This window comes from Ralstonia edaphi (genome assembly GCF_958350185.1).
GTDB lineage: Bacteria > Pseudomonadota > Gammaproteobacteria > Burkholderiales > Burkholderiaceae > Ralstonia > Ralstonia edaphi.
Window position 1 is genome coordinate 1 of record NZ_CATWHI010000006.1, and the last position, 230686, is coordinate 230686.

A 230686-nucleotide genomic window follows, 5' to 3' on the forward strand; every position below is an offset into this window, starting at 1 on the left:
CCGCCACCGCCTACGGCAAGAACATCCTGCCGCGCGTGGCCGCCAAGCTGGACGTGGCCCAGCTGTCCGACATCACCAAGGTCGACGGCCCGGACACCTTCGAGCGCCCGATCTACGCCGGCAACGCGATTGCCACCGTGCAATCGGCCGACAAGGTGAAGGTGATCACCGTGCGCGGCACGGCATTCGACCCGGCTGCCGCTACCGGTGGCTCCGCTGCAACCGAAAGCCTGACCGCCGTGGCTGACGCCGGCATCTCGCAATTCGTGTCGCGCGAGGTGACGAAGAGCGATCGCCCGGAACTGACCGCAGCCAAGATCATCGTGTCGGGTGGCCGCGGTGTGGGCTCGGGCGAGAACTACACCAAGGTGCTGACGCCGCTGGCCGACAAGCTGGGCGCAGCGCTGGGCGCTTCGCGTGCCGCAGTGGACGCCGGCTTTGTGCCGAACGACTATCAGGTCGGCCAGACGGGCAAGATCGTCGCGCCGCAGCTGTACATCGCCGTCGGTATCTCGGGCGCGATCCAGCACTTGGCCGGCATGAAGGATTCGAAGGTGATCGTGGCGATCAACAAGGATCCGGAAGCGCCGATCTTCCAGGTGGCGGACTACGGCCTCGTGGGTGATCTGAACACCGTGGTGCCGGAGCTCGCAAGCGCAGCCGGGTGAACAGCAAACAGCAAACAGCAAACTCATGGAGAACGCTGATGGCAGATCTTTTTAGCAACCCGATGGGCTTGATGGGATTCGAGTTTGTGGAATTCTCATCCCCGACGCCAAACACCCTCGAGCCGCTGTTTGAGACGCTCGGCTTTACCCTCGTCGCGCGACATCGTTCCAAAGATGTTCTTCTTTATAGGCAAGGGGAGATCAACTTCATCGTCAACCGTGAGCCGAAAAGCCTGGCTGCCTACTTCGCGGCTGAACACGGGCCTAGCGCGTGCGGCATGGCATTCCGTGTCAGAGATTCCCATCAAGCGTTTAACCGCGCGCTCGAACTCGGTGCCCAACCGATCGACATTCCGACGGGCCCCATGGAGTTGCGCCTTCCTGCCATCAAGGGCATCGGCGGTGCGCCGATCTACCTCATCGACCGGTTTGAAGACGGCAAGTCCGTCTACGACATCGACTTCGAATTCATCGAAGGCGCGGATACGCACCCAACAGGGTATGGACTGAAGCGCATCGACCATCTGACGCACAACGTCTACCGTGGGCGCATGGCGTTCTGGGCGGCCTTCTACGAAAAATTGTTCAATTTCCGAGAGCTTCGATACTTCGACATTCAAGGCGAATACACAGGGCTGGCGTCGCGGGCGATGACGGCGCCCGATGGGAAGATCCGGATTCCCCTGAATGAAGAATCGTCCAGGGGCAGCGGCCAGATCGAAGAATTCCTCCTGCAGTTCAATGGAGAAGGCATTCAGCACATCGCGCTGCTGACGGGCAACCTGATCGACACCATCGATCAGCTGCAGTTGGCCGGCGTGCCGTTGATGACTGCGCCGAACGACTATTACTATGAAGCACTGGAGGCGCGCCTGCCGAATCATGGGCAGCCCATCGAGCAGTTGAAGGCGCGAGGCATCCTGCTGGATGGCAGTACTTCCGGCGGGAAACCTCGCCTGTTGCTGCAGATCTTTTCTCAAACCGTGCTTGGGCCGGTCTTCTTTGAATTCATTCAACGCCAGGGCGACGAAGGTTTCGGCGAAGGCAACTTCAAAGCGCTGTTCGAGTCGTTGGAGCGCGACCAAATCTCGCGCGGGACGCTCAAAACAGAAGGCTGACGTCAGGAGGGGAGATGCAATGAAGTGGTTGACTGTTTTCGCGCTCCTCTTGTGCTGCTGGGCCACCACATCACAGGCACAAAGCGGTGATATCGCGGCGCATGTTGAAGTGCATGCAATTCCGTCCCTCACGCTGTCGGACACCCAGGTCTTGACCGGCAGCAAAGATGGAAAGCCGGTAACGGTGGGGGGTGTGCTGCGCCTGGCCCAGGCAGGCGGGCGTCAACCGGTAGTGGTGCTCATCCACGGTTCCAGCGGCATTGGCCCCAACATCGAGATGTGGGAGCGCATTTTTAACGCTATGGGCATCGCCACGTTCGCCGTCGACGGCTTCACGGGGCGAGGCATCGTTTCGACGAGTCGCGACCAAAGCCAACTGGGCCGGTTGAATCTCATCATCGACGCGTATGGAGCACTCTCCGTGCTCGCGCACCACCCGCGAATCGATCCCCAACGAATTGTTCTGATGGGATTCTCGCGCGGCGGGCAGACCACGTTGTATGCGGCGATGCGCCGGCTTCACCGTTTGTGGAATACGAGCGGTGCGCGCTTCCAGGCATACATTCCGTTTTACCCCGACTGCATGACGCGGTATCAAGACGACACCAACATTGACGCTCCAATCCGAGAATTCCACGGTGCCAACGATGACTACGACCCGCCCCAGCAGTGCGCGGCGTACGTGGAGCGGTTACGCGAGGCTGGCAAAGACGCTTTGATGACGGTTTACCCAGACGCGCATCATGGATTTGATCTGCCGTTCGATATGGCACCCACCGTGGCCAAGGGATCGCAAACTGTCCGCGCGTGCCAGATTGCAGAAGACGCAAAGGGGACATTGATCAACGTCGCCACGCAATCCGAATTCAGCTTCCAGGATGCGTGCGTGCAACTGGACCCCCATGTTGGGGCCAACGCCCAGGCGAGAGATGCGGCGATCCGTGACGTCCGTGCCTACTTGGGCAGGCTTTTCTCTCAGCATTAGACACACAGGCCGACTGAATTTTTCCCTTCATAGAACGAGCGAGAGCGACTTATGAAAGTACCCCAGAGCCGGTGGCTCAAATCCGCTGCAATCTTTGTCGGGCTCATGGCGAGCCTCTTCACCCTAGCGAGCGAGGCAAAAGAAGTGGGTAGCCCGATCCGAAATATCGTCCTGGTGCATGGCGCCTTTGCCGATGGCTCCAGTTGGTCAGAGGTCATCTCGGCCTTGCAGCGCAAGGGCTACCACGTCACCGCGGTTCAGAACCCGCTGACTTCGTTGCCGGACGATGTCGCTGCCACCCGCCGTGTTCTGGCCCGGCAGTCGGGTGATGTCATCCTGGTAGGCCACTCCTATGCGGGCGCCGTGGTAACTGAAGCGGGGAATGCCGACAACGTCAAAGGCATCGTCTACCTCTCTGCGCTTGTACCGGACAGCGGCGAATCGGTATCGGACCTTCTGACCCGCCTGAAGGCGCCCATGGAAGGACTCAAGCCTGATGGTGAAGGTCTGATCTGGCTCGATGATCCAGTAGCCTATCGCCAAGTCATGGCGGGCGACGTACCTGAGTCCCGTGCGCGCATTCTTGCGGCTACGCAGGTGCCCATTTCCGCATCCGCGTTTGAAGGCAAGGTCTCTCATGCGGCATGGCACCACAAACCAACGTGGTATCTCGTTACCGAAGAGGACCATGCGCTCAAGACGCCCGTGCAGCGTGAGTTGGCCGAACAGATCAAGGCTCGCGTGACGACGGTGAAATCGAGCCATATGTCGTTGGTCTCGCACCCGGCCGTGGTGGCGAACCTGATTGATCGCGCCGCTCGAGAGGGGCGCCGGTGAACCCCTGCCGCGATGAAGCCTCACGAGGCTGTGCACCTCGTGGCTTCATCGCCGCATCAGTGTGCGCTGGGCCCAGGAGCGGCCTCGTCGTGGGCAGCGGCTCGGGAGGTCATCACTGGCAACTCAGCCGCAAGAAACTCAATGAAGGCACGCACCGCCGGCACGACACCTCGCCGCGAGGGAAACACCGCATGAAGCTGGTGTGACGGCATACGGTATTCAGGCAACAGAACCACAAGCCGTCCATCCTGTATGGCCGGTCCGCACAGATCGACGGGCAATTGCGCCACACCCGCACCACGGAGTGCCATCTGCTCAAGCAGGTACACATCGTCGGTCACGAGCGTCGGCTTGTAGTGAATTTCCTGAGCCCGGTCATCGGGCCCGGTGACCTCCCAACGGGCGGGCTCGCCACGCGCGCCGCCAGGCCCGATTCCGCTCACGCCTTGTAGCGCGTCAACCGTATGGAATGGGCCGTGCCTTTCTACAAAAGCAGGGCTGGCAGCAAGCACTTGCTCACTCAGCCCGAAACTGCGTAAGACCAATTCCGAATCATCAAGCGTGGATCGGATACGCAAAGCCACGTCGTAGCCTTCTGCGATCACGTCGACCCGACGGTTGGTCAGGTCAAGTTCCAGCCGCACATCAGGGTGGGCCTCAAGAAATTTCGCCAATACAGGGGCGAGGAAGATATGCGCCACGCCGACCGGGCAACTCACGCGCAGCCGTCCTGAGGGCTTGTCGCTTGCTCGTTCTGCAACCTCCATTGCCGCTTGCACGGATTGCGTGATGGCCTCGCAGTGCGCATAAAAAGCCGACCCCACGTCCGTCACGCGCACGGCGCGCGTGGATCGCTGCAGCAATCGAACGCCAAGCCGTTCCTCCAGCTCTGCCACGCAGCGGCTGACCCGAGATTTCGGGATGCCGAGCGCCCGCGCAGCACTGGAGAAATTGCCATGCGTGACGACAGCGGCAAACATGACGAGATCGTTGAGATCCTCCACGACAGTGCTCCAAAAACGGTGGCTGGAATGAGCCAGGATTGTCTCATTCATAGGACGCTCCGTAGCGAAACGCGCCCCTAGTTCCACATGCGCCGTCCCCCTATCTTGACGTCCATCCCAACGTTTTTTGGAGAGACGTCATGCAAATCCTGCACCTTGATTCCAGCATCCTTGGCGATGCCTCTGCGTCGCGAGTCCTCAGCACCGCCATCACAGACGAGCTGCGCCGCGACAACCCGGCGGCCGTAGTTGTCCATCGAGACCTCGCACTCGAGCCGATCCCACATCTGGATGGCGCCATCGCCGCCGGTTTCCGCAGCCTAGGTGTCGGCGACTTTGATGACGCCACGCGAGCAGAACACGCGCGCTCTGAAATGCTGGTCAAAGAACTGCTCGCCAGCGACGTGATCGTCGTTGGCGCGCCGATGTACAACTTTTCGGTGCCCAGCCAGTTGAAGGCCTGGATCGACCGCGTGGCCCAGGTCGGTCGTACGTTCAAGTACACCGAGAACGGCCCTGTCGGGCTGGTCGAGGGCAAGCGCGTGATCGTTGCCTCAACGCGTGGCGGTATGTATTCGGCTGGACCTGCCGCAATCATGGACTTTCAAGAAGCCTATCTGAGCGCGGTGTTCGGTTTTCTGGGCATTGTCGATGTCCGTTTCGTACGGGCGGAGCGGCTCTCCAAGGGGGCAGACGCACGCAGCGAATCGATGAGCGCGGCGCGCGCCAGCGTACGCGATGCGGCCTATTCCACGGGGTTTTGATTCGGGCCACGACAGCCGCGTCGCCCGATACCTCAAGCAACCTGATCACCTGGAGATTGAACCCATGCTGTACGCCATCACGCTCAACTACATCCGCCCGGTAGACGAGATTGAAAGCCATCTTGATACCCATCGCGATTGGCTCATTGAACACACCAGACAAGGGCGGATTCTCGTTGCGGGACCGCTGGAACCGCGAACTGGCGGCTTTGTGCTGGCCACGTGTGAAAACCGTGCGGAGCTTGACGCCATGCTTGAGGATGACTCGTTCTACGTGCACAAGCTGGTCGACTACACCGTCGTCGCTGCCACGCCTGCGCTTCGTGCCGGCGACTTTCCAGCGCAATGGGCGCCAGACGCCAAAGCCGTGTAAGCCCCATCAGAATCTATCGAATTCCGACTCTTCACTACTGCTGGAAACGACAACCATGAAGCTGAATGCAACGCTGACGACGATCATTGCTGGGCTCCTGATACCTATCGCGGCGACCGCAGCGGGTCCAGGCCCCGCCTCTCCTGCAGCGACACCTTTCGATATCGGGGCGCTCCGCGTGACGTCTCTTACCGACGGTGTATACGTGCTGCCCAATGACGGAAAGATCTTTGGGGCCGACGTTGGTCCGAAAGCTGTGGCAGAAGTCTTGAAAGCGGCCCAGGCGCCTACCGACCAGATCACGCTGCCCGTAGACGCCTTGCTAGTCCGCGACGGTACACACCTCGTGCTGATCGACACCGGTCTTGGCCCCAAGGTCGGTGGCGTATTGCTTGACAGTCTCAAGCTGGCCGGTGTCACAGCTGCGCAGGTCACCGATGTTCTCATCACGCACCCGCATCCCGACCATATTGGCGGGCTGCTAACCAATACGGGAGAATCCGCGTTCCCTCACGCAAAAATCCGGTTCTCCTCGATCGACTGGGCAGGCTTGCAGCAGCAATCGGGCATGGCCGACTTCGCCAACGCCATCGCTGCTCAGGTCGAACCATTTGAACCCGGTGTCCAAGTAACGCCCTCCATTACGTCGGTGCCCTTGAGAGGACACACGCCCGGGCATGTGGGGTATGAGATCGTCTCTGGCGGTCGCCGTTTGCTGGACATTGGCGACGCGGCACACAGCGCGATCATTTCCCTGCAGAAGCCAGACTGGACCATGGGCTTCGACAGCGAGCCGCAAGTCGCCAAGGACAATCGCCGGGCAACGCTAGTGCGGCTTGCCGCGTCGCACGAATTGATCTTTGCACCTCACTTCCCGTATCCGGGTATCGGCACGATCGTGACTGACGCAGACGCTTTCGCATGGAGCCCCGCCGCAGGCGCCAATGGCGTGCTGCGCAAGTAAGGAGGGCGTCATGTCCATGTCAAACGAACGGTGAAGCACAAAGTTACCTGCCAGTGTGCCAAGCCATTGTTGTTGATCTCATCGAGCATCACCCGGGGAAGCGGAAGTGCTTGTGATGCATGAAGCGCTTTAACGCTGTCTAAGCCGCGCCTCGGGTTCGCGTGAACGTCGCTCGTTGCCAATTGCGGACCCCTGTCGCGCCACATCTCCTTCATGTCGAATTCCGCACATTTATTGAGAGAAAGCCATTTCTTTGCAGTGCGGTCAGACACGCACTTTGTGGAGTCAGAGTGGAGTGAACCTTGACACCGAGTCTGCAGGGGGGGCACAGAGGTGGGTTCTCAATAAGCTATTGAAAGACAAAGATATTTTCCTGATATGGCGCGTCGCTCGGGGCGCGAAAGTTCCAAATTGAGTGACCAAAGTTCCAGATTCAGTGAATCTCGACAGAAATCCGACAAATGTCGAGATTCATTCAACGCTGAACCGGTGGGTCCCTATCTATAAGCGTTTCCGGCGAAGGTGCTCGGCCAACTTTGAACTCTTGGTTCGCTTAACTTTGAACTATCCGTGTTTTGGTTCACGTAACTCTGAACTTTCGCGGGTACCCGGTGCGCCATGACTCATGGGACAGCCTGGAGAACTGCTTTTCGGCGCGATCCGTCTCGCGGCCGACAGCGGCCTTCACTCACATGAGGGGCACCGTTCTGAGGCGTATGGTCGCAAGGGTCCCGATTGAGAATGGCGGCGCCACGCGGAAGACATGAACAACCGGGCTCACCACTACTTCTGCTACCAGCTGGGTCGGGTGTGCGAGTCAATCACTGCGCTTCGCGATTTTTCCGACGATAACAACATCGCCGTCATGTCCGGTTATGGAGAGCCGAGCGATTCGCATTTAGCCCCGGGAGGACGCCACGGAAACACCCGTCACCCCATGCCGCTGCAAGGCCTCCGCAACGAAGCCCAACTCCTTCATCGCTTCAACAAAGCCGACGACAAACGACGCGGCTTCCGCGCCACGGCTCGTCGGCACGCCCATCGCCTGACGGATCACCATGAAGCGCTCGTCCAGCAGGCGCAGCCCTGGCATGCTAGCCGCATCGGCTTCGAGCTGTTGCTTCACGCCTGCCGCCACTTCGCATTGCGTCTCCAGAAAGGTCTTCACCACCGTGGGTGACGTCGGCGCGCGCACGATCTCCGCGTGCTGCAGCTCACGCGTGAGGAACAGGTCGTATGCGCTGCCTTTGCCCACGACGACGCGATTACCCGCGCGGTCCACATCGGCATTGGTGCGGACGGGCGAATCGTCACGCACAAGGTAGTAGCCCTCGATCAGCACGTAAGGTTCGGTGAACGAGATGCTTGTCGCGCGGCGCGGGTCGATAGCGAAGAAGCCGATGTCGGCTTGTTCCTGGGACACCACGTCGACGGACTTGCCAGCCGCATCGACCACGACCAGTTCCAATTCGATGCCCAGCTTGTCCGCCAGCGCGCGCGCCAGATCGACCGACACGCCAACGGCCTGCCCTTGGGCGTCCAACCCGGCAAGGATTGGGTTGCCGGTGTTGATAGAAGCGCGAAGGACGCCCGTCGGGGCAAGTGCGGCAAGCAGGGTCGAATGGACGGACATGGTGCGTTCGTTGGCTAAGGGGTGAGGATGTTCGAGATCTTGGAAATGGCGTCGAGCGTGTGGCGTAGGTGCGCGCGCATCATGTTCGAGGCCTCTTCGTTGCGCTCGCGTTCGAGCAGTTCGAGGATGTAAAGGTGCTGCTTGGCGTGTTCGGGATAGCGCTCGCGATGCCGCATCGAACGATACGACAACAGGCGGCGCACGCGATTGACGCGACGGATGGTGTCGATGAAGAACGCGTTGCCCGAGGCCTCCACCAGCGATTCATGGAAGCGAACGCCACGGTCGTGGAGCTCGTCGGCGGTGTCGGTTTCGATGCCGCCGTCGAGCAGGTGGTTCTCTGCGGCACGCAGCCGTTCGATGACGCGTTCGTCCAGCCGATACCTCGGCTCCAGCAATGCCGCCGGCTCAAGTGCCAGGCGCAGGCGATACGACTGCAGCAGGCTGTCCGGCGTGGTCAGCATGGTTGAGAACTGCCAGCCGTAACCCGGCTTGCGCTCGGCCCACCCCTCCTGCGCGATGCGGCCGAGCACGCTGTTGAGCTGTGTGGTCGTCAGCCCATAGCGCGTGCGGATGGCCTGCTCGGCAAACTCATCGGGCAGCAGACCCTTGAGGCGGTCGTCGGCAATCTGGAAATACGCGCGGGTCACCACGTCGTCTTCATCCAGGCCCAGCTCGGTGGCGACCACCGAAGCCGGCGCCGTGACCGGCTTGGCGACAAAGTAGCCGCGGTTCTTCTCACGCGCGAGGATGCCCTTTTCATGTAGCAGCGCCAGCGCCTCGTTGACGGGCGAGCGCGACACGCGCAGCCGGTCGGCAATCATCTGCGCGGGCAGGTGCGAGCCGACCTCCATGCCCTCGGCCTGGATCAGATCGACGATTTGCGTAGCGATGGGGCGGTCGTGCTTCATGGCGTGTGGGGCATGGGGCACGGGCATCTGCGGATTACGCCGAGGCGGTCGCGTGTTGTTCCGCCAGCGTGTCCCCCAAGATAGAGGGGATCACGCCGCCACGACGGAGCAGCGCGGTTTCGAGCTGCGTTTCCACAGCGGCGGTCGCTTCGAACGTTTCCACACGGCCATCGGCGCGATGAATGCGGACCGGGACAGTGCAGCGCGGTTCGATCCACTCGGGCGGCGCAGAGATGTGAACCGTATCGCCCGGCTGAATGGCCAGCGCCTGCGGATTCATCCCTACCGGAAACCGCAGCGGCAAGATGCCCATGCCAATCAAATTGGAACGGTGAATGCGCTCGAAGCTTACCGCAATGACCGCCCGGATACCGAGCAGCCGCTGCCCTTTGGCCGCCCAGTCGCGCGACGAGCCGGTGCCGTAGCGCGCACCCGCCAGGAGCACAACTGAAGCACCTTCATCGTGATAGCGCTGCGCGGCTTCGTGGATCGGCATGACATCGCCGCTGGGTGCGTGCACGGTGTGGGCGACAGGCGCACCAGGTGCCAGCAAGTTCACTAGCGTCTTGTTGTAAAACGCGGCGCGCACCATCACCTCCCAGTTGCCGCGGCGCGATGCGAAGACGTTCAGGTCGTTGCGATCGTCCCCGCGCTCCACAAGGAAATCGGCGACGAAGCTGTCCTTCGGAATCGCGCTGGCCGGCGAGATGTGGTCGGTCGTGATGTCGTCGCCCAGTACGAGCAGCGGGTGCGCGTCGAACTCGCCGAGCTGGCTGCCCGCGTCCAGCGCCGCGAACGGCGGGCGGCGCAGCGCGGTGGACTGCGCATCCCACGGGTAGCGTGCAGTCGTGGGGGCATCGATGGAGGCCCACATCGGGTTGCCGGTTGCAACGGCGAAAGCACGGCGGTAGTCCGCTGGCGATGTGCCAAGTTGGACCAGCGCGTCGATTTCCTCACGCGTCGGCCACAAGTCGCGCAAGTAGATAGGGGTGCCGTCTGCGGTGGTTTGCAACGGCTGCTCGTTCAGGTCGAGCGCGGCATCGCCCGCCAGCGCAAACGCAATCACCAGCGGCGGCGACATGATGAAGCCCAGGCTCAGATCCGGATGCACGCGCCCCGGAAAGTTGCGGTTGCCCGACAGCACCGCAACTGGTGCGGTCTCGCCAAGAGCAATGGCTTGCTGAATGGGCGCCGTGAGTGAGCCAGAATTGCCGATGCAGGTCGTGCAGCCAAAGCCGACGATGTCGAAGCCGACCGCCGACAAATCCTCAATCAAGCCAGCGCGCTGCAGATACTCGGCCGCCGCAGGCGAACCCGGCCCGAGCGACGTCTTTACCCACGCCGGCACGCACAATCCACGTTCACGTGCACGGCGTGCGACCAGTCCTGCCGCAATCAACTGAGCAGGGTCCGACGTGTTGGTGCAACTCGTGATGGCCGCAATGGCGACAGGGTGCGCGGGCAGCGTTGCGCTCGGTTGCGCGTTCGCGGCGGCGGCGGATAACGCGCGCCCCGTCTGCGTATAAGGCAGTAGGTCCTGCGGCCGGCGCGGCCCCGCCACGTGCAGATGCACGGTGCTCAGGTCGATTTCGAGCACGCGGGTGTAGCGCGGTGTGTTGTCCGGGTCGAACCACAGACCGGAGCGGCGGTGCAGCGCCTCGACCTGTGCAATGGCGTCTTTCGATCGGCCGGTCGCGCGCAGGTACGCCAGCGTCCGCGCATCCACGGGGAAGAAGCCGGTGGTCGCGCCATACTCGGGCGCCATGTTGGCGACAACGGAACGCTCCCCCGCCGTCAGCGTGGCCACGCCGGGGCCGAAGAACTCCACGAACTCGCCGGACACCCCGATGTCGCGCAGCGCCTTCGTCACCGTCAGCGCCAGATCCGTGGCCGATGAGCCCGCCGGCAGCGCGCCACGCAGCCGCACGCCAATCACATCCGGAATGCGCTGCATGACCGGCATGCCAAACATCACCGTCTGCGCTTCCAGCCCGCCCACGCCCCAGCCCAGCACGCCGATGCCGTTGATCATCGGGGTATGGCTGTCGGTGCCGATCAGGGTATCGGGCACCAGCCACTGCGCACCGTCGATGGTCTGCACGGTGGCCACCGTGGCCAACTGCTCCAGGTTGATGGTGTGCATGATCCCCGTGCCCGGCGGGTGAATGCGCACGCCGCGCAGCGTGTTCGACGCCCAGCGCAGAAAGCGGTAGCGCTCCGCGTTGCGGCGCATCTCGATCTGCAGGTTGCGCGTGGCGGCATCGGGTTGCGCGTAGGCCTCCACCGCCAATGAGTGGTCGACCGACACATCCACCGGCAGCACCGGGTTGAGCGCGGCCGGGTCGGCGCCGGCTTCGGCCAAGGCATCACGCATGGCGGCGATGTCCACCAGCGCGGGCGTGCTCGTCGTGTCGTGCATCAGCACACGGTTCGGCTGGAAGGCGATCTCTTCCTCGCTGGTGCCGCTGTCCAACCAGCGCAGCACGCCGTTCACCGCGCGCTGGCGCTCTTCGCCCGGCGTATTGCGGATGACGTTCTCCAGCAATAGCCGCAGCACAACCGGCAGCCGCGTGAGCGCGCTACCAAACATCGCGGGCAGATCGACGTACCGATAAGTGATGCCGTCAACGCTTACCGACGCTTCGGGTGGGGTGTAGGTGTTTTCCATGACTGTATTTTTGCACGTGTATACGAAAAAATGCAATCAAGTGGAAACCCGAATCACCATAACGACACACGGAGACAGCATGAAACCGGACCCCGCCCTTATTGCGCCCAGCCCTTCGCGACGGCGCCTGCTGCAGGCAGCGCTATCGGGCGGCGCACTGGCCTCCGTTGGTGTGCCGGCAGTGTCGGCCGCCAGCACGCACCTCACTCCTACAACTTCCGAACCCATGACTATGTATGCCTACGTTGGTTCGCGCACCACGCGCGAACGCAACGCCCGCGGCGACGGGATCAGCGTGTTCCGCGTCAACACGCACACGGCGGCGCTTGAGCCCGTGCAAATCGTTAAAGATCTGGTGAACCCGTCGTTCCTGACGATTAACCGCTCGGGCGACCGCCTCTACACCGTGCATGGCGACCTGAGCGACATCAGCGCCTTTGCCGTCGACCGCGCTAGCGGCAAGCTCACCTTCATCAACAAACAAAGCACGCAGGGCAAGAACCCGGTGCACCTGGCGATCGACCCGTCGGGCCAGTTCATGGTGGTGACCAACCACATTGGCGCGAGCTTGGCGGTGCTGCCGATTGGCGGCGATGGTGCGCTGGGGGAGGTTACACAACTGGTCAAGCTCGACGGTCCCATCGGCCCACACCGCGTCGAGCAGAAGCAGGCCAAGCCGCACTTCAACCCGTTTGACTCGACAGGCCGCTTTGTCATCGTGCCCGACAAGGGGTTGGACCGCACGTTCGCCTTCCGGTTTGCCGATGGCCGCCTCACACCTGCCGCGCCCAGCTTTGTGGAAGCACGCGAAGGCGCCGGCCCGCGCCACGTGGCGTTCCACCCGAACGGCCACTTTGCCTACGTCGTCAACGAGCTGGATTCCACCGTCACCACTTACGGCTACGACGGTGCCACGGCAACCCTCACGCCCCGGCAGGTACTGTCATCCCTGCCGGACACCTTTACCGGCAACAGCCGTGCATCCGAGATCGAGGTCGACGCGGCCGGCCGCTTTGTCTACGCATCCAACCGCGGCGACGACAGCATCGCCGTGTTCCGCATCGACGCCGCAACAGGGCTGCTGCATTTCGTGGGCGCTGACAAGACGAGCGGTCGCACGCCGCGCTTCTTCACCATCGCGCCGGGCGGCCGCTTCCTGTACGCGCTGAACGAAGACAGCGACACCATCGTTGCCTTCGGCATTGACCCACATAGCGGGCGCCTGCGCCCGACCGGCCACAGCGTGCAGAGCGGCAGCCCCGTCTGCATGGTGTTCTCGCATCCGGCTTGAAGAAGGTGAACAACGTGTCCAATCCCACTGTCTCAACACACGCCAACACGATGGCCACAGCACTGCCGGACGAACAGGCAATCGTGCGCAAGATCACCTGGCGCATCATTCCGTTCGTGTTCGTGCTGTACATCATTTCATATCTCGATCGCGCCAACATCGGCTATGCGGCGCTGCAGATGAATAAGGAGCTGGCACTCAGCAGCGAGGCCTTCGGATTCGTCTCGGGCATCTTCTTCATCGGCTATTTCCTGTTCGAGGTCCCGAGCAACGTCATGCTGAACCGCTTCGGCGCGAGACGCTGGATCGCGCGCATCCTCGTCACGTGGGGCATCGTGGCGATGGCGTCCGCATTTGTGCAAAGCGCGACGCAGTTGTACGTGCTGCGCTTTCTGCTGGGCGTGGCGGAAGCCGGCTTCTTCCCCGGCATCATCGTCTACCTGACGTACTGGTTCCGTGCGCGCGAGCTGGCGACCACCGTATCGCTCTTCACTGCCGCGATTCCCGTGTCGTACATCATCGGTGCGCCGCTTTCCACGTGGATCATGGACAACGTCCACTGGCTGCAATGGAGCGGCTGGCGCTGGATGCTGTTGCTCGAAGGCGCGCCCGCGGTGATTGGCGGCGTGCTGTGCTACCTGTACCTGGCCGACCGCCCGAAAGATGCGCGCTGGCTATCCGAAGCCGAACGCGACTGGCTGCTCGCTGAACTGGAGCGTGACAAAAAGGCCCGCCCCGCTGCCGCGCACCTTGGCACGCTCAAGGTGATGGCGAATCCGAACGTGCTCTACCTGTCATTCATCTACTTCGTCTATCAGTGCGGCAGCCTGGGCATCGGTTACTGGATGCCGCAGATCATCAAGGGCTTCTCGGCCAAGCTGTCGCACACGCAGGTTGGACTGATCGCAATGCTGCCGTATGTGGTTGCAACGGCCGCGATGATCTGGTGGTCGCGCCGCTCCGACAAGCGTGCCGAGCGTCGTCTGCATTCGGCCATTCCGCTGGGCGTGGCGGCGCTCGCGTTCGTGGGCGCGGGCTTCATCGGCAATCCCGTCATTGCCATGGTGATGATCTGCCTGAGCCTGGCGGGCCTGTATGCATTCAAGTCGCCGTTCTGGGCGCTGCCCACGCTGTTCCTCACGCGCTCCACCGCAGCCGTGTCGATTGCCGTCATCAACTCCATCGGCAACCTTGGCGGCTTTGTCGGGCCGTTCGCCATCGGCTACCTGAAAGGCCAGACGCATAGCACCACGACGGGACTGCTGTTCCTGTCAGCACTGCTAGCCATCTCCTTTGTCATGACGCTACTCGTGCGCGTGACGGAGGCGGCTTCGTCTCAGCCCTCGTAAGGCGGCTTCGCCCCCGTCCTTTTTGTTCTTCTTCTCCGGCTTCCGGGCATCGAGCCGCCCGGCGGCCGGGTGCTGCCTGCTTACCTACAAATAAACCTAGGAGGAATCATGAAACGTCATCTACAACTGGCCGCATTGGCCGCCGGCATGACCGCTGGCTTCGCGCACGCGCAATCGAGTGTCACGCTCTACGGCGTGGCCGACATCGGCATCGAGGTCATTAACAACGTGCCCAAAACAGGCGGCGGCAGCGCATCCGTCGTGCGCATGCAGCCAGGCAACCAGTCGGGCTCACGCTTCGGCCTGCGCGGCGTGGAGGACCTCGGCGGCGGTATGAAGGCGCTGTTCCTGCTGGAGAACGGCACCAACCTCGACACGGGCACGCTCGCCAACGGCACCGGCAGCACCTCGCGCCTGTTCGGCCGCAGCGCCTATGTCGGGCTACAGGGCAGCGCCGGCACCGTCACGCTCGGCCGCCAGGATGCGCCCATTTACGACTTCGCCAAGACGTACGACCTGATGGGCGTTGCAGCGCGCTATTCGATTACGTCGATGGACCCGGTGTTTTCCCAGCGCATCGACAATTCCATCAAGTACCTCGGCCTCTTCGGCGGCCTGACGGTCGAGGCGACGTACAGCACGGGCTGGGATGCCGGCTTCGGCGGAGAGATCGCAGGTGCCGGCAAGGCCGGCCGGCAGATCGGCGGACAACTCGCCTATGCGATGAGCGCGACGAGCTTTGCCGTGGCGTATGACCAGACGCAGGGTTCCAGCGTGGCCTCGCAAGACCTGTCCAACAAGAACGTCGCCGTCGGCGCGGCGACTGCGGTTGGACCTGTCAAGCTGGTTGCAGGGTATCGCTGGGCGCGTTCGCAGTACGGTGGTTCGACCGGCAGCACGGCACTGACCACGGCGGTGCGCTCGAACATGTACTGGCTGGGTGCCACATACAACTTCACACCCGCCTGGTCCGTGACCGGCTCAGCCTACTACCTGGACAACCGCGCAAACAATCAGGATCCGTGGCTCTTCATCGTGCAGGCTGACTACGCGCTCTCCAAACGCACCGACTTGTACTTCACCGCCGCCCGCGCGCTGAATCGGAACGGCTCGTCACTCGCGCTGGGCAGCGGCGGCACGGTGCTGGCCGGTAGTGGCCAGACGGGCGCACTGATTGGCATGCGCCACAAGTTCTAGGGAGTAGACGTCCGGATTACAAAGGCGCCCTCAACGGAGTTGGGGGCGCCTCATCCTATTACTCGCATCTCCGGACCAGCTATTTGGATACGAAAAACGGGGAGGTGAAGCGCTACCCACACGTTAAGCGTGCTTCCACAGCGAAGCCAAATAGAGGATAAGAAATATCGCTCCCAACAAGGCGAAGTACACAGCGGGGAAGGCGTATGTGTCCCACAACCGCAGAGGCTTGGGCTTACGAATGTGATCTATTTCCGGCATTGATTCCCTCCTAGTCTAAAATCGAACCGATCAGTTCGATTTTGAAGTGTACCATCGCTCGGGCAAAATCGAACTCATCAGTTCGACAAAGGGGGAGCAGTGCGGACTAAGACGGAACAGAAGCGGCTGCAGTTACTGAGCGCCGCCACGGAAGTGTTTTTCGAACAGGGTTATGAGCGAACCCTAATGTCCCACGTCAGCGAGCGCGCCAAGTGTTCCAAGGGCACGCTGTATAGCTACTTCGAGTCGAAGGAAGAGCTGTACTACGAAGTCATCATTGCCGCTACAGCACAGGAAACAGGCGGAGTTCTGGAACAGCTGGATGCCTCAGCAGAATGCATAGAAAACTTGTTGTTCGCGTTTGGAGTACGGCTGCTGCAAACGGTGTATTCGTCGCGCTTTCAGGCGCTTCGCAGGCTGGTCTTTTCCACCCCCGCCGATAGCAAGTTGGGGGCAACGATATATGCGCGGACAGTGAAGCCGTACATGGACCTGACAACGCAATTTCTGGCCTCGGCCATGGAAAGAGGGCAACTGCGTCGCGATGACCCTGAAGTGGCTGCTGCGCATCTGTGCGGGCTACTGGAGTCGGAGCTGTTATTGAAGTTTCTGCTGCATGCACTCGACAACGTGCCTCCAACCCAACTCGAATCTATCGCAAGGCGCGCTATGAAGGCATTCGTCGCTGCCTATCAAGCATGACAGGCCCACGCCAGCCCGACTACAACGTATCTGAGCGGTCTCGTATGGTAAACACGAACCTGAAACGGTGTCGGTCGGTGACGGTAGCCGCGAGCGCTGGCCGAAGTTGCCAGAGGGCGACGGCGCGAAGCTGATCGAGCGGGACGCGACGGCCGCGCCACAGTGCGCCTCCGAGCTATTGAGTGTGAGTGGTAAATAAATCACTAAAGCGACATGGAGCTAGTGCTGGTCGATATCCCGGCCGCGCTGGCTGCCTTGCCTCTTCAGGGGAAACCCGCATTTCCGGGCCCCCTTCGTTGCCGATGTAGGAACGCTCCGCAGACGAGGAATGCCGCGCCGGGGCAAAAGCCGCCGCGTTGGGTCTGGCAGCTTTAGTGAGCTCTAAGTATTTGAAGTTAGAGAGATTGTGGGCTCGGATGGTGTTTGCCTGCGTCCGAGAGTTCCAAATTGAGTGACCAAAGTTCCAGATTCAGTGAATCTCGACAACAAACTTCTGCTCCCCCCGTTCTTGAAATCGTAATACCCCGTCCCTATAATTAGCACTCGCCGGACAGGAGTGCTAACAAACCTCCAGTCCCCGATGCTTTCCCGAGGCGCCGCGTTCTGCGGCGCGTTTTGTGAATAAACACTCACTTTGCATTGAGGAGTTGTGTATGAACCTGCGTCCTTTGCACGACCGCGTGATCGTGAAGCGCCTGGACAACGAAACCAAGACCGCTTCGGGCATCGTCATCCCTGACGCCGCCGCTGAAAAGCCGGATCAAGGCGAAGTGCTGGCCGTCGGCCCGGGCAAGAAAGACGACAAGGGCAATGCGATCGCGCTGGACGTGAAGGTCGGCGACCGCGTGCTGTTCGGCAAGTACGCCGGCCAGGGCGTCAAGGTGGATGGTCAGGAAGTCCTGGTCATGCGCGAAGAAGACATCATGGCCGTGGTGCAAAAGTAAGCACGCGCTCCGTCGCATCGCTTACCTGTAACCCAATCCTCATTGCCGGCGCCGCTGACTGAGCGCGCGGGCAACATCCAAAGATTTCGGAGATTCTCAAGATGGCAGCTAAAGACGTAGTGTTCGGCGACGCCGCACGTGCCAAGATGGTCGAAGGCGTGAACATTCTCGCCAACGCAGTCAAGGTGACCCTGGGCCCGAAGGGCCGCAACGTGGTGCTGGAGCGCAGCTTCGGTGGCCCGACCGTGACCAAGGACGGTGTGTCGGTCGCCAAGGAAATCGAGCTGAAGGACAAGCTGCAGAACATGGGCGCGCAAATGGTCAAGGAAGTCGCTTCCAAGACCAGCGACAACGCCGGTGACGGCACCACCACCGCAACGGTGCTGGCCCAGTCGATCGTGCGCGAAGGCATGAAGTACGTTGCCGCTGGCATGAACCCGATGGACCTGAAGCGCGGCATCGACAAGGCCGTGACGGCCGCTGTTGAAGAGCTGAAGAAGATCAGCAAGCCGACGACCACCAGCAAGGAAATCGCTCAAGTTGGCGCCATCTCGGCCAACAGCGACGAATCCATCGGCCAGCGCATCGCTGAAGCCATGGACAAGGTCGGCAAGGAAGGCGTGATCACCGTGGAAGACGGCAAGTCGCTGGCCGACGAGCTGGACGTCGTGGAAGGCATGCAGTTCGACCGCGGCTACCTGTCGCCGTACTTCATCAACAACCCGGAAAAGCAAGTTGTTCAGCTGGACAACCCGTTCGTGCTGCTGTTCGACAAGAAGATCAGCAACATCCGCGACCTGCTGCCGGTGCTGGAACAAGTGGCCAAGGCTGGCCGTCCGCTGCTGATCATCGCTGAAGACGTCGAAGGCGAAGCCCTGGCAACGCTGGTGGTGAACAACATCCGCGGCATCCTGAAGACCGCTGCCGTCAAGGCTCCGGGCTTCGGCGACCGCCGCAAGGCCATGCTGGAAGACATCGCCATCCTGACGGGCGGCCAGGTCATCGCTGAAGAAGTCGGCCTGACCCTGGAAAAGGCAACCCTGAACGATCTGGGCCAAGCCAAGCGCGTTGAAATCGGCAAGGAAAACACCACGATCATCGATGGCGCAGGCGATGCCCGCAACATTGAAGCCCGCGTGAAGCAAGTGCGTGCCCAGATCGAAGAAGCGACCTCGGACTACGACCGTGAGAAGCTGCAAGAGCGCGTGGCCAAGCTGGCCGGCGGTGTTGCCGTGATCAAGGTTGGTGCTGCCACCGAAGTCGAAATGAAGGAAAAGAAGGCCCGCGTGGAAGATGCTCTGCACGCGACCCGCGCTGCCGTGGAAGAAGGCATCGTGGCAGGTGGCGGTGTTGCACTGCTGCGTGCCCGTGCACTGATCTCCGGTCTGAAGGGTGCCAACGCTGACCAGGACGCCGGCATCAAGATCGTGCTGCGCGCCATGGAAGAGCCGCTGCGCCAGATCGTCACCAACGCTGGCGACGAGGCTTCGGTTGTGGTGTCGAAGGTGATCGAAGGTTCGGGCAACTACGGCTACAACGCCGCCACCGGCGAGTACGGTGACCTGGTGGAAATGGGCGTGCTGGACCCGACCAAGGTGACCCGCACCGCGCTGCAGAACGCCGCTTCGGTCGCTTCGCTGATGCTGACGACGGACTGCGCCGTGGCAGAACTGCCGAAGGACGATGCAGCTCCGGCAATGCCGGGCGGCATGGGTGGCATGGGCGGCATGGACGGCATGATGTAATTTGCCGTACCGGCCCTGGCCCGGCCATCCTCCGGGATGGCTGTTCCAAGCAAAAAACCCCGTGGGTGCGAGCCCTCGGGGTTTTTTGTTGCCTGCATTTGTTAAGACGGTGTTAACGCAGCAATGCAGTGTGCTTCGCTACAATCGGCCCACCCGCGAGCCTCAGCGTCGTTGAATATCGATACGCGTCCTGAAGCGGGGCACGACAACAACTCAGGGAAGGGAAAACAGATGAACGACATCGCACGCGAGTCCGTCCTGGGCGGCGCCCCCGCTCCGGCTGCGCCGCAACCGTTGCGGCTGCGCTTTATCGGCAGCGGCTCGGAATACTTCCGCATCTGGATCGTCAACCTGCTGCTGACCATCGTCACGCTGGGCATCTATTCGGCCTGGGCGAAGGTGCGCACGCTGCAGTATTTCTATCGCAACACCCAGCTGGCCGGGTCCAGCTTCGACTATCACGGCAGCCCGATCGCCATTCTCAAGGGCCGCGCGATCATCTTCGTGCTGGCGCTGGCGTTTAACCTGCTCGGCCATTCGTCAGCTGCGGTAGGGCTGGTGCTGCTTGCGTTGATGGCCGCTGCGTTTCCGTGGCTGCTCGTACGCTCGCTGCGCTTCCGCATGGCCAACTCCAGCTACCGCGGGCTGCGCTTCGCCTTTACGGGCAAGGATGCCGAGGGCTACATGGTGTTCCTGGTGTGGCCGATCCTGAGCGTGTTTTCGCTCTACCTGTTGGCGCCGCTGGCGCATCAGCGTTTCAAGCGCTATCAGCACAAGAACACGCGCTTCGGCACCGTGCCGTTTGATTTCTCGGCCACGCCGGGCAATTTCTACGGCGTCTATCTGCGCACATTCGGTCTGGCGGTGCTGGCCGTTGTGGTGGCTGGTGTGCTGTCGCTGCTGCTGGGGGTGTCGTTCCATCGTGCGCCTGGTATTGGTCAGATCTTCGGCTTCATCGTCATCGGCTTGTTCATGTATGCGGCGATGCTGTTCCTGACGCCGTACGTCCTGTCGCGCCTGCAGAACCTGGTGTGGAGCAACACGACGCTGGGCGCACACCGCTTTCAGAGCCAGGTGGGTGCTGGGAAGCTGTTCTGGATCTTCGTGTCGAACGCGGTGATGATCGTGATCACCGTCGGCCTGTTCACGCCGTTTGCACGTGTGCGCACTGCACGCTACAAGCTGGAATCCGTGACGATGTTTGCGTCGGGCTCGCTCGACACCTTCGTGGCCGGCGAGACCACCAAGGTGAGCGCCCTGGGCGACGCCACCGTGGACTGGTACGACATCGATATCGCGCTGTAAACGCGCTGCAAGGCAAAGGCACCCCGCTGTGATCCTCGCGACCTACTTCGACGGCCGTACTTCGCGCGCGCAACCCGTGCGCCTTGCCGTCGAGGCGGGCGAGGCGGTGCTGTTCGACCCCGAGGGGACGCCACTGCGCCGTGCGCCGCTGTCTACGCTGCGGGTGTCGGAGCGCGTCAAGCATGCTCCGCGTCTGATTACGTTCGAGGACGGCGCCTTCTGCGAGGTCAACGACCCGGCGGAGCAGACGTCGCTGAATGCGCTGCTGCATCGCACGGGCTATCGCGAAGGGTGGGTCGTGCTGGCGCAGAACAGCTGGAAGCTGGCGTTGGGCGCGCTGCTGACCATGGTGGTGGTGCTGGCGTTGGGGTATCGCTACGGCTTGCCGTGGGGCGCCAAGGTGGTGGCCAATATGGTGCCGCAGCGCGCCGAGGCACAGCTTGGGCGCAGCACGCTCACAGCCATGGACGAACGCTGGCTCCGGCCCAGCAAGCTGCCCGTCGCGCAGCAGGACCGCATCCGCGCACGGTTTGCCGCGCTGCACCGGCCGCCGCAGGCCACGCACACGTATCACATCGTGTTTCGGGATGCCGACATCGGCGCGAATGCCTTTGCGCTGCCGGGCGGCGACATCGTCGTGACCGACGCGCTGGTCAAGCTGGTGGGTGAGGGCGATGGCCTGACGGGTGTGCTGGCGCATGAGGCTGGGCACGTTGAATATCGCCACGGGTTGCGGCAGGTGATTCAGTCGTCGGCCATCGGGGCAACGGCGGCGCTGCTGTTTGGCGATGTCTCGACGATCCTGTCGGGCGTGCCGGCGGCTCTGCTGACGCTGCGCTATTCGCGTGACTACGAGCGCGATGCCGACCGCTATGCCGCGCTGCTGCTGCAGGAGAACGGCTTGTCCGTCGGCGCGTTTGCCGATGTGCTGCAGGCGCTGGAAGACACGCACGGCGGCACGCGCAAGGCAGATGCCGCCAAGAAGCCCGACGCCGCCAGCGATGACGACGCCTCGGCGTTCTTCTCGTCGCACCCGCTTACGCGCGAGCGCATCGACACGCTGCGCCGCTTCGACCGCACGCACGGCGGCAGCGACAGCGGCGACGCCGACTGACCCGGAGCAAGCAGCTGCGTCAGCGGAACGTCCAGAACCGGTGCAGCATGAAGGTTAGCGGTGGCACCGTCGATAGGATGCCCGCCAGCCCCGCCCAATAGCTCAGGCCCAATGTCTGCGCGCACCACGAAATTGCCAGCGTCAGCGCGAGGCCCAACAGCGAGACGGCGTAGAAGCGCAGGAAGTTGGCGCGCGCCGGTTTGGCCGAAAAACTCCACAGGGCATTGAGCAGGTACGAGCACACATTGGCGCAGACAAACGCGGCGCCGTTGGCGGTGACCTGCGTTGCCGAGACGCCGCTGATCAGCGCCGTGGCGATCGCCACATGCACGCCGGTGGCGACGACCCCAGACACCCCAAAGCGGAACACGCGGATCAGCAACATGCGATCCGGCAGCGGAAGCACGCCTGCCAATGCGTTCATGACGCTCGATTCTGCATGTCGCATGATGCGTCTCCGGTCGGCATCAGCGCCGTGCCGCGTGGCTGCGCTGGCGTTCTCCTTGCGGCTGGCGCGGGCGAGCGCTCGCAATCGGGATCACCTGCCGGTTGTTGACGCTCGGGACGCGGCTGCGCGGGCGGCGCTCCTGATAGCGGCGCTTGACCAAGTAGATGGGGCGGCCCTTCGCTTCGTCATAGATGCGGCCGACGTATTCGCCGATCATTCCCAGACCGATCATCTGCAACCCGCCGAAGAACAGCATCAGCGACAGCTCCGAGGCGTAGCCCGGCACCACCACGCCGAAGATCATCGTGCGCAGGATGATGAAAGCGCCATAGCAGAAGGCCAGCGCGGCAACCAGCGCGCCAAGGTACGTCCAGCTGCGCAACGGCAAGGTGCTGAAACTCGTGATGCCTTCCAGCGCGAAGTTCCAGAGCCGCCAGCCGGAAAACTTTGACGTGCCCGCGCTGCGTTTCTCACGCTCGTACTGCACGATGACCGTGTTGAAACCGACCCATGCAAACAGGCCCTTCATGAAGCGGTGCCGCTCCGGCAGTTGCTTGAGCGCGTTGACCACGGCGCGGTCCATGAGCCGGAAGTCGCCCACGTTTTCGGGCAGCTTCAGGTCGGACAGGCGGTTGTGGATGCGGTAATAAGCGGCGGCTGTCACGCGCTTGAGGAACGAATCGCAGGCGCGGTTGGCGCGCTGCGCCAGCACGACCTCAGCACCTTTGCGCCAGTGCGCGACCAGCGTGGGGATCAGCTCCGGCGGATCCTGCAGGTCGGCGTCGATGGGGATGACGGCATCGCCAAGTGCTTCGTCCAGCCCCGCGGTGAGTGCGGCTTCCTTGCCGAAATTGCGCGTCAGGTCCACCACACGAATGCGGGCGTCGGTCTGCGATACGGCGACGAGTTTGGCGAGCGTGTCGTCTGCACTGCCGTCGTTCACGCACACGATCTCGAAGTGCATGCTGTCGATCGCTTCCAGGATCGGCACCACGCGGGCGAAGAACAGATGCAGCGCATCGCCTTCGTTGTAGAACGGCACGACGAGGGAAAGCAGTGGCGTGTCGTGTGGGTCTTGATGGTTCGGCTGCATGACTTCCCCCAAACTTTGATGACGGTGTGCAGGCCTATGGCTGGTCTGTCGATGGTTATGCGCTGGTGCTTGTGTTGACCGCTGCCGGCATGCCTGCTGCGGCTGAGAGGCCGGGCTTGGCTGCGGTGTGCACACGCGCGTGCGTGAGCGTTCGGTGCACGATCAATGCCATCATCGCCGCCAGGAAGAACGGTCCGACCTGTGGCAGATGAAAGAGCGGATTGGTGAACTCGAACACCGGCAGCAGCCACGCCGCAACCAGTGCCCCGCGCTCCATGCTCGACAGGCCGAAGCGAATCCCATGGCCGACGTAGCCTGCAATCGCCACGACGAGCCACGTCAGCTCGTACGCACGCACATACGGCGAGATCAGCAGCGTGGCGGTGGCCAGCGCTGCAATACGCAGGCCCGTATCTGCCGTGCGGCGCCACACGATGGCGGTGGCCAGCAGCGCCAGCATGGCCGTCGACATCTGGATCGCGTAAGCCAGCTTGATGCCGATGCCGGCTGCACGCGCCGCCGCCAGGAACGTTGGCATGACATACCACGCGGTGCCGCCTTGTTCGACCAGGTTGGTCTCGGCCCAGTGCGCGCTCTGAAAGAAGGCGGGCACCGTGTCCCAGCCGCAGACTGCAATGCTGATGGCCGCGAACAGCACGGCGGTGACTGCCGCGCTTGCCATCGTCTTCCATGCGCGAGTGACCAGCAGCACCACCGGAAACAGCAGCGCCAGTTGCGGCTTGATGGCGAGCAGGCCAATGGCCACACCCGCCAACACGGGCCGCTTGTCGAGCCACGCCACGGCTGTAGCGGCCAGCCCGGCGGTAAGCATGGAGTTCTGCCCCATCAGCACCGTCACAAACACGGCCGGCGAGCTGACCACCGACATCCACGCGCGCTGACGCGCATCGACCTTGTCGCCGAGCAGCCCGACCGTGGCCTTCACATAGAGCCAACCGGTGGCCAGCATGAAGAGCAGGTAGCTCGGCCACAGCGGCAACAGCGACAACGGCAGCACCACCAGCAGGAAGGTCGGCGGATACAGCCACGGCAGAATGCGCTCGCTGCCGGCTTCCAGCGTGCCGTACTGGTTGATCACCACCATGATCTTGTCAATGTCGTAAGCGTGCAGCGGATGCTCGTGCAAGGCGATGTGCGAGGCGCCCCAGAACACCGAGAAGTCCGACGCCGGCCCGGTGATGCGCGTATCGGTGAAGCCGTTCGTCACCCAGGCGCCCAGCGCGAAGATCAGCACGAACACCGCCAGCATCAGCTTGCTGCTCTTGCGCACCGTGTTGGCGTTGATCCAGTGGCGATCGGCCTTCGGCGGCTCGTGTTCGGGTTGTGACGACTGGCCCATGGCGCTTTCCTCGTGAATGGTCTGCATGCCTAGTTCGCGAGGCGCGGTGGCACATAAGCGCCGTAGTTGGTGCCGGAACCGCCGCCGCTGACCTTCGTGTTGGTCGTGAAGTTGCCCTCGAGGTAGGAGTGCGTGCCGTTGGTGAAGATCTTCGTGATGGTGAAGCCGGCAAACGCGACCACCGGCGAGCTGGAACCGGGGACGACGTTGGCCACCACGGGCATCGTCACGGTATAGGGCAGCGCGGGAATGGCGTCGTAGACGCTGGTCTTCACGCCGGTAGAGATGTTGATGGTGTCGCCGATGTTGACGGTGGTCGGGTTGCCGCTCGTGACCAGGCCTTTCTCGGTGTTGGCATCGGTGGCGCCACCAAAGCCGGTCCACTCGCCGCTGGCGCAGGTCGGACTGCTTGCGGGGTAGCTCGCGTCAATGTCGATCACGTACGGCTTGCCGGTCGACGGATCGAGCAGCGGCTGGTTGGTGGTGTAGTTCCAGTACAGATCGAACAGGCACTTGTTGAGCGCCACCGGAAACAGCGCGCCAGGATTGGCGCTGCCGGGCGCTGCAATGACGGCGACCGCCGTGGCACGGATGTCTGCCGTGCCGCCACCAAACACCCATGTGAGCCAGCCGGCGACGGGCCCGCCGTTGTTGCCTGAGCTGCGGGCGATGGTGACCTGCACGCCCGGCACGTCGTTGGTACCCGGCGTGATGGTTTGCGCCTGCATGCCGGCGGGGGAGCCCGTCAGGTTCCAGTAGCCGGCCGTGACGGTGCCGGTGGCAAGCGTCTTGCCGTCGGACGCATTCAGCGTGACAGCGTTGGTGCCTTTGGTGACGGCGTTGCTCCATTGCGGCGTCGGGTTGGCCGGAAAGAGGCCCGCGGCGCCGGCCAGCGCGGCGGCATCCGCGGCGTTCTGCAGCTCATTGCGCACCACATACAGGTGCGCGACGTCGACGGCGATGGCACCGACGGACAGAAAGACGACCAGCAACATCGGGGCGATCATTCCGACCGCGCCGCGTTGCCGTAGAGAAAGGGCTCGCTTGGTCATGGCATACCTCGCACAGTGCAGGAGCTGCGGGTTACTCGCAGAGCATGGTGGTCTGCGCGCTCATCGCCAGTGATCCGGTGAACGGCGCCAGCTTGCCCAGCACGAGGCCGGTGAACGTGTACGACACCGTGACGGTGAGCGGGTTACCGGTGGCCGAGCACGTGGTGACCGCGCCGACCGTGCAGTTGGAGGCGGCGCCGAACGTCACCAGCCGGTTCTGGCAGTAGTTGGTGGCCACGCTCTGGATCTTGGTGCTCGTTGGCGCCGGCGAGCTGAACACCACGCCCGCCCGCGCCGCCTCGCGGCTCGCGTTGGTGATGACGGCCTTGTCGTACCACGCCGCACCAAATTCGACGATGCCGAACACCACCAGCAGCAGGATCGGAAAGACCAGGGCGAACTCGACGCCGGCAGCGCCGCGCATCTTGCGCGTGCGGGCAGGGCGGTGCGCGTTACGTTGAGAGGCACGGGAGCGCATGATGGTCTCCTTGAAGCGATGGCGGGTCGGCTGTTTGACTTCGACTTACTGTTGGGCCGCGACCGAGCGCAGTGCGCCGATCACCTGGATGGCGGCAGGGCCCAGCAGCACGACAAACAGCGACGGGAAGATGCAGAAGATCAGCGGGAAGAGAATCTTGGTGCCGATCTTGGCGGCGCGTTCTTCGGCCAGCATGTGGCGCTTGGTGCGGAGCATGTCCGAATGCACGCGCAGGGATTCCGCCACGCTGGTGCCGAAGCGGTCGGCCTGGATCAGCATGGCCACCAGCATGCTGACGTCTTCGACGCCGGTGCGGGCGGCCAGGTTGCGCAGCGCTTTTTCACGGGCGAGGCCGGCACGCAATTCAAGTGTCAGCAGTTCGTACTCTTCGGCCAGCGCGGGGCGGGCGGTGCGCATTTCTTCCACCACACGCAGCACGGCGGCATCCAGCCCGAGGCCCGCTTCGACGCACACCATGATGAGGTCCAGGCTGTCCGGAAACGCTTCGAAGATGTCGCGCTGGCGGCGGCGGATCTTCATGCGCAGCGCGATGTTCGGCAAGTAAAAGCCAAGCAGTGCGGCGCCGAACAGCACGCTCAGGAACTCATTCTGGTGGTTGGCATCGAAGCGGCCGAGCAACGCCATCGACAGCAACAGCGGCAGCCCGATCGCCAGCAGCGTCTTGATGCCGAAGTAGATGGCAGGTGCATCCGGCGAGCGCCAGCCGGCATGCACGAAGCGCGTACGCAGGTCGGACGCGTCCCAGCCGTCCTTGGGCAGCGACGCCTTGGCGAGCGGCTTGGCGATCTGGCTGATCTTGTGCAGCCAGTTGTTGGAGGTGTCCTGCGGCACGAGGCTCGGCGCTTCACGGTCGATTTGCCCGAGACGCCGCTGCAGCGCACTCGGCCGCAGCACATTGAGCGCCACCAGCACCGCGCCAAAAACGATGATGAACGTGCCGCCAAGCAAGACTGTCTGTGCGATCTGCATGTCCGTTCAGGGTTGCCCCCGCCTCCGAATTCTGTTCTGTGCGCTGTGGCGCTGATGTCGTGTCAGATGTGGATGCGTACGATCTGGCGGATCCACAACACGCCCACGCAGGTCATCACGATGGCGGTCCACATCATGTGAATGCCGGTCGGGTCTTTCCACAGCGTGGACATCAATTCCGGGTTCAACTGGTAGACCACCACTGCCATGCCGGGCGGCAGCGCGGTCAGGATCCATCCGCCGAGGCGGCCCTCTGCCGACAGCACGCGCACCTTGTCGAGCAATTGCAGGCGCTTGCGAATGAGCGAGCCCACGTTGTCCAGGATCTCGGCCAGGTTGCCGCCGGATTCGCGCTGGATGAGGATGGCGATCACCAGGTAGCGCAGGTCGTCCACCGGCACGCGGTCGATCAGGCCGGCGAGTGCGTCGTTCAACGAGACGCCGTAGTTGATCTGGCTGAATACCATCGCCAGCTCGGCGCCGATCGGCTGCGGCAGTTCATCGCCTGCCATTTCCAGCGCGCTCGGCAGCGAGTGGCCGGCACGCAGCGCACGGCTGATCAGGTCGGTCGCTTCCGGCAGCTGCGCTTCGAGCTTCATCAGTCGGCGCGTGCGTCGATGCAGTACATAGAACAACGGCAGCGAGGCACCCGCCGCGGCTAGCGCAACCGAGGCCACCCAGGGCGGATTGAGCGCCGAGATACCGATAACCACCGCCACCGGCACGATCAGCGTCAGTGCCAGAAACCGCGCGACCGACCAATCCAGCCCCGATTGCAGCAACAGCAGATCGAGCCGGTTGACGCGCGGCAGCTTGCCAAGCAGTGCCGCCACTTCCGGCGATTCCGCCAGCACGCGCTGCTTGAGGATGCTCTCGTCGGCGCCGTGCCGTGCGCTGCTGAGCAGGGCCATCTTCAGCCGCTGGCTCAGGCGTTTCGCGGTCTGGCTGTGGCGGCTGTCCCACCACAGATACACCCCCGATACGCCCAGCACGATGGCCACGAAAACCGAGAGCGTGAAACCGATCACCATGGTGTCCATGTCGGTTCTCCTTTAGACCTCGTATTGCACCGAGGGGTCGTACAGCGTTTCGGGCAGATGGATGCCGAAAGCCTGCAGACGTTCCGAGAACTTGGGCCGCACGCCCGTCGCGCAGAAGTGGCCCTTGATGCGGCCGTCCGCGTCGATGCCCTTGCGGCGGAAGGTGAAAATCTCCTGCATGTTCACGACTTCGCCTTCCATGCCCGTGATCTCCTGCACGCTGACCAGCTTGCGATTGCCGTCGGTCAGGCGCGTGACCTGCACCACCACCGTCAGCGCCGAGGTGATCTGCTGGCGCATCGTCTTGGGCGGCAATTGCAGGCCCGCCATGCTGACCATGTTTTCGAGCCGGGTGAGTGCATCGCGCGGCGTGTTCGCGTGGATCGTGGCGAGCGACCCTTCGTGTCCGGTGTTCATCGCATGCAGCATGTCGAGCGCTTCTGCACCGCGCACTTCGCCGAGGATGATGCGATCGGGCCGCATCCGCAGTGCGTTCTTCACCAGCGAGCGCTGCGTGATCTCGCCACGGCCTTCGATGTTGGCGGGGCGCGTTTCCAGGCGCAGCACATGGTTCTGACGCAGTTGCAGTTCGGCCGCATCTTCAATGGTGACGATGCGTTCGTTTGCCGGGATGTAGCCCGACAGGATGTTCAGCAACGTGGTCTTGCCGCTGCCCGTGCCGCCCGAGATCAGGATGTTCAGCTTGGCCTTGACCATCGCATCGAGCAGTTGCGCCATTTCCGGCGTCATCGTGCGGAAGTTGACCAGGTCCTGGATCGTCAGCGGGTTGACGGAAAAACGCCGGATCGACAGCAGCGGCCCATCGATCGCCGAAGGCGGAATGATCGCGTTGATACGCGAGCCGTCGGGCAGCCGCGCATCGACCATCGGGCTGGATTCATCGATGCGGCGGCCGACGCGCGACACCATCTTTTCAATCACGCGCATCAGGTGGGCGTCGTCGTGGAAGGTCACGCTGGTCAGCTCGAGCTTGCCGCGGCGTTCCACGTACACGTACTTGTGCGTGTTGACGAGGATGTCGGAGACGGTCGGGTCGGCCAGCAGCGGTTCGAGGGGGCCGTAGCCGAGCATCTCGTCCTGCACGTCGGAGACGAGGCGGCGGCGTTCGCTCTCATTGAGCTGGTGCTTGCCTTCGTCGACGATGCGTTCGACCAGTTGCGCCAGTTCGCGCTTGATCTGCTCGGGCGTGAGCTGCTGCAGGCGGCTCAGTTCCACGCGGTCGATGATGATCTGGTGCACATCCTGCGCCACCTGCTGATAGGCCGCGCTGGTGTGGCCGTTCGAGCCATTGGCGTACGCAACGCGTTGCGGTAGCGCCTCGCCGGCTTGCTGAAAGAGTTGTTCTCGCAATGACATGATGGGCTCCACGCGATCGATCGATGGGTTAGGCACGCGTCAGGCGCGCACGGGCGCCGGCACTTGGTTGGCATGGCCGAACAGCTTGCGCAGCAGGCCGTCGCGCTGGGGCTGCGTGGCAGGAAACAGTTGGCGCGCCATGTCCGTCAGCGCACGACTGATCTGGCTGTTCTCGGCCACCTCCAGCACGGGCCGGCCCTGGTTGACGGAGTCGCGCACCGGGGTCGGGTCATACGGCAGCACATGCGCGACGGGCATGCCGAACGCGCTTTCCATGGTGTTCTGCGTGAACGGCACGCGCTTGTCGTACTGATTCACGACGAGCTTCAGCCGCTCCGCGCGATAGCCGAGCGAGTTGCAGATCTCCATCAGCCGGCGGCCGGCGCGCAGGTAGGCGAGGTTCAGTTGCAGCACGGCGTAAATCGCGCTGCTGTGATCCAGCACCAGGATCGACGCCGGGTTGATGTCCTGCCCCAGGTCGAACACCACCACGTCGTACATGGATGCAGCCAGCGTCAGCAGGCGTTCCAGATGCATCGCCTTGATCTCGCCGGCCTTGATCGGGTCACCAGCGCCCGACAGGACGTCGAAGTCGGGGCCGACATGCGTGACGCAGGTATCGAGCAGGGCGGCATCGAGCCGGTCAATCTGGTTGCAGACATTGGCCAGCGTTGCCGGCGGGGTCTGGTCCGTCACCAGGAAGGCGGCGTCGCCGTATTGCTGGCAGAGATCGACCAGCAGCACGTGCTTGCCATGCCGTGCACTCAGCACGTGAGCAAAGTTGGCCGCGGTGAAGGTGGTGCCGCTGCCGCCCTTGCACGACAGGAACGACAGCACCTGGCCTTCGTTGCGCGGACCGGACAGCGCGTGGCTCGTGCAGCGCTGCAGCTCGTCGCGAAACTCGTGCGCGTCGGGCGGCCACGGCAGCACGCATTGCACGCCAGCGCGCATGGCACGCATCAGCAGGTCGGCAGACGGGTTCTCCGTCAACAGCATGCACAGCGTGTCGGGGCGGTCCGTCGTCAGGCGACGCAGTTGCTGGATGTCGTCGGTGCTGAAGCTGGCCGCTTCGAGGATCAGCAGATCCGCGCCCTGCGCAAGCCCCGGCTGCCCGAGTGCCTGGGCCGGAGCGGCGCACGTGCGCTGAACGACGTGGCTGGTGGCCTGTGCAATCAACCCTGCGAGGTATTGCAGGTGCGATTCGTCGGCGGATACGAGAGCGATCTTGGCCATGGCCTGGCTCCTGTGAGCGTCTGGTGACGCGCCGCGGGCGGCGGCGCGCTTTCCTCTTTCTGCGTTCTTGCGTAGTGCGATCTAGCGGTCCTGCGAATTCAGGCTGCTGCCCGATCCCACGCCCACCGTGAAGGCGCTGACATCGGCCGACGGCTTGACGAACTGCGTGTTGTAGCGATCCATGGCGGCGGTGGCGGCACGTCCGTCCACGCCGGTCACCGGGTCGGTGTTGGCCGAGGCATTCGGGTTGAGCGTCTGCATGGCCTGCACCGAGCGGAGGGCTTCACCGAAGTGCTTGTCGTACTCGGGCGTGGTCGTCATGCATCCGGCCAGCGTGAGAGCGATTGCGCTGCAGAGTCCCGCCCGCGCCAGCTTCGAAGTGATGTTCATGATGCGTCTCCTTGAAGGTTGTGCGGTTGGGTCAGTCATGGAAGGGCTGTTCGCCCATCGACACGAAACGGCGCGCGGCCGGTGCCGGCGCCATGGCGGCAGGCGCGGGCGGTGTGCCGTTGTCGGCCGGTGCTGCGGGTGCCGCAGCGGCGGCGGGTGCTTGCGCGTCGGCTGCGGTGTCGGCTGCAGCAGGTGCGGTCGCGGTGGGGGCTGGCGCTTGAACAGGTTCGGCTGCGGCCGTTGCGGTTGCGGTTGCGGTTGCGGCCGCCTTCGGTGCCGGCAGTGCGGAAGCCGGTGCTGCCGTGGCGGCCGGTGCCTTGGCCGGCTTGGCCTTGTGGCCTTCCATGTTGCCGTTGAGCAGGATCTCGCCGGTGTTGACCTGGCCGAACGTATCGGTCGGCAGCGGGTACTCGGCAGGCAGCGGCTTGACCAGGCGCGGCGTGACCACGAACACCAGCTCGGTCTGGTCTTGCTGGAAGCTCGTGCTGCGCGCCAGGGCGCCGATCACCGGCAGCTCGCCAACGCCGGGGATGGCCTTGAGGCTGCCCGTGATGTTGTTCTTGATCAGCCCGCCGATGGCAAAGCTCTGGCCGTCATGCACCTGGAGCGTGGTGGAGGCACGCCGCGTGGTGATCAGCGGCAGGATCTGCGTGTTGTTGCTGTTGGGCGCAGTCACCGCCACGCCCGTCGGCGACAGCTCGGACACCTCCGGCGACACCTTCAGGTTGATGCGGCCGTTCTCCATCACGGTGGGGGTGAAGCGCAGGCCCACGCCAAAGGTTTCTTCCTGCAGGATGACCGTGCTGGTGCCCCCCACAGCGGCACCTTGCGCCACCGGAATGAACACCTTGCCGCCGGCAAGGAAGCTGGCTTCCTGTCCGCTGATGGCCATCAGGCTCGGCTCGGCCAGCACCTTGACGAGCCCGTCACCCTTCTGCGCATCCAGCGCGAACTTCAGCGGCAGGCGGTTGTTCTTGCTGAAGTTGACGATGTCGTTGGAGCCCGACAGGAAGTTGGCGAGCGCGCCCACCGACCAGCTGCCGAAGGCACCGGCAACGTTGAGCGCCGAGCCCATCTGGTCGATCAGGGTCTTGGAGACTTCCGCCACCTTCACTTCCAGCATCACTTGTTGCGGGGCTTCGACCGCCATCATGTTGATGATGCGCGGGCTGCGCAGCGGTGCGCCGTTCTGTCCGCCGGCATTCATCTGGCCGGTGGCTTGTTGACCACCGCCGCCTTCTTCGCGCACGGGGCCGCGCGACTGACGCGTGACAAACGCATTGGCGATGTCGACGATCTTCTGCGCCTGCACCGAATCGCTCACCGTGCCGCCCAGCACGATGCTGTCGGCGGCGGCCGAGACTTCGACGTTCTTCGCGCCCGGCACCAGGCGGCGCAGTGCGGCTTGCAGGCCGGCAGGGTCTGCGCCCACCGACACATCAATCACCGTGCACGATCCGCTGCGGCCCTGCACGATCATGTTGGTGGAGCCGACTTCCAGCCCCAGCACGTACAGCGTCTGCGGCGACACCAGCATCGCCTGCACCACGCGCGGGTTGCCGACGGTGCGGCTGCGTACGGGTTCGGGCAGCTGCACCATCGTCGACTTGCCGATGGGGACGGTCACCTCGCTGTGTTCGCGCATGGCGCCGGTGCAGTTCGGCCCCTTGGGTGCCGAATCGCGGCTGGCTTCGGCGTTGCTTGCGCTGCCGATGGTCAGCTGGATCGGCCCGCTGGCCGACATGCGCATCGGCTTGACGGGCGCCGCCGCGTTGTTGGTCAGGATGGCGGATTCCACACCGGCCTGCGCGTGCGCCGCACCTGCCCAAAGTCCCCCCAACATGGCCACTGCAGTTGCAGTCGCCTTCATGTACGTCCCCATGCAGCGTGTCTCGCCGCGTTGCGTGATGAGTCGGTTCATGGTGATCCCCCAGATTGGTTGTTCTGCAAGACAAGGCCGGTTGTGTTGCCTGTGACCGTGCCGGGGCCCTCTTCCTGGGGCCTTTGGTCTGTTCTTCCTGTTTTCTTGTTGATCGTTGTGTGCGCGTCAGCGGTGCCACTTCGCTTCAGAAGCACTCGGCGCCGTGATCCACGCCGGCAATCACGCCGATGCAGTTGCCGGGTGCGCGCTGCGCAGCGGCCACGTGGCGTACCACCTGCACTGTCTTGACCACCGGCACCGCCACTGCAGCCGTGATCGCGGGTTCCTTGAGCAGCGTGCTCTTGGTCGCGCCGTTGGTATCGGCGGGTTGCGGGTCGATCTGGTTGCGCAGCACCAGCGAGAGCGTGCCCACGCTGCGTGCGAGATCCAGCTTCTCAGCCTGTTCCGGCGTGACTTCTAGCGTGACGGCGTTCACCACCTTGGGCTTGGTGTCGTCGCGGTTGACCTCTTGCGCGACGGCCAGCACCAGGATCTTTTCCAGCACGATCTTCGAGATCGATTGGTCGGACCGATCGCCCGCCACCGGCTTGCCGTCTTTGCTGTCCCTCAGCGTGTTGACGATGATGTCGACGTAGCTGCCCGGCAGCGCGAAGCCCGCCACGCCCACCACGTCGTTCACCCGTACGGTGATGGCGCGTTTGCCATCGGCAATGACCGCTGACAGGCCGCCTGCGGTGCCTTGCGGCGTGAGCTTCGATTCGAGCACCGGCTCGCCGCGCGTCAGGCTTGCGCGGACAACGCGGCCGCTGAGCGCCTGCGTGTCGGAGATGGCGCCCGGCGGCAGGCTGGCGGTCGGCCAGTCCACCACCTTGACGAAGTCCGGCGACAGGCGCTGGCCCAGGTCAATGTCGGCGGCGGCCACCGCCACCTTGGTGATGCCGCTGCTGCTTTGCTGCGTGAGCCAGCGCGAGGCGAAGACCACCGCCGCAAGGCCGGCGATCGTGGCAATCAGCAACATGGAGAGAATGCGCAGGTTTTTCATTTCCCAACCCCACTCAGATGGTTCTCAATCCCACCGCCATTTGGTCCGAAGACACGTGGCGGGCATGCACGGCCGGCCAAGGCGCCGGTCAGCCGAAGAAGAAGAGGGTGGTGGGTGCCAGGATGGACGCGGCCCACAGGCGTGGCGATGGGGCGCCGCGCAGGTCCTGGCTTGCCCGATGGTGCGACTGGATTGACGCATGTCACTTCTCCCCGGTCCCGGACCGTTCTTGCGTGGTCCTTCGATTGCCTTGTGTGTCTGGCGCGTGCCTGGTGGCGTTCATTCCGTCAGGCTGGCTGCGGCGACGCCGTGTGCTTGTCTTGCACCGCATCGGCACGCGTCAGGTGTTTCTCCCTCGGCTACAACACTCCCCACTTCACCAGCAACGTGCCTGCGGCAAACGCCACCGCGTACGGCAACTGGATCGTTCCGCTGCGCTTGCCCCCGCTGTCCGGCGAAGGCACAGCCTTGCCACCGAACGGCAGCGACATCAGCAGCGTTGAAACCCCTGCAAACGAGCGTTGCGCGTCACGGCGCAGCAACACCATGGCAAGCGCGAGCACCCCGCCTGCCAGAAAACTCACGAAGGCAATGTGGAAGGCGCCGAAGGGCCCCATGAAGGCGCCGATCGCGCCCATCAGCTTCACGTCGCCGGCGCCCATGCCACCGAGCAGGTACACGCCGATGCAAAGTCCCATGCCGACCGCTGCGCCACCGAGCCAGGCGAGCGCGCCTGCGGTGAAGCCCTGTGTGAGGCATTGCGCGAGAAGCGCAGCCACGAGGCCCGATGCCACCAGCCAGTTCGGGATGCGGCGCGAGCGCACGTCGCTCGCTGCGGCCATCACGATGAGCACGATCAGGCTGAGGTTCGCCAGGGCGCTCAGGCTTGTCATGGTGGTCATCTCGGGTTCCTCTCGGGCGATTGTTCTGGCTGTCCGCGCGGCATCGGGTGCCGCGGGCCAGCGTGTATTCGGCCGGATCAGGCCCGGGGCTGCCGGACCTGACCTGGGCGCACTGGCACTGCTCAGGCGGCGGCCGTCGACAGCTGGGTTGCGATCGAATTCCAGATGGCGCCGACCGCAGTTTTGACGGTGGTGCCGTAGGTCACCATCACCAGAGCCACAAAGGCCAGCAGCAGTGCGTATTCCACGCCGGCTGCACCGTCTTCTTCGCGCACGAAACGCTTGATCATGGCTTTCATTTCAATCTCCTCACGTCATGGTTCAAGGAAAGGCGCACCGCTGAAGATCGGGCGCTAGGTTCTGGCCAGACAAGCCGGCCAAGGCCAAACCAGGGGTTCCGGAGATCGTGTGCGCACACCGGTGCCACACCGGCGCGAAGGCCAGCATGTTCCGGAGCACGACAACACCAAGAGGCTCCCCCGACTTCACCAGTTCTCAGGGCTGGCACCGGCGTGGCCGCTGGTGGTCGCTCGCCCGGACATCGCCGCAAATCGCAGCAGGTGCCCGCTGGGCGCCGTGGGCCGGTCCACCATTCCTCCAGGGACCGGCTCACGCCTGAAAGTGCAACAACTTCCGTGTTCACCGCAGACGCTCCCGGCGGTTTGCCGGTCCCTGCAGCCGGCTGGCCTCTTTGTGCCAGCGCGTTGACAACTTCCCCGTACGTCTTCTGTTCTGTTCGCTGCGCTGCTCGTCTGGCATGCGCTGTGTGCCACCGGCCCGTGGTGCGATTGCGCGCTACCCAGGCCTTGGAATATCAACCACCCGAACCACCGCCCTGCGAGCCCGAGGATCCGAACCCGCCGGGTGTCATCAACACCGATGCCGCGTTGCTCCAGAAATCGCCCACGCTGGTTTCGACGCTCGCCATGACGGCAATCAGCACCAAAGCCGCCATCACCAGCAGCAGGGCGTATTCCACGCTGGCTGCGCCGGTCTGGCGGTGCTTGATGTGTTGGTCTCTGGTTTCCACGTCCCACCCCCTCAGGTGTGCGCCGGTTCTGTCTTGTCTTTCCGAAACACCGTGCTGCTATGTCGGCGGGACCAACAGAGCGACGAGCGTGCCATTGCCGCTAAGTCCTTGATTTTCAATGGCTGGGCAGACGTGCCAGCGTCCAGCCCAGGCAATCGGCTGGCGCTTGTATCCCGGGCGTTACGCGCACTTTGTGCCCTGTACGACACAGCAAACGATGCCGCTTCGGCAGTTTGCGCAAACGGCAAACGTGAAAGTGATGTATGCGCGTTGTGCGCCGCAAAAAGCCGCGGGTAAGCCCGCATCCGTGCCACACACGTCAATGCGTGCATCGCTGAAACATGCCGGCCTTTGCCGGGACAAGATGCGATGCGTTGTGGTCGTCCGGCGCGGTGTGGCCGCAACGTGTCTTATGAGGCGTCTTGCAGGAAGAGAGGAGCGCTTTATCGGAGAGGTGGCCTACGGCGGAGCGTTGCCCTGATCTCGACGCCCGATGCGCTGGCAGCCAATCCCTCGTATGGAAGGATTAGGCGCGCAACCGACAGGGGTGACGCGGCCGGGCACGTCAAAACCGTTTCAGTTCTGAAACATGGCCCGGCACGGCAGGGGAGAAACGAAGCAAGCGTGGAGCGGTTACAGCACGACTGGCCGGTCGCTCAGCTCATTGATGCGCGGCGTGCCATCGGAAGGCGCGTGCGCGGCGAGGATGTCGTTGATCTGCGCGAGCGCATCGAGCACCGGCGCCATGCTCACGCGCTGCGCAAAGCCGCGCGTGATGGTGTCGCAGATGGTGCGCCACGCGTGGGCGTCGACCTTCGCGGCGATACCGTGGTCGGCCAGGATCTCAACCGCGTGGTCTGCCAGGTTGATATAGAGCAGCACGCCCACGTGCTCGCGCGTGTTCCACACTTCCAGCAGCCCGAACAGCATCCGGGCGCGGTGACGCGGCGACACACCGGCCCACGCGTCGCGCACCGGAAGCGAGCTTTCGATGACGACACGCACTTCACCGCGATGGCGTTGTTCGCCTTCTCGCACGGCGGCTTCGAGCTTTTGCAGATCGGCTGGCGGAAACGCGCGTCTGGCATGCGACGAAGTCGTCAGCAGGTGGGCGAGGGCACGGCGTGCGCCGCGGTGGTGTCGGGTCTTGGAAGCCATGGATGTGTTCATCGGTTACCAGTTGCCGGAGGCGCCACCGCCACCGAAATCACCACCGCCCCCGCCGCCAAAGCCTCCGCCGCTGCCGCCGCCGAAATCACCGCCGCCGCGTCCCCAGCCGCCGCCCAATCCACCACCCAAGCCGCCGATGGTGCCCGGGCCCCAGCCGCGATTGCCCATCATCACGCGCGACCCGGGCCGGCCGGGCAGGCTGCCCGTGACGCGCCCGCCCGAGCGCATGGCAGCGCTGAGCACGAAGAATACGATGATCGCCAGCGGAAACAGCACCGGCAGCCAATCGCCGATGCCGCCGCCGGATTGCTGACGCTTCGCTCGCTCTGCTGGTGGTAGGCTCTCTTGTGCAATCACGGTCTGGATGGCCGAGATACCGGCCGACAGCCCGCCGTAGAAATCGCCCTGACGGAAGTGCGGCGCCATCACGTCCTGCAGGACACGCTGGGATTGCGCGTCGGTCAGCGCACCTTCCAGCCCGCGCCCCACCTCGATACGCATCTTGCGCAGCGAGGCCGGGTTGTCCTTGGCGATGAGGATGATCGCCCCGTCGTCCACGCCCTTGCGGCCGGCCTTCCACGCATCGGCCACGCGGATGCCGTACGCCTCGATGGGTTCCGGCGCGGTGGACGGCACCATCAGCACGAAGATCTGGCTGCCGCGCTGCTGTTCGTAATCGGCCAACACCTGTTCGAGCGCGCTCTTCTGCTCGGCGCTGAGCGTGCCGGTCAGGTCGGTCACGCGCGCGGCCAGCGGCGGCACGGCCACCATGTCGCTTTGCGCGCGTGCAGGCAGCGCAGCGGCCAGCCACAGGGCTGCGGTCAGCAGGAAGGCGAAGCAGGCACGCGCACGCATCGACATGATCGTCAGCTCGTCAGAACTTCACTGCCGGGGCGGTGGAAATCCCCTTCTCGTTCTCGACCGTGAAGTTCGGCTTGACCTGGTAGCCCATCACTTTGGCCGTCAGGTTGGTCGGGAAGCTACGGGCCAGCACGTTGTACTCCTGCACCGATTTGATGTAACGCTGACGCGCCACCGTAATGCGATTCTCGGTGCCTTCGAGCTGCGATTGCAGATCACGGAACGACTGGTCTGCCTTGAGCTGCGGGTAGTTTTCCGACACGGCCATCAGGCGCGACAGCGCGCTCGAAAGCTCGCCCTGCACCTGCTGGAATTTCTGGAACGCCGCCGGATCGTTCAGCACCTCCGGCGTGATCTGGAAGCTGGTGGCTGCGGCGCGGGCCTTGGTCACGGCTTCCAGCGTGTCCTTCTCGTGCGAGGCATAGCCCTTGACCGTGTTGACGAGGTTCGGAATCAGGTCGGCACGGCGCTGGTATTGGTTGACCACCTCGGCCCAGGCCGCTTTGGTGGCTTCGTCCTTCGCCTGGAAATCGTTGTAGCCGCACGCAGACAAAAACGGTGCGGCGAGCACGGCCAGCGACAGTGCCAGCCAGCGCAGCACCGAAAAACGCGTCGAGCGGAAGGTCAGGGCAGGGGTCATGAAGTCCTCTAGATCTTGAATCCGAAAAGAATGTGGCATGAGACTGACAGCGCCTCACGACGTTCCAGCGCACTTTAGCTTATGCGCTTGACGCCCCAGTCACACATCAGTACGGTATGGGGACTTTTTTGACAATTTCCATGCGCGCGATTTCCCCTTTCTTGTCGATCAGCACGACACCGGCATTCAGCCTGTCGGCCGTGTCGACGCTCGCGCGCGCCAAAAAAGCCACCAAACAGCCGCTCGTCTGACCGGAGCGCTGTTCCGTCAGATGGGCGACGGAACAGCGGTTGACCGATACGTTGGACACGGTTGCCTCTCACCCGCATCTCGCGGGCCCGCATTCCCGAAGCGCTTCTGACGGTTCTTTGACCGGTCGTTGATTCGTCCAGGAGTGTTGTCGTGCTTGAAAATTCATCCACCAATCTGTCCAACCACGAGCGTCCGTCGTATGCGGGCATCTGGGTACCCATCGTGACGCCGTTTGCCGACGACGCGGCACGGTCGGTCGACTACGGCGCGCTGTATACATTAGTGGTGCGGTACCGCGCGCTGGGCGTTGCCGGTTTCGTGGCGTGTGGCAGTACCGGCGAAGCGGCAGCGCTGACGGATCAGGAACAGGCCGACGTGCTCGATACGGTACGTGCCGCCGCCGACGGCTTGCCCGTGGTGATGGGCGTCTCGGGCAGCGCCCTCGCATCCGTACGCGAGCGGATGCTGCGCCTTGCCGAACATCGGCCGGCAGCGTTTCTGATTCCGGCGCCTTCCTACATTCGCCCGTCGCAGCGCGGGATCATCGAATACTTCACCGCATTGGCCGATGCTTCGCCCGCGCCGGTGCTGCTGTACGACATTCCGTATCGCACCGGTGCAAACATCGACACTGAAACCCTGCTCGCGCTGGCGGCGCATCCGAACATCCACGGCATCAAGGATTGCGGCGGCGACGCGGACAAGACGCAGCGCCTCATCGCCGACGGGCGGTTGCAGGTGCTGGCCGGGGAAGATGCGCAGGTGTTCGGCACGCTGTGCGCGGGCGGTGTCGGGGCGATCATTGCCGCCGCGCATGTCCGCACGGAGTTGTTTGTCGAGATGGCAAGGGCGGTGCAGGAGCAGCGGCTGAACGATGCGCGGCGGTTGCATCATGCGCTGGCACCGGTGATTCGGTTGTTGTTTGCCGAGACGAATCCTGGGCCTTTGAAGGCTTGGCTGGCTGCCGAGGGGCTGATTCGGAATGTGTTGCGGGCGCCGATGATGGGGGTTTCTGAGGGGGTGGGGAGGGAGTTGGTGGAGGTGGTTGGGCGGGTTTGAGTTTTTTGTTGGTGGTCCATCCCTGTTTCGTACCCTGCCGGGCACGACCTACTTTTCTTTGTCTTGCCAAAGAAAAGTAGGCAAAAGAAAGGCGCGCCCGAGATGGCGAAAGACTCCTTGAATTTGCGTAACCGGGCGGAGGTGGGGAAAACTCGCTTCGCTCAGACAGTTCCCCACCTTTTCTCCGCCCGCTTACGAAAATTCAAGGCGCCATCAAGGGCTCAACGTCAAAAGAAAAGGCCAACCCGTCGCGAGGTTGGCCTTGTCGTTTGGGCTGGCGCTTAGATGGTTTGGCCTTTGACTTTTCTACCCTAGATGGCGCCTTGAATTTCTGTTGCAGGGAGGAAAAAGGAAGGGAAACTGTCTGAGCGCAGCGAGTTTTTCCCTTCCCCTCCCTGCGACATAAATTCAAGGAATCCTTCGCCATCTCGGGCGCGCATTTCTTTGCTTACTTTCTTTGGGCAAGACCAAAGAAAGTGAGTCAGCCCCGGCAGGGGATGAAACAAGCGATGCACCACCAAGCCCCATCCCCAAAATACAAAAAAAAACTCAAACAGCCCTAAACGCCTTCCGAGCCGCCTCAAACGTCGCATCCAAGATCGCATCATCATGCGTCGCCGACACAAACCCGGCCTCAAACGCAGACGGCGCCAGATACACACCCTGATCCAACATCGCATGGAAGAACGCATTGAAGCGACCAACATCGCTCTTGGTCACTTCAGCAAAGCTCGTCGGTACGCCTTCACGGAAGTAGATGCCGAACATGCCGCCAACGCTGTCCGCGGCAAACGGCACGCCAACTTCACGTGCGATATCGGCCAGCCCATCCACCAGCTTGCGCGTCTGCGCGGCCAGCCGGTCATGGAAACCATCCGCCGCAATCAGCCGCAACGTGGTGAGCCCGGCCGCCACGGCCAGCGGATTTCCCGACAGCGTCCCGGCCTGGTACACGTTGCCCAGCGGCGCCAGGAATCCCATGATGTCGCGGCGGCCGCCAAACGCGGCGGCCGGCATGCCCCCGCCGATGACCTTGCCCAGGCACGTCAGGTCCGGCTTGATGCCGTACAGTGCCTGCGCGCAACCGAGCGCGACGCGAAAGCCGGTCATCACCTCGTCAAAGATCAGCACGGCGCCGTGCTCGGTACACAGCGAACGCATGGCCTGGTGGAATTCGTTGCTGCCACGCACGAGGTTCATGTTGCCGGCCACCGGCTCGACGATCACGGCCGCGATTTCCTTGCCGTGGCGGGCAAAGGCCTCACGCAGCGCGGCGACGTCGTTGTACGGCAGCACCATCGTGTGCTTGACCACGTCTTCCGGCACGCCGGCGGAAGACGGCGCGTTCTGCGTCGTATCGGCAAACGTCAGCAGGCCCGAGCCGGCCTTGACCAGCAGGCTGTCGGCGTGACCGTGGTAGCAGCCTTCGAACTTGACGATCAGGTCGCGCCCGGTAAAGCCGCGCGCCAGGCGCAGGGCGCTCATGGTCGCTTCGGTGCCCGACGACACGAGCCGCACCTGCTCGATCGACGGCACGAGCTTGCAGATTTCCTCGGCCATGACGACTTCGGCCTCGGTGGGTGCGCCGAACGAGAAGCTGTCGGCCGCGACGTCCTGCACGGCACGGACGACCTCCGGATGCGCGTGCCCGACGATCATCGGACCCCACGACCCGACGTAATCGATATAGCGGGTGCCGTCCGCGTCCCACAGGTACGGGCCGGCTGCCTTGGCAATGAAGCGCGGGGTGCCGCCCACCGAGCGGAAGGCGCGCACCGGCGAGTTCACCCCGCCGGGAATGGTCTTCTGGGCACGTTCAAACAGGGCAGCGCTGCGGGAGGAAGTCGACATGGAGGATGTTGGAAGAGAGCGTGGCGCCGAGCAGAACTGTGCTGGGGCGCGGTTTAAGGGCGGTTCGAGGCGATTATGTGGTGGTTTGCCGCAGATCCGGGTTGGATGCAGTCAAACAGCATGTCTGCCCGGCGCCTGTTCTGGCGTAGCCGAGCGTGATTCGGTACCATCTGGCCTGCCATTTTAATAGACGGAACCACCGAAGCTTTGCCCTATGGAACAACAGATTGAATACAAGACGTGGATGTGCCTGATTTGCGGCTGGATCTACGACGAAGAACAAGGCGCCCCGGACGACGGCATTGCGCCCGGCACGAAGTGGGAAGACGTGCCCATCAACTGGACGTGCCCGGAATGCGGCGCGCGCAAGGAAGACTTCGAAATGGTGCAGATCTGATCCGGATCTGACCTGTCTCTCGTCAGCAAGTGAGTGTTTGCCCTCTTGCTGACAGCCAAGTATCAGGAAGTGACGGTTCGATGAACGGGCTCGTCGCTTCCATGCCACAAGCGCTCGGCGGACGGCCGGCGCCATTGACGGCGAATAGGTGACTTGTCACACTTCGTCAAATTCTGAGCTTCACACTTCATAAGCGGGCCGGGGGGCGTAGTTTTGAAGTCGTCGCCAGCGTGGGCCTTTTCCGTTTGGAGGGCACGCTGCGCGGCGATTTGCCGCGATCCATCCGGTCAGAATGTCGTGGCGACCCGTGGTCGCGCACTGCGAGAACATGATGCAATCCGCGCGGGTGGAACAACTGGCTGACTCCCAACCGCTGGCGAACTCTCCGCTGGCGCATTCCCTGACAGGCTGCAAGGTGCTGGTAATCGACGATTCCAGCACCATCCGCCGTACCGCGCAGATTTTCCTCACCCAGGCCGGGTGCCAGGTCGTGCTGGCCGAAGACGGCTTCGACGCACTGGCCAAGGTGGGTGACCTGAAGCCCGATCTCGTGTTCTGCGACATCCTGATGCCGAATCTCGACGGCTACCAGACCTGCTCGCTGATCAAGAAAAGCCCAAAGTTTCATGCCACGCCTGTGATCATGCTGTCTTCGCGCGACGGAATTTTCGACCGCGCGCGGGGCAAGTCGGTCGGGGCGGTGGACCATCTCGCCAAGCCGTTCTCGAAGGAAGCGCTGCTGGAGGCGGTCCAGACGCATTTGCCGGTGGCGCCAGCCGCCGCGCAGTGATGGCATCTCTCTTAACGAAGGACTGTTTGTATGGCAATCAAGAAAGTGTTGGTGGTCGATGATTCTCCGACCGAAGCGCTGCACCTGTCGGAGATTCTCGGCAAGAACGGTTTCAAGGTGACGGTCGCTGCCGATAGCGAGCAGGCCATGACCAAGCTCGAAGCCGAAACCTTCGACCTGATCCTGATGGATGTGGTGATGCCGGGCCAGAACGGCTACCAGGCGACCCGCGCCATCAAGAAGGACGAGCGCTTCCAGGGCATCCCCGTGATCATGTGCACGACCAAGGGCCTGGAGACCGACCGCGTGTGGGGCATGCGCCAGGGCGCATCGGACTACATCGTCAAGCCGGTCAAGGCCGAAGAGCTGCTCGAGAAGATCGCCAAGCTGGCGCAGTGATCCTGCGGCAGTTCGTTTAGAAGCGCGACGTCAAGACCGCGCGCAGCAAAGAACCAGCACCGGACAAGAGCCAGACGTGAACGAACAGCGCACCAACCTGACCTCCCGCCAGCGCCTGCACGAATACCAGGCGATGCTGGCCCGCCGCCTGCAGGAGGCGCGCGCCAAGTCGTCGACGGAAGGCTTTCTGGGCGTGCAGATCGGCGAGCACCACTGGCTGTTGTCGCTGACCGAAACCGGCGAGGTGCTGGACTACCAGCCGCCCGCGCGCGTGCCCCTCACGCAGCCGTGGTACCTCGGTCTCGTGAATGCGCGCGGCAACCTGCTCGGCGTGATCGATTTCGGCCTGTTCTGCGGTGAAGCGCCGACGGGTAGTGGCAGCGGCGCCAAGATCGTGGTGCTGTCCAAAGACCCGCAGCGTGCGTGCGCGATTGTCGTGCCGCGCGTGGCCGGTCTGCGCAGCCTGAGCGATCTGCAGCCCGCGGAAGCCGCGGTGGAAGAGGGGCGGCCCTGGTTGGGACGTGCCTGGCGCGACGTGCACGGCACGCAATGGCGCGAACTCGATGTGCGGCAGTTGCTGGCTGATCCGGCGTTCCTGCAGGTCGGCCGCAGCCGCGCATAAAGCGATCGGGCGATCAGGCCGTAGAGCCTTAGAGCAAACAAGAAAGATTGGGCACGCCGCAACGGGAGCGGGGTGCGCAGGGGCAAGAGGCGGTGCGTGGCGCGTGCAACAGGGCGCGCCAGGTGGCCAAGTGTATTCACAGGCACCGCCGAAGGTGCGTACCGCGCCGGTTAGAACAAGGCGCGGACGCGGACGGGAAATCCATGCGGCTGATCTCGACAGAACGAGACGGCAGCATCGACAAGAAAAGAGGGTCCTATGGGGTTCAAGTGGTTCAACGCAGGTCGCCGTGCCGGTCAGGCAGGGGCGCCGGAGGTTGCAGCGGAGGGCGCGTCGGCGGCTTCCGTGCAGTTGGCGCAGTTGGACAATGCGCCCCATACGGATGACGACAATCCCGCTGGCCCGCCCACGCAGCTGGGCCGCTCGCCCATGGACGCCGTGGTCGGCTGGATGGAGCGCGTGCCGTTTGCCGCGCAGCAGCGCGTGTTCACGATCGGCCTGGTGGTCGGTCTGCTGGCCCTGCTGATCTCGGTGTACCTGGATAACCGCCAGGCCAACAACGGTTCGGTGCAGATTGAAATTGCCGGTGACACGCTGATGCACTCGCAGCGTCTGGCCAAGGCGGTGCCGGTGGCGCTGCTGGGTAACACCAACGCATTCGCGCAGCTCAAGGAAAGCCGCGCGCGTCTGCAGGAAAACCTCGATGCGCTGAAGAACGGCAATTCCGAGCGTGGCGTGCGCGCCTCGGGTGGCGAGGCCGAAGCGCTGCTCGACAAGTCGATCGAAGAGTGGAAGCGCAGCGACAAGAGCGCCCAGGCCATTCTGGCGCAGGAAAAGACGCTCGTGGCGGTGGGTAAGACGCTGAACGTGTTCAACGCGTCGAACCCCGAACTGCTGGAAGAAGCCGAACAGATCTCGTCGATGAAGCTGCAGACCAACGCGCCGGCCCGTGAAGTGGCCGCCTCGTCGCAGCTGGTGATGTTGACGCAGCGTCTGGGTAAGAACATGAACGAGTTCCTGGCCGGCGAAGGCGTGAACCCGGAAACGGCGTTCCTGCTCGGCAAGGACACCAACACCTTCCGCGAAACCCTGAACGGCCTGCTCAACGGCTCGGAAGCGCTGCGCCTGTCGGCTGCCACCGATGCCGAGACGAAGGGCTACCTGCAAGAGCTGTCGACCCGCTTCGACAACGTGCAGAAGACCACGCAGATCATTTTGGAAAACCTTCCGGGCCTGATCGCTGCAAAGCGCGCCCAGCAGCAGATCTTCAACGACAACGAAAAGCTGCGTGCCGACCTGTCGGACCTGCAGTCTGCCTATGCCGGCAGCGTGCGCAGCCGTCCGGTGACGCTCGGTGCGGTGGTGCTGTCCGCCATCCTGACCGTGGTCTGCCTGGCCGGCCTGGCCGCCCTGTACCTGCGCGATTCGCGTGTGCGTACGATGGAAGCAGAAGCCCGTCAGCGCGAAGCTGAAGAGCGCCGGATGGTGGAAAAGCGCAACAACGATTCCACCCAGGCTGCAATTCTGCGTCTGATGAACGAACTGCAGGACATTGCAGACGGTGACTTGACCAAGCAGGCCACCGTGTCGGAAGACATTACCGGCGCCATCGCCGACTCGGTGAACTACACCGTGGAAGAACTGCGCGAGCTGGTCGGCCGGGTGCAGCAGACGGCCGAGCAGGTGACGCAGGCATCGTCGGCGGTGCAGACCACGTCGGAAAGCCTCGTGGCCGCATCCGAAGAACAGTCGCGCCAGATTCGCCAGACCGGTCAGTCGGTGGTGGAGATGGCGGACCGCATTACGCAGGTCTCGCGCGGCGCAGCCGAATCGGCCAACGTTGCACGCGCCTCGCTGGCCGCTGCCGAGCAAGGTCAGCAGGCCGTGCAGAACGCCATCACGGGCATGAACGACATCCGTGACCAGATTCAGGAAACGTCGAAGCGGATCAAGCGCCTGGGCGAATCGTCGCAGGAGATCGGTGAAATCGTGGAGCTGATCTCGGACATTACCGAGCAGACCAACGTGCTGGCACTGAACGCTGCCATCCAGGCGGCATCCGCTGGTGAAGCCGGCCGCGGCTTCTCGGTGGTGGCAGAAGAAGTGCAGCGCCTGGCAGAACGTTCCGCCGAGGCAGCCAAGCAGATCGGCGCGTTGATCCGCACGATTCAGACCGACACGCAAGACGCGGTGCACGCCATGGAGCGCAGCACGGCGGGTGTGGTGGAAGGGGCGAAGCTGTCCGATAACGCCGGTGCTGCACTGGTGGAGATCGGCCGCGTGTCGCGCCAGCTTGCCGAACTGATCGAGAGCATTTCGCAGACGACGTCGCACGAGGCGACGCTGGCTTCGGACGTTGCGCAGAACATCGAACAGATCCTGCACATCACGGAACAGACGTCGACCGGTACGCGCCAGACCGCGCAGTCGGTGCGCCAGCTCACGCAGCTTGCCGAAGAACTGCGTGACTCGGTGGCGCGGTTCCGCATCGCCTGATCTCGTCACCTCTGGATTTCGGGCGGGAACGCCGAAGGGGCCACCCCGGGGCAATCGCGGCAACCGCCACCTGCTTTTTGGAAGCACACATGCGTCATCAATCTTCCGCCCAGCCCGAATCCGCCTCTGTCGAGGCGGTGGGAGCCGCCGCCGGGCGTCAGAATTCCGTCCCGAAGCCCGCTGTGCCCGCGCGTGATCTTTCCGCGCTGGCGTGGGTGGCGCCCAACATGCGCGCCGCGCTGGACGATGCCGTGCGCGAGTTCGGCGAATATGCGGCCGATGTGATCGCCGATCCGGAAGTCATCGGCGCGCGCGACACGACGTCGCTGCGTCTGGCCGGCCAGTATCTGCACCAGGCTGCCGGCGCGCTGCTGATCGTCGGCCTGCGTGGTGTCGACGTGTATTGCCAGGCCGCCAAGCGGCTGCTCGAAGCGGTCGATGCCGGCACCGTGGCCGCCGACGCCCAGACGCTGGACGTGTTCTCGCGCGCCGTGCAGGCGCTGCAGGAATACGTGGCCGACCTGATGGCCGGCATGGCCGAAGAGCCGCTGCGCCTGTTCCAGCCGTATCAAGCCGTGCTCGCCCGCCTGGGCGAAGAACGCATCCACCCGGCCGACCTGTGGGCTGATGAACTGCGCCACCTGCCGGCGCTGCTGCTGCCCTCGCGCGACCTGCCGGGGCTGGCGCGCCTGCGCCGCAAGTTCGAACTCGCATTGCTGACCGCGCTGCGTGCGCCGGCATCCAACGCCGATGGTGCACAGGTGGACCCGTCCGCTGCTGCTGCGGCCTATGCCCCGCTGGAAGACCTGCTGCATGGCATCCGCGCGCTGGAGCGGGAACCGCGCCGCGCCGGGGACGATCTGCAGCGCGATCTGTGGCTCGTGCTGGCCCTGACCTTTGGCGCCCTGCGTGCCGGCCTGGTGCCGGCCGATATGACCGCCAAGCGCCTCGCGGCACGCGTCAACCTGCTGCTGCGCCAGTATTCGCACAACAACGTCCATCTGCCGCAAGGCCTGCTGACCGACGCGCTGTATTTGCTGGCCGGCATGGCGTACAGCAACGCGCCAGCAACGCCGGTGGGCGACGATACGCTGGGCCCGGACATCGTGGCCTGCGTGCAGGCCTTTGCGATTCCGCCCACGCATGCGCCTGCCGGCGCACTGCACACACGCCAGTACTACGCATTGCTGCCGACCGACGCCAGCGACACGCTGCAACGCGTCGGCCGCTCGCTCGAAACGCTGAGCCAACAACCCGCGCCTGCTGCCGACGAACTTGACGCTGCACTGCAGACGCTGGCGCTGCATGCCGATGCGCTGGGCCAGCCGGCTTTGTCCGACTTGTCGAACCGCCTGACCGAAGCGGCCGGGCAGGACGTGGCGCCCACACTGCAATTCCTGTCGCGCATGCTTGCGCGCCCCTGGGCCCTGCATGGCGAATCCGGCGACTTGCGCAGCGCGTGGTTTGCCGCCCGCTGCAGCGAGCTGGCCGAACACGCCCGCGCCACGCAAGACGGTCACGCCGTGCCGGCGCCGGCCTGGTTGACGCTGCTGGCCGAAGAAGCTGCACAACGCCGCACGCGCGCCGAGCAGGTTCGCGCGCTGCAAACGCTGCTGGCCTCTGCCGAAACGCACCTCGACGCTTTCGAGCGCGAGGGCGAAGAAAGCGGCGGCCTGCAGGAAGCGGCCCGCCTGTTCGGCGAGATGCAGAGCGCCTTTGCCGCACTCGACGCCTATGAGGCCGTGCACGCCACGGAAGCCGCGCAATCGACCATCAACGCGCTGCAAGCGGCAGGCGAGGGTGCCACGGCTGATCGCGAACGCTACCTGGCCGCGCTGGCCGCCAACGTCAGCGGTCTGCAGGCCCTGCTCGATGCGCTATCCGCCGGCACGGAGTTGACCGGCGGCCAGATCGACGAGATCGTCATCGAAGGCCAGCTGACGCCGACGGAGCGCGAAACCGCATGGCGTGAGTTCGCCTTCGATACCGAAGCCGGCATGCTGGCCCGCCGCGAGCCGCAATCCGAAACGCAGGCCGATGCAGACATCGCCAATGCCGATGCCGCATCGCCGCTGCAATCGCTGCTCGATCGCCTGCTGGCCAAGCAGCCGGTCGACCCGGCCGACCCGCTCGCCGCGGAGTTGCGCACGGCGCTGCAGGAGGCGCGTGACGCCGCCGCCATCGATGACGATCCGGCGCGCCGCCGTCGCCTGGAAGAGGCGCTGGCCCAGTTCGACGCGTGGCAGGTTGGCAGCGTCGGCGCGCTTGAACGCATGCAGGCCGCATTGGCCGCACCGGCCGCCGTGCCTGCCGCTGCCGCCGCGCCTGCGCCTGCTGCCGTGCGGGATACGCAATCCATCGATGCCGAGCTGCTCGACATCTTCCTGTCTGAAGCTGAAGAAGTGCTGGCCGGCGTGCGCGCCGATCTGCAGGGCCTACAGGCCGCGGCCGATATGGGCACGGGCGGCCTGGCTGCCGGCTCTGATCTCGACTTGCTGACGCATCTGCGTCGCGCGTTCCACACGCTCAAGGGATCGGGCCGGATGGTCGGCCTCACGCGCTATGGCGAAGCTGCGTGGGCCATCGAGCAGGTGATGAATGTCTGGCTCGCCGAAAGCCGTGTGCCGACGCATGACCTCGCCGCGCTGCTGACGCGCGCCGAGTTGGAGCTGTCGACGTGGGCCGCTGCCATTGCGCAATCGCCGCAAGCCGATCACGCGATTGAACCGCTGGTTGCCGCCGCAGAGCGTGTGCGCCATGGCGGCCCGTTCGTGTGGCTGGAGGCCGTGCCTGAAGCGCAGGCCGCTCCGGAACACGTTGCGCCCCAAACACCCGAAGCACCGGCCGTGGAAACCGCATCGCATGACGTCGATGCGGTGCAGCCGCTGGAGTTGGCTGCGCCGGATGTGCCCGTTGCGGAAGCCGAAGAACCGGTCGCTCTCACGTGGGATGACGAACCCGCGCTCCCCGAAGTCGAGGCGCCCATGCCCGAGGCGACCGCACCGGTGATCGAGCATGAGGCAGTCGAGCCGGTTGCCGAGCCCGTCGAAGAGACGCTTCAGGAAGCGGCCGCTGAACCGGTTGCCGCCGATGCTGACGCCGATGCCAAGGTGATCCCATTCCCCTTCGCGCAGACCGGCGAGCCGGAAGAAGCACCGCACGACGATGGCGTGAAGGAGATTGGTCCGGTCCGCATCAGCGTCGCGCTGTACAACGTCTACCTGCAGGAAGCCGACGATCTGATCCGGCGCCTGGGCGTGGATTTCTCGGAGTGGCGCCACGAAGGCCGCACGCCGCCGAGCGAGCTGGCCCTGCGCGCCGCGCACACGCTGCAAGGCAGCTCCGCCGTGGTCGAACTGGAGCCCGTGCGCCAGTTGGCTGGCGCGCTGGAACAGGTGCTGCTGAACCTGAACAGCCGCCCGGTGGCGATGCATCCGGGCGACTTCCGCCTGCTCGATCAAGCGGTCGAGCGCATGCGGGGCATGCTGCATCAATTTGCCGCCAGCCTCTGGCCCGACGCCGACGAGCCCCTGCGCCGCAGCCTGGACGAACTCTGCGAGCGCCTGCTCGTGCGTCCGCGGCTGCCGCTGGAGCCGGCGCCTGCCGCCTTTACCGAAGCCGAACAAGCCGAGAACGAAACCGCTGGACTGGCCGGCGAGCCTGCGTTCGAGCCGGCGGAAGTCACGCCGACGTTCGTGCCGTCGCTGGTGCCCGTGCACGAGCCGCCGGTCGCCGAGCCGGCCGTGGGCGAACTGGTCCGCCAGGCGCCGACCGATGCGCTCGACCCCGCGCTGCTGGAAATCTTCCTGGAGGAAGCGCACGTTGCGCTGCCCGAACTGGGCCAGCACCTGCGTGCCTGGGAAGCCGCGCCGCAGGACCGCAATGCCGCCGGCCTGCTGCTGCGCAATCTGCACACCGTCAAGGGCAGTGCGCGCATGGCCGGCGCCATGACGCTGGGTCAGGCCGCGCACGAAATGGAAAGCGCGATTGAAGGCGGCCTGCGCCAGAACCGCGTGGACGACGCACTGTTCCGCAAGCTTTACGTCTGGTTCGACCGCATTCAGGCCCACGTTGATGCGCTCGGCGCGGGCAACGTGCTGCCGCTCGATGCCGGCCTTGCCGATGCAGCCGATGCGCAGCAGACGGCCGCCGAGGCGCAGGCATCGTCTTCCGCGTCGATGCTGCCGGCAGTTGCGGTCTCGACCAGCGTGGATCTGACCGGCACGCGCAGCCCCGAAGCCGAGGCGCTGGAAGTGGCCGAACGTCAGCGCGCGATGGTGCGCGTGCAGGCGCGTGCGCTCGATTCGCTCATCAACGATGCGGGTGAAGTCGGTGCGGCGCGTGCGCGCCTGGAGTCGGAAGTCGATGCGCTCAAGACCTACCTGTCGGAACTGAACGACAACGTGGCGCGTTTGCGCGCGCAGGTGCGCGAGATCGAAATCCAGGCCGAAACGCAGATGGAGTCGCGCATTGCCGATGCCGCTGCGCACGACGAATCGTTCGACCCGCTGGAGTTCGACCGTTTCACGCGCTTGCAGGAACTCACGCGGATGATGGCCGAGTCGGTCAACGACGTGGCGACGGTGCAGCAGAACTTGTTCCGCGGTTTCGATCAGGCGTCGCTCGATCTGGAAACGCAGGCACGCCTCACGCGCGGCCTGCAGCGCAGCCTGATGCGTGCGCGCATGGTGCAGTTCGATACCGTGGCCGACCGTCTGTATCGTGTGGCCCGCCAGGCCGCATCGGAAACCGGCAAGGAAGTCCGGCTGTTCATCAAGGGCGGTACGGTGGAACTGGATCGCAGCGTGCTGGACCGCATGGGCGGCCCGCTCGAACACATGATCCGGAACGCCGTCGCACACGGCATTGAATCCGCTGACGAGCGCCGCGCCAAGGGCAAGGCCCCCGCCGGTGAACTCACGCTGGAAGTGCAGCAAGAGGGTAACGAAGTCGTGCTGCACTTCGTCGACGACGGTGCCGGGCTGAACCTCGACCGTATCCGCGCCCGTGCATTGGAGCGTCAACTGCTGGCCGCCGACGAAGAAGCCAGCGACGCGCGCCTCACCGAGATGATCTTTACGCCGGGCTTCTCCACTGCCGATCAGGTGTCGGAACTGGCCGGCCGTGGCGTCGGCATGGACGTGGTGCGTGCGGAAACCGTCGCCCTGGGCGGGCGGATTTCACTGCAGACGACGCCGGAAGTCGGCACGCGTTTCACCATCCACCTGCCGCTGACGACTGCGATTACGCAGGTGCTGCTGGTGCGTGTGAGCGAGCGTGTCTACGCGATTCCGTCGGGCATGATCGACCACGTGCAGCAACTGCGTCCGCAGGCGCTGGCCGAGGCGTACAACGCGGCCGCGCTGCAGCTGCCGACCGGGCCTGTGCCGTTCCACTACTTTGGTGCGCTGCTTGAAGAAGCGACGTCTGTCACGGGCGGACGCAAGTACTCGCCGGCCGTGGTGGTGCGCAACGGTGCCGAGCGCGCCGCCGTGCACGTCGACGAAGTGATCGGCAACCGCGAAGTGGTGGTCAAGCACATCGGCCCGCACCTCGCGCGTCTGGAAGGGATTGCCGGTGCCACCACGTTGGGCGACGGCGAGATCGTGCTGATCTACAACCCCGTGGTGCTCACGCAGCGCTTCGAGCGCGAAGCCGCCGCACGCAGTCTGTCCGATCAGGAAACGACGGGCGCCGTGGCCGAGCTGCACCGCGATGGCAGCACCGATGCCGTGCCCGGCCTGGGGACACAGCCGATCGTCATGGTGGTCGACGATTCGCTTACTGTGCGCAAGGTCACGCAGCGTCTGCTGACGCGCTCCGGCTACCAGGCTGTGCTCGCACGCGACGGTGTGGATGCGCTGCGTCAGTTGCAGGAGATCACGCCCGACGCAATGCTCGTCGACATCGAAATGCCGCACATGGACGGCTTCGACCTCACGCGCAACGTGCGTGCGGACGAACGCATCGGCGCCACGCCGATCATCATGATCACCTCGCGTACGGCGGACAAACACCGCCGTTACGCAGCGGAGATCGGCGTGAACGTCTACCTCGGTAAGCCGTACAACGAAGAGGAACTGCTCCAGCATCTGCGCAACCTCATCGGCGAGCGTGCGCCGGCGGCCAACGCCGGCTGACGAGACGCCTGGCAGAAACAACAACGGGCCGGTGTTCTACCGGCCCGTCGTCTTTGGTGCCTAGCGATCCTCAATCGTCGTCGCTGGTCTTGCTAAGTGCTGCCGCCTCAGCGCCCGATGTGCGATGCGCCTTGGTGACGGCATAGCGGTCCAGCGTCGCGGCGCGCGCGGCCGCATGATCGACGATGGGCAGCGGATACGTCTCGCCCAGCACCACGCCTGCTTCCTTCAGCACACTGGCCGGCGCTGTCCATGGCGCATGGATGTACTTGTCCGGCAGCTTCGCCAGTTGCGGCAGGTACTTGCGGATGAAGCGGCCTTGCGGGTCGAACTTCTCCGATTGCGTGACGGGGTTGAAGATGCGGAACCACGGTTGCGCATCGCACCCGCTAGATGCTGCCCACTGCCAGCCGCCGTTGTTGGCGGAAAAGTCGAAATCGTTGAGCACGTCGGCAAAATACTGCTCGCCGCGCCGCCAGTCGACGCCAAGATCCTTGATGAGAAAACTGGCCGCCACCATGCGCAGGCGGTTGTGCATGTAGCCGCTCTGGAAGATCTGCAGCATGGCCGCGTCGACGAGTGGATAGCCGGTGCGCGCATCCTTCCAGGCTTGGAAGCGCGCGTCGCCGGTGTCGCCGTCCACCCAGCGGATGCGATCGAATTCCGGATGGAAGGCGGCGCCGTCTGCCAAGTCCGGGCGGTGATGCAGGATCATGAAATAGAAATCCCGCCAGACCAGCTCCGACAGCCACGTCGCCGCGCCCCGGCTGCCGCGCAGCATGGCGGCGTGGGCAGGCGCGGCCAGCGTGCGGATCGACACGGTGCCGAAGCGCAAATGCGTTGACAGATAGCTCGGCCCGCGCACGGCAGGAAAGTCGCGGCGCGCATGGTAGTCGTCCATGCGCTCTTCAAACTCGTCGAGCAAGGTTTGCCCGCCCGACATGCCGCTGGGCAGGGCGATTTCCGACAGGTTGGTGCGTGCGAAGCCCATCGCTTCCAGCGCGGGCGTAGCCTGCGCGAGCGCCTGCGGCGGCTTGGCCAGCGCGCCGAAGTACGGCTCTGTGGGATACGCCCGCAAGTCAAACGGCGTCAGCGCGGCTAACCAGGCATTCTTGTAAGGCGTGAAGACGCCGTACGGTTTGCCTTGCCCGTTCAGGATTTCGTCGCGCTCGAAGATCACCTGATCCTTGAAGTCGAACCAGGCGCACGGCTGCTGGGCGAGCACTTTGCGCACCGCCTCATCGCGGGCCTGCGCGGATGGTTCTTCGTCATGGTTGGCGAAGACGGCCTCGATGTTCAACTTGCGGGCGATGTCGGGAATGGCTTGGCGAGGGTGGTCATGCACGACGATGAGGTCGCCGCCGGCCTCGCGCAGCGCGCTGCGCAGTTCCTCGACCGATGCGCGGATGAATTCGATGCGGCGGTCGGCCTTGAGCCCGCGCGCGAGCAGCGCGTCGAGGATGTCGCGGTCGAACACGAACACGCAATAGACCTGGCGGCAGTGCCGCAGGGCATAATGCAGCGCCGCGTGGTCGAAGTGCCGCAGATCGCGCCGGAACCACACCAGGCCTCGCTGGAAGTGCGCTCCGATGTTGTACGGCTGGCGGCTTGGGGCGGTTGAGGGCATCGGATGGAAATCGGTTGCTCTTTAGACTGGCGGAGCGTATCGCAAAAATCGCCCCTTTTTGTCTTGTTCACGTTGTTGTCATGGCTGATTCCTCTGCTCGTCTTCCGCTGTATCGCATCCTGCAATCCCAAGGCTTCGGCACGCGCCGCTATTGCAAGGACCTCGTCCTCGCTGGCCTGGTATTCATCAACGGCGTCGAGATGGAGAACCCCGACGCATTGGTCGATACCGCCGGCTTGGTGCTGGATGTCGACGGCGAGCGCTGGGTGTATCACGCCCGCGCCTATCTGATGCTGAACAAGCCGGCTGGCGTCGAGTGCTCGCAAAAGCCGAAACATCATCCGAGCGTGTACACGCTGCTGCCGGTGCCGTTGCGCGAGCGCGCCGTGCAGTGCGTCGGGCGGCTCGACCAGGACACTACGGGGTTGCTGCTGTTGACCGACGACGGCCAGTTCGTCCACACCATCACCAGCCCGCGCCACCAGGTGCCCAAGGTGTATGAAATCACCACCGCCGAGCCCGTGACCGATGCGCAGATCGCTCAGCTGTGCGCCGGCGTGCTGCTGGCTGACGAAAATGAAAACGTTGCCGCCGCCTGGGCCGAGCGCGTAGACACGCACCACCTGCGCATGGCGCTCACCCAGGGCAAATACCACCAAGTGAAACGCATGGTGGCCGCCGCCGGCAACCACGTGGCCGGATTGCACCGCAGCGCCATCGGCGGGTTGTCGCTCGGCGATCTGGCGCCGGGCGAGTGGCGCTGGCTGGAAGCCGCCGATCTGGAAGCGCTGAACACCACGCCGCCGCACGCCAGCGGGTCAAGTGCCTGAGGCGGCACAATGCGCAATCCCAAAAAACCTTGCGCTGAGAGCCGATTCCTCCAAATGAGAGGGGCAGCGGCCGGGGGCTTTTGGTAAACTCCCCCTCATGGCCTCGCCTGACGCACTCATCAATCTCACGAATCAGTTCCTGATCGCTATGCCCGGCATGGCGGATTCGACGTTTTCGGGCACGGTCGTGTACATGTGCGAGCACAACGAGCGCGGCGCGCTCGGGCTCGTGATCAACCGGCCTATCGACATCGACTTGGCGACGCTGTTCGACAAGATCGACCTCAAGCTCGAAATCCATCCCCTCGCAGAACAATCCGTGTACTACGGCGGTCCGGTGCAGACCGAGCGCGGCTTTGTGCTGCACGACGCCACAGGCGCGTATTCGTCGTCGCTGGCGGTGCCGGGCGGGCTGGAAATGACCACCTCCAAGGATGTGCTGGAAGCCGTCGCGCAGGGCGGTGGCCCACACCGCTTTATCCTGACGCTCGGGTATGCCGGCTGGAGTGCCGGTCAACTGGAAGACGAAATCAGCCGCAACGGCTGGCTGACCGTCCAGGCCGATCCCGAGATCATCTTCAACGTGCCTCCCGAAGAGCGGTTTGCCGCGGCGCTGAACCTGCTCGGCATCAATCCCGCCATGCTGTCGGGCGAGGCCGGGCATGCCTGAGCCGGCGCGTCCGGCCCCCGCTTCCATGCCTGCGGAAGGCACCTTGCTGGCATTCGATTACGGCGAAAAGCGCATTGGCGTGGCGCTCGGCAATTCCATCACGCGGTCTGCGCGGGCGCTGGAAACCATTCCGAACCGCTCCGTCGATTTCCGTTTTGCTCAGATCAGCCGGCTCGTTGGCGAATGGCAGCCGGTCGGCTTTGTAGTCGGCATGCCCGTCCACCCCGACGGCGAAGAGCAGCCGATGATCAAGCTTGCCAAGCGCTTCGGCAATCAATTGCACGGCCGCTATGGCCTGCCGGTCACCTGGGTGGACGAGCGCTATTCGTCCATCGCCGCACAGGACGCCGGTGCTTCCGACGATGTGCTCGACGCAGAAGCCGCGCGCATCATCCTCCAACAGTTTTTCGACGAACACGCATGACATCGCAACAGATCGATGCCGAGGCGCTGTACCAGAGCCTCGTTGCACAACTGCGCACGCGGCTGGCCGACGGCCACACCTGGTCGGTGGCCGGCATTGTCAGCGGCGGCGCCTGGATCGCCAAGCGTCTGGCGCATGACCTTGGCCTGCCGGAATACGGCGTCGTCAACGTTGCGATGCACCGCGACGACTACGCCAAGAAAGGCCTGCACGCCAAGGCGCAGCCGACCACGCTGCCCTTTGACGTGAACGAGCGACGCATTCTGCTGGTGGACGACGTGCTGGCCAGCGGCCGCACCATCCGCGCGGCCATCAATGAACTGTTCGACTACGGCCGGCCGGCGGCGGTGGAGCTTGCCGTGCTGGTTGATCGCGGTGAACGTCAGTTGCCCGTTGCGCCGGATTACATCGGAGAGCGCATCACGCTGCCCGCCGACGAATCGCTCGTGCTGAGCGAGGCCGGCGAAGGCGCTGCCGCGCGCTTCACCTTCACGCGCGAGCCCAAAGGCGCTTGAATCCGCGCACCGTGCCGCATCTGCTTTGACCTGACCTGTACTGACCTCGTCGCCTTTCGTTTCTCCATGCCCAAGACTTTTGCCAACCCGCAGCTCACGAAAAACGGCGAGCTCAAGCACCTGCTGTCGATCGAGGGGCTGTCGCGCGACATCCTCACGCACGTGCTGGACACCGCGCAGCAGTTCGTCTCCGTATCGGATTCCGACCGCGAGGTGAAGAAGGTGCCGCTGCTGCGCGGCAAGAGCGTTTTCAACCTGTTCTTCGAGAACTCCACGCGCACGCGCACGACGTTCGAGATCGCGGCCAAGCGGCTGTCGGCGGACGTGATCAATCTGAACATCAATGCGTCGTCCACGAGCAAGGGCGAGTCGCTGCTCGACACGATCAACAACCTGTCGGCGATGCAGGCGGACATGTTTGTCGTGCGGCATGCCAGTTCCGGGGCGCCGTACCTGATCGCGGAGCACGTCGCGCCGCACGTGCATGTGATCAATGCAGGCGATGGCCGTCATGCGCACCCCACGCAGGGGCTGCTCGACATGTACACCATCCGCCACTACAAAAAGGATTTCTCCAATCTGACGGTGGCGATCGTTGGCGATATCCTGCATTCGCGCGTGGCGCGGTCGGACATCCATGCGCTGACGACGCTGGGCTGTGCCGAAGTGCGTGCCATCGGCCCGCGCACGCTGCTGCCGGGCGGGCTGGAGCACATGGGTGTGCGCGTCTTCCACAACATGGAAGAAGGCCTGAAGGGCGTGGACGTGGTCATCATGTTGCGCTTGCAGAACGAGCGCATGAGCGGTGCGCTGTTGCCCTCCGCGCAGGAATACTTCAAGGCTTACGGTCTCACGCAGGACCGCCTGGCGCTGGCCAAGCCGGACGCCATCGTCATGCACCCTGGCCCGATGAACCGTGGCGTGGAGATCGATTCCGCCGTGGCCGACGGCGTGCAATCGGTGATCCTGAATCAGGTGACGTTCGGCATCGCCGTGCGCATGGCGGTCATGGGCATTGTGGCTGGCAACAACGACTAAGAAGAGCAATGAAACTGCATATCAAAGGCGGTCGCCTGATCGACCCGGCCAACGGCATCGATGCCCAACAGGATCTGTACATTGCGGCGAGCAAGGTGGTCGGTGTCGGCCATGCGCCGGCGGATTTCCACGCCAACAAGACGCTCGACGCGACTGGCCTCGTGGTGTGCCCGGGCCTGATTGACCTGTCCGCGCGCCTGCGTGAGCCGGGCTTCGAATACAAGGCCACGCTCGAATCGGAAATGGCTGCGGCGATGGCCGGCGGCGTGACTTCACTGGTGTGCCCGCCGGACACCGATCCGGTGCTGGACGAACCCGGCCTGGTCGAGATGCTGAAGTTCCGGGCGCGCAACCTGAACCAGGCGCACGTGTATCCGCTCGGCGCGCTGACCGTGGGCCTCAAAGGCGCGGTGCTGACCGAGATGGCCGAGCTGACCGAATCGGGCTGCGTGGGCTTCTCGCAGGCCGACTCGCCGATCATCGATACGCAGGTCTTGATGCGTGCCATGCAATATGCGCAGACCTTCGGCTTTACCGTCTGGCTGCGCCCGGAAGATCCGTATCTGGGCAAGGGCGGCGTGGCTGCAAGCGGCCCGCTGGCTTCGCGCCTGGGCCTGTCCGGCGTGCCGGTGATGGCCGAAACCGTGCGCCTGCACACCATTTTTGAGCTGATGCGCAGCACGGGTGCGCGCGTGCATCTTTGCCGCCTGTCGTCTGCTGCCGGCATCGACCTCGTGCGTCGCGCCAAGGCCGAAGGCCTGCCGGTGACGTGCGACGTGAACGTCCACCATATTTCTCTGACTGACGTCGACATCGGCTACTTCAATTCGCAGATGCGCTTCGTGCCGCCGCTGCGCTCCGGCCGTGATCGTGACGGCATCGTGCGCGCGCTCGCCGACGGCACCATCGACGCAATCTGCTCGGACCACACGCCCGTGGACGACGACGAGAAGCTGCTGCCGTTTGCCGAAGCCACGCCCGGTGCGACCGGCCTCGAAACCCTGCTGCCGCTCACGCTGCGCTGGGCAGCCGAGCACAAGGTCGAGCTGCCGAAGGCGCTGGCCCGCATCACGAGCGAGCCCGCCCGTGTGCTGGGTCTGCATGCGGGCTCGCTGGAGGTGGGTGCGATGGCCGACGTGTGCGTGTTCGATCCGGATGCAACGTGGAAACTCGAGCCGCGAACCCTGCGCAGCCAGGGCAAGAACTCGCCGTATCTTGGCTTCGAGCTTGCCGGCCGCGTACGTGCCACGATGGTTGCCGGGCATCTTGCCTATGACGGGCATTGATCAGCGCGTGACAAGCGCGCCCACCGAGATGCGCACGCCGCAGCGCAAGCACGTGCTGCGCAAGCTCCGGTTGCTCGTGCATCTGGCAGAAGGCCTGATCACGTGCGCGCTGCTGTTCTGGTGGATCAAGCCGCAGACCAAGCACGCGCTGATCCAACGCTGGTCGCGCAAGTTGCTGGCGCTGTTCCGCGTCTCGCTCGTGGTGCATGGCGAGCCAGTCGCGGGCCAGGAACTGGCGGGCTCCATGCTGGTGTCCAACCACGTGTCGTGGATCGACATCTACGCGATCAACAGTTGGTATCCACCGCGCTTCGTCGCCAAATCGGAGATTCGCAGCTGGCCGGTGATTGGCTGGCTGTGCGCGCAGACCGGCGTGCTGTTCGTCGAGCGCGCCCGCAAGCGCGATGCGCACCGCATCATGCATGTCATTGCCGACGCGATGCGTTCAGGCGATGCCATTTGCGTGTTTCCTGAAGGGACGACGTCCGACGGGTTGCAACTGCTGCCGTTCCACGCCAACCTGTTCCAGGCGCCCGTCAGTGCTGGCGCACCGATCCGCCCACTGGCGCTGCGGTATCGCATTGCCGAGACGGGCGCGTTGACGACCATTCCCGCGTATATTGGCGATCTGTCGATGATGGACACGATTAACGCCATGCTGAATGGGCCGCCGTTGGTGGTGGAAGTTCTTGTGGGCCCCGCCGTGGCCCCGGAGATGGACCGCCGCGCGCTGGCCGCACATAGCCAGGAAGCGGTTGCGACCCTGATCGCCCGGGCGGGCTAAGTCGAACCGTTACTTCTTCTTGTGTGCGAGCGGGTCCTGCGCCTGTTCGCAATCCACCTGGATCACGTCACGTCCCGCCGGGGCCAGCGACAGCTTTGCCGCTGTCAGCTTGCCGCCCCACACGCAGCCAGTATCCAGGCCCATCACATCGTCGCGCATCACCAGTCCGCGCGTAGACCAATGCCCGAACACGATCGGCGTGCCACGCGTACGGCGGCCCGGCACGTCGAACCACGGCATGTGGCCATCCGGCGCGCCGTCTGCATCCGTCGTTTCGAACTCCATCGTGCCGTCGGGCTTGCAGAAGCGAAGGCGCGTCAGGGCGTTGATGGTCAGGCGCAGACGGTCCATGCCGACGAGATCGTTGCTCCACTTGTCCGGGTGGTTGCCGAAGGCGTCAGCCAGAAAGGTTTTCCAATGTGGGCTGCGCAGTTCCCGCTCGACCGCGCCGGCGAGTTCCAGTACGTCGCCTGTCGTCCACTGAGGCAGGACGCCGGCGTGCACCATCAGGAACCCGTTTTCGAAGATGGCCAGCGGCTGGTGACGCAGCCATGTGATGAGTTCGTCGCTATCGGGAGCGGAGAGGATGTCGGCGATCGTGTCTCGCTTGCCGGGTTTGCGCACGCCCGCAGCTACCGCCAGCAGGTGGATATCGTGGTTGCCCAGGACGGTGCGCGCGCGCCCGGCCTCGCAAAGCGCGATGACTTGGCGCAGCGTGGCGAGCGACTCCGGGCCTCGGTTGATGAGGTCGCCGACGAAGCGAAGGGTGGTGTTGGCGGGGAGAGCGGCCAGCAGCGACTGGAGGGGGGAGCAGCAGCCTTGGAGGTCGCCGATGGCGTGGGGCAGGTTTCCTGCTACTTTCATGTGCTGTCAGCCATGCAATGGACCGGTATGGGACGTCTCGATCTCAAGTGTTACAACGCGCTACAAAAAGATCTGGCGCTTTGGCAGGGTATGTCCGGTGGTCGGATAGAATACGCGACTTCTTACTATTCATAACAAATCCGTCCGTTTCCGCTCGGATGAAGGCCGGATTTAACGCGTGCGAATGTCCGCGGCAAGGAGGACTCAGCTTGTCCCACATTCTGGTCACCGGAGGCGCCGGCTTTATCGGCGGTAATTTCGTTCTCAATTGGCTGGCGAATCCAAGCGCTGATGGCATCGTCAACGTCGACAAGCTTACCTACGCAGGAAACCGCAAGATCTTGGACGCAGTTGAGCACGATCTGCGCCACGTATTTTCGCAAACGGACATTTGCGATCGGACTTCCCTCGATTGTCTGTTCGCTCAGTACAAGCCTCGTGCGGTGGTCCACTTAGCGGCGGAAAGTCACGTGGATCGCTCCATCCACGGACCAGGCGAGTTTATTCAGACCAATATCGTCGGAACATTCACCTTGCTCGAAGCCGCGCGCGCCTACTGGGTAACACTGGACGGAGAAGCCAAGGCAGCGTTCCGCTTCCTCCACGTGTCCACCGACGAGGTATTCGGGTCTCTTGGTCCTACCGATCCGCAAACCTCGGAGACCGCGCCCTATGCGCCTAATAGCCCATATTCGGCATCGAAGGCCGCATCGGACCATCTCGTACGCGCATATTTCCATACATACGGCTTGCCGGTCTTAACGACCAACTGTTCGAACAACTACGGCCCGTATCATTTTCCTGAAAAGCTCATCCCCCTCATGATCGCGAACGCGCTGAGTGGAAAACCGCTGCCCGTCTATGGCGATGGTCAGAATGTGCGCGACTGGCTATACGTGGACGACCACTGTTCGGCGCTGCGTGAGGTGCTTGCCCGCGGGCGTTTGGGCGAGACGTACAACGTTGGGGGCTGGAATGAAAAAACGAATCTGGAAGTCGTGTATGCATTGTGCGATCTGCTGGATCAACTCCGGCCCAAGGCAGCCGGTTCTTACCGTGATCAGATCGCGTTTGTGAAAGATCGCCCGGGGCATGATCGACGTTATGCCATCGATGCGCGCAAGCTGGAGCGCGAGCTTGGATGGAAACCTGCCGAGACGTTTGAAACTGGGCTACTGAAGACGGTCCAGTGGTACCTGGATAACCAAACGTGGGTTCTGGACGCGACGTCCCGCCAGTTTGGGAATCAAGTGGTTAACCAATATGCAGCGTAAATTGGCAGCACGCCCTAGTCTGGTTATTACCGGATGCAATGGTCAGATCGGTTTTGAGTTGCAACGCTATTTGGCGCAAGTTTGTCGGGTTGTCGCACTGGACCGCGCCGCCTGCGATTTGTCTCGAACTGCCGCAATACGCGAGGCAATGCGTACTATCCGGCCTGATATAGTGGTGAATGCCGCTGGCTATACCAATGTAGATAAAGCAGAAATAGACCGGGAATTAGCGTTTGCCATCAATGGTGCCGCAGTTGGCGTGCTCGCTGAGGAATGTGTTGCATTACAAAGTTTGCTGATTCATTACTCTACTGATTATGTCTTCGACGGTAATAAGCAACAGCCTTACGTTGAGACGGATACCGCAAGCCCGGAATCGATATACGGAAAAAGCAAGTTGGCCGGGGAGGAGGCGATCGCCAGAAGCGAAGTGCGCGCGCTTACCTTACGTACCGGATGGGTTGCTGGCGCACATGGCGATAATTTCATTAAAAGGATTCTCAAAAAAAGCCGCTCTCAACAAACGTTGAGCGTAGTCGCCGATCGATTCGGCACCCCCACCACTGCCCCACGGATTGCCAGCGTCACAGCCGATCTCGTGAGAAAGTACTTCGAACTTGAGGATAAGAGGTCATTCCCGTTCGGGCTATATCACCTGGCTGCTTCAGGGCAAACAGATTGGCATACATACTCTGTAGAAATTCTTACTCGTGCGCGAGCTCAGGGCATCGCTTTGCGAGTGCAGCCAGAGCAAGTTATTGCGGTTTCAGCGACGGAATATGCAGGCGTTGCACCACGTCCTCGAAATTCCTGCCTAGAGGCAAAAAAGATCGAGCGAGTATTCGGTATTAAGTTGCCGGAGTGGAAAATTGATGTGCACCGCGTACTCGATGAAATCTTCCAGCATGTGAGAGACGAATGAAATTGACCGTAACGCCCACAGCCTTGTCCGAGCTACTGCTTCTCGAACCCAAGGTCTTCGAGGACGACCGAGGTTGTTTTTTCGAAAGTTTTAATGCAAGAGAATTTAAAGAAGCAACAGGCTTGTCGAGCGAATTTGTGCAGGATAATCAATCCAGATCTGCCCGCAACGTTCTGCGAGGCTTGCACTATCAAGCTGTGAGGCCCCAAGGAAAACTTGTGCGAGTTCTGCAAGGTGAAATATTCGATGTCGCAGTTGACATTCGCGCGACATCTACCACATTCGGTAAATGGGTTGGAGTCAGACTTTCCGCTGAGAATAGGAAGCAATTGTGGTTGCCGGAGGGGTTTGCGCATGGCTTTGTTGTGTTGTCAGAATACGCGGATGTCCTTTACAAATCAACAGAATATTATGAGCCCGATTTTCAACGAATTATTGCATGGAATGATCCGGTGATCGGAGTTGAATGGCCCTTGGCAGGTATTCCTATTCTTTCGGCAAAGGATCGTTCGGCGGCCCCTTTGTCGGCTGTGGTGTTTTGAATCATCCATCATGATTCGGTCTATTTTGAGAGTCTCCAGTCTCTATTACCACAAGAGCAGCTGTGATTTCGCGAAAATTTTCATTATATTACTAATTGAATTGCCTGAATGTTGATTTTCGCATATCTACTATCGATTATCATCCTCGCCACGTGTGGTGTGCGGCAATGCCGATGGCTATGGATTCCGATTGCGTTGCTGTGGATGGTGCTTTGCGCGTTTAGGCAAGCGGGAGTCGGGTCCGATTTGGGGCTATACATCCAAGTTTTCGATTATTTGGATATTGATAGTACGCTACCTGCCGCGCGTGATGCGGCGTATGGCTGGGAGCCGGGATATGTGTTTTTGATGCTTTTCGCTAAGCGACTTGGCATTAATAGTGCGACATATTTTCTTGCAATTATTGCTGCTTTTAATTTTGCTGTTCTTCTGGCTTTCTTGATAAAAAATAGTAAAAACGCATCCATTGCATTTCTATACTACTTATCGAGTTACCTAATTTGGCAGCAGTTTGTTCTTGTTCGTCAATCAATCGCAATTTCCATGCTGTTGATTGGAGTGTTATATTTGTTGTCGGAAAAGCGGTGGCGCGCACTATTTTTTTTCCTGGTCGGCTGTACATTTCATTTTTCTGCAATCGTTGTGCCGCTTTTTGTTTTTGCATATAGAGTGACGCGTCGCATACCGACAAATCATCTCGGCGTTATATCATTCGGCATCTCAATTCTGGTGGTAGTGCTAGCTGGCCAAGTTCCATTAGGGGATGTATTTAGCTATTTGAATCAAATTCGTGACTATTCGAGTTACATAGATGGTGGGGCTAAGAATTTTCTCTCGTTTGCAGAGGCAGGTGCTTTACTATTGCTTTTGCTAATGATTTCTCGGCAGGAGGTGCCGGAAGAAAGAAATCGATTTTTGACTCCAGAAATGCGTTCTGGCATGTCTTTTGGTTTTTCCGTAGACTTGCAAGCGCGTTTGCTCGCGCTGATTTTTCCAGTGTATGCAGTGGCGGCGAACTTTGAGGTTATCAACCGATTACTGGAATACGATAGGCTGGTCTACGCAATTGGTGTTTCAACAGTTTTTGAGGCTTCGAGAGGACGGCGGGCGGCGCTTATCGTTTGGTTAATCGTGATTATTTATTCAGTGGCGCGTTTTATGCGGTTCTATTTGACATTTGACCAGGGTGCTTTGCAGGATTTTGTTATGGGCTGGGGTTGAAAGACCTAATAATCAAAGAGTTTTCTTGAGCTGCGCTTTTGGCGGCGCGAAAGAATAATCTAAATATTTTTTCCGATGGTTAATATTAGTGTTGGCTTTATTGTTTCGTTCTTCGTTACGATGTTAATCGTAAGATATTCGCATTTCCACGCCAAATTTTCGGCGGACACTGATTTGGAAGGGGCGCAGAAGTTTCATAGCAGAGCTGTACCGCGCATAGGTGGTCTTGGGCTTGCGATTGCAATGATCGTCGGCGCAATCGCCCTAGAATTTTCTGCAGCTCCGCAATTTCGCGAGTACGTTCTTCTGTTAATTGCCTCGCTCCCAGCATTCTTGGGGGGGCTCGTGGAGGACTTGACGAAGAATGTAAGCCCGAGAAGCCGTCTGATCGCAACCATGGCTTCCGCATTGCTTGCGATTTGGTTGCTCGATGCTCGCATTGTTCGGGTAGATATCTTTTACATCGACAAATTGTTCTCTATTTATCTTGTTTCTTTGCTAATTACAGCAGTAGCGGTTGCGGGATTGGCGAATGCGGTAAATATAATCGACGGATTTAATGGATTGGCTGCCATTGTTGCGACAATGATGTTGCTGTCGATTTCTTATGTTGCATTTAGAAATAATGATGGATTTATCATGTCCGCCGCGCTTCTCTTGGCGGGCGGATTACTGGGGTTTTTTATCTGGAATTTTCCGGCAGGATTAATTTTCCTTGGTGACGGAGGGGCTTATCTTGTCGGGTTCGTGATCGCGGAACTGGCAGTTTTGCTTGTCAAGAGAAATCCGGGGGTTTCCGCGTGGTATCCAGTGCTGATGTTGATCTATCCGCTTTTTGAGACGGTATTTTCAATTTATCGAAAGAAATTCTTGCGGGGAATTTCTCCCGGTATCCCGGACGGAATTCACTTGCATATGCTTGTTTACAAGCGACTTATGCGCTGGGCTGTAGGTAGCAAAGAAGATCGCCATCGTCTGCGCCGTAATTCATTTACCTCACCCTATCTCTGGCTCTTGAGCTTGCTTGCTGTGCTACCCGCTACGTTATTCTGGCGTAACCCCATTGCGTTGATTTTCTTTTCATTTGCGTTCGTCTTCACGTATGTGTGGTTATATTGGAGCATTGTTCGATTCCAGTCTCCCCGATGGATGATCGTGCGCAAGAAAAAATAAGAAGGCGCTCTGTACTGTACGTAGCCTGGTTCAAATCGAATACCGCTGAGCATCAGTTAAGTCAGATGCCGACATGATCGAACGACAGTTTTCCGATTTTTATGAACGACCTCATCTCCAATAGAATTCATTGGATGCGATGTGTGGGCTGTATTGCTGTCATTGCCTTGCATTCAGCAATTATCGACAACCTGGTCGAGCCGAGTTGGTGGTCTTCGAACGTTTATGGTGGTATTACTCGCTTTGCGGTGCCGATCTTCTTTATGATATCAGGCTGCCTTTTGATTAACAAAAATTATCAGTTCGATGGGTTTATTAAGCGCAGGTTGGTGCGGGTTTTGCCGGCCATTGTATTTTGGGATATTATTTATTACTTATGGAAGACGCATGGGAGAGGATCGTTTTTCGATTTCCTGATCACGTCGCTCCTGGGGCCGCAATATTACCATCTATGGTATATGTACGTTCTTTTTGGTACATATTTGGCGCTTGTTGTAATTATTCCTTTTTACAATAACTCTGGGAGGAAGGAGAAATTCGTCTTTGTTGGACTGTGGGCGATTTGCTATGGAGTGGCTCCGATTGTTCTAAGCTTGTTAAAAATCGTGTCGCCAGTTATTGGGACTTTTGGCCTTTCCCTCTTCGCTGAACCAGTGGGTTGGCTTGTGCTTGGTGCGGTAATTCGTGATGCCGTTTTGTCCAAAAGGTGCCAGCCTAACGCGTACATGGCGTTCATCGCATCACTCGGTTGTTTAATCGCTATTTTATTTCTTACCGAGTCATATACATATCGAACGGCCGACACGCTTCCTCCAAATTTTGTTACGGAGATATTTAGAACGCCGCAATCAATTTTCACCATTGCCTACGCGGTATGCGTCTTCTTGTTTTTCCTCGGGTTCAAAATGAGGGTGCATCATCGCATTGAGAAATTGATTGGCATTGTTTCGGAGTGCTCGCTGGGAGTTTATTGCGCTCATGCGCTTGTGATGACTGAGGTCCTTGGCAGGTTAAAGTATGTCAAGGTGTCTTCGTGGCTTATTATCCCGAGTGCCACAGTGCTGACATTCCTCATCTGTCTGGGCATTGTCTACCCTGCGAGGAAGATAAGGCTGACACGATACGTTCTCTAAGCTGGAACATTCGAAAATGGTGTCGCTCGGCACCATGCTCTTTCGTACGGAGACAAGCACTCTAGGTATTGCGTGTGGATCCTGTTGTGCTTCGGCCTGGATGCCGCCCCGTCGAGTGGTTCGGAGCCGAGTCTATCTTGCGGGGGAGCGGCCCGTAGAAGGAGCTTCCGGAAGAGCAAAGCACTGAGTCTCGGGAAAGGCCGATGCCGACAGCGCAGCGAGTCAGCGAGGATCACTCACGTTAGAGAGAAATTCGACGGTGAAGTCGGAGATGGGTGGCCAGCCCCAAGCGGGAGCTGCTAAGTCAGACAGTGCGCTGACGGTGGAATCATTAGAGCCGAGACTGGCCGGCGCGGAAGCCTGCTTGCCCCAAGGCCGCCAGCTGCTTGACGGTGAACCCCCCGTAGCTGATGCATCCACTTGGCGCCCCACCGTGTACCTTCGCCGGACCATATGTGGCAATGCAAGTGCTAGCATCGCGGCATGCCCGGCTGCAAATAGGCAGTAATACTCGTGCATTGAGTTCGCCATCGCGTGGACAGTTGTCGCCTGACCGGTATCCAGCAACAGCGGTCCCCCCATCCCTCCAAGGCCAAACTGAAGCGGCCCTGTGATTTGGAGCCGGTCAACCGTCTTGAGGCATCTACCAGCTCACCAGTTACCATCCGAGATGGGCTGCTTTAGGCGTTGCGTCTCGCGGCGACGCATCTTAGAAATACCTTGTATGTTTGTGCCGCCATGGCCGATATTTCGAACAGCTGCTCATAGCGACGTCGAGCCGCGCTGCCGAGAGCTTGCCTAAGTGCGGGGTCCGAAGACAAAGTGCGAAAGGCGTCTGCGAGTGCACTCGGATCGCGGTGGTTCACTAGCCAGCCCGATTCCCCGTGTACAAGCTGCTCGCGAATGCCTGGTAAGTCGCTTGCAATAATCGGTAACCCTGCGCGCATGGCTTCCAAAATGGAAATCGGTAGACCTTCGTGATCCGATAGCAATACAAAGAGTTGTGCGCTCGCCAGTAAGGAAGGAATGTTGTCAACATTACCCGCAAATTGAACCCTGGCCCCCACCTTAGCATCTTCGGCCTGCCGGGAGAGGGACTCACGCTGTGGCCCATCGCCTGCGACCACCACGTGAGCTGCGGGTGGAAAGCCCGCTGTAGCAACGGCTTGGATTAGCAGGTCTGGCCTTTTCGGCGCGGCAAGTCTCGCTGTCATGACCACCCTTGTAACAGGTGCGTCGGGGTGGCTGCGTTGAGGGACGTCTTCTACACCATTACGGATTACGTTGACTCGAGAGCGTTGAATTGGCAACGTACGAGCCATACGAGCCTCCTCATCGGACACGCAGATCATCTGGGCTGTCAGTGGCGCTAATGCATACTCCGCCAGCTTGGCGGCCCAGCGTTGCTTCCATGGTGCTGCTTTCTTAAACCCAAATCCGTGAACTGTGTAGATAACCGGAATCTTGAGCCACAAGCCAGCCAAGCGCGCGACCGCACCGCCTTTTGCGCTATGGGCGTGGATAAAATCGACTGAACTACCCTGCAAAGCTCTGACCACATTTCTAACCGCTTTCAGCATGTGGATTGGCGAAAGCGAATTGGTCAGCGACTCGATTTGGACTGTCTGTGCGCCGAGCGCCTTCATTTGGCCGAACAGCGGCCCGCTGCCACCAGCCACGAGTATTCCGTCGATGCGGTTTCGAAGGCGAGCATAAAGGTCCCGAACGTGACTTTGTGCTCCGCCTATCTCGCTTTCGGTGATAATAAAGGCGACTTTTATGCGCCTACAATTTTGATGCATCACATTGAGTGTCTATTGAGAGAATTGGCCGGTAAATCAAAGGCCTAACCGTCGGTACTCGGATTCCCATTTTGCGAAGATACTATCGCTGCCAAAGTTTTTTATGATGTGGTGACGTCGCGCGAGTCTATCAGACGGGCGATCTTCTTCTAATATGCACTGCTCCATTGCTTCAGCAATCGCTTCAATATCGGTGGGGCACACAAGCCTCCCGTATCGCCCGATGACCTCTCTTAGGCCGGGCACATCAGCGCCAACGATCGGCAAGCCGACCGCCATCGCCTCAGCGGCGGCTAATCCAAAGCCCTCATAATTAGAAACCAATACAAATGCATCGGCATCGCGTAGCGAAGTTGGGACATCGGCGTTCCCGCCAGCAAATGTTACCGCGCTTGATATTCCGAGGGTCTCAGCCAATACTTTACATTCAGGAAGCAGCGGGCCTGCGCCCAGCAGCATTAGCTGAGTGTTTGGGTGATCTCCATGGACTCTCGAAAAAGCTCTCAGGAGTGTGATATGGTTTTTCTCGGGCCGAAATTGTGCGACGCATATATACGTAAAAATTCCATCCGATTTCGCTGGCCGGTTGTCTTGAAACCTGAACCTAGCGGCATCGATACCATTAGGTATGCACTTTGCCCTATCTGCGCAAAATAGTCGTTGCGCGACATAGGTCCTCGTCGCTTCTTCACTCACATTCGTCGAAAGGTCTGGTGCCGATCGAGTTATGCGTTGTAGGAAATTGAGTAGTCTTCCGCCCTCATGGACACTATGAGCTGTTGCAATCATTTTGATTTCAGGTAGGGTCCATTTGATCAATGAAATAAGGATGGTTGCGTGGATCATGTGCGAGTGAACTACCGTCGGACGCCACTCACGGAGGAGATTTCGGCAGCGCCACATCGCTTGAGGAAGTTCCCATATCGAGCTCATCCGCAGGCACGCTGTCGCCACGCCGGACGCCTCAAATTCAGGCACTAGGCCATCGTGGCCATCAACTAAATAGATAACTCCTACCCTGTGGCCGAGTCTGGAGAAATGGGTGGCTTGGCTTAAGCACACCAATTCGGCTCCAGCGCGATTTAATCCCGTAATAACGTACACCAGATCCCGAGGGGCATTCATAACGTTCTCTTCAGTTCGTCGGTCGCTTACAAAGCTGAGCTGTTATAGTTGCCAAGAGTAAATCAACCAACGCGAGAGTAAATAGGAAGACGGCTACCGACGATGCCTCCCGAAGTAGAGCAGTGGCAAAAACTGCGCCGACGGTTTGGCTCAGGAGGAGGCGCGTGGCAAGCACAAAATTGCCGGCGGCTAGCACGCGCATATACAACGTTGCAGAGAACGCGACCCTCACTCCAGTAAGAGCCGCAGCCAGTGTGAGCAATTCGCCATTCTCTGAAAAAAGTTGGGCTAGCGATGCGTGCGAAACGTGGATATAGAGTTTCAGTGCAGCCATTGTTCCCACGCTGATGACCACGGCAATAAAAAGATTGACGCCGATGACCTCAGTCGTTGGCCGCTCACGAAAATCTCGGCCCAGTGTCGGCAATATGTAGCCGAGCACGGCCGAGACAATGCCCATCGCAGCCCTCGAGACTTTTTCTGCGGCGAGTGCTGGACTAGCTAAAGGCGCTGCAACAGCCGCTCCCACAGAGACGGGCAGGATGTTTCGTCCGGCAGCTTGTATGATTGCCGAACGATAAGCTGCAAAATGCCGCGCGTGAATGCGCAATCGTTTTAGCCTGGGTATAGGCACTGCAGCCAAGAGGCCGATACGGCGCGCGATCACTAACTGACCGGCGGATTGCAGTACACTCGCAATCCCCAAACACACCAACGCTGTACCTGCACTCTTTGTTGGGAGCAGCATGAATGTGAGTAATCCTGCCGCACGAGTGAAGCTCTCAGTTAACGCTATCAGCACATATCTTTCCGATGAAATGAATACCCATCCAAAGCTAAAAGCCATTGACGCTGACATTATGAGGGTCAGGCCGAAGTTGTTCCAACCCACGATGGTGTAGCGTGTGGCAATGGCAATCAATAAAGTCTGGATCGCAAATAGCGGTAGTCGAATCGATACCGCATATCGCGACAGTGCCGTGAGACGAAGTGGGGTTGCGCAATGCGCCAAGCGCTGTGGGACCCACAAGGCGAATCCCGCCTCCCCCACGGCTGCTAGCAATGCTGCGACACCTTGAGCCGCAAGGACAACTCCGAGGTCATGCACATGGAGTTTGCTGCTAAGAACCCAAAGCTCGAGAAGGGCGCATATCGAAGATGAGACCGTGATTACTGACGCGCGACTCAGCTTAAGGAGTATTGAAGGAAGATGCCGAAGCATAATTTTTTGTGATGGCTGGCCTGGTAGGGTGCGTCAACAAGCGGTCAATGCAGAAACGCGACGCCAGCGACTCTACGTCAAGGCGCGCTATCGGCGCTCGTCATCTGCGCTAGTACGGATCGATTTTGCACTTGGCATGTTCAATGGGCGGCGGATCAGTTCTTGAGTGCTTTTCTTTTGAATAGCTTTGCTGCTCGAAAGTAAAGACATTGGAACGCGCGGATTGCGTACTTTATCTTAAGTAGTGGTGATTTTTCTCTTTTAACTTGATCGATATAGAAAAGTAGAAATCCTTTTGGATTATTTCTGAGTGTGGCGGTGAAATTGCTGGTGTATCCGTCAATCAAATAATCGCATAAATATATGGCGATTCGAGGGAAAAAAAGTATATTTCCAGTATCGCTAATTTTATTCCATATGTAAAGTTCGGGTACGAACTTCTCTCCCGGTATTTGAGGGAAAGGATTGCCTTGCATTGCGGCCCTTTTGAAGACGTACGCTAAGTCACCTCGAAACATCTTTCCCGCATCGTTCGCAGTTGCGTATATTGAGTCTAGTGCGATTTCGCGGCCAACAAGTGTCCCGTCAAATTTAACCTTCCTAAAGCAGAGGCCGCTTAATTTTGCATGGTCAGACTCTGCGAACTTATCGCTGATGTTCCGGATAGCATCTTCGGTGATAGCATCATCACTATCCACAATAAAAATAATGTCGCCTTGAGCGTGGGTTACGCCCGTGTTGAGCGCTATATGTTTTCCTGCATTACGCTGGAATATATATTGAACTCGAATGGCGTTCGCTTGTTGCCAGTTTTTGATTAGCTCAGATGTTGCGTCTGAGCTGCCGTCATCGACGACGACCCACTCGAAATCCTGGTGCGTCTGTTTCAGAAGACTTTCGTATAACCTTGGTAAGGTTGATGCCCGATTAAACGTGGGCGTTACAATAGTAATCACTGGATAGCTTGTATGGGGGCGGAAATCCGCCCGGGAGTTCGGGGCCAAGCAAATACGTAGGTTCCCTCGTGACATCATAGCGGCCGATTCACTGCTTGCCGGGGCAGTACGCGAGATTACAAGTGCCGCAGGGCGCCTATGCGATGTCGTCAGAATTTCTGAGCAGTGCTAAACCGGCTCCCGCAACAAGACCTAAGAGCGCGCCTGCGGCTATAAACATCGTTGTGCTTGGTGTTTGGGAGCGCGCGGGGACATAGACCGGGCCGATCGCTCTTGTAGGGTAGCTACGCAGCGGGGAAAGGGCATCTTCATAGACAGCGACTTCCTGCTGCAACGTGACAATCTGCTCGCTCAGAAGCGCTGCCATATTCGTCATTAGTACATCGCGAGCGCTATTGATTCCCGTGCTTCCTCGCGGAGTCGCAGAATTTAGTCCGCGTTCGGTCATCGCATAGTTCTGTTGAGTTGCCTTGAGCCTAGCCGTTGCGCTAACCAAGCTGTCTTGCATCGTCTTCGTCGCTTGCTCAAACAGTTCGCGGTGTGCGGCTGAAAAGACCCTGAAGGCTGCCTCCAACGCTGCGGCTGCTTGCTCCCGCGAGTAGGCCGAGACCTGCGCGTTGACTACATTTGGGCCACGGCCGGGTGTGGCCTTAAGGGTATCGAAAATCAGGTTTGCCTGAGCACTTCCCGTGGGTTGTAGTCCCAATTCTTTAATGACTTGAAGGCGATAACCTGGCGTGTTGTATCGGTCCGCTGCCGTCAATTGGTTCTCGATGGGTAGAGACGTGAGCCCGTTTCTGCTGACTGTGGTCACCTGCCCCAATTGAATAGCCATCGTGGCTACCCACCGCGGATGAACTACTTGTGACGTCAAAAAGCCGGCCGCCATTCCGCCAACGACTGACGCAAGGATCAACCTGGACGAGTTCGCGAACAGGCGGGCGAGTTCCGATAGTGAAAGTGATTTGCTCGTAACGACGGTGCGCATGTGGTTTGCTTTCTCCCATTCAATACCGATTGTAACGCGCCTCGCGCGGGATCCCACCGGTCGGGAGATGTGCATCCATGCGCTTCCGGTTTGAGGGGATACGATCGACACGGTTTACAATTGGCTCTTTACGTTGGTCATCCTCCCATGAGCAGCATCAACCCCACCATCTTCAAAGCCTACGACATCCGCGGCATCGTCGGAAAAACCGTAGACGCTGAAACCGCGCGCCTGATCGGCCGTGCCTTCGGCTCCGCAGCACGCGCCAAAGGCGAATCCGCCGTCGTCATCGGTCGCGATGGCCGCCTGTCGGGCCCTGAACTGCTGGCGGCGTTGGCGGACGGCCTGCGCGCCAGCGGCGTCGATGTGATTGATCTGGGTCTTGTGGCCACGCCGATGGTCTACTTCGGCACGAACATCGAGTTGGCCGGCCGTCGCGCCACGTCAGGCGTGATGGTCACGGGCAGCCACAACCCGCCCGACTACAACGGCTTCAAGATGGTGCTGGCGGGCCAGGCCATCTACGGCGAACAGATTCAAGCCCTGCGCACGCGCATCGAACAGGGCGATTTCACTGAAGGCGCCGGCGCCTACGTCCAGGTGGATATCCGCCAACAGTACATCGACCGAATTGTCTCGGACGTCAAGGTGAGCCGCCCGATGAAGATTGCCGTGGACTGCGGCAACGGTGTGGCAGGCGCCTTTGCGCCGGAGCTGTTCCGTGCGATGGGCTGCGAGGTGACGGAGTTGTTCTGCGAGGTGGATGGCCATTTCCCAAATCACCATCCGGACCCGGCCCACGTCGAGAACCTGCAGGACCTCGTGCGCACGCTGCAGACCACGGACTGCGAGCTCGGCCTCGCGTTCGATGGCGACGGCGACCGCCTGGGCGTGGTGACCAAGGACGGCCAGGTCATCTTCCCCGACCGCCAGTTGATGCTGTTCGCGCAGGAAGTCCTGTCGCGCAACCCGGGCGGCGAAATCATCTTCGACGTGAAGTGCACGGGCAAATTGGCGCCCTTCATTCGTGAGCACGGCGGCAAGGCCACGATGTGGAAGACGGGCCATTCTCTCGTCAAGGCCAAGCTCAAGGAAACGGGCGCTCCGCTGGCCGGCGAGATGAGCGGCCACATTTTCTTCAAAGACCGCTGGTATGGTTTCGACGACGGGCTTTACACGGGTGCGCGCCTGCTGGAAATTGTGTCGCGCCTGGCCGATCCGAGCGCTACGCTCAACGCGCTGCCGAACTCGCACTGCACGCCTGAGCTGCAACTGAAGTGCGCCGAGGGTGAATCCTTCAAACTGCTCGACAAGATCAAAGCCAACGCGACGTTTGCCGGCGCGAAGGAAGTCAACCGCATCGATGGCGTGCGCGTGGAATACGAAGATGGCTTTGGCCTGGCGCGTCCGTCGAACACCACGCCGGTCGTGGTGATGCGCTTCGAGGCTGACAACGATGCCGCGATGGCTCGCATCCAAGGCGAATTCCGTCGCGTGATCCTGGCCGAGAAGCCGGACGCGCAACTGCCGTTCTGATCGCACGGTCCGCACTCATGAAGTTGGGGGAAAGGGTGACGGCATGCGTGTGCTGATCGTCAAGGTATCGTCGCTTGGCGATGTGGTGCATTGCACGCCGGTGGTGGCCGATATCCTGCGTGCGTATCCGGATGCCGAAATCGACTGGGTAGTCGAGGAGGGTTTCGCCGGCATCGTCCGCATCGTGCGTGGCGTGCAGGGCGTGATTCCGTTTGCGCTGCGCCGGTGGCGCAAGTCGTTGGGCTCCGGCAAGACCTGGGGCGAGGTGACGGCGTTCCGTCGCGCGTTGCGATCCAAGTCGTACGACGCGGTGCTCGACACGCAAGGGCTTATCAAAACGGCGCTGGTGGCTGCGCAGGCCAAGCTGGCGCCGGGTGGTTTCGTGGCGGGCTTCGGCAATCGGACGGAAGGCGCAGGCTATGAGTCGCTTGCGAAGCTGTTCTACCAACGCAAGGTCGAAATGGAACCGCACATCCACGTGGTCGAGCGCTCGCGCCGCATGGTGGCGGGGGCGCTCGGTTACGCGCTGCCTGATGCCATCGACTTCGGTTTGCAGCCGCCCGCCGACTTGCCGTTCAATCTGCCACGTCCGTACGTGGCACTGGTGCATGCGACTTCGCGCGCCGACAAAGGTTGGCCGCTCGAGGCGTGGGTGGATGTTGCACGCGCGCTGCTTGCACGCGACTACGCCATCGCCTTGCCGTGGGGCAGCGAGACCGAGCGACGCACGAGTGAATCCATCCGCGAAGCCATCGTCGCGGCGGTGCCGGGTACGGTCGGACGCGTGGTGATTCCGCCGCGCATGTCGCTGCCCGATGTGACGGCGTTTCTCGATCAAGCGACGGCAGTGGTGGGCGTGGACACCGGCCTCGTGCACATTGCCGCTGCACTGTGCAAGCCGACCGTGGCGCTTTACAACTTCACCACGTCGTGGCGTACCGGTGGTTATTGGACGCCCAACGTGCACGACATCGGCAACGCCGATGCCCATCCCACCAGCGCGCAGGCGCTTGATGCGCTGCGTGCGCTGAGTGTGCTCTGATGCTGCGCCTCCTGTATCGCTGGTTGTGGCGCATTGCGCTGCCGTTCGCATTGGTGCGCCTGTGGTGGCGCGGTCGCAAGGAGCCCGGTTATCGCCAGCACGTCGGCGAGCGGCTGGGCTTCTACCCGCCGCGTCCGAATCCGGATCGTCCGTTACTGTGGGTGCATGCCGTGTCGGTTGGCGAGACGCGCGCCGCACAGCCGCTCATCGATGCGCTGTTGGCGCGTTTTCCGCACCATGCGGTCCTGCTGACGCACATGACGCCGACAGGCCGCCGTACCGGCGCCGAATTCGCGGCGCAACGCAGCGGTCGCGTCATCCAGGCGTATCTTCCGTACGATTTGCCGAGCGCAGTCGATCGGTTTCTGCGCCATTTCCAGCCGCGCCTCGGCTTGCTGATGGAGACCGAGATCTGGCCGGTGCTGATCGACCGCGCCTATACGGCCGGTGTGCCGATGGTGCTCGTCAACGGGCGCCTGTCTGCGCGCAGCCACCGGCGTACCGCACGTCTTGGCGATGCAGCCCGCCAGACGTACGCGCAACTCGCCGCGGTACTGGCCCAGACGCCCGACGATGCCGATCGCTACCGTTCGCTTGGCGTGCCGCGCGTGCGCGTGACGGGCAACCTGAAGTTCGACATCACACCGCATGTGGACCAGATCATGGCCGGCCGCGCGCTTCACGATGCGCTGCGTGGCCGATCGGCATGGGTGGCGGCCAGCACGCGCGAGGGCGAAGAGGCGCTGCTGTTGGATGCCTGGCAGGCGCATCGCGCGCAGCATGTGGGGCGCCGGCACGCGTTGTTGATTCTCGTGCCGCGTCATCCCCAGCGTTTTGATGAAGTGGCCCAAGCTGCAGAACGCGCAGGCTTGCGGGTGGTGCGTCGCAGTGCGTTGTCGGTGTCGGCGGCGGGGGTGGCAGAGGTCGATGCGCTTGCCGATGCTGACGTGCTGCTCGGGGATTCGATGGGCGAGATGGCGTTGTATTACGCGGCTGGTGAAGCGGCGTTTATCGGCGGCAGCCTGCTCCCGCTGGGTGGGCAGAACTTGATCGAGGCTTGCGCGGTTGGCACGCCCGTCGTCATCGGCCCGCATACGTTTAACTTCGCGCAGGCGACACGCGATGCCGTCGCAGCAGGTGCGTGCGAGCAGGTAGCAGATGCCGCTGCGGTGATACGTGTGATCGACGCGTGGCTCTCGGATGCCGATGCGCGCGAGAACGCATCGCGTGCCGCGCTGGCGTTTGCGGCCACACACGGAGGTGCAACGGCGCGCACGGTAGAAGCGGTGGCGTCGTTGGTCTTGCCCACGTTGTAAGGCGGCGCACCTCCGGCACGAAAAGTGCGAACTCATGGCGAGCCGGGCAGACTAACGGCTCTTCATGTGGTTTGCATTCCGTCACTGTTCACGACCCGTTCATGTCCCAACCGAATCGTCCCAAGCCGAGCCTGTTGCAAACGCCGCGCCGCGTGGTGCTGACCGCCGTGGCGCTGGCCGCGATGACCGCCGCCACCATCATCGGTGCCGGCTGCATGACACCGACGCCTTCATCCGCGCCGTCTTCGGCGGCCCCCGTTGCCGCATCAGCGCCGGCAGCTGAAACCAAACAGACGCCCGCCAATGCAACGCCCAATCCGGGCCAGGCGACGCTCGCGCAAGCGCAGGGCGAAGGCCGCTCGCGCTTCGTGCTGGTGCGTTGGCAGGAGTCGGGCGCCGCGCCCAAGGAATTGCCTTCCGCGGAAGGCGACGACGCTGATCCCGCTACGCAGCCGATTTCCATCGAATTCAGCGCTGGCCTAGAGGCACCCAACGGCGTGGTGTCCGGCTATTCGGGCTGCAATCGCTTCTCGGGGCCGTATGAGAAGCTGGCCTCCGGCATGCGGTTCGGCAATCTCGTGTCGACGCGCATGGCGTGCGACCCGGCCCGTATGGAGCTGGAGACAGCGTTCCTGGAGGCGCTCAAATCACCGCTGGCGACCGTCGGTATGCAGCCGTCGGCCAACGGCAAGCAGGGCCGCCAGGTCATCTGGAAAACGAGCAGCGGCGCGCTGCTGCAGTTTGCCGAGCGGCCTCTGCCACCGCGCGGCCAGACCCACTGATCAGCGTTTGGCGGATTTGCCGGCAGGTTTCGCCGATTCAGGTTTGGCGCTTGCCGGCGGCAACGCGGTGATATCGCTCGAGCCGTTGGCCGTGAGCAGCGTGTTCACCTGGATCACGTCTGCCTCGGTCAGCGAGCCGGCGGCGGACTTCAGCCGCAGCCCGTTGACGATGGTGTCGTAACGCGCGCGGGCCAGATCGCGGCGTGCCTGAAAGAGCTGCGCCTGGGAATTCAGCACATCGGTGCCGATACGGACGCCCACACCGTAGGCGAGCTGATTGGAGTCGTACGCCGTGCGCGCCGACAGCTCGGCCGCTTCCAGCGCTTTCACCTGCGCCAGTCCGGCAATGACGCCGATATAGGCTTGCCGTGCGCCTTGTTCGGCAGAACGGCGGGCGAACTCAAGATCGTTTGCGGCCTTGGTTTCCAGCGCGATGTTTTCACGCACGCGCGACTGGATCGCACCGCCCGCGAAGATCGGAATCGACACCTGCACGCCAATCTGTGAACTGTCAAAGCGCGCACCGCCCGGCAGCGACGGCAGGTATTGGTTGCCGCTGGCATTGGTGTGGCCGGTCTGCGCCACGAGGTCGACCGAAGGCAGGTGGCCCGCGGTGGCCTTCTTCACATCGCGCTCTGCACTTTGCAGGTTGTATTGCGCCAGTGCCACCTGCAGGTTGCTGCTGCGCGCCTGGTCCACCCAAGGTTCCGCTGAAGCAGGCTCCGGCTCGGGGATCGTGACGCCGGGGCGCACGCCGGCCAGCGTGCCAACGGGTTCGCCGATGATCTGCTTGAGCGCCGACTGCTTGATCTCGAAGTCGCTGCGTGCGGCGATGACGCTGGCGTCGATCGCATCGCGACGTGCCTGCGCGTCGTTCGCGTCGGTGATGTTGGCGTTGCCGACGTCGAAGTTGCGGCGCGCCTGTTCGTACTGCTGCTGGATCGCATCGCGCTGCGCGGTGGCGAGCTGCAGCGTGTCCTGCGCGTTGAGCACGTCAAAGTAGGCCTGCGCGGTGCGCGTGATCAGGTCGAGCTGCGCCTGTGCCAGTGAGGCTTCGGCCGCTTGCGCGGCAATCTCGCCTTGCTTGTAGGTTTCCCAGCGGTCCCAGCGGAAGAGCGGTTGCGACAGCGACAGCGTCCAGCCCGTCGACGAAAACGTCTTGTTGAATTCAGCCGGGGCGGTTTGATCGAAGATGATGCGCGTGGAACTCCAGGCGCCGCCGATCTGCGGCAGCAACCCGGCGCGGCCCTGCGTGAGCTTTTCGCGTTGCGCCAGCGACTGCGCACGCGCCGATGCGAATTGCGGATCGTTGGCCAGCGCGGCGCGGTAGGCGGAGAGCAGGTCGGTTGCAGCGGCCGTGTTCGGTTGGGACTGCGCCCACGCGAACATCGGCATCATCGAACAGCACAGCACAACAAGCGAACCGCGCGCGGCCATCCGCGTACGGCTACTGCGAGCAACAGTCATAAAGCCCCCGAGCGAGGAGGAAACGTTCGCGTTCGGAAGGCAGCGCGGGCGCGTCAGACCCTGTTCAGTGCCTGTGGAGCGTGAACAGGGCTTTGCCCGGCGGCGGCTTCCCCAATCAGTACGTCGCCATCTGCGGGTCTACCTGGTTGGCCCAGGCATGGACGCCGCCTTGCAGGTTGTAGACGCGCGCAGCATCAAAGCCGGCACGTTGAATCAGAAACTGAGCAACCTGCGCGCTGCGCCCGCCGTGGTGGCAGATGCAGACGATGTCTTGGTCAGCATTCAGCTCGCTGGCACGTGCCGGGATCTGGTCCATCGGGATGTGCGTGATGCCGGGAATGGCACAGATTTCCACCTCCTCCGTCCAGCGCACGTCGAGCAGGACGGGCTTCGCGCGCGATGCGTCGGCGAGCCATTGGGCGAGAGCGGTGGGAGCGAGCTGCTGCATGATGATTGGGGGCCGAGTGATCAGAAGCGGAAGGGCGACGGCGCGGGAACGCCCACCAGCGGCGTCACGTAGGTCTCGAACAGGTTGCGCGTCTGATATTCGGTGTTGGAGATGCGCGTGATGAGCTGCGCTTCCATGATTGGCGCGCCGCCCACGAAAATCGACAGCCGACCACCCACCTTGAGCTGCTTGAGCAGCGCCTCCGGCACGGCGGGCACCGAGCCCGACACGCAGATGACGTCGTAGACGCCATCGCCCCAGCCTTGCGCGCCGCTGGCTTCGACCACGTCGACATTGGTGACGCCGTTGCGCGAGAGATTGTCGCGAGCGAAGGCGACGAGTTCCGGCACGATGTCGAGCGTGGTGACCTGGCGGCCGCGATGGGCGAGCAGGGCAGCCATGTAGCCGGAGCCAGCACCGACTTCCAGTACGTCTTCGTGCTTGCGCACGGCCAGCTCTTGCAGCACGCGAGCTTCAACGCGCGGCGCTAGCATGTTCTGGCCGCCGGCCAGTGGGATTTCCATGTCGACGAAGGCCAGCGCGCGGTAGGCCTCGGGCACGTAGTGTTCGCGCTTGACCACCGCCAGCAGGTCGAGAACGTCGGTATCGAGCACGTCCCAAGGACGGATTTGTTGCTCGATCATGTTGAACCGGGATTTTTCGATGTCCATGGGCATGCCTTCCACGCGGAGCGAGTGATGCAAATGAGGGTTTGACGACAAACCCGGCATTTTAGCAAGTCCGGAGGACATTCCGGCAGACGTTGTCATGACGACGCGCCTTTATCGACGCTACCCGCGCCTTCAGGTAACGCGCGCCACGGCTGTGCGGTCAGCGCAGGTGGCGGTGGAATCACGGCACCCATCACCGGATTCCGCAGCACGCCGTGCAGCAGCAGCGACACGACGTGAGCGATGAACGCCTTCGGTTCCAGCTCCCGGTGCGAGCAGGGGCCGAACGAGTGCTTCCACATCATCAGGAAGATCATCGGCGCGACCATCGTCAGCGTGGTGAGATCGACGTTGACGTCGCGGAATTCGCCGCGTGCCATGCCGCGTTCGAGGATGCGCGCGAACAGGCGGTCGCAGCGCTCGATGACTTCTTCGTGGTAGTACTGCGCCAGGTCGGGAAAGTTGCCCGACTCGGCCATCAGCAGCTTGGTGAGACCCGAAGCCGGCGATTCGCCGATGAGTTCCCACCAGCCCATCAGGATCTCGTGCAGCAGCGCTTCGCTGGTGCCGTCAAAGCTGTCGATCAGGGCTTCGCCCTCGGCCAGCGCGGGCACCAGGTTTTCCTGCACGACGGCCTTGAACAGCTCTTCCTTGTTGGCGAAGTATAGGTAGACCGTGCCTTTGGACACCCCGGCGGCCGATGCCACGTCTTCCAGCCGCGTGGCCGCATAGCCGCGCGCCACGAACAGGCTCAGCGCGGCGGCGACCAGTTCCTGGGGGCGGGCCTCTTTGCGGCGCGTCCAGCGTTTGGAGGAAGACTCGGAATCTTGATCAGTCACGGCGGTAGGGCATCGGTCAGTGCGCACGGTCACTGACTCACGGATAACTTACTTTCGGGTCATTAATGTACGCATGCGGCGGGAGCGGGTCAAGCGGCATCGGCATTTGTCAATCAGACTGGGCCTCGATTGTGCTGGTGCACAATAGCGGCTTCCGCCTGATTTCACTCGCCCGGACAGCATGGACTGTCGACCTCATTGCGGCGCGTGCTGCATCGCGCCTTCCATTTCCAGCCCCATTCCTGGCATGCCGAACGGCAAGCCGGCCGGCGTGCGCTGCGTGCAACTGGATGAGGCTAACGGCTGTCGTATCTTCGGTCAGCCGGAACGTCCGGCGGTCTGCAGCAGTCTCCAGCCGGAGCCCGACATGTGCGGAGGCTCGGCCACGCACGCCATGCAGTTTTTGACCCGACTTGAAATCGCTACCGCAGCGCGCTGATTTGTCATGACCGATTCCACGAAACCTGCTGCCCGCTCCAACCGCGTCCGCTGGTGGGCAGGTGCGGCCGCCGTTGCCGTGGCCATTGCCGTCACGCTTGTGGCTTGCATGCCGACCGGCTGGACCGGCGACGGATACACCTTTTCGCGCGGCCAGATGCAGGACGCTTTGGCGCGCAAGTTCCCGTTCCAGCGGCGCTTTCTCGGCTTCTTCGACGTGACGCTGTCGAACCCGCAGGTGTCGCTCGACCCTGCGCGCAATCGCATCGCCATCCAGGCGGATGCCGTGGTGCAGAGCGGGCTGTTCCGCCAGCCGCTGACGGGTCCGCTGGCTGTCTCCAGCGGCCTGCATTACGACGCCCCCACGCGTTCGATTCGCTTGGATCAGCCGACTGTCGATCGCTTCGACCTGCAGAACGTGCCCGGCGGTATCGGCCCGCAGATCAGCTCGATCGGGTCCTTGATTGCGGGCCAACTGCTCAATGACTACGCCGTCTACACGTTCAAGCCCGAACAGTTGAAAGTGGCTGGCATTGCCGTAGAGCCCGGTACAATCACGGTTTTGCCCGAAGGCGTGCACGTCCAGGCCAAGCGGCCCTGAGTTCTGCTGCACGCCCAGCGCTTCGTTTTCTTTTTCCCTCTTTGCTTACTGCATGGATATCGCACTCGCCATCAAAGCGCTGATTCTCGGCATCGTCGAAGGCCTGACCGAGTTCCTTCCCATTTCCAGTACCGGCCATCTGATCCTCGCTGGCCAGCTGCTCGACTTCAATGACGAAAAGGGCAAGATCTTCGAGATCGTGATTCAGTTCGGCGCCATCCTGGCGGTGTGCTGGGAGTTCCGTCACAAGATCATCGACGTGATCAAGGGTCTGCCGAATGATCCGCGTCAGCAGCGCTTTGCGATCAACGTGATCGTGGCGACGATCCCCGCAATCACGCTTGCGCTGATCTTCGGCAAGGCCATCAAGGCGCATCTGTTCAACCCCATCGTGGTGGCGTCGGCGTTCATCCTCGGGGGCTTCGTGATCCTGTGGGCTGAATGGCGTGAGCGCCGTCGCGGCCAGACGCATGACCCGCGCGCCAACGCGCTGCTCGAAGCCGCCAAGGCTGGCGCGCCGCGCATTGAAACGCTCGATGACCTGCGCATCTCCGATGCCATCAAGGTGGGCTTCGCGCAGTGCTTCGCGCTGATTCCGGGTACGTCGCGTTCGGGCTCGACCATCATCGGCGGCCTGCTGTTCGGCCTGTCGCGCAAGGTAGCGACGGAGTTCTCGTTCTTCCTGGCGATCCCCGTGATTTTTGGCGCGACGGTGTACGAGCTGTACAAGTCGCGCGCGCTGCTGTCGCCGGACGATCTGTCGATCTTCGCGGTGGGTTTTGTAGCTGCGTTCATCTCGGCGTTCTTCTGCGTGCGCTGGCTGCTGAAGTTCATCGCCACGCATGATTTCCGCGGCTTTGCGTGGTACCGGATCATCTTCGGCATCATCGTCCTGGTGACGGCCTATACGCACCTCATCGCCTGGCAGGCCTAAGCCACCGGCGAGCATTTCCCTTCCTCGGTGCGAGGCTTTCGCACCGTCTGCACGATCGGGCGGATTCGGACACACTGGCGGTTTCTTCCGTCAGCCGCTGACTGCCGAATTTCCCGATCATGAGTGCTCTCTTCCAGCCTTTCTCCCTGCGCGGTCTCACGCTTGAGAACCGCATCGTCATCTCCCCGATGTGCCAGTACTCGGCCGACAACGGCCAAGCCACGGCGTGGCATCACACGCATCTGGGCAGCCTGTCGCTTTCGGGTGCCGGGTTGCTGATGATCGAGGCGACCGCCGTGTCGCCGGAAGGGCGCATCACCCACGGCTGCCTGGGGTTGTGGGACGACGCGACCGAAGCGGCGCTTGAGCGCACGCTGGCGGCCATTCGGCAGAACGCGCTGGTGCCGATCGGCATGCAGATCGCGCACGCGGGCCGCAAGGCCTCGAGTGCTCGGCCTTGGGAAGGCGGCGCGTTGCTGGCGCTCGATGCTGGCGGCTGGGAAACGATGGGTCCATCCGCGTTGCCGCAGCGTCCCGAAGAGCGCGCGCCGCGCGAAATGACCGATGCAGACCTTGACCGCGTGCGCGATCAGTTCGTCGAGACTGCACGTCGTGCCGTGCGCCTGGGGCTGTCGGCCATCGAACTGCACGCCGCACACGGTTATCTGCTGCACGAATTCCTGTCGCCGATTGCTAACCAGCGCACCGATGCCTATGGCGGTTCGCGTGAGAACCGCATGCATTATCCGCTGGAGATTTTTGATGCGGTGCGCGCCGTGGTGCCGGACAACATCCCGGTGGGCGTGCGCGTGTCAGCCACCGATTGGGTCGAGGGCGGCTGGACGCCGGAAGATTCGGTGGCGTTTGCGCAGGCGCTACGTGCCCGCGGCTGCGATTGGATCGATGCGTCGTCGGGCGGTGTGTCGCCGCTGCAGCAGATTCCGCTGTCGACGGGCTACCAGGTGCCGTTTGCCGAGAAGATCCGCAATGAGGCCGACATTCCGACCATCGCCGTCGGCCTCATCAACGAGGCGCATGAGGCCGAAGCCATCGTTGCACAGGGGCGGGCAGATTTGGTTGCTGTCGGGCGGGCGTTTCTCTACAACCCGCACTGGGCCTGGGCGGCCGCCGCTGAGCTGGGCGCGACGGTCAAGGCGCCGCCGCAATATTGGCGCGCCTTCCCGCGCCACGCCAAGAACCTCTTCGGCGATACGCATTTCGGCGCACGCTGACGCGCGCCAGCGTGCGCGGACGTGGTCAGGCCCGCTTGCGGAAGACCACGTCCCACACGCCGTGCCCGAGGCGCAGGCCGCGTTTCTCGAACTTGGTGACGGGGCGATAGTCCGGGCGCGGCGCGAAGCCGTCGGCGGTGTTTTCCAGCGTCGGTTCGGCGGACAGCACTTCCAGCATCTGGTGGGCGTATTCCTCCCAGTCCGTCGCGCAATGCAGATAGCCTCCCGGCTTGAGGTGCGCGGCCAGGCGAGCGACGAACGGGCTCTGGATCAGGCGCCGCTTGTTGTGGCGCTTCTTGTGCCACGGGTCGGGGAAGAACACGTGAATGCCATCGAGCGTGCCTTCCGGAATCATGTGGGCCAGCACTTCCACGGCATCGTGCGAAACGATGCGGATATTGCCGATCTCGCGTTCGCCGATGAGCTTGAGCAGCGCACCGACGCCCGGCTCATGCACTTCCACGCCGAGGAAATCGTCGTCCGGACGCAATTGCGCGATGTGGGCCGTGGTCTCGCCCATGCCGAAGCCAATCTCGAAGATGCGCTTGGCGCCGGAGCGGCCGAAGGCGGCGTCCCAATCCAGGGGCTCGGCAGCGTAAGGCAGCAGGAAGCGGGGGCCGAGTTCGTCGATGGCGCGCTGCTGACCGGTAGACGTGCGGCCGGCGCGGCGGACGAACGAGCGGATGCGGCGCGGGTGGCCGGTTTGCTCGCCAGTTTCGGCGCCTTCGGCGGTATTGGTGTCTTGCGATTCCGGCGTGATGTCGTCGGGGCCGGTGCCCGGCTGTTCGATGGGCTGCATGGAGATCCCGTGCCGGTTGCTCGTCGATGGAGCGACGGGCGCGCAGGCAACAAAAAAGCCGCCGAGGGCGGCTTCAGACTGTTCGGTGGAGCGGGCGATGGGAATCGAACCCACGGCTCTAGCTTGGGAAGCTAGGGTATTACCATTATACGACGCCCGCGTAGCCGAACATTTTATGCGCGGTAGCAGAGATTCGGCAAGCGGCCGGACGCGGATGTTCGTGAGAAAAGCGAGCTAGCGTGCGCTTTCCGGCCTGCGTTTGCGCACCGAACTCCTTTTGTTCTCATCCCACGCAGGAAACACCGTCGAGCGCTTGACCACGCCATACGCAAAGCTCGTGTCGATGGCGGCGATGCCCGGAATGGCATGCAATTGCCCGCGCACGAACTGCTCGTAATCCTGCAGGCTTTCCACCAGCACGCGCAGCAGGTAATCCGCCTCGCCCGTCAGCACATAGCAATCGAGGATCGCGTCGATGGCGCGGATGCGGTTCTCGAACGTCGAGACCACCTCCCGCGAGTGCTGCTGCAGACGAATATGCACGAATGCCGTCACCGGCAGCCCGTATGCCTCTTCATCGACGATGGCCGTGTAGCCGCGGATGACGCCCGCGTCTTCCAGCAACCGCAGCCGGCGCAGGCAGGGTGAGGGCGAAAGGTTTACCCGCTCCGATAGTTCTTGGTTGGTCAGGCGGCCTTCTTTCTGAAGGGCGGCAATGATCTGCCTGTCTTTCTTATCCATGTGATTTTTCCAGAGTGGCAGGTTCTGCCAAATCGACGATCAGCATTGGTGGAAATCGCAAGATACTACTTTTCATGCTGGGGCATTCTGTCTCCATTCTGAAATCGAAGGTGGCGGCATGCGGGGTTCGACATTGACGGTGGGCGTGGGCGCGCAGGCGGGGCGAAATGCCTTCCAGGCCAACCCGCTGATCGGGTATGCGGCGATGGTGCTGACGGTGCTGATCTGGGCCGGGTTCGCACTGTCGATCCGGGCGATTGGCGCGTCGCCGCTGGCGCCTGCCGACGTGGCGCTCATCCGATTCGGCCTGCCGACCTTGTTGCTGTTGCCGTTCCTGCCGTCCCGCTGGCCGATGCTGCGGCGGGTGAAGCCGCTCAGCGCGCTGATGGTGTTGGTGGGTGGCGGCGTGCCGTTCTTCTTCATGGCTTCGGCCGGCGGCAAGGTGACATCGGCCGCCCACGTGGCTGCGTTGATCGCGGGTACGACGCCGCTGTCGGTGGCGCTGATCGCGTATGTGGTGGACCGCCAGCGCATCGCGGCGGCACGCGGGCGCGCCATCGCGATCATCCTCGCTGGCGTGCTGCTCATGTTGGTCTCGCAATCGCACGTGTCGCATGGCGCGTTTGTGGCCGGCGCCGGATTGTTGTTGCTGGCGAGTCTGCTCTGGGGCAGCTACACGCTGGGGCTGCGCCGGGCGGGGCTCGATGCCATCGGCTGCGCGTTGCTGTTGAGCGTGCCGTCCTTCTTGCTGACGGCGCTGCTGGTGAGTCTGGGCGTGGTCGACAGCCATGTCGGGCACTTCACCGTGGCCAACGCCATGCCTTTTCTGCTGGCCCAGGGCTTGGGGGTCGGCGTGGTTTCCAGCCTGTCCTACGCGCTGGCGATTCGTCATCTGGATACGCCGCGCTGTTCCGCCATCGGCTCGCTGGCGCCCGCGCTCGCCTGTCTCGGGGCGGTGCCCTTGCTCGGTGAATCGCTGACGCTGACCGTTGCCTGCGGCATTGCCGTGATCACCGCTGGCGTGATCCTCGCAAACCGCGCGTAGACCATCGCATTGCTCTTCCGGAGACTGCACCATGCTCGCAAGCCTCGCCACCGTTGCCCCGGACCCGCTGTGGGGCCTGACCGCTGCTTTCCGTGCGGACCCGCGGCCCCACAAGGTCGATCTTGTCGTGGGTGTCTACCGCGATGACGCCGGGCAGACGCCGGTCATGTCTGCGGTGAAGGCTGCGGAGGAGCGCCTGGCCGGTGCCGGTGCCTCCAAGGCCTACCGCGGCTTGGCGGGCAATACCAACTTCAATGCCGCCTTGGCGACGCTGCTGCTTGGTAACGACGCTGGGCGCCTGGCGCGCCAGCACACCATGCAGACCGTGGGCGGGACGGGCGCGCTCAGGTTGCTCGCTGACTTCATCGCCGTGGCCTCGCCCGGCGCTCGCGTCTGGGTGTCCGACCCCGGCTACGTCAACCACGTGCCCATCATGCGCGCGGCGGGGCTGTCGGTAGACCGCTACCGCTGGCGTGCCGAGGGCGGGTTGCTCGATGCGGATGCCATGTTCGCGGACCTGTGGGCTGCGCGTGCGGGGGACGTCGTGCTGCTGCATGGTTGCTGCCACAACCCGACCGGCATCGACATGGGCATCGATGTCTGGCAAAGCGTGGCGGACCGTTGCGCGAAGCAGGGCCTGATCCCGCTCGTCGACATGGCGTATCTGGGTCTGGCCGATGGTCTGGAGCAGGACGCCGCGGGCCTGCGGTTGATGGTCGATGCGCTCGACACGGTGCTCGTCGCGGCAAGCTGCTCGAAAAGCATGGGCCTGTACTGCGAACGCACCGGCGCCGCCATGGTGATCGGCAAAAACGGGGCAGCCCTGCAGCCGGTCGGCGGTGTGCTGGAGCGCATCACGCGCAGCAACTATTCGATGCCGCCCGACCACGGCGCTGCCATCGTGGCTGCCATCCTGGGCGATGCCGCATTGGCGGCCCGCTGGCGAGACGAGCTGGAGCACATGCGTCAGCGTATCGTTGGCAACCGGCGCCGCCTTGATGACGCACTGGCCGGTCTGGGCGCTCCCGTTGCGCTACAGAATCTGTCGCGACACAAGGGCATGTTTTCGATGCTGCCGTTGGATGCGGATGCCATGGAGCGCTTGCGCACAGATCACGCCATCTATGGCACCCAGGGCGGTCGGATCAATATTGCAGGGCTCGCACTGGAGCAGATCGACCGAGTAGCCGGCGCGCTCGTCGCCGTGGCTTCGGACATGGCTTGTGCGTTGGCCTGAACGACCTGGGATGACTTCGCTTTGAACGCAGGAAGCGTGCTCTGCACTGTCTCCGCGTAGTCCACGCTCACATTGGGCGGTGACCTAACGCCGCCGCGCCATCGCCTGCATTGCCGCATCTACAAACCTGGCCGCGGCGTGCTCGCCGGCCGTCGGGGCCGCGGCTTTGGCGCACGCGGCAACCACGTCGCACAGCGATTGCGGATCTTCCTTGCAGGCACGCAGCAGCGGCATGGCGGCGCCGGCAGCCGAGCCGAAGTGCTGCACCGCCAAACGCATCAACTCGACCTTGACCACGTTGGGCAACACGTCGGCCAACTCCGGCGGCACGGCCGGCTGCGGGGCAGAACGCGCCTGGACGGGCACCGGCTGCGGCAGGGTGGCGTCATTGGCCGCAGGCTCGTCGATGGGCGCTGCAGCCGTTTGCAGGCCGAGCGTCATGCCCGTTAGCGGCGGCAGTTCGTCGTAGATGAGGGACAGGGCGGCAGGGACGCTGCCGCTGTCATCGTCGAGCAAGGGACGGTTGAAGTGCGCGATGGGATCGAAGGGGGCCGCAACGGCTGCGTTTTCGTGCGAGATGCCCGGGAGCACGTCGACCATGCCGGCCCGTTGCAGCCCGAGCAGCAGTTCGTCGAGGTCCGACCAGTCGCTCAGCAGTTGATGCAGTTGCCCCACCGTGCGGGCGCCGTCGATGAGGATCAGCAGATGGCGCTGGCGCATCTGCATGTCGTGGCGGCGCTCGGCCAAGGCTTCGCGGCCGTCCTCGGTCTTGATCAGGACGTTCGTCGTCGCAAGCATGGTGACTCCCCGTTAAGCAGCTCGCCCGGCATCTTGATGTGCCGGTGCAGGCTGTACGTTAGTCATCACATCCGAGCCTTGCCATCGTTCGATTGGTGGAGATTGTGAAACCACGGACCAACGATCGATCTAGCTGCGCCACGATTCCAATGCTGGTGCGGGTTCGCCGGAATCGCCGCCATGCTGAAGCAGCGACCGGGCGTAGCTTGCATACCACGCCAGCACATCCGGATTGGCCATCGCATCAGGGTTTGCGATGCGCTCGACGGGTGCCCCAAGCAGCAGCTTCTTGATCGGCACTTCCATCTTCTTGCCTGACAGCGTGCGCGGCACGCCGGGCGCCTGTACAACCACGTTGGGCACATGCCGGGCCGACAGGCCTGCCTTGATGCGTGCATTGATCGTGCTGCGCAGCGTATCGTCGAGCGTCGCGCCTTCGCGCAGCACGACGAACAGCGGCATGAACGATTCCCGGCCAAGGAATTCCAGATCGACGACGAGACTGTCGAGCACTTCCGGCAGATCCTCCACCACGCGGTACAGCTCGGCTGTGCCCATGCGGATGCCGTGGCGATTGATGGTCGCGTCGGACCGGCCATAGATGATGGCGCCGCCGCGCGGGGTGATCTTGATCCAGTCGCCGTGGCGCCACTGGCCCGGGTACATGTCGAAGTAGCTGTCGCGGTAGCGGCTGCCGTCGGTGTCGCCCCAGAAGAACAGCGGCATCGACGGAATGGGCGCGGTGCAGACCAGCTCGCCTACCGCGTCGATGAGCGGTCGGCCAGCCTCGTCCAGTGCTTCCACGCGCGAGCCTAGGTTGCGGCATTGCATTTCACCCGCATAGACGGGCAGTGTGGCGACGCCGCCTACGAAGCAGCCTGCGAAATCCGTGCCGCCGGAAATCGGATTGAGCCAGACGTCGGCTTTGACGTGGCGGTAGACCCAGTCATACGCCTCGGCGGAGAGCGGCGAACCGGTCGAGCCGACCGCGCGCAGTTTCGACAGGTCGAAATCACGCCCGGGCTCGATGCCGGCCTTCAGGCAATTGGCGAAGAACGCCGCGCCGGCGCCAAAGAAGGTCACGCCTGCATCCTGCGCGAAGCGCCACAGCGTATTGAGGTCCGGCGTGCCGGGGTTGCCGTCGTAGATGGCGAGCGTCACGCCGCCGAGCAAACCGCTGGCCTGCGAATTCCACATGACCCACCCGGTGCTGCTGTACCAGTGGTAGACGTCGCCGGGGCCGAGGTCGAGATGCAGCGCGCCCATCATCGTCTGCACCAGCAGCAGGCCGCCGTGGCCGTGCACGATCGGCTTGGGCATGCCGGTGGTGCCGGACGAATAGAGAATCCACAGCGGGTGGTCGGCGGCGACGGGTGTGACGACGAGCGGCACATCGTTCGCCGTCAGGTCGCGCCAGTCGCGGGCTTGCGGGAAGCGCGCGCGGTTGACCTCGCCAAGCAACTGCGGCACGACGACGAGATGTTCGACGGTTGGCAGCGCGGCGACCATCTCTGCGACCACGTCGGTGCGGTCGAAGGCGCGGCCGCCGTAGTGATAGCCGTCCACGGCGATCAGCACTTTGGGCTCGATCTGCCGGAAGCGGTCGGTCACGGCCACCTGGCCCATGTCGGGCGCGCAGACGGACCAGATCGCCCCGACGCTGGCCGTGGCGAGAAACGCCACAATCGCGTCCGGCGTGTTCGACAGATACGCGGCAACGCGGTCGCCCGGCACCACGCCCATCTTGCGCAGCGCATCCGCCAGCGAGGCAACGCGTTGGCGCAGTTCGCGCCATGACAGGTCGGCCAGCGGTTTGGTCTCGCTGGCGTAGCGGATGGCGGTGCGGTCGGGGCTGCCGCCTTCCTCCACATGACGCATGACCTGATCGACGTAGTTCAGCTTGGCGCCCACCAGCCATTGCGCGCCAGGCATGGTGCGGTCGCCAAGCATCTGCGTGAACGGTGTCGAGGCGCGCAGGTCGAGGTAGTCCCAGACGGACGTCCAGAACGCCTCCAGCTCAGTGGTGGACCATTCCCAGAGTTGCGCGTAGCCCTCGGGCGTGGTGGCCGAGAAGCGCAGCCCGCGTTCGCGCGCAAGCCAGTCGAGGTAGTGCGTCAGGCGCGCCCGCGCGATGAAGTCAGACGATGGCGTCCAGAGCAGGGCGCCTTCCTGGATGGTGCTCATGTGTCTCCTCCGCCGGTCAGGCAAGGGGGAAGGCCGCCCGCTCTATCGATGTGACAGGTCGGCCAAGGGGGGATGGCGTTTCAGATGCCGCCCATGCACAGATACTTGAGTTCGAGATACTCGTCGATGCCGTAGACCGAACCTTCGCGGCCCAGGCCCGATTGCTTGATGCCGCCAAACGGCGCGACCTCGTTCGAGATCAACCCCGTGTTGATGCCGACCATGCCGTATTCGAGCTGCTCGGCCACGCGCCAGATGCGGCCGATGTCGCGGCTGAAGAAGTACGACGCCAGGCCAAATTCGGTGTCGTTGGCCAGGCGCACGACTTCCGCTTCGTCCTGGAACTTGAAGATGGCGGAGACCGGGCCGAAGGTTTCTTCGCGCGCGATCAGCATGTCGGGCGTTGCGTCGGCCAGCACGGTCGGCTCGACAAAGCGCTGCGAACCGAAGCCCTGCATCAGCTTGCCGCCGGCGGTCAGGCGCGCGCCTTTCTGCGTCGCATCGTCAATGTGGCGCTGCACTTTCTCCACGGCCTGATCGTCGATCAGCGGGCCTTGCACCACGCCCGACTCGAAGCCGTTACCGACCTTGATGCCCTTGACCTTGGCCGAGAGCTTCTCGACAAACGTGTCGTACACCGAGGCATGCACGTAGAAGCGGTTCGTACACACGCACGTCTGGCCGGCGTTGCGGTACTTCGACTGCACCGCGCCCTCCACGGCGGCATCGAGATCCGCATCGTCGAACACGATGAAGGGCGCATGGCCGCCCAGCTCAAGCGCCACCTTCTTCACCGTCGGCGAGCACTGCTGCATCAGGATGCGGCCCACCGGCGTCGAGCCCGTGAACGACAGATGCCGCACGATCGGCGATTCGCACAAGGCCTTGCCGATGGCGATGGAGCGATCCGCGTCACCCGTCACGACGTTGACGACGCCCTTTGGAATGCCCGCGCGGTGCGCCAGTTCCGCCATCGCGAGCGCGGACAGCGGCGTTTGCTCGGCCGGCTTGATGACGATGGTGCAGCCTGCCGCCATGGCCGGTGCAACCTTGCGGGTGATCATCGCCAGCGGGAAGTTCCACGGCGTGATGGACGCGCACACGCCCACCGGCTGCTTCAACACGACCATGCGCTTGTCGCGCCAGGTGCTGGCCATCACGTCGCCGGAGACGCGCTTGGCCTCTTCGGCAAACCATTCGATGAACGACGCGCCGTAGACGATTTCGCCCTTGGCTTCGGCCAGCGGCTTGCCTTGTTCTGCCGTCATCAGCGCGGCGAGGTCGTCGGCGTTGGCGATCAGCAGGTCGAACCAGCGGCGCATCAGGCCGGCGCGCTCCTTGCCGGTCAGCTCGCGCCATGCCGGCCACGCCGCATTGGCTGCGTCGATGGCGCGCAGCGTTTCTGCGTGCCCCAGATTGGCGACATCAGTCAGGTGTGCGTTGGTGGCAGGGTCGTAGACGGGGAAGGTCGCGCCGTCTGTCGCGCCAACCCAGGCCCCGTCGACATAGGACTGCGTTTTGACGAGGGTGCGGTCTGTGATGCGCTCCAGCGCGTTGGCGGCGGTGCGAGATGCGTCGAGTGCTTCGGCCATGGCGTTCTCCATAAGGAAGGCGGGCCCAGTAGACAAAGAGGGCCCGCCTTTTTAGATGCAGCAGTCGCTTAACTCGCTAAGAATAACCGAACGATCGTTCGGTCGCAGGCCAAGCCGCCAAGCCTTGTGGTTATTGGAAGAGCGTCTCCCACATGGCATCGACCTTAGCTTTGACGGCGGTATCCATGACGATGGGCTGGCCCCATTCGCGCGTGGTTTCACCCGGCCATTTGTTGGTGGCGTCGATCCCCATCTTCGAGCCCAGGCCCGACACCGGGGACGCAAAATCGAGGTAATCGATCGGCGTGTTCTCGACCATGACCGTGTCGCGCGCCGGATCCACGCGCGTGGTGATTGCCCAGATCACTTCCTTCCAATCGCGCAGGTTCACGTCGTCGTCCACCACCACGATGAACTTCGTATACATGAACTGCCGCAGGAAGCTCCACACGCCAAACATCACGCGCTTGGCGTGGCCGGCGTATTGCTTCTTCATGCTGACCAGCGCCATGCGATAGCTGCAGCCTTCGGGCGGCAGATAGAAATCGGCAATCTCCGGAAACTGCTTCTGCAGCAGCGGCACGAACACTTCATTGAGCGCCACGCCAAGCACGGCCGGCTCATCGGGCGGCTTGCCTGTATACGTGGAGTGATAGATCGGGTCGCGACGCATCGTGATGCGCTCGACCGTGAACACGGGGAACCAGTCCTGCTCGTTGTAATAGCCGGTGTGATCGCCGAACGGGCCTTCGAGCGCATGCTGGTAGCCGCTCGGGTGCGTTGGATCCGGCTGGATGTGGCCTTCGAGGATGATCTCGGCGCCGGCCGGCACCTGCAGTTGTGCCTGCGCCAGCGAAGGCGTCAGGCAGGTCGCAAGCTCGGTCCGGCTGCCGCGCAGCAGGCCGGCAAACTGGTACTCAGATAACGTATCCGGCACCGGCGTCACCGCGCCGAGGATGGTGGCCGGGTCGGCGCCCAGCGCCACCGCAATCGGAAACGGCTGGCCCGGATTCGCGATGGCGTGCTCGCGGAAATCCAGCGCGCCGCCCCGGTGCGCCAACCAACGCATGATGACCTGGTTGCGACTGATGACCTGCTGCCGGTAGATGCCCAGGTTCTGCCGCTTCTTGTGCGGCCCGCGCGTGATGACCAGCCCCCATGTGACGAGCGGCGCCGCATCGCCGGGCCAGCACGTCTGTACGGGAATGCGCGAGAGGTCAACATCATTTCCTTCCCACACGATTTCCTGGCACCCCGGCGACGACACCTTGCGCGGCGCCATGTCCCACACGGCCTTGGCCATCGTCCACAGCTTGCCTGCTTCACGCAGGCCGCGCGGCGGTTCGGGCTCTTTCAACGCCGAGAGCAGGCGACCCACGTCCCGCAGTTCATCGAGCGACTCCGCGCCCATGCCCAGCGCTACGCGGCGCGTGGTGCCAAACAGGTTAGCCAGCACCGGCATGTCGTACTTCTGTGTGCCGTCCACCGGCTGCTCAAAGACGACCGCCGGGCCTTCGGAGCGCAGCAGGCGGTCGCAGACTTCGGTCATTTCCAGGCGCGGCGACACCGGCTGGCGCACGCGGCGCAGTTCGCCCGTGCGCTCGAGCTGGGCGAGAAAGTCACGTAAGTCCCTGTATTGCATGGAGATTTTGTAACCAAAGGTAAGGTGGATCGCCTATCACGCGGAGGGTCTGGCCCGCCGAATGGTCGTCGGGGCGACATTTTTTTGGTGTAGGCAGGGTGGCCGCGATTGTACGGCCAAAACCCCATGGCCCCCTGATGACAGAACGCATAGCAGGTCAGCTAGTCCCAACAAAGGGACTCATGTCATAACTTTTGGATATGAAAACTTACTTCTTTATGATTGACTTGGCATAACGCGCTTCCTACAATCCAATCCGATCTGGTAATTGTTGCAACGCAACATGTTTTCGGCTAATGCCTTCGCCCCGCTCTCAAACATATGAGGGGCGACACCAGAGCACATCAGCATCGCTGCGGGACGTGACCTCCCCAAGGACACGGCCCGCATTTCTCTGGGCACTAGGGGAGTGCCCCCAACAGATGCCGGCTGACTGCAACAGCGCGGCATCCTTACTAAAAACCGTTGCGATTCGAAACGCACGGCGCCATGCAAAAGAAAGGCGTCTACCGGATCTGCGCAGCGGACGGAGGTAAGTATGAACGGTTGGAAAACCCTTCATTCTTCCGGGATCGGATCGGCGCTGCAACGCCGGCTCGTCGCCCCGGTGGGCCGCCGCCTCGCGCGTGCAGGCCAAGTTGCGCTGCCTCGTAAGCTGCGCATGGAGTTGAACGCAGGGGGCGCTGCCGCGTCCCGCAATGAATTGCATCCTGGCGTACTGCTGGTGTTCCGCAGCGGGCATGTCGTGCTCAACAGCATTGGCTTGCTGGCGGTGGCCGCCGCAGTGGCGCTCTCGCTCAACAGCGAGTGGCGTGCCACGGTCGCTCAACGCGTGCTGCATTTCACGCCGGGTGCCGACACCGGTGTCGCCTCGGCCAATCCGTCGCCCGCGATTGCGGCTGGCGTGCAGCCGGTTGCTTTTGCGCCGACCGCGCCGTCCGCCGGTACTGGCGCCGTTCAGGCCGTGGCTCCCGCTACGACCCAGGGCGGCACGGTCGCGGCTGCGGGCTGGGATGCTCTCTCGAAGGTGCCGTCCGTGGCCGAGTTGGCTGCGCAGATTCCGAACACGCAAGTCGTCCGCGACGCGCGTGAGTCGGCAACCGCCGGTACCCCGCGAGAGCAGGCTGCTGTGGCGGAATACATTGCCCGCAAATATCGCGTGGCGGCCACTGCCACTGGCCAGTTGGTGAAGGCGGCCTATCAGACCGGCAAGGAAGTTGGCCTCGATCCGTTGCTGATCCTGGGCGTGATGGCGATCGAGTCCAGCTTCAACCCATTCGCCGAAAGCGGCATGGGTGCGCAGGGCCTGATGCAGGTGATGACCAAGGTCCACCAGGACAAGTACGAGGTGATGGGCGGCGTCGGTGCCGCGCTCAATCCGTACGCCAACATCAAGGTCGGTGCGCTGGTGCTGAAGGATTGCATCGCGCGTGCAGGTTCGATCGAAGGCGGGTTGAAGCTGTACGTCGGTGCGGTCACCCAGGGCGATGGCGGCTACGGCGGCAAGGTGCTGCAAGAGCGCTCACGCCTGCGCATGGTCGCCACGGGGCATCGGTCGCCGATGACGGCGGCGTCGGAACGTGAGCCGGTGAAGCCGGTCGCGACGGCAACGCCTGTGACGCAAGCCGATGCCAAGACGCAAGCCGCCAAGCCGGCCGACAAGCAACCCGCCGCAGGTCAGCAGGAAGAGGCCCGCTTGGACGACAAGTCCCAAGGGCAAGCCTGATCGATCTTGTTCGCTGCGCTGTATGAGAAAGGCCGTCCTTCGGGACGGCCTTTTTGTTTGGGCGGCGCGTAGTAGGCGTGCTTTACCGGCTGAAGAGCTTGCCGAGCCGTGCGACCGCTTCTTCAAGATGCTCCATCGATGTGGCGTACGACAGCCGGATGTAGTGCTGCGCCGTGTGCGGACCGAAATCCAGCCCCGGCACCAGGACCACCCCGGCGTCATGCAGCATCGATTGGGTGAGGGCGTCGGCATTGCCGGCATGCGGATGGTTCACGCCACGGCAATCGGCGTAGACATAGAACGCGCCGTCGGGCTTGACCGGTACCTTGAAGCCAAGCGACTCCAGCGCCGGCACGATGAAATCACGGCGGCGGCGGAATTCGGCCTTGCGTTCTTCGTAGATTGCCAACGCTTCTGGCTCAAAGCAGGCAAGCGCTGCATATTGCGCCACCGCCGACGCACAGATGAACAGGTTTTGCGCGACTTTCTCGAACTCCGGCACCAGTTCGGCCGGCGCCACCAGCCAGCCAAGTCGCCAGCCGGTCATGTTGAAATACTTCGAAAAGCTGTTGATCGTGACGACATCCTCGCCGAACGGCAGTGCGGAGACCGGGGGCTGATCGTATGACAAGCCTTGGTAGATTTCATCGACGATCGAAAATCCGCCTCGTGCGCGTACCGTCTGCACAATACGCTGCAGCTCGTCTGGCAGGATTGACGTGCCTGTCGGGTTGGAAGGGGAGGCCAGCAGCACACCCTGCGTGCGTTCGCTCCAGTGGGTTTCAACCTGCGCGGCCGTCAACTGGAAGCGTTCTTCCGGCCCCGACGGCACCAGCTTCGCCTCGCCATTGAAGGCGGCTACGAAGTGACGGTTGCACGGATAGCTCGGGTCGGGCATCAGGACTTCGCCGCCGATCTCCACCAGCACCGCACACGCCAGCAGCAACGCGGCCGACGCGCCCGCTGTCACGATGATGCGCTCGGGGGCGATGTCGAGGCCGTAAACGGTGTGGTAGTAGCGAGCGATTGCCTGGCGCAGCGGGCGGATGCCCAAAGCCCCGGTGTACTGCGTGACGCCGCGCCGCATGGCGTCGGCCGCGGCTTGCACGACGGGCTCGGCGGCGGTGAAGTCGGGCTCGCCGATGCCCATGTGGATGATGCTGCGTCCCGCCAGTTCCAGCTCGCGGGCCTGCTTGGCCAGCTCCATCACGTGAAAGGCGCGGATATTGGCCAGCCGGGCGGCTGTCTGCAGGCGGTGGGCGTCCATCTTGAAGCGAAGCGAAAAGGTAAAGCGAACAGCAGACGCCGGCTTACCGGCGGGCAGCGACCTCGACAGCGCGCACTTGCGCAGCCAGCTTGTCCAGCACGCCGTTGACGTACTTGTAGCCTTCAACGCCGCCAAAGGTCTTGGTCAGTTCAACCGCCTCGTTGATCACGACCTTGTACGGGATGTCCACGCAGTGCACCAGTTCGTAAGCGCCGACCAGCAGGGCGGCACGCTCGACGGGTGACAGTTCGGCAACCGGGCGATCCAGGTACGGCGTGAACGCCTCGGTCAGCGTGGTTTCTTCGCGGATGGCACCGTGCAGCAGCGCGTCGAAGTGCGCGCGGTCCGCCTTGTTGAAGCCTTGCGCGTCCTGCAGATGCGCCTCGACCACGCCCGGGTCGTTGCGATTGAGCAGCCATTGATACAGACCCTGCAGCGCCAGTTCGCGCGCACGGCGGCGCGCGCTCTTGGCGGGCGCCTTGGTCTTGGCTTGGGAATTGTCTTGCGTCATGGGGAAAAGCCTTTGCGCGAGGAAGCGCTTATTCATTCTCGCCGTCGTCGTCCTGGCCGTGATCCTGCAGACCGTCGAGGTCGTTGGTCAGGTTGGCCATCTCAACAGCGGTACGGGCGCAGTCGCGACCCTTTTCGCGGGTGCGGGCGTGGGCCTGGGCATCGGTGTCGGTGGTCAGGATGCCGTTGGCGATGGCGATGTTGAAGTCCAGACCGACGCGCGTGATGCCGGCGCCCGATTCGTTGGACACCAGCTCGAAGTGGTAAGTCTCGCCGCGGATGACTGCGCCCAGTGCGATCAGCGCGTCGAACTGGCCCGATTCGGCCATCTTCTGCAGGGCCAGGGGGACTTCCAGCGCGCCCGGCACGGTCACCAGCAGCACGTCTTCGCCGGCCACGCCGAGTTGTTCGAGTTCAGCGACGCAGGCTTCGCGCAGCGCTTCGCAGACGGGCTCGTTGAAACGCGCCTGGACGATGCCGATGCGCAGGCCTTCGCCGTTGAGATTGGTCGGGTAGAAGCCGTGGTCCATGGTGTATTCCGGTTGGGGTTGCCTGAGGTTGTCTATCTCTGGCAACGTCAAAAAAAAGAAGCCGGCGCGGCAGTTTAGCTACCGCGCGAAATTGCGAAATTCAATGCGTGGCGGTGGAAGAAGCGGAAGTGACGTCGGGGGCATCCGCCATCGACTGGTATGCCGTTACCTCCAGATCGTAGCCGACCATGCTCGGCAGCTTGAGCGGCGAGGCGAGCACACGCATCTTGCCGACGCCAACGTCCTTGAGGATCTGTGCGCCAATACCGTAAATGCGCGGATCGGGTTTCGTGCGCGGGCGCTCGTGCGGCGCATCCAGTGCGGTGAACTGTGTGAACAGGCGGTCCGCCGAATCGCCGCAATTGAGGAGAACGACCACGCCGGTCGGGGCGGCCTGCACGGCGCGCAGGGCGGCGGGCACGCTCCACGAGTGCGTCGTGCGCTGGCACTCCAGCAGGTCAAGCACCGACAGGGGCTCATGCACGCGCACCAGCGTTTCGGTGTCCGGCGTCGGCGTGCCCTTGACCAGCGCCAGATGGGCGCGGCCGGCGGCGCGGTCGCGGAAGGCAACGGCATGGAACGTGCCGAACTGCGTCTCCATCGTGCGTTCGCCGACCCGCTCGACAATGCTCTCGGTGCGGCTGCGGTATTGGATCAAGTCGGCAATCGTGCCGATCTTCAAGCCATGTTTCTTGGCGAACTCCACCAGGTCCGGCAGGCGCGCCATGGTGCCGTCGTCCTTCAGGATCTCGCAGATCACGGCGGCGGGCGTCAGGCCAGCCATTGCGGTCAGGTCGCAGCCAGCTTCGGTGTGGCCGGCGCGCATGAGCACGCCACCCTTCTGGGCCCGCAGCGGGAAGATGTGGCCGGGGTTCACCAAGTCGGACGGCTTGGCGTTCTTGGCCGCGGCCACCTGAATAGTGCGTGCGCGGTCGGCGGCGGAAATACCGGTGGTCACGCCTTCAGCCGCTTCGATCGAGACAGTGAAATTGGTGCCGAACTGGGTACCGTTGCGGCTTGCCATCATCGGCAGGTCGAGCTGATCGCAGTGCTCTTCGGTGAGCGTCAGACACACCAGGCCACGCGCGTGCGTGACCATGAAGTTGATGGCTTCCGGCGTGACGAAATCGCTCGCCAGGATCAGGTCGCCTTCGTTCTCACGGTCTTCCTCGTCGACCAGGATGACCATCCGGCCGGCGCGGATTTCGGCAATGATTTCTTCGACTGTGGCGATCGACATGGCGTAAGAGGGCTGCGCGCCGCCGACCAATTCCCGCAAATCGTTGATTTCGGGGGCCGTGCGACTGCGTAAATGGGAAGCCCGCTATTGTACGCCAAGGTGGCCCCAAGCCAGTGGGGCCTGCGGTTCAAACGGCTGCCAGCGGCTGGGTGCCCACGGGCAGGCCGATGGCCGCGTGGGTGAGCATGCGTTCCACGTAGCGGGCGATCAGGTCGATCTCCAGGTTGACCTGGCTGCCGGCCTTCAAGTGCTTCAGCGTGGTGACCGCCACTGTGTGCGGGATCAGGTTGATCGAGAACTCGCAGCCCTCGGCATCGTCACGGACGGTATTGACCGTCAGCGACACGCCGTTGACCACCACGGAGCCCTTGTAGGCCAGATATTTGCCCAACTCTGCCGGCGCCCGCACCCGCAGTTCGTGCGATTCGTTGACCGGCGCGAAATGGGTGACCGTGCCCAGGCCGTCCACGTGGCCCGACACGAGGTGCCCCCCGATGTGGTCGGCCAGGCGCAGCGCCTTCTCCAGATTCACCTCGCCCGGGCGTTCCAGCCCGACCGTCTTGGAGAGCGATTCGCGTGACACATCGACCTCGAAACGGTTGTCGGTTTTGGCGACGACCGTCATGCAGGCGCCCTGGATGGCGATCGAATCGCCCAAGGCGACGTCAGCGAGCGGGAGGCCGCCGGAGTCGATGGACAGGCGCACGCCAGCATCGGCGTTGTCGCCCAACGGCGAGACGGTTTCAATACGGCCAACAGCGGCGACGATTCCGGTAAACATAAGCAATCAATCCGTCGGGTTGCGGCGCGCCAGGATGCGGAGGTCGCCCCCGATGCGCGAGATATCGTGAAAGAAGAATTCGGCCGCGCCTTCCAGCGTCTGCAGCGGCCCCATATTGAACATGCCCTGACCCGAGCCGAGCACCTTGGGCGCTAGATAGACGAGGACCTCGTCTACCAGCCCTTCGCGCAGCAGCGAGCCGTTGAGCTTGAAACCGGCCTCAACATGCAGCTCGTTGATTTCGCGGCGGCCCAGTTCGCGCAGGACCGCGGCCAGATCGACTTTTCCGGCTGGGTTGGGCAGCAGGATGACCTCCGCGCCGCGCTCGCTCAACGCGCGCATGCGGCCGGCTTCGGGCTGTGCGGCAAAAATCAGCGTCGGCTCGTGGTGGCCATCCGCGGTGAGGATATGCGCATCGAGCGGCACGTCCAGCGCCGAGTCGATCAGCACACGCCGCGGCTGGCGCGGTGTGTTGACGGCGCGCACGGTCAGTCGCGGATTGTCTTCACGCACCGTGCCGATGCCTGTGAGGATGGCACAGGCGCGCGCGCGCCAGCGGTGGCCGTCGTTGCGCGCCTCGGTTTCGGTGATCCACTGGCTGATGCCGTTGTCCAGCGCGGTGCGGCCGTCGAGTGAGGCGCCGACCTTCACGCGCACCCAGGGCGTGCCGCGCGTCATGCGCGAAACGAACCCGATGTTCAGCTCGCGCGCCTCCCGCTCGAGCAGGCCGCAGCGCACGTCGACGCCGGCGTCGCGCAGCTTCTGCAAGCCACGTCCGGAGACGGCCGGGTTCGGATCTTCCATGGCCGCCACCACGCGCGCAATACCGGCTTCGACCAGACGGTCGGCGCAGGGCGGCGTGCGGCCAAAGTGACTGCAGGGCTCCAGCGTCACATAGGCGGTGGCGCCGCGCACATCGTGGCCGCGCGACTGGGCATCCTTGATGGCCTGGATTTCAGCATGGTCCTGGCCGGCGGGTTGTGTGTAGCCCTCGCCGATGACGGTGTCGTCACGCACGATTACGCATCCGACGCGCGGGTTGGGCGTGGTGGTGAACAAGCCTTTCTCGGCCAGCGCCAGGGCGCGCTGCATCATGGCGTGGTCGAAGTCGGAGAACATGGGTGTAAAGCCAGAATGATATGAAGGGAGTTGATGGTTCTAACTAACAGTCGCCGTTCAGACTTGGCTTGCAGACGCGGGAGCGGCCAGCAGCGCTGACCACCACGTTACGTCTGTGCCGGCCGCTGGAGATGGTCATCGTGGCGCCGGATATCCGTGAGTATCCCATAGGCTCGTAGGTGAGCGCGCCGGCCGGTTGGTTCGAATGGAACTGCACCATGGGCGCCGTGGGCAAAGGCTCTGACAATAGCGTTCTTGCCCTCGATACTGAGCCCGCCGTGCCGGCATCTGGGGCGAACTCCAACAACCGCCAGCCGCTGCTCCAGCCACGGGAAGCGTCGCGCGGGGTGAGCAGTGTCCGAACCCGCCGATGCTGTGCGGTCTTCTGGGCCAAGGACAGCGCACTGGCTAGGCGATCGGCTAGCAGGATGACTGTCTCTCTCTGCCAGTAGTCGATAACGGGCAGCACTGCCGCTGTGGCAAGTATCCCTACGATTGCCATCACGATGATCAATTCGATGAGCGTCACACCGGCTTGGCTCGGCCGTCGTTTCGATTCGTTCATGGCCAACATGCGGAACTTTCGGGCCAGCGCTCGCCCGTGCTGCGCAGGATCAACCTGCCGCAGGCCGGGTCTTCGCGCTCTGGAATTGCAATGACTTGGATGCATTGGGCTGGCGGCAGCTCAGTGCCCCCCGTGCCGGAGCAAGGCTGGCTGCGGATACTGTACCCATCGACATACAGCTTCGGGCTGGGCATACCGTCGTCATACCTTCCTGTACGCGCATGGCGTATTTCCAGCTGCGCTAGAGCGGCGACCAGCGCGGCGCCGCCGGCGGCACGGCGCGTTCGCTCCCAGTACGTCGTCCATGCCGACTGCGCAGCAAATGCCAGGACACCACCAACGACCAGCACGACCATCAACTCGATGAGCGTGAATCCACGTCGTGGCCGCATTAGCGCGTACTCGTTTCAGTCATCTCTCGCCAGCTCAACCGGCCGAGTTGACGGGTGTAGCGACGTGTTTCGAGTTGACGAATGCGCTCGCCTTCAACATGCCACAGCGTTGTATTCACGGTTTGGGTGGGTTTCCCGCCAGCGGTGGCGCCCAATGCGTCCGTTTGTACGGTGATGAGCGGCGCGCTGGCGAGTATGTAGCCAGTGTGACCGTCCTTGCGGGAGGGCAGTCCGGTCAGTGTGTCCAGCAAGTAAGCACGGTTACGCCCTGCAATATCCCGTGTGGTGAGTAGTAAGCTATGCGAGCCAGCCGCGCTGAGGTCGTCCGGCAACTGCCCCCCGGGCAAGTCGATGCGCCAGCCGTTTTGCGAGGCGTGCGCATTGGGTTCGATGACGACGCCATCAGGCACGTCCGTAGCGCCAAGGCCCGTCAAACTATCACGCGAAAGGCGGCGTGAACCACCGTCTGCCACTCCATATAGGGCGGCATTGCCTTCATCATCAACGGCAGTAAAGACCACTAGCGGACCACCGGCCGTTGCGGCAAGCAGAATCGGCGCGAGAATCCGCTGAATCGATCCGGAACGCGATGTGGCCGTAAAAAATGGAAGACGGCGATCGGCCTCGTTATTGCCCAGCGCGTTCGACCACGGCGGAGCGCCTGTCAGATCAAAGCGCCAGATTTGGCCTTGAGCGTCGCCGGCGTAGGCCACAGTGGCAGTGCCTTTTAGCCCGAGGGCTATGGCGGGCGACCCTAGGCCGCCACGACTGGCGTCCGTCGGTATCGTGATCGCATAGGCTGTGCGGTCCGGTACCCAGGAGGCCGATCGCTGCTGTTCGACTGACAGCAACAAGAGCTTGCTCGGCATGCCCGCTCTGCCGCGGCCATTGCCGCTGATGGCAAACCAGCGTGGTGTGGAATCGCCGCCGTCGGGCACGGCCACCACGGGGACAGGGCCTTCCATCTCACCAACATCGTGATCGTCGTTGCCGTCGTAAGCCAGCATGGGTGGCGGGGCGGAAGAAGACACGGGGTCGGTGACATCGACGAGGAAGAGGCCGGGCGCCATCGATCCGTTGGTGCATGCAAGTATCGAACGCCATTCCGTACCAGCCCATGCATCGGCAGCGAATGGGCGTGGGCAGAGGGGGCGTGGCACAGGGTGCCCTGCCGAAGCGTTCTTGGCTGCCGTTGCAAGAACAGCGTCAGGCATTACGGCGAAACGTTCCACCCCAGTGAGAGCGTCAAATCCGTGAAGCATGCCGTCGTTGGCGCCGATGTAGACCATCCAAGGCCGTCGCGCATGTTGCTCGCGGAAACGGATATGACGCGGGTCGAGTACAAAGCCGGGAGGGCCAAGCAGTTGCGCGCGCGCGCCGCGCATGGCGCCAAGCAGTCCAGTCCGCGGCCGCAGGGCCGGTTTGCCTTGTTCATGTCGCCGGATGCCGCGAAGATAGTTGACGCGCTCCGCTCCGAATTCGTCTGTCGTGTTGATCGCCGCTTGCTGTGTGGGCGAGAGGGTCTCCCACAGCAAGGGAGCTGCGGCGTGCGGTGCGGAATCACGGTCGCGGAACGTCCAGAGATTCCGCGTATCCACTGGCATTGCGTTGAGAATCGCGCCGGCTTCCCAGAGATCAGTCGGCGCAGGCGCATCAAGCGTACCCAGCGTAGGCAGAAAGCGGAGCGCACGCAGTCGGCCGGCCCACGCATCGTCGCCACGCGCAACAACGACGTGCGTCGGTAGACGTCCAGCGGGGTGGTCGCTAGCCGCTACAGCCATTGAGGCCTTCAAGGTAGCCATCAGCGAGATGGTGACGAGCCTCGACTTCACGGCTCGGTACCTCGAGGTCGATAGACCGTTTGCAGCTTCACATGCACGGCTTCGTCGGTGCCGAAACCTACCGCCGTGATGCGGAAGAGTACAGGGGCGCCGGACGCGTTGGCATGAATCCATTGACCAGGTAGAGCATCGCGGATCGGCTCTATGACATAGCGCGCCCGATGTGCTGGCTGACGCCAATTGTCATCGGCGGGAGGCGGAAGCGGTATCGCATTGCGCTCGTCGAGCCGCAGCCCGGAAAGCGTCTCGACGGAATCGCCTTCCTCTGGCCAGCACAGGCCGCGGCGCGCGGAATCCTGCCCGCATTGCTGTGGAACGAAGCCTGCCAAGGTGACGGGATCGAGGGCTGCAATACGCGCGGTGCCTACCTCGTCGTGGCAGTCCTCAATACCGGGTGTGCCCGTGGCGATGCCAAGCTCGCATTCAGCGGCGGTCAACGCCCTTTCCGCTTCATGCATCGCGAGCGCATGGTCGGCGGACAGGGCGGCGCGACGATTGTGGTCCAGAACCAGATGCAACGCGCCGACCATAAGTAACCCAATGACGATCAATGCGCTGGTGACGGCAATCATTGAGAAGCCGCTTGTCCGTTCACGGCGGTTTAGCATGCATCGGCCTCGCAGCGCAGCGGGTTGCGCACAGCAAAGGTCGCTGCGAAATGGGCGCGGTTGCGGCGTGGGTCTGGCGGTCGGAACCGGACGTCTTCGACGAGCGCGTTTGTCACTGTGGCCAGATCGGGGAATAGGGAAATCGTGTCCGCTGTTGGCGCTTTAACGGCGAGGTGGTCGCCTTGCACAACGATTCCTACGTGAACGAGCCGTACGCGAAACCAGTCTTCGTCTTGCATTGAGCGCGCCGACTTAATAATGGCGGGTGATGTCGTGTCCGAGCCAAGGGTGTAAAGCAACTGGAGAGTCTCGACACCGCGGACGACGGCATCGGACGAGCCGTCGGCCGGAGCGTCGACATTCCGTTGGAACGCACGACACACGAGTTGCGGCACGTTGGCGGTGCCGCTGTGGGTGACATAGAGCATGAGACCACCCAACCGTGGGTCGCCTTGGGTTGTTTGCCGTTCTGGCACGCCGTACCCGAGGCAGTCGCGCATAGCGCCGTCGCCAGTTGCACCTCGGCCAGAAAAGCGCACCAGCAAGGCATCGCTTGCGCCTTCACCACGGCGGTCGCAGTTGAATGCGGGAGTCATGTGTGGTCTGCCGCAGTTGTCTTTGCCGAGCAGCGATGAAGGGGCGTTCGCGCCTGGCCAGCGTCGGACAGATGACACGATCGGCGTATCGGTGATCCAGCCTGCCTGGCGTATCACCTTGCCAACGAACTCGATTGCCTCCATGCCGCGATCCTGGATCAGCGCATCGTCGGCCATCCGCCAGTAGTGGGCTCGTGCGAGCAGGATCAGTTGCAGCGCGATACCCAACACCATCAATCCGATGACCATGCCAACCAGCAGTTCGACCAGCGACACGCCGCGCGCGGGCAGGGCGAGCGGGCGACGCATCTCAGCGGGCTTCCGTTCGGCTGAGTTGAGCGCGCGTGTCTACGCCAAGTTGGTTCGCGGCGTGGCTGATGGCTCGTAGGTTATCGAATGCGCCGAACATGGCCGCCGCGCCCAGCGACAGGATGGCCAGGGCGATGAGCGATTCGATGAGGATGGCGCCGTGCTGGCGCTGCTGAAGTGGTGGCATGGTCGGTGAAAAGGCATTGCGTGCCGAAAAGCCGACCTACCTTAGAAGAACTTTGTGCGTTTGACTGTTACGTTTGATTGCCGCTTACTGTGTCAGCGACTTGTCGCACGTGCTTGGTGCGGCAACAGGGTCACATGTGCGGGCACGGCCGAGCGCGTTGATGATTAGCATGCGGGCCGGGTTCTTGGTATCGATGTAATACACGTAGAAGTAGGCGTTGACCTGTGGCACGCGCCCTGTTGTGACGGTGTAGCCGGCAGGGGAGTAGGTGAGCGATGTCTTGCTGGCAGTTGAGCCAGCGACATTGGCAGTACTGTCGAAGGTGATTCCCATGCCAGCGGGCAACTCGTCGTATTGGCCAATGAGTTTGTCAGTTGTGGCGACGTACTGGCCGTCGGGGCTCTGTCCTTCTGAAAAAACTTGCCAACCTTTGTTCCAATTCTGGTTATCCACCGGCGCGATGGTGACGTAGCTATTGGTAGCAATTGCGATGGAGCGAGCTTGACCGATGGCAGCAGTCAGCGAGTCGACGGATGTGATGACCCGTTGCTTGCGCATGAAATCGTTCAGGCTCGGAGCGGCTAGCATGAGCAGCACTGCAGCGATCGAGATGGTCGCGATCAGCTCCAGCAGGGTGAAGCCGGAAAGGGACGACCGCGTTGGCATGGGCGTTTTGACCGTCATGGCTCACCAGCAACCTGGAGTCGAAACCGCAGTAGACCCGCCGTTTGGAATGTTGAGCTTTTGGCCGGTGCTGCGGTAAACCAGCGTGCCACATGCCGAATCACCTTTTTGCGGTATTGCCTGTAGTTCGATGCACTGATCTGCGTTTGCCACTGCGGTGGGGCAGAACTGGGCGTTGATTTTGAAGTTTGTGCCTGTCGCGGTATCGCCGGAATATGGCTTGTAGCCAGCCCATACCGTACCGAGCGTTGCCGAATCCTTGGCATACGTGTTGACCTGTGCGAAGTGGCGCTCGAACAGTTGCATGTTTTCCATCAGAGCGGCCTTGGCCTCGGCGCGCCGCCCTTTTTGCACAAACTGCGTGTAGGACGGATAAGCAATCACCGCGAGAATGCCAACGATGGCGACCGTAGTCATCAATTCGACCAACGTGAAGCCGCGTAGGCGCTCGCTTCGGCTACGGTTTCGTGCGTGCATGAATTGCGGCCTCATTTGGTATTGAGCACGAAGTTCTTAATTTCGCGCCAGCTTTGGCGTCCTTGGCGGCTAGCGGTATTGACGCCGTTGCTCGAGCCGGTGGGGCTGGTAACGGTCAAACCTTGTGCGCCGGCCGACAGAACGGTCGTGACCTTCTGTGCAACCGTACCGCCCACGGAGTCACGATCCCCCACCGTAATCGACGTCACGAGGAGGGACGGTGCGCCGAGCAAGCCTGTGCTCGATTGAACGCCGGATAGCGTGCCTGTGGCTGGCATCCCTGTGAATACGCGCAGGGCATAGCTGCGGCTGCTACCGTTACTGCCGCAGCCATCTGAGCCCGTGATGGTGTTGAAGTAAATGATGCCGTCGGCCGTCACCGCCGCTGTGACCTGCTTCTCGGTTTGATCCAGGAAATCGAGTTTCCATCCAGGCTTGTGCGGGGACGTATATCCGAGCGCATAGCTGTCCGAAGCGAATGTGTAGCCCTTTCCATCCGAGGTCGGGTTGATCTTGACCGGATTGAGCTGCGACTTCTTGGAAACGTAATGTGTGTTCGTGTTGTCGTCGTAGATTCCATAGAACGAGTTGATCTGCGGAGCCGTGCCGGTATCCGATGCCTCGTAGTACTTGCCGGTGCCGAACAGAACCATGAAGCCGCCCGGCGCATAGACGAGCACAGGTTGCATGGTGATGGGCTGGCGATGGCCGTCGGTGTCGTTGTCAACCGCTGCGAACAGCGGTTTACCCGGTGTGCCGCCAAAGGAGGGGAGGGCACCGTTGGTATTCCACTTGGTTGAGTCTCCGACCAAAACGAACTTCCACAAGTTGCCTTGCAAGTCACCGGCATATGCCGCCATGACGTGGCCGTCGGGCGCTGGCACGGTGATGGGTGTGCTCAAACCGTTCGCGGAGGTATAGGGCGGTGTTCCGCTCGGGACGGGCGTGACGATCTTGTAGTAGTTTGTGCCGAGAACCCATTTGGCTCCGGCGGGTTTGTCGAGGGAAAGCAGGAACAGTGCCGCCGGCGCGTTGGCATTGGCATTACCGTCTGGCGCATTCGAGTTCAGGCCGTTAGCGACCATGACGAACCACTTGTAGACTGGAACATTGGGTGTGACAGTCTTGTCGGTGCCAGTTTGCAGCTTCACGATCAATGGCTTGCCCATGACGTTACCCATGTCGGCATCGTCTTTGTCGGTGAACTCCCATAGCACGCTCGACGCGCTGAAGCCCGCAGCCTTCGAGCCAGCTGGATCCGTGACGTCCAGCGCGTAGACGCCTTGTGCGCCGCCACCGAAGCCGCCGGTGAGCACCGTGCGCCAGTTGTTGTTGACCTTGGCCTCGCTGATGACCGGCGTGGCGTCAACGTACAGCCGATGGGCATAGGTCGTTGAGGTCAGTTGCGCCAGATTCGGGAACACCGCATTCGGAACATAGGAGAAGACCTCTGCGCCAGTGTCGGCATTGAAGCCATGCAGCATGCCGTCGTTGGCTCCCACATAGACCATCCGCGTGCGTCCGCGATACGTGCTCAGGAACGCTGGGTATCCGGAATCACTGAAGCCGAGTGACGGGTCCCCAACAAACACGGGCGCTGATCCGATGATGTCTCCGAGCAAGCTCGTGCGAGCGCGGAACAAGCCGCTGCCGGCGCCATTACTTTCATTGGCGCGGCTGCCGCGCAGGTAGTCCAGCCGCGCTTGGCCATTGCCATCGACGGAGCCGGAGTCCGCGCTTGTGTTCAACAACGCTTGTTGCGAGCTGGAGATACCCGACCAAGTAAAGGTCGCGCCCGCAAAGGATGCATTGTTAAGCGTGTAAATCGCGCGTGTTGATGCGTTATTTGCCCTCGTTAGAACGTCGCCGGCTTCCCAAGTGGCGTTGCTGGCCACTTGCAAGCTGCCGTTGGCGAGCGTCAGTTGATAGGCGGCCAGCCGGCCGTTCCAATTTCGGTCGAAGCCCGGCGCATACACGTAGGTGCCCGTGCTCGTATTCGCCATAATGCGCGAGTTCGAGATTGCCACGCCGGACAGCGTGCCTGCGTATGAGGCGATCTGCCCGAAGATTTTCTTGATCGCGGTGATCATGGTGTCCGGCTGGCCGCCGAGAAACCAGTTGTAAGGCGTATTTGAGCCTGCGGACGATTCCCATTCGGTATTGTTGTTGACAACGGTAGTGCCGTCCTTGTCGAACGTCTTGAATGGGTTGCTGTCGCCGTTCACATCATTGAAACCGCCGTACTTAGCTGCCAGGAAGAACTGGCTTTGGCGCTGGGTTTGCCCGACCGTGCCGTTGCCGTTCTCGTTGACGTCGATTACATAGGTCGTTACGCGCGCGCTGGGCATGTCGGGCCGGAAGCCATAGGTGTGGGCCCAATACGCAATACCCGCGAGGTAATACGACGCCCAATGGGATGTCGCGTGGTCCAGATCACCCAGCAACGTGTAGTTGTGGTTTGCGTCGTTGACCAAAGGGTTGCTGTTACCTGCGGCTGGCTGGTTTGTTTCCAGCGCGCCAACCTTGTTTGTCCAGTCGCGCACATTAAAGCCGCTATAGGTGTCCGCGGCGCGCGCCGGGTCGCCTTCTCCTGTCTTTGCATTACCCGGAATGTAGTGGTCTTCGTGGGTGTTGATGTCACCGATAAGGAATACGTAGTTGCGCTGGCAAGCGTTGATCATCGGATCATCGGCCACGGATTTGCCCCAGTTGGTGTAGACCGGGTAGTTGTCCGCATACGTGGTGCTCGGCAGGCCCGAGATGGCCTCCGGCGTCGGTCCACTCGGATGGTGTTGCAGGTAGCGGATGCTCTCGTAATACATCTCGCTGACCGGGTCATAGGTCTTGTAGTTGCCCGTCGGGTTGTCCGTCGGGTTACCCATCGCTCCAATGGGCTGGTTCGGCAGTTGCACGCTCGTGCGGCCGAACTTGTTCAGGTAATTGATGACGCCGCTATTCCCTTCGGCCGCCCCCATCGGATTGACGATGAACTGACCTGTGGTCGGATTGATTTCCGCCTGCGGATTGGGACCGGCCGTGAGGTTGCGGTCTACAGCAGTCGAGCCGATGTACTTCATCGGGGCACGCAGCACGCCGCCATAGCGTTCGTTCTGGGTTGCGTTCGGATCGTTCGCACTGTCGTTCAGATACCCGAAGGCGGCAAAGCGCACGCGGTCTGCGTTCAACTGCATCTGGCCGACAGGTTTGTAGGTGCCGTTGTAGTTGAAACACAGATCGGTGCGCGTGGTGGCCTCGTTTGTGTCACAAACCTGCACCTGCACGCGGAAGGACCGACGCTCCTTCAGGTTGTTATTGCTGTCGTATTGATCGCCGTATCCACCCAGGGCGGTGCATGTGGTCGCGGGGGGCTTTTTACCACTGCCGTAGGTTGCGTAGTCTTGGTCGGCAAAGAAGATGTGGTTGCCGCAGGAAGCGATATAGAGCGATTGGTAATTGAATGGCGTGACTTTGTTCGGACTGCTTGTCGTGCCGGTACCATCAACTTTCTTGACAGGAAAATACGAGCCGCTGCGGAAGAAGTCATCGCGGAGCACGGCGCGTTGCAGCACAGTCTGGGTCGGCGAGTCGATAATGCGGTCACCGCCGGTCATTGCCATGCGGAACTCGTCAATGGCAGAGGATGCGGCCCAGTTCATGAAGTTGCCCGAGAAGTTGCCCGAGCATTCGAACGACGATGAGGCCGGCCCAGCGATCACGAAGTAGCCATTAGTCGAGTCGTAGTTGTAGCACTTGGTCGAGTTGAAGTAGCCCAGATACGTCTTCTGCTTGTCGTAAGCACCACGATAGGCGGCCCCCGTCGTTGGGAATTCCACCGACAGCGACAGCATCAGGTTCGGGTGTACGTTTTGACTGCGTCCGTACAAGGGCACGGTCGAGATGTCGACAGTCGGCACGGTGCCGGCAGCGCCTAGCACGGTAAACCAGCCCAACGCCACGATGGCGAGCAGACTGCGGATGATGTTCATGATATGTGGCTCCCCCGGTAGAGCTCTTTTACATGGATTACTTGTTGTCTGGCGGTAGCAGCTTGCGATAGGTGGTCTGCAGCATCACCGGCGTTGAACTGTTAGGGCCCCATCCCACCGCCGTGATGCGGTAAAAATGCAGACTTGTTGCGCCACCAGCTGGCGGCGCTATGCCATTACTAGTATCAAGCAACAGCTCGATGATGTAGCGAGGCTTGACCGGTGGCAGCACACCCGACCCCGTCGGGAAGGGCCGGCCGGTGAAGTCCCCATAGGCGACAGTCTGCGGGTCGGTAGCTCCGGCGCTCCAGCTCACCGTTTTCCAGACAGGATTGTCGATGTCGGCAGAGGGCAGACAGAGACCACGCCCAGAGGTTGGGCCCGGCGTGCCGCTGTTGCAGGTGCCGGCCACCACAGGGAACCCTTCTGCGGATTCCGGCTGGAACTGGGCCACGCGGCTGTTTGTCGCCGTGTTATTTCCGATGTCGTACTCGGCATCGCGCAGCGCGGCTTCAGCGGCCTGAAAGGCAATGTCGGAGTCCCGCTGATTGCGGCTTATGCGCTTGGTGTCCAGTGCCATGCGAGCGCCAGCGAGCGCCAACACAGTAATCACCAACAGCATCACCAGCGCGGTAATCAGCGCGAAACCGGGGTCACGGCGACCCGAGCGCAATGAAGTCAGAAGCATCGCGGGTCGTCCTTGTAGCAAATCTGGTAATTGCGTGTCTGTACGGTGGTCGTGAACATGCGCCGCGCTGAACCCAAGTTCTGCGTGGGCTTGTACGTTCCCTCACCGTCACCGTATTGGCTGCCGAAGAGCGTGTAGCTCTGTGTTTGGCTGGTGTCCGCACTGGTATTGTTGTCCGCCCGGATCACCATCCCTATTTTCACGGCATAGACGGACTTCCAGTCATCCGGAGACATGCTCGATGCACGTTTGTAGACTTCCGGAACCGTATCGCCATCGGTCGACACGCCGTACAAAAACTGCAGCGACTCCACGCCCGGTACGAGCTGTAGGGTGACGAAGTCCTTCTCGTCCGTGGTCCCGGTAATCTCATGGCCGGCCGCGTCACGTCTACGGAACTTGCAGGCAAGGAACGAATTGCCGTTCGCCTGCTGAATAAAGAGTATCGATAGCCCGCGCTGCGTGCTAACGGTGTCGGCGCTCGTGGCTTCGGCAACGCCCTGACCTGAGCAATCGAAAATGGTGTTGTCAGGAACGGTACGGTCTGCAGCGGTGCCCGAGCCGAAAAAACGTATCTCGATGGCGTCGTTTGTCGTATTTGTGCCGCCTGTGCCGCAGGCGGTCAGGCGCTCGCCGGCAGGTGGGTTATCGCAACCATCCAGCCCGGAAATCGATGCCACATCCGGATCGTTGATGGACGGCTGCAAGGTGCCACCATCAGGGCTGGTCGGGGTGTACGCGGTTTGCCGAAGCGCGCGTGCAATGAGGCCCAATGCAAACTGGCCCCGTTCTTCCAGATTGGAACTGTCGTCGATGGTCGTGTAGGTCGACTTCGTCATCAGGTAGAACGAGACCGTCGCAACCAGTACCAGCAGCGAAATGACCAGCGCCACCATCAGTTCGACAAGCGAGAAGCCCCGCATACGATTGCGGCGATACATGGCGGATGGCATCACGACCCTCCTGCATCGACGACGATCATGGCTTGTGGCGTTGCGGTTGTGCCGTTAGCCGTGTCCCCGATCACGACATCCGAAGTCGCATTGCCTTGATCAAGCGCAGAAAAGCGCGAGACCCAGCCAATCTTGATGACGAGCGGATCGGTTGGCTGGTTCGAGCAAGGCCAAGAGAAACCGCCGGTAATCGTGTACGCGGGGCTATCGTGGCAGATCAAGGCACGGCCGCCGGGCAGCGATGTCCGCACCGCAGTCAACCACTCCGACAGGTCAAACTTCACTGCTTCCGTCGCGCATACGGCGCTACCGCTACTGCAGCCAGTAGACGTTTGAGTGAAATAGAAGTTGGTGGATGCCACGACCGCGCTCGCGGTCTGCGTATCGAAAACGTACGGCGAGCTTGCGCCGAGCATGCCTGCATTGGCCCGCATCCGGTCCGCCATATTCGACGCCAATTGCAGGGCCAGCGTGTCATACGCTCCCTGCTGCGTAAACCGATACGACTTGATTAAAAGATTGGCGACACTCAGCACGCCGACGGCCAAAATCAGCACGGCGATCAATGCTTCGAGCATGGTGAAGCCAAGCGCTTTCCCCGGCAAAGCGTGGCGCATGGTGACTCCCGCAGATTGTTCCGACCAACTATTTTTTTAATGCTTCTTTCGTCACTTATCCGGGCATGGTACGCCAAGATTGTGACAAAGTGCTACTTCTTTGCTTTGACAGCGGATTTAACCGAAATTTTGGTCGGAACGCTAGCTGGAGCCGTGGGGGAGAACGGCGTCTATTGGCGGAATTCGTCGAGCATGTCGCGAAATTCCGACACATCCTCAAAACTCCGATACACCGACGCAAACCGGATGTACCCGATCTTGTCCAGCCGCTTGAGTTCGCGCATCACGAGCTCTCCCACGCGGTCGCTGCCGATTTCCTTCTCGCCGTGGCTGAGCAGTTTTTCTTCGATGCGGGCGATGGCCTCGTCGATGGCCTCGGCGGATACGGGGCGCTTGCGCAGCGCCAGCCGCATGGAATCCTTGACCTTGTTGCGGTCGTAGTCGACGCGGCTGCCGTTCTTTTTGACGACGGCCGGAAAGAACAGCTCGATGCGTTCGTAGGTCGTGAAGCGGCGGTCGCAGGATTCGCAGCGACGGCGGCGGCGCACAGTGTCGCCTTCTTCCGACATGCGGGTATCAATCACCTGGGTGGCCGCGTGGCCGCAAAAGGGGCATTTCATGCCGGTGGTCTCCTCGGCAACCTCAAAGAACGCACTGCGCTAAAAGAACAACGCCGCGATGGCCCCTCATTCAATTCGGGGCGCATCGCGGCAGGGTACTACGTGGCCGGAAGATCCGGCCATCGGCGGATGCCTTAGCCGTAGACCGGGAACTGCTTGGTCAGCTCGGCCACCTTGGCGCGGACGGCAGCGATGTTCGCTTCGTCGTGCGGATTGTCCAGCACATCGGCGATCAGGTGGGCGACCTTCACGGCTTCCGCTTCCTTGAAGCCACGCGTGGTCATGGCCGGCGAACCGAGGCGCACGCCCGACGTCACGAACGGTTTTTCCGGGTCATTCGGAATCGCGTTCTTGTTGACGGTGATGTGTGCGTCACCCAGCACCTTCTCGGCTTCCTTGCCGGTGATCTTCTTGGCGCGCAGGTCGACCAGCATCACGTGGCTTTCAGTGCGGCCCGAGACGATGCGCAGGCCACGGGCCATCAGCGTTTCGGCCATGGCTGCCGCGTTTTTCACGACCTGTTGCTGGTACGCCTTGAATTCCGGCGACAGCGCTTCCTTGAACGCCACTGCCTTGCCGGCGATCACGTGCATCAGCGGGCCGCCCTGGATACCCGGGAAGATGGCCGAGTTGATGGCCTTTTCGTGTTCGGCCTTCATCAGGATTACGCCACCGCGCGGGCCGCGCAGGCTCTTATGCGTGGTCGTCGTGACGAAGTCTGCATGCGGCACCGGATTCGGGTACACGCCAGCGGCGATCAGGCCGGCGTAGTGCGCCATGTCCACCATGAAATACGCGCCGATCGACTTGGCGATCTTGCCGATGCGCTCGAAATCGATGCGCAGCGCAAATGCCGATGCGCCGGCGATGATCAGCTTCGGCTTCTTCTCTTGCGCGAGCGCTTCGAGCGCGTCGTAGTCGATGTCTTCCTGCGCGTTGAGGCCGTAGCTGACCACGTTGAACCACTTGCCGCTCATGTTGAGCGCCATGCCGTGGGTCAGGTGGCCGCCTTCGGCCAGGCTCATGCCCATGATCGTGTCGCCCGGCTTGAGCACGGCGAAGAACACGCCCTGGTTGGCCTGCGAGCCCGAGTTCGGCTGCACGTTGGCGGCTTCAGCGCCAAAGAGCTGCTTCACGCGGTCGATGGCGAGCTGTTCCACCACGTCCACGTATTCGCAACCGCCGTAGTAACGCTTGCCGGGGTAGCCCTCGGCGTACTTGTTGGTCAGTTGCGAGCCCTGCGCGGCCATCACGGCCGGGGAGGTGTAGTTCTCGGAGGCAATCAGCTCGATGTGGTCTTCCTGACGCTGATTTTCCTTTTGGATGGCGGCAAAGATTTCGGGATCGATCTGGTCGATCGTATAGCGGCTGCGTTCGAACATGGCGAGTGTCTGGTCTGAAACGAAACGGAAATGGCGGAGATCGGGCGAGGCGTGGGGAAACATGCGCGCGGCTTGAACGACTGCGCTCGGGGTTGGCCGATTGCAGCGGGTGTCCAAGTCACCCTGTGCTTCCCATTCGCTGCCCAGGCGAGCGGCAGGCGCCGTTGTGCATGACGCCAGAAACCTTGCGCTTCCTCGTGGTCGCTGCCCACATGTCGAAGCCGCTCAAAGCAGCTTCAGGATTCGCCAGTCGCGCAAGGTGGAATGGTTGCCCGCGAGTGTACGACAGCCCCATGGCCGCTGCAAGAAGCGGGCGTGCAGACGCGCACATTGCGGTGCAATACCGCACAACGCTTCAGGTAAACTCTGATCTTTCGTTTTTTCAGGCCCGGAGACACTTCCATGATCGTATTCGTGACCGGCGCAACGGCCGGGTTCGGCGCGGCCATCGCGCGGCGTTTCGTGCGAGAAGGCCATCGTGTGATCGCGGCAGGCCGCCGCCAGGACCGCCTTGATGCGCTCAAGGCTGAATTGGGTGACGCCGTGCTGCCGTTCGTGCTGGACGTGCTGGATGCTGATGCCGTTGCTGCGCTGCCGGGTACGCTGCCCGAGGGCTGGCGCGAAGTCGACGTGCTGGTCAACAACGCCGGTCTGGCGCTGGGCCTCGAACCGGCCCAGCGTGCTGACCTGACCGACTGGGACCGCATGATCGGCACCAACTGCTCTGGGCTGGTGCATATGACGCGTGCGTTGCTTCCGGCCATGGTCGAACGCAATCGCGGTCACATCATCAATATTGGCTCGATCGCCGGGACATATCCGTACCCGGGCGGCAATGTGTATGGCGCCACCAAGGCGTTCGTCCGGCAGTTTTCGTTGAACTTGCGGGCCGACCTGACCGGCACGCGCGTACGCGTATCGAACGTTGAGCCGGGCCTCTGCTCCGGCACGGAGTTTTCCAACGTGCGTTTCAAGGGCGACGATGCCCGTGTGGAGAAGGTCTACGAAGGCACCGAGGCGCTCACCGCCGACGACATCGCCGAGGCCGTCTACTGGATGGCGGCGCTCCCGGCGCACTTCAATGTCAACGCGATGGAGCTGATGCCCGTTTGCCAGTCATTCTCGGCCACCAGCGTGACGCGAGGCATGGCCTGAATTCGAGCGCAAGCCCTCGGCCGGTCGGTGGATGGCTGGCCGTCACTTGCGTCTTGGTAAAATTACCCGATGGCTTCTTTTGACTGGAACCTGCGCGTGTATTGGGAAGATACCGACGCAGGCGGCGTGGTGTTTTACGCCAACTATTTGAAATTTTTTGAGCGCGCCCGCACCGAGTGGCTGCGCGCCCTCGGGGTCGATCAGCAGGCGCTGGCCGACACGACCGGGGCCATTTTCGTGGTCCGCAGCACCGCCGTGGATTACCGCGCGCCGGCCCGGTTGGACGACCTACTGCAGATCCGTTCGCGTATGGAACGGGTCGGCCCCGCGTCGGTCCAATTCGCCCAGGAAGGCTGGCGCGGCGACGTTTTGCTCGCATCAGGCACGATTCGTGTTGGATGTGTCGACCGGCTCACTTTCCGGCCGACCCCGATTCCCACTCCCGTACTCGCAACCATCAAAGCTGCCGCATGAATCCCGTCGAGGTCACACAAGATCTGTCGATCGTCTCGCTGGTGCTGCACGCCAGCCTCTTGGTCCAATTCGTCATGGGCCTGCTGCTGGTGATGTCGCTGTTCTCCTGGACGTACATCTTCCGCAAAGCGTTTGCGCTGCGCGCCGCGCGCAACCAGACCGAATCGTTCGAGCGCGATTTTTGGGCCGGCGGCGACCTCCAGGCGCTGTATCAGAGCGCTGCCAACAACCGCCACACCACCGGCGCGCTGGAACGCATCTTTGAAGCCGGCATGCGCGAATACCTCAAGGCGCGCGAGCTGCAGCGCGGCGGCGGCGATCCGAGCGCCATTCTCGATGCCTCCCGCCGTGCCATGCGGGCGGCGTACCAGCGCGAGATGGATTCGCTCGAATCGCACCTGCCATTCCTGGCGTCGGTCGGCTCGGTCAGCCCGTACATCGGCCTGTTCGGTACGGTCTGGGGGATCATGAACGCCTTCCGCGGCTTGTCGAACGTGCAACAGGCGACGCTGTCGGCGGTGGCTCCGGGCATTGCCGAAGCGCTGGTCGCCACGGCCATCGGTTTGTTTGCGGCCATTCCGGCGGTGATCGCCTACAACCGCTACGCCACCGAGATGGACCGTCTGGCCAACCGTTTCGAGAGCTTCATGGAAGAGTTCTCGAACATCCTCCAGCGCCAGACGCGCTAAGGAGCCGCGCTCATGGCTACCATCCAGCGAACGCGCCGCGCCCGACGGGCCAAGGCTGACATCAACGTCGTTCCGTACATCGACGTGATGCTGGTGCTGCTGGTCATCTTCATGGTGGCGGCACCCGTGGTGAACCCGGGCGTGGTCAATCTGCCCTCGGTGGCCAACGCTACGCCGCAGCAGACCCAGCCGCCCATCGTCGTGACCATCAAGGGCGACGGCACGATCCTTGCTCGCATCAAGACGAGTTCCGGCGCCACCGAGCAGAAGCTCGCCAACAACAACGAGCTGCGCGCATTTGTGAAGCAGCGCACTGACGAAAACCCCGATCAGCCCGTCGTGATTGCCGCCGACAAGTCGGTCCAGTACGACCGCGTGCTGAGCGTGATGAGCGTGCTCAAGGGCGATGGCGTGAAGCGCGTCGGCCTGATGGTGAAATCGTCATGAGCACGTTGAAGAATCCGGGCGAGGCAACCTGAACGTCATGGCTACGACGTCGTTGCACCGTTACGAGCCTGTTCGCGAGCGCGGCACGCTGCGCGCGTTCGGGTTGGCGGTCCTGACACATATTCTGCTGCTGGTTTTTCTGTACTTTGGCGTGCAGTGGCAGAGCAGCACCCCGCGCGGCGAAGAAGCCGAGCTGTGGGACGAGGCGGCGGTTCAGCAGGCCGTGCAGCAGGCCGCGCCGGTGCCGGACGTCAAGCCGGAACCGGTGATCAAGGCGCCGCCGGCCAAGGTGGAAGAGGAAGCCGATATCGCGCTGGAGCAGCAAAAGCGCAAGCGCGAACAGGAAGCTGCTGCTGCCCGTGAGGCCGAACTCGCCCGCCGCGCTGCTCAAGAACGCGCCGAAGCGCAGCGTCAAGCCCGTCTGAAGGAAGAGCAACAGGCGCGTCAGGCGGAACTCCAACGCAAGGCCTTGGCCGAACAGCAGGCCAAGGAAAAGGCCGCTGAGAAGGCTGCCGCAGACGCAGCGCAAGCCCGCAAGAATGCGCAACTGCAGGCCCAGGCTGAAGCCAAGGCCAAAGCGGAAGCTGATGCAAAGCAGAAGGAATTGAAGGCCAAGGCCGCTGCAGAAGCCAAAGCCAAGGCCGAAGCAGAGCGTAAGGCGAATGAATCGCGCGCCAATGCACAACGCCAGGCGCAGCTGGATCGGCTGCGCGCGATGGCCGGTGCGGGCGCCACGGGCACGGTGGCGGGCTCCGGCGGCGGTGTCGGCAATGCGCAGGGCACGGGCGGCACGGCGTCAGCCGGGTATGCCGAGCGTGTGCGGGCCAAGGTCAAGCCGAACATCCTGTTCGATCCTTCGGCTGTCAATGGCAATCCGTCGGCGGTCGTGTCGGTGCAGATGGCGCCGGACGGGTCGATCCTGTCCAAGCGCCTGACGAAATCGAGCGGCAACGGCGCCTATGACGAAGCCGTGATGCGCGCGGTCGAACGCTCGGATCCGCTGCCGCGCGATACCAACGGCAAAGCGCCGTCGAGCGTCATCCTGACGTTCCGGCCGAAGGAATAACGGGTTGGCGCTCCTCAAGGGGGCGCCGGCCAGCGTACTCAGATTCCGGATTTGATAGTAGGGAAGATGAACATGATGCGAACGATGTGGATCCCGATGTTTCGACGCGCGGCGCAGGCGCTGCTGCTGACTGCGGCAAGCGTCGGCGTGGCCCATGCCCAGCTCAACGTGGAGATCTCGGGCGTCGGCGCCAGCCAGTACCCGATCGCGATCGCCAACTTCCAGGGCGAGGCACAGGCTCCGCAAAACCTCTCGGCGATCGTGCGGGCGGACCTGGCGCGCAGCGGCCGCTTCTCGAACGTCGATGTGGCCGGGGCGGTCGTGCCGGAAAGCCCGGCGCCTGACCTGGGCGCCTGGAAGTCCAAGGGCGCAGCAGCCTTCGTGGGCGGCACCGTGACCCGCAACGGCGACCGCTATGAAATCCGCTTCCGTTTGTACGACACTGCGAAGGGCGAAAGCCTGGGCGGCCTGTCGCTCACGCGGGGCCCCGGCCAATTGCGTTTGGCCGCACACGAAATTGCCGACTACATCTATCAGAAGCTGATTGGCGAGCGCGGTATTTTTGCGACGCGCCTGTCGTACGTGTCCAAGGTCGGCCGCCGGTTCCAGCTGCAGATTTCCGATTCGGACGGCGCCAACCCGCAGATCGCTTTGACGAGCAACGAACCGATCATCTCGCCGTCGTGGTCGCCGGACGGCACCAAGGTCGCGTATGTGTCGTTCGAGAGCAAGAAGCCGGTGGTGTATGTGCATGACCTGGTGGCAGGCCGCCGCACGGTCATCTCGAACCAGAAGGGCAACAACTCGGCGCCGGCCTGGTCGCCGGATGGTCGTCACGTGGCGGTGTCGCTCTCGCGCGATGGCAATACGCAGGTCTACCTGGTCAACGCCGATGGCTCGGGCCTGCGCCGCCTGAGCCGCAGCAGCGCGATCGATACCGAGCCGTCGTTCTCGCCGGATGGCCGCTACATCTACTTCACCAGCGACCGTGGTGGTGCCCCGCAGATCTATCGCATGTCGGTCGACGGAGAAGAATCGGGCGGTGCGCAACGCGTGACGTTCAAGGGCAGCTACAACACGAGCCCGCGTGTGTCGCCGGACGGCAAGCTGTTGGCTTACATCTCGCGCGTGGGTGGTGCGTTCCGCCTGTACACGCAGGACTTGTCCAATGGCGATGTGAACGCGCTGACGGATACCTCGAACGATGAATCGCCGAGCTTTGCGGCCAACGGCAAGTTCATCCTGTATTCCACGCGCGTGGGCGGCAAATCGGTGTTGGCCGCGGTGTCGACCGATGGCCGTACGCGTCAGGTTCTTTCCCTCCAGGCCGGCGAGGTTCGTGAGCCGGCGTGGGGTCCTTTCATGCAATAACGAAGCTGTTCCACTAGGAGAAATCGGACATGTCGAAGTCCCAAACCATGATCAAACTTGCAGCCATTGCCGCGCTGCTGGCCCTGGGCGCTTGCAGCTCGGGCGTGAAGCTCGATGACACCGCCAAGAACGGTACGGGCGGCGCTGCCGGTACGGGCGCCGATGCCCGCACGGTCACCCCGGTGGACGTGGGCCGTGACGAACTGACCGACCCGAACAGCCCGCTGGCCAAGCGCAGCATTTACTTCGATTTCGACAGCTACTCGGTCAAGCCGGAGTACCAAGGTCTGCTGGGTCAGCACTCGCGCTACCTGCAATCGCACAACCAGCGCAAGGTCCTGATCCAAGGCAACACCGACGAGCGCGGCACGAGCGAATACAACCTGGCACTGGGCCAGAAGCGTGCCGAGGCCGTGCGTCGCGCCCTGTCGTCGATGGGCGTGCCTGACAGCCAGATGGAAGCCGTGAGCCTGGGTAAGGAAAAGCCGCAAGCGACCGGCCACGACGAAGATTCGTGGGCACAGAACCGCCGCGCCGACATCGTCTATTGATCGGTACGGTTTGAAGTGGAACGCGCCGGCTGCGAGGTTGCGGCCGGCGTTCTTACGTTGGCAATCACATGAATACGATGATGAAACAGCGCGCTTATGGGGCCACGCGTCGGGCCATCCTGATGGCGACGCTCGTCGCGGGTGGCGCCCTCACCATGGCCGGCCCGGCGGCAGCGGGGGTGTTTGACGACGATGAGGCGCGCCGCGCCATCATCGACATGCGCGACAAGTTCAACAACTTCCAGTCGACGGCGGCCCAGCGCATCGATCAGAACAGCAAGAACCTGATCGACGCGCAAAACCAGATCGAGACACTCAAATCCGAAGTGGCGCGCCTGCGGGGGCAGAACGAAGTCCTGCAGAACAGCGTCGATACGCTGACCAAGCAGCAGAAGGATTACTACGCCGACCTCGATGCGCGCCTGAAGAAGTTCGAGCCCCAGCAAGCGACGGTGGACGGCCGCGAAGGCATGGTCCAGCCGAACGAGAAGCCGGAATACGACGCTGCGCTCAAGGCATTCCAGGGTGGCGACTTCAAGGGTGCGGGCAATCAGTTCTCGGCGTTCGTGAAGAAGTATCCGCAAAGCCCGTATCTGCCGCTGGCGCAGTTCTGGCTGGGGAATGCGCTTTATGCGCAACGTGACTACAAGGGCTCGAGCTACGTGCTGGAGAACATGGCGCGCAGCAATCCGCAGCATCCGAAGGCGCCTGATGCGCTGCTGCAGGTGGCGACCAACCAGGGCGAGTCGGGCCAGAAGGCGGCTGCGCGCAAGACGCTGGAATCTGTGGTCTCGCAGTATCCCGGTACCGAGCAGGCCAAGACCGCCCAAAGCCGGCTGAAGACGATGCGCTGATCGGCAGGCCGCTCGGCATGTGAACAGACGCCCGCCCGTGGCTTCACCGGCGGGCGTTTTTCATGGGGCGTCAAATGGTGTCCATATGCGGCAGCGGGGGCGCGCAGGGCGGTGGCACGCTAAAATGCGGGCCTTCCCGAATCGCTTTGCAAGGCTTCGCCCATGAAAAAACGCGCCATCGTCCTGCTCTCCGGCGGGTTGGACTCTGCCACCGTGCTCGCCATGGCCAATGCCGATGGCTTTGAGACTTACGCGCTGTCGATGCGCTACGGCCAGCGGCACTCGTCCGAGCTAGAGGCGGCGAAGAAAGTAGCGGCGGCGCTCGGCGCTGTGCGCCATGAAATCGTCGATCTGGACCTGCGCAAGTTCGGTGGTTCCGCGCTGACGGACGACGCGCTCGACGTGCCGACCGACGGTGCGCAATCGGGCATCCCGATCACGTATGTGCCGGCGCGCAACACCATCATGCTGTCACTGGCGCTCGGCTGGGCCGAGGCGGTCGGCGCACGTGACCTGTTCTTTGGCGCGAATGCCGTGGACTACTCCGGCTATCCGGATTGCCGCCCCGAATACGTTGCCGCGTACGAAACACTCGCCAACCTGGCGACGAAGGCCGGCGTGGAAGGCGAGCGCATCCGTGTGAACGCACCCATCATCGACATGACCAAGGCGGAGATCATCCAGGCCGGCGTGCAGCTGGGCGTGGACTACGGCCTGACTGTGTCCTGCTACAAGGCCGACGACGCCGGCCGCGCTTGCGGCGTGTGCGATTCGTGCCGCATCCGCAAGGCCGGGTTTGAAGCTGCCGGCGTGCCTGACCCCACCCGCTACGCCTGACGCACCATGCCCGAGATCGATCTCAACACGTTGTCCCACACGGTGCTGTGGGGCACGTTTGCGCTGACGTTCGTGTTTGGCGCGATCCTTCAGCGCACGCACTTCTGCACGATGGGCGCGGTGTCCGACGTCATCAACATCGGCGACTGGAACCGGCTGCGCATGTGGGCGCTGGCCATCGGCGTGGCCATGATCGGCACGGGGTGCCTGAGCTGGCTTGGCCTGATCGATACAAGCAAAACGATCTACACGGCCAGCAAGCTGCTGTGGCTGTCGTCGCTCGTGGGCGGGCTGCTGTTCGGATTCGGCATGGTGCTGGGCTCGGGATGCGGCAGCAAGACGCTGGTGCGTATCGGCGGCGGCAACCTCAAGTCGGTGGTGGTGTTCGTGTTCCTGGGGCTCGCGGCGTACATGACCCTCAAGGGCGTGTTTGGCGTGGTGCGTGTGGCAACCGTGGACAGCGTAGCCGTTGCGCTGCCGACGTCGCAGGACTTGCCGAGTGTGCTGGGCCACGCGTTCTCCGCCGATGTGCGCATGCTGCGCCTGGTGCTGGCGCTGGTGGTCGGCGGGGCGCTGTCGCTATGGGCGCTGCTGGGGCGCGATTTCCGCACGGGTGACAACCTGCTGGGCGGCATCGGCGTTGGCCTCGTCATCGTCGGCATGTGGTATGTCTCGGGGCATCTCGGCTATGTGCAGGAAGATCCGAACACGCTGCAGGAAGCGTTCGTGGCGACCAACAGCGGCCGCATGGAAGCGCTGAGCTTCGTGGCGCCGGTGTCGTACACGCTGGAGTGGCTGATGTTCTTCAGCGATACATCGAAGGTGCTGACGGTCGGTATCGTCAGCGTGCTCGGCGTGATTGCAGGCTCGGCGGCGGTGGCGCTGGTCACGCGCACGTTCCGCTGGGAAGGCTTTGCGAATGCCGAGGACACGGGCAACCACATCATCGGCGGCATCCTCATGGGCATCGGCGGCGTCACGGCGCTGGGTTGCACGATCGGGCAAGGGCTGTCCGGCGTATCGACGTTGGCGATCGGCTCGTTCATCGCGCTGGCCGGTATCGTGATCGGCGCGGTCCTGGCGTTTCGCTACCAGATGTGGCGGATGGAGCGGCTTGTCTGACCTGCGGGGCGTTGACAGAATCGCGGGTATCTCCCTATAATCGCGGTCTTTGGGGTCTTTAGCTCAGTCGGTAGAGCAGTAGACTTTTAATCTATTGGTCGCGGGTTCGAATCCCGCAGGACCCACCAAAATTCGAAGGGCTGACAGGCGACTGTCGGCCCTTTTTGTTTGGGCTTGGCCGTGCGCGCGCACGATCGCCATCTTCCTCGGCTCTGGGTGGCCGAGCTTCCACTTCCACAGCTCTGCTGTGCCTTCCCGAGGGCGCCATCGCCCCGCCACCGCCGATCAAATGGCTGGCGGGTCGCATTCTCCGGGCGCCGCTAGGGATTTCCTCTATAGCGTTCATCATCCGCAGACACCACCATATCTTCCATTGGAACCGGTTCCATACGGAGAAAAGCGCACAAATGACAGATATCGTGATCGTGGCGAGCGCGTTCGGCGCCGCGCAGGTGCTCGAGCAGGGGCATCACGCCTATGTTCCGCTGGCCGCGTCGGTCGGTGCGGCCGGCTTCGAAGTGCGGCGTGAATTGTTGCCCGCTGGGCTGGACGGCACGGTATCGGCGGATGTCCTGGCGGCCCTGGGTCGCCTGATGGCCGCATACGGCTTGTGGGCGGTCTACTCGACGCCGGCCACGCTGTACTCCCACGACGGCACGTTGGACGCGGTCGCCATTCGCAGTGCGCTGGCCGAAGCGCAAACCTTGGGCGCGCGCATCGTGAAGTTCCAGCTCGGCGGGTTTGCCGGCGATGCGTCGCCGGAGGCGCTGGCCCAACTGTTGCAAGGCTGGCGCGCACGGGTGCTTGTTGAGAACGGTCAGCAGGCGGTGGGCGGGTCGCTGTCGCAGTTCCGAGGCTTATTCGCCGCATTGGAAGAGGCTGGCGTGGCCGACATGCTCGGCATGACGTTCGACGTTGGCAACTGGGAGTGGGCTGGCGAAACGCCGCTTGCATGCGCGCAGGCGCTGGCGCCGTACGTCGAATACATCCATTGCAAGAGTGTCGCGGGAGAGGGCGCGCGTCGCTTTGCCGTGGCGCCTGCGGGCAACGATGCGCGATTCGCCGCTGTGCTGGCCGCGCTGCCCGGCGATGTACCGCGCGGCATCGAATTTCCGTTCAACGCGGTCGATCCCGCCGCGGACGCCCATCAACATGTCATGTGGCTCAAGGCCGCCTGACGGTGACTCGACATCAAAGGAGCTTACGCATGTCGCATACGTTGGATGTCATCACCTACGGCGAAGCCATGGCGATGTTCGTGGCGACGGCGCCCGGGCCGCTCGCGCAGGCCACGCAGTTCACCAAGCGGATCGCCGGTGCCGATCTGAACGTCGCTGTCGGCTTGAGCCGCCTCGGTTTTCACGTCGGCTATGTGAGCCGGGTGGGGCAGGATTCGTTTGGCGAATATGTGCTGGAAACGCTGGCACGCGAAGGGATCGACGCCTCGCGTGTAGCGGTGGATCCGCAATATCCGACGGGCTTCCAGCTGAAGTCGCGCGCCGACGATGGCAGTGACCCGCGTGTCGAGTACTTTCGCAAAGGTTCGGCTGCCAGCCGCCTCTCGCGCGCCGACTATGTCGCCGACTATGTGCTCAGCGCGCGCCATCTGCATCTGACGGGCGTGGCCCCCGCAATTTCTGCATCGTCGTGCGAGCTTGCGTCCCACCTTGCGAGGGAAATGCGTGCGGCCGGTCGCTCGATTTCCTTTGACCCGAACCTGCGCCCCACGCTGTGGCCTTCCGCAACCGAGATGGTGAGCACGCTCAACGCGCTGGCGTCGCTTTCCGATTGGGTACTGCCCGGCTTGGCCGAGGGGCAGCAACTGACCGGCTATGACACTCCGGCCGACATTGCGCGTTTCTATCTGGACCGAGGCGCGCGCGGCGTTGCGATCAAGCTGGGCGCTGCCGGCGCCTACTACCAGACCGCTGATGGCGCGGAAGGCGTTGCCGACGGCGTACGTGTTGAACGCGTTGTCGACACGGTCGGCGCGGGCGACGGCTTTGCGGTGGGCGTTGTCAGCGCGCTGCTTGAAGGGCTGTCTGCCGAACAGGCCGTTGCGCGCGGCAACCGGATTGGCGCGCTGGCGATCCAGGTGATCGGCGATTCCGAAGGCCTGCCGACGCGCGCCGCGCTCGAGGTACTTGAACAAACGGCCCGCTTGGGGTGCGAGCCGGAATCCATTCCCAGCGTGTAACGCAGCGCTTCGACTGCCGCCCTCAGGGGCAACGCACACCATCAAAGGAGACACGAACATGGCAACGCAACTTGCTGCGCGGCGCTGGTGGATGATCATGCCGATCGTCTTTATCACCTACAGCCTGGCCTACCTCGACCGCGCCAACTATGGCTTCGCGGCGGCGGCCGGCATCAATCATGATCTGGGGATCAGCCAGGGGCTGTCGTCGTTGATTGGCGCGCTGTTCTTCCTTGGCTATTTCTTCTTCCAGATTCCGGGCGCCATCTACGCCGAGCGCCGGAGCGTGAAGAAGCTCGTGTTCATCAGCCTCGTGTTGTGGGGCTTGTGCGCCGCGCTGACGGGTGTCGTCAGTGACATCCCCTCGCTGCTGGCGATCCGGTTTGTGCTGGGCGTGGTTGAGGCGGCCGTCATGCCGGCCATGCTCATCTACATCAGCAACTGGTTTACCAAGCAGGAGCGCTCGCGCGCGAATACGTTTCTGATTCTCGGCAATCCCGTGACCGTGCTTTGGATGTCGGTGGTATCGGGCTACCTCGTGCGCGAGTTTGGCTGGCGCCATATGTTCATTGCCGAAGGCGTGCCCGCCATCATTTGGGCTGTGTGCTGGTGGTGCCTGGTGCAGGACAAGCCCGCGCAGGCGCCGTGGCTGAGCACACAGGAAAAGCGCGACCTCGAACAGGCCCTGGCCGCGGAGCAGGCCGCCATCAAGCCGATGCGCAACTATGGCGAGGCCTTCCGCTCGCCGGTCGTCATCAAGCTGTGCGCGCAGTACTTCTGCTGGAGCATCGGCGTCTATGGCTTTGTGCTGTGGCTGCCGTCCATCGTGAAGAACGGCTCGTCGCTCGGCATGGTCGAGACGGGCTGGCTGTCGGCGCTGCCGTATTTGGCGGCCACCATCGCGATGCTGGCGGCGTCGTGGGCGTCCGACAAGGTGGGGTCGCGGCGTGGTTTCGTCTGGCCTTTCCTGCTGGTGGGCGCCGCTGCGTTTGCCGCATCGTATGGACTCGGCTCAACGCACTTCTGGATGTCGTACGCGCTGCTCGTCATTGCCGGTGCGGCGATGTATGCGCCGTATGGGCCGTTTTTCGCGATCGTGCCGGAGCTACTGCCGAAGAACGTCGCGGGCGGTGCGATGGCGCTGATCAACAGCATGGGCGCCCTCGGTTCGTTTGTCGGCTCGTACTTCGTTGGCTACCTGAACGGTGCCACGGGCTCCCCGCTGGCGTCGTACGCATTCATGAGCGCGGCGCTGTTGGCCGCCGTGGTGCTCACGCTCTGCGTCAAGCCGCAACCGCGTGACGCTTACCCGCTTGCCAACGCTGTCCCAGGAAAATGAACTGATGAAACCGCTTGTCGTTGCCTACAAGCCGCTGCCCGACGATGTCGTTGCCGAGTTGCGCGAGCATGTCGAACTCGTGCAGGTTGACAATGCCGCGGCGTTGACCAAGTCGCTTGCCAACGCCGAAGGCGCGATCGGCGCGAGCCTGAAGATCACGCCACAGATGCTCGACAGCGCGCCCACGCTCAGGGCGTGGTCCACGATTTCGGTCGGCTATGACAATTTCGACGTGCCCGATCTCACGCGCCGCGGCATTGCGCTTGCGCACACGCCGGACGTGCTGACGGAATCGACCGCCGATACCGTGTTTTCGCTGATCCTCGCCTCTGCGCGTCGCGTCGTGGAACTGGCGGAGTGGGTCAGGGCCGGCAACTGGCAGCGCAGCATCGGGCCCGAGCTTTACGGCACCGATGTCCAGGGCAAGACGATCGGCATCGTGGGGCTGGGTCGGATCGGTGCGGCGTTGGCTCGCCGTGCGGCGCTGGGTTTCCGGATGCGTGTGCTTTACACGAACCGGCATCCGCATCCCGAGGCGGAAGCGCAGTACGGCGCGCGCCGCGTGACGCTCGACACGTTGCTCGCCGAAGCCGATTTTGTCTGCCTGCAGGTGCCGTTGACGCCCGAAACGCAGCACCTGATCGGGGCGGCAGAATTGGCGAAGATGAAGCGCAGTGCCATCCTGATCAATGCATCGCGTGGGCCCGTCGTCGACGAGGCGGCGCTCATCCAGGCATTGCGCAACGGCACGATCCGCGGCGCGGGGCTCGATGTGTTCGAGCACGAACCGCTGCCGGCCGACTCGCCGCTGCTGGCGATGAAAAACGTTGTGGCATTGCCCCATATCGGCTCAGCAACGCACGAGACGCGGCACGCCATGGCCCGCTGTGCGGCCGACAACCTGATCAAGGCGCTGGCCGGTACGTTGCGTGAGAACCTGGTCAATCCGCAGGTGCTGGAGCCCGCTCGCGCCCAGTGAGCCGCGTGCCGGGATTGCGCTATGATCCTCGCACCCTGGCGCCGGCCCCTCGCGCCGACGGCCTGTTCTGAAGCGCATCGTGACTGATTCCCCATCCTCTTCCTCGCGCCCTGCGACCATCACCGACGTGGCCCGCGAAGCGGGAACCGGCAAGACCAGCGTGTCGCGCTATCTGAACGGCGAGATGCAAGTCCTTTCGGAAGATCTGCGACAGCGCATCGAAGCCGCCATCCAGCGGTTGAACTACCGGCCCAACCAGATGGCGCGCGGTCTCAAGCGCGGCCGCAACCGGCTGCTCGGCATGCTCGTGGCCGACCTGACCAATCCTTACACGATCGAAGTCCTGCAGGGCGTCGAGGCCGCTTGCCACGCGCTGGGCTACATGCCGCTCATCTGCCACGCCGCAAACGAGATCGAGATGGAGCGCCGCTTCGTTCAATTGCTGACGACGTACCGGGTCGAAGGCCTGATCGTCAATGCGCTCGGGGCAGAAGAGGCTGTGCTGCGACCCTTACGGGGTGGCGGTATTCCCGCTGTGCTGGTGGATCGCACGGTCGAAGGGTTTGACGCCGACCTCGTGGGGCTCGACAACTGCGGCGCCGTCAGCCTAGGCGTGCAGCATTTGGTGGAGCACGGTTTCGATGCCATCCAGTTCATCGTGCAGCCGTTTGAGCAGGTCAGTTCTCGGCGTGAGCGCGAACGCGCTTTTCGGGAGGCGATGGCAGCACGGGGGCGTTCGGTGCCGCCCACGGTGGTGCTGGACCCTAACGATCAAGCTTCGGTCGAGCGTGCGCTGGCCGAGATCGACACGCGTGTCGATGCGGTGTACCAGCGTGGCGGAGAACGACTGGCGCTGTTTGTTGCCAACGCGCCGGTTGCGCTCATCGTTGCGCGGCATCTGCATACGCAGTTCGGCGCAGCCTGGCAGGAGCGTGCAGCGCTGTTGTCGATCGACGATCCGGAATGGGCGGAGTTGATCGGCATCACCACGATCCGGCAACCGACATACGACATCGGTTACAAGGCCGTCGAATTCGTGCATGAACGCATCGAAGGTGTGAGCGGCGATGCCCGTGTCGTATTGCTTCCAGGTACGCTCGTGGAACGTGCCTCGACGGCGCAATCGGCTCAGGCTGCGTCATGACGTTGCACCTCTACCTCGCGGGGCCGGATGTTTTCCGTCCCGAGCCCATCGCGCACGGCGAAGCCCTTAAGGCGCTGTGCGCTGAGTTCGGCTTCATCGGGCTGTATCCGCTTGACAACGCGATCGCCTCGCAGGCTGACGGCCCTGCGACCGCCGCGGAGATCTATCGCCAGAACATCGCGCTGATCGATTCAGCTGACGCCGTGCTCGCCAACGTAATTGACTTCCGGGGTCACGAGCCCGATTCCGGCACGTGTTTCGAAATCGGCTACGCCATCGCCCGCGGCAAAGACGTGTGGTGCTATCACGTGCCCGCCGCGCCGCTCCTGGCGCAGGTGCCGAACACAAACGGCAACGATGCCGACGGCTGGGCCGTGGAAGATTTCGGCCTGCCGCGCAACCTCATGATCGCGTGCAGTTGTCACCTCGTCGTGGGCGATGTGCGCGCGTGCCTGGAGCGCATGCGGGCGCACTACGCATAGTCGCGCGCTGGATATGCGTATGCGGATTGCTTCCTTCAAGGCGGTAGGCGCCGTCCGTATAGTGCGTGCACCGGATGACGTCTCCGACGCGAGGCAAACGCATGAAGCTCGACGATCTGCATCAACTTCCCGACCTGACGCATCTGCTGGCTGAGTTGGCGGCAACCGCTGCGCAGCGTGACCAGCACGGCGGTCATGCCGCGCACGAGAAGGCTGCGATTGCGCGAGCGGGCCTGCTGCCGCTGTTAATTCCCACGCAATACGGCGGAAGCGGCGTCAGTTGGGCCGATGCCTTTGCCGCAGTGCGCGCCATCGCCGCAGTCGACAGCTCCCTTGGGCACCTGCTCGCTTTCCAGTATCTGCAAACCGCAACCGTCTATCTGTACGGCTCCGACGCGCAGCGCGAACGCTTCCTGCGTCCGACCGCCGAGCTGGGCTGGTGGTGGGGCAACGCCGTCAATCCGCTCGACCATCGCCTGCGTGCGCAGCGCTCGGGCAGCGGCTGGCTGCTCGATGGCGAAAAGGGTTTCTGTTCCGGCACGCTCGGCTCCGACGTGATGGTCGTGTCTGCCCACGACGCGGCCAGCGGCAACCCCGTTGTGGCGGTGGTGCCGACAGCGCGCTACGGCATCACGGTGCGAGATGACTGGCATCCGATCGGGCAGCGCCAGACCGACAGCGCCTCCGTGCAATTCCGGCATGTGCAGGTCAGCGAAGATGAAGTGCTGGTGCGCCCCGAGGCCGTCCTCACGCCATCTCAAACCCTGCGTTCGTGTATCGCGCAAAACGTACTGGTCAATCTCTACACCGGCATTGCGGCAGGCGCGCTGGACGAGGCGCGCAAGCACACGCTGCAATCGTCACGGCCGTGGATCACTTTGGGCGTGGAGCGCGCGGCGGACGACCCGTACCAAATTCACCGCTTTGGCGAGATGCGCGTGCAATGGCTGGCGGCAGAAGCCCTGGCCGATCGCGCCATCCAGCGGTTGGACCGCGCATGGCGCAAAGGCGCTGCGCTCAGCGCCGAGGAGCGTGCCGAGGTGTCGCTCGCTACGGCCGAAGCCAAGGTATTGGCACATCGCGCCGCATTGTTCGTCGCCCAGGAATTGTTCGAGGCGACGGGCGCACGCTCGACCAAGGCGGCGCTCGCGCTGGACCGCTTCTGGCGCAACGCGCGCACGCATACGCTGCACGACCCCCTCGACTACAAGCTGCGCGCCATCGGCCGCTACGCGCTGGAAGGCATCCTGCCCGACGCCACCATCTACGGCTAAGCGCCTATCGATCTGCACATTCCTTCGTTGGCACGCGGCGGGGCCGAGCGGTGTAATGTGAAATTCGTCTATTGCCGCGCGCTTACATCATGTCCGACGCCGTTGTTGCCGCCGTTGTTGCCACGGATGCTCCTGCCGTTCACACAGCCCGATTCCACATTCGCCGCCTGCCCGACGCACCGCTCGGCGCAGAGGTGCTGGGCCTGCGCGATGCAGCCGATTTGTCTGACGCAGACATCGCGGCCATCCGCCAAGCCTGGCTCGCGCATGACGGCCTGCTGGTTTTCCGTGACGTCGAATTCACGCCGCAGGCACACGTGGCGTTTAGCCGCCGCTTCGGCCCGCAGCAGGTGCATGTGCTGAACCAGTTTCATCTGAGCGGCTATCCGGAAATCCTGGTCGTCTCCAACGTGGTCGAAAACGGCAAGCCGATCGGCTTGGGCGATGCAGGGCGGGATTGGCATTCAGACCTGTCGTACAAGCCGCTGCCGAGCCTCGGTTCGATGCTGCTCACGCGCGAGTTGCCGGAAGAGGGCGGCGACACGCTGTTCGCCAACATGGTGCGCGCCTACGAAACGCTGCCGGCCGATCTCAAGCGCATCATCGAAGGCCGCCGTGCCGTGCATTCGTATGTGTATCGCTATGAGCGACTGCGCGCGCTGTCGACTTGGCGTCCGCCGCTCACGCAAGCGCAGCGCGACGCCGTGCCGCCGGTCGATCACCCCGTTGTGCGCACGCATCCGGAAACGGGCAAGCGTGCGCTCTTCGCCAACGAAGGCTTCACGTCGCACATCCTGGGTTTGCCGGAAGACGAGAGCACCAGCGTGCTGGAGCAACTCTTCGCCCACAGCGTCCGCGCCGACAACGTCTACACGCACCAGTGGCGCCCCGGCGACATGCTGTTCTGGGACAACCGCTCCACCATCCACTTCGCGCCGGGCTGCCCAGACAAGTATCGGCGCACGCTGCATCGCACGACCATCGAAGGCGACGTGCCGGTTTAGGCGCGCTTCGTCTACAGCCCGGCCTCGGCGAGGCGGGCATCGATGCTCGCCAGCGTCAACGTCTGTGCAAACAGCCGCGCGAGCGATTGGCTCGCATACTTCGGCACCTCGTCCGCCGTGGCCCAGCGGTATGCGTCCATCTCGGGGATGAGTCGGCCGGTGTGATAGCTGTTGAACATCGATGTGCAGGTCAGCGTGTCGAGTGCGACTTCGGCGCGGCGCAGGCGTGCGGCGAACAGGTGCAACTCCTTGTCGCGGCGATACGGAAACCGGCCGAGTTCGATCAGGGCATGGCTCTCGAGCACGAGGCCGGTCTCCTCGCGTGTCTCGCGCAGGGCGGTGTCGCGATGGTCCTCGCCGGGGTCCGGCGCGCCCTTGGGGATGTCCCAGTGGCGCGTCTCGGTGGCGTGGGCGAGGAGCACTTCACCGTCTTCGTTGAGCAGCACGAGGCCGCAGGACAGGGCGATCGGCATGCTATTTGGCTCCGCGGCGTTGGGTGATGCGCGCCGTCAGCAATTGATGATTTGGACTGAACAGCCTGCGATAGGCCAGCAGCACGGCCACGACCGTCCCAAGCCCCGAAGATGCCGCCAGCAGGAACATGATGACGATCTGGTAGCGCACGGCCTCCAGTGGAGACTGCCCCGCCAGCACCTGGCCCGTCATCATGCCGGGCAAGCTCACCACGCCCACGACGGTCATCTGGTTGATGATCGGTGTCATGCCGGCGCGCACGGCGGTACGTGCTGCATCGCGCGCCGCTTCCCACCGCGTGCCGCCCAGCGCCAGGATGGTCTCTACCTGATCGCGCGTGGCAGTCAACTCGCCGGTCATGCGCTCCAGGGCCAGGCCCACGCCCGTGAGCGTATTCCCAAGAATCATTCCCATGATCGGGATGGCGTATTGCGGCTCGTACCATGGGCGCGCATGCAGGACGACCACCAGACCGATCGCGCCGATCAGCCACGTGCTGCCGAAGACTGACAACGTTCCGTCCAGCCGCAAGCCCGCATAGCTGCGCGCGCCGCGGCTGCCAGTGGCATGTCCGGCAATCAGCGTCATGACGGCCACGATGCCGAGCACCACCGCCCAATGCGCGTGGGCGAAGACCCATTCGAGCACGAAGCCTACCGCCAGCAATTGCACGACGGTGCGCACGGCCGCCCCCGCCAGGCGTCGCTCCAGCCCAAGCCCCAAGCTGATCGACAGCGCGCCGTTCACGAGGATCAGCGCGGCCGCAATGCCGACCTGCCAGGCGGAGAGCGAGAGGTCCTGCCCGCTCATCGGGCGGGCTCCGTGTCGAGCTTTCCGGCAACCATCTTCCAGTGCTGCCGGCCGATGCGCGCCGCTTGCGCCGGATCGTGCGTCACCCACATCCACGCATGCCGGTCTGGCGCCTGCGCAAACCAATGCTGCAGCAGCGCTTCAATCGCCCGCGCAGAGGCGGGGTCAAGAGCCGCCGTAGGCTCGTCGAGCAGTAGGACGGTCGGCCCTGTCTGCAGCGTGCGGACCAGCGCTGCGATCTGCGCTTCACCGCCGGAAAGATCGGCGGCGTTCTTGTCGAGAAAGGTCGCGTCGCGCTCCGCACCCGCAAGCAGGGCGATGGCGGCGTCGCGGTCGAAGCCCTTGCCGTGGCGCCGCACCCGCAGGTGATACGGCATGTGCAGGTTGTCTCCGACCGTACCGGGCAGAAGCGCGGGGCGCTGACGCACGTACGCCACGTGACACCGATAGGCGGGCACCGCGCGCGGGCTGATGACCTGACCATGCCATGTCACCTGCCCGTCATCGAGCGGATCGAGCAGCGCCAGCGCGCGCAGCAGCACGCTCTTGCCTGCGCCGGATGGCCCGGTCAGCGCGATCCGGTCGCCGGCCTGTACAGACAACGTGGCCGGTTCCAGTAGCGTGATACCGGTGCGTGCATCGCGGCGTTGGAGGCAGGTGGCGGCCAGCATGGTCGGACGAGTGTGTTGCGGAGGAAACGGCATCAATGCGCCGCTTTTATGCATTATGCATATGAGCGCCGGGCACAGGCATTCCTCCGTAATCGTAGGCGTGCGAGTGAACGCGCGCGCCACCTCCGCGTCGTGACGCCATCCGCGTGCCATGCGGAATGGCCCTTAGCCCAAACGTATCAGCCCGAATGCGCTCTCCAGTGGCCGATGTCAGACGAATCCGACATGCCATTCAGCGACGGGCGGCTCGCCATTTGCGCATACGGGGCATAGGATCGAAACATCACTAGAAGAAGCGATGGAGGGCGCGATGGAGACCGACAATGTGCAAGTTGCCCACCCGTGGTGGCAGCCGGGAGTCTTTGCATCTGCGCCGGCAATTTTCCTTTGGATCTGCGCTGAACTGCCTCCCGATATGCTCGGCGCCATTTTCCATGCGGGTACGTCGCCCGATTCCCTTCGGCATGTTGGGGACACGCTCTTCGTGATCGGCTGGAGCGCCAGCGGCGTGCTGATGTGGCAGGGCCGGCGGCGTGGCGTGCATGGCGCCGAGATGGCCGCGCAGCCGCTCCAAGCCGAGGCCAGCGCCGCTGGGCAACCGCACGGGCTCGCTGGATTGCGCCAGAGTGTGGCCCGCCGGTGGGAGCGTATGCGTCATCCGATCCCGCTGCACTGATATTGCGCCGCCGCAAACGAGAAAGGCCGGATCGTTCCGGCCTTTTTGCTGGGCATGTCGTTCTCAGGAAGTTCAGGAGGTGCTGCCCGGGATGATCTCGTCCGTATCCGTGCCAGACGCCGCCGTTGAAGGGCGCGCGTCTTTGCCTTGCGCTTCCTGCCATTTCTGGTAGCCCCACCAAGCGGCGCCGGCCACGATGCCCACCTTGCCGAGCTTGCGTGTGATCCGGCCGATCACGGTGCGGCGCAATGCTGCATACGCGAGCGACAGCGCGGTGCCGACCAGCGGATACTCGCGCGCAATACCTAGGGTTCGCATCAGACTGTTCGGCCGCGCCAGCGGGCGGATCACGCTCGGCAGCAACGCCCCGAGCCCGCCCAGGCTGAAGGTGCGGCTGGTAGCGCGATGTACATCGTTGCGGGCCTGGGCGTAGTCGTAGCGCTCCAACGCGGCGCGCGTCAGCAGCAATTCCTTGCGGACGCTCAACGGGAGACGGGTTTCAGCGCTGCGGCGAGACGGCCGCACATGATGTCGCGCGCTCGATGCGGGTTCGTTCACGGATGTGCTGGGCGACGGGGCATGTTGGGTCGAATCGGTCATCGGCGCAGGATCTCCCGGTCTTTGTCGATTTCGGCAAGCGTGGCCTCGAACAGGGGCGGTGCGTTGCGCAGCAGCGAGCGCACCTTCCACAGGCAGGCGGCCGCGCCCAGCGCATACAGCGCTGCCATCACGGCAAGAGACTGCCAGCGATATGTATCCCAGCAGAGAATGACCACCAGCGCGGTCAGCGTCATGATGGACAGGGCAATCAGGCTCACGGCCAGCATGCCCAGGAAGGCGGTGCCGAGCAGCCGTTCTTTTTCTTCAGCCAGCTCGACGCTCGCCAGCTCGAGCCGCGTCTGCAGCATCGAGACGACCGTGCCGGCCAGTTTCTTCATGGAAGCGAACAGCTTTGGGCTGGTGTCGTCGGTCATGAGGTATGGAAAGGGGGTGCGAGGCAGATGGCGTTTATTGCCAACACAGCACGCGCCATGCCCGGAATGGAACCGCCAAAATGCAACTGGCCGATGGCGCGATCCACACGGTGCGCGCCATCGGCCAGAAAGGGTGCTGCGGGTTACTTGCGATTGAGCAGCAGGCCGATCAGCAGGCCCACGCCGGCCGCGACGCCCACGGCTTGCCACGGATGATCGTGGACGTAGTCGTCGGTAGCGCGTGCGGCAGCCTTGCTCTTGTGGACGACCGCGTCTTGCAGGTCCTGCGCTTTTTCCTTGGCTTGGCGGAGCATGCCCATACCGCGCTCGCGCAGTTCCGCGGCTTTTTCGCCGCTGGTGGACGCAGCTTGTTTGAGCAGGGTTTCAGCGTCGGACAGAACAGTCTTCACGTCGGTCATCAGTTTCTCCTTATTGACGGAATCGGCCAGGTTGGGGGAAGTGTTTGTCATGGTCGGGTCCTCGGTGTCGGCGGGTAGTTCAATCGTCAATATGTCGACGCGCTTATTCGCTAGCATATGTGTGGGCGCCGCGAAACTTCAAGCGCTCGCGTCGCGCGCACTGCGATGGATCAAGGCTTTGGTCATTGTCCGGCAATGTGCGCACGTCTTCCACCCTGTTGCCAGCAAATGCCGCGCCTAATGACGAAAAGTGATGTTGTTGTGAATTTATAGTCGTTTTGGTTGGATGGCAATCTGGCTATAGTGGTTCCCAATCTGTGTATGGAGGACACGATGTCTCTACGTTTGGGCGATATCGCCCCTGATTTCGAGCAGGATTCCAGTGAAGGCCGCATCAAGTTCCATGAGTGGCTGGGCAATAGCTGGGGCGTGCTGTTTTCGCACCCGGCCGATTACACGCCGGTCTGCACCACCGAACTGGGCCTGACCGCCAAGCTGAAGGACGAATTTGCCAAGCGCAATGTCAAGGCGATTGCGCTGTCGGTCGATTCGGTCGAGTCGCACAAGGGCTGGATCAACGATATCAACGAGACGCAGAACACGAGCGTCAATTTCCCGATCATTGCCGACCCCGATCGCAAGGTCTCGCAGCTGTACGACATGATCCATCCGAATGCGAGCGAGACCTTTACGGTGCGCTCGCTGTTCGTGATCGATCCGAACAAGAAGATTCGCCTGACGATTACGTATCCGGCGTCGACGGGGCGCAATTTCAATGAAGTGCTGCGCGTGATCGACTCGCTGCAGTTGACCGACAACCACAGCGTCGCCACCCCCGGTAACTGGCAAGACGGCGACGACGTGGTCATCGTGCCGTCGTTGAAGGATGAGGAAGTCCTCAAGCAGAAATTCCCGAAGGGCTACAAGGCGGTGCGGCCGTATCTGCGCCTGACGCCGCAGCCCAACAAGTAACCGTCTCCTTGGTAGTGTGATTGCCGCCCGGCCTTGTGCCGGGCGTTTTTTGCGTTGGAAGCGGCTCAGGACCTTGCTGCGCGAGCCGATCCTGGCCCTGTGATGCCCGCCGTACCCATGGTCGGCTGCGCTTGTCGGACCGACCTCGGCCCGCTCGCTACGGATCCTGAACCGGTTCTCAGGCAAAACAAAACCGGCCAGCCCTTTCGGGTCTGGCCGGTTTGTCTTGTGTGAAGACGATTCGGTGTGCGATCAGATCGCCCAGCCGCCTGCGTAGAAGGCGACCAGCGCAGCCGCGATCGCCACGGTGCCGATGTTCAGCTTGCGCCATTCGCCGGCCACCACGCGGCCGATCACCAGCGTGCTGAAGCCCAGCATGATGCCGGTCACGATGTTGCAGGTCAGCACGATGAACACCGCGCAGACCAGGCCCGACAATGCGTCGACCATGTCGTCCATGTGCAGCTTGCTCACGCTCGAGAGCATCAGCAGGCCGACATACATCAGCGCCGGTGCCGTTGCGTACGACGGCACCAGACCCGCCAGCGGCGAAAAGAACATCACCGCCAGGAACATCACGCCGACCACGACGGCCGTCAGGCCAGTCTTGCCGCCGGCTGCCACGCCAACCGTCGACTCGATGTAGGCCGCCGCCGGCGCACCGCCGAAGAACGCCGAGAAGATCGAGCTGATCGAATCGGCCGTGAGGGCGCGGCCACCGTTGATGATGTGGCCCTTGTCGTTGAGCAGTCCGGCCTGGCCGGCGACCGCGCGGATCGTGCCGGTGGCATCGAACACAGCGGTCATCACGAGCGCCAGCACGCTGGGCAGCACGGCGGCCGTGAGTGCACCGCGAATATCCATTGCACCAATCAGCGAGGCGTGGCCGGCAGCGGCCAGCGACGGCAGGGCGAACACGCCGGTGAACTTCACGGCCGGGTCAAAGATCAGGCCCAGGATCGAAATGGCGATGATCACGATGAGGATGCCGCCCGGCACGCGGCGCCGTTCCATGCCGAAGATCGCGGCCAGGCCCAGCACCGACATCATCACCGGGAAGGCGGTAACGTGGCCCAGTGCAACGGGCAGGCCCTCACCGGCGTTCTTTACCACCAGGCCGACGTCGTTGGACGCGATCAGCAGCAGGAACAGGCCGATGCCGATGCCCGTGCCATGCGCCACGCCAGCAGGCAGATTGCGCAGGATCCACGAGCGCACGCCCGTGGCCGAGATCGCGGTGAAGACCACGCCCATCAGGAACACCGCGCCCAGGGCGATTTCGGGCGTCAGCTTTTGCCCAAGCACCAGGCCAAAGGCCATGAAGGCGGTCAGCGAAATTGCGCAGCCGATGGCGATCGGCAGCTTGGCCCACAAGCCCATCAACAGCGAGCCGAAGGCAGTGGTCAGACACACCGCAACGAACACGGCGCTGGTGTCAAAGCCGGCCTTGCCCAGCATGCCGGGCACGACGAACACCGCGTAGACCATCGCCATGAAGGTGGTGATGCCGGCCACGACCTCGCGCTTTTGCGTGCTGCCGCGTGCAGAAATCTGGAAATAGCGATCAATGGCACGCGCATCGGCGATGCCAGCGGCGCCAAGTTCCGTCGACGACGGAATGGACTGTTCAGCCATGGTGGGTTTGTCTCCTGGCAGGACTCCGCGCCGGCCGATCTTGGTCGTCCGCGTAGGGTGCCCTGTTCTGGTTTTGATATCGGTGCGGGCGCCTGCGTACATGCGCGGGCATTCTCCAGACCGTTGTCTCGCGATCGGTTTTGTCGCGTGGCGCTGCAATCTGCGTGTGGATCGCGCGCTCGTTCTATCGGTGTGAGGGGCGTGCGGCCCAACAATCCGCCGACACTTGGACGCAAGCATAGACGCGCGCTACTGCCGATTCATGCGGCGCGGCGTATCCCGGTCATTTGCAAATTGGTATATCGCGAGGGAGGAGAACAACGGTGCCCAGGACGGGCGAGGGATGCGGCCACGGGTGTGGCGAGTGGTGCACGAGTGTGCCCCAACTCGCCGGAAAAACAAAGCGCAATCAGAAGAAGGCCTGAATGCCGGTTTGTGCGCGGCCTAGGATCAGCGCGTGAATGTCGTGCGTGCCTTCGTACGTGTTCACCACTTCCAGATTCACCACGTGGCGGATCACGCCAAACTCGTCGGAGATGCCGTTGCCGCCCAGCATGTCGCGCGCCATGCGGGCGATGTCGAGCGACTTGCCGCAGGAGTTGCGCTTCATGATCGACGTGATTTCCACAGCGGCCGTGCCTTCGTCTTTCATGCGGCCCAGGCGCAGGCAGCCTTGCAGGCCGAGCGTGATTTCGGTCTGCATGTCGGCCAGCTTTTTCTGGACGAGCTGATTGGCGGCGAGCGGGCGGCCGAACTGCTTGCGATCCAGCACGTACTGGCGTGCGATGTGCCAGCAGGCCTCCGCTGCGCCCAGCGCGCCCCACGCGATGCCGTAGCGAGCAGAGTTCAGGCACGTGAACGGGCCCTTCAGGCCGCGCACGCCCGGCATCAGGTTTTCTTCCGGCACGAACACTTCGTCCAGCACGATTTCACCGGTGATCGACGTACGCAGGCCGACCTTGCCGTGGATAGCGGGCGCCGTCAGTCCCTTCCAGCCTTTCTCCAGGATGAAGCCGCGGATTTCATCCTCGCCGTTGTCGTTCGGCAGCTTGCCCCACACGACAAACACGTCGGCGATGGGCGAATTGGTGATCCACATCTTGGCGCCCGACAGCGAATAGCCGCCGTCGACCTTCTTTGCGCGCGTCACCATCGACGCCGGGTCGGAGCCGTGGTTCGGCTCAGTGAGCCCGAAGCAGCCGATCCACTCGCCCTTGGCCAGCTTGGGCAGGTACTTCTGCTTTTGCGCCTCGCTGCCGAATTCGTAGATCGGCACCATCACCAGCGACGACTGCACGCTCATCATCGAGCGATAGCCTGAATCCACCCGTTCGACTTCCCGCGCAATCAGGCCGTAGCTGACGTAGTTGAGGCCCGGGCCGCCGTACTGTTCGGGAATCGTCGGACCCAGCAGGCCCAGCTCGCCCATCTCGCGAAAGATCGACGCATCGGTCTTCTCATGCCGGAACGACTCCAGCACGCGCGGCATCAGCTTGTCCTGGCAGTACGACGCGGCGGCGTCGCGCACCATGCGCTCGTCGTCGGTCAGTTGTTGGTCGAGCAGCAGAGGGTCAGCCCAGTTGAAAGCGTTGCGAGCAGTCACAGCGGTGGTCTCCGAGTCTTTGTTGTTCCGATATACGGAACACAGTTTCGAAATTTAGGGCTATCATAGCGCAACCACCGACGATTTCCAGGGCTTTTTTGCCATGAGCACGACCCGTCTCCCCGATCCCGAATTCGACACCGCGCCCGCTGAGTCGAGCGATCCGAATTTCGTCACGGCGTTGGCGCGCGGGCTCGAACTGCTGCGCGCATTCCGCCCTGGCGACACGTTGCTCGGCAACCAGGAATTCGTCCGGCGCACGGGCTTCCCCAAAGCCACCGTCAGCCGGTTGGCCGGCACGCTGGTGTCGCTCGGCTACCTGCGTTACGACGACGCGCTCGGCAAGTACGGACTCGACGCCGGCGTGCTCGCCCTCGGATTTGCCTATCTGGCCTCGAGCGATGTGATCCAGCTCGCGCGTCCACACATGAGCGCGTTTGCACAGCGCTTTGGCGTGTCGATCTCGCTCGGTAAGCGTGATCGGCTGGACATGGTCTATCTGGAGACGATCCGCCACGACAGCCCGTCGATGAGCGGCTCGTCGGGCTTGGGCGTGGGCTCGCGGCTGTCGCTGCTGTCGAGTTCGATGGGGCGGGCGTATCTGGCTTCGTTGCCCGTAGCGCGGCGTGAGCGCCTCTACGAAGCATTGCGCACGCAGCAGCCTGCGCAATGGGCGGCGGAAGGCGCTGCCGCAGACGACGCAGTGAAAGCCGGCGTACGCAACGGCTACGCCGTGTCGCTGCGCGACTGGCATCCTGCCATCCACGCATGCGCAGTCGCCTTCTTCGCACCAAGCCAGCGCGAGCCGTATGTCGTGAGTTGCAGCGCGCCGTACACGGCCGCCGATGCAGAGCGGATCCGCGACGAACTGGCCCCCGCGCTGCGGGAGTTCGCGGCACGGCTAGGCCAAGTGGTCGAGCCCGCCGCGTAGGCCGCTCAGAGATTCCCCGGAAATTGTTTTGCCACCAGCGCCGGCGTCCAGACGGTTTGGCCGTTGATGCCCTAGATGGCGCCTTGAATTTCTGTTGCAGGGAGGAAAAAGGAAGGGAAACTGTCTGAGCGAAGCGAGTTTTTCCCTTCCCCTCTCTGCGACATAAATTCAAGGAATCTTTCGCCATCTCGGGCGCGCCTTTCTTTGCCTACCTTTCTTTGGCAAGACAAAGAAAGTAGGTCGGCCCCGGCAGGGGACGAAACAAGAGATGGACCACAGCCAAAATCAAAGATCCGTCCGCAACTTCCAAAGCTCCGGAAACAACACCACATCCAGCATCTTCCGCAGGTAACCGACGCCCTCGGTGCCGCCCGTGCCACGCTTGAAGCCAATCACGCGCTCCACCGTAGTCACATGCCGGAATCGCCATTGCCGGAACGCGTCTTCCAGATCGACGAACTTCTCGGCCAGTTCGTACAGCTCCCAGTGGTGCGTCGGGTCCCGATAGACCTCGAGCCACGCCGCTTCCACCGAGGCGTTGTAAGTCACCGGCCGCGACCAGTCACGCTCGATGCAATCCGCGTCGAATGCAAAGCCGTGACGCGCCATGTAGCGCACCGCCTCGTCATACAGCGACGGCGTTTCCAGCGCAGTCTTGACCTGTTCGTAATGCTCGGTGCGATGTGCGTGCGGCTTGAGCATCGCCGCGTTCTTGTTGCCGAGGATGAATTCGATCTCGCGGTACTGATACGACTGGAAGCCTGACGATTGCCCCAGGTGCGGACGCATGGCGGAGTATTCCGGCGGCGTCATCGTGGCGAGCACGTTCCACGCCTGCACCAGCTGATCCATGATGCGCGACACACGCGCCAGCATCTTGAACGCAGGCGGCAGGTTGTCATTGCGCACGCAATCCCGTGCGGCGCGCAGTTCGTGCAGCATCAGCTTCATCCACAGCTCGGTGGTCTGATGCTGGACGATGAACAGCATCTCGTTGTGATCTGGCGAGCGCGGGTGTTGCGCGTTCAGGATCTGATCGAGCGCGAGGTAGTCGCCGTAGCTCATCGATTTCGAGAAATCGAGCTGGGCGTCGTGCCAGCCTTCGCCCTGGGCGGCATGCATGGGGCAGCCCGATGCTGCGGGCTTGGTCGGTTCAATCGGGTTCGACATCTCAGGTCACCAGCGTACGTTCGTTGAATTGGGCCGATTGCCATGCGCCGGTTTCCAGCACATCGCGCAGAATTTCCACCGCATCCCACACATCGGCAAAGCTCGTGTACAGCGGCGTGAAACCGAAGCGCATGATGCGCGGCTCGCGGTAGTCACCGATCACGCCGCGCGCGATCAGTGCCTGCACCACGGCATAGCCGTTGGGGTGTTCGTAGCTGACGTGGCTGCCGCGGACGGCGTGGTCGCGCGGCGTGACGAGCGTGAGCGGAAAGCCTGCACAGCGCGTTTCCACCAGCGTGATGAAGAGGTCGGTGAGCGCAAGCGATTTGGCGCGCAGGGCGGCCATCGACGTCTGCGCGAAGATGTCGAGCCCGCATTCCACCATTGCCATCGACGTGATCGGCTGCGTGCCGCACAGGAAGCGGCCGATGCCGGCGTCAGCGTCGTAGCGGGACTCCATCGCGAACGGCCGCGCATGGCCCCACCAGCCCGACAGCGGCTGCCAGAAGCGCTCGCGCAGCGCAGGCGCCACCCACACGAAGGCGGGCGAACCGGGGCCGCCGTTCAGGTATTTGTAGGTGCAGCCGATGGCGTAATCCGCGCCGCCAGCGTGCAGGTCGACGGGCACGGCGCCGGCCGAATGCGCCAGATCCCAGATGGCCAGCGCGCCGTGCTGGTGCGCCAGCGCCGAGACGGCCGCCATGTCGTACATGTGCCCGCTTTTGTAGTTCACGTGCGTCAGCATCGTGACGGCGACGTCGTCGCCCAGCGCGCCTTCCAGTTCTTCCGGCGAGTCGATCAGGCGCAGTTTGTAGCCGTCGCGCAGCAGGTCGGCCAGTCCTTCAGCGATGTACAGATCGGTCGGGAAATTATGCGTTTCCGACACGATGATCTTGCGGGCGGGCGCGTCTTCACGCTGCACGCGAATCGCGGCGGCCAGCACCTTGAAGAGATTGATCGACGTGGTGTCGGTAACGACGACTTCGTCTTCGCGTGCACCAATCAGCGGGGCAAGCTTGTTGCCAAGACGGCGCGGCAGCTCGAACCAGCCAGCCTGGTTCCAGCTGCGGATCAGGCCGTCGCCCCATTCGTTGGCGACGACTTCCTGCGCCCGGGCGAGCGCGGCTTTCGGACGGGCGCCCAGCGAGTTGCCGTCGAGATAAATCACGCCGTCGGGCAGCGCAAAGGCGTCGCGCAGCGGAGCGATCGGATCGGTCGCGTCGCGTTCGAGGCAGGAGTTGCGGGTGATGGTCATGTGAATGCCGGGTGAAAAAGGGTGGGTGTTCTGTCGTTTGTGTCGATCAGGGCAGGCTGCGCAGCACGGCGCGCACGGGGCTCGCATCGAGGGTGGCGAACTTGAGAGGCAGCGCGATCAATTCGTAATCGCCGGCGGGCACGTCGTCGAGCACGAGCCCTTCGAGGATGGCGAGGCCGTGTTTGCCGACGGCGTGGTGGGCGTCCATGGTCTTGGAGGTCTGCGGGTCGAGCGAGGCGGTGTCGACGCCGATGAGCTTGACGCCGTGCGCGGCCAGCAACGCGATCGTCTCGGGAGCGACGGCGGCAAAGTCGTCGTCCCACGCGGTCTGCGGCATCTGTGCGTACGTGCGCAGCAACACGCGCGGCGGTGCGTTGGTCAATGCATCGCGCACGTGTTCCGGTTCGACGCGCGCTACACCTATGCAGTGGATGACACGGCACGGGCCCAGGTAGGCGTCCAGCGGCACCTGGCCGATGGCAGCGCCGTCCGCGCGGTAGTGCAGCGGCGCATCGGCATGGGCACCCGTGTGCGGCGAGAGCGTGATGCGTCCGACGTTGACCGGGCAGTCACCTTCGAGCTTCCACGCAATTTCCTGCGAAAACGGCGTGTCGCCCGGCCACGTCGGTGTGGCAGGCGAAAGGGCGGGGCTGATATCCCACAAAGTGCGTTCCAAGGCGGCTCCAGGGCAGAAATTCGGTGAATCCGTGCCGAAATGATAGGGAAAACCACGCGCAATGGGTTTGCATAATCGTGCGCGCTATCTCAATGAATTCGAATAAAATGCGACGTATCAAAGAGATCACGCAAAGAACAACGACAGATGCAACTCGATACCACCGATCTGCGCATTCTCCAGGTTTTGCAGGAAGACGGCCGAATCAGCAACCAGGATTTGGCCGAGCGCGTGGCGCTATCGCCGTCGGCCTGCCTGCGGCGTGTGCGGATGCTCGAGGAGGGGGGGGCCATCACGGGGTATCGGGCGCAACTGGGCCGGGCGGCGCTCGGGCTGGAGCTGGAAGCGATCGTGCAGGTGTCGATGCGCCAAGACGTGACGGGTTGGCACGAGACGTTCATGGCTGCCGTGCAGAGTTGGCCGGAGATCGTGTCCGCCTACATCATCACGGGGGATTGCAACTACATCCTGCGCGTGCAGGCGCCCAACCTTCAGCACTACTCAGAATTCATCATTGAGCGGCTGTACAAGACGCCCGGCGTGATGGATATCCGCTCGAATATCGTCCTGCGCACCATCAAGGACCGCGACGGCGGCTTGGCGCTGCTGATGGAAGCGCGTGGCGTGCGCCCGCTCGAAGGCGCGGCGACCGGCAAGCGTGCGAAAGCAAAGTAGAAAACAGCGCCGGACTTTCTGACGAGAATCAATCCCCTACAGAAAGCATGCGCGGATAGTGGCCCCATGTTGTCGACCGGAGCGGGCCATGGCCAAGAAGTTTCCGCTGCATCCTGTGCACCCCGAGCGCATCTGCTGGGGCTGCGACAAGTATTGCTCTACCGACGCCCTGGGCTGCGGCAACGGCTCGGGCCGCACGCAGCACCCCGCCGAGCTGCTCGGTGACGACTGGTATGAATTCGGGGATTGGGGGATCGACGCGGAAGCACCGCAGAAGCCCGGCGCGGCCGCGTGAGATGGCCGACTGTCAGTCGCCGATGTGCGTGAGCGACGAGAACGCGCCGCGATGGAAGACCAGCGGCGCGCCATCCGCGTCGATCACGCCGCAGCGCTCGACTTCACCGACGAAGATGACGTGATCGCCCTCGTCATATCGGCTTCGGTTGTGGCACTCGAACCAGGCCAGGGACTGCGCGAGGATTGGCAGGCCCGTGGGGCTCAGGCGGTAGTCGATATTGGCAAAGCGGTCGCCCTTGAGGGTGGCGAAGCGCTTGCACAAGTCCAACTGTTCGGCTGCCAGGATATTGATGACGTAGTGCGAGCCGGCGTGGAACAGCGGAAATGAATTCGCTTGCGTGCCCAGGCTCCACAGCACCAGCGGCGGATCCAGCGACACCGAATTGAACGAGCTGGCCGTCACCCCGACGAACGCCGGTGTACCCGGCCGGCCCTCGGAGCGTGTGGTGACCACCGTCACGCCAGTGGCAAACTGGGACAGCGCGTGCCGGAAATGCGCGGCGTCGAAATCGGGCGGGGTGGCGCGGCCATGTGGGCGTCGATGTGCCGACGCCTCGCGCGCGGGGGATTCCGGGGCGCGCGCATCCATGGGAATGGCTCCGTGTTGGTCCATGAAAACTACCGAAAGTAATGCTCAATTGTAACGGACGCCTGATAGGCCGCGCCGGGGTAGGGCTTTGCGTGATTCTGCAGCCACTTGGTGGCGCCTGTGTCAGGATGGGCGTCTTCGGCCGACCAATGGCAGCCCAATCAATTGCAGGAGAATCCGAATGACTGAACAACGCGCCCTTGAAACCGCCGTCCTGGGCGGAGGTTGCTTCTGGTGCCTGGAGGCCGTCTTCCAGCAGGTGCAAGGCGTGCAGAGCGTGGTGTCCGGCTATGCCGGCGGCCATGTCGATCGCCCGAGTTACCGCGCCGTTTGCAACGGCAATACCGGTCACGCTGAAGTCGTGGCGGTGAAGTTCGACCCGGCCGTGATTCCGTATCGCGAGATTCTGGACATCTTCTTCGCTATTCACGATCCGACCACCGTGGACCGCCAGGGCAACGATGTCGGCCCGCAATACCGCTCGGCCATCTTTGCGCAAACGCCCGAGCAGTTGGCGACGGCGCGCACGGCCATTGCCGAACTGGGCGCCAGCGACATTTTTGAAGCGCCCATCGTGACGGAGCTGGTGGATGCCGCTGACGGCAAGGTGACGTTCTGGCGCGCCGAGGACGAGCACCAGAACTACTTCCGCGACCACCCGGCGCAAGGCTACTGCGCGTTCGTCATCTCGCCCAAGGTGGCGAAGTTCCGCAAGCAGTTCGCGCACCGCTTGCAGGGCTAGGAGAGTGGGCTGGGGCTACGCTGGGTCCGCCGGCAGGCGCGCGGCAATGGCCTCGGCGAGTTTGATGCACGACAGCGGGGACGATCCTTCCGCCTTGTTGCTCACCAGGATCGTCACCTTGCGCCCGGCCGCCAGCGCGGCGACGGCCATGTCGGCCAGCGTCTCGCGCGAGAACGGGTCTTCATCAACTAGCTTGTTGAACGGTTTGTACGCCGCTTCGGCTTGTGCGTAGCGATAGCGGCTGTTCAGGTTCCAGCGCACCACCAGCGGGCCGCCCGCGCCTTCATCCAGCAACGCAACGGCCGCGGCTTGCCGGTCCACCGCCGGCATCCGCTCATGCAGGCCGACGCAATAACGCACGCCTGCGGCGCGCAGCATCTTGATGAAGCGCGGCGTGAGCAGCGTGGCGTCGCGCAATTCCACCGTGTAGACGGCGTCGGGATTGAGTTGCGGATCGAGTGGCGGCAACGCGGCCAGGAACGCCTCGAGCCGTTCCACAAAGCCGGCCGCATCTTCGGCCAGCGCGCCCAGTGGCGAGAGCTGAAACACCAGCGGCCCGCACCGCGTTCCCAGCCCGCGAGTGGCGGGCTCGACAAAATCGCGGACGGCAAATTCAGCATTCAGGAAGGCGGGATTGGCCATGCGGCCGCGCCCGTCCGATTCCCGAATCCACGCGTCGCATACCGCGGAGGTCGCCTTGACTGCAAAGCGGAAGTCTTCCGGCACGCTGGCCGCATAAGCGACGTAGTCCGCCAGCGGGATCGGCGAGTAGAACCCGCGATCGATGCTGACCGTGCGCAGCAGCGGGTGCTGGGCATACGCCGCCAGGCCTTTGCGCGCGAGCATCGAATCGGAGTATTCGCCCGCATACACCAGCCCGTCCCAGCCCGGATACGACCACGACGAAGTGCCGATGCGCAGGTCGCGCGGCAAGCGCTGCGCGAGTGCAGCCACATCGGGCGCAATCACGGCCGGCTGCACGCCCTGTCGCGCGGGCGAGCGTTTGGGTTTCGGGGCGGGGGTGCCGGGTTCGGCGGTCGCGTTGTCGCTTGGGGCGGGCGGCGCGCCGAACAGATCGTCGATGGGAGCGCTGTGGGTCAAATGGTTACGCGTAGATATAGCGGCGCGACCACGGGATCGACGCCGCCGACTTGCCGGCCTTCTGCAGCACGGTCTGGAAGATGGAGATTTCGTCGGCGTCGAAAGCGTGTGCGCAGCCGGCCAGGTAGACGCGCCAGATGCGGTATTTCTTCTCGCCCACCATCGCGCGGATGGTATCGCCGTTGGTCTCGAAACGCTCGGCCCAGTGCTCGAGCGTGCGCGCATAGTGGCGGCGCAGGCTTTCGACGTCAAGCGCTTCCAGGCCGCCAACCTGCGCGGCGCTCAGTGCCAGCGAGATGTGCGGCAGCTCGCCTTGCGGAAAGACGTAGCGGTCGATGAAATCGCCGCCGCCCATCGAGCTTTCGCCGCCGGCCGGATCGGACGACGTGATGCCGTGGTTCATGGCGATGCCGTCGTCGGCCAACAGGTCGTGCATGCGGCGGAAATACCCCGGCAGGTTCTTGCGACCGACGTGCTCGAACATGCCGACGCTCGTGATGCGATCGAACTTGCCGGTGAGGTCGCGGTAGTCCTGGATACGGATTTCGATCTGGTCTTGCAGGCCGGCCGCGCGCACGCGTTCGGTGGCGAGGTCGTACTGGTTTTGCGACAGCGTCACGCCCAGGCAGCGGGCGCCGTACTTTTGCGCGGCGCGCAGCACCAGCGCGCCCCAGCCGCAGCCGATGTCGAGCAGCGTCTGCCCGGGCTGCAGGCGGATCTTCGTGAGAATGTGGTCGATCTTCTTGAGCTGCGCCTCGTCGAGCGTTTCATCGCCGTTTTCGAAGTAGGCGCAGGAGTAGACCATGTTATGGTCCAGCCACAGCTTGTAGAAGTCGTTGGAAACGTCGTAGTGGTACTGGATCGATTCCTTGTCGCCTTCCTTCGTGTGTGCAAAGTGGCGCACCACGCGGGCCAGCGCATTGCCGCTGCTGACCGCAGCAGCAGAAGCGAGGCTGTAGCCCACGTTGATGATGTCGGCCAACTTACCGTCCAGGTCGATCTTCTCCTGAACGTAGGCTTCGCCGAGATTGTTGAGGGTCGGGGAAAGCAGCAGCGGCAGGGCGCTCGCTTCGCGCACGGTGAGCGTGACGCGGGGCTGCTCGAAGCGGCCCAGTTCGTATTGGTCACCGTTCCATAACCGCAGGCGTACAGGAAGGTTGGCAGACTCGCGGATGTCGTGGATCCACTGCTCGAGTTTGCGGTCAATCGCCTGTTGGAAAAACATGTCGACGCCTCCCTGATCAGCAAAAGTTCGGGACGGCCATCGGATTGCGGCCCGAACGGATCACATTAGCTTACGACAAACTTTCCCATTGTGCTGTGCGGGTCTTAGGGGGCGCGTGCCGGGCCGATCCTTTCGCAGCAAGCGCCGTGCCGGCATGACGCGATGCGCAATAACGTATTGCGCATCCGCCCTCTACGGGGCGAGTCGGACGATCGTCCAGCTGCCGTCAGCCTGTTTCCGGTACTCCAGCCGGTCGTGCAGGCGCGAGGGGCGGCCTTGCCAGAATTCCAGCCGCTCGGGCAGCAGACGGTAGCCGCCCCAGTGGGGCGGGCGCGGCGGGGCGTCGCCAAAGCGCTGGCGATATTCGGCTTCGCGGGCCTCCAGCGTGGCGCGGTCGGGCACTTCGCTGCTTTGTTCCGATGCCCACGCCCCCAGGCGGGAGCCCAGCGGGCGCGAGTGGTAATAGGCGTCGCTCTCTGCGTCGCTCACTTTTTCGACGATGCCCTGGACGCGCACTTGCCGCTCCAGCCCGATCCAATGAAACAGCAGCGCCGCGCGGGGGTTGGCGGCCAGTTCTTCGCCCTTGTGGCTGGCGTAGTTCGTGAAGAAGGTGAAGCCGCGTTCGTCCAGGTTCTTGAGCAGAACGATGCGGGCCGAGGGCTGGCCATGCGGGTCGACGGTGGCGAGCGTCATGGCGTTGACTTCGGCCACCTCTGCCTTCAGGGCCTCGTCGAACCAGCGGCGGAACTGGCGCAGGGGGTTGGCGTCGACGTCGGCGAGGTCGAGCGAAGCGCGGGCGTAATCGGTGCGGATATCGGCAATGGAGGTCATGAGCGTGGCGATGCGGCGTGCGAACGGGCCGAGTATAGACAAACACCGCCCGCCGTTATTTGCTTGCGCGCAAAGGGGGCTGGCACGGTTTGCGCTTGGGGCGGGGTGCTGGCGATCTGTCGTGCGCCGCCTATATTGGCTAGTCAAGGGCGTCAGGCTGGCGGCGCCTCCCCCCTTCCTCACAAAAATTTCAACAGGATGTCGAAATGGCCCCCCGTTCCCATTTTCCCGACACCACCGCCGGCCTGACGCGTCGCCAGTGGCTGCAGGGCGCGTTGGCGCTGGCTGCGGCCGGGCTGGCGGGCTCGCAGGTGCTGCGCGCGGTGGCCCAGGCGCCCACTGAATCGCTCGATGCCTTCATGGCGTTGTCACAGGCGCTGACGGCTCGGCCGGCGCTCGATCGCGGCGTCGGCACGCGGTTGCTGGCGGCACTGGGCAAATCCAGCGCCGACTTTGCCGCGCAATTGCGGCCGCTTGCGCAGGCATTGGCGGCCGGCTCGCTGTCCGATACGCAGCAGAAGACGGCGCTGCAGATCTTGGAAGCGTGGTACCTCGGTGTGGTCGACGGCAATGTCGTCACGTACGAGCAGGCGCTGATGTACAGCGTGGTCTCAGACTCGCTCGTTATCCGCACGTATTGCCCCAACCAGCCCGGCTTCTGGGCCGAGCCCCCTGTCGAGAGGCAAGCCTGATGGCCGATACCCAACAAGCCGATATCGTGGTGGTGGGCTCCGGCGTGGCCGGGGCGCTGGTGGCGTACGAACTTGCGCGCGCGGGCAAGTCGGTGCTGATGCTCGAAGCCGGCCCGCGCCTGCCGCGCTGGGAGATCGTCGAGCGCTTCCGCAACCAGGCCGACAAGATGGATTTCATGGCGCCATATCCGTCAACGCCATGGGCGCCGCATCCGGAATATGGCCCGCCCAACAACTACCTCGTGCTCAAGGGCGAGCATCAGTTCAACTCGCAATACATCCGCGCGGTGGGCGGCACGACGTGGCACTGGGCCGCATCGACGTGGCGCTTCCTGCCGAACGATTTCAAGCTGCGCAGCGTGTACGGCATCGCGCGCGACTGGCCGATCCAGTATCAGGATCTTGAGCGCTATTACGGCCTGGCTGAGGAGGCCCTGGGCGTGTGGGGCCCGAACGACGAAGACCTCGGCTCGCCGCGCAGCCAGCCGTATCCCATGGCGCCGCTTCCGCTCTCGTTCAATGAACGCACGATCAAGGATGCACTCAACGCGCACGACGCGAGCTTCCACGTGGTGACCGAGCCGGTGGCGCGCAACAGCCGTCCGTACGACGGCCGCCCGACCTGCTGCGGCAACAACAACTGCATGCCGATCTGCCCGATCGGTGCGATGTACAACGGCATCGTGCACGTAAAGAAAGCCGAGCAGGGCGGCGCGCGGCTGATCGAGAACGCCGTGGTCTTCAAGCTCGAGGTCGGCCCCAACAAGCGCATCGTGGCGGCGCGCTACAAAGACGCGAAAGGCGCCGAGCACCGCGTGGAAGGCAAGTGGTTCGTGCTGGCCGCCAACGGCATCGAAACGCCCAAGCTGATGCTGATGTCGACCAGCCAGGATTTTCCGAAGGGCGTCGGCAACAGTTCGGACATGGTCGGGCGCAACCTGATGGACCACCCGGGCACCGGCGTGAGCTTCTACGCCGACCGTAAATTGTGGCCGGGGCGCGGGCCGCAGGAAATGACCTCGCTGATCGGCTTTCGTGACGGCCCGTTCCGCGCCACGCAGGCCGGCAAGAAGCTGCACCTGTCCAACATCTCGCGCATCGAGCAGGAGACGCAGCGCATCTTCAAGGAAGGCAAGCTCATCAAGCCCGCCGAACTGGATGCGCGCATCCGCGACCAAGCCGCGCGCTATGTGCAGTTCGACAGTTTCCACGAGATCCTGCCGCTGCCGGAAAACCGCATCGTGCCGAGCGCGACGGAGGTCGACGCCATCGGCATTCCGCGCCCGGAGATCACGTACCACATCGACGATTACGTCAAACGCAGCGCCGTGCATACACGCGAGGTCTACGCAACGGCAGCGCAGGTGATGGGCGGGACCAATGTCGAATTTCACGACGACTTCGCGCCCAACAATCACATCACCGGCGCAACGATCATGGGTGCCGATCCGAAAGATTCCGTGGTCGACAAGGATTGCCGGACGTTTGACCACCCGAATCTGTTCATCAGCAGCAGTTCGACCATGCCGACGGTGGGCACCGTCAACGTGACGCTGACCATCGCGGCGCTGGCGTTGCGGATCGCCGATCAACTGAAGAAGGAGGCGTGAGATGAAAACGATCGCTTCTTTCTCGCTGCTGTTGCTGACCGGCCTGGTGGCCAATGCGTGGGCGAAGGACACCCCGGCCGACACCGCGCAGCTCAAACGCGGCGAATACCTCGCCATTGCGGCGGACTGCGCGGCCTGCCATACGGCGCCCGGCGGCAGGCCCTTTGCCGGCGGCTTGCCGATGCAGATTCCGATGCTGGGCACCATTTACAGCAGCAACATCACGCCCGATGAGAAAACCGGCATCGGCAAATGGACCTACGAAGAATTCGAGCGCGCCGTGCGCAAGGGCGTGGACGACGACGGCAACAACCTGTATCCGGCCATGCCGTATCCGTCGTACGCAAAGATCAGCGATGCGGACATGCGCGATCTTTACGCGTACTTCCGCAACGGTGTGACGGCCGTTCAGAACGACCCGCCACAAAGCACGATCCGCTGGCCGCTGAACATGCGCTGGCCGCTCAAGCTGTGGAACCTCATCTTCCTCAAGAGCGAGCCGTACGTTCCGAAGGCCGACAAGTCGCCGACATGGAATCGCGGTGCGTACCTCACGCAGGGCCTGGCGCACTGCGGCACGTGCCATACACCGCGCGGTTTTGCCATGCAGGAGAAGGCGCTGGACGAGCGCGGCAGCGGCTATCTGGCAGGCTCGACGCTCGCGGGCTGGACGGCGTTCAACATCACTTCGGACCCGACGAGCGGCATCGGCGCATGGAAGCCCGAACAGCTCGTGCAATACCTGCGCACCGGCAGCGTGCCCGGCGTTGCACAGGCTGCGGGCCCGATGGGCGAAGCGGTGCAGCACAGCTTTTCGAAGATGACGATGCAGGACGTCCAGGCCATCGCCGAATATCTACGGACGGTGCCTGCCGTGAGCAACAACCTCGAGCGCGCACGGCAGGATTGGGGCAAGCCCGCCACCGATGTGACGACGCTGCGCGGCAAGCCCATCGAGACCACCATCGACGCTGCGCGCCTGTATCTCGGCAATTGCGCCACCTGTCACCAGGCCGATGGACGTGGCACGCCCGATGGTTACTATCCGCCGCTGCTGCACAACTCCACGGTTGGCACGCGGGACACGACCAATCTCGTGCAGGTCATTCTGTTTGGCATTGAGCGCAAAGCGGGCGACCGGCACATCGGCATGCCGGCATTTGGACGCGAGCTATCGAACGAACAGCTGGCTGCGCTAACGAACTACGTCACGCGCCAGTTTGGCGACCCCGCCACACCGGCGGTGACCGCGGAAGCCATCGCCAAGCGGCGCTCAGCCAAGTAGCGCCACCATGCCGGCGGCAAGTCAGCCGCCGGTGGTCAGCGGATCCCGCGACGCGGGCGCGGCCGGGCGGGCTGCAGGACGCTGGGGCGCCGCCGTCTTGCCCGCGTCAGGTTGTGTCGATTTCAACTCGCCTTCCGGCGTGCGCCCCGGCTTCTTGCTGCGATACGTCTGGCCTGGCGGCGGCGCGGTGGGGCGCTGGCGAACATCGGCGAGCAGCCTGCCGCAGGCGCTCTCCGGTGCAGGTTTGAGTTCCAGCACCGGCAGTACCGCCGCCGCCGGCGCCGTCAAAGCCAGGGCCACCGCTCCGCCTGCCCGCAGCGCCACGACCGCCGGATTGACTGACACATCCGGGTGCTTGTACGTGCCCCTCACATACAGCGGCGTGCGCAGCGAAAACACGCGGAGCCCCTTCGAATCGGGATGGATGGTGAAGTCCAGCGCTTCCTGCTTGAAGCTCGTTGCGCCGGTCACATCGATGACGGCATCCTGCGTATCCACCACGAACGTGCGCGCCTGCGCCAGGCCGTTGCTCACGGCAAAGTCCCCGGCCGCGCAGTTGATCGTGACCTGCTTGTCGCCGAAGAGCTTGGTCAGGATCACGTTGCCGACGTTCAGCCCCATGGCCTCCAGGATGAACTTGCTGATGGTGCCTTGTTCCACCAGGATTTTCACCTCGCCGTTGGACGAACCGAGCAGCGCCGCCACCGAGTTGCCCGTGGCCGAGAGCCGGGCATCGCCGTTGATCTCACCCACGCTTGCGCGCACCGATTCGATCTTCGGAAACAGTTGCTTGATCTTGAAGTGTCGTGCCGCCAATGCCGCGCGGGCCTGCATGGGCGTGGCGTGTCCGTCGAGCTGGATGTTGGACGCGAGCGTGCCGCCCGCAATCCCAAAATTGAGCGGATCGAGCGTGAGCACCGCGTCCTGCAGCTTGATGTGCGTAACGAGGTGGTTGATCGGCAGGTCGGCAGTCTGGACGATGCGCTCGCCGGTGAACTTCACGTCCGCGTCGATGGCGTTCCAGCGATCGGTGCGGAACGGTTCGACCGGCAAGACCTTGTCGGGCGGCTGGCGCACAGTTTTACCGTCGTCGGGGTCGGCGCTTGGGTCGGCCCGCTTGGCCTTGCTGGCATTGGAGTCGGCACCGATGATCGGGGCCAAGTCAGCAAACAGCAATTGATGGGAGACCAGTTCGCCGGTCAATTGCGGACGCGGCTCGCGCATCGCATAAGTGAGCGTGCCGCCCAGATCGGAACCGCCCACGCGTCCCGTGAATTTCTCGTAGCGCCACGTCGACCCTTGCTTGCGCAGTTCGCCGATCAGGCGGCCCCGCGTGTCAAACGGCGGCGTATCGGGCAGCACCACGCCGGTCAGCGGATACAACTGCGCCATGCTTGCGCCCGATAAGTGCAGACGCAAATCGAGCGCCGTCAGGCTGGCAGGGTTGGTGAGCGTGCCAGCCAGGTCGATGCGCGTCTTGCCCACCGTCACATCAGCCTGCAGAGGGTAGGGCCGTTGTGCATCCTGCAGCCGCAGCACGCCGCCGGCCTTGCCGCTGCCGGCAATGGCGGCGTTGTTGTAGGTGCCTTTGACCGTCCACGCGATGCCGTAAGGCTGCTGGGGGTCCGGCGCCACCGGTGTTTGCGCTGCGGTGTCGGAAGCGGCTGCGCCCGAAGCAGCCGGCACCTTGGCGGGCTGGTCCGCGCTTTTGACGAGGGTGCCGTTGGCCGCGGTGTACAGCGCCTGATTGTCGACGGTGTCAATGGTTGCGGTCAGGTGGATGCGCTTGATGTCGTCGTCCAGCGCCAGCGAGCCCTTGCTGAATGCAATCTCCCGCAAATCCAGTTTCCAATCCGAAGGTTTTTTGTCGTCGCCCTCGCTGCCCGCCAGCTTGAATGTCCAGTTGTTGCGGTTCTGCTTGTCGCGCTCCAGCGCAATGGCGGGCGTGTCCAGTGTCACGCTCGGGATGACGATGCGATGTGCCAGCAGCGGCAGCGCTTCCAGCACAAACGTGAGCTGGCGGATGGTGGCCACGTGCGGTTGCTTGGCCCAGTCCGGATTGCCGACGGTGATGTCATTGGCGATCAATCGCGGCCACGGCACATACGCGCGCCAGCCGGATTCGCCCTGAGGTTTCTTCCACGTGAGGATCAGATCGCCGTTGATGGCAAAGGGGCGCCCGATGGCTTGCGAGACGCGGTCATTCAGATAGGGTCTCGCGCGGTTCCAGTCGAACGTCAGCACAAAGATGACCGCCGCTGCCACGATGACGACGGGTGTGATGACCAGTCCGAGGGCGAGTTTGCCGGATGTACGCATCGTGTTTTTGTTGGTATTGGCACAAAAATGCGACCGCACGCGTTGATATATAGTTCGGCGCAACCACGATTCAATTGTGTCATGAGCCAAGTAGCAATCAGCGCGCCCGCGCACCCGCCCATCCTCGATGATGAATACGCACGCCGGTTTGGCGGTGTCGCCCGGCTGTATGGTCCGCAGGCGCTTGAACGCTTTGCGGCGGCGCACGTGTGCGTGATCGGCATCGGCGGTGTCGGGTCGTGGGTGGCTGAGGCGGTGGCGCGCTGCGGTATCGGCAAGTTCACGCTGATCGACCTCGATCACATTGCCGTGTCCAACACCAACCGCCAGATTCACGCGCTGGGTGACGCGTATGGCATGGCCAAGGTCGACGCCATGGCCGAGCGCATCCTCCAGATCAATCCGCGCGCAGAAATCAGCCGCATCGACGACTTCGTGACCGTCGAAAACGTCGAGGCATTGCTTGGCCACCCGTTCGATTACGTGATCGACGCCATCGATGCGGTGAAGGTAAAGACGGCGATCATCGCGTTCTCCAAACGCACCGGCAAACGCGTCGTGACATGCGGCGCTGCCGGTGGTCAGCTGGACCCGACGCGCATTCGCGTGACCGACCTCTCGCGCACGATTCAAGACCCGCTGCTGGCCAAGGTGCGCGGCAACCTGCGTCGCCAGCACGGCTTTTCGAAGAACCCGAAGTCGCGTTTCGGCATCGACGCGGTGTTCTCCGACGAGCCGCTGCGCTACCCCGAACCTGAGCAGCAGGCATGCGCCGTCGAGTTGCCCGTCGAGTCCAGCCACGCCGGCATCGACGACCTTGCAGCGGCGGGCGACATTGCCGTGGTCAACGCGCCGCCCACACCGCAGCCTGCGCAGGGGCCGCAGGGCCTGGCATGCGCGGGGTTTGGTTCGTCCGTATGCGTGACGGCGGTGTTCGGGATGGTGGCCGCCTCAACGGCGCTGCGCGCGATCGCCGGTGTGTGACGGCGTGCTGCCTTATCGCGGGATGACCTGATCCAGCTTCTCGCGAATGGTGTCGGCATACACGCCCGACCACCCGTCTCGCGGCTGGCTGTTGGCAAAGACCACAAAACCAGGCATGACCGACACGCCGTATCGATCGGCGGTGTGCTGGTTTTCGTCGAAGTCCATGGTGACGAAGGTGGCGCGTCCTGCGTAGCTCGATTCCATCTGTTCAAGGCTGGCCACGGCGGACTGGCTCGGGTGGCTCCACTCCGCGGCAAAGCACACCACCACCGGGTTGCGTTGCGAGGCGTCGATCACATCGGATTGAAACGAGGCATCGTTGACGGTCTTCATGGGCGCTCCCAGGGTGGAGTGGACGCCCGCGCAACGAAGGCCTGCGGGCAGGGCCACTTCGACTCTAGGCAGCGGACCGCCGGTCCACAACCCGCGTTCAGTCGACGTGCTCGATGTTGCGCATTGGGTTGCCCGTTTGCGCCAGATACGTCGTCATCATGCGGTCCATCACGTCGACATGCTGGGCGAACCACTCAGGCAATTCCGCCACTAGGCGGCGGCCCAGCTCCATTTCCCCTGCAGCGGCGCGCTTGCGCACTTCGCGGCACAGCGCGAGCACATTGTCGTGTTCGCCGCGGTGGCAGTGGCGCGGGGGAAAATCCGATTCGTCCATCCATGCATTCTCTTCGCCGAAATGGTGCTCGGTGTGGTCGATGAATGCATCGAGCGCGGGGATGAATTCGGCGTCCGAAGCATCGGCAACGGCGTTCAGCAACGCACAGAATTCGACGTGGTTGGCGTCGGTGGCGGCGTCTCCGAGTTGGAGCGCTTCCGACCATTCGATCACGGGCATGGCAGGCTGGGAAATTGGATGGGCGAGGCGATCAGCTTAAGCGACGCACACCGCGCCGCAGTTTGACGACGGGCAAACCTGTTAGCCGGCGTCCGGGGCGGGATGCTGCTGCAGCACTTCCACTGCCCGCGCATAGAGCGCCACCGATGGCGCATAGCCACGCCCGATCTGGTACAGCGTGCCGCCTTGCTCGGCCAGCAGGCTGGGGAAGCCGTTGATGCCCCAACGGCGGGAGAGGCGGAAGTCTTCGCGTGTTTCGTTGCGCAGCGCATCCGTGTCGAATACGGCATCGAAGTGGTCCGCCTCGACGCCATTGGCGAGCGCAACGTCGCGCAGTACGTCGGCTTGTGTGGTGTCGCGCCCTTCAGCGTAGAAAGCGTGCTGGATCGCGTGAAAGACGGTCAGCACGCGTTCATCGTCCTCGGCCCAGTGTTCGCGCGCCATGACGACGGCGCGGCAGGCGGGCTCGGTATCGTAGACGAAGCCTTCGCGGCGCATGGCCACTTCAGGTGACTGATCGAACGGCATGCCGCTGCGCTCGGCCACGGCATGCCAGTGGTGGAGGATTTCGTCGCGCTTGTCGGCCGCCATCGGCTCGCGCTGGCCCGGCCGCAGGCCGCCGGTGATGAGCGTGACGGGCACTTGCGCGCCCAGCGTGTCGGCCAGCCGCTTGCGCAGGTCGGCCAATTGCGGGCCGAAGCCGTAGCACCAGGAACACATCGGATCGGCTACGTAGATCAGTCGCATGACTGCTCCTCAATTCAGTTTGGACGCCAGTTGCCTGCGCCAGTGCGATACCGCCTGCGGCGCGTCGCGCATCATGTCGAATACCGAGACCATCGTCTTGCGTGCAACGTCGTCACGGAACGAGCGATCGCGCTCGACGATGGCGAGCAGTTGCTCCAGCGCCGCTTCGTAATCCTGGCCCGCGATGTACTGCTGCGCCAGATCGAGCCGCGCCTGCAGGTTGTCCGGTTGCGCTTCCACGAGAGCGCGGAGGGCGCCGGCATCGGGCAGCGTATCGGCGCGTTCTGTGGCGCTCAGGCGCGTTTGCAGCGGAGCAAAACGTTCGTCTTGCGGCGCCTTCGGAGAGAGCAGCGCGAACTCCTGCTGCGCGGTCTGCACGTCGCCGCTGTCGAGCAGCAGGTTCACCAGCGCAAAGCGCGCGGCGTCGAAGCCGGGGTCGAAGGCCAGGGCGTTCTGGAACGCTTCGCGCGCGTGGGCGGTTTCGCCGGCCTGGCTTGCGGCCAGCCCTTCGCGATAGGCGACTTCTGCGGGTTGCGGAATCACCCGGTCGAGGAACGCGCGCAATTGTGGTTCGGGCAGGACGCCGACGAACTGGTCGACCGGCTTGCCGTCCACGAATGCCACCACGTACGGGATGCTGCGGACATGGAACTGGGCGGACAGCTCGGGGTTTTCGTCCGAGTTGATCTTGGCGAGCTTCCATTTACCGGCGTATTCGGCCTCCAGCTTTTCCAGCATCGGGCCCAATGTGCGGCATGGGCCGCACCATGGTGCCCAGAAATCGACCAATACCGGGATCTGGCGAGAGGTTTCGATCACTTCCTGCGCGAAATTCTGCGAGGTGATGTCGCTCATCGTCGGGGCTCTCCTGAGGGGGCAGATGGCGCCGGCACATCCGCCGGCGAGAGGTATCAGGCATTTTACTTGTGGGTGGGGCAGGCCGTTTCGACGCCGTCTGCCGTTCGTCTGCCCGCCGCAATAACGTATGTCAGAGCAACGGTTGAAAATAGAACGATCGTTCGGATACCATCCGGTAAAAACAACACACAGATTCACGGAGACATGGCATGACACGACCGCACTTCCAGTTCTGGCCCCGACGTTTGCCGCACAACATCAGCTCGCCGCAAACGAGCCTTTGGTACAACCTGGAAGTGTCCGCCCGACGCTATCCGGACAAGGATGCCGTCATCTTCTACGGTCGGCACACGACGTTCCAGGAACTGCACAACGATGCCGTGGCTGTAGCCGGCTGGCTGCAGCAGGTGGCGGGCGTGCAGAAGGGCGACCGGGTGCTGCTGTACATGCAGAACTGCCCGCAGTTCATGGCCGCGTACTACGGCATCCTGCGCGCCGATGCGGTGGTCGTGCCCGTCAACCCGATGAACCGGCCCGAAGAGTTCAAGCACTACGTGACCGATGCCGGCGCTGCCACCGTCATCTGCAGCGCAGATCTGGCCGCCAACGTGACCACGGCCAACGCCGAACTGCCGGAAGCGCAACGGACCAAGCACCTGCTGGTCACGTCGTACGCCGATGCGCTGCCGGCCACCTACGAATATCCCGAAGACGCGCCCCCCGCATGGATCACCGCCCAGCATCCGGCGCAGCCTGGCGCCGTTGCATGGAACGACGTGCTCGCGCAGCGCCTTGTGCCCGGCCCGCACACCGCTGGACCCGACGACCTGGCCGTGATGCCATACACGTCGGGCACGACGGGTTTCCCGAAGGGCTGCATGCACCCGCACCGCACGGTGATGCACAACATCGTCGGCGGTTCGATGTGGTCGAACGGGACGAAGGAGGGCGTGAGCCTGTCGATCATCCCGTTGTTCCATGTGACCGGCATGCAGTACGGCATGAATGCGCCGATCTACATGGGTTCGACGGTCGTGATGCTGCCGCGCTGGGATCGCGAGGTGGCGGGGCGGCTGATCTCGCGCTACAAGATCACGCATTGGACGAACATCCCGACCATGGTGATCGACTTCCTGGCGAGCCCCCAACTGGCCGAGTTCGACCTGTCGAGCCTCGCCTACATCGGCGGCGGCGGCGCGGCGATGCCGCAGGCCGTGGCCGAGCGCCTGCTGAAGGATTTCAACCTAGCGTACCAGGAAGGCTACGGCCTGTCGGAGACCATCGCGCCGACGCACAGCAATCCGGCCGATCGCGCCAAGCAGCAGTGCCTCGGCATTCCCGTGTTCAACACCGATGCGCGCATCGTCGATCCGCAGACGCTCAAGGAGTTGCCCCCGGGCGAGGTGGGCGAAATCATTGTCAGCGGCCCGCAGGTATTCCTCGGCTACTGGGGCAAGCCTCAGGCCACCGCCGAGGTCTTCATCGAATTCGAAGGCAAGAAGTTCTTCCGCACGGGCGATCTCGGCAAGATGGACGAAGAGGGCTATTTCTTCCTCACCGACCGGCTGAAACGGATGATCAACGCGTCGGGCTTCAAGGTGTGGCCGGCCGAGGTGGAGAGCCTGCTGTACAAGCATCCCGACGTGCAGGAGGCCTGCATCATCGGCACGCGCGACGCGTATCGCGGCGAGTCGGTCAAGGCGGTGGTGGTGCTCAAGGCCCACGCCAAGGGCAAGACCACCGAAGACGACATCATCAACTGGGCGCGCGACAACATGGCGGCCTACAAGTACCCGCGCGTGGTCGAGTTTGTGGACGCGCTGCCCAAGTCCGGCACGGGCAAGGTGATGTGGCGCACGCTGCAGGAGCAGGAAAACGCAAGGAATGAAGCAGCCGAGAAACCGGCCGCTGCTTAAAGAACGCAGCAAGAGAAAGGGGCCTGAGTGGCCCCTTTTTCAATGCCCGCGCGCCTTGAAGAGCAGTGCGCCGATGCCGTGGAAACCCCGCTGACGCGCATGCCGCATGGGCGTGACGCCACCGCGGTCGGCCAGGTTCGGGTCCGCTCCGCCGTCGAGCAGCAGCTGCACGGTCTTCTCGTATTTGTCACTGCCGTCGCCCAGGGCCACGGCTTCGATCAGCGCGGTCAGGCCGAGGTTGTTGGTGGCATCGGGCGGTACGCCGGCCTTCACGAGTTCATTGACGACTTCGACATAGCCACGGCGCGCGGCCGGGATGAGCGCCGTGTCGCCGTCAGCGTTGGTGGCGCGCAGGTTGGCGCCGTGCGAGAGCGCCAGGCGCACCGTTTCCGCATCGCCCTGGCTGGCAGCGAGCAGGAAGGCGCTGTTCTGCGTGTTGTCCTGCACGTTGACGTCGGCGCCGGCCTGGATGAGCAGGCGTGCCGCCGCACCCATGTGCGCCATGACGGCGGCGATGAGTGCCGTGCGGCCATCGGCGTCGCGCGCCTTGAGGCTGGCGCCTTCAGCCAGCAACGCTTGGATGGCCATCGTGTTGCCGGCCTGTGCGGCGAGGATCAGGTCGCGGTCACGCGTAGCCGGGTCGCTGCGGCGGGCGGGACGTGCGTCGGGCGTGCGTGCCGTGCCGGGGGCCACCTTGGCGCTGGCGCTGGCCGCGACATGCAGGATCGGCAGATGCTGCTCCTGCCACGCGTTGGCCATGTCGCCCACAGCCAGTGCCATCCCCAGCATGACGCCGATAAGCTGGTTGAGCGCGGGATGCGGAGCGATGAGCATGGCGGGCGGGTTCAGGCGCTGAGATAGGGATCGGGCAGCGGCGCGGTGTCGGTTGCGTCCGTTGCGTTGGTTGTGGCGGAGGGGGCGTTTGCCGCATCGGTCGCCTGCAGGCGCGACCACAGGCGGTCCAGATACGGGTCGTGCAGCCCGTTGCTGGCCAGGCCGATCAGCGTGCGCTGCAGGTATTCGCGTGCCGGGCCGTACAGCCCGACCGCGTTCCGCAGGCAGCCGACCACGCGCTCGTCGGGCAGGCGGCCGGCATAGGCTTCGTGCGCACGGTTCATGACAAAGGCCAGCGCCAGAACACGTTTGCCGTTGATCTCGGTCGGCAGCCACCGAGGGAGATACGCGCCGGTCAGCATTTCGCGGCGCCAGAGCACGCGGAATTCATGCTCGGCATGGTCACGCGGTACGCGGAAGGCGACCCCACGGCAGCTGCCGCCACGGTCGAGGCCGAGTACGAGCCCCGGGTTGTCCCAGGTGCCGCGGTTGACGCGGGAGTAGAGATAGAAGCCGCGGTGATAGCCGTGCACCGTGGCGCGTGCGGCCTCGGTGTGGAAAATCATCGGGTTCCAGATGAGGGAGCCGTAGCCGAACACCCAGGCGTCCTGGCAATCGCCGGGCGCGGTCGACAACCGCGCGAGCGTCGATGCAAGCGACGCTTCCAGCGCAGCCTCGGTCAGCAACGACGACGCGACGGGCGAATCACCCAGGGCGGCGCGCAACCGGTTCTGTTCGAGATCCTCTCGGGTGACGGCCATGTCGCAAGCATAGAGCAATCGTTACGAGTGGTCACGCGGGCGGACGGCCGATGGCCCGGAAACAGGGCGTTGCGAGGCTTGGGGGGCGTCTGACTATGGCGCGGCCGCAACGGTGAAGCATGCGGAGCCGAAAAACTGGAGGCGGGGGATCGGAATTGAACCGTCTTATACGGCTTTGCAAGCCGCAGCATTGACCACTCTGCCACCCCGCCTGGGGAGGCGGCTGCGATGCGCCGGGTGACGCATCGCAAGCCGGGGCGGATTCTAGCGCAGGATCAGACTTCCAGCAGGTCGACTTCAAAAAGCAACGTTGCGTTCGGGGGGATCACGCCGCCCGCGCCGCGTGCGCCGTAGCCGAGGGCTGCCGGGATGATCAGCTTGCGCGTGCCGCCGACCTTCATGCCTTGCACGCCTTCGTCCCAGCCCTTGATGACCATGCCGCCGCCCAGGTGGAAGGCGAAGGGGTCGTTACGGTCTTTGCTGGAATCGAACTTCTTGCCGGCCTGGCCGTTTTCATAGAGCCAGCCGGTGTAGTGCACGGTGACGTACTGGCCGGCTGTGGCTTGCGCGCCGTCGCCGACGACGACATCTTCGTATTGCAAGCCGCTTGCGGTGGTTTCGATGGTCATGGTGAGCCTCGTGGAGTGGCGTGGGGGATGGGAAGACAGACTCAGGCAGCGTCTGCGGCCTTGAGCGTTTCAAGCTGGACGTGGACGTTGTCCGCGTCGTTGGCGATCCAGATGTCGCCGTCCTGGATGGTGACCTGCAGACGCATGGTGCGTTCCACCATGGCGGCCAGTGCAGCCACGGTGTCCGCCGCGACTTCGTACACCGACACGTTGGCAAAGCGCGTGATCTTGCTTTCGGTCTGCTGCCACCACACGCGGCTGGCGTTGCCGCTATATGTATAGACGGCGACCTGCTCCGCGCGGTTGCTCGCCTTGCGGATGCGCGTGTCGTCGGGGTTGCCGAGGTCGATCCACAGCTCGATGGCGTCGGTCAGATCGCGCTGCCAGAGTTCGGGCTCGTCGGGCTCCGACAGACCGCGCGTGAAAGCGAGTGTTTCGCTGGCGTGGCGGGCGAAGGCGAGCACGCGCACCATCATGCGTTCGTCGTTCTCGCTCGGGTGGCGGGCGACGGTCAGCGCGTGGTTGGCGTAGTAGTGGCGATCCATGTCGGCGATCTGCAGATCGACCTTGTAGATCGTGGATTTCAGGGCCATGCGGGTGGTCGGCGGATGGGCCGTTTTTGGCAAAGCGCGCATTGTCGCACGGGCCGATGAAGCTGACGGCATCGGCCGGGCGCATTCCCAACGGAGGCTGTTTGCGGTATACGAGCGGTGCGTGCGCTAGTCGGCGCATGTTTTTCCTATCCAAACCAGGACAATCAGAACGATGCGTTGGATATTCGGAATCGTGGGGCTGTTGCTCGGGGGCCTGTCGGGGGGCGTCGTCGGGGCGTTCTTTGGGGCGTTGATCGGTCTGGGACTGGCATCGCTGATCTTGTACATGGACAAGCGGGCCAGTGCGCAGTGGGCCAGTCCGCCCGACGACGCGGGCGCAACGGGCGCGGCGCCGAGCCATGCGGCCACGCAGACAGCCGTGTCGTCGCCGCCCGCGACGCTGCAGGAGCGTGTTGCCCGGCTCGAGCACGAGGTTTCGCTCCTGCGCCGGCAACTGGCCGAAATCAAAGGCGGAACGTTGGTCGCGCCTGCCGATGTGGAGCAGGCAGCCGTAGAGGTGCCACCGGCCGTGGCCGAGGCATTGCCGCCCGTGGAGGCGCCTGCGGTGTCCGTGCCCGTGTCCGTGCCTGCGCCGCAGGTTGCGGTTCCGCAGCCGATGCCTCAACCTGCTGCGCAACCCTCGCCCGTCTTGGCACCGCACGAGCCCGATTGGGTGGAGCGCGCCGTCGGCGCTGCGCGCGACTGGCTGCTGGGCGGCAACAGCGTGGTGCGGGTGGGGATCCTGATCCTGTTCTTCGGCGTGGCGTTCCTGCTCAAGTACGCGGCGGACAACAGCCTGCTGCCGGTTGAATTCCGGCTGGCCGGTGTGGCGGTCGGGGCGATCGCGTTGCTGGGCATCGGCTGGCGCCTGCGCGAGAAGCGCCCGGGCTATGCGCTGGTGCTGCAGGGTGGCGGGGTCGGCGTGCTGTATCTGACGGTGTTTGCAGCGACGCGCGTCGTGCCGCTGCTCAGCCCTGGGATGGCGTTTCCGCTGCTGGTGCTGATTTGCGCGCTGGCCGCCGGGCTGGCCGTCAAGCAGAACGCGCCGGCGCTCGCCTTTACCGGCAGCGCGGGCGGCTTCCTCGCGCCGATTCTGATTTCGACGGGCCAAGGCAGCCACGTGGCGCTGTTCAGCTATTACGCGCTGCTCAACGCCGGCATCTTCGCCATTGCGTGGTTCCGGGCGTGGCGGGCGCTGAATCTGCTTGGCTTCGTCTTTACGTTTGGCATTGCCACGGCGTGGGGCGTGCTGCGCTATCAGCCGTCGTTGCTGGCGAGCACCGAGCCGTTCCTGATCCTCTTCTTCCTGATGTATGTGGGCATTGCGCTGCTGACCGCGCTGCGCCGCCATATCAGCCTCACCAACTACGTTGACGGCACGCTGGTGTTCGGCACGCCGCTGGTGGCGATGGGGTTGCAGGCGGGGCTGGTGCACCACATTCCGTTTGCGATGGCGTGGAGCGCGACCGCACTGGCCGCCTTCTATCTGGCGATTGCGGGCTGGCTGGCGCCCCGGCGCGCGAATCTCGGCCTGCTGTATGAGGCGATGTTCGCGCTGGGCGTGATCTTCATCACGCTGGCGATTCCGCTGGCTTTCGATGGACGCACGACCAGCGCGGTGTGGGCCCTGGAAGGCGCCGCCGTGGTGTGGCTTGGCGTGCGCCAGCAGCGTCGGCTCGCGCTGGCGGCGGGCCTGCTTCTGCAGCTCGCTGCGGGCGCCGCATTTGCCGTGGACGCCGTATTCGACTGGGCCCCGCAGCACAGCTGGGCCGTGCTCAACAGCCGCTATATCGGCGGGGTGTTGATTGCGCTGGCGGGCGTCTTCAGCGGCTGGCGCCTGCACGGCAAGGCGGAGGCGCGTGCGTGGCTGAAGGCGGCGCCGGTGCTCGGCATTGCTGCGTCGGTGTGGGGCTTGCTGTGGTGGCTCGGCAGCGGCAGCAACGAGATTGATCGCTGGGCCTGGCGCATCGCCACCAAGACCGTCGACCGGCCGGACATTCCGCTGTACGCCGCCTTTGCCGTGCTGACGGCATGGGCTGCACACGGCCTGCGCCGCAAGCTCGATTGGGCACTGGCCGAGTGGCCCGCGCTGGCGTTGTCGCCGGTGCTGGCGCTGATTTCACTGGCTGCGATCGAACATTGGGTGCCGTCACCGCTGGCCGGTTGGGGCGGACCGGTGTGGATTGCCGCCGTGGTGCTCGCCTTCGTGCTGCTGCGCCGCCAGGAACGCGACGTGAAAGACAACCTCCTCGCGCCGCTGCATACCGTCCTGTTCTGGCTGATCTGCGGCGTACTGGCCACGGAAGGCTACTGGCGCCTCGACGCCTACGTGCCCGAGGGCACGTGGAGCTTCGCCGCCTGGGCCTATGCCTACGGCGCGTTGCTCGCCCTGCTGGCAGGCGCAGGCTGGCGCATCCGCTGGCCGATTGCCCGTTTCGAGCGCGCCTACCTGCTGTGGGGCGCCGCACCGCTGGCGGCCCTGCTGTGGCTGTGGAGCCTGGCGAGCGCCGCCAGCGACGGCAATGCCGCGCCGCTGTTCTACCTGCCGATTCTCAACCCGCTGGACGTGGCGCAACTGCTGGTGTTCCTCGCCATCGCGCTGTGGATGCGTCGCGTGGCGCTGCAGAAGCTCGTGCCCGAGCCGATGGTGATCGGCTACGCCATCGGCGCGACGCTCTTTATCTGGGCCAACGCTGTGCTGCTGCGCACGCTGCACCATTGGGCGCATGTGCCGTACACGCTGGACGATCTCGGTGCCTCGATGCTGGTGCAGGCGTCGCTGTCGATGTTCTGGACGGTGCTGGCGTTGGCGGTGATGGTGTTTGCCACGCGGCGCGCCAGCCGCGCGCTGTGGTTTACCGGCGGGGCGCTGCTGGGCGTGACGGTGGTCAAGCTGTTCCTGTTCGACCTGTCACGCGTCACGGGTGTCGAGCGCATCGTGTCGTTTATCGGGATTGGCGTGCTGCTGTTGTTGATCGGCTATCTGTCGCCTTTGCCGCCAAAGCCCAAAACCAGCGCCCAAGCTGAAACCGGGGAGGTTCTGTGAAGAAGGTTGCTTTTGCGATGGCCGTGGCGTCGCTGTTGTCTGCGCCGGCCTGGGCCGAGCGCTTTGCGTTGACCGGCACGCCCGGCGCCCCGTACTACGCCGTCACGCTCAGCGAAGACGTCTATGCCCATGCGCGCGAGGCCAATCTGGCCGACCTGCGCATCCTCAATGGCGACGGCGAGCCCGTGCCGTTCACCGTCGACATCCCGCGTGATCCCGCGCCGCAGGCGCGCACGCTGCACGACGTGCACTGGTTTGCCACGCCCATCGATGATGCGCAGACGCCCGGCGCCGCCGGTGTCGTGCTCGGCACCGACGGCGTGCTGCGTGCAACCGGCGTGCAGCCATCACAGGCGTCTGTGCGCGCATGGGTCGTCGACCTCAGCCAGCTTCGGGACACGGTGACCGCGCTGGTCGTGGCGCTGCCCGCTGCGGAATTCCAGAGCGGCGTGAGCGTGCAGGCCAGCGATGACTTGCAGCACTGGAGCCAGGTCGCCCAGGCCACGCTGTTCCGCCTGTCCAACCAGGGCAGCACGCTGGTGCAGGATCGCATCGAGTTCACCGGGCTGCGGGCGAAATACCTGCGCCTGACGTGGCAGGGCAAGCCGCCTGCGCCGGATGCCGTCCGCGCGGAGGTGGCTGCCGGCGCGCCGGTCGCGTTGGCGGACAGCGCCATTCAGTGGCGCTCCGGCCTGACGCCGGCGCAGACGCCCGCTGCCGGCGATTACCAGTTCGATACCGGCGGCGTGTTCCCGGTCGAACGCGTGAAGATCCATCTGCCGCAGGCCAACACCGTCGCGCAGGCCACGCTGTACGCGCGTGCCGATGCGCACGCGCCGTGGCGGCCTGTGACGTCTGCGCGCCTGTTCCGGCTGGCTGGGGCGGACGGGAAGGGCGAACAGGAGAGCGCAGCCATCACCGTGCCTGCCACGGGCGAGCGCTACTGGCGCCTGCAGGTCGACACGCGCAGCGGCGGCCTGGGTGCCGGCGCGCCGCAATTGGCGATTGGCTGGCGTCCGGCCACGGTCACCTATGCGGCGCGCGGCAATGTGCCGTTCATGCTGGCGGTGGCTGAAGTGGCGCGCGGCAATCCGATCGCACGCGCGGATTTGCTGGCGGGTGCGTCGCCCGCCATTGCGCAGGCACAGATCGGCGCGATGAGCGATTCGCCTGCCGACGCGCTCACGGCGGAGCCGCCGGGTGGCCGCAAGCGGCAGTGGGTGCTGTGGGGCGCGCTGTTGGCCGCGGTGGCAGTGCTGGGCGGCATGGCCTGGCGGTTGTTCCGCGCGCCGTCCGTGCCGCCGGATGCTTCGACGTAATCCGCATCGCTCAAAGAAAACGGCGCCACTTGGGGCGCCGTTTTTTTAGGGGGGCAGAGCGGTTGCTCAGTGCACGAAGGCCGGCTGGACAAACAGCGCAACGCACAGGGCAAAGCCTGCAAACCACATCAGCGAACGCAGCGGCGCCCAGTCGGCGAGATAGCACACCGTGTACAGCACGCGCACCACGATGAACGCGATGGCCAGCAGGTTGATGCGGTCGATCACGCCGCCGCCCAGGATGGCCACCAGCACAGCCACCGCAAAGAACGGGAACGCTTCAAAGTGGTTCTGCTGTGCGGCTCCGGCGCGGCCTGCTATGCCGCTTTGCTGTGCGAGCCACGCGCGCGGGTTGCGATTGTCGTACCGCGGGCCTTTGGCCTTGGCGATGCCGACGCACACGATCGGCAACACCGCGGCAACCAGAACGCACCAGAGGGCGATCGGCATGGTCAGTCTCCTGGATGTGGATGGGTATGAAGGTGTCGCACCGTAGCACAAGGTGCGTTTTCAAACACCTGAGGCGCTGGTCGATGCGTCAGTCGGCGCCCTGTACGGCAATGCGCACATCCCCGAGCATGACGACCTGGCCCGCGCGAATCTTGGCGGTCTTGCGCAGTTCCAGCTGGCCGTCCACCGTGACCGCTCCGTCGGCGACAACCGCCTTGCCGGCGCCGCCGCTGTCCACCACGCCGGTGAGCTTGAGCAGCTTGTGCAGCTCGATGTATTCGGTGGTCAGGGCGAAATCAATATTGGGCATGAATGGATTGCGGGTGATTGCGAGGGTTGTTGCGAGTTTATTGAGGCGTGGCTTCCACGCTGATGTCGATGTCGACGCGGTCGCCCACATCGGGCAGGAAGCGCGTCATGCCGAAGGCGCTGCGGGCAATGGCGAGGTGGAAATCACCGCCGCAGACGTGGCGTGTGCTCCGGGGCATCTTTTCTTCGCCGCAACTGAAGCGGCGCACGTCTAGCCGCACAGGCTGCGTCACGCCGTGAAGCGTCAGCTTGCCTTCGATGGCGACAAGCTTGCCGCCCTCCACGACAAAGCGGTCGCTGCGCAGGCGGATGACCGGAAACTTCGCAGCGTCGAGGAACTGCTCCGATTTCAGCACGCCATCCAGCACGCGCAGGCGCGTGTTGATGGAGTCGGCATCGACCGTGAAATCGAAGCCGCCCTGGCTGGTGCTTTCATCGAAGTTGATGGCGCCGTCGATCTTGTCGAAACGGCCGCGCATCGTGCTGCGATCGAAGTGCGATGCGCCGAAGTAGACCGACGTGTGGGCCAGGTCCGGCGCGAATGAGGCGGCGAAGGCGGGAGCGCAGAGCAGCCCCGCCAGCAATACGATCCATGCACGCATGATGCCTCCGTTGTCAGAGGCCCATGGCGTGCATGGGCCTGTGCTTACTTGCCCCAGCTGTCCTTCAGGCCAACCACGCGATTGAACACGGGCTTGCCTGGTTGCGAGTCGATGCGGTCTGCCACGAAGTAGCCATGGCGCTCGAACTGGAAGCGGTCTTCCGCCTTGGCCGTTGCGAGCGTCGGCTCCAGGTAGGCCGTGACGATCTTCTTGGAGTGCGGGTTGAGCGCATCCAGGAAGTTCTTGTCGCCCGAATCCGGCTGCGGGTCGCTGAAGAGGCGGTCGTACAGGCGCACTTCGGCTTCCAACGCATGTGCGGCGCTCACCCAATGGATGTTGCCCTTCACCTTGACGCTGTCAGCACCCGGCGTGCCACTCTTCGTGTCCGGAATGATGTTGGCGTGCACGGCGGTGATGTTGCCGGCGGCATCCTTGTCGCAACCGGTGCATTCGATCACATAGCCGTAGCGCAGGCGCACCTTGTTGCCCGGGAAGAGGCGGAAGTAGCCCTTGGGCGGCGTCTCGGTAAAGTCCTCGCGCTCGATCCACAGCTCGCGCGTGAGGGGGAATTCGCGGCGGCCGAGTTCAGGCTGCTTGGGGTGCACGGGCGCCGAGCACGGCTCGTTGAAATCGGCCGGCACGTTGTCGAGCACCAGCTTGACCGGGTCCAGCACGGCCACCGAACGCGGTGCACGCGCATCGAGGTCGTCGCGCACGGCGCCTTCCAGGATGCTCATGTCGATCCAGCTGTCGGCCTTGGACACGCCCACGCGCTCGCAGAAGAGCTGGATCGATTCCGGCGTATAGCCGCGGCGGCGGATGCCAACGAGCGTCGGCATGCGCGGGTCGTCCCAGCCGTCGACGCGCTTTTCCGTCACGAGCTGCAGCAGCTTGCGCTTGCTGGTGATGGCGTAGGTCAGGTGCAGACGTGCGAATTCGTATTGATGCGGCAGGGGGGCAGATAGCACGCCGGCGTCGCGCAGGTGGTCGAGCACCCAGTCGTACAGCGGGCGGTTGTTTTCGAACTCCAGCGTGCAGAGCGAATGCGTGATGTTCTCCAACGCATCGGAAATGCAATGCGTGAAGTCGTACATCGGGTAGATGCACCATGCGTCGCCGGTGCGATGGTGATGCGCATGGCGGATGCGGTACAGCACCGGGTCGCGCATCACGATGTTCGGCGCGGCCATGTCGATCTTGGCGCGCAGCACGTGCTCGCCGTCCTTGTACTTGCCGGCGCGCATGTCGCGGAACAGCGTGAGGTTCTCGTCGACCGAGCGGTCACGGAACGGCGACGGCGTGCCCGGCCTGGTGAAATCGCCCCGGTTGGCGGCGATCTGCTCGGCGCTCTGGCTGTCGACGTAGGCCACGCCGCGCTGGATCAGCACCTCGGCAAAGCCGTAGAGTTGCTCGAAGTAGTCGCTGGCGTAGTACAGATGTTCGCCGCTGGCATCGCTCCACGAATAGCCGAGCCAGTGCACCGCGTCGATGATGGAATCGACGTACTCGGTGTCTTCCTTGACCGGGTTCGTGTCGTCAAAACGCAGGTGGCAGCGGCCGTTGTAATCCTTGGCCATGCCGAAGTTCACCCAGATGCTCTTGGCGTGACCAATGTGCAGGTAGCCGTTGGGCTCCGGCGGAAAGCGGGTGACCACCGGCGGGATCGGCTGGCCGGTGGCGTCCTTGCGATTGGCGTAGGTGCCTTGCGTGAGGTCGCCGTCAATGATCTGGCGCAGGAAGTTGGACGTGGGGGCGGCGGCAGTCGACCCGTTGGCGTTAGCGTTGTCTTGGCTCATGGGAGTGCGTGATTCGGCAATCCCGCGATTTTACCGTGCCGGGCGGTTTACGCCCCCGGACGCTATTTGCGCTGGGCCAGGCCGTCGAGGGCCTGTGCGCGCAACAGCTCATTCGAGGCGGTGAAGGTCTGCTGACGCAGTTGCGCGATTTGGGCTGCCCTATCGGCCTCCGACAGGCCGGCAAAGGCGTTGATGCGATCGCGTTCACGGGTGTAGGCGTCGTAGCGGTTGCGCCAGTCGGCTTCTTCGCGGTTGCCCTGGATCAGGCGGTCGGCCACGAGGCTGTCCACGCCGCGGGCGGACAGGCGCTGGCGCATCTCGGTTTCGCTCATGCCCCGCTTGGTCCATGTTTCCATGTCGCTGGCGAGCTTGAGCGGGGCGGAGGCGTCGCGGCGCGCCTGCTGTACCGATGGCGGGAGATTGGCGTCGATGGCGGCGATCCTGGCAGCGCGCTGTTCCGGCGTGAGCGACGGGTCGGCCATCACAGCGAGGCGGTCGAGCGCGGCGGCGTCCATGGCGTCGTCATCGCCATACCAGGCTTGGGCGACGTCCGCGCCAAGGTATTGGCGGCGCAGCGCGGTACGGTCGCTCGACTGCTGGCGCAGCGTGGCGATCAACTCGGGGCGCTGCTGGACCTGTTCGAGGCTCGGCTTGTTGCGGGTCGCGGCGCCGCTTTGAGCCGCCGCCTTGCGATAGGCCAGGTAGTGCTGCAGCAGCGATTGCGCCTCCGCCAGCGCCGGCGTGATCAGCTTGGCGCGCAGATGGGCCTCGGCCATCGACACACGCTGCGCTTCGGGCAGCGAGGCGGGCACGTCGAGGAAATAGTCGAACACCGCGCGGTTGGCGGCTTCGATGATGAGGTGGCCGCGCGCATCCACATGCAGGCCGTCCGGCGCCTGGGTATCGGCCAGCTCCGGTGCAGGCGCGGCCTGTGCCGAAGGTTCGGCGCCGACACTGCCGATGAAGGCGCCCTTGGCCGCCTGCGGCTGCGATGCCGCAGGCGTTGCCGGTGCGTCCGACGCATGCCACCAGTAGACCCCGCCCGCCATCGACACCGCCACCAGCACGGCGACAACAAACGTCATGGGCTGTATCGATGGCGATTGGGGCTTCATGGTGGCGAATGCCTTGGGTGGTTGAATAGCCGGATGGTCAGAGACCGGCCGTCTTCAGTCGATTGGCTTGCGTGCGGATCACCGCGACCGGGTCGGCCGCGCCCCAGCCGATCAGGCCGAGCAGCTGGTTGACCTCATCCAGGTGATTCCACGCGTAATCGGTCGACAAGACCTGCCCGAACTTCGCGCTGCACACGGAGACGAGCCCGTCGTTCGTTCCCGAGCCACGCGCCTGCATGACGCCGCCGCTGAAAACCAGCACCGGATCAAACAGGTCGAGCACGTTGGTGGCGGTGGAGCGGCCCGTCCACGAATACAGCTTCTGCGCGTTGCCGTTGCGCACGTCGGTGGCGCTGCCGGTGTTGCATCCGCTGGCGAGGCCCGCGCTGGGGAACGCCTTGTTGAAATCGGCCGCGCCCGACGTCGACAGGATATGCAGTGCCGCAAAACCATTCTGTGGATTGCTGTTGCCGTTGAACCAGCCGAGCACCGAGCCGAATACATCGGCGCCGAGGTTCACGAGCGCTTGAAACGGGGCCGGTGTCGACTCCACGAAGTCTGCAAACTCCGAACCCTTGTGAGGCGTGCCGATGGTGGTGACCGAGGCCACGAGGTTTGGCACGACGGCCGCGGCGTAGCGCGAGGTCAGCCCGCCCTGGCTGTGTCCGATCAGATTGACCTTGGCCGCGCCCGTGGTAGCAAGCACGCTGCGGATCTGACTGACGAGCTGCTCGCCGCGCACGGTTTCATCGTTGAAGGCGGAGACATCCGCCACGTAGACGTTGGCGCCATTGGCGCGCAGGTCTTCGGGAATCTGATACCAGTAGTCGACCACGCCGAGGAACTTGCTGGTGCCCGACAGGCCATGCACCAGGACGATCGGGTACTTGGTTGCGGCATAGGTGCTGGCGGCTTGGGCGGGTACGGCGGCACCCAAAGTGAGCATGGATGTGGCCAAGACGGCGGCTGCAGCGTGCGTGCGCAGAAAGTTGCGCGCTGATCCATACAGAGCATGGAGCAGGGTGGTCTGTGACATTCGGTTGTCTCCTGGACATTGGATAGGTGGTCGACCTCTGTGGGCCGATCGCCCTCCGTTATCCGAAGCGCCGCGTCCGACGTCAACTGAAGTGGAGGTTTGGCTCTAATGCTGCGTTGCCGCGTGCGCAAACAAAAACCGGAGGGCGAGCCTCCGGTTTCGTAGGGTGCGATGCAGCAACGTCGCCGTTCTTATTCCTATTCCTCTTGAAACGCTTCCTCGCGTTTTCTGTTGATGGCGGGCAGCGCCACCAGCAAGACGAGGATGCCTGCCGCAATGAGCAGCCCCAGCGACAGCGGCCGCGTCACAAACGTAGAGAAATCCCCGCGCGAAAGCAGCAGCGCGCGGCGGAAGTTCTCCTCCATCATCGGCCCTAGCACGAAGCCGAGCAGCATGGGCGCCGGTTCGCAGCGCAGCTTGACGAACATGTAGCCGATCAAGCCGAAGAGCGCCGTCTGGAAGATATCGAACGTCGTGTTCGACACCGAATACACGCCGATGCAGCAGAACACCAGGATGGCTGGATACAGGAAACGATACGGCACCTTCAACAGGCGCACCCACACGCCGATCATCGGCAGATTCAGCACGATCAGCATCAGGTTGCCAATCCACATCGAAGCGATGAGGCCCCAGAACAGCGCGGGGTTGCTGGTCATCACCTGCGGGCCGGGCTGGATGTTGTGGATGGTCATCGCGCCGACCATCAGCGCCATCACGGCGTTGGGCGGAATGCCCAGCGTGAGCAGCGGAATGAACGACGTCTGCGCCGCGGCGTTGTTGGCCGATTCGGGGCCGGCCACGCCCTCGATGGCGCCCTTGCCGAATTCGCTCGAATACTTCGAGGTCTTCTTCTCCAGCGAGTACGACGCGAACGACGCCAGCGTCGCGCCACCGCCCGGCAGGATGCCCAGCACCGAACCAAGCGCCGTGCCGCGCAGCACCGCCGGGATCATCCGCTTGAAGTCTTCGCGGCTGGGCCACAGGTTGCGGACGTGCTCGACGAAGGTTTCGCGGTGTTCCTTCTGTTCGAGGTTGGCGATGATCTCGGCAAAGCCGAACACGCCCATCGCCACCGACACGAAGTTCAGCCCGTCGGCCAGCTCCGGCACGTCAAACGAATACCGCGCGGTGCCCGAGTTCACATCGGTGCCGACAAGGCCGAGCAGCAGGCCTAGCACGATCATCGCAATCGCCTTGACGAGCGAGCCCGACGCCAGCACGACCGCGCCGATCAGGCCCAGCACCATCAGCGAGAAGTATTCCGCCGGCCCGAAGTTGAACGCGAATTCGGACAGCGGCGTGGCAAATGCCGCCAGCACCAGCGTGGCCACGCAGCCTGCGAAGAAGGAGCCCAGGCCGGCGGTGGCCAGCGCCACGCCGGCGCGTCCGCGCCGTGCCATCTGGTAGCCGTCGATGGTGGTCACCACCGATGACGATTCGCCGGGCAGGTTGACCAGGATGGCCGTGGTGGAGCCGCCGTACTGCGCGCCGTAGTAAATGCCGGCCAGCATGATGAGCGCGGCCACCGGCGGCAGCGCGTACGTGGCCGGCAGCAGCATCGCAATCGTGGCGATGGGGCCCAGGCCCGGCAACACGCCGATCAGCGTACCGAGCACGCAACCGATGAACGCGTAGATCAGGTTCTGGATGGAGAGCGCGGTGGAGAAGCCGAGCGCGAGATTGGCGAAGAGGTCCATGGTGTCGTGTGCCTCTCGCTCAATTGCCGATGAAGGCAGGCCACACCGGGAACTGCAGCTTGAGCCCGTAGACGAAGGCCGCGAGGCTCATCACGACCATGGCGAGGGCGGTGCCGGCGGCGCCCTTGAGGGTGAATTCGTGGCTCGCCATGCTGGAGACCAGCACGAGCACCACAATCGATAAGACGAGCCCAAGCGGTTGCAGCAACAGCCCGAACAGCACCACGGAGCCGAGAACCCACAGCAGCGTCTTGACGTCCCAGCGCGGAATGCGATCGATCACGCCTTTGCGTGACAGCGATTGCACGACCACCACCACGCCCAGCAGTACGAGCACCACGCCCAGCCAGAACGGGAAGTAGCCCGGCCCCATGCTGCCCGCCGTACCCATGCGATAGCTGCGCGCCAGAATGGCAAACGCCGCACCGGCCACGATGAACATGATGCCGGATGCAAAGTCCTGGTGACTGCGGATCACCGGACGACCTTGTGGATCGTTCTGCAAGTCTGGTCTCCTCGGGGTGGCGTGCCGCGTCGGGTGTGGCAGGCCGCCTTGTGCCTTGTAAGGCGACCAAGTTTGCACGCTAAGCAGACTGGCTTTCAAGCACCTTGCGGAGGGGAGGGCGGGCCTTGTCATGGCCCCGCGCGGCGCCTGGGCAAACGATTCAGGGTTTGTCCCTAGGGCTGCGCTAGGGAAATTCGGGGCCGCTCAACACGATTGCCTGGCCCCCTGCAATCACATGCCGATACCGCGCGCCATCAGCACGGCCGCCAGTGGAATGAAGATGATCAGGTGCGACTCGATCATGACCCAGCGGCGCGTCTTGGCAATCTCCGATGGCGTGGGCACGAAGTCGGGCAGAGTCTTCCCTTGCTTCTTCCAGCGCAGGATGTTGATGGTCGGAACGATCGACATCAGGCCTACGAGGATGAACAGGCCAACCTTGAGGTGGAATACCGGGTTGTGAACGTAGAAGGCGTAGCCCTTCGCTCCGTAGACGACGCGGAGCACGCCGGTGACAACCACCGCCACCGCCGCGGCGCCGTACGCGGCGTCATAGCGCGCCAGGCGCTTGCGGATCTCGGGCGTCATGTCGGGCCGCAGTACAACGGCTTCGGCGGTGATGAAGACGATCAGCGTGAAGATCGAGATGTAATGCAGGTAAGCCAGCAACGCATCAAGCCACATGTTGACCTCGTCAGGGTAGGAAAGGGTTAGCGTAAATTGCCGGGCTCAGATCACGCCGCGCGTGCGCAGCGTTTCGATCTGCTCCGTGTTCAGATTCAGTACGTCGCGCAGCACGGCCTCGGTGTGTTCGCCCAGCAGCGGCGGATGGCTTGCGGCCTTGGGCGGCGTGGCGCTCATCTTGACGGGGCTGCCGACCAGCTTGACGGTGCCGGCGCTCGGATGAGGAAGATCGACGCGCAGGCCGCGCGCCTGCACCTGCTCGTTGTCGAACACCTCGTCGAGCGAGTTGATCGGGCCGCACGGCACGCCGGCGGCTTCGAGCTTGTCGATCCATTCGCCTTTGCTCAGGCGCTTGACCATCTCCGCCAGAATCGGCACCAGCACGTCGCGGTTGGCCACGCGCTGCGGGTTGGTGGCAAAGCGCGGGTCGTCGGCCAGCTCGGGCATGCCGCCCGCATCCACAAAGCGGCGGAACTGCCCGTCGTTGCCGACCGCCACGATGATCCAGCCGTTTGCTGCCTGGAACGTCTGATACGGCACGATGTTTGGATGCGCGTTGCCCCAGCGCTTCGGTGCCTGGCCGCTGGCCAGGTAGTTGGTGTTCATGTTGGCCAGCATGGCGACCTGCACGTCGAGCAGCGCCATGTCGATGTACTGGCCCTCGCCGGTGCGGTCCCGATGGGCAAGAGCGGCCAGCACGGCGACGGTGGCGTACATGCCGGTCATCAGATCGGAAATGGCCACGCCGGCTTTTTGCGGGCCGCCGCCGGGCAGGTCGTCGCGCTCGCCGGTCAGGCTCATGAAGCCGCCCATGCCTTGCACGATGAAGTCGTAGCCGGCTCGGGCGGCGTAGGGGCCGGTCTGGCCGAAGCCCGTGATGGAGCAGTAGATGAGGTCGGGCTTCACCGCCTTGAGCGATGCGTAGTCGAGCCCGTATTTCTTGAGCTGGCCGACCTTGTAGTTCTCGAGCACCACGTCGGCGTGCGCGGCAAGCTTGCGGACGATGTCCTGGCCCTCGGGCGTGCTGATGTCGACGGTGATGGAGCGCTTGTTGCGGTTGGCAGCCAGGTAGTACGCAGCTTCGGCGGTGTCTTGGCCGGCTTCGTCCTTGAGCCAGGGCGGGCCCCAGGTGCGGGTGTCGTCGCCGGCGCCGGGACGCTCCACCTTGATGACGTCGGCGCCAAAATCGGCGAGGTTTTGCGCGCACCAGGGGCCGGCAAGCACGCGGGTCAGGTCGAGAACACGAAGATGGCTCAGAGCGCCCATAGGTTGACGAATCGACACGATTGGAACGGGTGCACTCTACACCACGCCCCGGTGAGGCCCCGGGCCCTTGCGACCAACCGCGGAAAATGCGGCGCAGAATGGACGCGACCCGGGCGCGAACCCCGTATAATCAACGGTTTGCACTAATCCAAGGCGCTCAGGAGCGGGATGCTCCAAGGCGCAATGCTGACTCCGGCACCCCGCGACATGAAAGCCTCCGATATCCGCCAAAAATTCCTGACGTTCTTCGAGACGAAGGGCCACACCGTGGTGCGCTCCTCGCCGCTGGTGCCGGGCAACGACCCGACGCTGCTGTTCACCAACTCCGGCATGGTGCAGTTCAAGGACGTCTTTCTCGGCACCGACAAGCGCCCGTACGTGCGCGCGGCCTCCGTGCAGCGCTGCCTGCGCGCCGGCGGCAAGCACAACGACCTGGAAAACGTTGGTTACACCGCGCGTCACCACACGTTCTTCGAAATGCTCGGCAACTGGTCGTTCGGCGACTACTTCAAGCGCGACGCACTCGTGTGGGCGTGGGAACTGCTGACGCAGGAATACAAGCTGCCGGCCGAAAAGCTTTGGGCCACCGTCTACCAGACCGACGACGAGGCCTACGACATCTGGACCAAGGTCATCGGCCTGCCGCCCGAGCGCGTCGTGCGCATCGGCGACAACAAGGGCGCGCCGTACGCCTCCGACAATTTTTGGCAGATGGCCGAAACCGGCCCGTGCGGCCCGTGCTCGGAAATCTTCTACGACCACGGCGCGGACGTGTGGGGCGGCCCCCCGGGAAGCCCGGAAGCCGACGGCGACCGCTACATCGAAATCTGGAACAACGTGTTCATGCAGTTCGATCGCCAGCTCGATCCGGCGACCGGCGAATACACGCTGACCCCGCTGCCCGCACCGTGCGTCGACACCGGCATGGGCATGGAGCGTCTGGCTGCGATCCTGCAGCACGTGCACAGCAACTACGAGATCGACCTGTTCCAGGCGCTCATCGCCGCTGCCGCGCGCGAGACCAACACCAAGGATTTGGCCAACAACTCGCTGCGCGTGATTGCCGACCACATCCGTGCATGCTCGTTCCTGATCGTCGACGGCGTGATTCCGGGCAATGAAGGCCGCGGCTACGTGCTGCGCCGGATCATCCGCCGCGCCATCCGCCACGGTTACAAGCTCGGCTGCCGCGCAGCGTTCTTCCACAAGCTCGTGGACGACCTCGTCGCGCAGATGGGCGAAGCCTATCCGGAATTGCGCGAGGCGCGCGACCGCGTGGTCGAAGTGCTGCGTACGGAAGAAGCCCGCTTCTTCGAGACCATCGAGCACGGCATGTCGATCCTCGACGCCGCGCTGGGCGAGCTGAAGACCTCCGGCGCCAAGATGCTCGACGGCGAACTGGCCTTCAAGCTGCACGACACCTACGGTTTCCCGCTGGACCTGACGCAAGACGTCTGCCGGGAGAACGACGTGATCGTCGACGAAGCCGCCTTTGATGCCGCCATGACTCGCCAGCGCGAACAGGCACGCGCCGCCGGCAAGTTCAAGATGGCCGCCGGCACGCTCGACTACACCGGCGACAAGACCACCTTCCACGGCTACGAGCAGCTCGTGCGCGAAACCGCGCGTGTGACGGCGCTGTTTGTGGATGGCGCATCGGTGCAGGAAATGCATCCGGGCCAGACCGGCGTGGTGGTGCTGGACCACACCCCGTTCTATGCGGAATCGGGCGGCCAGGTTGGCGACCAGGGCACGCTGAAGGCCGCGACCGTCTGGTTTGACGTGGTCGACACGCTGAAGGTGCAGCCCGAAGTGTTCGGTCACCACGGCGAGCTGCGCACCGGCGTGCTGAAGGTTGGCGACGCCGTGGCGGCGGAAGTGGACGCAGTGCGCCGCGCGCGCACCATGCGCAACCACTCGGCAACGCACCTGATGCACAAGGCGCTGCGCGAAGTGCTGGGCAGCCACGTGCAGCAGAAGGGCTCGCTGGTCGATGCGGAAAAGACGCGCTTCGACTTCTCGCACAACGCACCGATGACGCCGCTGCAGATTCGCGAAGTGGAAGCGCGCGTCAACGCAGAAATTTTTGCCAACGCTGCCACCAGCGCGCAGCTGATGGGCTTTGACGACGCGGTCAAGAACGGCGCGATGGCGCTCTTCGGCGAGAAGTACGGCGACGAAGTGCGCGTGCTGTCGATCGGTTCGTCGAAGGAATTGTGTGGCGGCACGCACGTGGCGCGCACGGGCGACATCGGCCTGTTCAAGATCGTGAGCGAGTCGGGCGTGGCAGCGGGCATCCGCCGTGTGGAAGCCATCACCGGCGACAACGTGCTGCACTACCTGCAGACGCTCGATACGCGCATCAACGAAGCGGCCGCCGCACTGCGCGCGCAGCCGTCGGAACTGACGCAGCGGATCGTGCAGGTGCAGGACCAGGTCAAGACGCTCGAGAAGGAACTGGAGCGCCTGAAGTCGAAGCTGGCCGCAAGCCAGGGCGACGAACTCGTGAGCCAGGCCGTGGACGTGGCCGGCATCAAGGTGCTGGCTGCCAAGCTGGACGGCGCCGATGCCAAGACGCTGCGCGAGACCATGGACAAGCTCAAGGACAAGCTGCAGACCGCGGCCATCGTGCTGGGCAGCGTGAGCGACGGCAAGGTCGCGCTGATTGCCGGCGTGACGGCCGACGCCACGGCCAAGGTCAAGGCCGGCGAGCTGGTCAACTTTGTCGCCCAGCAGGTCGGCGGCAAGGGCGGCGGCCGCCCGGACATGGCACAGGCTGGCGGCACGGAGCCGGACAACCTGCCGCAGGCGCTGGCCGGTGTGGCAGCGTGGGTCCAGCAGAAGGTCTGATGTAACGCCTTCGCACCGCATGCGCTGAACGGCGCGCGTTCCCGGCAACGGGGCGCGCGCCGTTTTGTTTTGGGCGATCAGCGAGGGGGGGCTTCCAGTTCGAAGACGCGTAGGCGGTCGTTTCGGCGCCATGCGCTGAACGATGCCGAGCGTAGTGGCCTCGGCCTGCTTCCCCGGGTCGTGGCCGACGGTGCTGGGTCGCAAGGCACCGGCGATCGGCGTGACGCGGAACCATTTGCACAACGCATCAACGGATTTTCCGTAGGGCGGTAGCCTGAATTTCAGGGCAAGGCGCGCCCCGCTGTGGGGCTTGTCTGCGCCGTAAGAACAAGCTCCGGAACGGTGCCCGGCTGGAGACAGGCGCCGCCATGGCCTATACCGGACACGTTGCCGATTGCGTAGAGATTGTGTGCCCCCTGGCAGGCAACTTGCATCGGTGGCGCGCGCTGTTCCCCACAGCGCGGGTTGATCCCATCCCTATCCCCAAAATCCGAGGAGAACCATGAGCGTCCTATCTGAGAAGGTCGACGCCCCGCCGCCGCAGCCGCCGCACCGGCTGCTCGGGCGCAAAGGCAAACGATTGGCGCGTGCCGTCGCGGTTGGCGCGTTGCTGGCGGCGGGCGTTGGCGCGTCGACGCAGCCGGGCGCGCAACTTGCGCCGGAGTCGCACGCGCGCAAGGTCAAGGTGCTGATCATCAGCATGTTCGCGCCCGAGGCGCAGCCGTGGATCGACAAACTCGGCCTCACGCAGGACGTGCCGGTGCCGGGCCTGTCCATCGACTATCCGAACGTGCATTGCAACGCCAGCGACGTCTGCCAGCTCACCACCGGCATGGGCAAGGCGAATGCTGCGTCGTCGGTGTCGGCGCTGATCTACAGCGGCAAGTTCGATCTGCAGCGCACGTACTTCCTCGTGGCGGGCATTGCGGGGATCGACCCGTCGCAGGGCACGCTCGGCAGCGCCGCGTGGGCGCGCTTCCTGGTCGACAGCGACATCGCGTGGGAGATCGATGCGCGCGAGGTGCCCGCCAGCTGGCCGAACGGTTTCATCGGCATCAACACGCAAGGCCCCGGGCAGAAACCGCCGCTGGATTACAAGACCGAAGTGTTTCGCGTGAACGAGGCGCTGCTGCAGAAGGCGCTGGCGCTTTCCAAGGGCGCGGTGCTGGACGACAACGCCACCGCGAGGGCCTATCGCGCCAACTACCCGAGCGCACCGGCCAACCAGCCGCCCTCCGTCGTGCAATGCGACACCGCTGCGGGCAACACGTACTGGCACGGCGCCAAGCTGGGCGAGCGCGAAGCCGCGTGGGTCAAGCTGCTGACGGACGGGCAGGGCACCTACTGCACCACGCAGCAGGAAGACAACGCCACGTTCGAAGCACTCACACGCGGCTCCAAGGCGGGCCTGCTCGACCTGCAGCGTGTGGCCGTGCTGCGCACCGCGTCCAACTTCGATCGGCCGTATCCGGGGCAGACGCCGTATGACTCGCTGGTCAACAGCAACTCGGGCGGGTTCGTGCCGTCGCTCAATAACCTGTACCTGGCGGGCGGTCCGCTGGTCAACGAGATCGTCACGCGCTGGAGCGTGTGGAAACACGGAGTGCCCTCGCCATGATCGATTCCCGACTCAAGATGCCCATGCCTCGTTTGCGTACGATCGCGAAGCTCTGCGCCGTCGGTGCCGCAGCGCTGACCTTGAACAGCTGCGCGTTCGACGGCGTCAAGGTCATCGTCATCAATATGTTCCAGGGCGAAGCCCAACCCTTTATCGACCGCTACGACCTGAAGGAGAAGGTCTACATCTCCGGCCTGTCGCCCGACGCACCCAACATGCTGTGCAATTACGACGGCATCTGCCAAGTCACCACGGGCATGGGCTATGCGAATGCCGCGTCGACGATTTCCGCGCTGCTCTATCGCAGCAAGCTGGACCTCTCGCACACCTACTTTGTGATTGCCGGCATTGCGGGCATCGATCCGGGGCAGGGGACGGTGGGCTCGGCGGCGTGGGCGCGGTATGCGGTCGATTACGGCCTTTCGCACGAGATCGATGCGCGCGAGATGCCGGCCGGCTGGCCGTACGGCTACTTCGGCATTGGCACCAAGGGCCCCGGCGAGAAGCCGCCGATGGACTATCGCACGGAGGTGTTCCAGCTCAACGAGACGCTGCTGCAGAAGGCGTACACGCTGTCGAAATCGGCGACGCTGGAAGACAGCCCCGAGGCCATCGCCTTCCGCAAGAACTACGCATATGCGCCGGCCAACCAGCCGCCTGCCGTCATCCAGTGCGACGTGGCTTCCGCCGATACATGGTGGGCCGGCCGCAACCTCGGACAGCGCGCACGTGACTGGGTGAAGACGATGACCGACAACAAGGGCACCTACTGCACGACGGCGCAGGAAGACAACGCCACGCTGGAAGTGCTGACGCGCGGCGCCCGTGCCGGCAAGGTCGACTTCAGCCGCGTGGCACTGCTGCGCGCCGGGTCCGACTTCGACCGTCCGTACGACGGCCAGACCGCCTCCGACGGGCTCATCAACTACGCGCAGCAGGGCGGTTTCGTGCCGGCCACGCACAATCTCGTCAATGCGGCCAAGCCGTTGTTGGACGACATCGTGCAGCACTGGCCCCAGTGGAAGCAGGGGGTGCCGGCGAATTAACAGTTGCTGACATCACATTTCAATCTATATAATGCGAATCATTCTCATTTGATGGAAGGCCACGGGCGAATGCCCACCCGCTGACCATCGCTCCAGCCGGGCGAGCCAGCGGGTTTCCACCTGCCAGCCAACAGATCGACGCGCCGCGTGATGTTTTGCGGCGCGTTTTTCTTCTCTCAGCGCATTGCCGCGCGTCCGGTTTCGCCAATCCTGATCGACCCTGTTGCCTGCGATGAACCGTCATCTCACGGCCCGCGCTTTTTCCTGCGCGCTCGCCGCCATTCCTCTTGCCGTTTCCACATTGGCGCATGCCGAAGCAGGCCAGCCGGCCGCAGGCAGCGCGACGGTCGACCTCAACGAGACGACCGTCACGGCAGGCAGCCAGCGGGGCTTTGCAGCCAGCACGGCGCAGGTCGGGGCGTTCCGCGGCATGGCGTTGCGCGACATTCCTGCTACCGTGAACGTGGTCACGCGCGAGGCGCTCGACGCGCAGCAAGACACGTCGCTGTACGACGCGCTGCGCAATACGGCGGGCGTGACGCGCCAGCAGTTGTCGGGCGAAACGTTCGACAACCTCGCCATCCGCGGCGTCACGCTGGAGAACCGCACCAATTTCCGCTTCAACGGCTCGATGCCGATTCCGGCGCTCACGGCGATCCCGCTGGAAGACAAGGAACGCGTGGAGGTGCTGAAAGGCGTGTCGGCGCTGTATTACGGCTACACGACGCCGGGTGGCGTGGTGAATCTCGTGACCAAGCGGGCGGGCAACACGTCGGTCACCACGCTGGGCATGCAGTTCGACAGCAACGGCACCGCTGTCGGCACGCTCGACGTCGGCCGGCGCTTCGGTGAAGACAATCAGTACGGCATTCGCTTCAACGCCGCGGGCGGCTCGTTGCAGTCGCCTACCAGCGGCATTGACGGCACGCGCCAGCTTGCCGCCGTGGCCTTCGACTGGAAGGTCAACAGCCGCCTGAGCCTGAAGGCCGACGTGGAATATTCGCGCAAGGTCATCACCGAGCAGTCGGTGGTGACGCTGCCCGCCGCCAAAAACGGCGTCATCACCTTGCCGGCCATGCCCGACCCGAGCAAACGCATTTCGCCGGGCTGGGCCGACTTTGATGGCAACAACACCAACGCGCTGCTGCGTGCCGATTACGCGCTCGCCGATGCGTGGCTGCTGACGGTGGAGGGCGGCATCTCGGAGACGGCGCGCACGCGGGCGTTTTCCGAATTCAAGCTGACCAACGCGCTGACGGGCGCCGGCACGCTGTCCGGCCAGCGCCAGAGCGGTCGCTGGAATACAAGCCACGTGCGGGCCGACGTTTCCGGTACCGAGAAGACGGGTTGGATCACGCACGACCTGACCTTCGGCATTGCGCGTTCCGACATGCGTCAGGCGGCGGTGTACTCCGACCGCTTTTCTGGCACGCAGAATCTGTACAACCCCGTCGACCTCGGCTGGCTGCCCACCACCGGCACCGGCTTTACGGCCGAGCAGCGCGCGGTTGATACCGGCGTCTACGCGCTCGATCGCGTGACGCTATCGGAGCACTGGCAAGTCATCGCCGGCTTGCGCTACACGCGCTACACCAGCGAGCAGGCGCCCAACCGCTATGAGGCCAGCAAGACCACGCCGCTGGGTGCCGTCATCTACAAGTTCACGCCGGCGCTGTCGGCGTATGCGTCGTACGCGCAGGGCTTGGAAGCCGGCGCGCGGGCACCGAACACGGCCGCCAACGCCAACGTGGCCATGCCGCCTGCGCTGTCGGAACAGAAGGAAGTAGGCGTGCGCTACGAGACGCCGGCCGGCACGCAACTCGCCGCCGCTGTGTACGACATCGACCGGGCGGCGAGCTACACCAACGACGCAAACATCTTCGTGCAGGACGGCCGCGAGCGGATTCGGGGTATCGAACTGACCGCGCAGGGGCGCGTCACCAAGGACTTGTCGCTGCTGGCCTCCGCCGGCTGGACGGACGCGAAGTTCCGCGGCGTTGGCAACGGCCTCGACGGAAAAACGCCGGAAAACACGCCGCGCAGCACCGCCAGCGTTTTTGCCGAATACACGTTGCCGATGCTGCCTTCCGTCTCGTTCAACGCGGGCGCCTACTATCTCGGCCCGCGCCCCGTGAACGACGCCAACCAGGCAGAGCTGGGCGGCACGACGCTCTTTAGCGCCGGCGTGCGCTACGTGACGCGCATTTCGGGCAAGCGCGCAACGCTGCAATTCAACGTCGACAACCTGACCGACAAGCGCTACTGGGCGGGCGCCGGCAACAATCGTCTGTCGATGGGGGCGCCGCGGCTCTTCAAACTCGGCATGAAGATTGACCTGTGAGATCGGTCAGCTGAGGGCGGTGCAGTCTCGATCTCTGCTTTCCCATCAGGCTGCAACGGCCTCGCGCGCAGAGGCCTTTGCCGTCGGTTGCGGCTCGCTCAGCAGTTGCACCAGCGCCTGCAGGGCGGGGCCGGCCATGTCGCGGTGCCAGGCAAGCAGCGTGTCGACACGGCCCGGCTTGCCGAGCACGTGGATGCTGATTTCCGGGGTATTCGTGTAGAGCTCGAGCACCGAGCGCGGCACCAGCGCCACGCCAATCCCGGCCGCCGCGCACGCGATGATGGCATGGTACGAGCCAAGCTCCAGCACCCGCGACGGCACCACGCCGTCTGCTGCAAACCAGTCTTCGATCAGTTGCCGATAGGCGCAGCCAGGTTCGAATGCGAGCAGGCCCATGGTCTGCACATCCGAAGCGCGGCGGATGGGCGGATGGGCGCGGTGTGCAATCAGTACCAGCTCTTCCGCAAAGGCCGGCAGCGTCGTCATGGCGGCGCGCGTGTTGTTCAGGCACGCGGTTTCGGCAACGAACGCGCAATCGACTTCAAAGTTCGACAACGCCTGGAGCGACTGGCGCGTGGTCATCGTTACCAGTTCAAGCTGCACACGCGGCCAGCGCTGATGCAGCGTGGCGAGCAGGGCCGGCAGGCGGCTGGCCGCCGTGCTTTCCATCGAGGCAATGCGCAGGCGCCCGTGCGGCTCGCGCGGCTGCACGGCCTGGCGCGCTTCGGCGGCCAGGCGGAGGATGTCGTCGGCGTAGGTCAGCAGGGTCTGCCCGGCCGGCGTCAGCACCATGCGCTTGCTTTCGCGCACAAACAGCTGCACGCCGAGCGAAGTTTCCAGCTGGCGGATGCGGGTCGTCACATTCGACTGCACGCGATTGAGCTGCTGCGCCGCCCGCGTGACACCGCCTTCGCGCACGACCGTCCGGAAGATCTCGAGCGAGGACAGATCCATGATGTATCTCAAATGCTAATGGGTTTGTTCAATATAATTCATTTTTCAGGATGGGCGGCCTTGCGTACGATGAAGTGCCGATTTCCTCATCCAGGCCTTTCCATGGAGCACATCCTGTCGTCCACCTCCGCCGCGTCCGCCGCGCATTCCAAGCGGGCCACCGCCTGGCGCGTGGCAATTGCAGGCATGGTCGCGCTGTCGGTGGCGATGGGCATCGGCCGCTTCGCCTTCACGCCGATCCTGCCGATGATGCTGCACGACGGCAGCCTGACGCTGGCGCAGGGCAGCTGGCTGGCTACCGGTAACTACCTTGGTTATTTCGTGGGCGCGCTGGCCTGCATGGCGGTGCGCGGCGACGCGGCGCGACTTATCCGCACCGGCCTGGTTGCGACGGTGCTGCTGACGGCCGGAATGGGCGTGCTGCAAGGGCAGCCGGCGTGGCTTGTGCTGCGCTTTGCGGCAGGCATGGCCAGCGCGCTCGTGTTCGTCTTTACGGCGGGCTGGTGCCTGCATCGGCTGACCGAGCTTGGACATGCGGCGCTTGGCGGCATCATCTTCTGCGGGCCCGGCTTGGGCATCGCCATTCCGGGGCTGGCTGCCAGCGGCATGGTGGCGCTGGGTTGGCACGCCACGTCGGCATGGCTGGCGTTTGGCGTGCTCTCAGCGCTGCTCTCGGCGGCGGTGTGGTCGACCATCCGGCCGGAAGCCCACGCGCATGCTGCTCCGGCGCCAGCGGCTTCCGGCACGGCACCCGGCCTGGATGCGCCCACCAGCGCGCTCACGATTGCCTACGGCCTTGCCGGCTTCGGTTACATCATCACCGCCACGTTTCTTCCGGTGATCGCCCGCAAGGTGCTGCCCGCGGGTTCCGTCTGGCCAGACCTGTTCTGGCCGATGTTTGGTGCGGGCGTCGCCCTCGGCGCGTTCCTTTCGACCCGGATCAGTTTGGCGCGCGACAACCGCTCGCTGCTCGCCACGGCATACGCAATGCAAGCGGTTGCCGTGGCGATCAGCATCGTGTGGCCCACGGTGGCGGGGTTGGCGCTTTCCAGCACGCTGCTCGGCCTGCCGTTCACGGCGATCACGCTGTTCGCCATGCGCGAGGCGCGTCGGCTCTGGCCGCATGCAGCGCCCCGTCTGATGGGGCTCATGACGGCCGCGTATGGCATTGGCCAGATCGCGGGGCCGCCGCTGGCGAACCGGCTGTTTGCTGCCACGGGCGGCTTCAATGCATCGCTGGCGGTGGCGGCGGTGTCGCTGGTGGCGGGCGTGGTGATCTTCGTTGCGGTCAGGCGCGCGTCGCCCGCGCGTGCGTAATGCGCGACATGTGAGGGCGCGCACCACGCGGTCGACGCGCCCGTTCTAGAATGCCTCCTCCATTGGAGGAGCCTCATGTCTTTTGCCTTGCGCCCCGATGCCGTTGTGCCCGGCGGCGAGATCAGCCAGGCCGAGCGCGCCGTGCGGGTCGACCTTGCGGCCGCGTACCGACTGGCCGCGCTCAACGGTTGGGACGACCTTGTCTACACCCATCTGTCGGCCACCGTGCCGGGCGAGCCCGATCACTTCCTGATCAACGCGTTCGGCCTCGCGTTCGACGAGATCACCGCATCCAACCTGGTCAAGATCAATGGCCGGGGGCAACTGGTCGGCGATTGGCCCGATGCAGCGGCGCGTCCGTCCGTCAACGTGACGGGTTTTGCGTTGCACGCTGCCGTGCATGCCGCGCGGCCCGACGCGCAGTGTGTGATCCATCTGCATAACACGGCGGGCATTGCCGTGTCCGCGCAGAAGCACGGGCTGCTGCCGCTGTCTCAGCATGCGCTGCGGTTTCACCGGCGCATCGCGTATCACGACTACGAAGGCCTTGCCTTTACGCCGGAAGAGGGCGCGCGCCTCACCGCGTCGCTCGGCCATCATTTCGCCATGCTGCTGCGCAATCACGGCACACTCACCATCGGCCGGACCGTGGCCGAGGCGCACGTGCTGATGGCCACGCTCATCAAGGCATGCGAGATCCAGATTCAGGCGCTTGCCGGTGGCGAGGTCGTCTCGCCCGCGCCGGAAGTGGCAGACCGCGCGGCAGAGCAGCTCGAAGATGGCGGCGCCATCGAAGGCGTGATCGAGTGGCCGGCGCTGCTGCGCAAACTGGATAAAATCGACGCTTCATATCGTGACTGACGCGACTGTCAAAGCGACTCACCAAACAGGAGACACCATGCCGACTTTCCATATCGAGATGTTCGAGGGCCGCAGCGTTGAGCAGAAGAGGAAGCTCGTCGAAGAAGTGACGCGCGTCACGTGCGAATCGCTCGGCTGCGCGCCGGCTGCCGTCGACATCATCATCACCGACATCAAGCGCGAAAACTGGGCCACCGGCGGCGTGCTGTGGTCCGAACAGAAGTAATCCGTCTTCCACTTCCATTTGCCGGTCCGCCATGCAGCCCATGCAGCATTTCGCCTCAGACAACTACGCGGGCTTCTGCCCGGAGTCGCTGAAGTATTTCCTGGAGGCCAACGGCAGCGGCCATGAGCCGGCCTATGGCGACGATTCCTGGACGCAGCGCGTGTGCGACCGCATCCGCGACCTGTTCGAGACCGACTGCGAAGTCTTCTTCGTCTTCAACGGCACGGCGGCCAATTCGCTGGCGCTGTCCTCGCTGTGCCAGTCGTATCACTCCGTGATCTGCCACGAGTTGGCGCATATCGAGACCGACGAATGCGGCGGCCCGGAGTTTTTCTCCAACGGCTCCAAGCTGCTGACCGCCAAAGGCGAAAACGGCAAGCTCACGCCGGATGCGGTCGAAGCGCTCGTCACGCGGCGCTCCGATATCCACTATCCCAAACCCAAAGTCGTTTCGCTGACGCAGTCGACGGAAGTCGGCACCGTCTACACCGTCGACGAGGTGCGCGCGATTGCCGCGATTGCCAAGCGTCGGCAGTTGCGGGTGCACATGGACGGCGCGCGTTTTGCGAATGCGGTGGCGTCGCTGGGCGTGCATCCGTCGGAGATCACATGGCGTGCCGGCGTGGATGTGCTGTGCTTTGGCGGCACGAAGAACGGTCTGCCGGTCGGCGAGGCCGTGGTCTTCTTCGATCGCCGCCTGGCGGAAGACTTCGCCTATCGCGTCAAGCAGGCCGGGCAGCTTGCATCGAAGATGCGCTTCATCTCGGCGCCGTGGCTGGGTTTGCTCGAGAACGATGTGTGGCTGCGCAACGCGCGCCACGGCAACGCAATGGCGCAGCTGCTGCACGCGCGCATTGCCGACGTGCCGGGCGTGCGCATCATGTTCCCGACCGAATCGAACGCCGTGTTCGCCGAACTGCCGCTGCCCGCCATCGAGACGCTGCGCGCGCGCGGCTGGCGCTTCTACACGTTCATTGGTGCGGGCGGCTGCCGCCTGATGTGCTCGTGGGACGTGCAGCCCGAGACGGTGGAAGCCTTCGCCGCCGATATTCGCGCAGCCTGCGCGCAGGCCGTTCAATCGATCTGATTGCCATGAGCTTCGACTACCGTTTCTGTCCGCAATGCGCCACGCCGCTCGTCGAGCAGCACAACGCCGGCCGCTTGCGCATCGCGTGCCCGGCGCAGGACTGCGGCTTCGTGCACTGGAACAATCCGCTGCCCGTCCTGGCGGCGGTTGTCGAATATCGCGGGCAGATGTTCCTGGCGCGCAACGCATTGTGGCCCGAGGGCATGTTCGCGCTCGTCACGGGCTTTCTCGAACGCGACGAGACGCCCGAAGAGGGCATCGCGCGCGAGCTGAAGGAAGAGACGAACCTCGACGCACAATCGATCTCGCTGATCGGCGTGTATGAGTTCATCCGCAAGAATGAACTCATCATTGCGTACCACGTGGTGGCCGATGGCGAGATCGCGTTGTCGGAAGAGTTGGTCGAATACCGCTTGAAGCCGTTTGAGAAAGTCCGTCCGTGGACGGCCGGCACCGGCTATGCCGTCGCAGATTTCCTGACCGCGCGCGGCCTGCCTGTCAGCTTCATCGACATCCGTACCGGCGAACCGGCCGAGCCGCCGCCGCGCCAGTGGCAACCCACGCGGCTCGTTACAATCCCGGAATGACTGATGCGAGCGGTACTGCGCCGCTTGCCCGTACCACTGAGGAAGACATGGAGTTTCAAAAGGAAATCGACGCGCGCGGCCTGAATTGCCCGCTGCCCATCCTGCGCACGAAGAAGGCGCTTGCCGACATGCAAAGCGGCGACGTGCTCAAGATTCTTGCCACCGACCCCGGCGCTACGCGGGACTTCCAGGCCTTCGCCAAGCAGACCGGCAACGAGCTGCTGGAGCACAGCGAGCACGACAAGGTGTTCACGTTCTACATGCGTCGCCGCTGATCCGGCAGCGCGTTCAATGACAACGGGGCGATCCGGTTTGGCCGGATCGCCCCGTTTGTCATTTGGCGGCGAATCGTTTCGCGAATTCGTGTGCCTTACTTGCGTGCTTCCATCGCCATGCGCAGCGCCAGGCTGGTCAGCACGGTGCCCATCAGGTAGCGCTGCACCGACAGCCAGCTCGGCTTGCGCGAGAGAAACGCGGCGATGCTGCCCGCTGTCGCGGCGATCATCGAATTGACGGTCACGCTCACGCAGATTTGCGTGACCCCCAGGCAGACCGACTGCACCAGCACGCTGCCGTGCGCGGGCTCGATGAACTGCGGCAGCAGCGACAGATACAGCACCGCCACTTTCGGGTTGAGCAGGCTGGTGAGCAAGCCCATCGTGTAGAGCTTGCGCGGGCTGTCCATCGGCAGTTCGCGCACCTGGAACGGCGCCCGGCCGCCCGGCCGCACCGCCTGCCAGGCGAGGTACAGCAGATAGATCGCCCCGCCAAAGCGCAGCGCATCGTAGGCAAACGGCACGGCCATCAGCAGGGCGGTGATGCCGAATGCGGCGCACAGCATGTAGAAGACAAAGCCTGTGGCGATGCCCGCCAGCGACACCAGCCCCGCGTTGCGCCCTTGGCAGATCGAACGCGAGATCAGGTAGATCATGTTCGGGCCCGGCGTCAGCACCATGCCGAGCGCAACGAGGGCAAAGGTCAGCAGATTGGTGAGCGTAGGCATGGCGGAATCGCTGTCGGCGACGAGGATGAGCAGTCTGCAGGCTAGCACCGGCTTTGCTCTGGCCGACAGGTACAGAAATCCATAAATTCCCGCAATTCTGTATTGGTCCCGCGTTGCAAGCCACAGGCGGCGCATGTTTCATTTTTTGATGAGCGTAGCCGACAGGGCAGGGGCGGCTTAGAGAATGCTGAACGATCGGTGACCACGTGCCATGCATGCGTCATCGGCGTTGTTGAAGGTATGCCGAACCCCCCTTTCATCCCCCCATCCCTCGTTCCCATGCGCCTGCATTTCTTCCTTTCCGCCGTGCTATTCATGGCGTTGCCTGCTCATGCCGAGCTGCTCATCAGCGAGTACGTCGAAGGCAGCTCCAACAACAAAGCCATCGAAATCTACAACCCGGACGGCACCGAGGCCGATCTGTCGGTCTACAAGATCGAGCAGTACAACAATGGCAGCTCTGCGCCGACCGCGTCGTTTGCGCTCTCGGGCAAGCTCGCACCGGGCTCTGTCCATGTGATGGCCCACAGCACGCTGGCAAGCGCGCTCGGCACGCGCGTCAACCAGACCGCGGCGTTCTCGTTCAACGGCGACGACGCGCTTACGCTCACACGCTCCGGCGTCGTTGTCGATCGCATCGGCCAGGTCGGCTATCAGCCGCCGTCCGGCTTTTGGGGCACAGCCAGCGCCGGCACGAAAGACCACACGCTGCGCCGCAAAGGCACGGTGAAGACGGGCGACACGAACATCACGGCGGCCTTCGATCCATCTCTGCAATGGGATGCGTTCAACATCGACGATTTTTCGGATCTTGGCCTGTACAACGGGCAGGGCAATGTCACACCACCGCCTGCCACCGCCGTGTGCGGGGCGCCGGCAACGCACCTTGCAGATGTGCAGGGCGCCGGTACAACTTCCCCGCTGGCCGGTCAGAACGTCGAGATCGAAGCGGTCGTGACCGCCGACTACAGCGGCACCAACGGCTTCAACGGCTTCTTCGTGCAACAGCCCGACGCGCAGCGCCGCAGGTTGCCCGGCGTGTCGGAAGGGCTGTTCGTCTACGCCCCCGGCGTTACTGCCCGCGCCGGTGACCTCGTCCACCTTGTCGGCAAGGTCGAGGAGAAGTACGGCCAAACGCAACTGACACTGGCCACCGGCGGCATCGCAAGCTGCGCCAGCGGCAACAGCGTGACGCCCGTCGATGTGACATTGCCCGTGCCCGATGCCAAGGCGCTGTCGGCATATGAAGGAATGCTCGTGCGCCTGCCGCAGACGCTGACGGTGAGCGAAACGTACGAGCTCGGGCGTTATGGCAGTCTCTTGCTGACCAACGGACGCTTGCCGTTGCCGACCAACGTAGCCCCACCGGGGAGCGGCGCTGCGGGCCAGGCGTTGGCCAACGCGCTGAACCGCATCGTGCTCGGCGATGGCTCCAACCAGCAGAATCCCCGCTACGTGCGCTACCCCGCGCCTGGCTTGTCAGCGGGCAACCCCGTGCGCGCCGGCTATACCGTGAGCGGTGTGCAGGGCGTGCTGGAAAGGCGCTACAACGCTTGGCGCCTGCAGCCCGTGCCGAGCGCGGCCGAACCGGCTTTCAACGCTGCCGCCAACCCGCGTGCCGGCGCACCTGCCCGCCACGCCCAGGCCGATGTGCGCGTGGCGTCGTTCAACGTGCTGAACTACTTCAACGGTGACGGCAAAGGCGCCGGCTTCGATGATCCGGCTAATCGAGGGGCCAAGACACCGGCGGAGTTCGAACGCCAGGAGGCCAAGATCGTCGCCGCCATCCGCGCCATCGACGCTGACGTGGTCGGCCTGATGGAAATCGAGAACGACGGCTACGGCAGCCTCAGCGCCATCCGCCGGCTGACGAGCCAGCTTGGTGCCGACTGGCGCTACGTCGATCCGGGCGTGCCGAAGCTCGGCAGCGATGCGATCACGGTGGCGATCCTCTACAACAGCCGCACCGTGGAACCGGTTGGCGTGCCGGCCACCCTGGCCATCGACGACAAGAACCGCCAGCCGCTGGCGCGCAGCTTCCGGCGCATCGGCGGCACGCAGAACTTCACGGTGGTCGTCAATCATCTGAAGTCGAAGGGCTGCTCCGGCGCGACCGGCAAGGACGCCGACCAGGGCGATGGCCAAAGCTGCTGGAACCCCACCCGCGTCCGCGCTGCCGGCCTGATCGCCGATTGGCTCGCGACCTCGCCGACCGGTGTGGCAGACATCGGCAAGCTCCTGATCGGCGACCTCAACAGCTATGCCAAGGAAGACCCCGTCGTGCTGTTCGCCGACAAGGGCTATGCCGACATGGTGGCGAAGTTCGTCGGCAAGAATGCCTACAGCTACGTCTATGGCGGCGAAGCCGGCTACATCGACCATGCGCTGGCTGATTCGGGCCTGGCCGAGCGTGTGCGTGCCGTGCACGAATGGCACATCAACGCCGATGAGCCGATTGCGCTGGAATATTCCTTTGCCTACAAGAGCGCCGAGCAGCAGCAGACGTTCTACGCGCCGGACGCGTACCGCTCGTCGGACCACGATCCGGTGCTGGTCGACCTCGCGCTCACTACGCAAGCTGCAGGTGGCGGCACGAGTCCGGAAGGCGATGCGGCGGCGGGCGGTGCCCCAGGCAGCCCAGGGGAGGGAGGTGCCGGTGCGGTGGACCCGATCGTCGGGCTCGCGCTGGCCGCCGCTGCAGTAGCCCTGGCGCGGCGTCGCGCGTGTCGGTCTTGAGCGTCCGCGTTCTTCCCCGGGCGACAAGCGACAGCCCCGTCACCGGTCGAATCGCATCCGTGCGTTCGCTGACCGCTCCACACGGCCTGAAGGCAGTTTCCGGCCATCTGGCTCGGGACTGAATTAAGCTTGTGGAATGGCAGCTCGGCAACGTCGCAAACGCGACGCGCTGATGCAATCGATTCCGATATGGCGACTGGGGATGCTGTGAATAATGTAGCGGCGATGGTGCGCGCGCTGATCCTGGGCGGTTGGCTTGGCTTGACGTCCGCGGGCAGCCATGCGGCAGCGACCTCGCTATTCACGCCGGAAGAACATGCATGGATTGCTGCGCATCCGGTGGTGCGCACCTGCGTCAACGCGCACTGGCGTCCGTTCGAGTTTGTCGAAGGCGGCAAGGTGGTTGGCATCGTTCCGTCGTTTCTCGAGGCGGTTTCGGATCTGAGCGGGTTGCGCTTCGAATATGTCGACGGCGCCTGCTGGAAAGGGTCCGTCGCAGCGTTGAAGTCCGGCAGCATCGACATGTTGCCGGACTGGGGCAAGAACTACGACGCGGCACCCCAACGAGACGGGTTCACTGCAAGTACGCCGTACTACGTCGGCACAATCGCAATCGTCACGGCCGAGCGTGAAAACCTGTTTGCCGGCTTCCCGCAACTGGCCGGCAAGCGGGTTGCAATCAAAGGCGGTGGCGGGCTCGAACTTGCCATTCGCCACAGCGATGTACCCGTTACGTTGCTGACGTTTCAGGATGAGTCCGATGCGCTGGAGGCCGTCGCAAACGAAGAGGCGGACGCCGCCCTCGGGACCGACGCGTCTCTCCTTCCGCAATTGAATCGCCAGTTCAAGGGCCGGCTTTTTCTCTCAGGCAGCATCTGGGATCGTCCGTATGCGCTGACGATGGTCACGCGCGAGGACAACACCGTGCTCGCGTCGATTCTCGATAAGTCGCTCACCGCCATTCCGGCCTCAGAGGCTGATGCCATCCGGCACCGATGGCAGGAAACCACCGACTACGGCGCACCGTCGCTTTCGTCGATCCTCCATTACCGATGGTGGCAGGTTGCGCTGGTTGGCGGTGTTGTGCTGGCCTTCGCGATCCTGGCGTACGTGCTGTGGCGCGCGCGCGTTGCGGCCGTACGTAGTGAGCGCGACAAGGCGATGTTCCTCGCCTTCATCAGCCACGAAATCCGCACGCCGATGCACACCATCCTTGCGTCGCTGGAGCTGCTCCAGCGCTCGCAGCTGACTGGCGAACAGGCGAGCCGCGCGAATGCAGCGGTCTCGGCATCGGAAACACTCCTCGCGCTGCTCGACGATGTTCTCGAATACTCTCGTCTCGAATCGCGCAGCGTGACGCTCGCGCTGCAGCGAACCGAGATCGGGCCATGGGCCGAGCAGACGCTCGACATGGTGCGTTGGCGCTCGGAGGAGAAGCAGCTGGCGCTGTTCCTCGATCTAGCGTGCGCGCCAGATTTCAGCGTCGAAATCGACCCCATGCGCGTGCGGCAGATCGTTCTGAACCTGTTGGTGAATGCGATCAAGTTCACCGAGGCCGGCAAGGTGGTTCTGCGCGTCGACTACCTGCCCGGAAAGCGCCGGGGTACTGGCACGCTTGTGCTTGAAATCCGGGACACCGGCATGGGCATCCCCCCGGACCGCCAACGGCATATCTTCGAGCCGTACGCGCGAGTGGAAAGCCCAGGCAACCGCGGTGCCAGCGGCAGCGGGCTGGGCCTGTCGATCTGCCGCGAATTAGTCGACCTGATGAAAGGCGTGATCACGGTCAGCAGCAGCCCCGAGATCGGCACGGTGTTCACCGTCATGTTGCCGGTGCGCGAACCTGGCGCGGAGTCGGTATCACCGCAGGCCCCCGTGGATCCGTCGCTTGGCGCGCAAGCGGCATCGCCGGCTCCGCCTATCAAACCGCTCTTGTCGGGATCGAACGATGGACCGCTAGTCCTGATCGTCGATGATCACGAGGCCGTGCAACACGCGATCCAGCATCAACTTGATGCGCTGGCTTGCCGATCAACCGTCGCAGGCACCGGCGAGGCGGCGCTCGAACAATTCGCTTCGACAGCGTTTGACATGGTGCTGCTCGACTGCAACCTACCGGGCATCGACGGCTATACCGTCGCGCAGCGCATGCGTGAAATCGAACACCGGCGCGGGAGCGAACGCACGCCCATTGTGGCGATCTCCGCCGCGGCTGACGATGCTCATCGCACACGGTGCTTCGACAGCGGCATGGACGGCGTTCTGGGCAAGCCGCTGCGCCTTGCCGCATTACGGGAGCTGATCGAACTCTGGTGCGGCCATGGCGATTCTGACGCCCACACGGTGCCGGCAGAGCGCGACGCGGCACCGACGGTGGACGTGCTGGCGATCTATCGACAGACCATGAAAACCGATCTTGAGATGCTTGCCCAGGGCGTCGCACATCGGAATGTGGAGCAGGCACGTCGAGCGGCACATCGAATATCGGGTGCCGCCGCCGTTGTGGATGACCTGCAAACACGTGAGGCCGCAAGCGAGTTGGAGCGGCATCTTTCAGAACCGTCTGCCAGCATCACCGCAGACGCACAGGCGCTTCTGGCGGAGCTTCAATCGCTGCACCCGATGGACAGCACTGACACCTGAGCCTGCCATCGGGGCGTTCCTCACCCCGCCTTGCATTCCCACATATGCCTTGTACGCCTCACCTGAGGCGGCACGGAGCCTTGTGCTGCTCCGATTTCCGCGTTCGACAGCCCGCCTAGCGAGCCCCACCTTCCGCAACGTGAAAGGCGTCGCGCCTGAATGGCCAAAAGCGTCGACGTGCGAGCAAAAACGCGAATCTCGCCCGCTTTTTCAGAACAGTCTGATATGGCGCGACCGCCACGCTTGGAATACTTGCGCCTGCCTTCTTCGATAGGCATTTGTTCTCGACCAGATCCCGCACGTTCGTGCCGCGGATTCAATCTAAGGGTAAGTCAATGAAAGCAAAACTGTTCCTGGCTGGCGTCGCCATGTCTACGCTGTCGGCCGCCGCAATGGCCCAAACGACGCCTACGTCGGTGGATGGCGTCATCAATTTCCAAGGCACGATCCTGAGCGACACCTGCAAGGTGTCCTCGCTCGCAGGCGATGCAGGCACCATCAACGTCGACATGGGCACCATTGCTGCCGATGACATCGGTACGCTGACTGCACCGAAGAACCTCGCCAACGGCGCTGGCTCGGCCAACATTGACGTGGTCTGCAAGACGGGCGCCAAGGTCAGCATGAAGTTCGCCGGCAAGACGGCTGAGCTGAGCGCAGACAAGAAGACGCTGCGCGTGAACAACGGCAACACCGCCGCAGGCTTCGCACAAGGCGTGAGCATTGCCGTGTACGAAGGTACGGGCGCCGGCGCAAACGCGTTCGACCTGAGCAATGGCGATCTGCTGGCGCAGACCACGGTGCCGTCGACCGGCGGCGCAGTCAACGTGCGCTTCGCCGCAGCCTATGTGGCTGCAGACCCGACGAAGATCAAGCCGGGTGTTGCAAACGCCAGCCTGCCGTTCACGCTCACCTACGAGTAAGCGTAAGACAAGCGCCAGCCAACACGGCTGGCTTCAATCGGCAGCGGTCATTACGCCGCTGCCGTCTATTTCTTCACAGGCTATTCCGGATATGAGAGCAAAACGATGCGCCGTTGGCGCGGCGTTGGCGTGCGCGTTGGCTGCGTCCGCGAGTCACGCCAGCATTTCCCTCAGCACCACGCGGCTGATCTTTGACGGCAAGAACAAGGAAACCTCCGTGGTCGTCAATAACGATGGTGGCGATGCATTGATCCAGGCGTGGCTTGATCCGCTTGATGAAGGCGCGCACGGTCAACTGCCGTTTGCCATCACTCCGCCGCTGGCCAAGTTGGCAGCAAAGCAGCAGCAGATGCTGCGGGTGCTGTACGAAGGCGTGGGTATGCCGGCAGATCGTGAGTCGGCCTTCTGGTTGAATGTACAAGAGGTTCCGCAGACAGCCCACAACGACAACGTATTGCAACTGGCTGTCCGCCAGCGCATCAAGGTGTTCTATCGGCCGGCTGGTTTGAACGCGGACCCCCAGAAGGCTCCGGCCAGCCTGCAATGGCAGCTCAACCAGGATGGCAGCAAGGCGATGCTGCGTTTGAGCAACCCGAGTCTCTACCACGTGACCGTGGTCGATGCAAAGGTACACAGCGGCAGCGCAGAAGAACCAGTCATCGACGCGAAGATGGTTGCCCCCGGCGCCACGGTGGCGTTGCCGGTGAAATTGCCGGCCAGTACCGCCGTGCCGGAGCTGCGCTACGACGTCATCAATGACTACGGCGGCCGCCAAAGCTACCGCGTCACCTTGCACGGCAGTCAGCCGAGCACGCCGGTTTCCACCGGCAACTGATCGAGCCGGCTGCCAGCCGGTTCGATTGCGCCAGCCCGCCCGGGCTGGATAAGCCCGCGCCAACCGTAGCGGAGCTTGCCTATGTGACAGCCCCCCCCCCCGATTCACCAAGCCAGAAGCGAGCATTGCGATGTCTACCCGCCAGACGACCAAATCGGTCTCCAGAAGGACCAATGGAAAAGCGGCTGCTGCACGCCCGAGCGCAACGCCGCTCTACCTGGCCGTGTGTCTTGCGATGATGAACAGCGCGCGGGCCTCCGAAGGGGAGACGGTCGTTGCGCAGGCTGATTCAATGCTGCTCGCGTACAACACGAGCTTTTTGCATGGCCAAGGGCGCCCGGCGGACCTGAGCGCCGTGCTCAGTTCCGGCAGCAGCGTGCCGCCTGGCACCTATCGGGTCGAGGTGGAAGTCAACGGTAATCTGGTGGGCCGCCGTGATATCGACTTTTATCAGGACAGTGACAAAACCCAGCTCCGCCCATGCCTGACAGCCAAGATGCTGCACGACTTCGGCGTCAATCTGAGCAGCGTTACCCCGCCGCTGGACATCAATAGCCAGGCGTGCCTTGATCTGCCACACGTGATGGATCAGGCCTCAGTCGATTTCGACGCCGGCCGACTGCAGCTGAATCTGAGCATTCCGCAGGCATTTCTCTCGCGTGCAGCACGTGGCTACGTGGACCCTGCTCTGTGGGACGAAGGTGTAACAGCTGGCTACGTCAATTACCAGTTCAGCGGCAACTACGGCCACACTCGCATTGGTAGCGACAGCAGCAGCTATTTCATTGGCCTGCAGAACGGCGTGAACATTGGCCGTTGGCGACTGAGAAACGAGTCCACGGTCAGTGGAAGCAACAGCGGCCAGACCCGCTTCAAGAGCAACCGCACGCTGGTGCAGCGCGACGTCGATGCCATCAAGGGCCAATTGAGTCTCGGCGAGCAGTACTCCGATTCAACGTTGTTCGACAGCGTGCGGTTTCGCGGGGTGCAAGTCGGCGCCGACGATGCCATGCTGCCCGACAGCGAGCGTGGTTACGCGCCGGTGGTGCGCGGACAAGCCGCTACCAATGCGGTGATCGAGGTACGTCAGAGTGGCTATGTTCTCTATCGGGCCAATGTCCCGCCTGGCCCATTCCAACTCACCGATATTTTCCCGTCCGGTTCCAACGGCGATCTTGAGATCACCGTGATCGAAGCCGACGGCAGCAGGCGCGTCACGCACCAGGCGTTTTCAAGCCTGCCGTTGATGCTGCGCAAAGGGCGGCTCAAGTACAACTTTGCCGCCGGTAAATACGATGGCGAGCAGGGCCCGTCGCCCAATCTTGTCAGCGGTTCGCTCGTCTATGGACTGACTGATAACAGTACGGTAGCTGGGGGCTTGCAGGTATCAAAGGACTTCCAGGCAGTGAACGTGGGTGTCGGCACCAACACACCCATTGGCGCGCTTTCCGTCGATGTGACCCAATCCACCAGCCGGGTGCGCGGTAAGCGGGACACCGGGCAGAGTGTGCGGGTTCTGTACGCCAAGACATTTACCAGCACTAACACTAACTTCACGCTTGCTGCCTATCGATATTCGACGTCCGGTTACCGCACCTTCAACGATCACGTCAACGATCTCAGCAGCACCGCAAGCAATGGTTGGGTCAACGGCCTCGGCTTTCAGTCCGGGCGCAGTCGCTCACGTATTGACCTGACGACCAGCCAGGACCTGGGTGGCGTGGACCGCCGATACGGCAGCGTTTACTTGAACGTCAGCCAGCAGACCTACTGGAACCAGCCCGGGTCGAGCCGCAGTCTTAGTGTGGGTTATGGCAACAACTGGAAACAGTTGAGCTACAACCTCAGCCTGAGCCAGACGAAGGACACCCGGTTTAGCGGAAACGGCAACAGCAAGCAAATCATGCTGACGATGTCGATTCCGCTGGGTGGCAAGCTGCGGTCGGGCCGTGCGTATACCAATATCAGTAACAGTAACAACGGCGGCACCAACGTCCAGAGCGGTCTGAGCGGCTTTGTCAACGAGAAAACCTCGTATGCCATGCAGGCCGGTTACACCGGCACTGGACGCGGCGCCACGGGCGGCGCAAGCATCACCCGTGACACCGACATGGGGCAGCTCAACGCCAACGTGAACGTTGCACGCGACTACCAATCGACTAGCGTTGGCGCCACGGGCTCTGTTGTGGTCCATCGCGGCGGCGTCAACTTGAGCCGCACCGTGGGAGATACCTTCGCGCTGATGAAGGTGGAAGGGCTTAAGGGCGTGGACGTGAAGACCGATGCTGGTACGTCGGTCGGCCGCAACGGGTACGCAGTGATCACCTATGCGCAGCCGTATCGCCTGAATGCGCTGAGCCCCGAGACGCATAACCTGGGTGCGGATGTGGAACTGGAGGACACCGTCAAGCAGGTGGTGCCGCGCCGCGGCGCGATCGTGCAGGCGACCTTCAAGGGTTACAGCGGCCAGCGCGCCCAGTTCGCACTCCAGCAGGCGAATGGGACGCCGGTGCCTTTTGGCGCGAGCGTGGAAGACGCACAAACCGGCAGGCACCTCGGCATCGCAGATCCGAACGGGAATGCATTTGTGCTGCTCAATCAGGAACAGGGCACCTTGTCGGTGAAGTGGAAAGACAACCAGTGTCAGGCGCCATATGCGTTGCGCCAGGCTGAACCCGGACGGAACTACCAGAGGCAGACGCTGCGCTGCCGATGAGGTCGGGCGGGCGTAACGTCATCGGTCTTGACGATCTTCAGTTGCCACCGCTGCCGGCCTCGACATAAAGTGCCGCAATTAAGGCAAGGCAAGGATGGGCACTGCGAATACGTCTGTCGTTTTTGCGATGAGCTATGACTGGCGCGGCGTGAGGCGGCTCGACTGGCTCGTCTGCCATGCATGTCTTGCAGTGAGCCGAAGCGGCTAGGTCGATCCTTCCGCGGGGCAGGTCCCGCAGGCGCGTGTGCCGAAAAGAAAAAACCCCAACCGAGAACGGTTGGGGTTTTGCATTTGGTGGAGCCGGCGGGAATCGAACCCGCGTCCGCAAGCCCTCCACAGAGAGTTCTACATACTTAGTTCTGTCATTTGATTTAACCGCCGCATCGCGGACGAACACGCTCTACGACGGCGATTCACTAAGTTTTCGTCTCTAGGCCCGTGACTCACCTAAAGCTTATCTGACGTAAATGACCTCGCTAGTCTTTCGACCCTAGCCCGTCAGCGAGCCAGTGCGAGGACGGCGGCCCTTAGGCTGCCAGTGCGTAACGTTCGTCGTTAGCAGTTATTGCATTCCCATTGATTAACGAGGTGACGGGTCCTCGGTATGCCCTCACTGCTTCGCAACCCACGTCGAAACCAGGTCGGCCCCAGAGAAGAAGAGAATTATCCCACAGATGGGTCACTTCAGCGCGAAATCAACCCGTGTCGTCTTACCTTTGTCCTTGATGCCCTCGGCATTGAGCTTGGGCGCCACCACGAAGAGACGTCCGGGCTCCACACGTTCGGCCAGCGCCACATGAACGGCGTTGGCGCGGCGTTGAGCGAGTTCCCGTAGGTCAGCATCCGTCACCTGCACATTGGTTTCCATCAGCTTTCGCATCTCGTCCGGCGGCAACGATTTGGCAAGCCCGATCACGTTGCGGGGTTTCGGGAACTTGGCGGCTTGGTAGGCGCGTTCAAGGTACTTGGCCTCCTCCTCCGGCTTGACGGTGGTATCTGCCTCGGCAGCATCGCCGGCGTCCTTGAGCTTCTGTTCGCGAATCTGGCGGCTCACGGCTTCCCGGCGCAGGCCGTCGCGGTCAAATTCTGGATCGACGCGACCGACGATGTCGACCTTCAGCGCCGGGCGGTCCTTGAGCGCCGTGGCAAGTTTGTCCAGCTTGGCAACCGATGCCTGGCTGATGTTCGACGTGCCCGGATCGAACTCGATATAGCCGAGTTCCTCACCGCCGCTGCCGCCAAACGCACTAGCCAGCAGCGAGAAGGGCGCCGTCACAGCGCGTGCGATCAGGTTGACGAACGCACGCAGGATGACGCCGCCGATGCTGAACTGCGGGTCATCCAGCGAGCCGGACACGGGCACGCGCACATCGATCTCGCCGCGCGAATTTTTCAGCAGTGCCACCGCCAGCCGCACTGGCAGATTGGTGGCATCCTTGCTCTCTACGCGATCGCCAAAGGTGAGTTGGTCGATGAAGATGTGGTTGTCAGCGGTCAACTTGCCCTGGTCGAGCAGGTAGTGCAGATCCATCGTCAGCTTGCCCTTGGTGATCGGGTAGCCCGCGTATTTGGCGGAGTAGGGCGTGAGGTTGGTCAACTCCACGCCGTCGGCCTTGGCCGTCAGGTCCACGAAGGCAGTGGGGGCGAGCGGATTCACCTTGCCGTGGATGTCCACCGGTGCCGTGCCGTCGACACTGCCCCGCAGCGTCACATCTGCGGGTGTCTGGTTGGCGGCCGTGCTGATGGTGCCGATCGAGCCTCCGATGGCGGTCAAGTTGGCGGTGTAGTTTGGCTTGACGAAGTTGTCGGTGAAGCGAATGTTGCCGTCTTGCAGCGTGATGGCATCAACGCGCAGGTCGGCGCCGCCGGCCTTGGGCGTTGGGCCGGTGGCTGTGACGGTAACAGCCGATGCAGGGGCCGCAGCCGGGGCCGAAGGCACCACGGGCGCAGCTGCCGGGGCGGAAGCCGCCGCCGATGCAGGCTCGCTTTGGGTCAGCGAGCGCCGCTCTTCGGTCGGCTGCACGCGGATATCCTGCAGGTTCAGACGCCCATTCGGGTTGATGATGACCCGCGCGTAGAACGTCGACAGCGCCACAGCACCCACGCGCACACGCGGCGTGGTGCCGTCGTAGTTGGCCTGGATGCGGTTGAGCGCGAGTGAGCGCCAGCGCAGGAAATCATCCGAACTCACACGGTCTTGCAGGCGCACGTTGCCAAGCGTCGCGTTGCCCTGGTAGTTCACGGTCAGCGCCTTGCCCTGGTTGAGGACGAGGCGCCCGTCCATCGATAGCAGCGCACTCGTAATCGCCGCGTTCAACGACTTGTCCAGATACGGGTCGAAACCCGCCAGCGACAGGTTCTGCGAGTTCACGCGCAGGTCGGCCTTCAGCGGCTGCGGTACCACCTCGCCGCGCACATCGAGCTTGCCCTTCGTACCCAGCCCCGCGCCAATCTGCACGTTGACGGGTTTGCCGAGATCGGTCGACGCGTTTTGCACGACCACATTCAGCGGCTCGACACGCACCTTGACGGGGCGCGAGTTCGATTGGTCTTCAAAGCCGACGGCGCTGTTGTCCAGCTTCAGTGTCTGCACGGTCACTGCCCACGGCTTTTCGGCTGGGGCGTTCGATTTTGCGCCGGACTTGGCAGGCGCCGTCGGCTTGCCTGCCGCGGGGGGCGGCCCATCGAGCAGCGTCAACGTGGTCGTGCCGTCCTTCTTGCGCAATGCGTCGATCTGCAGGCCGTCGGCGCGCACTTCGTTCAGTGCGAGGGTGCGGGCGCTCAGGTCGAAGCTCTTTACATCCGCGTGCAGCAGCTTGGCGCGCAACGCGGTGTCCTTGCCCGAGGCGGGCGCCAGCGACAGATCGGCCAGGCTTGCGGTCAGCGGCTCGGCACGCACGTTGAATTTTTCGGGCCCGAAGTCGAGCGTCACCTTGCCGTCGGCCGACAACGCGCCGTTCTGCAACTGCGGCGCCCCGGCCTGGCGCAGATACGGGCCGATGCCAGCCAGCTTCACGCCTTCCAGCGTCAGCTGCAGCTCGCCGGTGTTCTTCTCCAGCGACGTGTTGCCCTTGACGTTGAGCGTGCCGCCTTGCGCCAGCTTGGCGCCCACATCGAGCGTGGTCGGGCCGCCCAACGTGCGCACGCCAATGTCGCCGCGAAGGTCTTCCAGCGTCAGGTCGGCAGCCGGCTGCGTGGTTGCGTCATGCCAATGGACGGTGCTGTTCGCCAGTTGCAGCTTGCTGACCACCACATCCAACGGTTTTGGCTTGGTGGTCGGTGCGGGCTCGGCCTTGGCAGGCTTTGCCTCTGCAGGTGTGGGCTTGCCACCGAGCTGCGCGAAATTGATTGCTCCATCGGCACCACGCGCGGCATCGACGCGCACGCCGTCGAGCGAGAGCCCATCGAGGTGGAATACGTTGTCGAGCGGGCGCACGTCGGCGAGCGTTGCGCGCACCTGTTTGGCGGCCACCAGCGGCGCTTTTCTGGTGTCGATCACTTCCAGGTTGTCGAGGCCGGCTGTGCCATGCACGCGCAGCACCGGCGCGCCGCTCTTGGGCTTCTGGAACTCGATCGTCAGGTCCGTCGTCAGCTTGCCCTGCGGCACGGCCACCGGCAACGGACCGGGCACATAGCCGAGGTAGCGGGGCAGATCCAGGCCGTCGATCTTGACGTTGAGGTTCGATTCGAGAGAATCGGCAAACGGCTTGGTCTTGCCGGCGAAATGCAGCGGCGCACCGTCGATGCGCGCGGCCAGCAGCGGCTGCACGAAGATGTCCACGTCGGCCGGTAGGCTCGCCAGGAAAGGCACGCCGATCTGCAAGCCTTCGACCTTGTGCTGTGTGCCCAGCGGCTGGTCAGCAAAATCGATCGCGCCGTTGGTCAACTGCAGATTGGCGAAGACGAAGCGCGCTGGCTCGTTGGACTTTGGTTTGGGCGGGTTGTCCGGCCGGCTTAGCCTGTCGACGATGTCAGAGAAATTGAAGCGTTGCTCGGCGGTGCGGGCGATACGCACGTGGGGCGCGTCGATGCTGAGTTCTTCGATGACGGGGGCGCGGCGGAAGAGGGAGCTCCACGACGCGTTGACATGCAGATGGCCGACATCGACGAACGGCGTTTTGCCGTCACGCTCGGCAATGTGGAGCTGGTCGACGTCAAGCCGCAGCGTGTATGGGTTGATGCTGACCTTGCCGACCGAAACCGGCCGTTCCAGCAGTTTGCTGAGCTGCGTTTGCGCCAGGTGGCGCAGCAACGGCGGGCCGCCGAAGGCGCCCAGCAGCCCGAACACCACCAGGAAGATCAGCACGCCGATCCCAATGCGCTTGCTCCGTCGCGACGTACCGACCTGCGCCACGCGTTGCCAGCCTGCCGTACCGCGTATGCGATCAAGCCGTGCGCGCCAGCCGTTGGTATTCGATTGCAGATCGGGGTGCGAATCGGGGGAGGTGCTCATGCTGGTGTCGGTCCGGTCACGGCGTGGCCTACTTCGTCAGTCGGTCAACCGCCACGTCCCTGTGGGAGGCAGCGGTCCTGAAAGGTGTGGCGCCCAGGCATTTACCTGGGCATCGGGATCAAGCGCGTTGCGATTCCAGCAGCAGCGGAATCAGTTCAGCTGCGTTGGCGATCAGCGCATCGGCGCGCCATTCCACTGGCGACGGCCCATTACCACAATAGCCGTAACTGGCCGCAATGGTAGGCATGCCGGCAGCGCGGCCGGCTTCAATGTCACGCAGGTCATCGCCCACGTAGACGATCTGCCGTGCGTCGACGCCGATGGATTCGGCTGCATGCAGCAGCGGGGCAGGGTGGGGTTTTGCGTGCGGGGTGGTGTCGCCCGCAACGACGCAGGCCGGCGGTACCGGAAACGCCAACTGTGCAACCAGCGGCACCGTCAGGCGGCCCGACTTGTTGGTGACGATGCCCCAAGGAATGCCCGCGCGGCCGAGTTCGACCAGCACCTCAGCCATGCCCGGAAACAGTTGCGTTCGCACGCAGATTTCCGCCTCGTAGTTGGCGAGAAACGCTAGCCGTAGCGATTCGAATTCGGCATCCCCCGGCCCAACGCCGAAGGCCACGCCGATGAGCCCTCGGGCGCCATGCGAGGCAACGGGGCGCAGCGCTTCATAGTCCACCGGCTCGAGGCCCCGGTCGGTGCGCACCTTGTTGGCCGCGGCGGCCAGATCGGGCGCCGTATCCGCAAGCGTGCCATCCAGATCGAACAGCACCGCGCCCAGTGGATCGGGAAACCGGCTCATCGTCATGCTTGGGCCGGACGGCGTGTCGCCATCAGGTAGTTGACGCTGGTGTCACGCGTGAGGGCGTAGCGGCCGCTGATCGGGTTGTATTCCAGCCCGCGCATCTCCTGCGCCTGGAGTCCGGCGCCACGGACGAACGAGCTCAGCTCTGAAGGACGGATGAACTTGGCGTAATCATGCGTACCACGCGGCAGCATGTTCAGTACGTATTCCGCGCCGATGACGGCCAGGAGATACGCCTTGGCGTTCCGGTGGATGGTCGAGAAAAACACGTATCCGCCCGGCTTTACCAGCGTCGCGCATGCACGCACAACAGAGGCCGGATCGGGCACATGTTCGAGCATCTCCATGCAAGTGACGACATCGAAACTGGCTGGCTCCCGCGCGGCCAGCGCTTCTGCGGCGATCTCCTCGTAATCGACGGTAACACCGGCCTCGAGACCGTGCAGGTCGGCGACACGCAATGCTTTGCGCGACAGATCGATGCCTTTGACGTTGGCCCCGGCACGCGCCATGCTCTCTGAAAGGATGCCGCCGCCGCAGCCGACGTCGACCACGCGCTTGCCGGCCAGCGGCGCGATGGACTGAATCCAGTCAAGGCGCAGAGGGTTGATTTCGTGCAGAGGTTTGAACTCGCTGTTCGGGTCCCACCAGCGGTGAGCGAGTTCGCTGAATTTTTCGAGTTCGCCGGCATCGGCGTTCGCGTGTGTGGTCGTCATGTTGCGCTGCGCCAGGGCGTATCGGCTAGGTGAGGAAATGTACCAAAAACCGTGGCCCCGACCAAATCACAGCGTCCGCGAAAAGGTTTCACATTGAAACAGACGTGAACAAACGCGCATGCAATTCCTCAAACTGTCACCTTCGCTCAAAGGAGAGATCAATGAAATCCAAACAGATTCTGATGGGGCTGGGTGTTGCGGGCCTCACGGTACTCGCGGGCTGCGCGGCGCCGGGTTACGGCGGTGGCTACAACGGCGGGTATGGTCAGCAGCCTGCCTATGGTCAGCAACCCGCTTATGGTGGGCAGCCGCAGCAAACGGGCGCGCTTTATGGCCGCGTCGAATCGATCCAACCGATGCAGGCCCCCGCAAATAGCCCGGGCATTTTGGGCACCATCATCGGTGGCGTGGCCGGCGGCATTCTGGGCCACCAAGTGGGTGGCGGTACGGGCAACACCGTTGCAACCATTGGCGGGGCAGCATTGGGTGCCTATGCAGGCAATCAAGTTGAGCAGCGTGCCGGAGCCGGTGGTCAAACCGTCTACCGTATCACCGTGCGCCTCGATGATGGCCGCGTCGCGACCGTCACGCAGCGAAACCCGAACAACCTGCGCGTTGGCGATCGCGCCATGGTGGCTAACGACCAGGCGACACCTTCTTACCAATAAGACGAGCGTCATAAAAAGGGCCAGCGGATTGCCCCAAACAGAAAAAGCGATGGCGCCCCAAATGCGCCATCGCTTTTTTGTTTGCCAGTTTCCGGCGGCCCTCTGAAGGGACACCCGCCTGATGTATAGACGAAAAAAAGCCCAGCTTTCGCTGGGCTTTTTCCCGGTGTGAACCGAATTACTGAGCCTTGCGGGTGCCGACCACTTCGACGTCCACGCGGCGGTTCGGTTGCTGGCAGGCGATTTGTGCCTTGCGCGAACCCTTGCACGACTTCGGATCAACCTTCAGCTGGCGCTTGCCCTTGCCTTCCGTGTAGACACGGTTGGCTTCGATGCCCTTGCTGACCAGGTAGCCCTTGACGGCTTCAGCACGACGGACCGACAGGCGGTCGTTGTACTTGTCCGAGCCGAACGAGTCGGTGTGGCCAACGGCGATCACGACTTCCAGGTTGATGCCCTTCAGCTTCGAGACCAGGTCGTCCAGCTTGGCCTTGCCTTCCGGCTTCAGCACAGCCTTGTCGAAATCGAACAGGGTGTCAGCAGCGAACGTAACCTTCTCGCTCGACACAACCGGAGCAGCCGGAGCAGCCGGGGTAGCCGTCGGAGCAGCAGCCGGAGCCAGAGCGCCGTCGCACTGAGCGTTGGCGGTTGCCGGCGTCCAGAAGCCATTGCGCCAGCACAGTTCGTTCGTGCCGTTCTTCCAGACCCACTCGCTCGTGCCGTTACCCCAGTTGTCGTTGACGGCCTTCTTTTCGTAGGGCACCGACTGAGCGTAAGCGGACGCAGCCATGGCTACCGCAGCTGCAGCGAACGCGAGCTTGGCAAATTTTTTCATATTTCTCCTCTCAGGATGAGATCACCGCAGAAGACTGCGAGCAGATGGGACGAAAACAAGTCATACATTCTTCGGAGTATAACATTCTCGGTGTGGTGAAGGCTCCACTTCGAACAATGTCTGCCTCTTCGCTGGGGGATTGTGCCACAAGCACGCACTCCTAAAAAGCAAATATAAGCGATTCGAACGGGGCGCCATGGCCTTGTGGTGTGTACGCAACAAGGCAGGAAATGGCTCGCAAACCCTTATGGGGATTGGCTCGCCGGTTTTGGCGTCCGTCGCAGGGAACGTGCCCGGGGTTGACGATGCGTCGCTCGCGCGCTGGAGGGGCGGGGGCTTGCGGCATGGTAAAATGTTCTGTTATTCGCGCAACCGCAGCGTCCTGTAGTGCGCATCACTACGCTCACTAGGGACCTCCCACCGTTCGCCCAATGGATCAATTCGCCAAAGAGACACTCCCGGTATCGCTCGAAGAAGAAATGCGCAGCTCGTACCTCGCTTACGCTATGAGCGTGATCGTGGGCCGCGCGCTTCCAGATGTGCGGGATGGTCTCAAGCCGGTGCATCGCCGTGCCTTGTACTCGATGCACGAGCTGAACAACGACTGGAATCGCCCCTATAAGAAGTCTGCTCGTATCGTCGGGGATGTGATCGGTAAGTATCACCCCCACGGCGACACTGCTGTATACGACACCATCGTGCGGATGGCGCAGAACTTTTCCCTGCGCTACATGCTGGTCGACGGCCAGGGGAACTTCGGCTCGGTCGACGGCGACAACGCCGCGGCGATGCGTTACACCGAAATCCGCCTGTCGAAGATTGCCCACGAACTGCTGGCCGACCTCGACAAGGAGACGGTCAATTTCGAGCCGAACTACGACGGTTCCGAGACTGAACCGTCCGTTTTGCCGGCGCGCATTCCCAATTTGCTGATCAACGGTTCGTCCGGGATTGCGGTGGGGATGGCGACGAACATTCCGCCGCACAACCTGAACGAAGTCGTCGATGGCTGCTTGCACTTGCTGCGCAACCCGGAAGCGACGGTCGACGAGCTGATCGAACTGATCCCGGCGCCGGACTTCCCGACGGCGGGCATCATCTACGGCATTTCGGGTGTCCGCGAGGGCTATCGCACCGGCCGCGGCCGCGTGGTGATGCGCGCCAAGACACACTTCGAAGATATCGACCGCGGTCAGCGTCAGGCGATCATCGTCGACGAGCTGCCGTATCAAGTTAACAAGCGCACGCTGCTCGAGCGTATCGCCGAGCTGGTCACCGAAAAGCGGATCGAAGGCATCTCGGACATTCGCGACGAGTCGGACAAGTCGGGCATGCGCGTCGTGATCGAACTCAAGCGCGGCGAGGTGCCGGAGGTTGTGCTCAACAACCTCTATAAGAATACGCAGCTGCAGGATACGTTCGGCATGAACATGGTCGCGCTGGTCGACGGCCAGCCGCGCCTGCTGAACCTGCGCCAGATGCTGGAGTGCTTCCTGCTGCACCGCCGCGAGGTGGTGACGCGTCGCACCGTATTTGATCTGCGCAAGGCGCGCGAGCGTGGCCACATCCTCGAAGGTCTGGCTGTGGCGCTCGCCAACATCGACGAGTTCATCGCCATCATCAAGGCTGCCCCGACCCCGCCGGTCGCAAAGGCCGAGTTGATGAGCCGCAGCTGGGATTCGGGCCTCGTGCGCGACATGCTCGTTCGCGCCGAGAGCGAAACTTCGGGCGGCGGCGCAGCGTATCGCCCGGAAGGTCTGCTGCCCGCGTTTGGTATGCAAGCCGACGGCCTCTACAAGCTGTCGGACACGCAAGCGCAAGAAATTCTGCAGATGCGCCTGCAACGCCTCACCGGGCTGGAGCAGGACAAAATCGTCCAGGAATACCGGGAAGTGATGGCGCAGATCGCCGATCTGCTGGACATTCTCGCGCGGCCCGAACGTATCACCGCCATCATCGTCGAGGAACTCACCGCGATCCGCGCTGAATTCGGCGACGAGCGTCGTTCGCAGATTGAGCACAATGCGACGGAGTTGGATACAGAAGACCTCATTACGCCGCAGGATCTTGTGGTGACGCTGTCCCACAGCGGCTATATGAAGAGTCAGCCGATTTCCGAGTACCGCGCGCAAAAGCGTGGCGGGCGCGGCAAGCAGGCGGCTGCGACGAAGGAAGACGACTGGATCGACACGCTGTTTGTCGCCAACACCCACGACTACATCCTCTGTTTCTCCAACCGCGGCCGTCTGTATTGGCTGAAGGTGTGGGAAGTGCCGCAGGGCAGCCGCAACTCGCGCGGCCGCCCCATCGTGAATATGTTCCCCCTGTCGCCGGGCGAGAAGATCAACGTGATCCTGCCGGTGAAGCAGTTCGACGAGCAGCACTTCGTGTTTATGGCGACCTCCAAGGGGACCGTCAAAAAGACTGCCCTGACGGAATTCTCGAACCCGCGCAAGGCCGGCATCATCGCGGTGGATCTGGACGAAGGCGATTTCCTGATTGGCGCGGACATTACCGATGGTCAGCACGACGTGATGCTGTTCTCGGACGCGGGCAAAGCGGTGCGCTTCGATGAGAACGACGTGCGCCCGATGGGCCGCCAGGCACGCGGTGTTCGTGGCATGAACCTGGAAGAGAACCAGCAAGTGATCGCCATGCTGGTCGCACCGGCAGAAACCGAAGGCGAAGGTGCCCAGTCGGTGGCCGGTAGTGTGCTGACCGCTACCGAAAATGGCTACGGCAAGCGCACGCCGATCTCCGAGTACACCCGACATGGTCGCGGTACGAAGGGCATGATCGCCATCCAGACCTCCGAGCGTAACGGCAAGGTGGTGGCCGCGGCGCTGGTGGCACCGGAAGACGAAATCATGCTGATCACGACGGGCGGCGTGCTGATCCGTACGCGTGTGGACGAGATCCGCGAAATGGGTCGCGCCACGCAGGGCGTCACGCTCATCTCGGTGGGTGAGGGCAACAAGCTGTCCGGGCTGCAACGTGTGATGGAGTCCGATGCTGAAGGCGCGGATGTTGTTGAAGGCGCCGATGCGGCGGATGCCGCCCCAGGTGCCGATGCACAGTCGGATGACAGCAGCGAGACATAATTAGAAACATCTTTTGCTTGCCGTTAGGCGCAGTTCTGTCATGATGCCGGACCTGTGCGCGGCAGGGGCCTGGAACTTTTGCGTCACACGCCCGGCCTAAACGCAACGCTTATCTCAAGGGAGCAACAATGCACAAGAGTCTCAAACTCAAACATCTGATCGTGGTGGCCGGTTTCGCTCCGCTGTTTGCATTCGCGCAGGCTGGCGACGCTGACAAGACGGCAGCCATCAAGGACCTGCTGACGACGATGAACGTCGACGCAGCCATCAAGGGTCAGGGTGAAGTGCTGGCCAACGGCGCAAAGCAGGAGGCCCCGCTGGTGCTGGAGCAGGCTCTGGTCGAGAACAAGACTTTGAACGACAAGCAGAAGCAAGCGGCTGTCGACAAGCTGAAGAAGAATGGCGCTGTGCAACGCATGACCGACGGCGCTGGCAAGGACTTCGACACGGAAGCCTTCCGCAAGGACGCGCTGCAAGCCCACTATGACTCGCTGGGCAAGTACTACTCGACCCAGGAAATCAAGGACCTGACCACGTTCCTGAAGACGCCGAGTGGCCAGAAGTTCATGGCTAACCAAGGCAAGGCCATGCAGGAAGTGTGGGGCAACGTGATGCAGAAGTACGGTCCGCAAGTCGGCAAGAAGATGCGCGACATGGCTGACAAGGAAGTTGCCGCTGCTGCGAAGTAATTGACCGGCATAGACAGACGATCGGGACACAATCCCCGTCGGGCTGTCAGTTGGTAGATAATGGCTGTTTGGGTTTGCGCCCAGACAGCCATTTTTCTTTTGCCCTTCGTCCTATGAACCAAGCGGATCGAGCCCTCCAAGCCAGCCAGGCGCGTGTGTACAACTTTTCGGCAGGGCCGGCAGTGCTGCCGCTCGAGGTGCTGGAGCAGGCGAAGGAGGAGATGGTCTCCTGGCACGGCAGCGGCATGAGCGTGATGGAAATGAGCCATCGCGGCCGCGAATTCGAAAGCATTCTGGCGGCAGCGTTCAGCGATTTGCGGCAGCTGCTGGCGGTGCCGGACAATTACGAAATCCTCTTCCTGCAAGGCGGTGCCATCGCCGAAAACGCGATCGTGCCGCTGAACTTGATGCGCCGGCTGTCGGCCGATGCGCCGAAGGCGGATTACGTCGTCACCGGCACGTGGTCGATCAAGTCGCAGCAGGAGGCGCGCAAGTACGGCGAGGTGAACATCGCTGCCACGAGCGAGGCCGAGCGCTTCCACAAGATCCCGGATGTATCGACCTGGAAGCTGTCGTCGGATGCGGCCTACGTGCACCTGTGCACGAACGAAACCATTGTTGGCGTTGAATATCAGGAGACGCCCGATGTCGGCCAGGCGCACGGGCGTGTGGTGGTGTCCGACGTGTCGAGCCACATCCTCTCGCGGCCGATCGACTGGAACGGTTATCAGGTGCTGTACGGCGGCGCGCAGAAAAACATCGGCCCGGCCGGATTGACCATCGCTATCGTCCGCAAGGACCTTCTGGGCCACGCGCATCCGCTGTGCCCGTCGGCATTCAACTGGCGTCTCGTGGCCGAAAACGGCTCCATGTACAACACGCCGCCCACTTACGCCATCTACATCGCCGGGCTCGTGTTCCAGTGGATCAAGCGTCAGGGTGGGGTCGAGGCGCTGGAGACGCGCAACATCATCAAGTCGAAGATGCTCTACGACTTTATCGACGCCAGCAGCTTCTACCGCAACGAAATCCATCCGACGTGCCGGTCGCGCATGAACGTGCCGTTCTTCCTCAACGACGAATCCCGCAACGAGGCCTTCCTCACGCAGGCGCGCGAGCGCGGGTTGGTGCAGCTCAAGGGCCACAAGTCCGTGGGCGGCATGCGGGCGAGCATCTACAACGCGATGCCGCTGGAAGGCGTAGAGGCACTGGTCGACTTCATGCGTGACTTTGAAAGAGCGTCCGCGTAACGCTGATCCTCGATCACGGCAGAACATTGCGCGAAGCGCCCGCTTCGCGCGGCAATTTGCAATCCGTTGCCGAACCCGATTCCTACAATGACCAGTCAGTCAGACGATACGAAGCAAAACAAGGACGCCGCATTGGCGGCGGAGCTTGCGCCGTTGCGCACGCAGATCGACGCCATCGACAACCAGCTGCTTGCCCTGCTTTCCGACCGCGCCAAGGTGGCGCAGGAAGTGGGCGAAGTGAAGAAGCGCTATTCGTCGCCGGCGTTTCGGCCGGACCGCGAACTGCAGGTCATTCGCAAGATGCAGTCGGGCAATCAAGGGCCTCTGCACGACGAGAGCATCGCCGCCATCTGGCGTGAGGTGATGTCGGCGTGCCGCGGCCTGGAACAGGCGCTGCGCATCGGTTACCTCGGCCCCGCAGGCACGTTTTCGGAGCAGGCGGTGATCGCGCATTTCGGCCACGAAATCCAGCCGATGCCGTGCCCGAGCATCGACGAGGTGTTTCGTGCGGCGGAGTCCGGCACGGTCGATTGCGGCGTGGTGCCGGTCGAAAATTCGACGGAAGGCGTGGTGTCGCGCACGCTCGATCTGTTCTTGCAGACGTCGCTGAAGATCAGCGGCGAAATTGCGCTGCGGGTGCATCACAACCTGCTGCACAAGACGGGCGACATGTCGCAGGTGAAGGTGGTGCGTGCGCATGCGCAGGCGCTGGCGCAGTGTCAACGGTGGTTGAACACGAACTATCCGAACCTGCCGCGCGAGGCCGTGTCGAGCAACGCCGAGGCTGCGCGCATGGCTGGCGAGGACGAAACGGTGGCCGCGCTGGCAAGCGTGCAGGCGGCCAACCGCTACGGGCTGCACGTGGTGCGTGCCAATGTGGAAGACGATCCGCACAACCGCACGCGCTTTGTCGTGATTGGCAATTACGAGACGGAGCCGAGCGGGCGTGATCAGACGTCGTTGATTTTGTCGGTGCCGAACGAGGCCGGTGCCGTCTACAAGTTGCTGGCGCCGTTGGCCGAGAACGGCGTGTCGATGTGCCGTTTCGAGTCGCGCCCGGCGCGCAGCGGCGCGTGGGAGTACTACTTCTACGTCGACGTGGAAGGCCATCAGCGCGACCCGCAAGTAGCGCGCGCGCTGGAAAAGCTGCGTCATGACGCGGCGTATTTCAAAGTGTTGGGGTCCTATCCCTCGGCACATTGAGGGATTCAAGGCGCTCTGCACGGGCAGAGCGTCGATAACGGAGGAGCACCCCATGTCTTTGCAGTTCGGCCCCGAGTATGTCCGCGCCATCGCCCCTTATGTGGCCGGCAAGCCGATTTCCGAAGTGGCACGCGAGTTCGGCTTGGATGCCGCGCGCATCGTCAAGCTCGCGTCCAACGAAAACCCGCTGGGCATGCCGCAGTCAGCCAAGAACGCGATGGCTGCGGTCATTGATGAACTGGCGCGCTATCCGGATGCCAACGGTTTCAGCCTGAAAGCCGCGCTGCATGCCAAGTTTGGCGTGCCGGAAACATGGATCACGCTCGGCAACGGCAGCAATGACATCCTTGAGCTGGCCGCTCGCGCGCTGGTGTCGCCGGGGCAGGCTGTGATTTACGCGCAGCATTCGTTTGCCGTGTATGCGCTGGCGGCCCAGGAAGTGGGCGCGCGCGCCATCGAGGTGCCGGCCCGCGATTACGGCCACGATCTCGACGCGATGGCCGCTGCGATCACGCCAGACACGCGCCTGATCTACATCGCCAATCCGAACAACCCGACCGGCACCTTCCTGCCGGCCGATGCGATTGCCGCGTTCCTGGCCAAGGTGCCGCCGACGGTCGTCGTCGTGCTAGACGAGGCGTACAACGAATTCCTGAACCCGGAGCAGCAGTACGACTCCGTTGCGTGGGTCCGCCAATACCCGAACCTGCTGGTGTCGCGCACGTTCTCCAAGGCGTACGGGCTGGCCGGCCTGCGTGTGGGCTACGGCATTGCGCAACCGCAGTTGACCGATCTGCTCAACCGGATTCGCCAGCCGTTCAACGTCAACAGCCTGGCGCAAGCCGCGGCGGTAGCGGCGCTCAACGATGCGGAGTTTCTGCGCCAATCGGCCGAACTGAACGCAGCCGGCTACGTGCAACTGACTAACGCCTTTGATCGGCTGGGTCTGCAGTACGTACCGTCATCAGGCAATTTTGTCCTGGTGCGCGTGGGTGATAACACGAGCGCCGGTGCGCGCGTGAACGTTGCATTGCTCAAGCAAGGGGTGATCGTGCGTCCGGTCGGCAACTACGGCTTGCCGCAATGGCTGCGCATCAGCATCGGCTTGCCGGAAGAGAACGCCACATTCATCGCCGCCCTGGAGGCAGCGCTGGCGCAGGAAAAAGCGGCCGCGTAACTTCCGCTGCGACCGCCGCAGCGCCCCGTATCAGGCATCGAGCGCCGCGCACATCGGGCTACAATGCCGCTTTGCTTTTTTCTAGCAGGGCGGTGTTGTGGCCTCTTCTTTTTCCAGTTCCCGGTTGGTGATTGTCGGCGTCGGCCTGATTGGCGGCTCGCTGGCGCTCGGGTTGCGTCGAGCCGGTGTGGTCGGGCGTGTCGTCGGCGTCGGGCGATCGGCTGCGTCGCTTGAGGCGGCGATCCGACTCGGCGTGATCGACGAAGCCCTGCCGATGGAAGAGGCCGTGCGCGGCGCCGACATGGTCGTGCTGTGCGCGCCTGTCGCCCAGACGCTGCCGTTGCTGCTGGCCATGCAACCGCATCTGGGCCCGGACACCATCGTCACGGATGCCGGCAGCACCAAGTCCGACGTCATCATGGCTGCCAAGACCGCGCTGGGCGACCAAGTCAGCCAGTTCGTGCCGGCCCATCCGATCGCCGGTCGTGAACTGAACGGCGTGGAGGCCGCGTTGGCCGATCTCTATGTCGGCAAAAAGACCGTGCTGTGCCCCCTGCAGGAGAACCGCCGCAGCGATGTCGCCCGTGTGCAGGCGATGTGGGAAGCGGCGGGTGCCTACTGCCACATCATGTCGGCCGTGCAGCACGACGCCGTGTTCGCTGCTGTCAGCCACTTGCCGCACGTGCTGTCGTACGCCCTGGTTGCGCAGATCATCAATGCCGAAGACGGTGCGCTCAAGCTCGATTTCGCAGGCGGCGGCTTCCGTGATTTCACGCGTATCGCCGCATCGTCGCCCGAAATGTGGCGTGACATCTGCCTATCGAATCGCGAAGCGCTATTGCGCGAACTCACCACCTACGAAGCGGTGATCGGCCGCATGAAGGCCATGATTGCGGAGCGCGACGGCGCAGCGCTTGAGCGAGTGTTCCGCCGGGCCAGCGAAGCGCGCCTGGCGTGGCCGCAACGGGTCGCACCCGGCAATGCCGCGGATGCGCAATCCGAATAACGTTTTGTTTTGAACTGAGTGGATTCATGGAACATCTCGACGTCGGCCCCCTGAAGACGGCGCGCGGCACCATCAAGCTGCCTGGCTCGAAGAGCATCTCCAATCGTGTGCTGCTGCTCGCCGCGCTCGCGCAGGGCGAAACCGTGGTGCGCGACCTGCTCGACTCTGACGACACGCGCGTCATGCTGGATGCGCTTGGCAAGCTCGGCGTATCGGTCGAAGGCCTGGGCGACAACGCGTACCGTGTGACCGGCACCGGCGGCCGTTTCCCGAACAAGTCCGCCGACCTCTTCATGGGCAACGCGGGCACAGCCATCCGTCCGCTGACGGCCGCGCTGGCGCTGCAAGGCGGCGAATACACGCTGCACGGCGTGCCCCGCATGCACGAACGGCCGATCGGCGACTTGGTCGATGGCCTGCGCCAAGTCGGGGCGCGCATCGACTACACGGGCAACGAAGGTTATCCGCCCCTGGCGATCCACGCCGCGCCGGTCAGGATCGACGCTCCGATTCGCGTGCGCGGCGATGTGTCGAGCCAGTTCCTGACGGCGTTGCTGATGGCGTTGCCGCTGGTGGGGGCTGCTGGCAACGTCACCATCGAAGTGGTTGGCGAGTTGATTTCCAAGCCGTACATCGAGATCACACTGAATCTGATGGCGCGCTTCGGCGTGCAGGTCGCGCGGGACGGTTGGTCATCATTCACCGTGCCGACGGGCGTGGCCTACAAGGCGCCGGGCGAGATCTTTGTGGAAGGCGATGCCTCGTCGGCGTCTTACTTCCTGGCCGCCGGCGCGCTCGGCGGCGGGCCCGTGCGCGTGGAGGGCGTTGGCATGTCGAGCATCCAGGGCGATGTCCGCTTTGCCGACGCGCTGAACCGCATGGGCGCCAACGTCATGGCTGGCGGCAACTGGATCGAAGTGCGCGGCGTCGAGCGCGATGACGGCAAGCTGCACGCCGTCGAGTTGGATTGCAACCACATTCCAGATGCGGCAATGACGTTGGCGGTCGCTGCGCTGTTTGCCGACGGCACGACCACGCTGACGAACATCGCGAGCTGGCGCGTCAAGGAAACCGACCGCCTGAGCGCCATGGCCACCGAACTGCGCAAGCTCGGCGCCGAAGTGGAAGAGGGCGCAGACTACATTCGCGTGACGCCTCCGTCGCAATGGACGCCGCCCGCCGGCGGCATCGACACCTACGATGATCATCGTATGGCGATGGCTTTCTCCTTGGCGGCGTTCGGCCCGGTGCCGGTGCGGATCAACGACCCGCGCTGCGTCGGCAAGACGTTCCCGGAATACTTCACGGCGTTCGGTGGCATCACCGCTTGACCCGCAATTACTGCCAGCACCCACCATGTCCGACACTGCCGCTTCCACGCCGTACCCGGTCATCACCATCGACGGTCCGACCGCATCGGGCAAGGGCACGGTCGCCCACCAGGTCGCTGATCTGCTTGGTTTTCACCTGCTGGATAGTGGGTCGCTGTACCGGCTGGTGGCGCTTGCCAGCATGCGCGAGAACATCGACGACCATGACGTTGACAGCCTCGTGCGTATCGCTCGCGACTTGGATGTGCGTTTCAAGGCAGACCATATCTGGCTCAAGGGTGAAGATGTGAGCTTGGCTTTGCGTCATGAGTCGGTCGGCAACCAGGCTTCGGCCATCGCCGTGCATGGCGCGGTGCGTGAGGCGTTGCACGCACGTCAGCGGGCGTTCCTTGAGGCGCCCGGCTTGGTGGCTGACGGCCGCGACATGGGCACGGTGGTTTTCCCCGAAGCGGTGCTCAAGGTGTTCCTGACGGCGAGCGTGCAGGCACGCGCCGAGCGGCGCTATAAACAATTGATTGCAAAGGGTTTTTCTGCTACAGTGGAAAGTCTTTCGCAGGACTTGGAGACGCGTGATTTGCGGGATCGTACCCGCAGTGTCGCGCCGCTGCGCCCGGCGCAAGATGCGCGGCAACTGGATTCGTCCGACATGACGGTCGATGAAGTGGTCGCGCAGGTACTGGACTGGTACCGCCAGGTGCAGGGCGCCAACAAGGCGAACTGAACCGGCTGAACTGGTTCGATCTCGGTGCCGGTGGCATGTCGCTGCCGGCGGTTGTTCAACTCGTAACCCCGCATGCGTGTCTTCGCCCATTCTGCGAAAGCAATGCGAGGCATGTTCTGCGGATGCCTATCTTTTATGTCCCAAACTAACGAATCTTTTGCCGCCCTGTTCGAAGAGTCGATCGCCAAGTCCAATATGAAGGCTGGCGAAGTGATCTCTGCGGAAGTTGTGCGTATCGACCACAACTTCGTCGTTGTGAACGCGGGCCTGAAGTCTGAAGCTTTTGTTCCGGTCGAAGAATTCCTGAACGATCAGGGCGAGCTGGAAGTGCAAGTCGGCGACTACGTTTCGGTCGCGATCGACGCACTGGAAAACGGCTACGGCGACACCATCCTGTCGCGCGACAAGGCCAAGCGTCTGGCTTCGTGGCTGAACCTTGAGAAGGCACTGGAATCCGGCGAGATCATCTCCGGTACCGTGACCGGCAAGGTCAAGGGCGGTCTGACCGTCATGGTCAACGGTATTCGTGCATTCCTCCCGGGTTCGCTCGTCGACGTGCGTCCGATCAAGGACACCACGCCGTACGAAGGCAAGACCCTCGAATTCAAGGTCATCAAGCTGGATCGCAAGCGCAACAACGTTGTGCTGTCGCGCCGTGCCGTGGTTGAAGCCACGCTGGGCGAAGAGCGTCAGAAGCTGATGGAAACGCTCAAGGAAGGCGCGATCGTCAACGGTATCGTCAAGAACATCACCGACTACGGCGCGTTCGTGGATCTGGGTGGCATCGACGGTCTGCTGCACATCACCGACCTGGCATGGCGTCGTGTGCGTCACCCGAGCGAAGTGCTGTCGGTTGGCCAGGAAATCACCGCCAAGATCCTCAAGTTCGACCAAGAGAAGAACCGCGTCTCGCTGGGCGTCAAGCAACTGGGCGAAGATCCGTGGGTCGGCATCTCGCGCCGCTACCCGCAAGGCACCCGCCTGTTCGGCAAGGTGACCAACCTGACCGACTACGGCGCGTTCGTCGAGATCGAAGCCGGCATCGAAGGGCTGGTCCACGTGTCGGAAATGGATTGGACCAACAAGAACGTTGCTCCGTCCAAGGTTGTCCAGCTGGGCGACGAAGTGGAAGTCATGGTGTTGGATATCGACGAAGACAAGCGTCGTATCAGCCTGGGCATGAAGCAGTGCAAGGCCAACCCGTGGGACGATTTCGCGCGCAACCACAAGAAGGGCGACAAGCTGGCCGGCCAGATCAAGTCGATCACCGACTTCGGCGTGTTCATCGGTCTGCCGGGCGGCATCGATGGCCTGGTGCACCTGTCGGATCTGTCGTGGCAAGAGACTGGCGAAGAAGCCGTTCGCAAGTACAAGAAGGGCGACGAAGTGGAAGCCGTTGTGCTGGCCATCGACGTCGACAAGGAACGCATCTCGCTGGGTATCAAGCAACTGTCGGGCGACCCGTTCAACAACTTCATCTCGACCAACGACAAGGGTTCGATCGTGCAGGTCACGATCAAGGCCGTTGATCCGAAGGGCGCCGTGGTGCAGCTGGCTGACGACGTCGAAGGCTACCTGCGCGCCTCGGAAATCTCGAGCGACCGCGTGGAAGATGCCCGCAACGTGCTGAAGGAAGGCGAAACGATGACCGCGATGATCGTCAACATCGATCGCAAGTCGCGCAACATCAACGTTTCCATCAAGGCGAAGGACAGCGCCGACCAACAGGAAGCGATGCAGAAGTTCTCGGCGGATACCGGCGCAGCTGGTACCACGAACCTCGGCGCGCTGCTGAAGGCCAAGCTGAACGAAACCAACCAGTAAGCATCCGCTGGGTCGACCCTAAAGAACGACGAGGACGCGCGCACGATGCCCATGACCAAGTCCGAACTCGTGGAAAAGCTGGCCGCCCGCTTTCCGCAGCTGCTGCTGCGGGACGCCGATATCGCGGTCAAGACGATCCTGGATGCGATGTCCGACGCCTTGGCGGACGGCCACCGTATCGAGATCCGCGGTTTCGGGAGTTTCGGTCTGAATCGTCGTCCGCCCCGCGTCGGTCGCAATCCCAAGTCCGGTGAGAAGGTGCTGGTCCCCGAAAAGCGGGTGCCGCACTTCAAAGCGGGCAAGGAGTTGCGCGAACGGGTTGACCGCAGCCTCGAGCGACAAGGCGAGCCTTCTTCGGAGGGCGAGTCTGCTGTGTCGCTCGCGGCTGTAAAGGCTGCGCGACAGGTTGACAGCACCCGCCAGGCTGCCGGTTTTCCGGTAGACACCGCGGTGCCGCTGGCCATGTCGCGCTGAGGCCAGGCAGCATTTGGTAGTTTCAGGAACGCCCCGCTCGCCGGGGCGTTTTTTATTCTGGGAGTGCTTGTCTGCCGCCAAGCCTGGCGTGGCTTGCCGGCATATGAATCCGCTACAATGCGGCACAACACGGCAATCGCGCCGCATCCGGCTGCTGCACCGCCGCCCGTTTCCGAATCCGCATGAAATTTCTCGTCTGGGTCATCCGCATCCTGTTGTTTGTGCTGCTCTTCGTGCTGGCACTGCACAACACGGCGGAAGTCTCGCTCGTGCTGCCGTTGGGCGTGGTCTGGCACGCACCGTTGATCCTGATCGCCTTGGCGTTCTTTGTCGCCGGTATCTTGCTGGCCATGCTGGCGATGGCGCCGCGCGTCATGCGGCATCGCTTCACGGCAAGCCGCCTGCGTCGCCAGATCGGTCGCATGGAGAAGGCCGAAGAGGTGACCGAGGTGCCGACGCCCGTTGTTGCCGATTCTCCGTATCACGTTCCCGGCCCCAAGGTCTGACGCATGGATTTTGATCTCTGGTGGCTGTTAGCCATCCCCCTGGTGTTTGGCTTGGGCTGGGTGGCTGCGCGGCTCGACGCTCGCCAGTTGCGCACCGAACAATCGTCGCTGCCGCGCTCGTATTTCAAGGGGCTGAATTTCCTGCTCAACGAGCAGCCCGACAAGGCGATCGACGCCTTCATTGAAGTTGCGCGGCTGGACCCGGAGACCACGGAACTGCACTTTGCGCTCGGCAGCCTGTTCCGCCGGCGCGGCGAAACGGAACGCGCCATTCGCGTTCACCAAAACCTCGTCAATCGTCCCGATCTGCCGTCCAATGAACGCGATCACGCGTTGTTTGAACTTGGGCAGGATTTTCTGCGCGCGGGCCTGCTGGATCGCGCCGAGGAATCCCTGCGCATGCTGATGGAAGGCACATTTGCCGAGCCAGCCAAGCGCGTGCTGCTCGAGTTGTATGAAGTCGAGAAGGAGTGGCGCAAGGCCATTGACGCCGCCCGAGAATTGCAGAAGCTGCAAGGCAAGGATTACGCCGTGCAGATCGCGCAGTTCTGCTGCGAAGTTGCGCAGGAAGCGCTGCAACGCAAGGACGTGCCGACCGCCGTCGAATGGCTGGAGCGTGCGCTGCAGGAGAATCCCAAGAACGTGCGCGCCACCATCCAGTTGGGCGATGTGGCGCAAGGGCAGGGCGATGTTGAAGGCGCCATCAAGCGTTGGCGCAGCATCGAGCAGCAAAACACGGCGTTCTTGCCGCTGGTGGCCGAACGGCTGATGAAGGCCTACACGCAGCTAGGCCGCGCCGCCGAGGGGCTGGCCTGGCTGCGCTCCAAGATGGACGCACGCCTGGGCCCCGAACTGCTTGATACCGTCTACAAATACGAATTGGACGTACACGGCATCGATGATGCGGTGGCGCTGATGCGCGACCAGATCCGTCGTCAGCCTTCGTTGATGGCGTTGACGCGGCTGGTGGAAGCCGAAGCGACCCGTGCGTCTGAGGCCGTTGGCCATGAAGCGCCCGCGACAGTCGATGTGGCGGAGAGTGCGCTGGCTGACCCGGTCGAAGCGGGAAGCAACGCCGACATCCAGCGCGCGCAGGATCTCGGCGCGATCCGCGATCTGCTGCAAAGCCGTACCCGCAATCTGGCGCGCTATACCTGTCAGGAGTGCGGTTTCCGCGCACGTCTGTTCTATTGGCAGTGCCCGGGCTGCAACCGTTGGGAAACGTATGCTCCCCGCCGTACTGAGACGCTCGGCGGCAGTGGCGGCGCCAGCATGTAATTCAGTCCGGCGCGGTAGGTGTGTAGCGGCCGCGCTGGCGCTTTTTTAATTTTTAAGTGTTCGTATGAAAATCACCATCATCGGTAGCGGTTATGTCGGTCTGGTCACCGGCGCATGTCTGGCGGAGCTGGGCAACGATGTGTTCTGCCTCGACGTCGACCAGAAGAAGATCGACCTGCTGAACGCCGGCGGCGTGCCCATCTACGAACCGGGCCTCAAGGAGCTGATCGAGCGTAACCGCGCGGCTGGCCGCATCCAGTTTTCGACCGACGTGGCTGCCAGCGTGGCGCACGGCGATGTGCAATTCATCGCTGTTGGCACGCCGCCCGATGAAGACGGCTCGGCCGACCTGAAATACGTGCTGGCGGCTGCCCGCAACATCGCCCAGCACATGACGGGCTTCAAGGTGATCGTCGACAAATCGACGGTGCCCGTGGGAACGGGCGACAAGGTGCGCGCTGCGGTTCGGGAAGTGCTGGCAACGCGTGGCAAGTCGGACGTCGGCTTCTCGGTGGTATCGAACCCTGAGTTCCTGAAAGAAGGCGCCGCGGTGGACGACTTCATGCGTCCGGATCGCATCGTGCTCGGCACGTATGGCGATAACGACGGTCTGCGCGCCAAGGCCATCATGCGCACGCTCTACGCGCCGTTCAACCGCAACCACGAGCGCACGTTCTACATGGACCTGCGCTCCGCCGAGTTCACCAAATACGCCGCCAATTCGATGCTGGCCACGCGCATCTCGTTCATGAACGAGATGGCCAATCTCGCCGACAAGGTGGGCGCTGACATCGAACTCGTTCGCCTGGGCATCGGCTCCGACCCGCGTATCGGCTACAGCTTCCTGTACGCCGGCACCGGCTACGGCGGTTCGTGCTTCCCCAAGGACGTGCAGGCGCTGGTGCGCACGGCGCAGGAGTACGGTCAGACGCTGCATGTGCTGGAAGCCGTTGAAGCCGTCAACGACAAGCAGAAGGAAGTGCTGGTCGGCAAGATCGAAGACCGCATGGGCGCGGACCTGACGGGCCGCACGTTCGCCATTTGGGGCCTGGCGTTCAAGCCGAACACTGATGACATGCGCGAGGCTCCGAGCCGTATCCTGATTGCCGCGCTGCTGGCCCGTGGCGCACGGGTTCAAGTGTATGACCCCGTTGCGATGGAAGAAGCTCGTCATGCGCTGGGCCTTGATCTTTCTGCTGAGCAACTGGAACGTGTGACGTTCTGCGCCGGTCAGATGGACGCGCTCAAGGATGCCGACGCGCTGGTCATCGTGACCGAGTGGAAGGCATTCCGCAGCCCGGACTTCAACGCCGTGAAGGCCCTGTTGAAGACGCCGATGGTGTTCGACGGTCGCAACCTGTTCGAGCCGCAAGCCATGCGCGAAGCGGGCTTTGAATACCAGGCCATCGGGCGTTCCACCCAATCGTAATCACCAAGAGCCACCGGCCGCTGCCGACGCCCAGACACATGACCACGCTCGCTTCCGAACAGATCCACGCCGCCCGCATTCTGGTGGTCGGCGACATGATGCTCGACCGCTACTGGTTTGGAGACGTCGACAGGATTTCGCCGGAAGCGCCGGTGCCCGTCGTGCAGATCAAGCGCCAGGACGAACGCCTTGGCGGTGCCGCCAACGTGGCGCGCAACGTGGCGGCGCTCGGCGCGCAGGCGGCCATGCTCGGTGTGATTGGCGACGATGAGCCGGGCCGGAGCATCGAAACGCTGCTCGGCGAGAGCCACGTCACCGGTCACCTGCATCGGGATCCGGCGGTCAACACGACGATCAAGCTGCGCGTGCTGGCACGTCAGCAACAATTGATTCGCGTCGATTTCGAGAACGCGCCCACGCACGAAGTGCTGATGTCGGTGCTCGACCGTTTTTCCACGCTGGTGCCGCAGCACGACGTGGTGGTGCTGTCGGACTACGGCAAGGGCGGTCTCACGCATGTCGGCAAGATGATCGAGACGTCGCGCCAGGCGGGCCGCCGCGTGCTGGTGGACCCCAAGGGCGACGATTATTCGCGCTACAGGGGCGCCACCATGATCACGCCCAACCGCGCTGAAATGCGCCAGGTGGTCGGCTCGTGGAAGTCGGAACAAGACCTCACCATCCGTGCACAGAATCTGCGCCGCGAACTGCAGCTCGAAGCGCTCCTGCTTACGCGTTCGGAAGAGGGGATGACGCTCTACACCGAACACGAAGTGCTGCATGTGTCGGCGCAGGCGCGCGAGGTGTTCGATGTTTCGGGCGCGGGCGATACCGTCATCGCGACGCTGGCCACGCTGCTGGGCGCCGGCGCAAACATCAAGGAAGCCGTGCAGTACGCGAATCGCGCCGGCGGCATCGTCGTCGGCAAGCTGGGCACGGCCGTCGTCACGCACGCAGAACTCTTCAACTGATCACCTGATCAACAGATCATGACCATCATCGTCACCGGCGCGGCCGGCTTCATCGGCGCCAACATCGTCAAGGGCCTGAACGAGCGCGGCGAGACCGACATCATCGCCGTCGACAATCTCACGCGGGCCGACAAGTTCAAGAACATCGTCGACTGCCAGATCAGCGATTACCTGGACAAGACCGATTTTGTCGAACGCTTTGCGCGCGGCGAGTTCGGCAAGGTCCGCGCGATCTTCCATGAAGGCGCCTGCTCCGACACCATGGAGACCGATGGCCGCTACATGATGGACAACAACTACCGCTACTCGTTGGCGGTGATGCGCGCGTGTCTGGACCAGGGCGTGCAGTTCCTCTATGCGTCATCGGCGGCCACGTACGGCGCGTCGGAAACCTTCCGCGAAGAGCCCGAGTTCGAGCGGCCGCTGAACGTGTACGGCTATTCCAAGCTGCTGTTCGACCAAGTCGTGCGCCGTGTCATGCCGACCGCGCTGTCGCAGATCGTCGGCTTCCGTTACTTCAACGTCTATGGCCCGCGCGAGCAACACAAGGGGCGCATGGCGTCGGTGGCATTCCACAACTTCAACCAGTTCCGCGCTGAAGGCACCGTCAAGCTGTTCGGCGAGTACAACGGCTATCCGCAAGGCGGCCAGATGCGCGATTTCGTGTCGGTGGAAGATGTGGTGAAAGTCAACCTGTTCTTCTTCGACAATCCGGACAAGTCGGGCATCTTCAACCTCGGAACGGGCCGCGCGCAGCCGTTCAACGACATCGCCACGACAGTCGTGAACACGCTGCGCGGAGCAGAAGGCAAGCCTGCGCTTTCCACCGAAGAACTGGCACAGGAAGGGCTCATCGAGTATGTGAAGTTTCCCGATGCATTGCGTGGCAAGTATCAGTGCTTCACACAGGCTGATCAGTCCCGCCTGCGCGCAGCGGGCTACACGGCGCCGTTCCTGACGGTCCAGGAAGGCGTGGAGCGGTACTGCCAGTGGCTGTTGAAGCAGCCGGCCTGATTCCATAGCCGCCGCCAACAATCAGACAGCGTGTGACTTTTTATTCGTTTCCTGCGGCGTCGCCACGGCCTCTTTAAGATGTGTCGAAACCGCCACCCCGTGTGGCGGTTTTTTATTCCCAACACCAAGGAGAAACACATGTTGAAGAAGCTGTTGGCCACCGCGTTGATGTCGCTGTCGATGCTGTCGGCCTCGTGGGCCGCTGTAGACGTGAACACCGCAGACCACGCAGCGCTGGAGACGTTGTCCGGCATCGGCCCCAAGCGTTCCAAGTCGATCATTGAAGAGCGCACCAAGAACGGGCCGTACAAAGACGCCGCCGACTTCAAGGCTCGGGTGGCCGGCATTGGCGACAAGACGCTCACCAAGCTGGAAAACGAAGGCCTGACGTTCGGCGCACCGGCTCCGGTACCGGCACAGGCGGCCGCCAAGAAGGACGGTAAGGAAGCGAAGAAGAAGTAAGCGCGACAGTCATCCTGCCGCAACGCCCCGCGCCGAGCGGGGCGTTTTGCCATGTGCGGGGCAGGGATTTTGGCTGCATTACAATGGCCGGATTCCCGTCCCCCACGCATCATGGCCTATCTCACCATCGAAGACACCATCGGCAACACACCGCTGGTTCAGCTCCAACGCATTCCCGGCGAAGGCAACGCGCGCCGCGGCAATGTCATCCTCGGCAAACTTGAGGGCAATAACCCGGCCGGCTCGGTTAAGGATCGCCCAGCGCTGTCCATGATCAAGCGCGCTGAAGCGCGAGGCCGCATCAAGCCGGGCGATACGCTGATCGAATCGACGTCGGGCAATACCGGCATTGCGCTGGCCATGGCTGCCGCCGTGCGCGGCTACAAGATGGTGCTGATCATGCCGGAAGACCTGTCGGTGGAGCGCCGCCAGAGCATGGCGGCTTACGGCGCAGAGATCATCCTGACGCCCGTCAAGGGCGGGATGGAATACGCCCGCGACTTGGCCGACGCGATGGAGAAGGAAGGCAAGGGCGTCATCCTCGATCAGTTCGCCAACCCCGACAACCCGCTTGCGCACTACGAGACCACCGGCCCCGAACTGTGGCGCGACACCGAAGGCCGCATTACGCATTTCGTTTCGGCGATGGGCACGACGGGCACGATTACCGGCGTCTCGCGCTTCCTGAAAGAGAAGAACGCCGACATCCAGATCATCGGCGCGCAGCCGGAAGAGGGTTCACGCATCCCCGGGATCCGCAAGTGGCCCGAAGCGTACATGCCGAAGATCTACGATCCCAAGTACATCGATCGCACCGAGCCGGTGAGCCAGTCCGACGCCGAACACATGGCACGTCGCATGGCTCGTGAAGAAGGCATCTTCTGCGGAATCTCCGCGGCCGGCGCGTTGTGCGTGGCACTGCGTGTAGCTGAGGAAGTCGAGAACGCCACGATCGTTTTCGTGGTGTGCGACCGGGGCGATCGTTACCTGTCGACGGGCGTCTTCCCTGCCTGACGGGACGCCGCATCGCCATTAAAAAAAGCGCAGCAGCCAAAGCTGCGCTTTTTCATTTGCGCTGACGGCCATCAACCCTGCATCGCCTGCCGCACGGCCTGGCCCAGCTCGTACACCGCGGCCGCGTAGAAGAAGCTGCGGTTGTAGCGCGTCAGGACGTAGAAATTGCGTAGGCCGACACGGTACTCGGTCGGTTGACCAGGTGTGGGCAGATCGATCATCAGCACTTCGGTTTCCTGCTCGCGAGCGACATCGACACCGGGAGCCAGCGCCAGGCCGGCGCGTGTGAGCTTGGATAGCGTCATGCCTGGATACGGCTGGCCGTCTGCAGCGGCGGCCGCAATGCCCTGGCTGTCGGCATCGCGGGCAATGTTCCACATCACGGGGCGGTTCGGCTCCCAGCCGTGCATCTGAAGGAATCGCGCGACGCTGCCGATGGCGTCCACCGCGCTGTTGCGCAGATCGATGTGGCCGTCGCGGTCGTAATCGATGGCGTATTCGCGGATGCTGGTCGGCATGAACTGCGGAATGCCGACTGCGCCCGCATACGAACCCAGGACCGAAAACGTGTCCGTGCCCGTGTCCCGGCACCAGAGCAGGAAATCCTTCAACTGGTTGCGGAACATCGTGCTGCGGTCTTCGCGGTTGGGCGTGTCGGGGTAGTCGAAGGCCAGCGTGGACAGCGCATCCATCACGCGGAAGTTGCCCATGTCGCGGCCGTAGATGGTCTCGACGCCCAGGATGCCCACGATCACGTCGGCCGGTACGCCGAATTCGTTTTCGGCGCGGCGCAGCGTATCGCCGTATTGCTGCCAGAAGCGCACGCCGGCGCCAATCCGGATGGGTTCGATGAAGCGGCCGCGATACGCCGTCCAGCTCCGACGCGACGGTGTGGCCGGCGGCAAGATCAGACGCGCCACCGTGGCGGAGTAGGCCGTGCCCGCAAACAGCGTATCGAGCGAGGTGCGGTCAAAGTTGTACTGCGCGACCAGCATGCCGATGAAGGCCTGCGTTTGCGGATTGTTGCGATAACGATCGGGGTCGATCTCTTCTTCATGCACCGCGACGCGGCGCTTGGGCGATTTGGCGGCCTTCTTGGCAGCCAGCGAGAGTGCCGGGAAGGAGAGCGCGGAGAGCGCTGCGCCAGCCACCAGGGCGCGCAATATGGGACGACGGAAAGAAGGCGATTGGCTCATGGGCGGGCTTCAAACGGGATCGGGGCATTGTAGCGGATGCGTCTGTGGGATCGCCCGGGCGCGCGGCGTTGTCGCACAGCCGTGCTAACGTAGCGGCTGGAGACACTGAAGCACACCGGATCACAACAACATGGCGACCGGCCTCTACACGCATCCCGAATTCCTCCGGCACGAGATGGGACCGCACCATCCCGAATGCCCGGACCGCCTGCGCGCGATCGAAGACCAGCTCATCGCCAGCCGGATCGACGACCTGCTCGTTCCCTGCGAAGCGCCTCCCGCGACCGAGGCGCAGCTGTGCCGCGTACATCGCACCGAGTACGTGCGCGAGCTGGTGGCCAGTGTGCCGATTGCCGGCTACATGTCGATCGATCCCGACACCTCGATGAATCCGCACACCTATATGGCGGCGGTGCTGGCTGCAGGTGCCGCGGTGGATGCCACCGACAAGGTCATCGCCGGCGAACTGGAAAATGCCTTCTGCAGCGTCCGCCCGCCTGGCCACCATGCCGAGCCCGGCCGCGCGATGGGCTTCTGCTTTTTTAACAACGTCGCCGT

213 protein-coding genes, 3 tRNA genes, 1 other RNA gene and 1 riboswitch (1 of these 218 cut by a window edge) are annotated in these 230686 nt (G+C 63.3%); of the genes, 112 read left to right on the forward strand and 105 right to left on the reverse strand.

Going from position 1 to position 230686, the window contains the following annotated elements:
• From R2669_RS20225 to R2669_RS20240, 4 genes are all read left to right on the forward strand, one after another.
• Positions 1–668, forward strand: a 668-nt coding sequence (locus R2669_RS20225) for an electron transfer flavoprotein subunit alpha/FixB family protein (RefSeq protein WP_316901855.1), incomplete at its 5' end; no start/stop codon positions are given.
• Between the two features lie 38 nt (positions 669–706).
• Complete coding sequence (gene hppD, locus R2669_RS20230; protein WP_147218636.1) at positions 707–1786, forward strand: 4-hydroxyphenylpyruvate dioxygenase; 1080 nt, start codon at positions 707–709, stop codon at positions 1784–1786.
• Between the two features lie 19 nt (positions 1787–1805).
• Positions 1806–2771 carry a dienelactone hydrolase family protein gene (locus R2669_RS20235; protein WP_316901856.1) on the forward strand — a complete coding sequence of 322 codons (966 nt, stop codon included), beginning with the start codon at positions 1806–1808 and terminating at the stop codon, positions 2769–2771.
• A gap of 51 nt (positions 2772–2822) precedes the next feature.
• Positions 2823–3608 carry an alpha/beta fold hydrolase gene (locus R2669_RS20240; RefSeq protein WP_316901857.1) on the forward strand — a complete coding sequence of 262 codons (786 nt, stop codon included), beginning with the start codon at positions 2823–2825 and terminating at the stop codon, positions 3606–3608.
• A 56-nt stretch (positions 3609–3664) separates the two neighbouring features.
• Here R2669_RS20240 and R2669_RS20245 read toward each other — a convergent pair whose 3' ends face one another.
• Positions 3665–4612, reverse strand: a complete 948-nt coding sequence (locus R2669_RS20245; RefSeq protein WP_316901948.1) for a LysR family transcriptional regulator — start codon at positions 4610–4612, stop codon at positions 3665–3667.
• A gap of 140 nt (positions 4613–4752) precedes the next feature.
• On the opposite strand from R2669_RS20245, the gene R2669_RS20250 reads away from it, so the two are divergent.
• The 3 genes from R2669_RS20250 (at position 4753) to R2669_RS20260 (ending at position 6713) form a co-directional block, all read left to right on the forward strand.
• Positions 4753–5376, forward strand: a complete 624-nt coding sequence (locus R2669_RS20250) for an FMN-dependent NADH-azoreductase (RefSeq protein ID WP_316901858.1) — start codon at positions 4753–4755, stop codon at positions 5374–5376.
• A 64-nt stretch (positions 5377–5440) separates the two neighbouring features.
• Complete coding sequence (locus R2669_RS20255; RefSeq protein ID WP_316888367.1) at positions 5441–5749, forward strand: YciI family protein; 309 nt, start codon at positions 5441–5443, stop codon at positions 5747–5749.
• 55 nt (positions 5750–5804) lie between these two features.
• The gene (locus R2669_RS20260; RefSeq protein WP_316888366.1) at positions 5805–6713 is read left to right on the forward strand and encodes an MBL fold metallo-hydrolase; all 909 of its coding nucleotides are present in this window, start codon (positions 5805–5807) and stop codon (positions 6711–6713) included.
• 898 nt (positions 6714–7611) lie between these two features.
• Here the strand turns inward: R2669_RS20260 and R2669_RS20265 are convergent.
• Genes R2669_RS20265 through acnA form a run of 3 tightly spaced genes read right to left on the reverse strand, consistent with a single transcriptional unit; the run spans position 7612 to position 11925 of the window.
• A complete protein-coding gene (locus R2669_RS20265) occupies positions 7612–8346 on the reverse strand; it encodes an ABC transporter substrate-binding protein (protein WP_316901859.1) in 735 nt (244 codons plus the stop codon).
• A 14-nt stretch (positions 8347–8360) separates the two neighbouring features.
• Complete coding sequence (locus tag R2669_RS20270; RefSeq protein WP_316901949.1) at positions 8361–9257, reverse strand: GntR family transcriptional regulator; 897 nt, start codon at positions 9255–9257, stop codon at positions 8361–8363.
• 34 nt (positions 9258–9291) lie between these two features.
• Positions 9292–11925: an aconitate hydratase AcnA gene (gene acnA, locus R2669_RS20275; protein WP_316901860.1), complete on the reverse strand. Its 2634-nt coding sequence runs from the start codon at positions 11923–11925 to the stop codon at positions 9292–9294.
• Positions 11926–12157: 232 nt separating this feature from the next.
• Between acnA and R2669_RS20280 the strand changes: the two genes are divergently transcribed.
• From R2669_RS20280 to R2669_RS20315, 8 genes are all read left to right on the forward strand, one after another.
• Positions 12158–13216 (forward strand): lactonase family protein, encoded by a 1059-nt coding sequence (locus R2669_RS20280; protein ID WP_428984264.1) that lies wholly within the window; start codon positions 12158–12160, stop codon positions 13214–13216.
• A 50-nt stretch (positions 13217–13266) separates the two neighbouring features.
• Positions 13267–14565 carry an MFS transporter gene (locus R2669_RS20285; protein WP_316901950.1) on the forward strand — a complete coding sequence of 433 codons (1299 nt, stop codon included), beginning with the start codon at positions 13267–13269 and terminating at the stop codon, positions 14563–14565.
• 108 nt (positions 14566–14673) lie between these two features.
• Positions 14674–15762, forward strand: a complete 1089-nt coding sequence (locus R2669_RS20290) for a porin (protein WP_316888356.1) — start codon at positions 14674–14676, stop codon at positions 15760–15762.
• 360 nt (positions 15763–16122) lie between these two features.
• Positions 16123–16725, forward strand: coding sequence for a TetR/AcrR family transcriptional regulator C-terminal domain-containing protein (locus R2669_RS20295; protein ID WP_316888353.1), 603 nt, complete (start codon positions 16123–16125; stop codon positions 16723–16725).
• Between the two features lie 653 nt (positions 16726–17378).
• On the forward strand, positions 17379–17669 hold the full coding sequence (gene groES, locus R2669_RS20300) for a co-chaperone GroES (protein ID WP_009238929.1): 291 nt from the start codon (positions 17379–17381) through the stop codon (positions 17667–17669).
• Between the two features lie 101 nt (positions 17670–17770).
• Positions 17771–19414: a chaperonin GroEL gene (gene groL, locus R2669_RS20305; protein ID WP_147218620.1), complete on the forward strand. Its 1644-nt coding sequence runs from the start codon at positions 17771–17773 to the stop codon at positions 19412–19414.
• A 231-nt stretch (positions 19415–19645) separates the two neighbouring features.
• Positions 19646–20719 carry a YjgN family protein gene (locus tag R2669_RS20310; RefSeq protein ID WP_316901861.1) on the forward strand — a complete coding sequence of 358 codons (1074 nt, stop codon included), beginning with the start codon at positions 19646–19648 and terminating at the stop codon, positions 20717–20719.
• Positions 20720–20747: 28 nt separating this feature from the next.
• Positions 20748–21833 carry a M48 family metallopeptidase gene (locus R2669_RS20315; protein WP_316901862.1) on the forward strand — a complete coding sequence of 362 codons (1086 nt, stop codon included), beginning with the start codon at positions 20748–20750 and terminating at the stop codon, positions 21831–21833.
• Between the two features lie 19 nt (positions 21834–21852).
• On the opposite strand, the gene R2669_RS20320 is transcribed toward R2669_RS20315, so the two are convergent.
• The 19 genes from R2669_RS20320 to R2669_RS20410 all read right to left on the reverse strand — a co-directional run bounded on the left by R2669_RS20320 (position 21853) and on the right by R2669_RS20410 (position 39131).
• Positions 21853–22281, reverse strand: a complete 429-nt coding sequence (locus tag R2669_RS20320; RefSeq protein WP_147218614.1) for a GtrA family protein — start codon at positions 22279–22281, stop codon at positions 21853–21855.
• 19 nt (positions 22282–22300) lie between these two features.
• Entirely contained in the window at positions 22301–23374 is a 1074-nt protein-coding gene (locus R2669_RS20325) for a glycosyltransferase family 2 protein (protein ID WP_316901863.1), read from the reverse strand.
• Positions 23375–23429: 55 nt separating this feature from the next.
• Entirely contained in the window at positions 23430–24761 is a 1332-nt protein-coding gene (locus R2669_RS20330) for a glycosyltransferase family 87 protein (protein WP_430708832.1), read from the reverse strand.
• Between the two features lie 2 nt (positions 24762–24763).
• Positions 24764–25786 (reverse strand): TadG family pilus assembly protein, encoded by a 1023-nt coding sequence (locus tag R2669_RS20335; RefSeq protein WP_316873987.1) that lies wholly within the window; start codon positions 25784–25786, stop codon positions 24764–24766.
• Positions 25787–25817: 31 nt separating this feature from the next.
• On the reverse strand, positions 25818–26264 hold the full coding sequence (locus R2669_RS20340; protein WP_316901864.1) for a TadE/TadG family type IV pilus assembly protein: 447 nt from the start codon (positions 26262–26264) through the stop codon (positions 25818–25820).
• A gap of 45 nt (positions 26265–26309) precedes the next feature.
• A complete protein-coding gene (locus tag R2669_RS20345; RefSeq protein ID WP_147218604.1) occupies positions 26310–27254 on the reverse strand; it encodes a type II secretion system F family protein in 945 nt (314 codons plus the stop codon).
• Between the two features lie 62 nt (positions 27255–27316).
• Positions 27317–28294 carry a type II secretion system F family protein gene (locus tag R2669_RS20350; RefSeq protein ID WP_316901865.1) on the reverse strand — a complete coding sequence of 326 codons (978 nt, stop codon included), beginning with the start codon at positions 28292–28294 and terminating at the stop codon, positions 27317–27319.
• Positions 28295–28306: 12 nt separating this feature from the next.
• Complete coding sequence (locus R2669_RS20355; RefSeq protein WP_102064658.1) at positions 28307–29671, reverse strand: TadA family conjugal transfer-associated ATPase; 1365 nt, start codon at positions 29669–29671, stop codon at positions 28307–28309.
• Positions 29672–29710: 39 nt separating this feature from the next.
• The gene (locus R2669_RS20360) at positions 29711–30904 is read right to left on the reverse strand and encodes a CpaE/TadZ family protein (RefSeq protein WP_147218600.1); all 1194 of its coding nucleotides are present in this window, start codon (positions 30902–30904) and stop codon (positions 29711–29713) included.
• An 81-nt stretch (positions 30905–30985) separates the two neighbouring features.
• On the reverse strand, positions 30986–31294 hold the full coding sequence (locus tag R2669_RS20365; RefSeq protein WP_147218598.1) for a hypothetical protein: 309 nt from the start codon (positions 31292–31294) through the stop codon (positions 30986–30988).
• A gap of 31 nt (positions 31295–31325) precedes the next feature.
• Entirely contained in the window at positions 31326–33215 is a 1890-nt protein-coding gene (locus tag R2669_RS20370; protein WP_316901866.1) for a type II and III secretion system protein family protein, read from the reverse strand.
• A 145-nt stretch (positions 33216–33360) separates the two neighbouring features.
• Positions 33361–34218 carry a Flp pilus assembly protein CpaB gene (cpaB, locus tag R2669_RS20375; protein ID WP_316873997.1) on the reverse strand — a complete coding sequence of 286 codons (858 nt, stop codon included), beginning with the start codon at positions 34216–34218 and terminating at the stop codon, positions 33361–33363.
• 359 nt (positions 34219–34577) lie between these two features.
• Entirely contained in the window at positions 34578–35111 is a 534-nt protein-coding gene (locus R2669_RS20380; protein WP_027678036.1) for an A24 family peptidase, read from the reverse strand.
• A gap of 131 nt (positions 35112–35242) precedes the next feature.
• Entirely contained in the window at positions 35243–35419 is a 177-nt protein-coding gene (locus R2669_RS20385; RefSeq protein ID WP_027678035.1) for a Flp family type IVb pilin, read from the reverse strand.
• A 515-nt stretch (positions 35420–35934) separates the two neighbouring features.
• Positions 35935–36150, reverse strand: coding sequence for a Flp family type IVb pilin (locus tag R2669_RS20390; RefSeq protein WP_316873998.1), 216 nt, complete (start codon positions 36148–36150; stop codon positions 35935–35937).
• A gap of 633 nt (positions 36151–36783) precedes the next feature.
• A complete protein-coding gene (locus R2669_RS20395; RefSeq protein WP_316901867.1) occupies positions 36784–37308 on the reverse strand; it encodes a TPM domain-containing protein in 525 nt (174 codons plus the stop codon).
• Positions 37309–37323: 15 nt separating this feature from the next.
• Positions 37324–38181: a TPM domain-containing protein gene (locus tag R2669_RS20400; protein ID WP_316901868.1), complete on the reverse strand. Its 858-nt coding sequence runs from the start codon at positions 38179–38181 to the stop codon at positions 37324–37326.
• A gap of 13 nt (positions 38182–38194) precedes the next feature.
• Positions 38195–38821 carry a LemA family protein gene (locus R2669_RS20405; protein WP_252693360.1) on the reverse strand — a complete coding sequence of 209 codons (627 nt, stop codon included), beginning with the start codon at positions 38819–38821 and terminating at the stop codon, positions 38195–38197.
• A gap of 106 nt (positions 38822–38927) precedes the next feature.
• Positions 38928–39131, reverse strand: coding sequence for a hypothetical protein (locus tag R2669_RS20410; RefSeq protein ID WP_316901869.1), 204 nt, complete (start codon positions 39129–39131; stop codon positions 38928–38930).
• Between the two features lie 92 nt (positions 39132–39223).
• On the opposite strand from R2669_RS20410, the gene dapA reads away from it, so the two are divergent.
• Complete coding sequence (dapA, locus tag R2669_RS20415; protein ID WP_316901870.1) at positions 39224–40132, forward strand: 4-hydroxy-tetrahydrodipicolinate synthase; 909 nt, start codon at positions 39224–39226, stop codon at positions 40130–40132.
• 549 nt (positions 40133–40681) lie between these two features.
• Here dapA and hemL read toward each other — a convergent pair.
• Positions 40682–41983, reverse strand: a complete 1302-nt coding sequence (gene hemL, locus R2669_RS20420; protein WP_316901871.1) for a glutamate-1-semialdehyde 2,1-aminomutase — start codon at positions 41981–41983, stop codon at positions 40682–40684.
• Positions 41984–42197: 214 nt separating this feature from the next.
• On the opposite strand from hemL, the gene R2669_RS20425 reads away from it, so the two are divergent.
• The 6 genes from R2669_RS20425 to R2669_RS20450 all read left to right on the forward strand — a co-directional run bounded on the left by R2669_RS20425 (position 42198) and on the right by R2669_RS20450 (position 52827).
• Positions 42198–42380, forward strand: a complete 183-nt coding sequence (locus tag R2669_RS20425; protein WP_003261842.1) for a rubredoxin — start codon at positions 42198–42200, stop codon at positions 42378–42380.
• Positions 42381–42672: 292 nt separating this feature from the next.
• Positions 42673–43170 (forward strand): response regulator, encoded by a 498-nt coding sequence (locus tag R2669_RS20430; protein ID WP_147216854.1) that lies wholly within the window; start codon positions 42673–42675, stop codon positions 43168–43170.
• A gap of 30 nt (positions 43171–43200) precedes the next feature.
• Positions 43201–43569, forward strand: coding sequence for a response regulator (locus R2669_RS20435; RefSeq protein ID WP_004629647.1), 369 nt, complete (start codon positions 43201–43203; stop codon positions 43567–43569).
• A gap of 76 nt (positions 43570–43645) precedes the next feature.
• Complete coding sequence (locus R2669_RS20440) at positions 43646–44191, forward strand: chemotaxis protein CheW (RefSeq protein ID WP_316888328.1); 546 nt, start codon at positions 43646–43648, stop codon at positions 44189–44191.
• Between the two features lie 258 nt (positions 44192–44449).
• Positions 44450–46687, forward strand: coding sequence for a methyl-accepting chemotaxis protein (locus R2669_RS20445; RefSeq protein WP_102064666.1), 2238 nt, complete (start codon positions 44450–44452; stop codon positions 46685–46687).
• An 89-nt stretch (positions 46688–46776) separates the two neighbouring features.
• Entirely contained in the window at positions 46777–52827 is a 6051-nt protein-coding gene (locus R2669_RS20450) for a hybrid sensor histidine kinase/response regulator (RefSeq protein WP_316901872.1), read from the forward strand.
• A gap of 70 nt (positions 52828–52897) precedes the next feature.
• Here the strand turns inward: R2669_RS20450 and R2669_RS20455 are convergent, their stop codons facing one another.
• Positions 52898–54454, reverse strand: a complete 1557-nt coding sequence (locus R2669_RS20455; protein WP_316901873.1) for a cryptochrome/photolyase family protein — start codon at positions 54452–54454, stop codon at positions 52898–52900.
• Between the two features lie 80 nt (positions 54455–54534).
• Between R2669_RS20455 and R2669_RS20460 the strand changes: the two genes are divergently transcribed.
• The 7 genes from R2669_RS20460 (at position 54535) to R2669_RS20490 (ending at position 60001) form a co-directional block, all read left to right on the forward strand.
• On the forward strand, positions 54535–55284 hold the full coding sequence (locus R2669_RS20460) for a pseudouridine synthase (protein ID WP_316901874.1): 750 nt from the start codon (positions 54535–54537) through the stop codon (positions 55282–55284).
• Between the two features lie 97 nt (positions 55285–55381).
• Positions 55382–55954: a YqgE/AlgH family protein gene (locus tag R2669_RS20465; protein WP_012435022.1), complete on the forward strand. Its 573-nt coding sequence runs from the start codon at positions 55382–55384 to the stop codon at positions 55952–55954.
• Positions 55947–56378 (forward strand): Holliday junction resolvase RuvX, encoded by a 432-nt coding sequence (ruvX, locus tag R2669_RS20470; protein WP_102064670.1) that lies wholly within the window; start codon positions 55947–55949, stop codon positions 56376–56378. The genes R2669_RS20465 and ruvX overlap by 8 nt, the downstream gene beginning before the upstream one ends.
• Complete coding sequence (pyrR, locus tag R2669_RS20475) at positions 56375–56893, forward strand: bifunctional pyr operon transcriptional regulator/uracil phosphoribosyltransferase PyrR (RefSeq protein WP_316901875.1); 519 nt, start codon at positions 56375–56377, stop codon at positions 56891–56893. Before ruvX ends, pyrR begins: the two co-directional genes overlap by 4 nt.
• A gap of 66 nt (positions 56894–56959) precedes the next feature.
• The gene (locus R2669_RS20480; protein ID WP_260799896.1) at positions 56960–57931 is read left to right on the forward strand and encodes an aspartate carbamoyltransferase catalytic subunit; all 972 of its coding nucleotides are present in this window, start codon (positions 56960–56962) and stop codon (positions 57929–57931) included.
• 8 nt (positions 57932–57939) lie between these two features.
• Entirely contained in the window at positions 57940–59217 is a 1278-nt protein-coding gene (locus R2669_RS20485; RefSeq protein WP_027678021.1) for a dihydroorotase, read from the forward strand.
• The gene (locus R2669_RS20490; protein ID WP_316901876.1) at positions 59204–60001 is read left to right on the forward strand and encodes a lysophospholipid acyltransferase family protein; all 798 of its coding nucleotides are present in this window, start codon (positions 59204–59206) and stop codon (positions 59999–60001) included. The genes R2669_RS20485 and R2669_RS20490 overlap by 14 nt, the downstream gene beginning before the upstream one ends.
• A gap of 9 nt (positions 60002–60010) precedes the next feature.
• Here R2669_RS20490 and R2669_RS20495 read toward each other — a convergent pair whose 3' ends face one another.
• Positions 60011–60865 (reverse strand): symmetrical bis(5'-nucleosyl)-tetraphosphatase, encoded by an 855-nt coding sequence (locus R2669_RS20495; RefSeq protein ID WP_316888315.1) that lies wholly within the window; start codon positions 60863–60865, stop codon positions 60011–60013.
• Positions 60866–61074: 209 nt separating this feature from the next.
• Here R2669_RS20495 and rfbB point away from each other — a divergent pair, with 209 nt between their 5' ends.
• From rfbB to R2669_RS20525, 6 genes are all read left to right on the forward strand, one after another.
• The gene (rfbB, locus tag R2669_RS20500; protein WP_316888313.1) at positions 61075–62139 is read left to right on the forward strand and encodes a dTDP-glucose 4,6-dehydratase; all 1065 of its coding nucleotides are present in this window, start codon (positions 61075–61077) and stop codon (positions 62137–62139) included.
• Complete coding sequence (gene rfbD / locus R2669_RS20505) at positions 62129–63061, forward strand: dTDP-4-dehydrorhamnose reductase (protein ID WP_316888311.1); 933 nt, start codon at positions 62129–62131, stop codon at positions 63059–63061. The genes rfbB and rfbD overlap by 11 nt, the downstream gene beginning before the upstream one ends.
• Positions 63058–63603 (forward strand): dTDP-4-dehydrorhamnose 3,5-epimerase, encoded by a 546-nt coding sequence (gene rfbC / locus R2669_RS20510; protein WP_316888310.1) that lies wholly within the window; start codon positions 63058–63060, stop codon positions 63601–63603. The genes rfbD and rfbC overlap by 4 nt, the downstream gene beginning before the upstream one ends.
• 108 nt (positions 63604–63711) lie before the next feature.
• Positions 63712–64824: an EpsG family protein gene (locus tag R2669_RS20515; RefSeq protein WP_316888309.1), complete on the forward strand. Its 1113-nt coding sequence runs from the start codon at positions 63712–63714 to the stop codon at positions 64822–64824.
• 75 nt (positions 64825–64899) lie between these two features.
• Positions 64900–65997 carry an MraY family glycosyltransferase gene (locus tag R2669_RS20520; RefSeq protein ID WP_316888308.1) on the forward strand — a complete coding sequence of 366 codons (1098 nt, stop codon included), beginning with the start codon at positions 64900–64902 and terminating at the stop codon, positions 65995–65997.
• A 101-nt stretch (positions 65998–66098) separates the two neighbouring features.
• Positions 66099–67130: an acyltransferase gene (locus R2669_RS20525; protein ID WP_316888306.1), complete on the forward strand. Its 1032-nt coding sequence runs from the start codon at positions 66099–66101 to the stop codon at positions 67128–67130.
• Between the two features lie 680 nt (positions 67131–67810).
• Here the strand turns inward: R2669_RS20525 and R2669_RS20530 are convergent.
• The 5 genes from R2669_RS20530 to R2669_RS20550 all read right to left on the reverse strand — a co-directional run bounded on the left by R2669_RS20530 (position 67811) and on the right by R2669_RS20550 (position 73223).
• Complete coding sequence (locus tag R2669_RS20530; RefSeq protein WP_316901952.1) at positions 67811–68932, reverse strand: glycosyltransferase family 4 protein; 1122 nt, start codon at positions 68930–68932, stop codon at positions 67811–67813.
• Positions 68933–68968: 36 nt separating this feature from the next.
• Complete coding sequence (locus R2669_RS20535; protein ID WP_316901877.1) at positions 68969–70057, reverse strand: glycosyltransferase; 1089 nt, start codon at positions 70055–70057, stop codon at positions 68969–68971.
• A gap of 10 nt (positions 70058–70067) precedes the next feature.
• A complete protein-coding gene (locus tag R2669_RS20540; RefSeq protein ID WP_316901878.1) occupies positions 70068–71165 on the reverse strand; it encodes a hypothetical protein in 1098 nt (365 codons plus the stop codon).
• A gap of 269 nt (positions 71166–71434) precedes the next feature.
• On the reverse strand, positions 71435–72235 hold the full coding sequence (locus R2669_RS20545; protein WP_316888303.1) for a glycosyltransferase family 2 protein: 801 nt from the start codon (positions 72233–72235) through the stop codon (positions 71435–71437).
• Between the two features lie 136 nt (positions 72236–72371).
• Positions 72372–73223 (reverse strand): hypothetical protein, encoded by an 852-nt coding sequence (locus R2669_RS20550; protein ID WP_316888302.1) that lies wholly within the window; start codon positions 73221–73223, stop codon positions 72372–72374.
• A gap of 147 nt (positions 73224–73370) precedes the next feature.
• Here R2669_RS20550 and R2669_RS20555 point away from each other — a divergent pair, with 147 nt between their 5' ends.
• From R2669_RS20555 to R2669_RS20570, 4 genes are all read left to right on the forward strand, one after another.
• The gene (locus R2669_RS20555) at positions 73371–74759 is read left to right on the forward strand and encodes a phosphomannomutase/phosphoglucomutase (protein ID WP_316901879.1); all 1389 of its coding nucleotides are present in this window, start codon (positions 73371–73373) and stop codon (positions 74757–74759) included.
• A gap of 43 nt (positions 74760–74802) precedes the next feature.
• Positions 74803–75801 carry a lipopolysaccharide heptosyltransferase I gene (waaC, locus tag R2669_RS20560; RefSeq protein WP_316901880.1) on the forward strand — a complete coding sequence of 333 codons (999 nt, stop codon included), beginning with the start codon at positions 74803–74805 and terminating at the stop codon, positions 75799–75801.
• Positions 75801–77117 (forward strand): lipid IV(A) 3-deoxy-D-manno-octulosonic acid transferase, encoded by a 1317-nt coding sequence (waaA, locus tag R2669_RS20565; protein ID WP_316901881.1) that lies wholly within the window; start codon positions 75801–75803, stop codon positions 77115–77117. Before waaC ends, waaA begins: the two co-directional genes overlap by 1 nt.
• Before the next feature lie 101 nt (positions 77118–77218).
• Positions 77219–77899: an META domain-containing protein gene (locus R2669_RS20570; RefSeq protein ID WP_316901882.1), complete on the forward strand. Its 681-nt coding sequence runs from the start codon at positions 77219–77221 to the stop codon at positions 77897–77899.
• Here R2669_RS20570 and R2669_RS20575 read toward each other — a convergent pair whose 3' ends face one another.
• The 4 genes from R2669_RS20575 to R2669_RS20590 all read right to left on the reverse strand — a co-directional run bounded on the left by R2669_RS20575 (position 77900) and on the right by R2669_RS20590 (position 81324).
• Positions 77900–79336, reverse strand: coding sequence for a TolC family outer membrane protein (locus R2669_RS20575; RefSeq protein ID WP_316901953.1), 1437 nt, complete (start codon positions 79334–79336; stop codon positions 77900–77902).
• 145 nt (positions 79337–79481) lie between these two features.
• Positions 79482–79814 (reverse strand): rhodanese-like domain-containing protein, encoded by a 333-nt coding sequence (locus R2669_RS20580; RefSeq protein ID WP_027677994.1) that lies wholly within the window; start codon positions 79812–79814, stop codon positions 79482–79484.
• A 20-nt stretch (positions 79815–79834) separates the two neighbouring features.
• Entirely contained in the window at positions 79835–80485 is a 651-nt protein-coding gene (locus tag R2669_RS20585) for a protein-L-isoaspartate O-methyltransferase family protein (protein WP_186829324.1), read from the reverse strand.
• A gap of 95 nt (positions 80486–80580) precedes the next feature.
• On the reverse strand, positions 80581–81324 hold the full coding sequence (locus R2669_RS20590) for a TetR/AcrR family transcriptional regulator (protein ID WP_316888294.1): 744 nt from the start codon (positions 81322–81324) through the stop codon (positions 80581–80583).
• Positions 81325–81505: 181 nt separating this feature from the next.
• Between R2669_RS20590 and R2669_RS20595 the strand changes: the two genes are divergently transcribed.
• The 4 genes from R2669_RS20595 (at position 81506) to R2669_RS20610 (ending at position 84529) form a co-directional block, all read left to right on the forward strand.
• Positions 81506–81763 (forward strand): YkgJ family cysteine cluster protein, encoded by a 258-nt coding sequence (locus tag R2669_RS20595; protein WP_316874298.1) that lies wholly within the window; start codon positions 81506–81508, stop codon positions 81761–81763.
• 6 nt (positions 81764–81769) lie between these two features.
• Positions 81770–82363 (forward strand): DUF1439 domain-containing protein, encoded by a 594-nt coding sequence (locus R2669_RS20600; RefSeq protein WP_316888292.1) that lies wholly within the window; start codon positions 81770–81772, stop codon positions 82361–82363.
• Between the two features lie 52 nt (positions 82364–82415).
• On the forward strand, positions 82416–83297 hold the full coding sequence (locus R2669_RS20605; RefSeq protein ID WP_316901883.1) for an undecaprenyl-diphosphate phosphatase: 882 nt from the start codon (positions 82416–82418) through the stop codon (positions 83295–83297).
• Positions 83298–83416: 119 nt separating this feature from the next.
• On the forward strand, positions 83417–84529 hold the full coding sequence (locus tag R2669_RS20610) for an NADH:flavin oxidoreductase/NADH oxidase (RefSeq protein ID WP_316901884.1): 1113 nt from the start codon (positions 83417–83419) through the stop codon (positions 84527–84529).
• 25 nt (positions 84530–84554) lie between these two features.
• Here R2669_RS20610 and trmB read toward each other — a convergent pair whose 3' ends face one another.
• From trmB to R2669_RS20625, 3 genes are all read right to left on the reverse strand, one after another.
• Positions 84555–85328 (reverse strand): tRNA (guanosine(46)-N7)-methyltransferase TrmB, encoded by a 774-nt coding sequence (trmB, locus tag R2669_RS20615; RefSeq protein WP_316901885.1) that lies wholly within the window; start codon positions 85326–85328, stop codon positions 84555–84557.
• Positions 85329–85414: 86 nt separating this feature from the next.
• Positions 85415–85488 (reverse strand) — tRNA-Gly (locus tag R2669_RS20620).
• Between the two features lie 74 nt (positions 85489–85562).
• Positions 85563–86069 carry an Lrp/AsnC family transcriptional regulator gene (locus tag R2669_RS20625; RefSeq protein ID WP_147216923.1) on the reverse strand — a complete coding sequence of 169 codons (507 nt, stop codon included), beginning with the start codon at positions 86067–86069 and terminating at the stop codon, positions 85563–85565.
• Between the two features lie 118 nt (positions 86070–86187).
• On the opposite strand from R2669_RS20625, the gene R2669_RS20630 reads away from it, so the two are divergent.
• Complete coding sequence (locus R2669_RS20630; protein WP_316901886.1) at positions 86188–87114, forward strand: DMT family transporter; 927 nt, start codon at positions 86188–86190, stop codon at positions 87112–87114.
• A gap of 31 nt (positions 87115–87145) precedes the next feature.
• Positions 87146–88351, forward strand: a complete 1206-nt coding sequence (locus R2669_RS20635) for an amino acid aminotransferase (RefSeq protein WP_316901887.1) — start codon at positions 87146–87148, stop codon at positions 88349–88351.
• 84 nt (positions 88352–88435) lie between these two features.
• Here the strand turns inward: R2669_RS20635 and R2669_RS20640 are convergent, their stop codons facing one another.
• From R2669_RS20640 to ubiD, 4 genes are all read right to left on the reverse strand, one after another.
• The gene (locus R2669_RS20640) at positions 88436–89149 is read right to left on the reverse strand and encodes a hypothetical protein (protein WP_316901888.1); all 714 of its coding nucleotides are present in this window, start codon (positions 89147–89149) and stop codon (positions 88436–88438) included.
• A 129-nt stretch (positions 89150–89278) separates the two neighbouring features.
• Positions 89279–91333 carry an acetoacetate--CoA ligase gene (locus R2669_RS20645; protein WP_316901889.1) on the reverse strand — a complete coding sequence of 685 codons (2055 nt, stop codon included), beginning with the start codon at positions 91331–91333 and terminating at the stop codon, positions 89279–89281.
• Between the two features lie 80 nt (positions 91334–91413).
• The gene (locus R2669_RS20650) at positions 91414–92925 is read right to left on the reverse strand and encodes an NAD-dependent succinate-semialdehyde dehydrogenase (RefSeq protein ID WP_316901890.1); all 1512 of its coding nucleotides are present in this window, start codon (positions 92923–92925) and stop codon (positions 91414–91416) included.
• A 130-nt stretch (positions 92926–93055) separates the two neighbouring features.
• Positions 93056–94567: a 4-hydroxy-3-polyprenylbenzoate decarboxylase gene (ubiD, locus tag R2669_RS20655; protein WP_316901891.1), complete on the reverse strand. Its 1512-nt coding sequence runs from the start codon at positions 94565–94567 to the stop codon at positions 93056–93058.
• 538 nt (positions 94568–95105) lie between these two features.
• Here ubiD and R2669_RS20660 point away from each other — a divergent pair.
• On the forward strand, positions 95106–96293 hold the full coding sequence (locus tag R2669_RS20660; protein ID WP_316888277.1) for a lytic transglycosylase domain-containing protein: 1188 nt from the start codon (positions 95106–95108) through the stop codon (positions 96291–96293).
• An 82-nt stretch (positions 96294–96375) separates the two neighbouring features.
• Here R2669_RS20660 and R2669_RS20665 read toward each other — a convergent pair whose 3' ends face one another.
• The 20 genes from R2669_RS20665 to glyA all read right to left on the reverse strand — a co-directional run bounded on the left by R2669_RS20665 (position 96376) and on the right by glyA (position 115645).
• The gene (locus tag R2669_RS20665; protein ID WP_316888276.1) at positions 96376–97560 is read right to left on the reverse strand and encodes a pyridoxal phosphate-dependent aminotransferase; all 1185 of its coding nucleotides are present in this window, start codon (positions 97558–97560) and stop codon (positions 96376–96378) included.
• A 43-nt stretch (positions 97561–97603) separates the two neighbouring features.
• The gene (gene nusB, locus R2669_RS20670) at positions 97604–98071 is read right to left on the reverse strand and encodes a transcription antitermination factor NusB (protein ID WP_012761449.1); all 468 of its coding nucleotides are present in this window, start codon (positions 98069–98071) and stop codon (positions 97604–97606) included.
• 28 nt (positions 98072–98099) lie between these two features.
• Positions 98100–98600: a 6,7-dimethyl-8-ribityllumazine synthase gene (gene ribH / locus R2669_RS20675; RefSeq protein WP_004629552.1), complete on the reverse strand. Its 501-nt coding sequence runs from the start codon at positions 98598–98600 to the stop codon at positions 98100–98102.
• Between the two features lie 100 nt (positions 98601–98700).
• Positions 98701–99840: a bifunctional 3,4-dihydroxy-2-butanone-4-phosphate synthase/GTP cyclohydrolase II gene (ribBA, locus tag R2669_RS20680; protein WP_316901892.1), complete on the reverse strand. Its 1140-nt coding sequence runs from the start codon at positions 99838–99840 to the stop codon at positions 98701–98703.
• A gap of 127 nt (positions 99841–99967) precedes the next feature.
• Complete coding sequence (locus R2669_RS20685) at positions 99968–100621, reverse strand: riboflavin synthase (protein ID WP_316888274.1); 654 nt, start codon at positions 100619–100621, stop codon at positions 99968–99970.
• A 6-nt stretch (positions 100622–100627) separates the two neighbouring features.
• Complete coding sequence (gene ribD / locus R2669_RS20690) at positions 100628–101740, reverse strand: bifunctional diaminohydroxyphosphoribosylaminopyrimidine deaminase/5-amino-6-(5-phosphoribosylamino)uracil reductase RibD (protein ID WP_316888272.1); 1113 nt, start codon at positions 101738–101740, stop codon at positions 100628–100630.
• A 43-nt stretch (positions 101741–101783) separates the two neighbouring features.
• Positions 101784–102305: a GspH/FimT family pseudopilin gene (locus R2669_RS20695; RefSeq protein WP_316901893.1), complete on the reverse strand. Its 522-nt coding sequence runs from the start codon at positions 102303–102305 to the stop codon at positions 101784–101786.
• Positions 102302–102697, reverse strand: a complete 396-nt coding sequence (locus R2669_RS20700) for a prepilin-type N-terminal cleavage/methylation domain-containing protein (protein WP_316901894.1) — start codon at positions 102695–102697, stop codon at positions 102302–102304. Before R2669_RS20700 ends, R2669_RS20695 begins: the two co-directional genes overlap by 4 nt.
• Positions 102697–104529 carry a pilus assembly protein gene (locus R2669_RS20705; RefSeq protein ID WP_316901895.1) on the reverse strand — a complete coding sequence of 611 codons (1833 nt, stop codon included), beginning with the start codon at positions 104527–104529 and terminating at the stop codon, positions 102697–102699. The genes R2669_RS20700 and R2669_RS20705 overlap by 1 nt, the downstream gene beginning before the upstream one ends.
• Entirely contained in the window at positions 104526–105110 is a 585-nt protein-coding gene (locus R2669_RS20710; protein ID WP_316888267.1) for a pilus assembly PilX family protein, read from the reverse strand. The genes R2669_RS20705 and R2669_RS20710 overlap by 4 nt, the downstream gene beginning before the upstream one ends.
• A gap of 29 nt (positions 105111–105139) precedes the next feature.
• The gene (locus R2669_RS20715; RefSeq protein ID WP_316888266.1) at positions 105140–106051 is read right to left on the reverse strand and encodes a PilW family protein; all 912 of its coding nucleotides are present in this window, start codon (positions 106049–106051) and stop codon (positions 105140–105142) included.
• 1 nt (position 106052) lies between these two features.
• Positions 106053–106238, reverse strand: coding sequence for a type IV pilus modification PilV family protein (locus R2669_RS20720; RefSeq protein WP_316888265.1), 186 nt, complete (start codon positions 106236–106238; stop codon positions 106053–106055).
• An 84-nt stretch (positions 106239–106322) separates the two neighbouring features.
• A complete protein-coding gene (locus R2669_RS20725; RefSeq protein WP_316888264.1) occupies positions 106323–106922 on the reverse strand; it encodes a GspH/FimT family pseudopilin in 600 nt (199 codons plus the stop codon).
• 3 nt (positions 106923–106925) lie between these two features.
• Positions 106926–107399, reverse strand: a complete 474-nt coding sequence (locus R2669_RS20730; RefSeq protein WP_316888262.1) for a type IV pilin protein — start codon at positions 107397–107399, stop codon at positions 106926–106928.
• An 11-nt stretch (positions 107400–107410) separates the two neighbouring features.
• Positions 107411–111385 carry a pilus assembly protein gene (locus tag R2669_RS20735; protein WP_316888260.1) on the reverse strand — a complete coding sequence of 1325 codons (3975 nt, stop codon included), beginning with the start codon at positions 111383–111385 and terminating at the stop codon, positions 107411–107413.
• A gap of 37 nt (positions 111386–111422) precedes the next feature.
• The gene (locus R2669_RS20740; protein WP_316888258.1) at positions 111423–112073 is read right to left on the reverse strand and encodes a pilus assembly PilX family protein; all 651 of its coding nucleotides are present in this window, start codon (positions 112071–112073) and stop codon (positions 111423–111425) included.
• On the reverse strand, positions 112064–113026 hold the full coding sequence (locus R2669_RS20745) for a PilW family protein (RefSeq protein WP_316888257.1): 963 nt from the start codon (positions 113024–113026) through the stop codon (positions 112064–112066). The genes R2669_RS20740 and R2669_RS20745 overlap by 10 nt, the downstream gene beginning before the upstream one ends.
• Positions 113026–113643 carry a type IV pilus modification protein PilV gene (gene pilV / locus R2669_RS20750; protein ID WP_316888256.1) on the reverse strand — a complete coding sequence of 206 codons (618 nt, stop codon included), beginning with the start codon at positions 113641–113643 and terminating at the stop codon, positions 113026–113028. Before pilV ends, R2669_RS20745 begins: the two co-directional genes overlap by 1 nt.
• 170 nt (positions 113644–113813) lie before the next feature.
• Positions 113814–114263, reverse strand: coding sequence for a transcriptional regulator NrdR (gene nrdR, locus R2669_RS20755; protein WP_027677963.1), 450 nt, complete (start codon positions 114261–114263; stop codon positions 113814–113816).
• Between the two features lie 134 nt (positions 114264–114397).
• Positions 114398–115645 (reverse strand): serine hydroxymethyltransferase, encoded by a 1248-nt coding sequence (gene glyA, locus R2669_RS20760; RefSeq protein ID WP_037027468.1) that lies wholly within the window; start codon positions 115643–115645, stop codon positions 114398–114400.
• 134 nt (positions 115646–115779) lie between these two features.
• A riboswitch (ZMP/ZTP riboswitch) is annotated at positions 115780–115909 on the reverse strand.
• Between the two features lie 138 nt (positions 115910–116047).
• Between glyA and ydfG the strand changes: the two genes are divergently transcribed.
• The 19 genes from ydfG (at position 116048) to R2669_RS20855 (ending at position 132630) form a co-directional block, all read left to right on the forward strand.
• On the forward strand, positions 116048–116800 hold the full coding sequence (ydfG, locus tag R2669_RS20765; RefSeq protein WP_092971769.1) for a bifunctional NADP-dependent 3-hydroxy acid dehydrogenase/3-hydroxypropionate dehydrogenase YdfG: 753 nt from the start codon (positions 116048–116050) through the stop codon (positions 116798–116800).
• Positions 116801–116869: 69 nt separating this feature from the next.
• On the forward strand, positions 116870–117274 hold the full coding sequence (gene ybgC, locus R2669_RS20770) for a tol-pal system-associated acyl-CoA thioesterase (protein ID WP_316901897.1): 405 nt from the start codon (positions 116870–116872) through the stop codon (positions 117272–117274).
• Complete coding sequence (gene tolQ, locus R2669_RS20775; protein ID WP_316901898.1) at positions 117271–117963, forward strand: protein TolQ; 693 nt, start codon at positions 117271–117273, stop codon at positions 117961–117963. Before ybgC ends, tolQ begins: the two co-directional genes overlap by 4 nt.
• Positions 117964–117975: 12 nt before the next feature.
• On the forward strand, positions 117976–118410 hold the full coding sequence (gene tolR, locus R2669_RS20780; RefSeq protein WP_316901899.1) for a protein TolR: 435 nt from the start codon (positions 117976–117978) through the stop codon (positions 118408–118410).
• Positions 118411–118447: 37 nt separating this feature from the next.
• Positions 118448–119476 carry a cell envelope integrity protein TolA gene (gene tolA / locus R2669_RS20785; RefSeq protein WP_316888252.1) on the forward strand — a complete coding sequence of 343 codons (1029 nt, stop codon included), beginning with the start codon at positions 118448–118450 and terminating at the stop codon, positions 119474–119476.
• Positions 119477–119542: 66 nt separating this feature from the next.
• The gene (tolB, locus tag R2669_RS20790; RefSeq protein WP_147216958.1) at positions 119543–120847 is read left to right on the forward strand and encodes a Tol-Pal system beta propeller repeat protein TolB; all 1305 of its coding nucleotides are present in this window, start codon (positions 119543–119545) and stop codon (positions 120845–120847) included.
• 29 nt (positions 120848–120876) lie between these two features.
• A complete protein-coding gene (pal, locus tag R2669_RS20795; protein WP_009238838.1) occupies positions 120877–121398 on the forward strand; it encodes a peptidoglycan-associated lipoprotein Pal in 522 nt (173 codons plus the stop codon).
• 68 nt (positions 121399–121466) lie between these two features.
• Complete coding sequence (gene ybgF / locus R2669_RS20800; protein WP_147216960.1) at positions 121467–122252, forward strand: tol-pal system protein YbgF; 786 nt, start codon at positions 121467–121469, stop codon at positions 122250–122252.
• A gap of 162 nt (positions 122253–122414) precedes the next feature.
• Entirely contained in the window at positions 122415–123089 is a 675-nt protein-coding gene (gene queC / locus R2669_RS20805) for a 7-cyano-7-deazaguanine synthase QueC (RefSeq protein WP_147216962.1), read from the forward strand.
• Positions 123090–123095: 6 nt separating this feature from the next.
• Positions 123096–124211, forward strand: coding sequence for a YeeE/YedE family protein (locus R2669_RS20810; protein WP_147216964.1), 1116 nt, complete (start codon positions 123096–123098; stop codon positions 124209–124211).
• A gap of 52 nt (positions 124212–124263) precedes the next feature.
• A tRNA-Lys gene (locus R2669_RS20815) sits at positions 124264–124339 on the forward strand.
• Between the two features lie 279 nt (positions 124340–124618).
• The gene (locus R2669_RS20820; RefSeq protein WP_316901900.1) at positions 124619–125389 is read left to right on the forward strand and encodes a sugar phosphate isomerase/epimerase family protein; all 771 of its coding nucleotides are present in this window, start codon (positions 124619–124621) and stop codon (positions 125387–125389) included.
• Positions 125390–125418: 29 nt separating this feature from the next.
• Positions 125419–126408, forward strand: a complete 990-nt coding sequence (locus R2669_RS20825; protein ID WP_316901901.1) for a sugar kinase — start codon at positions 125419–125421, stop codon at positions 126406–126408.
• A gap of 58 nt (positions 126409–126466) precedes the next feature.
• Entirely contained in the window at positions 126467–127747 is a 1281-nt protein-coding gene (locus tag R2669_RS20830; RefSeq protein ID WP_316901902.1) for an MFS transporter, read from the forward strand.
• Positions 127748–127751: 4 nt separating this feature from the next.
• Positions 127752–128726 carry an NAD(P)-dependent oxidoreductase gene (locus tag R2669_RS20835; protein WP_316901903.1) on the forward strand — a complete coding sequence of 325 codons (975 nt, stop codon included), beginning with the start codon at positions 127752–127754 and terminating at the stop codon, positions 128724–128726.
• Positions 128727–128805: 79 nt separating this feature from the next.
• Entirely contained in the window at positions 128806–129870 is a 1065-nt protein-coding gene (locus tag R2669_RS20840) for a LacI family DNA-binding transcriptional regulator (protein ID WP_316901904.1), read from the forward strand.
• The gene (locus R2669_RS20845; RefSeq protein WP_316901905.1) at positions 129867–130352 is read left to right on the forward strand and encodes a nucleoside 2-deoxyribosyltransferase; all 486 of its coding nucleotides are present in this window, start codon (positions 129867–129869) and stop codon (positions 130350–130352) included. The genes R2669_RS20840 and R2669_RS20845 overlap by 4 nt, the downstream gene beginning before the upstream one ends.
• 101 nt (positions 130353–130453) lie before the next feature.
• Positions 130454–131626: an acyl-CoA dehydrogenase family protein gene (locus tag R2669_RS20850; protein ID WP_147216978.1), complete on the forward strand. Its 1173-nt coding sequence runs from the start codon at positions 130454–130456 to the stop codon at positions 131624–131626.
• A gap of 89 nt (positions 131627–131715) precedes the next feature.
• Positions 131716–132630 carry a TauD/TfdA dioxygenase family protein gene (locus tag R2669_RS20855; protein ID WP_316888240.1) on the forward strand — a complete coding sequence of 305 codons (915 nt, stop codon included), beginning with the start codon at positions 131716–131718 and terminating at the stop codon, positions 132628–132630.
• Positions 132631–132641: 11 nt separating this feature from the next.
• Here R2669_RS20855 and R2669_RS20860 read toward each other — a convergent pair whose 3' ends face one another.
• From R2669_RS20860 to R2669_RS20870, 3 genes are read right to left on the reverse strand one after another with little or no spacing between them, the layout of a single operon-like run.
• Entirely contained in the window at positions 132642–133103 is a 462-nt protein-coding gene (locus tag R2669_RS20860; protein ID WP_316888238.1) for an NUDIX hydrolase, read from the reverse strand.
• A gap of 1 nt (position 133104) precedes the next feature.
• The gene (locus R2669_RS20865) at positions 133105–133914 is read right to left on the reverse strand and encodes an ABC transporter permease (protein ID WP_316888236.1); all 810 of its coding nucleotides are present in this window, start codon (positions 133912–133914) and stop codon (positions 133105–133107) included.
• Positions 133911–134585 carry an ABC transporter ATP-binding protein gene (locus R2669_RS20870; protein WP_316889205.1) on the reverse strand — a complete coding sequence of 225 codons (675 nt, stop codon included), beginning with the start codon at positions 134583–134585 and terminating at the stop codon, positions 133911–133913. Before R2669_RS20870 ends, R2669_RS20865 begins: the two co-directional genes overlap by 4 nt.
• A 310-nt stretch (positions 134586–134895) precedes the next feature.
• Between R2669_RS20870 and R2669_RS20875 the strand changes: the two genes are divergently transcribed.
• Complete coding sequence (locus tag R2669_RS20875) at positions 134896–135261, forward strand: hypothetical protein (RefSeq protein ID WP_316888235.1); 366 nt, start codon at positions 134896–134898, stop codon at positions 135259–135261.
• 72 nt (positions 135262–135333) lie between these two features.
• Here R2669_RS20875 and R2669_RS20880 read toward each other — a convergent pair whose 3' ends face one another.
• The 3 genes from R2669_RS20880 to R2669_RS20890 all read right to left on the reverse strand — a co-directional run bounded on the left by R2669_RS20880 (position 135334) and on the right by R2669_RS20890 (position 136705).
• Positions 135334–135861: a DUF3318 domain-containing protein gene (locus R2669_RS20880; protein ID WP_316901906.1), complete on the reverse strand. Its 528-nt coding sequence runs from the start codon at positions 135859–135861 to the stop codon at positions 135334–135336.
• On the reverse strand, positions 135858–136235 hold the full coding sequence (locus R2669_RS20885) for a phage holin family protein (RefSeq protein WP_147216989.1): 378 nt from the start codon (positions 136233–136235) through the stop codon (positions 135858–135860). The genes R2669_RS20880 and R2669_RS20885 overlap by 4 nt, the downstream gene beginning before the upstream one ends.
• Positions 136236–136378: 143 nt before the next feature.
• Positions 136379–136705: an ElaB/YgaM/YqjD family protein gene (locus R2669_RS20890; protein WP_004629476.1), complete on the reverse strand. Its 327-nt coding sequence runs from the start codon at positions 136703–136705 to the stop codon at positions 136379–136381.
• A 282-nt stretch (positions 136706–136987) separates the two neighbouring features.
• On the opposite strand from R2669_RS20890, the gene R2669_RS20895 reads away from it, so the two are divergent.
• Positions 136988–137626: a peroxiredoxin gene (locus R2669_RS20895; RefSeq protein WP_147216991.1), complete on the forward strand. Its 639-nt coding sequence runs from the start codon at positions 136988–136990 to the stop codon at positions 137624–137626.
• A 252-nt stretch (positions 137627–137878) separates the two neighbouring features.
• On the opposite strand, the gene R2669_RS20900 is transcribed toward R2669_RS20895, so the two are convergent.
• Together R2669_RS20900 and R2669_RS20905 are read right to left on the reverse strand one after the other, a co-directional pair.
• Entirely contained in the window at positions 137879–139261 is a 1383-nt protein-coding gene (locus R2669_RS20900; protein WP_430708833.1) for an NCS2 family permease, read from the reverse strand.
• 409 nt (positions 139262–139670) lie between these two features.
• Positions 139671–140864, reverse strand: coding sequence for an acyl-CoA dehydrogenase (locus R2669_RS20905; protein ID WP_316901907.1), 1194 nt, complete (start codon positions 140862–140864; stop codon positions 139671–139673).
• A gap of 103 nt (positions 140865–140967) precedes the next feature.
• On the opposite strand from R2669_RS20905, the gene R2669_RS20910 reads away from it, so the two are divergent.
• Complete coding sequence (locus tag R2669_RS20910) at positions 140968–141795, forward strand: IclR family transcriptional regulator (RefSeq protein WP_316888230.1); 828 nt, start codon at positions 140968–140970, stop codon at positions 141793–141795.
• A gap of 285 nt (positions 141796–142080) precedes the next feature.
• Here R2669_RS20910 and kynA read toward each other — a convergent pair whose 3' ends face one another.
• Genes kynA through kynB form a run of 3 tightly spaced genes read right to left on the reverse strand, consistent with a single transcriptional unit; the run spans position 142081 to position 144896 of the window.
• On the reverse strand, positions 142081–142965 hold the full coding sequence (kynA, locus tag R2669_RS20915) for a tryptophan 2,3-dioxygenase (protein ID WP_316901908.1): 885 nt from the start codon (positions 142963–142965) through the stop codon (positions 142081–142083).
• A 1-nt stretch (position 142966) separates the two neighbouring features.
• Positions 142967–144220: a kynureninase gene (gene kynU, locus R2669_RS20920; RefSeq protein ID WP_316901909.1), complete on the reverse strand. Its 1254-nt coding sequence runs from the start codon at positions 144218–144220 to the stop codon at positions 142967–142969.
• Between the two features lie 46 nt (positions 144221–144266).
• Positions 144267–144896 carry an arylformamidase gene (gene kynB / locus R2669_RS20925; RefSeq protein ID WP_316874117.1) on the reverse strand — a complete coding sequence of 210 codons (630 nt, stop codon included), beginning with the start codon at positions 144894–144896 and terminating at the stop codon, positions 144267–144269.
• A 147-nt stretch (positions 144897–145043) separates the two neighbouring features.
• On the opposite strand from kynB, the gene R2669_RS20930 reads away from it, so the two are divergent.
• Both R2669_RS20930 and R2669_RS20935 read left to right on the forward strand, forming a co-directional pair.
• A complete protein-coding gene (locus tag R2669_RS20930; RefSeq protein ID WP_147218225.1) occupies positions 145044–145571 on the forward strand; it encodes an Lrp/AsnC family transcriptional regulator in 528 nt (175 codons plus the stop codon).
• An 88-nt stretch (positions 145572–145659) separates the two neighbouring features.
• Positions 145660–145866, forward strand: a complete 207-nt coding sequence (locus R2669_RS20935) for a DUF3079 domain-containing protein (RefSeq protein WP_147218222.1) — start codon at positions 145660–145662, stop codon at positions 145864–145866.
• 12 nt (positions 145867–145878) lie between these two features.
• Here the strand turns inward: R2669_RS20935 and R2669_RS20940 are convergent, their stop codons facing one another.
• Positions 145879–146457: a flavin reductase family protein gene (locus R2669_RS20940; protein ID WP_147218219.1), complete on the reverse strand. Its 579-nt coding sequence runs from the start codon at positions 146455–146457 to the stop codon at positions 145879–145881.
• Between the two features lie 181 nt (positions 146458–146638).
• On the opposite strand from R2669_RS20940, the gene msrA reads away from it, so the two are divergent.
• A complete protein-coding gene (gene msrA, locus R2669_RS20945) occupies positions 146639–147199 on the forward strand; it encodes a peptide-methionine (S)-S-oxide reductase MsrA (protein ID WP_009238772.1) in 561 nt (186 codons plus the stop codon).
• A 15-nt stretch (positions 147200–147214) separates the two neighbouring features.
• On the opposite strand, the gene R2669_RS20950 is transcribed toward msrA, so the two are convergent.
• The 3 genes from R2669_RS20950 to pdxH form a co-directional block, all read right to left on the reverse strand.
• Positions 147215–148300 carry a DUF72 domain-containing protein gene (locus R2669_RS20950; protein WP_316901910.1) on the reverse strand — a complete coding sequence of 362 codons (1086 nt, stop codon included), beginning with the start codon at positions 148298–148300 and terminating at the stop codon, positions 147215–147217.
• A gap of 4 nt (positions 148301–148304) precedes the next feature.
• Positions 148305–149525 carry a class I SAM-dependent methyltransferase gene (locus R2669_RS20955; protein WP_316901911.1) on the reverse strand — a complete coding sequence of 407 codons (1221 nt, stop codon included), beginning with the start codon at positions 149523–149525 and terminating at the stop codon, positions 148305–148307.
• 192 nt (positions 149526–149717) lie between these two features.
• Positions 149718–150356 (reverse strand): pyridoxamine 5'-phosphate oxidase, encoded by a 639-nt coding sequence (gene pdxH / locus R2669_RS20960; protein ID WP_316889202.1) that lies wholly within the window; start codon positions 150354–150356, stop codon positions 149718–149720.
• 206 nt (positions 150357–150562) lie between these two features.
• Between pdxH and R2669_RS20965 the strand changes: the two genes are divergently transcribed.
• The 3 genes from R2669_RS20965 to R2669_RS20975 are packed head-to-tail and all read left to right on the forward strand — an operon-like array spanning position 150563 to position 153943.
• Positions 150563–151048, forward strand: coding sequence for a sugar dehydrogenase complex small subunit (locus R2669_RS20965; protein ID WP_316901912.1), 486 nt, complete (start codon positions 150563–150565; stop codon positions 151046–151048).
• On the forward strand, positions 151048–152658 hold the full coding sequence (locus tag R2669_RS20970; protein WP_316901913.1) for a GMC family oxidoreductase: 1611 nt from the start codon (positions 151048–151050) through the stop codon (positions 152656–152658). The genes R2669_RS20965 and R2669_RS20970 overlap by 1 nt, the downstream gene beginning before the upstream one ends.
• A gap of 1 nt (position 152659) precedes the next feature.
• On the forward strand, positions 152660–153943 hold the full coding sequence (locus R2669_RS20975; protein WP_316901914.1) for a c-type cytochrome: 1284 nt from the start codon (positions 152660–152662) through the stop codon (positions 153941–153943).
• Positions 153944–153964: 21 nt separating this feature from the next.
• On the opposite strand, the gene R2669_RS20980 is transcribed toward R2669_RS20975, so the two are convergent.
• On the reverse strand, positions 153965–156262 hold the full coding sequence (locus R2669_RS20980; RefSeq protein ID WP_316901915.1) for an AsmA family protein: 2298 nt from the start codon (positions 156260–156262) through the stop codon (positions 153965–153967).
• A gap of 81 nt (positions 156263–156343) precedes the next feature.
• On the opposite strand from R2669_RS20980, the gene tcdA reads away from it, so the two are divergent.
• The gene (gene tcdA, locus R2669_RS20985) at positions 156344–157246 is read left to right on the forward strand and encodes a tRNA cyclic N6-threonylcarbamoyladenosine(37) synthase TcdA (RefSeq protein WP_316901916.1); all 903 of its coding nucleotides are present in this window, start codon (positions 156344–156346) and stop codon (positions 157244–157246) included.
• Between the two features lie 12 nt (positions 157247–157258).
• On the opposite strand, the gene R2669_RS20990 is transcribed toward tcdA, so the two are convergent.
• From R2669_RS20990 to trxA, 4 genes are all read right to left on the reverse strand, one after another.
• Positions 157259–157582, reverse strand: coding sequence for a thioredoxin family protein (locus R2669_RS20990; protein ID WP_004629440.1), 324 nt, complete (start codon positions 157580–157582; stop codon positions 157259–157261).
• 97 nt (positions 157583–157679) lie between these two features.
• Positions 157680–158096: a bacteriohemerythrin gene (locus R2669_RS20995; protein ID WP_316888216.1), complete on the reverse strand. Its 417-nt coding sequence runs from the start codon at positions 158094–158096 to the stop codon at positions 157680–157682.
• An 81-nt stretch (positions 158097–158177) separates the two neighbouring features.
• A complete protein-coding gene (locus tag R2669_RS21000) occupies positions 158178–158843 on the reverse strand; it encodes a DsbA family protein (RefSeq protein ID WP_316901917.1) in 666 nt (221 codons plus the stop codon).
• Between the two features lie 9 nt (positions 158844–158852).
• The gene (trxA, locus tag R2669_RS21005; protein ID WP_316901918.1) at positions 158853–159698 is read right to left on the reverse strand and encodes a thioredoxin; all 846 of its coding nucleotides are present in this window, start codon (positions 159696–159698) and stop codon (positions 158853–158855) included.
• Between the two features lie 212 nt (positions 159699–159910).
• Between trxA and R2669_RS21010 the strand changes: the two genes are divergently transcribed.
• Positions 159911–161617 carry a long-chain fatty acid--CoA ligase gene (locus R2669_RS21010; protein ID WP_316901919.1) on the forward strand — a complete coding sequence of 569 codons (1707 nt, stop codon included), beginning with the start codon at positions 159911–159913 and terminating at the stop codon, positions 161615–161617.
• Between the two features lie 39 nt (positions 161618–161656).
• Here R2669_RS21010 and R2669_RS21015 read toward each other — a convergent pair whose 3' ends face one another.
• The 5 genes from R2669_RS21015 to R2669_RS21035 form a co-directional block, all read right to left on the reverse strand.
• On the reverse strand, positions 161657–162451 hold the full coding sequence (locus tag R2669_RS21015) for an ankyrin repeat domain-containing protein (RefSeq protein WP_316888210.1): 795 nt from the start codon (positions 162449–162451) through the stop codon (positions 161657–161659).
• 11 nt (positions 162452–162462) lie between these two features.
• Positions 162463–163212: a gamma-glutamylcyclotransferase gene (locus R2669_RS21020; protein ID WP_316901920.1), complete on the reverse strand. Its 750-nt coding sequence runs from the start codon at positions 163210–163212 to the stop codon at positions 162463–162465.
• Positions 163213–163348: 136 nt separating this feature from the next.
• Positions 163349–163424, reverse strand: a tRNA-Cys gene (locus R2669_RS21025).
• Positions 163425–163487: 63 nt separating this feature from the next.
• Positions 163488–163841, reverse strand: a complete 354-nt coding sequence (locus R2669_RS21030; protein ID WP_004629425.1) for an FKBP-type peptidyl-prolyl cis-trans isomerase — start codon at positions 163839–163841, stop codon at positions 163488–163490.
• Positions 163842–163882: 41 nt separating this feature from the next.
• The gene (locus tag R2669_RS21035) at positions 163883–164434 is read right to left on the reverse strand and encodes a YaeQ family protein (RefSeq protein ID WP_316901921.1); all 552 of its coding nucleotides are present in this window, start codon (positions 164432–164434) and stop codon (positions 163883–163885) included.
• Positions 164435–164606: 172 nt separating this feature from the next.
• On the opposite strand from R2669_RS21035, the gene R2669_RS21040 reads away from it, so the two are divergent.
• Positions 164607–167480 carry a DUF2339 domain-containing protein gene (locus R2669_RS21040; protein ID WP_316901922.1) on the forward strand — a complete coding sequence of 958 codons (2874 nt, stop codon included), beginning with the start codon at positions 164607–164609 and terminating at the stop codon, positions 167478–167480.
• Positions 167477–168799, forward strand: a complete 1323-nt coding sequence (locus tag R2669_RS21045; protein WP_316901923.1) for a DUF3999 domain-containing protein — start codon at positions 167477–167479, stop codon at positions 168797–168799. Before R2669_RS21040 ends, R2669_RS21045 begins: the two co-directional genes overlap by 4 nt.
• A gap of 66 nt (positions 168800–168865) precedes the next feature.
• Here R2669_RS21045 and R2669_RS21050 read toward each other — a convergent pair whose 3' ends face one another.
• The 10 genes from R2669_RS21050 to R2669_RS21095 all read right to left on the reverse strand — a co-directional run bounded on the left by R2669_RS21050 (position 168866) and on the right by R2669_RS21095 (position 178262).
• Entirely contained in the window at positions 168866–169249 is a 384-nt protein-coding gene (locus R2669_RS21050; protein WP_316874140.1) for an MAPEG family protein, read from the reverse strand.
• An 88-nt stretch (positions 169250–169337) separates the two neighbouring features.
• Positions 169338–169559, reverse strand: coding sequence for an RNA-binding S4 domain-containing protein (locus R2669_RS21055; RefSeq protein WP_316901924.1), 222 nt, complete (start codon positions 169557–169559; stop codon positions 169338–169340).
• 37 nt (positions 169560–169596) lie between these two features.
• A complete protein-coding gene (locus R2669_RS21060; RefSeq protein ID WP_316901925.1) occupies positions 169597–170160 on the reverse strand; it encodes a YceI family protein in 564 nt (187 codons plus the stop codon).
• Between the two features lie 44 nt (positions 170161–170204).
• Positions 170205–171956, reverse strand: a complete 1752-nt coding sequence (locus R2669_RS21065) for a glutamine--tRNA ligase/YqeY domain fusion protein (protein WP_147218168.1) — start codon at positions 171954–171956, stop codon at positions 170205–170207.
• A 62-nt stretch (positions 171957–172018) separates the two neighbouring features.
• Entirely contained in the window at positions 172019–173041 is a 1023-nt protein-coding gene (locus R2669_RS21070; protein WP_316901926.1) for a lipase secretion chaperone, read from the reverse strand.
• Between the two features lie 67 nt (positions 173042–173108).
• Complete coding sequence (locus R2669_RS21075) at positions 173109–174107, reverse strand: lipase family alpha/beta hydrolase (protein ID WP_316901927.1); 999 nt, start codon at positions 174105–174107, stop codon at positions 173109–173111.
• A gap of 197 nt (positions 174108–174304) precedes the next feature.
• Entirely contained in the window at positions 174305–175807 is a 1503-nt protein-coding gene (locus R2669_RS21080) for a tripartite tricarboxylate transporter permease (protein WP_027677912.1), read from the reverse strand.
• Positions 175808–175826: 19 nt separating this feature from the next.
• Entirely contained in the window at positions 175827–176249 is a 423-nt protein-coding gene (locus tag R2669_RS21085; RefSeq protein WP_316901954.1) for a tripartite tricarboxylate transporter TctB family protein, read from the reverse strand.
• Between the two features lie 294 nt (positions 176250–176543).
• A complete protein-coding gene (locus tag R2669_RS21090; protein WP_316901928.1) occupies positions 176544–176996 on the reverse strand; it encodes a DUF2214 family protein in 453 nt (150 codons plus the stop codon).
• Positions 176997–177041: 45 nt separating this feature from the next.
• Positions 177042–178262, reverse strand: coding sequence for a CaiB/BaiF CoA transferase family protein (locus R2669_RS21095; RefSeq protein WP_316901929.1), 1221 nt, complete (start codon positions 178260–178262; stop codon positions 177042–177044).
• Positions 178263–178469: 207 nt separating this feature from the next.
• On the opposite strand from R2669_RS21095, the gene alaS reads away from it, so the two are divergent.
• From alaS to R2669_RS21115, 4 genes are all read left to right on the forward strand, one after another.
• Positions 178470–181112, forward strand: coding sequence for an alanine--tRNA ligase (alaS, locus tag R2669_RS21100; protein ID WP_316901930.1), 2643 nt, complete (start codon positions 178470–178472; stop codon positions 181110–181112).
• Between the two features lie 502 nt (positions 181113–181614).
• On the forward strand, positions 181615–182730 hold the full coding sequence (locus tag R2669_RS21105; RefSeq protein WP_316901931.1) for a purine-nucleoside phosphorylase: 1116 nt from the start codon (positions 181615–181617) through the stop codon (positions 182728–182730).
• Positions 182727–183776 (forward strand): purine-nucleoside phosphorylase, encoded by a 1050-nt coding sequence (locus R2669_RS21110; RefSeq protein WP_316888193.1) that lies wholly within the window; start codon positions 182727–182729, stop codon positions 183774–183776. The genes R2669_RS21105 and R2669_RS21110 overlap by 4 nt, the downstream gene beginning before the upstream one ends.
• A 232-nt stretch (positions 183777–184008) precedes the next feature.
• Positions 184009–186117, forward strand: coding sequence for a TonB-dependent siderophore receptor (locus R2669_RS21115; RefSeq protein ID WP_316888190.1), 2109 nt, complete (start codon positions 184009–184011; stop codon positions 186115–186117).
• A 45-nt stretch (positions 186118–186162) separates the two neighbouring features.
• On the opposite strand, the gene R2669_RS21120 is transcribed toward R2669_RS21115, so the two are convergent.
• A complete protein-coding gene (locus R2669_RS21120) occupies positions 186163–187071 on the reverse strand; it encodes a LysR family transcriptional regulator (RefSeq protein ID WP_316901932.1) in 909 nt (302 codons plus the stop codon).
• A 102-nt stretch (positions 187072–187173) separates the two neighbouring features.
• On the opposite strand from R2669_RS21120, the gene R2669_RS21125 reads away from it, so the two are divergent.
• From R2669_RS21125 to R2669_RS21150, 6 genes are all read left to right on the forward strand, one after another.
• On the forward strand, positions 187174–188388 hold the full coding sequence (locus tag R2669_RS21125) for a YbfB/YjiJ family MFS transporter (RefSeq protein WP_316901933.1): 1215 nt from the start codon (positions 187174–187176) through the stop codon (positions 188386–188388).
• A 75-nt stretch (positions 188389–188463) separates the two neighbouring features.
• Positions 188464–189249: a class II aldolase/adducin family protein gene (locus tag R2669_RS21130; RefSeq protein ID WP_316901934.1), complete on the forward strand. Its 786-nt coding sequence runs from the start codon at positions 188464–188466 to the stop codon at positions 189247–189249.
• Between the two features lie 37 nt (positions 189250–189286).
• A complete protein-coding gene (locus tag R2669_RS21135) occupies positions 189287–189475 on the forward strand; it encodes a 4-oxalocrotonate tautomerase (RefSeq protein WP_147218136.1) in 189 nt (62 codons plus the stop codon).
• 40 nt (positions 189476–189515) lie between these two features.
• On the forward strand, positions 189516–190562 hold the full coding sequence (locus R2669_RS21140; RefSeq protein ID WP_147218238.1) for a threonine aldolase family protein: 1047 nt from the start codon (positions 189516–189518) through the stop codon (positions 190560–190562).
• Positions 190563–190567: 5 nt separating this feature from the next.
• Positions 190568–191149, forward strand: a complete 582-nt coding sequence (locus R2669_RS21145) for an NUDIX domain-containing protein (protein WP_316901935.1) — start codon at positions 190568–190570, stop codon at positions 191147–191149.
• Between the two features lie 47 nt (positions 191150–191196).
• Positions 191197–191424, forward strand: coding sequence for a sulfurtransferase TusA family protein (locus R2669_RS21150; protein WP_004629370.1), 228 nt, complete (start codon positions 191197–191199; stop codon positions 191422–191424).
• 95 nt (positions 191425–191519) lie between these two features.
• Here the strand turns inward: R2669_RS21150 and R2669_RS21155 are convergent, their stop codons facing one another.
• Positions 191520–192152: a LysE family translocator gene (locus R2669_RS21155; protein WP_027677897.1), complete on the reverse strand. Its 633-nt coding sequence runs from the start codon at positions 192150–192152 to the stop codon at positions 191520–191522.
• Between the two features lie 279 nt (positions 192153–192431).
• Here R2669_RS21155 and R2669_RS21160 point away from each other — a divergent pair, with 279 nt between their 5' ends.
• From R2669_RS21160 to R2669_RS21180, 5 genes are all read left to right on the forward strand, one after another.
• Positions 192432–194888, forward strand: a complete 2457-nt coding sequence (locus R2669_RS21160; RefSeq protein ID WP_316901936.1) for an ExeM/NucH family extracellular endonuclease — start codon at positions 192432–192434, stop codon at positions 194886–194888.
• Between the two features lie 189 nt (positions 194889–195077).
• Entirely contained in the window at positions 195078–197531 is a 2454-nt protein-coding gene (locus tag R2669_RS21165) for an ATP-binding protein (protein ID WP_316901937.1), read from the forward strand.
• A gap of 335 nt (positions 197532–197866) precedes the next feature.
• Positions 197867–198454: a fimbrial protein gene (locus R2669_RS21170; RefSeq protein ID WP_232042276.1), complete on the forward strand. Its 588-nt coding sequence runs from the start codon at positions 197867–197869 to the stop codon at positions 198452–198454.
• On the forward strand, positions 198378–199289 hold the full coding sequence (locus R2669_RS21175) for a fimbrial biogenesis chaperone (RefSeq protein WP_316888183.1): 912 nt from the start codon (positions 198378–198380) through the stop codon (positions 199287–199289). The genes R2669_RS21170 and R2669_RS21175 overlap by 77 nt, the downstream gene beginning before the upstream one ends.
• A gap of 130 nt (positions 199290–199419) precedes the next feature.
• Positions 199420–202005 carry a fimbria/pilus outer membrane usher protein gene (locus tag R2669_RS21180; RefSeq protein ID WP_316888182.1) on the forward strand — a complete coding sequence of 862 codons (2586 nt, stop codon included), beginning with the start codon at positions 199420–199422 and terminating at the stop codon, positions 202003–202005.
• Between the two features lie 292 nt (positions 202006–202297).
• On the opposite strand, the gene ssrA is transcribed toward R2669_RS21180, so the two are convergent.
• The 4 genes from ssrA to ubiG all read right to left on the reverse strand — a co-directional run bounded on the left by ssrA (position 202298) and on the right by ubiG (position 207979).
• Positions 202298–202654: a transfer-messenger RNA gene (ssrA, locus tag R2669_RS21185) on the reverse strand.
• Positions 202655–202684: 30 nt separating this feature from the next.
• The gene (locus R2669_RS21190) at positions 202685–206458 is read right to left on the reverse strand and encodes a DUF748 domain-containing protein (RefSeq protein WP_316901938.1); all 3774 of its coding nucleotides are present in this window, start codon (positions 206456–206458) and stop codon (positions 202685–202687) included.
• Positions 206459–206576: 118 nt separating this feature from the next.
• Positions 206577–207266, reverse strand: a complete 690-nt coding sequence (locus R2669_RS21195) for an HAD-IA family hydrolase (protein WP_316888180.1) — start codon at positions 207264–207266, stop codon at positions 206577–206579.
• Positions 207263–207979 carry a bifunctional 2-polyprenyl-6-hydroxyphenol methylase/3-demethylubiquinol 3-O-methyltransferase UbiG gene (gene ubiG, locus R2669_RS21200; protein ID WP_316888179.1) on the reverse strand — a complete coding sequence of 239 codons (717 nt, stop codon included), beginning with the start codon at positions 207977–207979 and terminating at the stop codon, positions 207263–207265. The genes R2669_RS21195 and ubiG overlap by 4 nt, the downstream gene beginning before the upstream one ends.
• A gap of 161 nt (positions 207980–208140) precedes the next feature.
• Between ubiG and R2669_RS21205 the strand changes: the two genes are divergently transcribed.
• Positions 208141–208647, forward strand: a complete 507-nt coding sequence (locus tag R2669_RS21205; protein WP_147218109.1) for an outer membrane lipoprotein — start codon at positions 208141–208143, stop codon at positions 208645–208647.
• 178 nt (positions 208648–208825) lie between these two features.
• Here R2669_RS21205 and ompA read toward each other — a convergent pair whose 3' ends face one another.
• Positions 208826–209482 (reverse strand): outer membrane protein OmpA, encoded by a 657-nt coding sequence (gene ompA, locus R2669_RS21210; protein ID WP_147218106.1) that lies wholly within the window; start codon positions 209480–209482, stop codon positions 208826–208828.
• Between the two features lie 431 nt (positions 209483–209913).
• Between ompA and gyrA the strand changes: the two genes are divergently transcribed.
• The 17 genes from gyrA (at position 209914) to cysM (ending at position 228932) form a co-directional block, all read left to right on the forward strand.
• A complete protein-coding gene (gyrA, locus tag R2669_RS21215) occupies positions 209914–212583 on the forward strand; it encodes a DNA gyrase subunit A (RefSeq protein ID WP_316901939.1) in 2670 nt (889 codons plus the stop codon).
• A gap of 128 nt (positions 212584–212711) precedes the next feature.
• Positions 212712–213272 (forward strand): DUF2059 domain-containing protein, encoded by a 561-nt coding sequence (locus R2669_RS21220; RefSeq protein ID WP_012761551.1) that lies wholly within the window; start codon positions 212712–212714, stop codon positions 213270–213272.
• Positions 213273–213385: 113 nt separating this feature from the next.
• Entirely contained in the window at positions 213386–214522 is a 1137-nt protein-coding gene (serC, locus tag R2669_RS21225) for a 3-phosphoserine/phosphohydroxythreonine transaminase (RefSeq protein ID WP_316888176.1), read from the forward strand.
• 87 nt (positions 214523–214609) lie between these two features.
• The gene (gene pheA / locus R2669_RS21230) at positions 214610–215725 is read left to right on the forward strand and encodes a prephenate dehydratase (RefSeq protein ID WP_147218099.1); all 1116 of its coding nucleotides are present in this window, start codon (positions 214610–214612) and stop codon (positions 215723–215725) included.
• 52 nt (positions 215726–215777) lie between these two features.
• On the forward strand, positions 215778–216902 hold the full coding sequence (hisC, locus tag R2669_RS21235) for a histidinol-phosphate transaminase (RefSeq protein WP_316901940.1): 1125 nt from the start codon (positions 215778–215780) through the stop codon (positions 216900–216902).
• A 97-nt stretch (positions 216903–216999) separates the two neighbouring features.
• A complete protein-coding gene (locus R2669_RS21240) occupies positions 217000–217908 on the forward strand; it encodes a prephenate dehydrogenase (protein WP_316901941.1) in 909 nt (302 codons plus the stop codon).
• Positions 217909–217934: 26 nt separating this feature from the next.
• Positions 217935–219239 (forward strand): 3-phosphoshikimate 1-carboxyvinyltransferase, encoded by a 1305-nt coding sequence (aroA, locus tag R2669_RS21245; protein ID WP_316901942.1) that lies wholly within the window; start codon positions 217935–217937, stop codon positions 219237–219239.
• Positions 219240–219264: 25 nt separating this feature from the next.
• On the forward strand, positions 219265–219960 hold the full coding sequence (cmk, locus tag R2669_RS21250) for a (d)CMP kinase (RefSeq protein ID WP_316901943.1): 696 nt from the start codon (positions 219265–219267) through the stop codon (positions 219958–219960).
• A gap of 135 nt (positions 219961–220095) precedes the next feature.
• The gene (gene rpsA / locus R2669_RS21255) at positions 220096–221784 is read left to right on the forward strand and encodes a 30S ribosomal protein S1 (RefSeq protein WP_027677877.1); all 1689 of its coding nucleotides are present in this window, start codon (positions 220096–220098) and stop codon (positions 221782–221784) included.
• Between the two features lie 45 nt (positions 221785–221829).
• Positions 221830–222258 carry an integration host factor subunit beta gene (locus R2669_RS21260; RefSeq protein WP_147218083.1) on the forward strand — a complete coding sequence of 143 codons (429 nt, stop codon included), beginning with the start codon at positions 221830–221832 and terminating at the stop codon, positions 222256–222258.
• Between the two features lie 182 nt (positions 222259–222440).
• Entirely contained in the window at positions 222441–222764 is a 324-nt protein-coding gene (locus R2669_RS21265; RefSeq protein WP_147218081.1) for a LapA family protein, read from the forward strand.
• Positions 222765–222767: 3 nt separating this feature from the next.
• Complete coding sequence (gene lapB / locus R2669_RS21270; RefSeq protein ID WP_316888171.1) at positions 222768–224042, forward strand: lipopolysaccharide assembly protein LapB; 1275 nt, start codon at positions 222768–222770, stop codon at positions 224040–224042.
• 64 nt (positions 224043–224106) lie between these two features.
• The gene (locus R2669_RS21275) at positions 224107–225471 is read left to right on the forward strand and encodes a UDP-glucose dehydrogenase family protein (protein ID WP_316901944.1); all 1365 of its coding nucleotides are present in this window, start codon (positions 224107–224109) and stop codon (positions 225469–225471) included.
• 38 nt (positions 225472–225509) lie between these two features.
• Positions 225510–226442, forward strand: a complete 933-nt coding sequence (rfaE1, locus tag R2669_RS21280; protein ID WP_051530813.1) for a D-glycero-beta-D-manno-heptose-7-phosphate kinase — start codon at positions 225510–225512, stop codon at positions 226440–226442.
• Between the two features lie 18 nt (positions 226443–226460).
• Positions 226461–227456: an ADP-glyceromanno-heptose 6-epimerase gene (gene rfaD / locus R2669_RS21285; protein WP_147218072.1), complete on the forward strand. Its 996-nt coding sequence runs from the start codon at positions 226461–226463 to the stop codon at positions 227454–227456.
• A 138-nt stretch (positions 227457–227594) separates the two neighbouring features.
• Complete coding sequence (locus R2669_RS21290; protein ID WP_316874176.1) at positions 227595–227918, forward strand: ComEA family DNA-binding protein; 324 nt, start codon at positions 227595–227597, stop codon at positions 227916–227918.
• A 111-nt stretch (positions 227919–228029) separates the two neighbouring features.
• Positions 228030–228932: a cysteine synthase CysM gene (cysM, locus tag R2669_RS21295; protein ID WP_316901945.1), complete on the forward strand. Its 903-nt coding sequence runs from the start codon at positions 228030–228032 to the stop codon at positions 228930–228932.
• Between the two features lie 71 nt (positions 228933–229003).
• Here the strand turns inward: cysM and mltB are convergent, their stop codons facing one another.
• Positions 229004–230128 (reverse strand): lytic murein transglycosylase B, encoded by a 1125-nt coding sequence (gene mltB / locus R2669_RS21300; protein ID WP_316874177.1) that lies wholly within the window; start codon positions 230126–230128, stop codon positions 229004–229006.
• Positions 230129–230258: 130 nt separating this feature from the next.
• Here mltB and R2669_RS21305 point away from each other — a divergent pair, with 130 nt between their 5' ends.
• Positions 230259–230686: the 5' portion of a histone deacetylase family protein gene (locus R2669_RS21305; RefSeq protein WP_316901946.1), read on the forward strand. Its footprint extends 496 nt past the window's final position; only the first 428 of its 924 coding nucleotides appear in the window; the start codon lies at positions 230259–230261; the stop codon falls past the right edge of the window.

Coding starts and splice junctions, on each gene's coding strand:
- hppD (WP_147218636.1), top strand. CDS start 707: ATGGCAGATCTTTTTAGCAACCCGATGGGCTTGATGGGATTCGAGTTT.
- R2669_RS20235 (WP_316901856.1), top strand. CDS start 1,806: ATGAAGTGGTTGACTGTTTTCGCGCTCCTCTTGTGCTGCTGGGCCACC.
- R2669_RS20240 (WP_316901857.1), top strand. CDS start 2,823: ATGAAAGTACCCCAGAGCCGGTGGCTCAAATCCGCTGCAATCTTTGTC.
- R2669_RS20250 (WP_316901858.1), top strand. CDS start 4,753: ATGCAAATCCTGCACCTTGATTCCAGCATCCTTGGCGATGCCTCTGCG.
- R2669_RS20255 (WP_316888367.1), top strand. CDS start 5,441: ATGCTGTACGCCATCACGCTCAACTACATCCGCCCGGTAGACGAGATT.
- R2669_RS20260 (WP_316888366.1), top strand. CDS start 5,805: ATGAAGCTGAATGCAACGCTGACGACGATCATTGCTGGGCTCCTGATA.
- R2669_RS20265 (WP_316901859.1), bottom strand. CDS start 8,346: ATGTCCGTCCATTCGACCCTGCTTGCCGCACTTGCCCCGACGGGCGTC.
- R2669_RS20270 (WP_316901949.1), bottom strand. CDS start 9,257: ATGAAGCACGACCGCCCCATCGCTACGCAAATCGTCGATCTGATCCAG.
- acnA (WP_316901860.1), bottom strand. CDS start 11,925: ATGGAAAACACCTACACCCCACCCGAAGCGTCGGTAAGCGTTGACGGC.
- R2669_RS20280 (WP_428984264.1), top strand. CDS start 12,158: ATGTATGCCTACGTTGGTTCGCGCACCACGCGCGAACGCAACGCCCGC.
- R2669_RS20285 (WP_316901950.1), top strand. CDS start 13,267: ATGGCCACAGCACTGCCGGACGAACAGGCAATCGTGCGCAAGATCACC.
- R2669_RS20290 (WP_316888356.1), top strand. CDS start 14,674: ATGAAACGTCATCTACAACTGGCCGCATTGGCCGCCGGCATGACCGCT.
- groES (WP_009238929.1), top strand. CDS start 17,379: ATGAACCTGCGTCCTTTGCACGACCGCGTGATCGTGAAGCGCCTGGAC.
- groL (WP_147218620.1), top strand. CDS start 17,771: ATGGCAGCTAAAGACGTAGTGTTCGGCGACGCCGCACGTGCCAAGATG.
- R2669_RS20310 (WP_316901861.1), top strand. CDS start 19,646: ATGAACGACATCGCACGCGAGTCCGTCCTGGGCGGCGCCCCCGCTCCG.
- R2669_RS20320 (WP_147218614.1), bottom strand. CDS start 22,281: ATGCGACATGCAGAATCGAGCGTCATGAACGCATTGGCAGGCGTGCTT.
- R2669_RS20325 (WP_316901863.1), bottom strand. CDS start 23,374: ATGCAGCCGAACCATCAAGACCCACACGACACGCCACTGCTTTCCCTC.
- R2669_RS20330 (WP_430708832.1), bottom strand. CDS start 24,761: ATGCAGACCATTCACGAGGAAAGCGCCATGGGCCAGTCGTCACAACCC.
- R2669_RS20335 (WP_316873987.1), bottom strand. CDS start 25,786: ATGACCAAGCGAGCCCTTTCTCTACGGCAACGCGGCGCGGTCGGAATG.
- R2669_RS20340 (WP_316901864.1), bottom strand. CDS start 26,264: ATGCGCTCCCGTGCCTCTCAACGTAACGCGCACCGCCCTGCCCGCACG.
- R2669_RS20345 (WP_147218604.1), bottom strand. CDS start 27,254: ATGCAGATCGCACAGACAGTCTTGCTTGGCGGCACGTTCATCATCGTT.
- R2669_RS20350 (WP_316901865.1), bottom strand. CDS start 28,294: ATGGACACCATGGTGATCGGTTTCACGCTCTCGGTTTTCGTGGCCATC.
- R2669_RS20355 (WP_102064658.1), bottom strand. CDS start 29,671: ATGTCATTGCGAGAACAACTCTTTCAGCAAGCCGGCGAGGCGCTACCG.
- R2669_RS20360 (WP_147218600.1), bottom strand. CDS start 30,904: ATGGCCAAGATCGCTCTCGTATCCGCCGACGAATCGCACCTGCAATAC.
- R2669_RS20365 (WP_147218598.1), bottom strand. CDS start 31,294: ATGAACATCACTTCGAAGCTGGCGCGGGCGGGACTCTGCAGCGCAATC.
- R2669_RS20370 (WP_316901866.1), bottom strand. CDS start 33,215: ATGAACCGACTCATCACGCAACGCGGCGAGACACGCTGCATGGGGACG.
- cpaB (WP_316873997.1), bottom strand. CDS start 34,218: ATGAAAAACCTGCGCATTCTCTCCATGTTGCTGATTGCCACGATCGCC.
- R2669_RS20380 (WP_027678036.1), bottom strand. CDS start 35,111: ATGACAAGCCTGAGCGCCCTGGCGAACCTCAGCCTGATCGTGCTCATC.
- R2669_RS20385 (WP_027678035.1), bottom strand. CDS start 35,419: ATGAAAGCCATGATCAAGCGTTTCGTGCGCGAAGAAGACGGTGCAGCC.
- R2669_RS20395 (WP_316901867.1), bottom strand. CDS start 37,308: ATGGCTTCCAAGACCCGACACCACCGCGGCGCACGCCGTGCCCTCGCC.
- R2669_RS20400 (WP_316901868.1), bottom strand. CDS start 38,181: ATGTCGATGCGTGCGCGTGCCTGCTTCGCCTTCCTGCTGACCGCAGCC.
- R2669_RS20405 (WP_252693360.1), bottom strand. CDS start 38,821: ATGACCCCTGCCCTGACCTTCCGCTCGACGCGTTTTTCGGTGCTGCGC.
- hemL (WP_316901871.1), bottom strand. CDS start 41,983: ATGTCGACTTCCTCCCGCAGCGCTGCCCTGTTTGAACGTGCCCAGAAG.
- R2669_RS20425 (WP_003261842.1), top strand. CDS start 42,198: ATGGAACAACAGATTGAATACAAGACGTGGATGTGCCTGATTTGCGGC.
- R2669_RS20430 (WP_147216854.1), top strand. CDS start 42,673: ATGTCGTGGCGACCCGTGGTCGCGCACTGCGAGAACATGATGCAATCC.
- R2669_RS20435 (WP_004629647.1), top strand. CDS start 43,201: ATGGCAATCAAGAAAGTGTTGGTGGTCGATGATTCTCCGACCGAAGCG.
- R2669_RS20445 (WP_102064666.1), top strand. CDS start 44,450: ATGGGGTTCAAGTGGTTCAACGCAGGTCGCCGTGCCGGTCAGGCAGGG.
- R2669_RS20450 (WP_316901872.1), top strand. CDS start 46,777: ATGCGTCATCAATCTTCCGCCCAGCCCGAATCCGCCTCTGTCGAGGCG.
- R2669_RS20455 (WP_316901873.1), bottom strand. CDS start 54,454: ATGCCCTCAACCGCCCCAAGCCGCCAGCCGTACAACATCGGAGCGCAC.
- R2669_RS20460 (WP_316901874.1), top strand. CDS start 54,535: ATGGCTGATTCCTCTGCTCGTCTTCCGCTGTATCGCATCCTGCAATCC.
- R2669_RS20465 (WP_012435022.1), top strand. CDS start 55,382: ATGGCCTCGCCTGACGCACTCATCAATCTCACGAATCAGTTCCTGATC.
- ruvX (WP_102064670.1), top strand. CDS start 55,947: ATGCCTGAGCCGGCGCGTCCGGCCCCCGCTTCCATGCCTGCGGAAGGC.
- pyrR (WP_316901875.1), top strand. CDS start 56,375: ATGACATCGCAACAGATCGATGCCGAGGCGCTGTACCAGAGCCTCGTT.
- R2669_RS20480 (WP_260799896.1), top strand. CDS start 56,960: ATGCCCAAGACTTTTGCCAACCCGCAGCTCACGAAAAACGGCGAGCTC.
- R2669_RS20485 (WP_027678021.1), top strand. CDS start 57,940: ATGAAACTGCATATCAAAGGCGGTCGCCTGATCGACCCGGCCAACGGC.
- R2669_RS20490 (WP_316901876.1), top strand. CDS start 59,204: ATGACGGGCATTGATCAGCGCGTGACAAGCGCGCCCACCGAGATGCGC.
- R2669_RS20495 (WP_316888315.1), bottom strand. CDS start 60,865: ATGAAAGTAGCAGGAAACCTGCCCCACGCCATCGGCGACCTCCAAGGC.
- rfbD (WP_316888311.1), top strand. CDS start 62,129: ATGCAGCGTAAATTGGCAGCACGCCCTAGTCTGGTTATTACCGGATGC.
- rfbC (WP_316888310.1), top strand. CDS start 63,058: ATGAAATTGACCGTAACGCCCACAGCCTTGTCCGAGCTACTGCTTCTC.
- R2669_RS20515 (WP_316888309.1), top strand. CDS start 63,712: ATGTTGATTTTCGCATATCTACTATCGATTATCATCCTCGCCACGTGT.
- R2669_RS20520 (WP_316888308.1), top strand. CDS start 64,900: ATGGTTAATATTAGTGTTGGCTTTATTGTTTCGTTCTTCGTTACGATG.
- R2669_RS20525 (WP_316888306.1), top strand. CDS start 66,099: ATGAACGACCTCATCTCCAATAGAATTCATTGGATGCGATGTGTGGGC.
- R2669_RS20530 (WP_316901952.1), bottom strand. CDS start 68,932: ATGCATCAAAATTGTAGGCGCATAAAAGTCGCCTTTATTATCACCGAA.
- R2669_RS20535 (WP_316901877.1), bottom strand. CDS start 70,057: ATGAATGCCCCTCGGGATCTGGTGTACGTTATTACGGGATTAAATCGC.
- R2669_RS20550 (WP_316888302.1), bottom strand. CDS start 73,223: ATGCGCACCGTCGTTACGAGCAAATCACTTTCACTATCGGAACTCGCC.
- R2669_RS20555 (WP_316901879.1), top strand. CDS start 73,371: ATGAGCAGCATCAACCCCACCATCTTCAAAGCCTACGACATCCGCGGC.
- waaC (WP_316901880.1), top strand. CDS start 74,803: ATGCGTGTGCTGATCGTCAAGGTATCGTCGCTTGGCGATGTGGTGCAT.
- waaA (WP_316901881.1), top strand. CDS start 75,801: ATGCTGCGCCTCCTGTATCGCTGGTTGTGGCGCATTGCGCTGCCGTTC.
- R2669_RS20570 (WP_316901882.1), top strand. CDS start 77,219: ATGTCCCAACCGAATCGTCCCAAGCCGAGCCTGTTGCAAACGCCGCGC.
- R2669_RS20575 (WP_316901953.1), bottom strand. CDS start 79,336: ATGGCCGCGCGCGGTTCGCTTGTTGTGCTGTGCTGTTCGATGATGCCG.
- R2669_RS20580 (WP_027677994.1), bottom strand. CDS start 79,814: ATGCAGCAGCTCGCTCCCACCGCTCTCGCCCAATGGCTCGCCGACGCA.
- R2669_RS20585 (WP_186829324.1), bottom strand. CDS start 80,485: ATGGACATCGAAAAATCCCGGTTCAACATGATCGAGCAACAAATCCGT.
- R2669_RS20595 (WP_316874298.1), top strand. CDS start 81,506: ATGGACTGTCGACCTCATTGCGGCGCGTGCTGCATCGCGCCTTCCATT.
- R2669_RS20600 (WP_316888292.1), top strand. CDS start 81,770: ATGACCGATTCCACGAAACCTGCTGCCCGCTCCAACCGCGTCCGCTGG.
- R2669_RS20605 (WP_316901883.1), top strand. CDS start 82,416: ATGGATATCGCACTCGCCATCAAAGCGCTGATTCTCGGCATCGTCGAA.
- R2669_RS20610 (WP_316901884.1), top strand. CDS start 83,417: ATGAGTGCTCTCTTCCAGCCTTTCTCCCTGCGCGGTCTCACGCTTGAG.
- trmB (WP_316901885.1), bottom strand. CDS start 85,328: ATGCAGCCCATCGAACAGCCGGGCACCGGCCCCGACGACATCACGCCG.
- R2669_RS20625 (WP_147216923.1), bottom strand. CDS start 86,069: ATGGATAAGAAAGACAGGCAGATCATTGCCGCCCTTCAGAAAGAAGGC.
- R2669_RS20630 (WP_316901886.1), top strand. CDS start 86,188: ATGCGGGGTTCGACATTGACGGTGGGCGTGGGCGCGCAGGCGGGGCGA.
- R2669_RS20635 (WP_316901887.1), top strand. CDS start 87,146: ATGCTCGCAAGCCTCGCCACCGTTGCCCCGGACCCGCTGTGGGGCCTG.
- R2669_RS20640 (WP_316901888.1), bottom strand. CDS start 89,149: ATGCTTGCGACGACGAACGTCCTGATCAAGACCGAGGACGGCCGCGAA.
- R2669_RS20645 (WP_316901889.1), bottom strand. CDS start 91,333: ATGAGCACCATCCAGGAAGGCGCCCTGCTCTGGACGCCATCGTCTGAC.
- R2669_RS20650 (WP_316901890.1), bottom strand. CDS start 92,925: ATGGCCGAAGCACTCGACGCATCTCGCACCGCCGCCAACGCGCTGGAG.
- ubiD (WP_316901891.1), bottom strand. CDS start 94,567: ATGCAATACAGGGACTTACGTGACTTTCTCGCCCAGCTCGAGCGCACG.
- R2669_RS20660 (WP_316888277.1), top strand. CDS start 95,106: ATGAACGGTTGGAAAACCCTTCATTCTTCCGGGATCGGATCGGCGCTG.
- R2669_RS20665 (WP_316888276.1), bottom strand. CDS start 97,560: ATGGACGCCCACCGCCTGCAGACAGCCGCCCGGCTGGCCAATATCCGC.
- nusB (WP_012761449.1), bottom strand. CDS start 98,071: ATGACGCAAGACAATTCCCAAGCCAAGACCAAGGCGCCCGCCAAGAGC.
- ribH (WP_004629552.1), bottom strand. CDS start 98,600: ATGGACCACGGCTTCTACCCGACCAATCTCAACGGCGAAGGCCTGCGC.
- ribBA (WP_316901892.1), bottom strand. CDS start 99,840: ATGTCGATCGCCACAGTCGAAGAAATCATTGCCGAAATCCGCGCCGGC.
- R2669_RS20685 (WP_316888274.1), bottom strand. CDS start 100,621: ATGTTTACCGGAATCGTCGCCGCTGTTGGCCGTATTGAAACCGTCTCG.
- ribD (WP_316888272.1), bottom strand. CDS start 101,740: ATGTTCTCCGACTTCGACCACGCCATGATGCAGCGCGCCCTGGCGCTG.
- R2669_RS20695 (WP_316901893.1), bottom strand. CDS start 102,305: ATGAACGAATCGAAACGACGGCCGAGCCAAGCCGGTGTGACGCTCATC.
- R2669_RS20700 (WP_316901894.1), bottom strand. CDS start 102,697: ATGCGGCCACGACGTGGATTCACGCTCATCGAGTTGATGGTCGTGCTG.
- R2669_RS20710 (WP_316888267.1), bottom strand. CDS start 105,110: ATGATTGCCGTCACCAGCGCATTGATCGTCATTGGGTTACTTATGGTC.
- R2669_RS20715 (WP_316888266.1), bottom strand. CDS start 106,051: ATGCGTCGCCCGCTCGCCCTGCCCGCGCGCGGCGTGTCGCTGGTCGAA.
- R2669_RS20720 (WP_316888265.1), bottom strand. CDS start 106,238: ATGCCACCACTTCAGCAGCGCCAGCACGGCGCCATCCTCATCGAATCG.
- R2669_RS20725 (WP_316888264.1), bottom strand. CDS start 106,922: ATGACGGTCAAAACGCCCATGCCAACGCGGTCGTCCCTTTCCGGCTTC.
- R2669_RS20730 (WP_316888262.1), bottom strand. CDS start 107,399: ATGCACGCACGAAACCGTAGCCGAAGCGAGCGCCTACGCGGCTTCACG.
- R2669_RS20735 (WP_316888260.1), bottom strand. CDS start 111,385: ATGAACATCATCCGCAGTCTGCTCGCCATCGTGGCGTTGGGCTGGTTT.
- R2669_RS20740 (WP_316888258.1), bottom strand. CDS start 112,073: ATGCTTCTGACTTCATTGCGCTCGGGTCGCCGTGACCCCGGTTTCGCG.
- R2669_RS20745 (WP_316888257.1), bottom strand. CDS start 113,026: ATGCCATCCGCCATGTATCGCCGCAATCGTATGCGGGGCTTCTCGCTT.
- pilV (WP_316888256.1), bottom strand. CDS start 113,643: ATGCGCCACGCTTTGCCGGGGAAAGCGCTTGGCTTCACCATGCTCGAA.
- nrdR (WP_027677963.1), bottom strand. CDS start 114,263: ATGAAATGCCCCTTTTGCGGCCACGCGGCCACCCAGGTGATTGATACC.
- glyA (WP_037027468.1), bottom strand. CDS start 115,645: ATGTTCGAACGCAGCCGCTATACGATCGACCAGATCGATCCCGAAATC.
- ydfG (WP_092971769.1), top strand. CDS start 116,048: ATGATCGTATTCGTGACCGGCGCAACGGCCGGGTTCGGCGCGGCCATC.
- ybgC (WP_316901897.1), top strand. CDS start 116,870: ATGGCTTCTTTTGACTGGAACCTGCGCGTGTATTGGGAAGATACCGAC.
- tolQ (WP_316901898.1), top strand. CDS start 117,271: ATGAATCCCGTCGAGGTCACACAAGATCTGTCGATCGTCTCGCTGGTG.
- tolR (WP_316901899.1), top strand. CDS start 117,976: ATGGCTACCATCCAGCGAACGCGCCGCGCCCGACGGGCCAAGGCTGAC.
- tolA (WP_316888252.1), top strand. CDS start 118,448: ATGGCTACGACGTCGTTGCACCGTTACGAGCCTGTTCGCGAGCGCGGC.
- tolB (WP_147216958.1), top strand. CDS start 119,543: ATGAACATGATGCGAACGATGTGGATCCCGATGTTTCGACGCGCGGCG.
- pal (WP_009238838.1), top strand. CDS start 120,877: ATGTCGAAGTCCCAAACCATGATCAAACTTGCAGCCATTGCCGCGCTG.
- ybgF (WP_147216960.1), top strand. CDS start 121,467: ATGAATACGATGATGAAACAGCGCGCTTATGGGGCCACGCGTCGGGCC.
- queC (WP_147216962.1), top strand. CDS start 122,415: ATGAAAAAACGCGCCATCGTCCTGCTCTCCGGCGGGTTGGACTCTGCC.
- R2669_RS20810 (WP_147216964.1), top strand. CDS start 123,096: ATGCCCGAGATCGATCTCAACACGTTGTCCCACACGGTGCTGTGGGGC.
- R2669_RS20820 (WP_316901900.1), top strand. CDS start 124,619: ATGACAGATATCGTGATCGTGGCGAGCGCGTTCGGCGCCGCGCAGGTG.
- R2669_RS20825 (WP_316901901.1), top strand. CDS start 125,419: ATGTCGCATACGTTGGATGTCATCACCTACGGCGAAGCCATGGCGATG.
- R2669_RS20830 (WP_316901902.1), top strand. CDS start 126,467: ATGGCAACGCAACTTGCTGCGCGGCGCTGGTGGATGATCATGCCGATC.
- R2669_RS20835 (WP_316901903.1), top strand. CDS start 127,752: ATGAAACCGCTTGTCGTTGCCTACAAGCCGCTGCCCGACGATGTCGTT.
- R2669_RS20845 (WP_316901905.1), top strand. CDS start 129,867: ATGACGTTGCACCTCTACCTCGCGGGGCCGGATGTTTTCCGTCCCGAG.
- R2669_RS20850 (WP_147216978.1), top strand. CDS start 130,454: ATGAAGCTCGACGATCTGCATCAACTTCCCGACCTGACGCATCTGCTG.
- R2669_RS20855 (WP_316888240.1), top strand. CDS start 131,716: ATGTCCGACGCCGTTGTTGCCGCCGTTGTTGCCACGGATGCTCCTGCC.
- R2669_RS20860 (WP_316888238.1), bottom strand. CDS start 133,103: ATGCCGATCGCCCTGTCCTGCGGCCTCGTGCTGCTCAACGAAGACGGT.
- R2669_RS20865 (WP_316888236.1), bottom strand. CDS start 133,914: ATGAGCGGGCAGGACCTCTCGCTCTCCGCCTGGCAGGTCGGCATTGCG.
- R2669_RS20870 (WP_316889205.1), bottom strand. CDS start 134,585: ATGCTGGCCGCCACCTGCCTCCAACGCCGCGATGCACGCACCGGTATC.
- R2669_RS20875 (WP_316888235.1), top strand. CDS start 134,896: ATGGAGACCGACAATGTGCAAGTTGCCCACCCGTGGTGGCAGCCGGGA.
- R2669_RS20880 (WP_316901906.1), bottom strand. CDS start 135,861: ATGACCGATTCGACCCAACATGCCCCGTCGCCCAGCACATCCGTGAAC.
- R2669_RS20885 (WP_147216989.1), bottom strand. CDS start 136,235: ATGACCGACGACACCAGCCCAAAGCTGTTCGCTTCCATGAAGAAACTG.
- R2669_RS20890 (WP_004629476.1), bottom strand. CDS start 136,705: ATGACAAACACTTCCCCCAACCTGGCCGATTCCGTCAATAAGGAGAAA.
- R2669_RS20895 (WP_147216991.1), top strand. CDS start 136,988: ATGTCTCTACGTTTGGGCGATATCGCCCCTGATTTCGAGCAGGATTCC.
- R2669_RS20900 (WP_430708833.1), bottom strand. CDS start 139,261: ATGGCTGAACAGTCCATTCCGTCGTCGACGGAACTTGGCGCCGCTGGC.
- R2669_RS20910 (WP_316888230.1), top strand. CDS start 140,968: ATGAGCACGACCCGTCTCCCCGATCCCGAATTCGACACCGCGCCCGCT.
- kynA (WP_316901908.1), bottom strand. CDS start 142,965: ATGTCGAACCCGATTGAACCGACCAAGCCCGCAGCATCGGGCTGCCCC.
- kynU (WP_316901909.1), bottom strand. CDS start 144,220: ATGACCATCACCCGCAACTCCTGCCTCGAACGCGACGCGACCGATCCG.
- R2669_RS20930 (WP_147218225.1), top strand. CDS start 145,044: ATGCAACTCGATACCACCGATCTGCGCATTCTCCAGGTTTTGCAGGAA.
- R2669_RS20935 (WP_147218222.1), top strand. CDS start 145,660: ATGGCCAAGAAGTTTCCGCTGCATCCTGTGCACCCCGAGCGCATCTGC.
- R2669_RS20940 (WP_147218219.1), bottom strand. CDS start 146,457: ATGGATGCGCGCGCCCCGGAATCCCCCGCGCGCGAGGCGTCGGCACAT.
- msrA (WP_009238772.1), top strand. CDS start 146,639: ATGACTGAACAACGCGCCCTTGAAACCGCCGTCCTGGGCGGAGGTTGC.
- R2669_RS20955 (WP_316901911.1), bottom strand. CDS start 149,525: ATGTTTTTCCAACAGGCGATTGACCGCAAACTCGAGCAGTGGATCCAC.
- pdxH (WP_316889202.1), bottom strand. CDS start 150,356: ATGACCTCCATTGCCGATATCCGCACCGATTACGCCCGCGCTTCGCTC.
- R2669_RS20965 (WP_316901912.1), top strand. CDS start 150,563: ATGGCCCCCCGTTCCCATTTTCCCGACACCACCGCCGGCCTGACGCGT.
- R2669_RS20970 (WP_316901913.1), top strand. CDS start 151,048: ATGGCCGATACCCAACAAGCCGATATCGTGGTGGTGGGCTCCGGCGTG.
- R2669_RS20975 (WP_316901914.1), top strand. CDS start 152,660: ATGAAAACGATCGCTTCTTTCTCGCTGCTGTTGCTGACCGGCCTGGTG.
- R2669_RS20980 (WP_316901915.1), bottom strand. CDS start 156,262: ATGCGTACATCCGGCAAACTCGCCCTCGGACTGGTCATCACACCCGTC.
- tcdA (WP_316901916.1), top strand. CDS start 156,344: ATGAGCCAAGTAGCAATCAGCGCGCCCGCGCACCCGCCCATCCTCGAT.
- R2669_RS20990 (WP_004629440.1), bottom strand. CDS start 157,582: ATGAAGACCGTCAACGATGCCTCGTTTCAATCCGATGTGATCGACGCC.
- R2669_RS20995 (WP_316888216.1), bottom strand. CDS start 158,096: ATGCCCGTGATCGAATGGTCGGAAGCGCTCCAACTCGGAGACGCCGCC.
- R2669_RS21000 (WP_316901917.1), bottom strand. CDS start 158,843: ATGCGACTGATCTACGTAGCCGATCCGATGTGTTCCTGGTGCTACGGC.
- trxA (WP_316901918.1), bottom strand. CDS start 159,698: ATGAGCGACATCACCTCGCAGAATTTCGCGCAGGAAGTGATCGAAACC.
- R2669_RS21010 (WP_316901919.1), top strand. CDS start 159,911: ATGACACGACCGCACTTCCAGTTCTGGCCCCGACGTTTGCCGCACAAC.
- R2669_RS21015 (WP_316888210.1), bottom strand. CDS start 162,451: ATGCTCATCGCTCCGCATCCCGCGCTCAACCAGCTTATCGGCGTCATG.
- R2669_RS21020 (WP_316901920.1), bottom strand. CDS start 163,212: ATGGCCGTCACCCGAGAGGATCTCGAACAGAACCGGTTGCGCGCCGCC.
- R2669_RS21030 (WP_004629425.1), bottom strand. CDS start 163,841: ATGACCATCGAAACCACCGCAAGCGGCTTGCAATACGAAGATGTCGTC.
- R2669_RS21035 (WP_316901921.1), bottom strand. CDS start 164,434: ATGGCCCTGAAATCCACGATCTACAAGGTCGATCTGCAGATCGCCGAC.
- R2669_RS21040 (WP_316901922.1), top strand. CDS start 164,607: ATGCGTTGGATATTCGGAATCGTGGGGCTGTTGCTCGGGGGCCTGTCG.
- R2669_RS21050 (WP_316874140.1), bottom strand. CDS start 169,249: ATGCCGATCGCCCTCTGGTGCGTTCTGGTTGCCGCGGTGTTGCCGATC.
- R2669_RS21055 (WP_316901924.1), bottom strand. CDS start 169,559: ATGCCCAATATTGATTTCGCCCTGACCACCGAATACATCGAGCTGCAC.
- R2669_RS21060 (WP_316901925.1), bottom strand. CDS start 170,160: ATGCGTGCATGGATCGTATTGCTGGCGGGGCTGCTCTGCGCTCCCGCC.
- R2669_RS21065 (WP_147218168.1), bottom strand. CDS start 171,956: ATGAGCCAAGACAACGCTAACGCCAACGGGTCGACTGCCGCCGCCCCC.
- R2669_RS21070 (WP_316901926.1), bottom strand. CDS start 173,041: ATGACGTTTGTTGTCGCCGTGCTGGTGGCGGTGTCGATGGCGGGCGGG.
- R2669_RS21075 (WP_316901927.1), bottom strand. CDS start 174,107: ATGTCACAGACCACCCTGCTCCATGCTCTGTATGGATCAGCGCGCAAC.
- R2669_RS21080 (WP_027677912.1), bottom strand. CDS start 175,807: ATGGACCTCTTCGCCAATCTCGCGCTCGGCTTCTCCACCGCGCTCTCC.
- R2669_RS21085 (WP_316901954.1), bottom strand. CDS start 176,249: ATGTTCATCGTGGCCGGTGCGGCGTTTGCCATTCTGGCGCGCAGCTAT.
- R2669_RS21090 (WP_316901928.1), bottom strand. CDS start 176,996: ATGTGGCTTGATGCGTTGCTGGCTTACCTGCATTACATCTCGATCTTC.
- R2669_RS21095 (WP_316901929.1), bottom strand. CDS start 178,262: ATGGGCGCTCTGAGCCATCTTCGTGTTCTCGACCTGACCCGCGTGCTT.
- alaS (WP_316901930.1), top strand. CDS start 178,470: ATGAAAGCCTCCGATATCCGCCAAAAATTCCTGACGTTCTTCGAGACG.
- R2669_RS21105 (WP_316901931.1), top strand. CDS start 181,615: ATGAGCGTCCTATCTGAGAAGGTCGACGCCCCGCCGCCGCAGCCGCCG.
- R2669_RS21110 (WP_316888193.1), top strand. CDS start 182,727: ATGATCGATTCCCGACTCAAGATGCCCATGCCTCGTTTGCGTACGATC.
- R2669_RS21115 (WP_316888190.1), top strand. CDS start 184,009: ATGAACCGTCATCTCACGGCCCGCGCTTTTTCCTGCGCGCTCGCCGCC.
- R2669_RS21120 (WP_316901932.1), bottom strand. CDS start 187,071: ATGGATCTGTCCTCGCTCGAGATCTTCCGGACGGTCGTGCGCGAAGGC.
- R2669_RS21125 (WP_316901933.1), top strand. CDS start 187,174: ATGGAGCACATCCTGTCGTCCACCTCCGCCGCGTCCGCCGCGCATTCC.
- R2669_RS21130 (WP_316901934.1), top strand. CDS start 188,464: ATGTCTTTTGCCTTGCGCCCCGATGCCGTTGTGCCCGGCGGCGAGATC.
- R2669_RS21135 (WP_147218136.1), top strand. CDS start 189,287: ATGCCGACTTTCCATATCGAGATGTTCGAGGGCCGCAGCGTTGAGCAG.
- R2669_RS21140 (WP_147218238.1), top strand. CDS start 189,516: ATGCAGCATTTCGCCTCAGACAACTACGCGGGCTTCTGCCCGGAGTCG.
- R2669_RS21145 (WP_316901935.1), top strand. CDS start 190,568: ATGAGCTTCGACTACCGTTTCTGTCCGCAATGCGCCACGCCGCTCGTC.
- R2669_RS21150 (WP_004629370.1), top strand. CDS start 191,197: ATGGAGTTTCAAAAGGAAATCGACGCGCGCGGCCTGAATTGCCCGCTG.
- R2669_RS21155 (WP_027677897.1), bottom strand. CDS start 192,152: ATGCCTACGCTCACCAATCTGCTGACCTTTGCCCTCGTTGCGCTCGGC.
- R2669_RS21160 (WP_316901936.1), top strand. CDS start 192,432: ATGCGCCTGCATTTCTTCCTTTCCGCCGTGCTATTCATGGCGTTGCCT.
- R2669_RS21165 (WP_316901937.1), top strand. CDS start 195,078: ATGGCGACTGGGGATGCTGTGAATAATGTAGCGGCGATGGTGCGCGCG.
- R2669_RS21170 (WP_232042276.1), top strand. CDS start 197,867: ATGAAAGCAAAACTGTTCCTGGCTGGCGTCGCCATGTCTACGCTGTCG.
- R2669_RS21175 (WP_316888183.1), top strand. CDS start 198,378: ATGTGGCTGCAGACCCGACGAAGATCAAGCCGGGTGTTGCAAACGCCA.
- R2669_RS21180 (WP_316888182.1), top strand. CDS start 199,420: ATGTCTACCCGCCAGACGACCAAATCGGTCTCCAGAAGGACCAATGGA.
- R2669_RS21190 (WP_316901938.1), bottom strand. CDS start 206,458: ATGAGCACCTCCCCCGATTCGCACCCCGATCTGCAATCGAATACCAAC.
- R2669_RS21195 (WP_316888180.1), bottom strand. CDS start 207,266: ATGACGATGAGCCGGTTTCCCGATCCACTGGGCGCGGTGCTGTTCGAT.
- ubiG (WP_316888179.1), bottom strand. CDS start 207,979: ATGACGACCACACACGCGAACGCCGATGCCGGCGAACTCGAAAAATTC.
- R2669_RS21205 (WP_147218109.1), top strand. CDS start 208,141: ATGAAATCCAAACAGATTCTGATGGGGCTGGGTGTTGCGGGCCTCACG.
- ompA (WP_147218106.1), bottom strand. CDS start 209,482: ATGAAAAAATTTGCCAAGCTCGCGTTCGCTGCAGCTGCGGTAGCCATG.
- gyrA (WP_316901939.1), top strand. CDS start 209,914: ATGGATCAATTCGCCAAAGAGACACTCCCGGTATCGCTCGAAGAAGAA.
- R2669_RS21220 (WP_012761551.1), top strand. CDS start 212,712: ATGCACAAGAGTCTCAAACTCAAACATCTGATCGTGGTGGCCGGTTTC.
- serC (WP_316888176.1), top strand. CDS start 213,386: ATGAACCAAGCGGATCGAGCCCTCCAAGCCAGCCAGGCGCGTGTGTAC.
- pheA (WP_147218099.1), top strand. CDS start 214,610: ATGACCAGTCAGTCAGACGATACGAAGCAAAACAAGGACGCCGCATTG.
- hisC (WP_316901940.1), top strand. CDS start 215,778: ATGTCTTTGCAGTTCGGCCCCGAGTATGTCCGCGCCATCGCCCCTTAT.
- aroA (WP_316901942.1), top strand. CDS start 217,935: ATGGAACATCTCGACGTCGGCCCCCTGAAGACGGCGCGCGGCACCATC.
- cmk (WP_316901943.1), top strand. CDS start 219,265: ATGTCCGACACTGCCGCTTCCACGCCGTACCCGGTCATCACCATCGAC.
- rpsA (WP_027677877.1), top strand. CDS start 220,096: ATGTCCCAAACTAACGAATCTTTTGCCGCCCTGTTCGAAGAGTCGATC.
- R2669_RS21260 (WP_147218083.1), top strand. CDS start 221,830: ATGCCCATGACCAAGTCCGAACTCGTGGAAAAGCTGGCCGCCCGCTTT.
- R2669_RS21265 (WP_147218081.1), top strand. CDS start 222,441: ATGAAATTTCTCGTCTGGGTCATCCGCATCCTGTTGTTTGTGCTGCTC.
- lapB (WP_316888171.1), top strand. CDS start 222,768: ATGGATTTTGATCTCTGGTGGCTGTTAGCCATCCCCCTGGTGTTTGGC.
- R2669_RS21275 (WP_316901944.1), top strand. CDS start 224,107: ATGAAAATCACCATCATCGGTAGCGGTTATGTCGGTCTGGTCACCGGC.
- rfaE1 (WP_051530813.1), top strand. CDS start 225,510: ATGACCACGCTCGCTTCCGAACAGATCCACGCCGCCCGCATTCTGGTG.
- rfaD (WP_147218072.1), top strand. CDS start 226,461: ATGACCATCATCGTCACCGGCGCGGCCGGCTTCATCGGCGCCAACATC.
- R2669_RS21290 (WP_316874176.1), top strand. CDS start 227,595: ATGTTGAAGAAGCTGTTGGCCACCGCGTTGATGTCGCTGTCGATGCTG.
- cysM (WP_316901945.1), top strand. CDS start 228,030: ATGGCCTATCTCACCATCGAAGACACCATCGGCAACACACCGCTGGTT.
- mltB (WP_316874177.1), bottom strand. CDS start 230,128: ATGAGCCAATCGCCTTCTTTCCGTCGTCCCATATTGCGCGCCCTGGTG.